Raw genomic sequence first — 230686 nt, forward strand, 5'->3', positions numbered from 1 at the left:
TATTCGGAGACCTCCTGGTGAAGCAGGAGGCTCCAACGAATAAAGTGACATTTTCATAGCACAGTTAAGGTGACATTTTCACAGACGATTGACAGTGAGGAAAGATCTAATCGAAATATTCAAACGATTAAGTAAGTACAAGGGAATAGAGATCATAGAAGGGCATATGATGCCTGACCATGTACACATGTTGGTAGCCATACCACCCAAAATATCTGTATCGACATTCATGGGATATCTGAAGGGGAAAAGTGCGCTAATGATCTTTGAGAAGCACGCGCAATTAAAGTATAAATATGGGAATCGAAAATTTTGGGCTGAAGGGTACTATGTAAGCACCGTGGGATTAAATGAGGCGACCGTAGCAAAATACATTCGTGAGCAAGAAGCACATGACCAAGCGGTAGATAAGCTGAGTGTAAAAGAATACGAAGATCCATTTAGCAGCAATAGGAGCAAAAAACCAGTTTAACTGGTAAGTGAAAGTGACAAATAACACTGAGCCTGAACAGATTTGCTGTCAGGCTAGCGTCTTTAGGCGCATTTTGGCAACAGGGGGTTATACCCCAAGAGCAAACCACCCGTTGGACGGGTGGTCATGATTTTTATTACTTCATTCGGTTTGCAAAAGTGACCTTGGAATTGGATTCCAAGTGAGTATAGATGTTGGCTGTGGTGGAATAGACAATGTGACCCAGCCAGCCATTCATGTACTTCTTTCATGCTAACGCCAATTGCTATGGCACGAATATAGCATGCTGAAAAACAAAGAAGCTCACCTAGAAGGCCCACCCCAAAAACGAGCAAGTTAATTCAATAGCCCTCTACATCCGCAATTGTAAGACTGACCGTCACAAGCATAATTACTCAAGCGCGCAGCTTCCCGTTAACCTGAGCCATGATTAGTGAATTCGCACCATGTTATGCGGAGGGCCCCCGCCTATTGATAATAAGGGACGGAATCCGCTAAATAATCATGCCCTCTCTTGACGCCGGGCCGGAGCAGCCGTATGGTACAAGTGACAAGAACTGACAATCGTAGGGGGATACATGCTCAAGAAGGGGGAACTATGAATACATTCACAGCCTATGGCCGGCAGCTCCGGCGGCAGATTGCTGGCAGGTATTACCGGATATCCATCAAACAGAGGATTCTGTTCTCGTTCATCGTGCTGATCACGTTGTCCATCACTGCAATGGGCAGCTTCTCGTATTGGATTGCCGCGCAGGAGATCGAAGACAATGCCTACGCCGGCAACCGGGAAACTGTAAGCAAAACTGCCCAGCTTCTGGATTCCCGCCTGAATGATGTAGCGCTGTCCGTGCAGTCCCTGATGCTGAGCGATGCGTACCGCAAGATGATGATGGATGTACTGAGCCATGATGTCTCCAATTATTATGTACATCTGTCCGATCTGCAGTATGTCCTCTCGCAGGCAACGTTCAATCAGCCGATCATTGAGAATGTGCTGATCGTTACCCCGATTGGCGACTTCTATCCCACTACGCAGATCCGGGCGCAGGACAACTCGTTCTACGGCTCGGAATTATATGATCTGAGCAAGGAACAGCCGGGCGGCTACTGGGCCAAAGGACATTATGATCGGTTGTTCACGGGCAGCCAGCGGGTGGTCTCCTTCGTAGTTAGGGGAATTTATGAATACCCTTACACGCCGATCAGCAATGTATTTATTGTGGTCAATATCAGGGAGAGCCGGATAGATGAGCTGCTGAATAAAGGCGGTGAACAAGCAGGATGGAATTATTACCTGGTGAGCGGGGAAGGAGAAGCGGTGGTGGAGTCCCGCTGGCCGTTCCGGGGCAGGTTCCCCTGGAAGCCGGTGCTTGCCGAAGCCGGAAAAGGGGTCAATCCGCAGAATCATAACTACAGCTATGGCGGCAAGGAATATCTGGTGAATTATACAAGCTCAGCGGTATCACCCGACTGGATCATCTCCGGTATGCAGTCGCGGGACCAGTTGCTGGGTAAGCTACAGCGGGTGCAGCGCATTACCCTCTATGTCATCGTTGTCTTCCTGCTGGCCACCTGGCTGATCTCCAATCAGCTGACATCTGTGCTGCTGAAGCCCCTGTTCAAGCTGCGGCGGCTGATGCGCAGAGTTGAAGAGAACCAGCTCAGTGTAGTGTATGAGAGCCGTTATGAGGACGAGGTTGCCCAGGTTGGCTTTCAGTTCAACCGGATGGTGTCGGAGATTAAGACGTTGATCGAGGATGTGAAGACCAAGGAGGAGGGCAAGCGTCATGCAGAGATCCGTGCCCTTACGGCGCAGATGGAGCCGCACTTTCTGTACAATACGTTGAACACCATTTATTGCAAATCGGTCATGGGCGAAAATGACGATGTAAATGAGATGATCCTGTCTTTGTCGCAGATGTTCCAGATCGGGCTCAGCGGCGGCAAGGATCTGATTACCCTGGCGGATGAGCTGTCCCACATGCGGCAGTATTTCGCCATTCAGCAGAAATGCTATGAAGGGCTGTTTGAGTACACGGTGACAGTAGAGGACGAGGCTCTGCTGTCCTGCCTGCTGCCGAAGATTATCCTGCAGCCGGTGGTGGAGAACAGCATTCAGCATGGATTCAGCGACCGGACAATAGGAGGCAGGATAGACATCACGGTCAGCCGGGAGCAGGGGCTCCTGCATATTTGCATTACCGACAACGGCCAGGGGCTTGATGCTGCACAGGTCAAGCAGGGGATGGTCAGGGCTCCGCAATCCAGAAAAGGCTATGCCCTGTTCAACATCAGGCACCGGCTGGCCTTGTATTACGGGACCGAAGCCCGTATGGACGTTAGCGGCGAAGCATGTAAGGGATCACGGACGGATCTGTGGATTCCGCCTAGGGAGGAGAGATGAAGGATGGACCAAAAGCTGGAGTCGGAAAGCTTCAAATTATGTATAATCGACGATATTAAAAGTGTGGTGGAGATGGTCTCGCGCAAGCCGCCGTGGCAGGAGCACGGGATTGAGGTCACAGGTACGGCGCTTAACGGCGAAGCGGGGCTGCAGATCATCCGCGAGACCCGGCCGGACATTGTGCTGACGGATATCCGGATGCCAAGAATGGACGGCCTACAGATGACCCGGGCGATACTGGAGGTGCAGCCGGACTGTAAGATTATTATCCTCAGCGCTTACTCAGAGTTCTCTTATGCCCAGGAAGCCATCCGGCTGGGGGCGCTTGATTTCGTGAAGAAGCCCTTTTCCCTGGAGGAGATTGTGAATGCAGTGCTGAAGGCCAGGGAGCTGTGCCGGGAGGAGCGTCAGGAGACCGCCAGACTTGCTGTAATGGAGGCGAGAATCAGGGAAAGTCTGCCTATTCTCCGCCAGGAATATCTCACCTTCCTGCTGCACCATCAGACGACAGAAGCGGATGCTCGTTCCCGCTGGGCCTATCTTGATATCCCGCTGGACCAGCATGATTTCTTCGTGTTTGTCGCTGAGATCGATCATTTTGCGGAGAAGCTGGACGGCCAGCCTGTGCAGGAGGTCGAGCTGCTAAGGTTCAGCCTGCACAATATTCTCGAAGAGACGATTTCCGCCTGGACCCGCGGTGTTATTATCCGGGAGGCGACAGACCGGTACGTCTGCATCATGAACGGATCGGACCCGGAGACTGCCGCACTGATTACGGAGGCCTGCTGCATGAATGTAAGCCGCTTCTCGCGTCATACCATTTCTATTGGCGTGGGCCTGGGCACAGTGGCGATTCAGGAGCTGGGTACGGCGTACAGGCAGGCGCTTAGCGCGTTGGCGTATCATTTCTATACCGGGGGCAACGGGGTATATCATTATAGCAATATCGAGAATAAACCTCTCTCGCTCCACAGCTATTCCGCCGCCGCCGAGCAGGAGCTGCTGTTCGCCCTGCGTTCCGGCAATTCCGCCAAAAGCCTGCAGGTGCTGGACCAGCTGTTCGCGGAGCTGCTGGACAGCGGACTTTTGCCTGAGCCGCGTTATGTTGAAAGCGTCGGCTATGAGCTGAGCTCCAGAATCTGCCGGGTCCTGCTGGAGCAGTTTCCTTACGGACAGGTGGAGCCGCTGGAGCTCAGAATTGCCGCCATGAAGAACCAGGTGCATCCTTCCCTGCAGGATATCCGGGACCTGCTGTCCTGGCTGTGCCGGGAGGCCTGTGCGCTGGTTACGGAGGCCCGTTCCCTGGAGTCCACGCGGATTATCCGCCAAGCCGTCGAATATATCCATAGTCATCTGGACACGGGGTTGTCGCTGGAGCAGATGGCGAAGCAGATTAACCTTAGCCAGGGGTATTTCTCCAATCTGTTCAAGAAGGTGCAGGGAATTTCGTTTCAGCAGTATGTGATGCATGAGAAGATGGAGAAGGCCAAGGCGATGCTGATCAGCGGCCGGCAGGTTCAGGAGATCGCCCAGGATCTCGGGTATGAGCACAGGCGCTATTTCAGCGAGGTGTTTAAGAAATATACTGGCATGACCCCGTCCGAGTTCAAATTGGATTATATTGGAAAATAATAGGAATCAGCAGGGGAGGGATTTCCGCAGGGCGGAGATTACCTCCTTTGTCTGTATAGAACTCCTGCAGAAATCTGCCCTTAATGTGGGCTTACCCGCCTTATCTGGATGCGCCTATCGAACTATAATCAGGTTGTAAGCGAATACATAAGGGATATATAAGGGGGTACTACCAATGATGAAGCGTATGCTAATGACATCTCTGAGCCTGGTCCTGGCACTTGGCTTGGCAGCCTGCGGCAACGGTAACAGTGGCGAAGGCAATGCTGCGGAAGGCGCGGGAAACGGGGCGACAGCAGGCTCGGGAGGGAAAACTAAAATCAGCTACTGGACAGGCGACCGCCACGATGCGGATTTCGTGAAGGAGAAGGTAGCCGAGTTCAACAGGGCCAATACTGACGGGATTGAGGTGGAGCTGGTCGTCAAGGGCGACGACTTCGATACCGCGCTCGATCTGTCCTTCCAGACCTCCGATGCACCGGATGTGATCCGGGTGAAGGAGAATACCGTCCAGACCTTCTACAAAAAAGGCTTTCTCGCTCCTATTGACGAGTTCCTGAACGATGAGCTGAAGGCGAAATTCCCGGCCATGCCGGATCTGAACGAATTCGACGGCAAGCGTTACAGTCTGCCAAACTATGGAACGACCATGCGTCTGGTGTACAACAAGGATCTGTTCGCCAAAGCGGGTATTGAACATCCGCCGACTACCCTGCAGGAGCTGGTGGATACAGCCAAGAAATTGACAGAAGCCGGCAAAGCGGACGGCGCTTATGGCTTCGCCCTTAACTTCAAGAGCCCCGGCAGTGCGTTCGCACGTTCGGCACGGGTGGTTGCGGAGATGAGCGGCTATGGCGGCTTCGGGTATGATTTCAAGACAGCCCGCTACGACTTCAGCGGCTTCGAGCCAATCATCAATGCCTTTAAGCAGATCAGGGACGACGGCAGCATGCTGCCGGGTGTAGAATCGCTGGATATTGATCCGCTGCGGGCGCAGTTTGCGGAAGGCAAGATTGGAATGTATATGTCCTACTCCTCAGAGCCTGGCGTCTACAAAAATCAGTTCCCGGCCAAGATTGACTGGGCGGCCGCTCCGGTTCCTACCATCGACGGCACCGTGAAGGGGGCTTCCGGCTTCCTCGGGGGCCAATGGCTGGCGCTGAGCTCGAAATCAGAGCATAAAGAAGCAGCCTGGAAGTTCATGGAGTTTATGTACGGCGATCAGGTACTGACGGATTATCAGGAAAAAGGCTTCGGCATCTCCATGGTTCCATCCATTAGCGCAGCAGCCAAGACACCGGATGTGAACGGCATTGAAGGCTTCCTGCCGAACAAGCACGATGGGGTGTGGCCGGTCTACCCGTCTGTAGCACCGGAAGGGATGAAATCGGATGATGCTTTCTTCAAATATATGTTGAACGGCGGCGACCTGAAGGCGGTTATCGCTGATCTGAACAAACGCTATAACGCTGCACTGGACAGTGTGATTGCGAATGACGGTATAAAGGCAGAGCCGGATACCGGCTTTGATCCCGCCGCTCTGGGCGGCAAGTTCGCCAAGTAGACGGAAGGTTAGGATACAGATATAGGCCGGGATAGCGGGGGATGAGGGAGCAGCTCCCCCATCCCTATGCTCTGGTCGTAAAGGAAAGGAGCCGGAAGAAACCAGATGAACAAAACGAAACATGCCTTATTTTCATACAGTTTTATCTTTCCAAGTGCCTTGCTCACGTTGGTTCTCGGGATTTACCCGATTGCCTGGGCGTTCCGCTATATGTTCTATGATTACAAAGGGTTCGGAACGGCGCGGTTTACCGGTCTGGCCAATTTCAGCCGCATTCTGAAGGACACCCAGTTCTGGGATTCAGTGGTGAATACATTTGTCTATGCTGGCGGCAAGCTGCTGATCACCATTCCGCTGGCCCTGCTGCTGGCAGTCATATTGAACCGGGGGCTGCGGGGCAGACAACTGCTGCGGGGGATTTTCTTCATGCCGACCGTCATCAGTACCGCGGTAATGGCCGTAGTCTTCTTCACGATTTTCAACTCATATAACGGGATTCTCAACCAGTTTCTGATCCGCCTGGGCCTCTCCGATTCCGGCGTGGACTGGCTGGGGCCGAAATATGCCATGCTCACCGTCATTCTGGTTGCGGCCTGGGGGGCGGTCGGCAATTATATGCTGCTTTTCCTCGCCGGTCTGCAGAATATTCCGGAGGATGTGTATGAGGCGTCTTCCCTGGACGGGGCAGGCAGAATCCAACAGTTCCGCTATGTCACCCTGCCTATGCTCGGACCTGTGATGCAGATGGTTATTATGCTGGCGATCATTACAGCCCTGAAGGGCTACGAGAGCATCATGGTTCTGACTGAAGGAGGTCCTGTAGGCAAGACAGAGGTCATGTTCCTGTATTTGTACAAATTATTTTTCCCTGTCGGCGGGAGCAGCGCGGCGGTTCAGGTCCAGGAGTTCGGATACGGCAGTGCGGTCGCCTTTGTGTCTGCGGTCATTGTAGGGATGATATCACTCATTTATTTCTACGCATCCAGACGCATGAATCAGACCGATTGAGGAGAGAGGCTATTATGAGACTAAGAACCATACTGGGCAATATCATCCTGTGGATTTTTTTGCTGGCTGTTGCTTTTATTACGCTGATTCCGGTCGTTATCACCATCCTGGGCTCCTTCAAGACGAATGCTGAGCTTACTGCGGGAGCGACCTTCCTGCCGGCGAGCTGGCACTTCTCGAACTATGCCGAAGCCTGGGCGCAGGCCAATTTCTCCAGGTATACCCTGAACAGCCTGATTGTCTCCCTGGCGGCGGTGGTCGGCACGCTGCTGGTATCATCCATGGCGGCTTATGTGGTGGATCGGATGGATTTTGCCGGTAAAAAATTGTATATCGGACTGCAATCCTTCACCATGTTCGTGGCTGTAGGGGCGGTCGTGCTGCGTCCGCAGTTCGATCTGATGGTTAAGCTTCATCTGCACAGCAGCCTGTGGGGCGTTATATTGATTCTGATCTCCGCTCATGCTTCGATCTTCTTCATTCTCTCCAGCTTCATGAAGGGGATTCCCCGCGAGCTGGACGAGGCGGCGCTGATGGACGGCAGCTCTCCCGGCCGCACCTTCTGGCGGATCATTCTGCCGCTGCTCGGACCCGGACTTGGCGTAGGTGCCCTGTTCACCTTCCGCGGCGCGTGGAATGAATATCTGCTGCCGCTTGTGTTCACGATGACGAAGCCGGAGCTGCAGACGCTGACCGTCGGGCTGGCGAACCTGAAATACGGGATTTCGGCCGCTTCTCAGACCCACTATATGATGGCGGGCGCTTGCTTGTCCATTCTGCCGATTCTCGTGGCCTATCTGTTCGCCAACAAATCCTTCATGCAGATGACGGCCGGTTCCCTCAAAGGGTAGAGGTCCGGCCCTGCGCAATTCATATTCCATATTTAACATTCAAGGAGGTACATCCCATGACTCAACACGCTCCGGCAATTCTGCAATCCGCCCCGTTCATCCGACGGTATCCGGGCAATCCGGTGCTGGATGCAACGAAGGTTCCTTACCCCACCGCACTGGTCTTCAATGCCGGTGTAACGAAATTTAACGGCAAGTATGTGATGATCTTCCGTAATGATTACGGCTCACTGGTGGATCAGACGCTTGAGCCGCACCATACCACGGATCTCGGCATTGCTTACAGTGACGACGGGCTGAGCTGGACCGCCGGCCCGAAGCCAGTGTTCAAAATGCATGACGAGGAAATTATCCGCGCCTACGACCCGCGCCTGACCGTGATCGGCGGCCGTTGTTATATGTGTTTTGCCGTGGATACGCACCATGGCATCCGCGGCGGAATTGCCGTTACCGATGATCTGGAACACTTCGAGGTGCTCAGCCTGTCTACACCGGACCTGCGCAATATGGTACTGTTTCCCGAGCCCATCGGCGGCAAGTATGTCCGGCTGGAGCGTCCCTTCACGGTATACAGCCGCGGCGGCCGGGATCGCTTCGATGCCTGGATCTCCGAGTCGCCAGACCTGAGGCATTGGGGCAACTCCAGCCTACTGCTCGCCGTTGAGCAGGTGCCGTTTGCCAATGACAAGGTCGGCCCGGCCGCACCTCCGGTCCGGACGGATAAGGGCTGGCTGACCACCTTCCATGCGGTGGATGTGGACCCGGCCAGAGGCAAGCACGGTTGGGAGGACACCTGGAAGAAGCGCTATACCGCCGGAATTATGCTGCTGGATCTGGAGGACCCCCGCAAGGTGATCGGCATGAGCAGGCAGCCGCTGCTGGCACCGGAGACAGACTATGAGATTGGCGGGGGCTTCCGCAATCATGTGATTTTTCCGGGAGGGATGATTCTGGAGGATGACGGCGAGGTCAAGATCTATTACGGCTCTGCGGATACGGTGGAGTGTCTGGCAACGGCCCATGTGGACGATCTGCTCCGGCTCTGTCTGGAGCCGGAGCATAGATAAGATTGGGAGCAGGCTGAGGGCGGAAATGCGGAGTAACAGCGGGGCCATGTGCCTTGATTGGAGCGGAGTACTAGAGCAGCACTGGTGAAATCATTATTCACTAATAACAGAGTATTTTCTGAAAATATGAAAGGGGTGTTTATTTATGCTAAAAAAGTTAAGGTTATTAAGTTTGATTGTTTGTATGCTCGCCAGTATTATAGCGGTCGTTCCTTTGACAGCAAGTGCGGCGGGTACAATTGTAAGCTATCCATTACCGTCGATCTATACTACGACCAGTCAATACACGGTAACAGCAGACTCTACAAATATACCGGTAATCGACACTTCGGAGGTATTTGTAAACTATAATTATTGTAATTTCTCTTTTTCAGGTACGACTACAATCACAATAACAGCAAGCGAGCCAATCAAAACTTATAATATTTCTCCCAAAGCTTTGGGAATCACTGCAACAAAGAGCGGAAATACACTTACATTTACACTTTCATCACCAGCCTATCTTATAGTTAAAATCAATAACCTGAAAGATCTGGTTATTGCAGCAGATGCTCTTGAAACTGATGTTCCGGCTTCATCCGGTACAGGGATATACAATGTTAAAACCGGGTACGGTGCCGACAGTACCGGTGCCGCTATGGCTACAACTGCAATACAAAACGCCATCAATGCGGCTAACGCAGCAGGTGGCGGTATCGTATACGTTCCAGCCGGAGTTTACAAGAGCGGAAACCTTGTTCTAAAAAGCAATGTTTCGGTTTATCTGGAGGGTGGTTCTGTTATAAGGGGTTCAGGAAATCCAAGCGATTACACTACCCATTTTCATAAGAATTCTCTGAATAAGGATGGAACATGGTTTATTTATACCGAAACAAATGCAAACAATATTAAGATATACGGCAGGGGGACTATTGACGGCAATGGCCATTATATGAGAAATACAAACAATTATTTGAACAATATTCTTGTACCCTTGCAGTGCAGCAACTTTACGGTTGACGGCATAACCATAAGAGACAGCGGTGGCTGGGCTACAATCGTTACAAGATCTAATAACGTAACATTCCAGAATACAAAGCACTTCAACAACAATGAACTTGATTATGAAAATGATGCAATAGACATTCAAGAGAGCCAGAATGTACTTATAAAGCACACGGTAGCCGTATCGGAGGATGACACCTACTCATTTAAGACATGGGATGTAGCAACTACGGATATAGCTGCAAACTGGCCGGGAAGTCCTGAAAAACAGTCAAATGTAGTTGTGGATGATGCTTTGGCTTGGAGCAGATGTGGAGCATTCAAGGTTGGAGATGGAGTGAAGCAGCTTCAGGATGGCATAGTTGTTAAAAACTCTTATGTATACAGATGCTGGCGCGCTTTAGCGGTAGGTCATCTTTATGGGACTCCAGCAGCACAAAACATCATATTTGACAATATAGATGTAGAAGGCTTCTGGCCAAGGTCCGGTGTTCACTCCAGATGGTTTGATCTTTCTGCAAAAAGTGGTCCGATCAAAAATGTGGTCTATAATAATATCAATTTACGCGCTTTAGGTGAAGTTTCCATAATGAAGGGTTGGAGTGACACATCTACTGTCTCCGGAGTTACAATAAACAATGTTCGCGTTGGTGGAGTTCCGGCAGCTACACTCGCAGAATTGAAAATAACAGATACGAACAGCTATGCTGCAGCTCCCAAATTCAACACATTGAAATTTGAAGCGGAAGGCTATAACCTTAGCTCAGGTGTTATACACTATGAGGCAAGCACGGATGGTGGGCTGGATGTTGGCGGAGGCAGTAATGGCGACTATATCGCATTTAAAAATGTAGACTTTGGCAGTACAGCTAAAACAAGTATTGATTTGAAGGTTGCATCCGCTAATTCCGGCGGAAGAATCGAATTCCACTTGGACAGTCCTACAGGCACTATGCTGGGTTATTGGGCGGCAGAAAGCACAGGCGGATGGCAGAAATGGTCAGTCAAAAATATCCCGCTTAATGCCGGGACAGCTGTAGGAACCCATACGGTCTATGTTACTTTTGTTAAGTCAGATTCAACCACAGTTGCAAATTTAACTTGGTTCCAGTTTAAATAGAATGGAAAATGTTTAATTTAATTGCAATAAGATGGATAAAGGGCTGTATCAAATGATGCCTCTTCATTCAGCTAAAGTTTTTTTCTACGATTGACCAACTAACACAAGAAAACAGCAAGTCTCCTAAGTGAAATAGGGACTTGCTGTTTGAGGTTTCAATTAATTCTTAGGTTGTAGAATCTAAGCGATGAACTACCATGATCTAGGCTGTTTGCACGACGGTTCCATTTCGTCATACGTACTTAACAATAACTGGAATTACTTTCCAGAACCAACAAATTGATTTCTAGCCGCACCTAGACCAACGATACCGAGTAGAGCTGAAGCGCCAACCAATATCAGGAGTGGAGCGCTCCAACTATGACTGGCATCATGCAAGTATCCAATCAGAGCTGGTCCAATTGCTGCTAATAGATATCCAATCGATTGGGCCATGCCCGATAATTCAGCCGCCTGATGGGCACTTTGGGTACGCAAGCCGAAGAACATCATGGATAAGCCAAAGGCAAAGCCTGATCCAATCCCCAGAATAATAACCCAAACCAGAACCAGATGGATGCTGCTATAAAGAAGGCCAAGTGTTCCGATCAAAAGTAGAATTGTTGTAATAACCACTAACCACCGTTGGCTAGACATGCGACCCGCCATAACTGGAACGATAAATGCAAAGGGGAGCGAAGCCATAATCAGAACCGAGAGAAACCAGCCGGATTGACTTGAACTGATGCCTTGATCTTTTAGTATTTCAGGCAGCCATGCCACCAGCACATAAAAAATGGCCGATTGTATTCCCATAAAAAGAGTCACTTGCCAAGCTAATGGAGAGCGCCATATATTGACCTGATGGTTGTTACCTAGGCGGTTGGCAACAGCGGCTGGGTTCGCTGGAGCCTTGAGTTGCGGTATCCAAAAGAGAATGGAGATGACGCTAAGTATCCCCCATACTCCCAAGGCCCCTTGCCAGTTCAAGCCTGCCCCCACAGCTAAGGGAACACTAATACCGGAAGCAATCGCCCCGCATAAATTCATGGAAACAGAATAAACCCCTGTCATAGTACCCATTTGTTGTGGAAATTCCCGTTTAATCAGGCTAGGTAGTAATACATTACATATAGTAATAGCAAACCCGAGAACTGCTGTTCCAACATACAAGGTAACTGCTCCGGATAACGAGCGAACAGCAATACCAATGAACAAAAAAATAAGGGAAATCAGGATAATACGTTCTACGCCATATTTACGTCCCAATTTTGGTACAAATGGTGATAACAATGCAAATGCAATTAGTGGAACTGTGGTAATCAAGCCTGCTAAGGTATTTGAAATATGCACGTTCTCGCGAATAAGACTGACTAATGGTCCCACCGATGTGAGGGGAGCACGCAAATTCGCTGCGATAAAAATAATTCCTACGATCAAGAACCAGAGTGTCGCTTGCTTGCGAATGCCGGTACTGGATATGCCATCCTGGTTTTCCAACAATTGTTCTGGTGAATTCATATGGGATCCTCCTACGTTTTAAGTTAATAATCATCAATTTCATCCCTGTGGAGGAAGTACCCTTAAGAAGGGGGCATTATATGGTCGGTAGTAGAAAAAAATAACGTCACAGTATGTTGATAGGCTCAAAACCTGATATTCATGGGATTAGTCGTATCCGTACATTTGAATGCTTGATTTAGCACAGTTTAGTATGAGCCTTTTCAATGTATAAACGAACAGCCACCTCAGCTTGGTGACAATCCTGATTGGCAATGGCTTGATAAAGCAAATCATGAGAGTCGAGATAAAAAGCCGTATTTTTGAAGTCCTTCGTTTCCAAAACCATGTTTTGCAGTGCCTCGGAAATGTGATTGAACAAATTAGCCATCAATTGGTTATGTGAAGCAGCAATCACCATTTTGTGAAACTCGACATCCCAGTGAGCATAAGCTTTGAGATCATGCTGGCCTGCTGCTTGTCTGCACTGGTCCAAGCATGTTCGAATCGCCTCCAAATCTTCCTCGCTTCTCCTAAGCGTAGCCAGGACAGCAGCCTCTCTTTCCAATGCATATCGGACCTCCAGGCTCTCAAGCTTATCGGTATGCTGAATCACTTTTTTAATCACTGACCCCAAAACACTTGAGGAGCAGACATAGGTCCCGTCCCCTTGTCTGGTCTTCAGCAGACCCGCATACGTTAAAGCCCGAATAGCTTCCCTCAAGGTATTACGGCTGACTTTAAGCTGTTCCATTAGTTCAGGCTCTGGAGGAATACGCATCCCAACTTGCCATTCGCCATTTTCGATCTTCCCCTGGATCTGGTAGGCGACCTGTTCAACCAAAGTTAAACGTTGAGTCTGAGATAACAACAGCATCATTCCTTTATTAAACGTAGGATGTTTGGTATTTCGGTAGTATTATATCAGATTAACTTTGACTTGAAAAGATGAAAATGATAATTATTATCATTGATTTTTTCAGAAAAATCAATTGGAAAAGACAATGGTACAGTGTAGAGGTACTAGCATTGGCCGGCGGGCATCCATAGTCTCCGTGGCGAAACCATGCTGGATGTACTGCCAGGTCGTTAACATCCAGATTGCTCTATCCGATAATGAGAGTTTGTTGCTCATTAGTACCCTCCTGTTTCTGTATCGTTTTGGAACAAAGTAGGCATCCTGTCCGATGCTTGTTGTTGCAGCTCCGGCAGAAGAGCTGTCATGCGAAATAAAAAGCCTGCATGACGAAATCTCTAATGAGGTCATTGCCAGCAAGATCATGGAGCGATTGGGGATACCACATGTTCCTTACACGTTGATGGAGCAGGAAGATTACCCTTATAGCGTGTGTGAAAATTTCATTACTCCTCAGACAGAACTTATTACTGCTTGGTATGTGATGCATACTAGGCAAAAGCCGAACCAGCTTTCGGTGTATCAGCATTACGTGAACTGCTGTGAAGCGCTGGGCATTACCGGCATTGTGGAGGCCCTTGACCAGATGATAGTGGTTCATCACTCTGGTTTTCCAAGCCGCTTGGTCTGATTCGCGCAGATGGCAAGCTGACTTGCAAGCCATTCAAGCCTGATCACAACGAACAAATCAAGCTGGTGACCTCCTTCGATTGGCTAGACCTATCTCGACTAGACGGAATTGAAGATGAGGTGCGGACTATTTTTCGTGGTTCGCTCTTTGTTGACGAGGCCCGTTGTCATGCGATTTGTCAGGCTCTGCGTGGGCGCATTGAACGTTTACGGGAAATTATGCATAGTCGTGAACCGCAGGTGTGGGTGGACGATCACAGCACCGATGTGCAAGAGAATATTGCGTACAGTGGTTTGCAGGAAGAAGACGAATGGGAAAGATAAGATAGACGGTTTGATGTTCAGTTCTAACTATAACGTCTCTACGAAGATTGAAATCGTAGAGGCGTCTTGTTGTTCTGCAAGTTCGCTATTATCGCTAGCGATAGTAAAACAAGATCAGTTCCTTCATCTGCCAAATGCTTTCGGCAAGAATATAAAAGATGACCACATTCCGAGCCCGTTTTTTGTATTTACTGGCATCCTCATCTGCACCAGACAAACGAATCATGGTGTAGATGAAGCGGAAGATACAGCCTACCCGAATGAGGAGAACAACAGCTTGGGCTAATTCCTCTAGGGTAACCATGTTAGCCTCCCTTGCTCAGCTTTCGAGCCATGCCGATCAGTTTGACGCTCTGATAGACGTTGTTCACTACATCGCCTCCACCGCCCGTTGTAATCAGGAAGTCGGACAGGAATCGTGGCGTGCGAATGGTTAGCATCATGCAAGCCATGCCCCAAAATACATGGCTTTGCAGCATTAGACCAACACCTAGCTTAGCTAAAGCGATTTGAATGACGACAGCCAACATGGATTGGGTGAATTTTTGAGCATAGGCACGGAATACACCTTTATCGTTGTCCAATAGTCCCGCGCAAGCTAAGGGAACACCAACTCGGAGTATGAACATCTCTAGCCCCCGCATCAAAAACTGGAAATAGAGTATAAAGAAGCAGACAATGAAAATCAGACCGAGCACGGCCGTAACCAACCCGGCTGATTCCAGCGCTTCGATTCATGACGAATATTCAAAGGACAAATATCAAAAGTAAGTATACAAGGGCAAGGGATTAATGATAATTCCCGCTTGTAGAGGACTTGATTTTTAACTTGGCGATTTAATTATATTAAATGATGATAAAATAGCTTTATATAACTATCTTTGATGATAAAATTATAAAAAAAGATAGATTTTATTATCAACAGGAATATAAAGAACTAGAGAGGATGTTTGTTATGAAAATTCTGAATTTTAGTGGTTTTAAATGGCTTAATGAAAGCAACATGAGATTTGATGGTGAAAAAATAGTGATGTATGCGCCTGCGAAAAGCGATTTTTTTTGTAGTGATGGAGTAGCTTCGGAGGGAGGGATTATACCTGAATCATTGGATAATGCACCATTTTTCTATACCGATGTTACAGGCGATTTTGTAATGCGTGTTAAGGTACAGCATGATTTCAAAGACATTTATGATTCCGCGTCGGTTATGGTAATGAAGGATAAGAAGATTTGGGGAAAACTGTGTTTTGAATATACTGATTTCAGAACGCGTGCTGTAGTTAGTGTAGTAACAAATCAAATATCCGACGATGCTAATGGAGTAAATATAGAAGAAGATTCTATATGGCTGCAAATTGCTAGAGTGGGTAACTCGTTTGCCTTTCATTATTCTTTAGATGGTAACAGTTTTTACATGGCAAGATTTTTCAACCTTCCTGTTGATGAAACGGTAATGGTAGGACTTCTTCCCCAAGCTCCTACTGGAGAAGGGGGAGAGAGAATTTACTCGGATTTTTCCTTAGAATATAAAACTGTAAAAAATATTAGAGTTGGTGATTGAACACTCGATAGTGCTTGGTCTGAGTCTATAAGTTAAGAGTGAGGTTTTTAGTTGGTTGGACACAGTGGTTGATAAACAGACACAACAGACTGCATTCGCTCATTTGACTTCAAATATCGTTGTAACTATAATGGTTTTATTGAAAGGGGGGAGACCTATGGCTGTCGTAAGTCGGTATACGATAGCACTTCACAGTTTATCGTGGATTGCGATGATGACGAAAGAGAAAGACGAGTTTGTGGCTTCAAATCGAATTGCTGCCAGCGTGAATACCAGCCCTGTTTTCATCCGTCGAATATTGGGACAGCTTCGCAAAGCTCGCCTGGTCATCGTACAGCATGGAGGAACCGATACTGGCTGGAAACTCGCAAAAGATCCGGATACCATCTCACTGCTGGATGTATATGAAGCGATTGTGCAAAAGCCACTGTTCGAACTCCATCATACCCCGCCTAATCCAAAATGCTTGATTGGCATCGGAATTCAGCCGGCATTAAGCCGTATTTACAGTCAGTCTGAAGATTCAATGAAGCAACAGCTGGCTCAAGTGACCATTTCCGATCTGTTACAAGAAACGCTCGCTCAGAGCAATGTAAAACAGTAGTGAGGGTTCTTTAAAGTGAAGAAACGAGAGAGGGCTGGAAATGGTAGATTTTCCAGCGACTCTTTTTCGCTCTTCGATGTAACTGATTTGATTATCTTGAAGGGGTGGACGTTTTACTTTTACGTTTATTATTTTGTTTATCAATGAAACTATGATGGTTACATTGAATGGATGAAATCTTTGAAGGGAGTTTACTTTTATGGGGTTTCGACTACTTTTACTGACATTGGGCGGATTTTCCATTGGAATGGAAGGTTTTATGATTGCCGGGTTACTTCCAGCGATTTCTCAGGACTTAAATGTTTCGTTATCTGCCGCGGGGCAACTTGTTACGGTTTTCTCGATTGCTTATGCCATCGGTTCGCCGATCTTAACGACATGGACAGGAAGGGTCGAGAGGAGGCGTCTCTTAGTGAGAGCCTTGCTTCTATTTGCTGCCGGAAACCTTCTCTGCGGATTGGCAAACACGTACACTGCTGTTTTTCTAGGAAGGATAATCACGGCAGCAGGTGCGGGGATATTTTCTCCAGCTGCCGCCAACGCTGCGTCTGTTCTAGCGCCTCCCGACAAACGCGGCCGCTCACTGTCCGTGGTACTAGGGGGTCAGACGATTGCTCTAATTCTTGGAGTTCCTATAGGGACGTGGATTGCATATACCCTTAATTGGAGAATGCCATTCTGGATTGTTGGCGTGCTAGCGGCCATGGCAGCAGTTTCCATACACTTGTTTTTTCCAAAGATCGATCCGTCTGGTACGGTTTCTTTGAAGAACAGATTTTCTTTACTTAAACGTCCTTCGATCATATCTGCCTTATTGACAAGTTTGACCTGGGGGATCGGCATTTTTCTCGTCTACACTTACGTAGCTGATATTTTCGGACAGTTTGGAGCAGGAGGGCAAACGATAACTCTTGTTCTCTTTTTTGCAGGGATCGCAAGTTTTGCCGGGGTGAATTTTGGCGGATATGCTGTTGACCGATTCGGTTCAACACGAACGATCGTGCTTAGCCTGTTCTTGTTGCTCGGCGCGGTCACAACGCTATCATTATTACGTTTCATTCACGGTTTCGCGGATCCATTGATCGTCGGAATCACTGCAATGGCTTTATGGGGCTTCAGCGGTTATGCTTTCAATCCTGCCCAGCAGCATCGGTTGATTCATTTATCCGGAAACATGTCTGGGGTTGTTCTCTCTTTGCATAATTCGTTCATCTATTTGGGAAGCGCGCTCGGAGCATTGTTCGGCGGACTTGGGCTCAAATATGGATCTGTTAACAATCTTGGATTCTTTTCGGGGGCTGCCGTAGTCTTAGCATTAATCATTTTTGGAATTAGCTATCGTGTATCTCGATTGAAATCGAGACAACGAAATTATAATTGAAACAAAAGATTTGACGTTGATTTAAAGGGAAATTGTTATTTTTTCAGTTAATGTTCTATATAAATCCATTTGGTTATTTTGTAAGCTTATAAGCACTGACTTGTATGATTTAAGTATAGGAGGGTGCTTACAGAATGAACCAAAACATCGTTGTCCCACAGGATGCCAGTCATCCATCTTCCGCTCGTCTGCCATGGGCGGGTTTGCTCGCCTTGGCGATGGCGGGATTTATATGCATTCTAACCGAGACGCTCCCTGCGGGCCTATTGCCCCAGATTAGCGAGGGATTTGAAATTTCCGAGGCTCTCGCAGGGCAGCTCGTGACCTTATACGCTCTTGGCTCGCTTGCTGCTGCAATCCCATTGGTTGCTGCGACACGAGGATGGAGACGACGGCCGCTGCTGCTGATGTGTATAATCGGTTTTTTTGTGTTTAACAGCATAACAGCTTTCTCTTTTAACTATGTATTAACGTTGGCGGCACGTTTCTTTGCAGGGGTATCCGCCGGGGTAGTATGGGGAATAACGGCGGGTTATGCGCGGCGTATGGTTCACGATCGGCTCAAAGGCAAAGCTATGGCAGTGGCTATGGTCGGCACGCCTCTCGCTCTGGCGCTTGGTGTCCCTATCGGAACGTTTCTCGGTGGTCTTATGGGCTGGCGCACCGTGTTCTGGATCATGTCGCTGCTCACATTGGCGCTTATCGTTTGGGTGCTATGGAAGTTGCCCGATTTTCCAGGACAAGCAAGGGATAAACAACTTTCTTTTCGTAAGGTGTTCCTTATACCCGGAGTACGCTCCATACTTTTTGTTGTATTTGCCTGGGTGCTGGCGCACAATATTCTCTACACCTATATCGCACCGTTTCTGAATCAGTCCCCTCTTGCCCGACGTGTCGATCTGGTCTTGCTTATTTTCGGCATCACATCGATTGTCGGCATTTGGATAATCGGTGTGGGGATCGATCGCAAGCTTCGAACATTAGTATTGCTGAGTCTGTTCGGTTTTATCCTGTCGTCTGTTCTGCTGGGCATCGGAGGTAGTCAACCTATAGCAATCTTTATGGGGGTTGTTGTGTGGGGGCTGACGTTTGGCGGAGCGGCGACTTTGCTGCAAACAGCAATTGCAGATGCTGCTGGAGAAAGTGCTGACATCGCTCAGTCCATGCTGGTAACGATATGGAACCTGGCCATCAGCGGCGGCGGGGTGATCGGCGGGATTTTGCTCGAAAAGCTGGGGGCTGAAAGTTTCCCTTGGGCCTTGTGCGTAGTGCTGCTTCTCGCGTTCTTCGTCTCCTGGCGTGCCAGAGAAAACGGTTTTCGTAACAGAAACATCTAGCTTAAACATAGACAACTTAGCACAGCAGAGAACCTGGTTATGCTACCGGATTCTCTGCTGTTCTTTTCTCCACTTCATCCCCATTAGTTAGGGTTCATGCATCTTCAGGGCTTGGAATGAGAAATTTATGGTCAATGGGAGACGACATTACGATAAGAATCGTATGATTCCCGTATTTGTTACACTTATCTCCGAATTCCTCTAGAGCGTGCGTGGAATCGGTCATGACTTTTAGCAAATAGTTGTGCTCTCCGCTAATGCGGTGGCACTCGATCACTTCGGGTGAGGAACGGCAAAACTCAAGAAAAGCATCACAGTCCCTGGTATGGAAAAGCATGTAGGAGGCGGCGTGTTTTCCGATTTTCTCGGGAGAAACAATCGTTCGATATTGTTCGATAATTCCTTTTTCCTCCATCCTTTTTACTCGTTCCGTCACGGCTGGTTGCGACAGTGCAACACACTTACCAAGCTCTGTCATGGAAATTCGCGCTTGAGATTGAAGGTGATATAGAATATTCAGGTCAATTTGATCCATTGGATAAGCCTCCTTTGAATTAAAGGTATTTCAGATAAAAATCGTATTTTTCATTTGTAAACACCATCATATTCATAGATAATTAATGCAAACTACCTAGAGTCATAATTATAATAAACTTATCCCATCGAGTAATCAATACTTACCCATAACCGAAAATACTCGTATGGTATCTATCGCAAAGAGAATGTGTCGCTAACGTGCAAAAAGGTGGATCGCAATGCCTTCAATGGGTAGCCGATTACAACCAATGGAAAGCAATAATTATTGACTGGTCATTACAAAATATATATACTGTCTTTATTAGCACTTGATGAAAGGAGAAGACGTGTGAAGAAAAGCGGGAGACCTCGCGAATTTAGAAGGCCTGAGGTATTGGATGCGGCAATGGATGTTTTTTGGCGAAAAGGATATGAAGCCTGCTCTACAGAGGATTTATGCAGTAGCACAGGACTTGGAAGAGGCAGTCTGTATAATGCGTTTGGCAGCAAGCACGAATTGTACGAGCAGGCACTTCAACGCTATCATGAGCAAGGCATTCAGGAGCAAACCGCCATTCTGGAAAGCCCGGCACCCGCAAAAGAAAGACTGCGCGCACTGCTGGAATGGGCGGTGGAGCAGGATTTTGGAGATACGGACAACAAAGGCTGCATGTTGATCAATGCTACTATGGAGCGTGCGCGAACGGATTCTATGGTTGAAAGAATGGCCAGTCGTCATGTTATTCTGTTAGAACAGCTCCTCTGCCAAGTGATCGAGCAGGGAATCGAGTCTGGAAAGATTTCTTCCGACAGACCCGCATTGGAGCTGGCCAGGACATTTCTAAGCAGCTACTATGGCATGCGTGTTCTCAATGCCTCTACGCGAAACCGTGATATGGCAAGCAGCATTGTCGAGGGTATCTTGGCCTCTATTTTTAGCCGGTAGAACCGGCCATTTTTTTGATCTAATTTTGTACTGAACAATAAAAAAATAAATCAAGCTATTCATACCAGCCAAAAGGAGATTTTTACATGCCCTTTATTATATACGTGCTCAGCCTGACTATTTTTTGTATGACAACCTCTGAATTCATGGTCGCGGGGATGATGAACACGCTCTCTTCCGAGTTTGATGTAACGGTTTCTGCTGTCGGGTATTTAATTACCGCTTTTTCCGCAGCAATGGTAATAGGCGGCCCTTTGCTGACTGCAGGATTATTGAACGTACCCAAAAAGCAAGCGTTCCTATCCTTAACTGCTGTCTTTTTAGCCGGTCAGACGCTCGGCGCGCTTGCCTGGAATTACGAGGCCATGATGGTATCGCGGATTGTAACCGGTGTTGCATCTTCGGCTATCTTTGGGATATCCGTCTCCATGTGTGCAATGCTAGTGAACGAGAAATCGCGTGGAAGAGCCGTATCGAGCTTATTCACGGGGATGATGCTAGCTTCTGTACTTGGCACACCTTTAGCAACCGCAGCTGCCCAAGCCTATGGATGGCGTTTTAGCTTCTGGGCGGTTTCCGTGTTGACTCTGTTGTCCGGAGTCTTGGCCCTATGGCTCATCCCTTCTTCCCCCAAGCCGATGCAGGCTCAGCTTTGGAAAGAGTTGGCGGCATTTCGGAACCGCCACCTCTGGACAGCTTATAGCACAAGCTTTCTGATTATCGGGGCTACATTTGCAGCTTTTAGCTACTTTTCCCCTATTTTCACTAATGTAACGGGATTCTCCTCCGAGGTCGTTCCGTTGCTGCTTGCCGCTTATGGCGCAGCCACTGTCCTCGGCAATTTCATAACCGGGCGACTGGCTGATCGCTATACCATGCAGTTGCTCACAGCGGGGTTGGTTATTCTAGCTGCTGCCCTTTTATCCTTTGCTGCAGGCGCACATTTGCCTGTAGTCGCGATTTCAGCCATCCTGTTCATTGGCCTGGTTGGTTTGCCTATGAATCCTCCTATGGTCGCGCGCGTCATGCGGGTGGCTGAAGGAAATACGATGGTTAACACCGTTCATACAGCGATTGTAACGTTTGGTGTGGCGGTTGGCTCCTCGGTAGGCGGACTTCTGATCAGTGCGGGATATGGATTGCGTTCCTCACTCTGGCTCGGGTTTGGGCTGGCCACAGTGGGGCTCCTGTCGCTTTTGCCTTATTTAAAGAGAAGCAAAAGTCAAACAAGCATAGCTGAATGATACTTTCTAACTCGGTAATATCGCGATTGCAATAAACTAGCGTGGAGGAGGCCGTAGCCCATTCCAACCTCACGCCACCTGGACAACGGATATCGACAAGTAGCAAAGCATCCATCTCAAGTTATGGATAGATAGCTATTGCAAATCGAGAAGTATAAATAGCGTACCCTTATCGGTAGACAACCGATAGGAGTACGCTATTATTTTAAGACGCGTTCCTTATCACAGACCGCTTTTGTCCTTAGGGAATCAGCTTCTGTTTTCTTAACTCATCCAAGACTGCGAACAGTTCAACTTCGCTATCTACAACCTCATGGAAACCGAACTGCTTCACTTTGGTTGTATCTGAAATGACATCATATTCGCAACCAAACACAAAATCGCCAAAAGGCCAGGCCGCAACTTTTTCATAGGGAGTGGGTAGCAAATCGTATTTTTTAATCATGGCCATCCATGTTTCTTTTTGCAATGGCATTAATTCCGATAATGAAATGGTCTGAATAGGGCCTTCGTCCATATCGAAGTATTTAGCCAATTTCGGCCAGAGATTTTCCCAGCGGAAAAGGTCTCCGTTCGTAATATTGAAAACTTCAAAAGCAGTGTGCTCCTGAACAGCCGCCCATGCTGATGCACGAGCAAGCAGAGAAGCATCGGTGAATTGTGCCAACGCTCGGTAGGCGCCTTCTTTGCCGGGAAAGCGGAGCGGCAGCCCCAGTTCTTTGGAAATGGAGGCATACACAGCAATCACCATCGCGATACTCATTGGATTGCCAATCGAAACTCCGGTCACGACGTCAGGCCGCAGAATTGTCCATGACCAGCTTTTCCCGTTCTGATAGGTGCGCAAAAAGTCCTCTTGATTATAATAAAAGTTTGGAGGAAGATGGCGCGGATCATTTTCTTTAGCTGGTGTTTTGAACTTGCCTAGATGTACACCGTATACCTTAGCCCCCTGCATTAAAGTTACCCGTTGCAAAGAGCCTGACGTTTCTTCAACGATTTGTACAATATTGGCCAGCATACTTGTATTCACATCAATCTGCTCGATGGAGTGAGCCGGGAAATCCTGATAGGCCGCATAGAAGATATGGGTGATCCCCTCGATCTTGCCTAAGGCTTCTCTCAGCTCTTCACGGTCTAACAGATTCAGACGGATATAACGGTCAGCGTGCTTCTGTGGAATTGTGCGGGCTGCGCCGATGGCGTCCCACTGCTCCAAACCGGTCAAATGATCCAAAATGTAACTCCCGATAATTCCTGTGGCGCCTACAACAAGTGCTTTGTTTTTAGACATAAGCTTTTAATCCTCCTTACGAAAATCTGAATGATACCGGAACCGAAACTCCAATTATCCCAGTTGTGCAATAACTGCGTTGGTTGCAGCAATCGTAGATTGCGGATTTTGCCCTGTAATCAGATTTCCGTCCACCTCTACATGAGAAGACCACTTAGGTCCGGCCACAAATACAGCACCTAAATCGCGAAGCTTGCTTTCCAGTAAAAAAGGAACATGTTTATCCAGCTTTGCACTTGCCTCTTCCTGATCTGTAAAAGCAGTGACACGCTTGCCAGACACAAGCGGTTGTCCATCTGCTAAAGTGACACCAACGAGACCTGCAGGACCATGACATACCGCGGCAATAACCTTTTTGGCTTGGTCAAAACGGGCAATTAAATCATGAAGCGGCTGATGCCTAGGGAGGTCATACATGGTTCCGTGACCGCCTGGAAGAAAGATCGCATCAAATTCAGCCTCTGAAACTTCATCTACGCGCAAAGTATTTTTCAGGTAGGTTTGGGTGGCTAGTATTTCTGATGTCGTACCGTCATTTATACTTCCAGGATCGATGGGGCCGATTCCTCCAAGCGGACTAGCTACGGTGATCTCATATCCTTTGTTGGCAAAGCCAATATATGCTTCTGCAAATTCGGACAGCCAAATTCCGGTTGTTCTTCCCTCGTGAATTTCTGTATGATTAGTAACAACGATAAGCACTTTTCTGGTCATTACGATATCCTCCTGTAGGGTAATTTGTACTTCGTTGTTATTGTATGTCTGTCTTTTGAATAAAACAAATTATGAAATAGTGATATATTGATAAATATATTTATAGTTATAATTCTAATTAGCCTCGGATATAGACTTCACGATCTGCTGTATGAAAGACAGGTGCTTATGCTTATGTTTGTACTTATATGCGATAAACAATTCATTTTTCACTTTTAGTTCCGGAAAAATCACTTTCGATTTTGATGTATCCGCTGCATGCTCTAATATGTAAGTGGGCATTACTCCTAAACCTGCGCCGCTTTCAATCGCTCTCAAAATCAGGTGGTAATCAGGAATGATGTGTAATGGCCGAATCAGGGGACGCTTCTTAAAGTGCTCTCTCCACATTCTTCGTATACCCGGCAATTCCAGACCATAGCTCATCCAGTTTTGAGCGGCTAACCACTTTTCCTTGGCGATCAGACTGGTGGTCTCAGGTATTTCATAATGCTCAGGCGCAACGATAACGAACGCCTCCTCCATCAATTTAAGATACTCTATGCCTGCTTCGGGAATCTTTTTGGATGTAAGGATCAAATCCAGCTTGTCTTCGTTCAGAAGCTGCAGCAGTTGATCCGCCTCGCTGAAATGTACGACTGTACGCATGTCGTAATTTTGAATTTGCGGAAGTACTTTTGCACTGAAAAATTCGTGATGGGTGCCAATCCTCACGACGGCCAGTGTAGATAAAGAAGCACAATTCAGATTTAAGGTAACTTCATCCAAGGACTCCATTAAGGGGGCCAACTGTGAGTACAATTCCTTTCCTCGTTCGGTCGGTATCATTTTTCTGGAGGTTCTCCTGAATAAAGCTTCTCCCGCCTCTGCTTCCAATGCAGCTAAATGCTGGCTCATCGCCGGCTGGGTCATCATTCGTGACTTTGCAGCTTCAGAAACAGAATTATGCTTATAGATTGCCATAAAGCTTCGATACCATTCGTAATCAGCCATACACCTTATCCCTTCATGTTAACTTCATTTTCTCCATTACTATTACCATACACATTTCGTTGAAACAAGTCACATTACAGCTAATTTATGCGCCGTAAAATTCTATGACGGGATAGACTGTCAGCATCCTGTCCGCTGCTAGTTGTGGCAGCTAAAACCTCTACATATTGCAACTCCGGCAGAAGGGTTGTCGTGAGAAACAAAAAGCCTGCATGACGAAATCTCAGCAGACTTGATATAATAGAAATCATAAAACTCTAGCCTGATGTCGCCAGACAATACCTCTGATGGCTGGTTGAAAAAGAAATGGGCTATTATAGATGGAAAGCTTTATTTAGTGAAAGGCGGAAGCGGCGCGACCCAGCAGGAGCCGTACAATGAGGTCATTGTCAGCAAAATCATGGAGCGACTAGGGATTCCTCACCAAGTCTCCCTCGCGTTCGCTAGTTCCATGCTGTACCACGACGCAGACATCCATACGGTGAAGCCTGACGCTATACCAACGGTCGCAAGCCCCACGATAGCTTGCAGCGCGCTGACTGTCCATCTCCTTGAACCCGCGGCGACCGCCTTTTGGCTAGCCAGGAACAATACGATCCCGGTCACCATGCTGCCGATCCACATGATCTGGGTCAAAAAAACCCGGCGCATTCCCCGATGCATTATTCGCCCCAGGGGAATGCGCGACTTCCTCCTGAACGTTCACCGGTGACATTAAAGCTTTAGCCGTTTCAACCGGAATTTGCTCCGTTTGCTGCCCGATCTGCTCAAGCAGCAGTTGCAACAGTTTCTCGTTTATCATTTGCATCGCTTGCCTCATTCCCTGTCTTACGACCAACGAGGCTTGGTTGTTCATCCCTTCGTTGGTGATGATCTTCACATCAGGATGAATCGGTGAGGGAGTTGCTAACGAGAGTAAACTGCTGCTCAGATCCGCCGGTCGGTCAAGGATAACGAGGGCCACCGGAAGCTCCTTTGGCCTCGATCCCAGCACCGATCCCATCATCGCTACCCCGAATATGGTCAACACGATCAGGACGAGTACTAATCCAAGCCACAGCATTTTTTGTGTCAATATTTTCATGATTCTCTTCCCCTCAAGTGCATTCGTGAAGCGAAAGACATCACCGAAATTAAAATTGGCGATGCCTTTCTTGCAATTCAACTACATAAACTTCAAAATCTACGGTTCGTATTTTTTCGTTTTTCTTCCGGAAGAATGGCCTCGATTACGTCCCAATGCTCGGCAATTTTTCCATCCTGTACGCGGAACAAATCGTAGAATGCGGTAGGTTGACCATTAAATTGACCTTCACTCATGGTAAGAACAAAATCGCCTTGACCGATGACTTGATGGACATGAGTATATTGAAACTCAACATTTCTCTCCTTCAGCGCCTGCAATGCAGCGTGAAGACCGGAAAGGCCACCAGCAATATGCGGACTATGCTGAATGTAGGTATCTCCATCAAAGTAAGAGGCAAGCAGGTCAGGGTTCTTCCCGAGCAAGATATTCTCAACATAGCTTTTGACCAATGCTTTATTAGCCTCCGTCTTATCGATATCTTTAATCGTAACCGGTCCGTCAATCATCGTATGATGGCTTGGTGTTTTCTCCACCATCTCTTGCAAATTGTCCCAATGTTCAACGATGAGTCCATTCTCAAAACGGAAGATATCAAAAGCGATTTTAGGGCCGTGAAAATAATATACCGAATGAAGAGCCACAACATTTCCGTCAACTAAAGCCCGCTTAACGCTTACCTTTGTCCCCATTTTCTTTAAATGATCCAGTGCGCCAAGCATGGCTTCACGACCATCGAGTAAAGCCTGGTTATGCTGAATATATTGATCCGGATGAACGTAAGCCGTAATCGCTTCGGGATTGCCGCTCTCCAAACTTTCCAGTACGGCGACTGCCTTACGAACAAGCTCATTTTGTTGGTTGAATGTCATTGAAGTATCCTCCTTGGATTTTTGGTCATTAGAAAAATAATGAACAATTTGTTGTTTATTTATCTGCTGCTTATTATAATTGAGGTTAATAAAACGCTCAATATTCAATGTTTTTAGTTATGCTAGATAACAGACACCTCATAAAACTTTGTCGCTTAACGACTTAAACAAATTTAGGGGGAACGAAAATAATGACTAAGAAAACCGACCTAAGAATACGGCGTACGAAACAATCGATTCGAAAAGCGTTTTATGAGCTTATTCAGGAAAAAGGATATGAAGCGATAACGATTCAGGATATTGCCGATCAGGCAATGATCAATCGAAACACTTTTTATCTTCACTACCAAAACAAGCCTGATTTATTGGACACATGTATGAATGAATTGTTAGGCGAATTGAAGGAGGCGGTCGTTCTTTGTCCGATCAGCATGAGTCCGTTCAGCCTTTCTTTACTCGAGACCGTCATGCAAACGGTACTGGAGCATATTTCGCTAAATATGACCTTTTACCGTTCCATGTTAATTGAAGAGAATCGAATCTATCCTTTTCAAGCGAAAATGGAGAAGATTATTAAGGATAAATTAATGGAGGGGTGGAAACCTGCTCAGGAAAACTCCGTATTAGCGATATCCAAGGAATTGCTGATTGAATACCTCGGATCGGCTTTCATGGGGATCGTAATTTGGTGGATTAAAAAAGATAAGCCCCTTCCTGCAGATGAAGTTTCGTCTCAGTTTAGCAGAATCGTTGCCTATGGGCACTTAAGAACTGCTGGCATCGCCGTCGAGGAAGAAAATTAGCGATTGTCTGATGATTGACAAAAGTGGCTTTCACAGAACGGATATGTATAAAGGAGGGGAGGACGGTGACAAGCTTCGAGCCCGAATTATGGATTTATCACCGCGGTGTTTCTTTAAATGCAGTGTTGAAGTAGGCTTAAAACTTGGTTTATGGGAGCATTAAAATTAGCATTAAAAATTAGATTGACATATCGCAAAATGTAGATATAATACAAAACATGGATCCAATTGAAGTGTTCAAGGCGTTGTCTAACGAGTCGAGGTTACAGATTTTACAGTGGCTTAAGGAGCCCGAAAAACATTTTGTGCCCCATGAAGGAGTGGATATGAGGGAAATCGGGGTGTGTGTCAGTCAAGTGACGGATAAGCTGAACATGACACAGTCGACAGCGTCGCAATATTTGTCCATTCTGCAACGGGCCGGACTGATTCAAACCGAGCGAATCGGCAAATATACGTACTACAAACGTAACGAAGAGAAAATAAGCGAACTAGCTGATTTCTTAAATCAGAAACTCTAATCTGAACTGAATACCTCAAATGTATTCAGTTTTTTTTCGGCCCAATAGATCGACATATTGCGATATATGAATTTATAAAAAGGATCCTCATGTCGGTAACTATTCATACAACAAAAAGAAGGAGAAGTGAACGAATTGTCTAGCACGTGGAAAGTCTATTTATTGGCATTAGTTACTTTTTTGGTAGGTACTTCCGAGTACGTTATTTCCGGCATCTTGGATAAGATCTCGGATACACTGGGGATTTCCGTTACTTCTGCGGGGCAGTTGGTCACGATATTTTCCTTTGCGTATGCCATTGGCACCCCAATCCTGATGGCGTTAACTGCCAAGGTGGAAAGACAAAAACTGCTGGTTTGGGCGCTGGGTATCTTCGTTATCGGGAATGTTCTGTCTTTCGTTTTACCTGGTTATGCATCGTTTCTCGCTGCTCGCGTCATCATGGCTCTAGGCGCGGGAATGGTTGTCGTAACCGCATTGGACATCGCCGCGAAAATTGCCGCCCCCGGCAAACAAGCCAGTGCGATTGCTACCGTGGTGATGGGTTTTACGGCCTCCTTGATTATCGGCGTTCCTCTTGGACGTATCGTTGCAGCACAACTCGGATGGAAATCGGTTTTTGGTATATTGGCACTAGCCGGTCTGGTGGTTATGTTCGTTCTGTACGCCATCATCCCTCGAGTTCAAGGGGATAAACCGATGCCGTTGTCCAAGCAACTTGCCTTTTTGAAAAACGGCAAAGTAGCGCTGGGGCTTGCGATTACCTTTTTCTGGCTCGGCGGATACTCGATCGCCTACACCTACATTTCACCGTATCTGCTTGATGTTGCCGGGCTGAACGAAGGGATATTGAGCGGAGTGCTGTTGGCTTTCGGAATCGCCAGCCTGCTCGGATCCAAATTCGGCGGTTTCAGCGCGGATAAATGGGGGGTGTTCCCGACACTGTCAGGGGGATTGCTCTTGCACGTCATCGCGCTGCTTCTCCTCTCTCTATCCGTTGCCTATACGCACTCGTGGCAGCTGATTGTCATCCTCCTGATCTTGTGGTCGTTTGCGGCATGGTCCTCCGGTCCAACGCAACAAGTCAATCTGGTTCGGATTGAACCGAATTATTCTGGAATCATGCTGAGCCTGAACCAATCCATGATGCAGTTGTCCATGGCTGCGGGGGCTGCAATCGGCGGCGTCATGATCGAACGGGTATCTCTGCCATCAATTACATGGGTCGGGATGATGGGTGTCGCTATTGCGATCGTGGTGGCGTCGCTCTTGAAGGTGCGAATGAGTGCCGGCAGACAAGGTGCCGGAGAAATGAATTGAAGTTGCACCTCGTTGTAGATGATGCATGACAACTAAACGACACGAGGAGACCCGAATTATAGACCAAGGCCAGGTTGTTAAGCTCCTCGATATGATTCAGTCTGTCAACTGCGGCAAGCCATGTTCCTGTTTTCCTTGTTCTTCAATGGCTAAGCACGGCATGACTACAATCATGCTTGATTTAGCACAGTTTAGTGTGAGCCTTTTCAATGTATAAACGAACAGCCATCTTAAATGAAAAGCCTGCATGACGAAATCTCTGCAGAGTTGATATAATAGAATTAGAATGAAATAAGACAATCAACAAATGGAGGAAATGATAGTGGCTGAATCCTGGAACAAATCCTACACACTCATGCACAAAAATGAACCCGTGGCTGAGATTGAGTTGGATGAAGCAACAGTCTCCATTTCAGCGATTGGACAAGTCTTTGCAGCGCAGCATGTACCAGTGGGCATACCTGTTAAAAAAGGGAAAATAGATCGCGCGGCACTCAATGAATGGTGGAGGGGACGAGCGATTCCGGCCAGTCGTGACGGAATTCAAGAAGCGCTGCTTGAATTGAACCTGTCTGCGACACAAAAACTGTTAGATAAAAGCTACGGACTTAGTTTGTCCGATCAATATTGGATTCGTCCATCTGCATCACATTTGGAATGGAGTGCCATCAACTTCTTTCATAATCCTTTTTCGGAGGACGTAGGGAATGTATTGTTTGGGCAAGGTTCGTCTGATGTGATGAGTCTGATGTCGCCAGACAATACCTCTGATGGCTGGTTGAAAAAGAAATGGGCGATTATGGATGGCAAGCGCTGTCTGGTGAAAGGCGGAAGCGGCGCGACTAGGCAGGAGCCATACAATGAGGTCATTGCCAGCAAGATCATGGAGCGATTAGGGATACCACATGTTCCTTACACGTTGATGGAGCAGGAAGATTACCCTTATAGCGTGTGTGAAAATTTCATTACTCCTCAGACAGAACTTATTACGGCTTGGTATGTGATGCAGACTAGGCAAAAGCCGAACCACGTTTCGGTGTATCAGCATTACGTGAACTGCTGTGAAGCGCTAGGCATTACCGGCATTGTGGAGGCCCTTGACCAGATGATAGTGGTAGATTATCTGATTGCCAATGAAGATCGGCATCAGAACAATTTTGGTGTGATTCGCCATGCAGAGACCTTGGAGTGGATGGGGCCAGCGCCGATTTACGATAGCGGTTCGTCACTCTGGTTTTCCAAGCCACTTGGTCTGATTCGCACAGACGGTAAGCTGACTTGCAAACCATTCAAGCCGGATCACAACGAACAAATCAAACTGGTAACCTCCTTCGATTGGCTCGACTTGTCTCTACTTGACGGAATTGAAGATGAGGTGCGGACTATTTTTCGTGGTTCGCTCTTTGTAGATGAGGCTCGTTGTCATGCGATTTGTCAGGCTCTGCGTGGGCGCATTGAACGTTTACGGGAAATTATGCATAGTCGTGAACCGCAGGTGTGGGTGGACGATCACAACACCGATGTGCAAGAGAATATTGCGTACAGTGGTTTGCAGGAAGAAGACGAATGGGAAAGATAGGATACACGGTGCAATGTAACTATAACGTCTCTACGAAGATAAAATCGTAGAGGCGTTTTTTTTAGCGGGTCTTGCTTTAGCTTTATTCAAAAGATACTTACGTTAATAACGTCTCTTTTACCATGACCTTCTTGTACATGTAAAATCCCAATAAATCTGACAAAAACCATCCAACAACAATAGCCCAACATATTCCAGAAAAGCCGAGAGTTGATGCAAATGAATAAGCTAGTAAAACTCTTGTGCCTTGTGATACAACAGTCATTAAAATGGATATTTTTATGGAGCCGATTCCACGGAAAAATCCATAAAACATAACGATGAAGCCAAGCAGTACATAAAAGACACATACAATACGCAAATAGGATACACCAATAGCAATAACATCAAGAGATTCTCTTTTTACAAAGATAGCAATGAGATCGGGTGCAAAGACAAAAGCTAACGTGCTGATTACTGCTGACATCATAATGATAATTTTAGTCGTTGCCCGGAAACCATCCCGGATTCTCTGTTTATGCCCGGCGCCTTCGTTTTGGGCAGTATACGTAGAAAATGCGTTGCTTAAATCCTGCAGGGGTCTGTTGGCAAACTCGTCTATTTTGGAAGCTGCTGCAAAAGCGGCCATAACGGTTGCACCAAATGTGTTTACAAGGCCCTGTATTAACATCATGCCTAAGCTGGAGGCTGACTGTTGCAAGGCCGTCAAAACAGAAAATTCGGCTACATCTTTTAGAATTTTTCCATTAAATACAATGTCTTTTTTCTCGAATTCCAAGAACTTCATTCGCTTTATGGTATATATTCCACAGCCGATAGCGGCAAGTCCTTGGGCAAGTAAGGTTGAAAACGCCACACCAAAGACGCCCATGTTCAATACGATTACAAAAACCAAATTGAGTATTGTATCTAACACGCTTGAAGCAATCAAAAAGTATAACGGCGATTTGGAATCCCCTATGGAGCGAAGCAAAAATGCACAGGCATTATACATTCCTACAAAGATTAGAGAGGCAAAAATGTATTGTAAATATTCGCTGGCATAAGCGGCCGTTTCTTGCGGCATCTGATAGAATCGGATGATTTGAGGTAAAAATGCTAATGTAGCTATAGTTAACACAGCACTAATAGCAAATATAAAAATGAAGGCTGTGGATATTGTCTTTTTAAGTTTATCGTAGTTCTTTGCCCCATAGAGTTGTGAAAAAAGAGCAGATGCTCCCATGGAAAGTCCCGTAAGAATCGATGTCATAAATACAATGACTGCACTTGCGGAGCCGACTGCCGCAAAAGCGTCTTTGCCCACAAACTGACCGACTACAATGGCATCTACAATGTTATACATTTGCTGAAACAGGTTTCCAATGAACATAGGAATAAAAAATCGGGTAATGACCATCATAGGCTTTCCCTTGGTCATATCAAGTTGCATTTCGCAATCCTCCTTCATGCTAGTTGTCTAAAGGCAGATATGCAATTGCCAAATCTCCGGTGATTGGGTTCGTGTATATTTCGCAATCAATTTCATAAACCTGTCTTATCAGTTCTTTGGACAATACGTCCGTTGGACTTCCTGAAGCCACTATGCTTCCATCTTTTATTACATAGAGCATATCGCAGTAAGCAGCAGCCATAGGAAGATCATGGAGAGCAGCAAGCACACCAATGTTTAAAGATTTTACAATCGATAAAATCTGAATCTGATATTTAATATCCAAGTGGTTTGTCGGCTCGTCCAAAACCAGAAATTTAGGCTCTTGGGCAATTGCACGTGCCAGTATTACCCTTTGTTTTTCCCCGCCAGATAAAGTCAAGTAGCTTCTATCCGCATATTCTGTCAAATCCACCCGCTTTAAAGCGTCTGCAACAATTTTGTAGTCCTGCGTATGATCAGCTTCCATAAGATGCTTGTGGGGAGTGCGTCCCATCATCACCATTTCCTGAACTGTAAAATCAAAGCTTAAGTCATTGAATTGTCCGACAACTCCCATATCCTTTGAAACAATACGGGCAGATGATCGGATTACGTCTTTATCCCCTAAAAAGACCGTTCCCTTTTGAGGCTTAATGACCTTATATATACTTTTCAGCAAAGTAGACTTTCCGCATCCATTCGGCCCTATAATTCCTACAAACTGTTTATTTTCGACGCGAATACTGATATCTTTTACAATGTCAGCACCTGTTAAGGATACCGATATGTGTTCCACATTTAAATTCAAATTATCTCCCTCCGAACCCGTAGCTTTTCTTAATCAAGATGTACATGAATACCGGTGCACCAAGCAGGGAGGTTACGATTCCAACAGGAAGCTCCCCATTAGGGATAATTGTCCGTGCGAAAATATCTGTCCATATCATAAATAAGGAGCCGAACAAAATGGACGTTGGAATGAGACGCTTATGGTCGGAACCTACCACACTTCGCACAAGGTGGGGAACAATAAGACCTACGAACCCGATAATTCCACAGGTGGACACTAAAATACCAGTTACCACAGAGGATATGACCATATACAAGCGCCTGTAAAAATTCAGATTCACTCCCAAAGTAATTGCAGCTTCTTCTCCCATGAGCATGGTGTTCATCACTCTGGCCTGAAACAGAAAAAATGCAATTGCTGCAATGACAACCGCTGATATAAGTGGCAATGTACTCCATTCAGCCGATGCCAGGCTGCCCATCGTCCAGAAGGACACAGAACGTATGCCTTCTGAATTTTTTGCGAAATAGATGATGAAATTTGAAAACGCATTGCAGAGGGCGTTGATTACCGTTCCAGCTAAAACCAGTTTGACCGAAGATGTTTTCCCGCCGATACTGGCAAGACCCAAGACTAATGCGGCTGCTCCAAGCGCACCGATAAAAGCCCACGATGCAACACCAAACTCCCCAAGCAGTCCTCCCACACTAAAACCAAGCATGATTGAAAAAGTTGCTCCCAAAGCAGCACCGGACGAAATTCCCAAAATATAAGGGTCTGCCAAAGGATTTTGTACGGAAGCCTGCATCACCGTTCCGCAAAGCGCAAGCCCTGCGCCCATGACCATTGCCAGCAAGACCCTGGGAAAACGAATCTGCCAGATAATATCTGTATACATACCGTCTGAAACCCCGTCTAAACTTCCAAACGTTCCATCTGTTATTTGATTGAGCAGTATCTGAAAAGACTGATGAAATGGAATGGATACTTGTCCAATAGATACTGAAAGTATTACGGATATCACTACAGCAGAAATCAAAATCATAAAGATGATTGAGAATACGGAGCGTTTTTGAGCAAGCCCCTGATCGATTTGGGAAATATGTTTATGCTTACTGTTATGTGATGACCTCATACTTATTCTCCCTTAACTAATTCAGGATGAATAAATTCAGCCACATCCATATACAGGTCTGAGAGGCCAAGACTTCCCCGAACAGCGGTTGTATATTCAACAACCTTTACGTTTCCAGTCTTAATTGCCGTTGCATTTTTTAGCTTTGGATTAAGGAGATATTTATTAATCAATGCCTCGCTATCGGACTTCTGGAATCCGGTAATAATAATCTTGTCAGGATTAACCGATAAAATAGATTCCTCAGACATATCGACATATGTTTCTTCTGATACCTTAATGTACTCACCGCCTGCACCTTCAATCATTTCGTCTATGAGGCAAAGAGATGGGCCATAGTAATAAGTTGTATCTCCACTGGTGCCAAGCAGTAAAATCTTAGGTCTGTCGTTCGCCTGTGCTGCCTTAGTCTGAATTTCACTGATTTTCTCTTTTTGTTCGTTCACAAATGCATTAGTCTTTTCTTCAATATGGAGTACCTTACCTAAATTGGTGATATCATCAAAAAAACTATCGATGGTACGGCCAATGGTATAATTAATACCTGCTAATACCGGAATTCCTCGTTCATTCCAAAAAGAAATATCCCCGAGACGGTCCTTTTGAAATGCAGAAGACATTGAAATAATCAAATCAGGTTCGAGTTCTAATATCGATTCTTTTGATGGCCACATATCCGTAATGATTGGTAGACTTTTGATTTGGTCCTCATATTCGGAGAAGGATTTGTCCAGATAAGCCAATCCCACGATTCGCTTTTCTTCTCCTAGTCCAATCATCCACTCTGCAAAACCTTGTCCAATGACAACAATGCGCTGCGGCTCTTTTTCAATTGTCTGCTCCATTTCATTCCCTTTGTCATCATAAATGGATAAGGTCAGCGGATAATGCTGGTTCTGCTGTGAGGTGCTTTCTCCACTACCCGAAGACGAATTAGAGATTATATTTTCAGTTGTGTCCTTTTGTGAGCAGGCAGTCAATGCGGACAAGCAAAGAACGATTGCCAATAAGATAGCTATTTTTTTAAACATGTATGATCCTCCTATGTTGAACTATGAACGCATAACATATTGTCCCGCATATTGGCTTTGAGACTATACTGCTTGCAGTGCCCAATTATGTTGAGGAAAACTCATGTTTAAATTAAAAAACCACAGGCCTAAACCTGTGGTTAAGATGATATATTTTCTTTTATTCGGCATTTCTTAGCAAAGAGGATTCTCTGTATTTTAGTGGAGTAACACCGTATTGTTTCTTAAATGCTGCACAGAAATTGCTAGGACTGGAATAGCCGCTATCATAAGCGATTTCGCTGATTGTATGATCTGTATTTAACAGCATTGATGCAGCACGGCTTAAAGCCAGTTTTCTGTGATAGCTGAAAATGGTATCTCCATAAACTTGTTTGAAACCCTTAGTCAGTTTTTTGGGACTGATGACTAGCTTTTCCGCTAATGAAGGAAGGTTTGGCAATTCAAATGGCTGCTCCAACAGCATTTGTGGAATTTCTTTGATTTTCTGTAATTCGTATGGGCTTAGAGCTACTACATCATATCCCTCATGCTTAATCACTTCATTTGAAACAATTAACGAAAACACTTCCATGACCTTGCTTTCATAAAACAAGGTACGTGATTTCACAGGGAGTCGGCAGTTAAATATTTGCAGGAAAATATTGGCTATCTCTGGTGGAGTATTTAGACCAAGGTAATATTCAGAACGAAGTTGATCTCCCAATTTTTCTATCGTATCATGCCATACTTCGATTCCAGCACTTCCGAAATAAGACGACAGGGCGTGTTTATTCGCCGTGATGGAAACGCCTTGATATTTCTGTTCAGCGCATCGCCTTATTGTTCCTTTCATATCCTGTGACAGGGAAACAGACAAATTATTGGGACCAAAGCAGGTACCACCCACATTTTCTTCTTCAATATGCATACATCCATCGATACAATATTCGATTTCAAAATAATCCTCTGTTAAATCAAACACCGTTATTATATCTTCAGAAAACACAAAGTCATACACAAGCAGCATGACATTGCCAAGCAAATGATACATTTGTATTGTTCCCTTACCATACTCAGGCTTTATGTCATACACAATACCTTTATTCATATCCTGGTTGGGCCAAAAACGAACATTCCCAATTTGTTCATGCATGGTTTTATATTGTTCGAGCATGGCGCTAAACCCGTTTTTTGAATTGATGTGAAATTCTTTTCTCATGAACAAGTTCCTTTCCGGCCTTAATTCTAAGTAGCTACATATAAACTTTGAGTTGGAATAGGGGGGCTGTCCAATAAGCCTCGGTAAACCAGACGCCGCCAATTGCTACATTTGCCGGATGAAGCAGCGCGTATCGGTGGGACAATAGCTCGTCCATCAGGGCTTTCATACGTACGCTGCGAAAGTTGGTTGTGTGGTAACTCCCATTCTACAAGAAAAGGTGATTTTTTTGTATGCTTTTTAACCAAATTTCAACTCATGAAAAACGGGACTGCCTGAGAGTCAATTTTACTGACTTTTCCGACAGCCCCTTGTTCTATTGCTAAATGGAGTTAACGCTCAGTAAAATTCGTCCCCGTCCATGTCTGGCTTCACTTTTCTCCAGTGCCTTATCCGCTTGGTTGAGGGGGAAGATGGAATCAATTTGGGCTTTGATCTGGCCGTTGGCTATCAGATTCGTCAGGCTCTGCAAGTCTTCCCGGGTAGGGAATTTCGTGTTGAATTTAGCTGTAACGCCATGTATTTCAGCTTGTTCCTGGGAGGGGTCCTGGGTTATAGAGACGAAGATGCCCCCCTTTTTCATGACGGACCAGGATCTGTCTTCTATCTCGCCTCCAACAGCATCAACAACCAGGTCTACGTCCTTTGCGACCTCTTCAAATTTTGTTGTGGTATAATCAATGACCTGATCGGCCCCCAAGGACTTGACGAAATCCAAGTTGGAGGTCGAAGCGGTGGCGATGACGTGGGCCCCCTTCCATTTGGCCAATTGTACTGCAAACTGTCCGACACCGCCTGCTGCGGCATGAAGGAGGACGGTCTGCCCGGGCTGGAGTTCACCCTCGGTGAACAAGACTTTCCAGGCGGTTTCCGCTCCAGCTTTAATCGTTGCGGCTTCCTCAAAGGTGAGATGCTCCGGCATCGCCAGCAGCTCTTGCTCCTTCGCAATACCGTATTCTGCATAAGCTGCGTTGATACTGCCAAAAACGCGATCCCCTGGCTTGAACTCCGTTATGCTTTGCCCCACCTCTTCCACAACTCCAGAAGCATAGAAACCAGGGATGTAGGGGAAGCTTACCGGAAATACACTTTGCAGCCAGCCATTGCGAATTTTATAGTCAAGCGGGATAACGGCTGCATATACAATGCGTACCAGCACTTCATCTGCTTGCGGTTGAGGACGCTCAACCGTTTGAACCTGCATCACTGCTGGACCGCCATATTCGTTAACCAGAATTGCTTGCATCGTCTTTTTAGACATCATTTTCTCTCCTCTAATCATTTTTTAGTGGTTATTTTTCTTTAGTTCTCCAAAGCTTGGGCTATTTTTTTGGACAAGGCGACAAACAATGCGCTTTCTTCCTCATTTAGATTTTTCGTTGTGAACTCTTCCACCTTGCGCCAAGCCTGGTTGACTTTAGCTTCAATTTCACGCCCGGCTTGGGTAAGTGATACGATAGTCACTCGTTTATCGTCTTCGGAACGACTGCAGGTGACGAGACCGGAGGCTTCCAGACGGCGAACAGATTTCGCTATGGTCGAATGATCAAGACGCAATAATTTTGTGAGACTATTCTGAGACTGCTTATCCCGATGCCATAACTGCATCAGCACCAGCTCCTGACCCGGGTATAAGCCTGCTTCGCGGAGCAGTTGGCCTGCAAGGCGATGATGGGAACGGGCCAGACCAAATATAGAAAAGCTAACGGGAAAATCAGTGACTGCACGAATTTCATCCGACATGGATTCTTTATTGTCAGGGTCCTTCAATCGATGAACTCCTCTCTACTTATTATGTGGTCGTCAACATATCGACACGCTTAGATTAACACGATAATATGTGGCCGTCAACATAAAATAATTAAAAGTTGAAATACCCCCCTTTTTGTTAGGCGGTGAATTGCATATTGAACAGAGCTTGAGCTATGCAGTAAACTCTAAGTTAATAGGCTTGACTGGAGGAGAAGGAAATGTCCACAATTAAAGAAATTTCAGAGCAAACCGGGATTTCCCCATATACGTTGCGATTTTATGAGCGTGAGGGAATTCTGCCGTGCGTCAAGCGCGATTCAAGCGGCAATCGATTGTATGACGAAGAGAGCATGGAATGGCTGAATTTTATCCTGGCGCTGCGAGCAACGGGCATGCCGCTTTCCGAAATCAGGAGATATGTAGAGTTGTACCAGGAGGGAGAGAGCACACTTGATATCCGCAAACAAATGATGCTGAGGCATAAGGAAAAAGTGGAGAAGGATCTCTCGGAAACGATTAAACATTTAGAGCAAATCAATTATAAGCTGGCGCTTTATGATATGCAGGGAAAGGGATTGGGCAAGATGCTGCCCTAGATCTCTTTGTTTGCAATAATTCACACCAATATGAAGGGCGTTTCCAATCCGGGGACGTCCTTTTTAATGCTTACTTTCATATCTGAATTAGAGTTAACTCTAATATGAATACGCATTGTTGCTGCCTACTTATTGCCGTCCACTGCTGAAATTTCTGCAAAAACGGCGGATTTATCAGGGTTTTTCCTGGATAAATGAAACAAATTACGAAGGCTTGACTTATAGATTACTGTAATTGATAACCTGTAATCAAGCCAACGATAAGTGGCTGATCAAAAAACAAAGGGGATGTACACATGGATACAAAGGTAGCAATCATTACAGGTGCAAGTAGCGGAATGGGGGCGGCTACGGCTAAGCTCCTCGCCCAAAATAACATTAAAGTCATGCTGGCGGCTCGCCGGGAAAATCGGTTGCAGCAGCTGCAAGCAGAGATTCGCAACGCTGGAGGCGAAGCAAGCTACAAGGTGACGGATGTTACTTCGCGTGCTGACATGGAGGCTTTGGCGGATGAGACCATAAAGGTCTATGGGCAAATTGACATTTTGATCAATAATGCAGGGATCATGCCCCTTTCCTTCTTCAAACATTTGAAGGTTGACGAATGGGACAGAATGATCGATGTGAATATTAAGGGCGTCCTCTATGGGATGGCGGCAGTGTACAAGCATATGGAAGAACGGAATGAGGGACATATTATTAATTTTTCCTCGATTGCAGGACATATTATCTTTCCTTCAAGCTCTGTTTATAGTGCGACCAAGCATGCTGTACGAATCTTGACCGAGGGGATGCGAACGGAATTGGAAGCCTCGCAAAATATCCGGACGACGCTTATTTCCCCGGGTGCGGTGGAGACTGAGCTGTACGATACAATAACGGACAATTCGATTTATGCGGCCTTGGAGAAACTAGGCAGCAAGGAGTGGAGTCAGCTTGATCCAAGCGATATTGCGAGAACCATTCTGTTTGCCATTCAGCAGCCGACCAACGTCACCATTAATGAGCTGATTGTTCGCCCTACATCTCAAGGCTTATAAAATGGCCGTGTACGGATGCTATAACTTGTCCAACTAGTTTACAAGAAAATTTTTTGTGGAGGCTAGCCCTCCCGCTGATACTATCTATGATATTAGGCTCTTGGGATCCATCCCAGGGGCTTTTTTTATGATCAGGCATAGCCCTAATCATTATACGGTAGCATCCACAAATGATATTGATAATCAATATCATTTGTGTTACTATATTTTTGTTCAGTGGTGAACAAAAAATATAACAATCTAGTACCCGACACGGTCGAGGGGCTAGTTTGGAGCATGAAGCTGCTTTGTAACTACTCGGGAAAGGGGAGATTAAGCCATTGGAGTCTCAGTATCATTTTAAGCATCATCTTTATGAGCAATATATCAAAATACTGCATTTAAATGAATTGCATACTGAACATGAATTTAACTCGTTTCGGGAGCAAGCTAGAAAACAGCAGATTGACATGCTTTCCAACAATATTACTAGTGTACACGTCATTGATTGCATAGGTGATCATGAGCCAATCAATCATACAGGGATTGTGAAAAAAATGGATTTGTCCAAAGCAAGTATTACAAATATTAGTTCAAAGCTGCTGGAAACGGGCTTTATTCAAAGAAGTCAGTTGAATAACAATCGCAAGGAGATTTATTTTAGCTTAACGGATAAGGGCAGGTATGTTTATGATTTGCATAAAAAGCTGCATGAAGAAAGGGTAGAAGAATTTTACCGATTTTTTGAATCCTATTCAGAGGCTGAGCTGCAGATCATCGGGAAATTTATGAGTGATTTGTTGGCGCGTGCCGAGGAAAATTACAGAAGGGAAGTATGGGAGAATGACGACGCTGAAGATTGAGGAATTGAGAGCCCAGATTGAAGGGAAAGAGATTTTAAAAGGGCTCACGCTGGAAATCCATGGTGGAGAGATTCATGCGATTATGGGTCCTAACGGGACGGGGAAAAGTACATTGGCTTCGGCTTTAATGGGCCATCCCAAATATGAGGTTACTGACGGCAAGGTGACATTGGATCATGAAGACCTTCTGGAGATGGAGGTGGATGAGCGCGCTCGGGCAGGCTTGTTCCTCGCGATGCAATACCCGAGTGAAATTGCCGGCGTAACGAACTCGGACTTTCTGAGAAGTGCCATTAATGCACGACGCGAAGAAGGCGAGGAGATATCCCTAATCCGGTTTGTTCGTGCCATGGAGAGCAAGATGAAGGGGCTGGAGATGAATCCTGAATTCGCGCATCGTTATTTAAATGAGGGCTTTTCCGGTGGTGAAAAAAAACGGAATGAGATTTTGCAAATGATGCTGCTTGAACCCAAATTTGTGATTCTGGATGAAGTAGATTCCGGGCTTGATATTGATGCCCTGCGTATTGTGGCCAATGGTGTAAATGAGATGCGCAGCCAGGATCGAGGCTTTTTAATCATTACTCATTATCAACGTCTGTTAAATTATATTACCCCGGATTTTGTGCATGTCATGATGCAAGGCCGGATTGTCAAATCTGGAGGCCCGGAGCTTGCCCACCGCCTAGAGGCTGAAGGGTACGATTGGGTGAAGGAGGAGCTTGGGATTACGGATGAGGCAGTAGTTGAGGAAGTTTAAAAGCTGAGGGGGAAAAAGCAAGTGGGGACACAAGCAATAAGTTTAATGGATGTGAACACGCTGCGCGCTTGGTCAAGTGCAAAGGACGAACCTCATTGGTTGCTTGAACGCCGGGTTCATGCACTTGGGCTGGCAGGGACGCTGGAGCTGCCGAAGGTGGAGAAAATCAAACTTGAAAAATGGGATATCTACGAAAGTGGAGCTTACAAGGCTGAACATGCCTGGTCCGGTATGGATGAGGCGCCGGAGGTTGTTCAAGGCCTGGTTGCTTCACCAGTGCAAGGCGGATTGATCGTTCAGTTCAATTCGGATGTAGTGTACACGGAATTGTGTGCTGATTTAGCCGCACAGGGAGTGATTTTAACTGATCTGCATACTGCGGCGAGAGAACACGGGAATTTGGTTCAGCGGTATCTCTTTCAGTCCGTAAAGCCGGAAGAACACAAATTGTCTGCTGTGCACAGTGCCTTATGGAGTGGCGGGATTTTTCTATATGTTCCAGACGGTATCGAGGTTGAGGTTCCCATTCAAGCGATCTTTTATAGCGATACGAGCGGGGCGCTTTTTGCTCCTCATATCTTGATTGTGACTGGCAACAACAGCAAGGTCAGCTATGTGGATCATTGTATATCGAGTAGAGATGATATCAAGGTTTTGCATGATGGTGTGGTAGAGGTGTTTGCCGGGGCAGGCTCCAGGGTGCAGGTCGCTTCTGTTCATCAGCTTGCTGCCGCAACAACCGACTTCACCCAGCGGCGGGCGATTGTGCTTGCGGATGGAGGGGTAGAATGGATTGTCGGCGAGATGAATAATGGCTATACCGCCAGTGATACCAAGACATTACTCCAGGGCAACGGATCCATCTCTGACGCCAAGGTGATTGCGATAGGGTCCGGAGCTCAGAAATTGAGCTGTACTACGCAAGCCCAGCATTTTGGCAGAAGCTCGGTCAGCCAAATGATTACGCGTGCAGTTATGCGTGAAGAAGCTACGGCGATTATTAACGGAATTACAAAAATTGAAAAAGGCGCCACTCATTGTGATGGTCAGCAAACAGAACGTGTACTGATGTTAAGTCCAAATGCGCGCGGTGATGCCAATCCGATCCTGTTGATCGATGAGGATGATGTAACCGCCGGTCATGCTGCCTCCGTAGGGCAAGTCAATGCGGAACAAGTCTATTATCTAATGTCGCGCGGGATCACGCGAAGTGAAGCCGAATATCTGGTTATTTTCGGATTCCTTGCTCCTGTCATCTCGGAGATCCCGTTGGAGGGAGTGCGCAGCCGCCTGCAGGATGTAGTGGAGAAAAAGCTTGGCAGATCATAGATCATAGGGAACCAGAGCCGATCCAAGCGAGTCTTATGAAGGTTAAAAGGAGCGATAACAATGGCCAAAAAAGCGCCGGATATGGGTGAATATAAATATGGGTTTCGCGATGAGCACCAATCTGTTTTTCAATCTGGAAAAGGTCTGACTGAAGAGATTGTCCGGGAAATTTCCCGCATCAAGGAGGAGCCGGAGTGGATGCTCGATTTTCGGCTGAAAGCCTTGAAGCAATTTTACAAAATGCCGATGCCTAAGTGGGGAGCGGATTTGTCCGGACTAGATCTTGATAATATCCAGTATTACGTTCGCCCTTCTGAAAAACAGGGAAAGACCTGGGAGGAGGTTCCCTCCGAGATTAAAGCAACCTTTGACAAGCTGGGGATTCCTGAAGCGGAGCAAAAGTTTCTGGCAGGCGTATCCGCTCAATACGAGTCGGAAGTCGTCTATCACAGTATGCGGGAGGAGCTGGAGGCTCAGGGCGTTATTTTCCTGGATACGGATACTGCTCTAAAGCAATATCCTGAAGTGTTCAAGCAATACTTTGGAACGATCATCCCGCCCGCTGACAATAAATTTGCGGCGCTTAACAGTGCGGTTTGGTCAGGCGGCAGCTTTGTATACGTCCCGAAGGGTGTTCAGTGTGAGGTTCCTATCCAAGGATATTTTCGGATTAATTCTGAAAATATGGGCCAATTCGAGCGGACATTAATTATTGCCGAAGAGGGCAGCTTTATCCATTATGTTGAAGGCTGCACAGCGCCTATTTATAGCACGAGTTCTTTGCACAGCGGAGTGATTGAAATTATTTGCCGGAAAGATTCCCGTGTTCGTTACACGACGATTCAGAATTGGGCTCCCAATATCTACAACCTGGTAACCCAAAGGGCTGTGGCAGAGGAAAATGCCACCATGGAATGGGTGGACGGCAACATCGGCTCCAAGATAACGATGAAGTATCCGGCCGTAATATTGAAAGGAAGGGGAGCCAAGGGGTCCGTCCTTTCAATTGCCGTAGCCGGTAAAGATCAGCATCAGGATGCTGGCGCGAAGGTGATTCACCTTGCTCCCGAGACCACATCTACGATTATTTCCAAATCCATCAGCAAGCAGGGGGGCAAAGTAAACTATCGTGGATTGTCCAGCTTCAGCCGTGATTCCGCAGGGTCGAAGTCCAATATTAAGTGTGATACGTTGATTTTGGACAATCTGTCAACCTCAGATACGATTCCGTACAATGAAATTAAGAACGATCAGATTACTTTGGAGCACGAGGCTACCGTATCTAAGGTATCAGAGGAGCAATTATTTTACTTGATGAGCCGTGGACTTACGGAACAGGACGCTACGCAAATGATTGTCATGGGCTTTATTGAGCCGTTTACCAAAGAATTGCCCATGGAATATGCTGTTGAAATGAATCGTCTGATTCAATTTGAAATGGAAGGAAGCATCGGTTAATTCATCAATTAATGATCAAGCTTTTTACTTTTAAGAGGCATGGGGTATGTTTTAATGAAGAAAAAAAACTCGGATATCTCAGAATTAGAGCAAATTACGCGAGAGAAAAAGAAGGTTCAGTTCTACCTTAATATGATGTTAGGACTCGGGGCAAGTTGTGGTGTGGTGATACCTACGGATCCTATTTATTCGATTTTAATGGAACTTTCGGCTCAAGAAGCCTCACTTATACAAAAAGCCAAGGAGCAATCAGACCGTTCGGAATGAAACAGGGATGAATTAAATGTTAGGTAAAACACGGAGAGGAGTTTAGTATTATGGAGAATAATGAGGTTTTATTTGAAGAAGTATCGGAAGTGCTTTTCAAACTACGTCCTTTCTTATTGCGTGATGGTGGTGATGCCGAATTGGTCGAGGTTGAGAACGGTATCGCGAAATTAAGATTTTTGGGGGCTTGCAACGGTTGTCCCAGTGCGACGATTACTTTGAAGGCTGCTATTGAACGCGCAATTCTTGAAGAGATTGAAGATATTAAAGAGGTTGTACAGGTATTCTAAATTTCTTTTCACCAAAGCCATTGCACATATATAAATCCTTAACCCTATGCGGGCAACTAAATATCCTCCCAAAATGAATTCATGAAATCAACTTTTCCCATTCATTTTAGGGGGATTTTATTTGTGCTTTTAAGTATAAAAAATCATCTATTTCTGTTTAACTAATATAACCCCAGTTATGATGACAATGAGGCCAACCCATGTTTTCCAGGAAGGGGTCTCCTTCATGAACCAATAACCCATCCAAATTGAAATCAGTACTTCGATACATTTTGCAATGATAAGTACATAGCCTAATTGATCCACGGCCTTCATCCCGAACTTAATACCGTATCCAACACTTAAATTGGCAGCGAGAAAGAGTGGAAGCATCATGAGCTGGAATTTGAAAGTTGACCAGAAATGCGGGTCAATATGTTTGCTCTGATAAGAAAAAATAATATTGATACAAGTGAGACCAACAAACATGAGTGCAAAACTAATCAAGTACATCATAACACCCCTGGGAAAGTAGTAGGATTAATGTTTACTTAATCCAACATTTTTATCCGCAGGCATTTTTGTGTTCCGTTTGAGGATCAATAAAATCTCCATATGGCTCAAAGGCAGACTTTGATTTTCTTTGCCGGATTGGTTGCAAAATGGTTTAAAAGAAAAAATTTTTCCCATAGGAAAAATAAAAGATATTGTTATTCTATCTAGAAATCCAATAATTTTCAATGGCGAGTTAATAAAAAGTGTTGACAAGATAAAAGAATAAAATTAAGTTATACCTAACTAAAAGTTTTGCCTTAGGTAAAAACTATTGGTACAAAATAAAATTGTTTGGGAGGAGAACGACAGTGGAGCATGTACGATTAAAGTCTAAAGGGATTATCTTGGGGGTTTGTTTATTAGCTTTTGCTATTTGGATGGCGGGGTGTAGCACTAAGGAAAAGTTGGATGAGACAGCAAGCGGGGAGAAGCTAAACGTTGTGACAACTATTGCACAGATCGCAGAACCTATCTCTGTTATCGGAGGAGACCGAGTGACTGTACAAAGCTTGATGGGACCCGGGGTTGACCCGCACTTGTACAATGCGACGCAAGGTGATATCGGTAAGCTGGAGAAAGGGGATGTGATTTTCTACAGCGGACTTCATCTGGAAGCCAATATGCTTAAAGTATTCGAGGAAATTGGAAAAACACGACCGGTGCTTGCCATTAGCGAGTCGATTCCGGCAGAGCAACTGCTGAAGGATGAGGGTGGGGCAATTGATCCGCACGTCTGGTTTGATATTGACCTGTGGAAACAATCGCTGACTGCGGCAACTGATGAATTGAAAAAAGCTGCGCCTGCAGATGCCGATTACTTTGAAGCCAACAAGCAAGAGTATTTTAAAAAGCTGGATGAGCTTAAGGCGGATGCTAAATCCAAATTGTCGCAAATTCCGAAAGAAAAGCGCGTGTTGATCACAGCGCATGACGCGTTTGGCTATTTTGGCCGCATGCATGATATCGAAGTGGTTGGCCTGCAAGGATTAAGTACGGAGGATGAGGTTGGCTTATCCGATATTGACGACACAGTAGAACTCTTGGTGAAATATCAGGTGCCTGCCGTGTTCGTGGAAAGCAGCATTAATCCGGCTTCTATCAATGCGGTAATTGAAGGAGCCAAGAAGCAAGGACTGGATGTACAGGTTGGCGGTGAATTGTACTCTGATGCGATGGGAGACGAGAGTACACCGGAAGGTACATACCTAGGCATGTACGCTCATAATGTGAATACCATTCATCAGGCTTTAAGTGCAAAAGGAGAGTGAGCGGCGTGCTTCCAGTTCTAAGTGTTGAAGGACTATCTGCTTCTTACCGTAAGAACAAGGTACTGGACAATGTGGTGTTTGATGTCCAGCCAGGAACGATGACAAGTATTGTGGGGCCTAATGGTGCAGGGAAATCAACCTTACTTAAAGTCATACTTGAGTTGCATCCACGTTTAGCTGGGAAGGTTGCGTTCTTTGGGTCTTCCTATCAGAAAGTGAAATCACGAATTGGCTATGTTCCGCAACGCGGCTCCGTGGATTGGGATTTTCCTACTAATGCACTTGATGTTGTGTTAATGGGGCTGTATGGGAAAATAGGCTGGCTAAAACTGCCAAAACGCTTGCACCGTGAAAAAGCGATGGAAGCCTTGGCGGAGATGGGGATGGCAGATTATGCTTCGCGCCAAATCAGCCAGCTCTCAGGTGGTCAACAGCAGCGAGTCTTTTTGGCCCGCGCACTCGTTATGGACGCGGAGTTGTACTTTCTCGATGAGCCGCTTGCGGGTGTGGATGCGGCAACGGAACGCGCTATTATGAAGACGCTCAATTTGCTGAAAAGCCAGGGAAGAACGGTGCTGGTTGTCCATCATGATTTACAGACGGTTGAGGATTATTTTGACCATGTACTGCTTTTAAACCGAACTGTGATTGCACATGGCCCGACGGCAGAGACCTTTACAGAAAACAACATTCATCGAACTTACGGGGGAACGCTGCGCTGGAGGGGAGCGAAGTCGGTATGATGCTGGGATTGTCGCAAAACGCTCAATGGGTGTTGCTTAGCACCTTGATTTTGGGAACGGCCGCCGGTATTATCGGTTGCTTCGCCTACTGGAAGCGGCAAAGTCTAATGAGTGATGCATTATCTCATGCTGCGTTGCCAGGCGTTATTATCGGGTTTGTCATTCTTGGCGAAAAAAATCTACCCTTGATGATTGCTGGTGCCGCAGTTAGTGCATTATTTGGGGCTCTGCTCATCCATTGGATACGTTCCTCAAGTCGCGTCAAGGAAGATGCGGCGATGGGCATCATTTTGTCCGTCTTCTTCGGCCTTGGCATCATGCTGCTTACCTTTGTCAATCGTATGGCCGGAGCTAGTCAGAGCGGATTGGATAGCTTTATCTATGGCCAAGCAGCTTCAATGGTGGGCAAAGACGTATGGCTTATGTCGGGATTGGCTTTACTTGTTTTGTTTATTTCTGTTATTGCCTTTAAGGAATGGAAGCTGTTTTTGTTTGATTCGGCATTTGGTAAGGGATTGGGGTTGTCGAGTCGGTGGATGAACAGCCTGTATATGTTTTGCCTGGTACTGGTGATTGTCATAGGCATTCAAGCCGTAGGGGTTATTCTCATGGCGGCGCTTCTGATTACACCCGCTGTTAGCGCAAGGTACTGGACGAACTCCTTCAAGTGGATGATGGTGCTGTCCGCTGTGTTTGGAGGCAGCTCGGGTGTCATCGGCACCTTGCTGAGCGCCTACGGAAAGGGATGGCCAACCGGTCCATTTATTGTGATTGCTGCAGCTTCCCTATTCGTTGTTTCATTAGCACTCGGTATTCGTAAAGGTTTGCTTGTCATCGGAATTCAGCAATACCGGCAACGAAAGCTGCTTAAAGAGCTCCCCGTTCATGGGAGCGGTGCGTTGGAAAGGGGGAACTAAGCATGAGCTATGCCGGTTGGATTATACTTACCGCCTCGCTGGTTGGAGTCTCATGTGGACTGATCGGTTCTCTGCTTATTCTGCGCAGAATGGCAATGATGGCGGATGCGATTAGCCATACTGTATTACTTGGTATTGTGATTGCGTTCTTGATTACGCGCGAATTGAGCGGTATTCACATGTTGATTGGCGCTATTGCTGCCGGGTTATTGACAGCGATTTTAGTTCAGTGGTTTCATTCGCTTGGCGTACAGCAGGAAGCTTCCATTGGTGTGGTATTTACTTCTTTATTTGCCATAGGGGTTGTATTAATTGCAACCAAAGTAGGAAATGCACACCTGGATGTCAAGCACACCTTGATGGGAGAAATTACATTTATCCCTTGGGAAAAAATGAGCTTGCCTTGGATCGGCGAAATTCCAGAAGCGGTCTTCATTTTATCAATTGTACTTATTATTGTCCTGATCGCAATTATTGGGTTTTACAAGGAATGGAAAATCACTTCGTTTGATCCTGCACTCGCTGCGAGTATTGGTATTCCAGTTGTACTCATGCACTATGTGTTTATGGGACTTGTTTCAGTAACAACGGTCGCGGCTTTTGATGCAGTTGGTGCGATTATGGTTGTGGCTATGCTGATTACGCCAGCGGCAGCGGCTTATCTATGGACTGACCGGCTTGCCGTTATGATGGTTTTGAGTGGTATTTTTGGCATTGTCGCAGCTATTTCCGGATATTTTATTGCCGTTTGGTTGGATACCTCTATCTCCGGATCTATGGCTTTTTCCACGGGTCTTGTATTCATGATCAGCTTCATAGCTTCGCCTAAGCATGGCATTGTGGCAAGGTGGATGAGACCCAATTTGAAATCACTATAATCAGGAGGGAACGAGATGACAACGCCGGGCATGGAAGATCATTTAGAGCGAATCTATCTGCTATCACTCGAAAAAGGCTATACCCGAGTATCTGATGTGGCCGTTGCGTTGTCTGTCCAACCTTCATCAGCTTCCAAGATGGCGCAAAAGCTGGGGGAATCCGGCTATATCGAATACGAGAAATATGGCCGGATATCTTTAACCGGGAAGGGAAGGAAAGTTGGCAAACAACTGCTCGACAGGCATCTGTTGCTAGAGCGGTTTTTACGACAAATTGGTGTACCTGAACAACAAATCGCGGATGAAGTTGAACAACTTGAGCACCATATTAGCTGGAATACTCTGGAATTGCTTCGAAGTTTAGTGCATGACCTGGAGGAGGTGCAGGAATCATCCAGAGATAATTATCACAGAAAACAATCAGCAAGGTATTGACTTAAAACGTTATAGTCCTTATTTAATCCCTCGTTACATAGAGATCATTTCCTTCCACAACATAAGCGTTCCCCAAAATAAACCGAGTTGAGCAGCGGCTTCAAAGTCATGAAACCGTTTGCTAAACACGGTTTTTTCAGTTATTCTAAAAATGTGATAGTCAAATTATTGAATTAAAAAATTTTAATAATTGAGGTGTTCTTATGAGACTTGCTGACAAAGTCGCGATCATTACCGGAGCCGCGGGAGGCATGGGGAGAGCGGATGCACTGCTGTTCGCCAAAGAGGGCGCAAAACTGGCCATTACGGACATGCAGGAAGACAAACTTCAAGAGGTTGTGCGCGAGATCAAGGAATATGGCGGCGAAGTGATCGGCTTCAAGCAAAACGTGGTTTCCGAAGAGGATTGGATTCGCGTCGTAAGCGAAACGGTTGCGAAATTCGGTAAAATCGATATCCTGGTCAACAATGCGGGGGTGTCCGACTCGACGCCGTTTCTGGATCAGACCGTCGAAAACTGGGAGAAGATTATGAAGATCAATGTGACGAGTGTTTTCCTCGGTCAGAAGCATGTTATTCCTTATATGATCGAGTCAGGGGGCGGTTCGATTATAAACATCTCATCGATTGCTGGGTTAACCGGCGGCAGCGGAACGGGCCCCTATACCGCAAGCAAAGGCGCCGTCCGCTTGCTGACCAAGGCGACGGCTGTGGACTACGGCAAGCATAATATTCGGGCGAATTCCATCCACCCTGGCTTCATCGAGACTCCGATGACGGTCGATTTGTTCAAGGACGAGAGCATGCGGCAATGGTTCCTGTCCCAAACGCCGATTCCGCGGCTGGGCAAAGCGCAGGATATTGCTAATGGCGTTCTGTTCTTAGCATCGGATGAGTCTTCCTACATTACGGGCATCGAGTTGCCTATTGACGGCGGTTACTACGCGAAATAATCAATCCAAGAACAAGCGATTGCGCCCCGTGCAGCCAAGGTCTTAGCGCTCAGCCCATCTCATAGTGCACAGTGTATAGTAAAAAACGAACAGAGGGCAAACCAACCCTCTGCTCGTTTTTTTCGTACTTTCTACTTTATGGTTTGTGTTTCGGTTTCAAGTACTCCATAAACACATTTTTTAGAATTATGAATTGTTTGGAGTCGTCCACAAATGTTTGTAGCTCAGTGGTATCGTGAATCATAGCCATTTTTTGAGAAAAATGACCAAATGTATTCATCATAGTAAGTAAAGTATCGACGATGTCGATATCCGAGCGGATCGTTCCATCACGCACTCCCAGCTTGCCAAGTTCAGAAAGCAGCTCCTGCATTTGCGCGTAAACGGTTTGAAAATGCTCAATATCTTCCACGGGTGAGCCGACCATCGCAATATAACCTTCAAAGGCTTCAATCAATTTGGAATGCCTTTGATGGAGATCGTCTTCATAGAAGTTCAATGCGTCAAACAGCCTGCCAAGCTTCTCGTAACAGCTTCCTTCACTGTACACGATGTCGGCGAAAACCTCTTTTTGGGCACAGACGATCTCCGACGCGACGGCTACGATCAACTTTTCTTTTTTGGAGAAGTAGCGGAATACTGTAGCGATACCAAGGCTGCATTCATGGGCGATGTCCTGCATGGTAGAATTTTCAAAGCCCTTTTCCCAGAATACTTTTTGGGCGGCCTGGATAATACTCCGCCTGCGTAATTCCCTTGTGGTGATCCGTTCCTGTTCCAATCTGAGTTTCGGTTGCATGGCGAGCTCCTTTCTCTTGAGTCGGAATTTAAAGCCCCAATATTAAGATTAGGCAATCCTATCAAAGTTCATGGAGCCTGTCAATTTGAGAACAATGAGTGAAATTTGCAAGTATTTCGCATGAGTGATAGTATAACTATCAAGTTGATATTTATCATATCAAAGAAAGCAAATAACGTCAGCGAATTTACGTTTTGCGACTATGGAGCTATAAAAGACGGGAAGAGAGAGGTGTCATTATTAATGGGGAAGAAAAAAACGATTTTTTTGACAGGGGCATCCGGAAACATGGGGCAGGAAGGGTTAAAGCAACTGCTTGAAAGGCGGGATAGGTTCAACATTGTTACGCTGGTCCTGCCAACCGCCAAAGACAAGGAAATCATGGCGAAATACGAAAAAGAGCCGGGACTTAGGATTATTTGGGGGGATTTGACCCATTACAATGACGTTTTAAAATGCGTGACGGGTGCAGATTACGTTCTTCACGTGGGCGGTATGGTATCTCCTGCGGCAGATTACAAGCCTAAGTTAACAACAAAGGTAAATATAGGGGCTGTTGAGAACATTTTGAAGGCCATTAAGGCGCAACCGGAACCGGATCACATCAAACTGGTTTATATAGGAACTATCGCCATGACGGGAGACCGCAATCCGCCTATCCACTGGGGAAGAACGGGCGACCCGATCAAAATCAGCATTTATGACAATTATGCGATCACCAAAACGATTGCCGAACGGATGATCGTCGAGTCGGGCTTGAAATACTGGGTATCCTTACGGCAAACCGGGGTATTATTCGGCGGTCTTTTACATGGAATGGATCCGATTATGTTTCACGAGCCGGTAAATGGTGTCTTTGAGTGGGTTACGGCCAGTGATTCTGGCCGGATGCTGGCGAACGTTTGTGAGGAGGACGTCCCCGAAGAGTTCTGGAGAAGATTTTACAATATCGGCGGTGGGGAGAAGTTTAGAACGGTCAATTACGATTTTATGCAAAAAAGCTTTGGTGTCCTGGGGATTAAAGACTTTAGAAAGGCTGTCGATCTCAACTGGTTTGCGACTCGGAATTTCCATGGACAATGGTACGAGGACTCGGACGTGTTGGAGAATTATCTACACTTTAGAAGTGGATCGATGGATGAGTTTTTGGAGGATTTGAAAAAGAATGCGCCATTTAAGTTGAAACTGGCCAAATTTGTCCCTTCGTTTGTCTTGAAAAAGCTTGTCATGGAGCCTGTGGCCAAAAAAGAAATGGGCACCCTCTACTGGATCAATCATAATGTGCAGGATCGCATTACGTCTTTCTTCGGCTCCAAAGAGGAATGGGCGAAGATTCCTTCATGGGAAAATTATAGCTATCCGAAGCCTTCCCTCACTCCCAGACGCCTGAATCACGGATATGACGAGAACAAGCCCAAGGAGGAGCTGGATCTTTCAGATATGATTGAGGCGGCAAAATTCAGAGGAGGCGAATGCAAATCGTCATCCATGAAAAAAGGAGACCTCTTCACAAAGCTGAGTTGGCGCTGTGCGTTCGGACACGAATTCGAGGCGAGTCCAACCCTCGTATTGCTTGGCGGGCACTGGTGCCCTCATTGCCTGCCATCTCCATGGAACTACGATGAGGAAGCAAAGCGCAACCCGTTTTTTGCTCAAGTGTGGGATCCGCTACATGACAAGAACGAAAACAATTATTACGATGAGCGCATTTTTGACGGACTGGAGAACTAACAAAAATCTATAACTTTGCTGCTGAATTTGCTGCAAAATATTCCGGGCTGGAGCTTTTTCCTGCTGGAAGAAATTGATCTCAAAATGACCGAATACACTTGAAATGAGGTTGAACAGTGAATACGAAATATAACCGTTTATTTGAACCCTTCACGCTAAAAAATGGAGTGACACTCAAAAATAGAATGATTATGGCTCCAATGACAACTTGGTCCAGTAATGATGATTACACGGTATCGGATGAAGAAGTGAAATATTACAAAAAAAGAGCTGCCGGAGTAGGGCTTGTTATTACGGGGTGTACTCATGTCCAGCCCAATGGCATAGGTTTTACGAATGAATTCGCAGCGTATGACGATAAATTTATTCCGAGTTTACGCAAATTAGCTGAAGCTGCAAAAAGCGGCGGGTCGCCTGCATTGCTTCAGATTTTCCATGCGGGCAATAAAGCGCTGCCTGCTTTAACTCCGGAGGGTGAGGTGGTTAGCTCCAGCGCTGTAGAAACTGAAGCTTCTGCATTTGCTCCATCCATTTTGTCAAGAGCACTTACACATAAGGAAATTTTAGAGGTGATTCAGGCGTTTGGAGAAACAACAAGACGAGCTATTGAAGCTGGCTTTGATGGTGTTGAAATTCATGGCGCACATGGATTTTTACTTCAGAACTTCGTTTCTCCTTTTTTCAATCGGCGTGAGGATGAGTGGGGCGGTTCTCTGGAAAATCGTTTGAGCTTCTCGCTTGCGGTCGTTCAGGAAATTCAAAATGTAATTAAAAAGCATGCCCAAAAACCATTCATATTAGGATACAGATTTTCTCCTGAGGAACATATAGAAGGCGGATTGAGAATGAAGGACACCTGCGAGCTAATCGATCGTCTTATTGAAGCAGACATTGATTATGTCCACGCTTCGTTGGCTAGTGCTCTTTCCTCAAAGCCGGTCGATAACCAGAGTGAAAAAACATATCTGGAATTAATTGTTGATCATGTCAATGACCGGGTCCCGGTCATTGCAGCTGGCTCCATGGTGACCCCGGACGATGTTAAAGCAGCTCTGGATAAAGGGATATCTCTGGCAGCGATTGGCCATGCATTAATCATGAATCCAAATTGGGTGGAACTGGTTAAGGATGGAGAAGAAGCTGGAATTAAAACATCACTAAATCGGTCCAAAGTAAGTGATCTTGAACTTCCGGAGAAGCTTTGGACATTAGTTCAGGCTTCCGGACCATGGTTCAATATCACGGATTAATTATGTGTGTGCTTTCATAATCGCCGATTATACGCCGGGAAAAATGCATTGTACAACGTTCATTCTTGAGCGTTATAATTTTTCGCGGCGTATGATCCTTTTCAAGAATGACCTCATCAGCTAAACGGATCCACTAACGATTGCCACCTTAACAGAAAATGCTTATTTGGACTCTTGATTTTGCAGCCTGTACTTAGAAGGAGATACCCCTATTTTTTCCTTAAACACCCTGCTCATATGGGAAGCATCCGAGAAGCCTGTATGCTCCGCGATATGCTCTAATTTTAAGTTGGATTCAATTAAATATACTTTTACCTTGCTAAGCTTGATCTCCATAAGGAGCGTTGAGAAATTGCTTCCTGTCATCTGATTGATGATGCGACAGATGTACTGCTTGCTTAAATGCACATGATCGGCTGTAGAGGTGAGTGTGGCCGATCTAAAATTATTTGTTATATAATTCAATATTTTATTATAGTGTAGTTCCGTACTGGAAAATGAGACTGATGATTCTATATTCGCCACATTGTACCTCAGTAAAAAGCTGAACAACAACTGCAAATAACATTCCATGACGTTGTTCCGAATTTCATCTCCCCATAAATATTCAATATATAAAAGTAAAAATGTACGTTGGATATCAAGATTCACACCTGTATGAAAAAGAATATAGTGATTGTCAGTTTGATTTGAGAGCACGTTATTAAAAAAACTCGCTAAATGGAAGTTGTCATTAAATAATTCCAGAAACTTAGAACTGATGTATTTTCGTCGGATCATGATGTAAATACAGATGCTTCCATGGTCCATCGCGACGGAGTGGTTGACGTCCGGAGGCATAATAAGAAAATCTCCTTCTATAAGACTGAGTTTCTTATTTTCCAAATTCAGCACTCCGGATCCTTCATAGATATAAATACATTGAAAGTATTTATTTGAATGCATAAGATTCAGCGAGAAATTAATGTGCTTGCTGAGAGCAAGGTTGAGATCCGCCAGAATCAACAAATTTTCATCTAATTCCTTGTAACTGGAAATAGAGTGGGGGTCTGCTCCATAAAGTTGCGGCCAATACACACCCACCAGGTTATTTTTTTTAATATAATTGATATCCATATAATTTCGATAGGTTGAATATTCATCCAATGATAAGTTACCATCCGTATATTCTTTGTAGAATTCCTCCAGATTGGTTAAGGTATGCAAGATGTTGTTCATTTCTTCGATATTCATAAAAATCCCCCTGTACACTTCATATACCACAAGTTTGATCAAAGGTGATTTGATGTTTTACGTAAAAGTGTTGGTCTATAAAGTAACTTTACCTGTTTGTTTCGTATTATACAAATAGCTGGTTCGGTTGATGCATTTATTTCTCAATAACCTCCTGATAACCCAATTTTTTCACATTTAAGATGTGACAAAGGATGATTCGTAGATTTACGACTAACAAATGGTTAAGTGAGACTTCAGCCAAGAGGAGAACCATGACGGAGAAGAAAGCGGATACGACTCTAAGGCTATGTTTCATATTATACAAATGAAAGCGTTAACGATGTTCATGTATTTTAAGTTTATAAGTTATTACAATTAAAACATCCGGTAACGAAGTCTAGGGATGCCCAAGATCCTTTAGACAGTGGTTCTGGCGATGTTGTCGTTAACTTCAAGAAGACCATTAATATAATGGAGAAATTTTTTAACTGCTTTGAAAGCGATTGCACAAAAAAATAAGGTAAGGGGAAATTTACAATGATTGCTGAAAACGAGATAAAAGATGTACATTCAACTGAAACTTCAGATCAAATTCCATTGCAGCTTCGTAAAGGGCAGATGTTTGGTGATTCTCTTGGGATGGCTGGAAATACATTAATTGCTCTTATTTTTGCTTCTTTTACGATGTATTATTTAACGACGATTGTTCATTTAGATGGAATTATCTTGGGAACACTGGTATTGGTGGGATCCATTTTCGGCTCTGTAGCCAGCTTTATTACAGGGATCCTGATTGATAAATTAAATTCAAAATATGGCAAAGTAAGACCATGGCTATTGATATCTCTGGTGCCAATGGCGGGGGCTCTCCTTCTGTTGTTTTCCATTCCCGAGGGTTTAGCTACCTCGACCAAAATGGTATGGGCTGGTGCATGTATTATCTTTTTCAATATCGGTACTTCTATGTTTGGTTCAGCTTCGGGTTCTTTAATTCCCATGGCTACCCGAAACCCGGTCGAAGTAACTAAAATGGGCTCGGGACGTGCAATGGGCAATATGGTCGGAGCTATGGTCGTAAGCATGGGATATGTGCCGTTAGTAGGACTGGTAGGCGGGGATCAGAGGGCGTACTTTTTAGTAACCGCTACCATAATTATCATAGCGTCATTGCTCATAATCAACCAATTCCGAACTTCTCGCGAGAATGTCAAGAGCGTTAAAAAAATGGATGAAGCCGGAGTTGAACAGAAAGTCCCGTTTAAGGATGCCCTATTGTCCATTCTGAAAAATAATTACTTCCTCGTAGCTGCCCTGGTTCTGTTCGCATCAACGTTTATGCTTTCATTGAATAATGCAGCTACCGTCTACTATGCCCAATATGTCCTTGGGAATATTAATATGCAGAGCATCCTTTCCATGATAGGAGCCATCCCGGGGTTGATTATTTTTCCTCTTCTTCCCACCCTCGTGAAAAGATTGGGGACCCGGTGGGTCGTTGTCATCGGTACTCTGCTTGTGATTGTTGGCTGTGTCATTCGTTTAATGAGCCCAAGCAACATACCTCTTGCGATCGCGGGCTTCACGCTTTCCGGAGTAGGCTCTATTCCGCTAGCGGCTCTTATTACCGTTCTGGTGAACAGCACGATAGATTATGGAGAATGGAAAAGCGGCATTCGCTCGCCTGGTTTAATGATGAGCTTGGTGGGAATAGCTACCATGTTGGCGAGTTCACTAAGTGTTTCCAGTATAGGTTGGATTTTGGGGGCAACCGGTTATGACGGAGCAGCCGCGCAACAATCCGCTTCGGCCATGCAGGGCATACTTTCCATCAGTATTTATCTTCCGATTATTTTAGCGGGTCTGTCCTTTGTATGCATGCTGTTTTGGAGACTGGAAAAGAAACTTCCGCAAATTGTCAGTGAACTTAGAGCAAGAAATGGAGAATAATGATGTTCTACACTCACTGATTCAAGTGTGTATGGATATGGAGTAGGAGGCAAACTAATGAGAACTCAATTTGAGATGGACGAAGCTATAAAAAATAAATTTATTACATTGGCTATGAATAAAGCACCCGCACATTCGTTAAGACCAGAGCGATTCATGCGTAAAATGCTGAAGAATAAAGGGACTTTAGGGAAGTTCAGCCCCAATGGACTTGATGAGAAAGGATTAGAAAGAAGAAATCCGGTCATTGTTGCGCTGGGGGACAGTGTAACAGCAGGACATTTCGAGTGGACGATTGATCCGGCAGAGCTGTTCAAAGGCGCGGGAGAGGGAGCGACAGAGGATTCAACAGCTCCTCCTCACCTTTCCGGTCCCCTGGAAGTTACAGATGCCAGAGAGGTATACCACGAGCGGTTTCGTCTGAAGCTTATTGACAAGTATGAGGAGACCTCGGTTTCGGTTCTTAATGCAGGGATTGCCGGGGATGATCTTCTGGGAATGGAGCGCCGGCTCACCCGCGATGTTATTAACTGTCAGCCTGATCTTGTGTTGATCAATGGGAGCCTGAATTGGTCTGCGGACTTGTCGTTAACTGTCTTTGAGGAAACATTGCAACGTATTGTTAAGCGAATACAAGCAGAAACGGATGCCGATATTATTCTGATGACACCTAATGCGGAAGGACCTAGTCCATTTAATCCTGATGGCTCAACATTGCCTGAACGAGTTGAAATTGTTCGTAGAGTAGCGGCGGAGGAAGGAACCTGCTTGTGCGATACCTATGCCGTATGGACAGAGTTTCTCGCAATGGGGCATGATGTCACTCAAATGCTGGCCAACAAAATAAATCATCCCAGTATTGCCGGACATGAAGTATATGCTATCGAGCTCATGAAATTATTTGAATAGAGCGTTATGGAAATCTCTGAATCATATCGGAGAGGGGAGATGGGGATCGTGTTGAAAGCAGCCATGGTATTTGGCAACAATATGGTGTTACAGCGGCAGAAGAAAATTAATGTATGGGGGACCGGTTCACCCGGCCGCCCCATTTCCTGTATCCTGAAAGGGAAAAAAACAGAAGTTGTACACGGAGTAATCGAGAGTGATGGCAGTTGGATGCTAAGCTTGCCCCCCTTTGAAGCCGAGCGGGATGCAGAGCTGATCATAACCGATGGCTCGGAGACTTTATCATACAGCAATATTGGCATCGGCGAAGTTTGGCTGGCTGGCGGACAATCCAACATGGAATATTATCTCCGGTTTGATGCGGAGCGGGAAAGTGTTTTTGAGGGAGAAATGAATCCGGATATCCGTTTCTTTGATGCTCCGAAGGTATCGTTTGAAGGTCAGCTTGAAATGCATGATTACTCCAGATTTGGCTTTTGGAGAGGGTGTACCAAGGAGGATTTGCCTTACTTTTCTGCCGTAGGGTATTATTTTGCGGACAATCTGCACCAAGAGCTTGATATCCCTATCGGCATTGTGGGCTGCAGTTGGGGAGGGACGCCTGCCTGTGCATGGATGGATCCGGCTTATCTGGAGGATAACGAAGGCAAAGCGTGGCTTGAAGCCTATGAAGCAGCCATTAAAGACCTAGATGTGGAAGCGTATAAGACTGAATTCATCTCTAATCCTGTAACTGACCGTTCCGATCCATTTCGCGATGAAACGGCCAACAGGATGATGTTCCCGGGATTCTCACGGGAGGAACAGCTGGAATTCATTCAGAACATGTTGACTGGCGAGCAGCCGGGATTGAATTTGCCTCAGCCCGGACCTTATTGGGAGAATAGACCCGGAGGGCTGTATGAAACCATGCTGAAAAAGCTTGCGCCTTATACGGTTCGCGGAGTCATCTGGTATCAAGGGGAAAGCGATGAGGAAAAATCCGGGCTGTACGGCACCGTGTTCAGTAAGCTGATTGAATGCTGGCGGGATCTTTGGAGTGACAGGCTTCCATTTCTGTTCGTACAGCTTGCCCCCTTTGGAGAGTGGATGAAGAACCTTCCGGAGGTGCGCGAGCAGCAGGAGCTTGTAGCTAAAACAATCCCTGATACCTGGATGATTAGCTCCTCCGATGTGGGGATGGAGTGGGATATTCATCCAAAAGTCAAGAAACCGATCGGCACACGTCTAGCCTTACTGGCAAGAGGACATATTTATGGTGAGGAGCTTATGTGTGATCCGCCTGAATTTCTAAGCGCCGCCAGAGTTCCGGGAGGAATAGAAATTAACTTCCGGCATGCAGACGGCTTGCATGTGAAGGGCGATGCGGTGAATGCACTGTCCATCATTTATCCGGACGGAACAGAGTTGGCTCCGGCAGAGGCTGCAGTGGTCAAGGATCAGTTATGGATCAAAGGAGAGTTTCCAGAGCGGATCAAGATTTCTTTTGCGAGACGCGGATATTATGAAGTGAACGTTTACAATAAGCGAGACAATCCATTAAAGCCTTTTGAGGTCATCGTGTAGTCGCAGTATAATAACTTATTGGAGGCATGGTTGCATATGAAAAAGCAGGCGTACAATCCGTTTTTGCCAAGCTATGAATATATTCCGGATGGGGAACCCCATATATTTGGAGACAGAGTATACCTTTATGGTTCACACGACAGGTTTAATGGAACGGAATATTGCATGAACAGCTATGTGTGCTGGTCCGCACCGGTAGACAATTTGAGCGACTGGCAGTATGAAGGCGTAATTCTGGAAAAAGGCTTGGATCCGCTGGACCCGAAAGGGGACAAAATGTATTATGCGCCTGATGTTGCACAGGGGAAGGATGGCAGATATTATCTCTATTATTCGATCGAAGGCTCCTGCTGCATTTCAGTTGCTGTATGTGAGACTCCGGCGGGGAAATATAAATTCTATGGACATGTGCAGGATCAGACCGGCCATGCACTAGGTTCAGCGGTTGGAGATGCTTATCAGTTTGATCCAGGCATTTTCATAGATGACGATGGAAGGATCTTCCTCTATTCTGGAGGACATTCGTTATTTGCCGATGAAGACCAGGGACGTAAACGAGTTGGAGCCATGGTCATGGAATTAGAGGATGATATGATCACAATCAAGTCAGAGCCGAAAATCATCACCGACAACAAAGAGAAGGCTTTTGTGGAAAATCAATACTTTGAAGCTCCATCCATGCGTAAAGTCAATGGGCTGTATTATTTTATCTATTCTTCCTTTCCAAATGTACACAATCTCTGCTACGCTACCAGCGAATATCCGGATAAAGACTTCACGTACCGTGGTGTAATTATATCGAATGCCGACATATTTACAGACAGTGAAGAGCGAAATCAGGCTATGAGCTATTGCGGCAATAATCATGGAAGCATCATTCAGATCAAGGAGCAATGGTACATTTTCTATCACCGCCATTCCAACAGGAACGCTTTTAGCAGGCAAGCGTGCGCGGAAAAAATCTTCTTTCTTGAGGATGGAACCATCCAGCAGGCAGAGCTTACCTCTTGTGGATTAAATGACGGTCCTTTGGAGGGCATCGGCAGGTATGAAGCCCGGATTGCCTGTAATATGGCGAGTCAGTCGGGAGTGCCGCTGCTGGTGCTTACCTATGATGAGAGTCACCCTTATTTTACGCAGGAGGGTGAGGATAGAGAAGGGGACGGCAATCAATATATTGCAAATTTCCGGGATGGTGCGATCGCAGGCTACAAATACTTTCAGTTTGCCGAAGCGAATCGCTTCAGTATCACAATACGCGGAGAGGCATCCGGGACGATCCTGGTGACCCATGATGTAAACGGGGAAGCCTGTTCTTCTATTGACATTACAGCGTCAGAAGCCTGGAAGGGATATGAAGCCGTATTTCAGCCGAATCCAGGAAAACAGCCTTTATATATCACGTTTCATGGTACAGGAGCTATTGATATTCTTGAATTTGAATTTAAAGCAGTATAGGCTCGGAAGGAGAGGTTGACATGCTGAAAGCTATTCTACTAAAAACAGAGTATTTGAGAAACCCTGTCGGTATTGATATTATTCATCCGGAATTCGGATGGAATCTGGAGGGAGACAGTAAAAGGCAGACTGCGTATGAAATCAAGGCGGCGCATACAGAGGACGAGCTGAACACAGGAGCCTGTGTTTGGGAAAGCGGAAAGGTAAGCTCGGCCAGTATGACGCATATTCCTTATGGGGCGGCTCTCAGCAGTAGAGAGCGGATTTACTGGAAGGTTCGCATCTGGGATGAACATGATGCTGTGGGCGAATGGAGTGAGGCGGCCTTTTTTGAAATGGGCTTGCTGGAAGGAGAGGACTGGAAGGCCAAATGGATCAGTGGGGACTATGAGCCGAAACCGGGGGAACGGTACCCGGTCGATTTATTCAGGAAGACATTCCAGGTCCCGGCATTTGTGAAGGCCAGAATGTACATTACAGCCTGCGGCTTGTATGAAACGAGCTTGAATGGGGTGAAGGTGGGCGATCTGGTGCTGACCCCGGGTGTAACCAGCTATGAAAAAAGGGCGCAGTATCAGGTGTATGATATCACTGAGCAATTGCATAGCGGCGAGAACCTATGGAATATCTCTCTTGGCGATGGCTGGTTCAGAGGGAAATTGGGGGTTTTTGGCGCGACCAATGTGTTCGGAACACGGACCTGCGTTTTGGCGCAGATTGAAATAACAGATGCGGATGGAAAAATCACTTATATAGCAACGGATGGCAGCTTCAGCTGGTGTAACGACGGCCCTGTGCGTTTTAATGATATGAAAGACGGAGAAACGATTGATGCGGCGGCTGTGCCGTCTTATCAAGGTCAGGCTCGCGTGACGGAATGGGATACCGTGCTGTGCTGCTCCAACAATGTGCCGGTAAAGGAAAAGGAAATATTGCAGCCGACGGTACTGACAACCCCCGATGGAAGCACAGTCCTGGATTTCAAGCAGGTGATAGCTGGCTACCCGGAATTCTCGATCCAAGGCACGAAGGGACATACCGTTGTTTTGACCATGGGAGAGATGCTGGATGAGGAAGGGAATTTCACCCTTTCAAATCTGGTGCAGGAGCATGATTTTGCACCCGAGTATTGTGATGATTCCAGATTCCAGACGATCGTCTATTCCTGTGGCAGTGAGCATAGAGAGACCTGGAAGCCCAAATTTTGTGTCCAGGGGTTCCGTTATGTCAAGCTGGACAACTGGCCGGAGACGGTGAAAGCAGAGAATTTCAAAGCCATCGCCGTGTATTCAGATATGGAGGTAACAGGGAATTTCACCTGCTCTTCCCCGGATTTGGAGCAATTAGTGAAAAATACGTTGTGGAGTGTCAAAGGTAACTTTCTTGATGTGCCTACAGACTGTCCGTCGAGAGAACGAGCAGCTTGGACAGGAGACGCCCAATTGTTTTTTAATGCCGGGCGTTATCTTACGGACTTTTCGGCGTTTTTTAGAAAATGGATGCAGGATGTGTTTGACGATCAGGCGCCCGATGGGAAAGTATATAACATTGTTCCCCGTGTCGCTCCACATGGAGAACAATTCGATTATGTAGAAGGCTCAAGCGGATGGATCGATGCGGGTATCCTGATTCCCTATAGATACTGGAAAACGTATGGAGACCTGAGAATAACTGCACGTTTGTATGAACCTATGAAGAGACTGGCAGACTTTATGGTAAGCAGAATGGGCGATACCTCTGATCCGGATCTGGATCAAAAGTTAGAACCAAGCGAGTATCGCAAGTATATTGTAACGACAGGTTTTCATTTCGGCGAATGGAATGAGCCGGACGTAGATATGAAGGCTGTAACGCTTCCCAAATTTGAAGAAGCAACGGCTTATCTAGTGTATTCTCTGAACTGCTTTTCAGAGATGGCGGAAGTATTGGGCGAGCTTGAGGATGCGAAGAAATATCGGGAAATTTCCGAGCGGGCCAAAGAAGCATATCAATATTACTTTGTAGAGCAGGGAACGATTTTATCCCAGAAAATGGCCAAATTCGTAAGACCGTTGGCACTTGATCTCCTGGATCCAGCTACGAAGAAAAATGTAGAAAAGGACCTGGTAAAATTAGTTCGTGAACGGGAGCATCATGTAGGTACAGGATTTCTGTCCACACCATTCATTCTGAAGGTATTAAGTGATGCCGGGGCTTTGGAAGATGCCTACCAAATGCTGGAGAAGGAGGATTACCCAAGCTGGCTTTATGAGATTAAGCAAGGAGCGACTACGATTTGGGAGAACTGGAATGGCCAGGCCTCAAGAAACCATTATTCCAATGGCGCTGTTTGTGAGTGGATTTTCAACACGGTGTGCGGTATCCATCTTGCGGGTGAGAACCGGTTTGTGATCTCGCCTCAACCAGGAGGAAGTCTGACCGAAGCTGCTTTCACGTATCAGAGCATATATGGCAAGGTATCCTGTTCTTGGCGTAAAGAAGGCAACCGCTATACGTATCAAATCGATGTTCCGGCCGGATGTCAGGCAGAAATCAACATCCCGGGAGTGGAACCGGGGAATATAGAAGCTGGCAAGCATTATTTTGAGGGTAGCGCTGCGGTCCAGTATGCACCGGAATGACACAGATCAGCCCATGCTGATCAGAGCATAAATGAACGGATTTTTAGAGAACGTCCATGTACGACACAAGCCAGTCGCGATCATCATTCGCGGCTGGCTTTTTCATGTTGGATCGACAACAACTGTAAATCAAGCACTGAACATGCAGGAATACAACATTGCCATCTTTGAGCGAGCACAACATGCGTCTGAATGAACAGGAGAGCAATTGCCGTTTGAAGCGATTTTTAAGCAAGTGGGCTATGAGAGCATGAGCTTTTTCTATAAAAAATTCAAGCGGGCTTACGGAGCTACCCCGCAGACCATTCGCAATAAAGCGATGAAAGTCCATGAAAATGAGTGATCTACATCGTTTTCTTTTTTGACTTCCTATACAACATTGGCGTCATACGGTAGGTCTTCTCAAACAGCCGATAGAAGTAGGTCTTGTTCTCAAATCCCAGATCCTGAATAATTTTTGCAATGCTGGTGTCCGAATTACGGATACGGCTGGCGGCCTCCCTCATCCTGTAAGACTGGACAAGCTCAATCAGAGTCATGCCCCCTTGCCTTTTGACAATTTTATTCAGATAATCCGCACTGTAGTGCAGCTCTTGTTCTATATCTTTTCTTGTAATCCGTCCATCTGTCCGGGAAATATAAGCACATACTTGCTCAAATATATGGTCATATAACTTAGAATCCAGATGGTATATATGAAATTGGTATTCTTCTGAACTCGCAAGATGAGACAAAAGACGAACCAGCAGTCCGTGAACCATGTAGGTATACCCAGGATAGTGTTCGGACAATTCTTGCATCATTTGCTTTATAAAAAGTTCAGAAGATGTCTTCACTGAGCTGGTGTCTTCATTTACTTTTTTACGGAATTCCAGAAATTTTTTTTGGTATCCGCTGCCCTTCTCCAAATTATTGTTAAAGAAAGCAACTAACTCCTTGCAATTCTGAACTTCTGCCACTTCCATCACCAGGGTATGGGCTAATTCCTCAGAAATGCATAAAAACGCAATAGAGCAGTCCTGGTCAAATAATTCAAGATGCTTCACAGCCCGATTAACCAGGCAGACATCTCCACTTTGATATTGATGCAATCCTGTCTCTATCCTCACGTTAACTATTCCATCCAAAACGATCATCATTTCAAAATAATCATGCTGATGCAGATAGTCAGGAGTATCAACATAATCATGCTTATCCAGTATAATCTTTTGGCAACCTGAGAAGCTCATTAAGGTGCAGTCAAGTAAAAAATGCTTTCCTCGGTAGGAACATTCTTCAACAAATACTCCAAAAGCAGAGTTTAGAGAGCGAATCTTTTTATTTCCTCCATCAGGGTCAATAAAGTAAGCACCTAATTGAGATAATGAAGTATAAAATTTATCATTGGCAGTCTGATTTCGCGTCATTATTTCTCATCTTCTCCTTTTCTCAGAAGCTCTGAATAGGATACCATAATCAAAATAAAAGCGCTTACAGATATCGTAAACAATAAACAGGTTGCTATACACTCATCTTATTAAAGTATTTCATGAAGATCAAATCTTATATATGAAAGGAAGTCGTAGAGGATGATAAGACAAAATTTTAACGACCACTGGATGTTCTCCAGGGATAGCAAAAGCATGATGGGTGCTCTTTACGGTCAGTCCAATGTACCGGTAGAGGTAACTCTACCTCATGATGCCATGATTCTGGAGAAACGAGCTGCAGACAATCCCACAGGCAATGCCGGCGCTTTCTATCCAGGGGGGAATTATGTATATACCAAAACCTTCCAGGTAGCTGCCGAGGATGCTGGTAAAACAATGCTGCTGGAATTTGAAGGAGTTTACAACCGAGCGCGGGTTTTTATCAATGATGCTTTTGCGGGATCATGCCATTACGGCTATACAAATTTCTATATCAATATGACACCTTATTTGAAATTCGGAGCGGAAAATACAATTACTGTTTATGCTACTAATCAGGATGTGCCGAACAGCCGCTGGTACACCGGTTCCGGCATCTACCGTCCCGTCCATCTGCTGATAGGCAACGCCGCGAGAATCAAGGAGGATGGCGTAAAAATTACGACACCGATAACAGCGGAGGATGTTTCTACCGTAGAAATTGCCTGCACCGTACAGTACGATGACATGCAGACTTTACAATCTGTTCTGCAAACCCAGCTCATTGGTCCAGATGGCACGGTGGCAGCCTCTGAAAACACCCCGGTAACTTTATATCATGGAAAAGAACTGGTCATCCGTCAGCGTCTCTTTATATACAATGCCCAACTGTGGTCCTTGGAAAATCCCAACCTGTATACCTGCATGACGAAACTAGTGATAGATGGCAAAGTTCAGGATGAATCTATAGAGACTTTTGGCATACGTCATATCCAGGTGGACCCTTTGTACGGTCTGCGTCTGAATGGAGTACGTGTACTGCTGCGTGGAGCTTGTATCCATCATGACAATGGCGTCATTGGCAGTGTCACCCTGGCACGTGCAGAAGAGCGTCGGGTAGAACTCCTCAAGGCAACTGGCTTCAACTCCATTCGTATGGCTCATAACTCTACATCCAGGGCTTTGCTGGATGCCTGCGACAGGTTAGGCATGCTGGTTCTGGAGGAAAGCTATGATATGTGGAATCAGAGTAAAAACCCTTATGACTATGCCATGGACTTCGCGGATCACTGGGAAAAGGATATTGAGGCTATCGTGGCCAAGGATTTCAACCATCCTTCCGTATTTATGTACTGTGTAGGCAATGAGATCGGAGAAATAAACCAGCCCGCCGGCGCAGCTATAAACCGTGCCTTATGCGAGAAGTTCCGCACCCTGGATCCTACAAGGTACACCACCAATGCAGTCAATGGTCTTGTCGCCACAATGAGCAATATCATGCCTGTGATGTCTGACTTGGGCCTGATTCCTCCAGAGCAGCTGCCAGCCGCAGCCGACCTGCAGTCCGAGGGAGAACAAACTCAGGGCGATATGGACATTAACGATATGATGACCAAGCTCATGGGTCAAATGAACTATCTGAGCATTCATCCAAAGGTTGGTGACACTCTGGATGAGTCCTTCTCCGGTATGGATATTTGCGGATACAACTATATGAGCGGACGCTATCCCTTGGACCCGAAGCAATATCCGAATCGAATTTTCTATGGATCGGAAACGATGCCTTCAGATATAGATGTAAACTGGAAATATGCCAAGGAGATTCCTCAAATGCTGGGGGACTACACCTGGACCGGATGGGACTACATCGGTGAATCCGGTGTTGGTGTACCCGGATATGGCAGCGAGTCAGGATTTTTCAGCCCGTACCCTGTTTACCTGGCTCATGTGGGAGACATCGACATCACAGGTTTCCGCCGTCCTATGTCCTATTATCGGGAAATCGTATGGGGGCTAAGAAAGGCCCCATATATAGCTGCTCAACTGCCCCAGCATTATCATGAAAAAATGAACGGCACTCCATGGAGTGTCAGTGACTGTATTGAAAGCTGGACCTGGCCGGGATATGAGGGACAACCCATCAAAGTTGAAGTATATTCTGATGCTGAAGAGGTGGAACTCTTCTTAAACGGTAAATCTGTAGGAAAGCTGCCTGCCGGAGAAGAAAACCGTTTCAAAGCTATCTTTGATATGGAATATCAGCCAGGCACCCTGGAGGCCGTGCAATATCATGGAGGCAAGGAAACTGGACGTTTCAGCATCCACACGGCTAAATGTGAAGTTCAGCTTTCCGTCGCAGCGGACCGCCAGACCTTGCGTGCAGGTGGGCAAGATGCTGCTTACTTGATGATTTCGCTGACAGACAGATCCGGTGTGGTGAATACTGCTGTTGACCGCAAAGTCACTGTCGAAGTGTTGGGTGAGGCAACCTTGCAAGGCTTTGGCAGTGCTGATCCCAAAAGCGAGGAAAATTTCTATGATTCCGAGCGTACTACCTATCATGGAAGAGCATTGGCAGTCATCCGTTCAGGGTTAGCAAAAGGCTCTGTTAGAGTGACTGTCAGTGTAGAAGGGTGCGAGTCACAGACCATGGATATTAATGTAGTTTAGCAAATCATCCATTTGAGGGGATGGAACGATGAAATATCTTTACAAAAAAGAATTGATCAAATATACAGATAATTTACCTATAAAGATGTACGTTTGTCGAATTGAATCTGTACCTTTGCATTGGCATCAGGAAATGGAGATTCTTTTACTGGTCAAAGGCAAACTCCAAATCAATGTGGAAAATAATAATTATGTTATGGAAAAGGACGACTTGATGCTCATTAATTCCAATCATGTACATTCTTTTGTGGGGGCCGACCCTCAGAACCTGGCCGTAATTATTCAGTTGGATATGAATATGTTTAAGGGCCTGCATCCCCAAATTGAAAAGATGGAGTTTACATGCAATAGCATGGCAGATGCAAGAGCACAGGAGAAATATGCTATTCTAAAAAAATTATTAGTCGATATTTTAAAGGCTTTTGATACTAAAGAAACAGGATACATTCTGGAAATATATATCATTCTTCAGCAGATGATCCTCAACCTGGTGAGGAAATTTGAACAAAAACTAATTGATGAAGAGAATATGGAAAAGTCAAACGATAATCTAAAAAGGTTGGAGCGAATCTTGCATTATATTGATCAAAACTGTGACCGCAAAATCACGCTAGATGAAATATCCAAACGGGAATACCTGAGCACGTATTATTTTTCCCATTTCTTTAAGGACAAAATAGGGATGAGCTTTCAATCCTATTTGAAACACATTCGCTTGAAGAAGGCATACGAGATGCTGTTATATACCGATGAGAAAGTAGTGGATATTGCCATGCAAAGCGGATTCGCAAACTCCCAGGTGTTTGGCTCCAGCTTCAAGGCCCAATATGGAATGACTCCAAAACAGTGCAGAGTTGAGTCCAAGCGTGGGAAGCTGGAACTGAGGAATAGTGAAAAAGAAAAGGATCATAAGTATGTAGACGAAGATTTCAGACAGGTTTTTGATTCGCTGCAATTCGATTAAAAGATCAACAATATTTAATGTATGGTTCAGCAAGTTATAGCAAGAATCTGTTCAATCGATTTTCTATAATAGAGAAGCCTGGATGAAAGGAGGAGAAAATGGATTTAATAGGACTGGATATTGGATCAACCGGCACAAAATGTTTAATTGTTGATCAGGATGGCAAAGTGTTGGCCCATGCATATAGGGAATACGAAATGGAGTGCCCGGATACTGGATATTTTGAATTAAATCCTCTAAAGGTTTGGGAAGCTGTGCATCGTGTTCTGAACTCCGTAATGAAACAGTATCCAAAAATAAATAAGACGCTTGCAGGCCTTTCGATATCTTCCTTTGGAGAAGCGGCGGTTTTACTTGACCATGAAGGAAAGGTATTGGGAAACAGCCTGCTGTATATCGACAGCAGAGGGCGCGAGCAAGTAGAAAAGCTAGTGGAAAAAATCGGAGAAGAGACGATAGTTCACAAAACCGGCCTTAAGCCACATTCTATGTATACGCTTTCAAAATTGATGTGGTACCGCGAGAAACAGCCGGAGTTGTACGAAAGGATCCATACTTTTCTTCCATTTGGCCCCTTTATTCTTCATAAGCTGGGTGCAAGACCTGTTATGGATTACTCGTTAGCTTCAAGAACAATGGCGTTTGATGTCCACACGCTTAAGTGGGATAAGGATATTATCGAGGCGGCGAGTTTGAGTCCGAAGATATTCCCGGAGGCTGCGGAGCTGGGAACAGTGGTTGGGCAGATTTCGCATGAGGCTGCGTTGGAGTTCGGATTGCCTTCCGAGCTGAAATTGGTATTGGGTGGACACGATCAGGTATGCGCTGCGATTGGGGCAGGCATCACGGAAGAGGGTTTGGCTGTTGATGGAATTGGCACTGTGGAGTGTATTACTCCGGTATTTAGTAAAGAAAAAATCAGCAGCAAAAAAATCGCATCCAACAACCTGGCTTTGGTTCCTTTTATGAATGGGAAATACACAACATATGCGTTTAATTTTACCGGAGGCTCCTTGCTGAAATGGTATAGGGATCAGTTTGGATATGAAGAGAAGCTTGAAGCAGAGCTTTCCGGAAAAAGTGTCTATGACATTATGGGCGAGAAGGCTGGAGACAATCCGACAGATCTTCTGGTGCTCCCGCACTTTGCAGGCGCAGGAACACCGCATATGAACCCATTGGCTAAAGGCGCCATATTAGGCCTGGATTTCAACACCACGAAGTCTGAGCTGTACAGAGCTCTGATGGAAGGCGTCACGTATGAAATGAGGCTTAATATAGAGTATCTGGAGCAAGCCGGCATCCTGGTAGATGAATTGCGGGCATGCGGCGGCGGAGCCAAGTCTGATCTGTGGCTGCAAATCAAAGCGGATATTATGAATAAAACCATTGTAGCCCTGGATATAGAAGAAGCCGGAATTTCAGGCGCCATCATTCTTCTTGGAGTAGCGCTTGGTGTGTTTCCTTCCTTCAAGGAAGCTACTCGGCGGTTGGTAAAAGTCAATAAAATATTCCATCCACAAGCCCGGTACAAGAAGAAATACGATGAGAATTATGCAAAGTACAAAAAATTATATAAGGCAGTATGCGAAGTGATGTCCAATGAAGTTTTAGAAGAGCGGCCTGTGAAGTGAATGAAAATTAGATAGGAGATGCTAAAAATGTCATTGGTATCCTTGAAAGAACTGATGCAGGATGCGGAAGCAAGGTCATACGCTGTCGGGGCTTACAATGTGATTAATTTGGAGATGATCAGGGGGATAATCGCAGGGGCGGAGCAAGCGAAGTCGCCCGTAATTCTTTCCTTCGCAGAGGTTCATATTCCGCTTGTTCCGCTTGAAGTCATCGGCCCGATTATACTGGATGCCGCCAGACGAGCCAAGGTTCCGGTTGCTGTGCATCTGGATCATGGACAAGATCATACGATTCTGATCCGTGCCATGAAGCTTGGCTTTTCCTCGGTGATGTTTGACGGTGCGTTGTTGCCGCTTGAAGAAAATATCAGGCAGACCAATGAGATCAGTAAAGTTGCCAAAGCTCTGGGTGTTTCCGTCGAAGCCGAACTAGGTCAAATCCTTCGTCCTGAAGGTGGCGGAGCTGAGGAAGAGATGGAAGAGTACGATTCGGATGATATCTACACCAACCCGGAAGAGGCTAGAAAATTTATTGAGCATACAGACATCGATGCTCTGGCCGTGGCTTATGGTACTGCACATGGTGTGTACCTCAAAGAACCTGTTCTCGATTTTGACCGCCTGAAACTGATTAAGGATATAACGGGTATGCCGCTGGTCATGCATGGAGGCTCCGGTCTGGATGAAGCGGCCTATGTCAAATCCATACAATGCGGCATTCGCAAGCTCAATTATTATTCCAATATGGCTTATGAAGTGGCCAATACCATCCAGTCGAAATTAACTGTAAACCGTACGCAAAACAAAAAAAATTATTACCATGATATTTCCAAGTGGGCCATGGAAGCTATTCAGGCGGATATTGAGCGAACCATGAGAATATTCGGGAGTGCGGGAAAAGCCTAGAGCTTTTTCTGTCTGATTCAGGGGGAACTGCGAGAATGGTAAAACTTTATGGCAAGAAATGGGCTCGTCGCGAGTTGGAGTCAAGGGTAGGCAGGATTGAACAACTCGGGGGAGTGCAGGCATTCGTCATGAGAGAGGGGCCGGAGGACGGGCAAGCGGTGTTTCGGGTGCGGACTGGATCAGGCCTCTCCTACTGGGTTCATCCCGGGAAGGGAATGGATATCTCGCTTGCCGAATTTGGCGGTATTCCTGTTAGCTGGTCTGCCAGCAATGGCGCCCCTCATCCTTCCTTCTTTAGAGAAGAAGGAGATGCTTGGCTCCGTACCGCTTCAGGCGGTTTATTAATGACATGTGGCTTATCCCAGGTGGGAGCAGCCGGCGAAGATGAGTATGGAGCTTATAGCTTGCATGGACAAATCCATCATATGCCAGCCCGCCAGGTATCCTGTCTTGCCGAATGGCAGGGGGACGAATATGAAATGCGCATCCGTGGTGTATTGGATGAAACCTCAATTTTTGGTCATGTACTCCGCCTTACGCGGACAATTATCAGCAGGCTTGGAGAGAACAGTCTAAAAATTATTGACATCGTAGAGAACCTGAGTTTCAAGCCGGTACCACATATGCTGCTGTATCATTTCAACTTCGGTTTTCCTTTGCTGGCGGAGGATACCAGAATTGTGCTGCCGGCAAGCAATTGCACCCCGCGTGATACGGATATGGATATGTCCAGCTTAACGGAGTGGCAGGCACCTGATCCATTGTTCAAGGAACAAGTGTATTACCATGAACCGATTGAGCAGCAAAAGAACGTTGTTGCCCAAATCATCAGCCCCTCTTTTCCTTTACATGGTGCAAATTCCTCCGGGAATGGTCTTACTGTGGAGCTGAAGTGGAACCCGGAGACATTGCCGAGATTAGTGCAGTGGAGAATGCCAGGGGCCGGTGAGCATGTACTGGGATTAGAACCGTCCAATTGCTGGACAAAAGGGAGAGCGGAAGAACGCAAGGCAAAGACACTCAGGATGCTTGAACCTGGGGAAGCCATTCGATATGAGCTTGAATTGAATTTTAAAATTGATTAATGGAGGAGAGCAATATGCTGAAAGCTAGACGCTATGTATTTTGGTTCGTGACAGGAAGTCAAGAACTGTATGGTGATGAGGTATTGGCTCAAGTGGAGAGCAACTCCAAACAGATGGTTGCAGAATTGAATCAAGAGGGCGGCCTTCCTTATTCCATTCAGTTCAAGGAAGTGGTGACTACCCCGGAAGCCATTCGTCGTGTTTGTCTTGAGGCCAATTCCAGTGACGACTGCGCGGGCATTATCACCTGGATGCATACCTTCTCTCCAGCCAAAATGTGGATTTCCGGATTGACCCAGCTCCGTAAACCGTTGCTGCATCTGCATACCCAGTACAATGTAGAAATTCCTTGGGACAGTATTGATATGGAATTTATGAACTTGAACCAAGCGGCGCATGGCGACCGTGAGTTTGGTTTTATCTGTTCCCGTCTCGGCATTGCCAGAAAAATCATTGCTGGTCATTGGCAAGATGAAGAAGTACGCATAAAATTGGGGGCGTGGATGAAAACCTCGGCCGGCTATACCGAGAGCCAAACCATGAAAATCGCCAGATTTGGTGATAACATGCGTAATGTGGCGGTCACTGAAGGCGATAAAATCGAAGGTCAAATCAAATTTGGCTGGACAGTTAATGGTTATCCCGCTGGCGACCTGGCTGAACGGGTTCAGGAAGTGAGCGACAGCAAGGTGCGGGAACTGATGGATGAGTATGCTGAATTGTATGACTTCACTGAAAATGGCCGTGTTGAAGGAGCAGAGCGGGAAGCAATCCGTGAACAGGCAAGGATGGAGATTGCCCTGACTGAATTCCTGAATGCAGGCGGTTATACAGCGTTCGTAACCAGCTTTCAGGATCTGCATGGCCTGAAGCAGCTTCCGGGCCTGGCGGCACAACGGCTGATGGCTGCAGGCTATGGATTTGGCGGCGAAGGAGATTGGAAAACAGCCGCTTTAGTACGGTTGATGAAAATAATAGCCGACAACAAAGGAACTTCTTTCATGGAAGACTACACTTATCACATGAAAAAAGGCAGTGAAATGGTATTGGGTTCGCATATGTTGGAGGTCTGCCCGACTTTAGCTTCTGATAGACCTAGGATTGAAGTACACCCGCTTTTTGTAGGCGGTAAAGCTGATCCGGCCCGCCTTATCTTCAATGGGGGGAGCGGCAAGGGAGTTAATGCAACAATAGTGGATATGGGCAACCGTTTCCGTTTAATTGTCAATGAAGTCAGTGCAGTACAGAATGAGAAGAAGATGCCTAATCTGCCTGTGGCAAGCTTGCTGTGGCAGCCGGAACCTTCTCTGACCGGAGCAGCGGAGGCCTGGATTCTGGCCGGCGGCGCACATCATTTTGGCTTCTCGTTCCATGTATCCAGCGAGCAGTTGCGTGACTGGGCCAGAATGGTTGGCATCGAGTGCTTGGTCATCAATTCTTCGACCCAGTTTGAAGCACTGGAGAATGAAATTCGCTCGAATGATCTATATTACCGCATGAACCATTGATAATAAGCTTATTATGAAAAACAGCCAGATGATGGTTATCCATCATCTGGCCGTTTCCATGGAGTGATTAAATTAAGGAGCGTTGTGTTTCAGCATTTCCTTCAAGGTTATTTCCGGATGATGATATTGCTCTGACTTTGAAAGGGTTCGCCCTCTTAGCTGAATAGCAGCATTGGGGCACCAGTGAACGCAGGCTAAGCATTGTACACAGGCTTTCCCGAATTCGATTTTCCCGGCTTCAATTTTTATATTATTTTGGGGGCATATTTTTTGACAAGTCCCGCAATGTACACACAAATCATAATTAACCGATTTTTTTAATAATTTATCCAAGACAAAACCGCTGATGGCGGCATGAGTCAACGTGTTTTTTAAACCGTAGCTGATTGTACTTGTATCGATCCGGTTTTGGGAAATGTCTGATGCGATCTGTTCCGCTAAGTTTTTTTGGTTGCTTATGCTGCTACCATAATATACGGTGGGAGGGGAGATTAATGGCGTACAGTTATCCGTCATAGTTATCTCTCTCCCATAAGATAGCTTGAGGTTTTTTTTGGTCAGAAGCTTGCTAAGGGAATACAACGCATTCCCGGCATCTCCTCCACATGTGGCTATGCCGTAGATATAAGCGGATGGATTAAATTCCATCTTTTCCACAAAATGCGCTACTGGATCGGGAATATCGCAACAATATACGGGGAATATAATTCCTATTTTGGCCTCATCCATTTTGGAATAGCGTTGCAAAGCTGCATTAATATGCAGGATTGGTTCATTAAGTAGTCTGGATAAAAGCTTTGCCATGCTCAAAGAATTGCCTGTTCCTGAAAAATAAATGATCATAAGAAACCTCCCCTTTGAATGAAGACCGTTGTTGACAGTTTGATAATGCCAGTATCCATAATCAAACCTCCGGAAAAATACTCTGAATGCATATTATTATACCTTATAACTTAACCTAATAATGAGCTATACTAAATATAGTGAAAATATTCACGAAGCTATTTCGGCAAGAGAAATAATCGAAGCGAAAGGAATGGGTTCAGACATGAAAAAGGTATTCGTATTAGGCGGTACAGGATTTCTTGGTTTCTATACTACAAAGGAGTTACTGAAACGCGGGTACTCGGTTTCAACCGTAGCTTTGCCGCCTATGCCGGCAGAAACCTTGCTTCCGAAGGAAGTGGACTGTCAGCTTGGCGATATTACGAAAATGAGTGACGAGCAGGTTCTGACTTTGCTGGACGGTTGTTACGGATTTGTATATGCGGCGGGTGTGGACGAGCGTGTATTGCCGGATGCGCCTGCTATGAAATTTTTTTATGAACAGAATGTGCTTCCCACTCAGCGGATGGCTCGTCTCGCCAAGAAAGCGGGGGTTAAGAAGTTTGTAATTTTTGGTTCCTACTTCTCCCACTTCGCAGAGGCCTGGCCTGATCTGGAGCTGAAGAAGGTAAATGCCTATCCAAGAACAAGACTGCTCCAGGAAGAGGTAGCTTTTATGGAAGGAGAAGGAGGTATGGATGTAATGTCTATCCGCCCTTCTTACATCTTTGGGGTTATGCCCGGCAGACTGCCTTTGTGGAGCGTTTTCGTGGATCAGGTTCGGAACCAGGAGGTTGTTCCTGTCTTTGGTGGAGGTACCGCTATGGTAACTGTTCAACAGGTAGCTGAAGCGGCGGTTGGAGCTATTGAGAACGGAACTCACCGGACAGGCTATGCCATCGGTGATACAAACATGAAATTCAAGGATTTCTATCAGATGATTGCTGATGTGCTCGGCCAGAAAGAGACCAAGATTACTGTTGTGCCATTGGAGCAAATGCTGCCGACGATGGAGGAACTCGATGCTAAGTGCGCTGCGGAAGGAAAAGAGCACGGGATTCATATGATTTACAGCGCAATGATTCAAGACCGGGATGCTTATCTGAATCCTGAAGATACGATGACCGTTTTGAATATTAAAAAAGCGGATATTCCGGCTGTGATTAAAGAAACAATCGCTGTGTGTGTATAAGGTATAGAGAAAGATAAACAGAAGGTACGTAAATGGAAACACTAACTTTGCGTGCCTTTTTATTTTTTTGTAATGATGATGCGAGTCGCCGGGCTGCGCGATGCTTGCCACATTTCCTGCTTGTTTCATATTGTACAAAAAATTAGTTCACATTGTGTATTCAGTATTCAATGATAATCGCCTAAAATTGATGATAAAATGATTCTATGAAAGGATGAGATAATTCATGATCAGAACTTCATTTAATGATAACTGGACAGTTGGCCCCAAAGCGGGATTTTTCTCGGAAATTGCGACTGCATCGGTAGCTCCCAAAATGGTTACGCTTCCGTATGACGCGATGATCGGGAACAAGAAGCTTAAACCCGAAGAAGGCGGGAATGCCGCAATCGGTTTCTTTCCGGAAGGAGGCTACGATTACAAGAAAAAATTCTTCGTGCCTGCAGAATACAAAGAAAAGCGAGTTACCATCGAATTTGAGAGCGTATACATGAATGCGATGGTGTACATCAACGGCGATTTTGCCGGACAGCATCCAAACGGATACTCGAATTTCTACATTAAAGCGGACCCGTTCCTGAAATACGGTGAAGAGAATGAAATCAAGGTCGTTGCCATGAATTATAAAGACGCCCGTTGGTATTCGGGTGCGGGCATCTATCGCAACACCAAGTTGATTGTCGGCAATCTGGTGCATATTGCCCTTGACGGTGTGAAAGTTGCGACACCGGATGTTCAGAACGATCGGGCTGTAGTTACTGTAGCTACTATAATTGAGAATGAGGGACTCCACACACAAACAGTTAACGTACAGACTGAAATCATTGACGCTGACGGTAACGTCGTAGCTCGCGAAATATCGCCAATTACGACCTTTGCAGGGGAAAGCGCTACCCTTCGACAACGTGTATATGTCAGACAGCCGTTGCTTTGGAGCGTTGAAAAACCAAACTTGTATCGGTGCCAAACTCACATCACATCCTTGGATGGAGAAATGCTGGACGAGGAAATGACTACCTTTGGCATTCGTACGTTAACATTGGATGCAGATAAAGGACTCTGTATCAACGGTGAGGCCGTCAAGCTGCGTGGAGCTTGCATTCATCATGATAATGGGGTAATTGGGGCCGCGACGATTGATCGCGCCGAGGAGCGCAGAGTGGAGATTCTGAAGCAGGCAGGCTTCAATGCGCTGCGCAGTTCGCATCATCCCATGAGCAAGGCGCTTCTTGACGCTTGCGACCGTCTAGGAATGCTGGTGATGGACGAAAGCTTCGACATGTGGACTTCTACAAAGATGGATCATGATTACGCGCTTCATTTTCCTATATGGTGGGAGAAGGATATCGAGGCGATGGTAAATAAAAATTACAACCACCCTAGTGTCATTATGTATACGATTGGCAATGAAATTCCGGAAACCGGAAGAGCGATCGACTCGGTTTGGGGCCGTCGTATGGCCGAGAAAATTCGCACCCTCGACAATACTCGTTACATCACTAATTCTATCAATTTCATGGTTTCTGCTCTTGACGATATCATCAAGATGATGAAAGCTGATCAGCCGGATGACAGTGAGGGCAGCAGTGAAGGCATCAACACGATGATGAATAACCTGGGAGATCACATGGCTGCGGTTGTTGCAAGCGACCTTGCGAAGGAAAAAACGGCTGAATCATTTGCCTATGTCGACATTGCTGGCTATAACTATGGGGAAGCACGTTATATGATGGATTTGGAGCAGTTTCCGAACCGTGTGATTGTTGGTAGCGAGACAAATCCCAATCAAATAGACATAAATTGGAAGATGGTAAAGGAGAACAATAGAATCATTGGCGATTTTACCTGGACTGGCTGGGATTATCTTGGTGAGTCGGGAATTGGCCGAGTCGCTTATGATCCTGCTGAATTGGCCTCCGGTGTTGTAGGCGGATATCCGTGGTTTGTGGCCTGGTGCGGAGATATAGATATTATAGGTAACCGGCGGCCCGTATCCTATTACCGCGAAATTGTATTTGGGCTTCGCAAGGAACCCTACATTGCCGTTCAACGGCCGGAACATTATGATAAGCAGCCGATCCCGATGATGTGGAGCTGGAGTGATTCCGTGTCTAGCTGGTCCTGGAACGGGTATGAAGGTAAACCGATCAAAGTGGAAGTGTACGCCGATGCGGAAGAAGTCGAGCTTCAGGTGAATGGCGTATCGGTAGGCAGAGCCGCTGCAGGTGAGCAGAATCGTTTTAAAGCGGAGTTCGAAACGGTCTATCATCCAGGTGAAATTGTAGCGGTGGCTTATAACGGTGGACAAGAAATTGGTCGGATGAAGCTCCATTCAGCCACTGGAGATGTCATGTTGAAGGTGGAGGCGGATCGAACGAATATTGCCGCAACAGACAGTGATCTGTCGTTTGTTATGATCAGTCTGACAGACGAGCAAGGTAATCTGTATAACACTGCTGACAGGAAGGTCTCTGTGAAGGTAGAGGGCGCAGGTGTGCTACAGGGCTTTGGCAGCGCCAATCCGAAGTCGGAAGAGACCTTTTTTGAAACTGAACACACGACTTTTGACGGGAAAGCCTTGGCTGTTGTGCGTCCGACCAGCACTGGATTGATAACAGTCACGGTCACCGCGGAAGGCTGTACTCCAAAAACCGCACAGATAAACGTTTCTTGATATAACAAGTATCGAAGCGGTACGTTCGAGGAGTTAATAAAACAAAAGCAGCCTATCCCCGGATTGAGGATAGAGCTGCTTTTGATTGACCAGAGACCTACATTTATGCTCTTTTCTTCTCCATTATCACGAACAGGACTCCCGTGAGAATGAGGGTGGCCCCTATCCAAAACATGACTCCTATCGTTTCTTCCAATAGAAGCCAGCCGAGGAAGGTTCCGACCAAAGGTTGAAAGAAGAAAAACAGTCCGCCGCTTGACACATTCAGAAGTTGTAGTCCACGATTCCAAAGGAGAAATCCCCCGGCAGTTGACACAACTCCCAGATATAAAATGCCGCCCCAAATTTTGGGGTGTGCCAATTGAGCCATATCCAAGTCAGGCAAACGCGGTAAGACAAAGGGCGTCAATAGGATAAGGGCTACCAAAATGGAATAGGTAATGATTACAATCTGCGAATAATCACTGGGCACACGCATTACAAGAACCGACATAAGCGCCCATGTTAATGCTGCAATAAGCAGTGCGATACCGCCAAGTTTGCTGGAAAGCTCAAAATTCCCAACGCCTATAATGAGGAATACACCCATTGTCGCCAAGACAATAGAGATGCCTTGCTTTAGAGTCACCCGTTCCTTTAGGATGAGCCAGGCGAAAATAACCATAAAGACTGGTGTTGAAGACGTGATGATGGCTCCCATTTGGGCTGTGGAAAGCATGGTTCCTATCTCCTGAGCCACAATCGAGATGGCATAACCAATGAACCCGATAGCGACGATGAGCATGATATCCCGTTTACGAATACGCCAGTTCTGCTTGGTAATCAAGCCAATCACCAACAAAGCGATCATGGCTACCAAGTAACGCAGCCACACCAGTTCCAAAGGAGGTATGACGGAAACGACTACTTTCACAACAACGTACATTCCACCCCAGATACTGGACGCTACAGCTAAATAAATTGAACCTAATAAGGTTTTGTTCATCATTTTAGTCCCTCCGTATAATTCAGGTCACGAATACCCTAACGGAGAGAGAGGTAATCCCCTTCACTCCATTAAGGGCGGAAGGAGTTCGCAGGAACATCGTTTTCAAACAATGGAGCACGATACATGTAGTTTCACCTCAACTTTTAAATAGAAAATCAGGATGATATGGAAATGGTTGCCGCTGGCGTTCACTTCCTCTATGCAATATTAACATAGGATTAACTAACGTGCTAACGACTAGAATTCAATATTGATTAAGTTGTTCAGATTTGTCATATCTAAGTAGCTGTCGCAACCTTTCATACCCGCATGTTGCTGCGAGACCAATTACTGTAAATGGTAAGCAGTGATCCCACGAGAATAATGACGATGCCAATGATCAAATGCATGGTTAATTGTTCTGATAGGATCAGGAATGATAATAGCGGAGCGAGTCCCGGTTTTATAAAAAAAGGGATAGAAGCCATCGAAACGTTCGATAGCTCCATAATCAAGAAGTACATTACAAACGCAGCGGCGCTGTTTCCAATACCGGCAAGCAGCAGCAACGGCACATTTTCCCAGGCGATTCCCGACCATATAGGGATACTAGCGAATGCATCCAAACCGGGAACACGGGAAAGGAAGGCCGCAGCAGATTGAAAATGCGTAAGCAGCATCAGTCCAAGCAATTCCAGACTGCCGATCAGAAGCGTAAACCCGGTAACGGAAAGTCCGTTTAATCCAGTACGAGTGCTCACCAGGCGAGAAATCATGCTGTAGACGGAAAAGGCAATTGCGCTGAATAGCGCGAACGTCAGACCAAGCGGTTCGTTCAAATTGACGGGGTTGACGATGACGAGCAGCCCTGCCATGGAGAGAACGACAGAAAGCAAGGTCAGTCTGGTCAGCTTTTCCTTTAAAAACAGGTAAGAAAACAGCAATGTAAATACGGGATTGCAACTAAATATTACCGCGACAGTAGATGCCTTGGCATGATCTACCGCCAACTGAAACAAAATCATGCTGACCGTGACTACTACAAACCCGTTAAGTGCCAGCAACATCCAGTCATTTAGTCTTGGTCTGATGTTTTTCTTGCGCATGGAGATCACGGATGGAATGAACAGTGCCAGTCCACCGATAATGAAGCGGAGAAACGTAAGCTGTACCGGATGAAAGGTATTTCCCGCTATTTTTAAAGTGATTTCCAGTGAACTGATTAACAAGCTGCTTATAAGAAGATAGAAAATAATTTTTTTGTACGGCATAGTTCCGTCTCCCTCTGTTAATTTCTTTTGACTGAGTTATATAATAAGGTACAAAGGAAGATAACTAAAATGAATTTTAGCATGAGGGGGTATGAGTAAAAGGTTATGAACCTTCACAACTTGCACATTTTTACGGTCGTGGCAGAGAAAATGAATATTACGGAAGCAGCGAGAGAGCTGTACATCACTCAACCAGCAGTAAGCAAAGCCATTAAGAACCTGGAGAACCAACTGAATCTCCGACTGTTCTGGAGGGATAAGCGAAACGGATTAATGCTGTCTGAAACGGGCAAGGAGATTTTGATTCTGGCACGGCAACTGCTCATGATTGAAGAAAAGATTCGTCAAATTGCCAACCGAGAAAATGGCCTTGTGGATTGTATTGTAAAAGTTGGCGCGCTTCCCTCAATATCCAGCTATTTGATGCCTACGGCAATGTCGCTGGTCAAATCCCGGTATGAATCTCTCCGAATTCAGCTTGCTGAAGGATCGTCAAACGAGATCAAAAGCTGGGTGGAAGAACGATCGGTGGAAATCGGGATTGTATTGGCTCCGTTTGACTCTTTTGATCGTCAATTACTATATGAAGATGATATGGTGGCGGTACTGCCGCAGACGCATCCCCTCGTTTCTTCTGAGGAAATTGATCTGATGAAGCATCAGGAGGAGCTGATTTTTTGCCGAAGCGGATATGAAGGGACATTATCCAATTTGCTCGCAGATCGGTATAAGGAGATTACTAGCCATTTGATTGTGCAATCCGCCGAAACGCTGGTGAATATGGTTCAGCATGGTTTGGGTATCGGAATCATTAGTCGCATCTCTCAAGCTACGCTCCGCCACAATCTGATCGTCAAACCTATTTCTCCTTCTATTTCTCAACAAATGGGGATCATTGTTCATTCGCTTGAAGAATTGACCCCCGCAGCCCGGGTTGTTCATGACATTTTGGCTGGATTAGGGAGCGATTATGGCTCAAACCATAGATAATTCCAGACAAAACTGCGGGATAACAGCTAGTTTGTCTGATCCATATTGGAAATGGTATATTTTCTTGTAATACCCAGCGTGTGGTGCTGGATTTTTTAGCATCATTATCAATGTAGAGGAGTGATCATGTGACTAGAAATCTTGCTTCGCTAATTACACAAATGACACTTGAAGAGAAGGCGGGGTTTTGCTCTGGCGATACATTCTGGACAACCAAGGCCATTGAGCGCCTGGAAATTCCGTCGATCATGATGACGGATGGCCCGCACGGCCTACGCAAGCAAGCCGGAGAAGCGGATCATTTGGGGCTAAATGAAAGCGTTCCGGCGACTTGTTTTCCGTCAGCTGCCGGGCTGGCCAGCTCCTGGAACCGCGAGCTTGTCCGCAGGGTGGGGGAAGCACTGGGCAAGGAGAGTCAGGCCGAGGGCATTTCCATCCTCCTTGGCCCAGGAGTGAATATCAAGCGCTCCCCGTTGTGCGGCCGCAATTTTGAATATTTTTCGGAGGACCCCTATCTTGCGGGAGAGCTTGCGGCAGAGCATATTGCAGGCGTACAAAGTCAAGGTGTCGGGACGTCGTTAAAGCATTTTGCAGTGAACAATCAGGAGCACCGGCGAAATACGACCGATGCCATTGTGGATGAACGAACCTTGCGGGAGATTTATTTAACCGCGTTTGAAATTGCGATCAAGAAGTCGCAGCCGTGGACGGTGATGTCGGCCTATAACCGGTTGAATGGCACATACTGCTCGGAGCATAAAACCTTATTGACAGAGATTTTGAGAGACGAGTGGGGCTTTGAAGGAATTGTCGTCTCCGACTGGGGAGCTGTCAATGAGGCGGTGGCAAGTGTAGAGGCAGGCATGGATCTGGAAATGCCGTCCAGCCATGGTATCGGTCAGCGGAAGATTATCGCAGCGGTCGAGCAAGGACAGTTGTCTGTTGAGGCTCTGGACCGGGTAGTCGAGAGATTGCTGACGGTTATTTTTAAGGCGGTCGACAATCAGAAGCAGGATGCTTCGTATGATCAGGATGAACATCATCAGCTTGCCAGAGAGGTTGCACGGGAGACGATGGTGCTGCTGAAGAATGACAGTCAACTGCTTCCGCTGCCGAAGGCGGGAAAAATTGCGATAATCGGAGCCATGGCAGAGCAAGTTCGCTATCAGGGAGGCGGTAGCTCCCATATTAAGCCGACAAAGCTGATTAGCATTCGGGAGGAAATTGAAAAGTCTGCGGGCGCAGCGGAAATCCGGTATGCCAAGGGCTACCAGCTGGAAGTTGACGACAATGACGGGCTGCTGCTCGATGAAGCGAAGCAGGCAGCCGCGGGGGCGGATACCGCGATCCTGTTTGTGGGCTTGCCCGACCGGTATGAATCCGAGGGATATGACCGGACGCACCTGGATTTGCCTGCTAATCAGGTCGAGCTGATTGAGCAGGTGGCAGCGGTTCAACCCAATGTCGTCGTGGTGCTAAGCAATGGCTCGCCGGTGGTTATGCCATGGCTGGGCCGCGTAAAGGCTGTGCTTGAGGCGTATCTGGGAGGCCAGGCGCTTGGCGGAGCCATTGCTGATCTGCTGTTTGGCGATGCCAACCCAAGCGGCAAGCTGGCGGAGACATTCCCGCAGAGCTTAAGTCATAATCCTTCGCATCCGTTTTTTCCTGGAGAAGGCGACCGCACCGAGTACAGAGAAGGCATCTTTGTCGGGTATAGATATTACGATATCAAGGATATCGAGCCACTGTTTCCGTTCGGATACGGACTAAGCTATACGACGTTTGCCTATTCCGACCTGGAATTAGACAGCGACCAAATGACGGATCAGGGGACGGTACAGGCAAAAATAAAAGTGAAAAATACAGGCAGCAGATTTGGTCAGGAAATCGTTCAATTGTATGTTCACCGTTCATGTTCAAAGGTGCTCCGCCCGGAAAAAGAGCTAAAGGGCTTTGCCAAAGTTGCACTTGAGCCGGGAGAAGAACAAACCGTCACGTTCCATTTGGATAAGCGAAGCTTCGCTTATTACAACGTTGATTTGAAGGATTGGCGCATTGAGTCTGGGGAGTATGAAATTTTGATCGGAAGCTCCTCACGAGATATCACGCTTCGGACGGTGTTGAGGGTGCAATCCACGGAGGAAATTGTTCCGACATTCCATCGGAATACGACACTTGGCGAGTTGATGGAGAATCCTGCTGCCCAGTCGATTCTCGCTCAAATGCCGGGAATGTCGCCTTCGACAGAAGCAACGGAGACATCGGAAGCTGTGTCAGAGGATATGATGATGGCGACTATGCGAGATTTGCCGCTGCGGGCCTTGCTTCCGTTCTCCGGCGGCGCCATGACAGAGGAGACGCTGACGGGTCTGCTGGAGCAGCTAAACCAGGCTGTGCGCGTCTCCAAAAACCATGAATCAGAGTAATCTGTCACTCAGTAATGAAATAGGTTATACTTTGAAGATATGAGGTCCATTTGCGGCCCTATTTTGAAGGGAGTGAAGATTATGAGCTTGTTGCAGCAACGAGTGGCGATTGTAACCGGAGCAGGAACAGGGATTGGAAGGGAAACAGCGCTGCAGCTGGCAGCCGAAGGCGCGTTGGTCATACTCGTCGGTCGACGAAAAGAAAAGCTTGAAGAGGTTGCTCGGCTGATTGAGCAAAGGGGTGGCCGCAGTCTGGTTTGTCCAGCAGATGTTACAAATTCAGAAGAAGTACAAAACTTGAAACAGCTTGTGCTGAGCCAGGTAGATCGAGTAGATATTTTGGTCAATAACGCAGGTGGAACCGGGCCGTACAGCCTGATTCATGATATGAGCTATGAAACCTGGGATCATATTATTCAACTGAATCTATATAGTGTATTTCTAATGACGAATGCCTTTTTGCCTGTGATGCGTTCTCAACAATACGGTCGGATAGTAGGCGTTACTTCTTCGCTTGCGACTTCAAATTTTGAAAGTCTGGGTGCTTATTCTGCGGCGAAGGCGGGGATGGAAGCTTTTATTCGAGCGGTAGCCTTGGAGGAAGGGAAGTATGGGATTTTGGCCAACTTGTTTGATCCAGGCAACCTCAAAACAGAACAAAACCCTTATGGTCAGGGCGACCCCAGTACGGTAATCCATAAGCTGGTTCCACTGACCTGCTTATCTTCAGATGGCCCAACGGGACAAACGGTACGAGCCTATTAAAAGAAACAGCTTCCAAAATGGCAATAAAGGAGCAGGATGCTTATTAGCATCCGCTCCTTTATGTTTTGGGTCGCTTGGACTAGAAGATAGCAGGTGTTCACTCCATGGCTTGGCCATTGAGAGAAGCTAGCTCTATGGATGGGGGCTATCCGCTTGTTCAGCCCTGTACCTGGAAGGCGGAATGCCAGTATGTTGTTTAAATATGCGGCTAAAATGGGAAACATCCGAGAAGCCAGTGAAGTCCGCTATATCCTCTAGCTTTATATTTGACTCCAACAGGTATTGGGTGGCCTTCTTCAACTTCACATCTATCAACAGCCTGGAGAAGCTGGTTCCTGCTGCCTGTTTAACGATTTTACAGATATATTGCTTGCTTAGATGCACGTATTCTGAAGTCGAGGCCAGCGTCGCTGTTCTGAAGTCTTTGTTGATATAATTCATGATCTCATTGAAATGGACCTCTGCATTTGTGAGCGCGACAGGCGTCTCGATCTCGGATTGCTTGTGGCGAAACAAGAAGCTGAACAACAGCTTTAAGTAGCACTCCATAATATTGTTGCGGAACTCGTCCCCCCACAGATATTCGCTGAATAGGCGAAGGATGGTTTCCTTTACGTCCTTATTGCTGCCGGTATGAAAAAGGATGTAGTTCGCTTCTTCCTGGCTGCTTTTCTCGAACAGGACCTTGTTAAAAAAGTGGATGAGTGGGGGATTATGATGAAACAACTCAAAAAAGAGAGAATTAATATACTTGCGTCTGATCATCACATAAATACAAATACTGCCCTCCGTCATTTTCACTGAATGCATCGTATCGGGCGGCATGACAAACAAATCTCCTTCGGTCAGTGTAAATGTCCTGTTTGTCAGGGTTAGAATGCCTGTACCTTTATGGATATAGATACACTGAAGGTAATTGTTGGAATGCATCATGTCCAGTGAGAAGTTGATATGCTTCGTAACAGCCATATTGAGGTCTGCCAAAATCAGCATGTTTTCATCGAGTTTTGTGAAATCCGTAATGTACTTGGGAGTATCTTCTGTATAGTGTGGCCAATATAAACGTATCAAATGATTTTTTTTAATATAATTATTCGATAAAAATTTGATATAGGTTGAGTACTCCTGTAAGGAAAGCTGCCCATCGGCATTCTCCTTGTAAAATTCCTCCATATTCGTCAATACATAAAGGATATGATCGATTTTCTCTGTAAGCATCTTAACCTCCTCTTCATGAAACTTCTTCTTGATCTATAGTCTAGTCCATTGTTTCATCCTGTTCAAGCTGCTGGTTAACCCCAGCCATTCCATCCCTCCGCCCAAAGGTATAACCTGAGCCTTATAGGGTGACCCTAATTCAACAGAAAGAGGTGTTTTTTATGAAAGCGAATTTTTCCATAGATCTCGCTGCAAATACAGTGGAATTCCCTCACTATTGGGAATTGTGTGTAGGGAGCTGTCACGCTTATACGGCTCTTCGCGCAGATTATCAGCGGATGTTAAAGAAGGCACATGATGAACTTGGCTTCCAATACGTTCGTTTTCACGGCCTGCTGGATGACGATATGTCTGTCTATACCGTTAATATGCTTACGGGGCAAGAGCTGTATTCTTTTCATAATATCGATGTGATCTTCGACTTTCTGCTGAGCATCGGGATGAAGCCGTTTATCGAGCTCGGATTTATGCCTTCCGCATTGGCGTCCGGTGAACAGACCTGTTTCTTGTATAAAGGGAATATTACACCACCTAAAAGCTATGACAAATGGTCTGAATTGTTGGATGCGCTTACCAGACACTTGGTGGACCGCTATGGCATCGAGGAGGTTCGCACCTGGTTTTTTGAAGTGTGGAACGAGCCGAACCTGAAATTCTTCTGGGCCGGAACCCAGGATGAGTATATGAAGCTGTATGAATATTCGGTTAGGGCAATTAAGCAGGTAGATCCCTTGCTGAAGGTTGGCGGGCCGGCTTCCTCCGGCAATGCCTGGATTCCCGACTTTATTGAATATTGTCAAAAGAACGAGGTTGCGGTTGACTTTATTTCAACCCATCATTATCCGACCTCCGATCCGCTGAGCACGCACCATGAAGTCGATATCGAAGCGATGATGCGTCTGGGCGAGGAAGAAAGAATGCAGGCCTTTGCAGCATTGATGGACCCGTACTATGAGCGGGGAGTGATGGCTGTGATGGCGCAAAAGGCCAAACAGGAGGCCGGAGATCTCCCGCTCTATTATACGGAATGGAATTCGGCTGCATTTCCGTACAAGCAGGATGATCCGTATGCCGCTGCTTTCATTGTGAAGACGTTAGCTGATAATGCCGGCCTTGTTGAAGGCTATTCGTTCTGGACGTTCTCCGACATTTTTGAAGAGTCTGTGCAGCAATCCCTGCCGTTCCATGGGGGATTTGGGCTGCTGAATATTGACGGTGTTCCCAAGCCTTCTTACCAGGCGTTTCGCATCATGCATGAGCTGGGAACGGAACGAATTCCTACGGAGACCTGTGAGGTCAAGACGCTGGAGCTGCTTGCCACGAAGAAAAATGGCGGGCTCTCTATGGTGCTGCACAATCATAATGCGCCGGAAGCGGATATTGCGGCTGTGGAGGTGGGCATTATATTTAAAGGGGATTTAACCGGGAAACAAGCCATCGTAAGGACAGTCGATGAATACCATGCCAATCCCAAAGCCAAGTGGCTGGAGCAAGGCAGCCCGGAATATCCTTCACCGCAGCAACTGGAGCAATTGTTCCAGGCTGCGGAGATGCTTGCTGTACCTGTCGATCTGAAGCAGCTCCCAGGCGGGGAATGGCTGCTGGAGCTGAATGTGGAGCCGCATAGCGTAACTGCTATTGATATTCAGTAGAACCATGAACTGGAGGATTTCAACCATGGAGATCATAATCAAAAAGGTGCCGGACTCCCCTTTGGCGGGCGGACTCGATCCAAGAGTCAGACAAATAGCAACAGAGCAGGCCGAGAAGCTGGCTTCCTTGGGTCAGCAGGATATGAAAGAGCTTAAAGCTGATTTTGCTTCTTACATTGAACAGGTCAGGGCAATGATGGGCTGGCCGAATCAGGATATCACAACTATGGAGGTCACAACGGAGGAGATCCGTATTCCCGGACGCGATGGAGAAATACGTGCGAGAAGTTATACGGTACAAGGCAACCGGGATTATAAACCGGCTGTCGTATTCTTTCACGGCGGCGCCTTTATTGCCGGAACGATCCAGACGGTAGAAAATGCATGTAAATATCTTGCTGAACAAAGCAGTGCAGTAGTTGTGAGTGTCGATTACCGCCTTGCGCCGGAGCATCCCTTCCCGGCAGGAGTACATGATTGCTTTGACGCAGTGAAATGGGTATACGAGAACTCGGCAAATTTGGGGATCAATCGTGAACAAATCACAGTAGCTGGCGATAGTGCAGGCGGAAACCTGGCGGCAGTATGCGCGCTAATGGACCGTGACCTTGGCACAGGAATGATTAAATACCAGGCGTTGCTCTATCCCACAGTCAATATGGCCGGTACTGAAACTGATGATTTCAAGTGGAGCATTGATCAGTACGAGATCAATAATAACCATGAGCTAACTCTCGGCACCATCTATGCTTTAAGCAGTGTAGCTGGAATAGCGCCTTTGTATGTGCCTGATAATGTGCAGGCCGCAGACCCTTATATTTCGCCGTTGCATGGCCATCTTGAGGGACTGCCCCCGGCGATTATTATTGTCGGTGAATTTGATTATCTTCGCCTGGAGGGAGAGGCTTATGGCCGAAAACTGGAGCGCTCTGGCGTACCGGTGCGGATGATTCGTTACGCCGGCATGGATCACGGGTTCATAGATAAAATCGGTTTGTATCCTCAGGCAGCAGATTGCATCCAAGAAGTTGCACAGGGCATGAAGGAATTATTTTCTTCGGATTAAGAATAGAAATGTTAACGGTCTCAAAATGATTTCATTGCCGACGCACCACATAATTACGGAAGGATGATTGTAGTCTCTCAGGATCATCGAGGCCAAATCTCCTTGCCAATCGTGCTCGTTTAATCCGATTTTACCAAGCTACGAGTATATTCCTGATCCCGAGCCGTATGTGTTTGACGGGCCGGGTGTACGTCATTGGTTCACATGATGAGCTGTGTTATGCCACAAGCAAGCATTCGGACTGGGGCTTTCAATATGGCGGAACCATCATCTCCAATGGAGATATTTATCTGGATGGCAGACCCAAGAAGGCGGCGCTGAATTACTTTGGCCATAACCATGGAAGCCTGGTAGAAATTCATGGTGATTGTCTCCACCAAGCTCGGCGGAGCCGCAATCGCTGAAATTGAAATAAAGGTTGCAGATCATTGGACAACTTTTGGCAGAAGCATGAATCCGCTAACAGGGATTTTTCCGCTCTACTTGAGGTTTGAAGGAACAGGGAAGCTGGATTTGCTTGACTTTGAATTGGAAAAAATTAGGCAAGGAGAATTCACACCATGATAGAGGATAACGAGATTAGGGAAGAGCAGTCGGCTGCCAGCTCTGATGAAATCCCTTTACAGCTTCATAAAGGACAGCTGCTTGGCGATAGCCTTGGGATGGCGGGCAATGGGCTGATCGCCATCATCTATTCTTCTTTTGTCATGTATTATCTGACAACAGTCGCTCATCTGGACGGAATTGTGCTGGGGAGCCTGGTGCTGGTCGGCTCCATAATAGGGGCTTTTGCAAGCTTTGCTACGGGAATTTTGATTGATAAACTTAACTCCAGATACGGGAAGGTACGACCCTGGTTGCTGGTAGCGATCCTGCCGATGGCAGGATCGCTTCTGCTTCTGTTCTCCATCCCGGAGAGCCTGTCAGTATCCGTGAAGATGATCTGGGCCGGGGCATGCATCATCTTCTTCAATATCGGCAGCTCCATGTTCAGCTCAGCCTCCGGTTCGCTAATCCCGATGGCCACCCGCAACCCGCTTGAAGTAGCCAAAATGGGCTCGGGACGCGCATTGGGCACGATGGCCGGAGCAATGCTTGTAACCCTGGGTTATGTGCCTGTCATCGGGTTGCTGGGCGGAGATCAGCGGGCTTACTTTATCGTAACCGCTGTCCTGATTGTCATCGGAACGGGGCTTGTTGTGAATCAATTTCGCACCTCGCGAGAAAATGTCAAGACGATTAGCCGGGATGAAAGCGGAACGGAGAAGAAGGTTCCCTTCAAGGATGCCATCCTCTCGATCTTGAAAAATCCGTACTTTCTTGCAGCTTGCCTGATTATGTTTGCATCAACCGCTATGCTTTCATTGAATAATGCAACGACAGTCTACTATGCCAGGTATGTGCTTGGCAATATCAATCTGCAAAGCCTGTTGGCTGTTGCGGGGGCGGCTCCGGCACTGCTGATCTTTGCCATTTTGCCCAAGCTGGTCGAAAAGCTGGGCACTCGGTGGATCGTTGCCATAGCAACTCTGCTGGTGATCGTCGGTTGCCTGATCCGTACGGCAAATACAAGCAATGTACCTTTGGCCTTCATCGGCTTTATCCTCTCCGGAGTGGGATCTATCCCTTTATCGGCTCTAATTACCGTGCTCGTCAACAGCACGATTGATTACGGCGAATGGAAGAGCGGGATCCGCTCCCCCGGACTGATGATGAGTCTGATCGGGATCGCCACGCTTATGGCAAGCTCGTTGAGTGTCTCCAGCATCGGCTGGATCCTGGGCGCAACCGGGTTTGATGGAGCTGTCGAGCAGCAGTCGGAGCAAGCGATGCAAGGCATCCTTACGATCAGTCTTTATCTGCCTATCATCCTGGCGGCTCTGCCCTTCGTGTGCATGCTCTTCTGGAGACTGGAGAAGAAGCTGCCGCAAATTGTCAATGAGCTGAGAGCAAGAAACGGAGAGTAGGAAAGGAGAGCGAGATGATACACGCACAACAACTAAAAACCGAGTATCTGGTGAACCCCCTTGGCATTGATATTGCTGAGCCACGCGTGATGTGGACGGTGGCAGGGGCCATCAAGCAGTCCGCTTATGTCATCCAGGTGAAGGTGGAGGGTGGAGAGACCTATACCAGTGAGAAGATCGAAACGGATGAAATGTTTGCCCCGATCCCGCTTGTGCTGAACAGCCGCGACAGTGTTGCCTGGCAGGTGAAGCTTTATGATGAAGCCGGGGAAGAGGGTCCCTGGAGCGAGCCTGCGCTGTTTGAAATGGGGTTGCTCCGGCCTTCCGACTGGAGGGCGAAATGGATCATGGGCAATTATGAGCACAGCAAAAAGAAAAAGGTGCGTTATCCGGTCGATTGCTTTAAAAAGGAATTCAGCACCTCCGGAGAAATCAGCAAGGCCAGATTGTATATTACAGCAAACGGAATCTATGAAGCGAAGCTGAACGGCAAGCGGGTGGGGAATCAGTATTTTACACCCGGATCTACCAATTACGATGTAAGGACCCACTATCAGACCTTTGATGTCACCGATATGCTGGCACAGCATAACACGCTGGAGGTCGAGTTGGGGGATGGCTGGTATGCCAGTAAAGCAGGAGTTTTTGGAGGAAGCAAGGTGTTCGGGTATGAACCCAAGCTTCTCGCCCAGCTTGAGATCACGGATAAGCAGGGGGAAATAGCCACGATCGTCTCCGATAAGAGCTTTGCCTGGAGCAATGACGGCCCGATCCGTTATGCGGATATGAAGGACGGAGAAATCATTGAAGCGTGGAGAAAGCCCTCTTACGCTTCCGTCGCTCTGGAGACGACCTATCACGGAATCGTCTGCTGCTCCAACAATGTCCCTGTTGTAGAGAAGGAGCGCTTGAAGCCTGCAGTGCTCCAAACACCGGACGGACAAACTGTGCTGGACTTCAAGCAGAATATTGCCGGTTATGTTGAGTTTCGTGTCAAGGCGCCCAAAGGGCATAAAATTACACTGGTGATGGGAGAAACGCTGGACGAGAACGGAAATTTTACGATCAAGAATATTTCCTATGATGGGGAGTACACCAAATCACATCTGCAAAAATTGGAATATATGTGCAGCGGAGACGGCGAAGAGGTCTACAAGCCCAAGTTCTCCGTTCAGGGCTTCCAATATGCGCTGGTACAGAATTGGCCCGGGGAAGTGACCGCAGAAGCCTTTACGGCCATAGCCGTCTATTCGGATATGGAGGTTACGGCCGACTTCAGCTGCTCTCATGAGGGAATCAACAAAATCGTCGAGAACACTTTATGGAGCGTTAAAGGAAATTTCCTGGATGTGCCGACGGACTGCCCGACCCGGGAGAGAGCAGGCTGGACAGGGGATGCGCAGCTGTTCTTTAATACGGGGACGATCTTTATGGATCAGGCGGCCTTTTATAGAAAATGGATGAGAGATGTCAGCGATGAGCAAGCAGAATCCGGACTGGTCTATAACATTAATCCGCGGGTAAGCAATTTCCGCACTTCCTTGTCCATTGAAGGCTCCAGCGGCTGGGGCGATGCCATGATTCTGATTCCTTATCGCTACTGGAAGCGTTACGGAGATGACAGCCTCATGAAGGCGCAATATGAGGCTATGGTAAAGTGTGCCGAATTTTTCATCAGAAGACTGGGCAAATATAATCTGTTCTCCACCTTCAAATTCCGCAAGAATCGGGAGCAGCGCAAGTATATCGTGGGTGTGGGCCGTCATTTTGGCGAATGGACCGAGCCCAAGGGGACGGAGACCAAATTGGCGCTGGCACTCCCCAGACCGGAGGAAGCCTCGGCTTATTTGGCCTACTCGCTGACCTGCCTTGGGGAGATGACCGAGCATCTGGGGAAAACGGAGGAAAGCCGCAGATACAACGATCTGGCAAAAAAAATCAAGGCAGCCTACCAGGTTTATTTTACCGAAAATAATACGATCCAAACGAAAAGAATGGCGAAGCTGGTGCGGCCTGCGGCTCTTGACGTTGTGGATGACAAGGTGAAGCAGAACCTGCAGCAGGAGCTTGTGAGCCTTGTGCGCGAGCGGAACTACAAGATCGGAACCGGATTTCTGTCTACTCCGTTCCTGTTGGGCATGCTGTCCGATGCCGGATATGCCGAGGATGCCTACAAAATGCTGGTTCAGCCCGAGCTTCCCGGCTGGATGTACCAGGTGAATCACGGTGCTACAACGATGTGGGAGAACTGGACGCCGGATGCCTCGCTTAATCATTATTCCAAGGGAGCCTGCTGTGAGTGGCTGTTCAGCAATGTATGCGGAATCAACATTCCCGGGCAAAGGAATCACTTTCTCATCAAGCCCACGCTATGCGAAGACTTGAAGCATGCCAGGCTGGCCTATTCCAGCGTATATGGAAAAGTAATCAGCGGATGGGAAAAAGCAGGCAGTAGAGTCACCTACACCATCGTGATTCCCGGGAATTGCAGCGCAGATATTTTGCTGCCTGATGGCGAACAACATCGAGTGGGTGCAGGGACCTATAAATATGTGAAATGAAAATGAGTGATCTGCACAGTACAGGCGATGGTAATCCGGGAAATTGCGAGTTTTCTGCTGCCTTCGGTGCAGATTGACGAGTTAAGACAGCCGTGGTAGGATGACATTGCCAACCAAATAGATATAATCAATGTAACTTGACCGGATCACCGGAAACACAATAGTTGCCAGAAACAGCTGGCTTCTATCGTGTTTTTTTATTTTGGAGGAGGCTGGATTCTATGACTTTACCATGTTCAGTTGACAGAGTAAGCGGTTCGTTAAGCATTATGTGGAAAACGGTCTCAGAGGACTGCAATCTGGCTTGTGATTATTGCTATTACAGCAGTTGTGCAGGCAAGCCAGGCCCCAAAATCAACCGGATTGCCCCTGAACTCCTGGATAGCTTTATCAGGTCCTATATGGCCCGCACTAGTGGAGCAGCTTCTTTCGCCTGGCAAGGGGGAGAGCCGCTGCTTGCCGGACTGGCTTTTTTCCAGGAGGTTGTCTCCCTGCAGGCCCGGTACGCCAAGCCGAACACCATCATCGCCAATTCCCTCCAGACCAATGCTACGTTAATTACAGAGGAGTGGGCTCGCTTTTTCAGACAATATCACTTCCTGATTGGAGTCAGCCTGGACGGACCGGAGCATATTCATGATAAAAGGCGCGTGTACAGCAATGGAGCAGGCAGCTTTGATCGAGTGATGGCGGGGATTGAACAGCTCCGGCGCCAGCAGGTGGAATTCAATATTTTGACGGTAATCCACGAGGGGAATGTTGGAAGGGCGCGTGAGCTGCTGGATTTTTATAAGGAAAACGGGTTTGGCTATATTCAGTTTATTCCGGCGATGGATTTCATGGCGCAGGAAACAGGGAAGCAAGCTCAATTCCGTATTACACCAGAGCAGTACGGACAGTTTTTGTGCGAGGCATTCGATGTTTGGTATAACGAGGGGAATCCTGTCCTGTCGGAACGGTTCTTTGACAATCTTCTGCATGCTTATGTTGGAAGACCAGGCGGGCTTTGCATACACCAGGCGACTTGTCCTACAACGATCATTTTGGAGCAAAATGGTGATGCATATCCCTGTGATTTCTATATTGGCGAGGAATACAGGCTCGGCAATGTGGCCCGCAATTCGCTTGAAGAAATTCTTGCTCACCCCGCTTATGCCAAGTTTCTGGCAATGAAGCCGGCGCTGCCGGATGCATGCGCAAGCTGCGAGTATTTGCAGGTCTGCCACGGTGGATGCCCGCGAAATCGAGCGCAGAACCGGCAGGAGGGCGTGCCTTACCCTGATTACTTCTGCGAGAGCTATAAGATGATCTATGCGTATTCGAAAACCCGGATGGAGCAGCTAAGCATTCGCTTGCGGCAGCGCTGGCTGGACGATTATCGAAAAAGCGGGCGTCCTCTGCCAGGCCGAAACGAGCCTTGCCCATGCGGTAGCGGACGTAAATTCAAGGTTTGCTGCGAGCGGCTTGCCTCAGCACAATAGGCAGCTTGCTTGATGTAACTCGAATGAGACACCAGGGTCTAGATAGTGATAGAAACAGGTCGGAAAACTGATAGATTATATCCGATAATTCCTATATGATTACATAAAAGAGGAATAGGGAAGGAAGATTGGAATGAGTCAAGCTGCGACTGCCCGCGGGATTGCAAAGGAGGCACCTCAGAAGCGTCGCTTTCGCAAATATTTACCGCTCACGATAATGGTGCTGCCAGGTGTGCTGTACTTTTTGTTAAATAATTATCTCCCTATGTTTGGACTCGTGATCGCATTCAAGGATATAGATTTTTCACAAGGAATTTTGGCTAGCGATTGGGCAGGGCTGCAGAACTTCGAGTACTTATTCAAGACTTCGGACGCTTATATTATTACTCGCAATACGCTCCTTTATAACGGCGCCTGGATTATCCTGACGGCAGTGAGCGGCATCATGCTTGCAGTGCTGTTAAATGAAGTTCGTCAGAGGTTTTTTGCGCGATTTTACCAGAGCATTATTCTGTTGCCGCATCTAATCTCGATCATCATCGTTGCGTATCTGAGTTACGCGATGCTCAGCCTGGATACCGGATTCATCAATACAACGATTTTGCCGGCTCTGGGGATAGACAAAATAATGTTTTATTTTGAAGCAAAGTATTGGCCCTTCATTCTGACCGTCGTTCATATGTGGAAGGGTCTTGGATATTCCGTCATCATTTATTACGCTGCGATTATCGGGATTGACGAAGAATATTACGAAGCCGCGCGATTGGATGGAGCCGCGAAATATCAGCAAATCCTGTATATTACAATCCCGTTGATCACTCCGGTTATTATTATGCTGACACTTCTCGCAATCGGGAGAATCTTCTATTCCGACTTCGGATTATTTTATCAAATACCAATGAACTCTGGTGCGATTTATGAGACGACTAATGTCATCGACACCTATGTCTACCGCGGTCTGCTTGGCCTCGGAGATATTGGAATGTCGGCGGCAGCCGGGTTCTACCAATCCATCGTGGGCTTCATTCTTGTCCTTACCGCCAATATGATCATACGTAAATTCAGCAGAGACAATGCGATGTTCTAGGAGGAATAGTCATGACATACGAAAACCGCATCTGGCAATGGCTTGCACACATGGTCTATCTACTATTGACGATCGCTTGTGTGGCTCCTTTTATATTGCTGCTCGTGTCTTCCTTTACGGATGAGACTGAAATTATGCGCAACGGCTACTCCTTCTTTCCAAAAGTGTTCAGTACAGCAGCATACGAATACCTGCTCAGCGGCAGCTCCAGCATTTTCAGAGCCTATGGGATTACCCTGTTTGTAACCATTGTCGGAACGACGGCTGGACTTTTGATTGCAGCGTTGCTGGCGTATCCTCTCTCCCGTGCGGATTATCCGGCAAGAAAGGCATTGGCCTTCTTCGTCTTCTTCACAATCCTGTTCAATGGCGGACTTGTTCCGACGTACCTAGTGTATACTCAGTTGTTCGACCTCAAAAATACACTGGCCGGCTTGATCGTACCTGGCTTGTTGACGAACGGATTCTATGTACTTTTGTTACAGACGTTCTTCAGAACATCTGTTCCGTTGGCTGTCATCGAATCTGCGAGTATTGATGGTGCCGGTGAGTTTCGGATATTTTGGTCTATCGTCTTGAGACTATCCACTCCGGTACTGGCAACCGTTGGTTTACTCCAGACCTTGTCGTACTGGAATGACTGGATGAATGGTACGATTTATTTAACAGATGTCAAGCTGTACGGGATTCAAAATCTATTAAACCGCATTTTGTCTGATGCCCAGTTTATAGCCAACAGCAATTTCGGCTCGGAGATCATCAACATAGCGGCAGCACCGCTGGAGACCGTTAAAATGGCAATCGCGGTCATCGGGATTATACCGATTCTTGTTGCGTATCCATTCTTCCAGAAATATTTTGTAAAGGGCATCTCGATTGGAGCAGTGAAGGGATAGTAGTGTATGGCAGCAGTGTGAATAAGTGAGCCTCGTTTTTGTAACAGCAAAAACGGGGTTTTCCACGTTATGGGCGGGAGGATGAAACGGATGCTAAGGGGATGGTCTCTCAATTCGCTGCAGGTCAAACTGGTTACAGGTGTGCTGATTCTGACCTTGCCTTTAATTTCAATGTTCATCGTTGGCAGCCATTATGCGCTTGGTGTGGTACGCTCTCAAGTTAGTGAATCTTACCGGAGCATGATGACATTGTATATGAACCAAATTGATAAAGGACTGGATGATGTCGATCAATACATGAACGTTCTAGTCGGAAGCGGGCTGGAATTGTCTGCGATTAGCCATGCAACCCATCCTGACGATTATTATCGTGCCAAAATATCTCTCTTTGGCCGATTGCGCGAAGACATTGTATTATATCAGGCCATCGACAGCTTCTTTATGTATTCGCCAAAACAACGCGACTTTCTCCCGGTCCAGAGTAAGCAAGCAGATTACAATGAATCGTTGCAGGTTCAGGAATATATCGTCCGACTTATCAAGGCATCACCGAATAGGAACGGCTTTCATTCAAAGAGCTGGGAAGCGCATCAGATCAATGGGAAATATTATTTGATTCACATCATGCGCGCGGACGGTGTGTATTTCGGAGCTTATCAAGCGGTGGATTCGCTTATGATCCCGCTGGAATTCATTCGCATCGGAACCCGTGGCGCTTCCTTGTTCGCTACATTGGACGGTACTCCGATGACAAATGCCGAGATCGTTCGTGATCCTTCTGTCCGTTTCCTTCCAAAGGAAGAGGGGTACCAGCTGTCAGGCCGGGAGGTCAAATTTCTGATTGTTGGCGAAGCGTCGCAGAAAGGAGACTTCAGTCTAATTGCCGTCATTCCTGATGAGCAAATTTTGGAGAAGCTGCCTTTATTTCAGCGGCTTTCTTCTTTCGCGCTTTTGCTGATGCTCTTCATTATCCCCATCGGCCTGTTCTTTCTTCGGAGGGTCGTGTTACTGCCTGTCGAACAGCTTCTGCTAGCGATGGAACGAGTTCAAGCAGGAGACTTAGGTACACGGATTAACCGCCGTGCGACAGCCGATGAATTTATTGCCGTTTATCGAAACTTTAACAATATGATGAGCCGCATCCAGGAGTTGACCGTTAATGTATATCAGGAGAAGCTTAACAAGCAGCGGGAGGAACTGCAACGGCTGCAACTCCAGATTAATCCTCATTTTTTCCTGAACTCCCTGAATATCATCTATCACTTGGCGAAAGTAAAGAATTTCGAGCTGATCAAGGAAATGTCCCAATGCCTGATCCGGTATTTCCGCTTTATGTTTCGCAGCAACATGACCTTTGTGCGGTTAGAGGATGAATTGGAGCATACCAGAAATTATCTTCGAATTCAGGAGCTCCGTTATCCCGAGCAACTGGTGAGTACGATCGAAGTGGCTGATGGGATGCTGGAGAATCTTGTGCCGCCTTTAATTATTCAAACCTTCGTCGAAAATACGATCAAGCATGCCGTTACTTTGGACAATCCGATTCAGCTTTTTGTGCAGGCATATACATTCATTGAGCGGAACGATACCTTCATGAAGATAGTTATAGAAGATACGGGCAACGGGTTTGATGAGCTTGTGCTCAGCGAGCTGAACGCGAACCATTCGCTTGAAAATGAAAATGGGGAGCATATCGGCGTCTGGAATGTGCGCCGCAGATTGAAGCTGTTATATGGCGATACGGCCAAGATCGAATTCGCGAACCGGTTGCCTCACGGAGCCGCGGTAATCATTACCCTGCCCTTGCAGCAGATGGACAAGAGCGTAACGGAAAAGGAGGCTGCCTATGTTCAACCTGTTGATCGTCGATGACGAGCTTCATGTCGTGAAAGGGCTGTTGGCTGATTTAGATGCAGATCAACTGGAGCTTTCGAATGTATTCACGGCCCATAACATCAGGCAAGCGAAGAACGTGCTGAATCGCGAGGCGATCGATATTATGATCAGCGATATCGAAATGCCTCAAGGCTCCGGGTTAGAGCTGTTGGAATGGGCCAATGAGCAGCTTCCACAGCTGCAGACGATATTTTTGACCAGCTATGCAGACTTTCATTACGCAAAGCAGGCGATCCGGTTAGGAGGGCTAGAGTATCTGCTCAAGCCTGTTCCGGACGAGGATTTGAAGAAGGCGATCGAGAAAGCGAAGGAGCGAATCCTTCGCCTTCGCAAATCCAGTGCACATGAACGGTTCTGGAACTATAATATGCTCTCCGTCATCGAGCATTTTTGGACTGAATTGCTGCAGGGAAAAATCGCTCCTTCTCCTGCTGCGGTTCAAATTGCGCTGGAGACCAGAAACCTCCCCTATACAAAAGACACGCTCTTTTTGCCTGTTCTTATCGGGGTTAGGAGATGGCATAAGCCACTATCCGCACGCGATGAGAAGCTCATGGAGTATGCACTTAAGAATAGCGGAACAGAGCTTATCTTAGGTGAGGAGCTTTCGGGACAGATCATGACGATGGATCGCGGCTGTTTACTTCTTGTCATAACTTACGAGCAGCTTGCCGCAGAGGCTGTAGAGAATGAACTATTGCTTGAGAGATGCGAAAATTATGTGGAAGCGTGCCGTCGTTATTTTTATTGTGATTTATCCTGCTATATCGGTTATACGGCTAAAGCCGACGGGATGGAAGCTGCTTTTTCCCAGCTTCAGAGCTTTGAACGAAACAATGTTGTTTATGATCACGGGGTATTTCGGATTACCGGGGCAGCACCGTTGCCCAAGTCAGAGGTGCCTATGCCTGATATGAGCGTCTGGGCGAATTTGCTGAAAAATGGAATGAAGGACCGGGTTGTGAAAGAGATTAGAGAATACCTGGAGGAGAGAGTCGCCTGTTCGGAGGTTCATGCCATGATGCTGCAACAATTTCATGAAAATTTTTTGCAAACCGTGTATTTCGTCTTATGGTCCAAAGGCCGATTGGCGCATGAACTGTTCAGTGACTCTGATTCTATGGAAATGTCCCGAAATGCCGTGAAATCCGTAGCTAATATGCTGCGATGGGTAGAGCATGTAGTCTGCAAGGCTATATCTCAGGAAAAGGCGGAGCTTCAGCATAATCAGGTGGTTGCAAATATAAAGCAGTATATCACTGCCCATCTGGATGAGAGCAATTTATCCAGAAAAGAAATAGCGCAGCACGCTTTTTTGAATCCGGATTATTTGGCGCGGCTTTTCAAGAAGGAGACGGGGCTGTCGATGATGGAATATTTGCTGCAGGAGCGAATCAAGCTTGCCCAAGAGCTGCTACTGAGCTCAAATTTGTCAGTAGCGGAAATTGCCTCGTCCGTGGGATACTCCCATCTCTCCCATTTTTCAAGAATGTTTAAGAAGCAGACGGGAGTTAATCCGAACGAGTTCAGGCAGCAAACTTAATGTTATAAATAAGTATTAATAATGATATCGGAATAGTCGGAAAAGTGATAGAGGGTATCTGCTAAGATCGCTATCATAAATCTAATGATAAAACTATATCGTAGAAAAGGCGGTCGAAACAAGTGAACAAATCAAAACGGTGGTTTAGGCCAATTGTTGCGGGTATTACGGTGATGTCGCTGCTGCTTACAGCGTGCTCAGCGGAAAGCGCTCCTTCCGCCTCCAGCGAGAAAGAGCGCAGCAAGGAGACCTCGGATAATTCTTCCGAGGCGTCTGAGCTTGTAATCGCCATTCCGATCTCGCAGCCAGAGCCTAAAGATATGGAGCTGGTTCAGGAAGAGGTCAACAAGCTCACAAGCAACAAAATCAATGCCACCGTAAAGCTTGAGTTGATCCCGTTCAGCAACTGGCAGCAGCAAATGAACCTGATGATGAGCTCGGGAGAGAAGCTTGATGTAGTAGTTACAATGGGCTCCTCCGGGTATGCTACCCAGGCAGCAACCGGCAAGCTCGCTCCGCTGGACGATCTTCTGGCACAGTATGGACAAGGAATTGCAGACCATCTGGATCGGCAATATTTGAATGCCGCAAAGGTCAAGGGTTCGATTTATGGAGTTCCGGTTATCAAGGCATTTGCCAACAGCTTTAGTTACTTTCTACGGAAGGATTTGGTTGACAAGCACAATATCGATGTCGCCTCGATCCAATCCTTTGCGGATATCGAACATGTGCTGCAAATCATTAAAGATAAAGAGCCAGGTATCACTCCGCTAGTGCCGGGGGGATCGGGAAATCTGGGTGTTCTGATGGGTTATAACTATAATTACGATGGACTTAGCGACGGAATTGGTGTACTCACAGATATTGATACGTTGCAGGTGTCCAACTGGTACGATTCGCAGCAATATAAGGACCTGGTCGGGATGCTCCGTAAATGGTATCAGGCAGGTTATATTCTTAGCGATGCCGCCACGAACCAGATTTCATCAGTACAGCTTGTCAAAGCAGGGAAAGCCTTCAGTTATTTTAGCAACAGCAGACCTGGCTTCGTAACGCAAGAAACTATAAATTCTGGGACAGAGATGATCGAGGTTGAATTAACTCCGCCAGTGTCAACCACAGCGAATGTAACTATGTTTTTATGGTCGATCGCAAACCAATCGCAACAAAAGGAGAAGGCGATGCAGTTTTTGAACCTTCTCTATTCGGATCAGGAGCTTGTCAACCTGCTTGATTGGGGAATCGAAGGGAAGCATTACCAGAAAATTGCTGATAATGTGATTGATTTCGCACCTGGCATAGACGCTGCAACGTCAGGATACCTGCCGAGTTGGAGCTGGTTGATCGGAAACAGCTTTCTGAGCTATGTCATGAAAGGGGACGATCCCGATATTTGGGATAAACTGAAGGCATTCAATAGCAGCGCAACGAAATCCAAGGCGCTTGGCTTCAATTTCAATCCTGCACCTGTAAAAAACGAATATACCGCAATTGCAAACGTTTTGGAGCAGTATACGGCCGCCCTTGAAACGGGTACTCTTGATCCGGAGAAAATATTGCCTGAGCTGAATGGAAAATTGCAGATATCAGGCATCGACAAAGTGGTTGCAGAGAAGCAAAGACAACTTGAAGAATGGGCGGAGTTGAATCAAATACAGTAATGATTTCATTCTGGTGATGTAATCAGAGTAAGGAGATCTAAACATGGAAAGTCCAGAAAAGTTATTAGAATTTGGAATGCAAATTCTTCATATGCAGCAAATGCAACAGTTGAAATCTTTTGTTGATTTGAATCGGATCGCCAAGAAGGGCGGAATTGTGTTCGCTGGTGATTCCATAACTGCAGGTTTTCCGATCCATGAGATGCTGATCTGCAAGGCGCCGATGTTTAATAGAGGGATCAACGGATATCGCACGGATGATGTCAAGAACGGGCTCGAGGAACTTGTTTTTAGTCTGGAGCCGGAGAAGGTGTTTCTGTTAATCGGTACGAATGATTTGAATAATGGAAGCCACCCGCAAGAAATTGTGTCCTCTATCGTGGAGATATGTCAGCAAATAAAAAGAAAATTGCCAGCAGCAGTTGTATTTGTTCAATCCGTTTACCCGGTCAATCGAAGCAGCGAGTTTAGTGAATCCGTATTCCCGATGGTTGGAATTCGAACAAACGAGGCCATCTGTCAAGTGAATGATGGTCTGCGTAAAATCTGCTCCGAGATGAACCTGAGCTTCATTGACCTTTACCCCAGATTAACGGATGCGGAGGGGGAACTTAATCCCGGCTTTACGTATGACGGACTCCATATAAACATTAATGGTTATATAGTCGTTCGTGAGGAGCTCAAAAAATATGTATAAAGCTCGCGGGGGTGAACACCCGTTTTGTTACAAACTGCAATAAAAAAATTTTAAGGAGAGGGGTTCGCGGCAGTGAGCGGTAATCGTGCAAAACGTAAAAATGTTGTTTTCATTTTAACTGACGATCAGGGTGCATGGGCAATGGGGTGTGCCGGGAATAGCGAGATAAAGACACCGAATCTGGACCGTTTGGCCAAGGATGGCATTCGATTTGATAATTTCTTCTGCGCCTCGCCGGTATGCTCGCCGGCCAGAGCTTCTATCATGACAGGAAATATTCCGTCAGGACATGGCGTTGTCGACTGGATTGCCGGCGGGAATATCGATCCGGTCAAGTATCCGGAATTAGTCGATAAAGCAGCATACAGCGCTGAACGGGTCCCCATCAATTATCTTGAGAATCAGCTCACCTATACGGATATTTTAGCCCAAAACGGGTATACCTGCGCATTGAGCGGGAAATGGCATTTAGGAAACAGTGCTGAGCCGCAACACGGATTTTCCGAATGGTTTACTGTCCCGTATGGTTATTCCCCTTACCTGCGGCCTAAATTTATCGAGAACGGTGAGGTTATAGTCGGCGACAAATATGCAACGGACATGATCACGAACAAAGCAATTGAATATATTAAGAAGCTTGCGCCAGACGCCAGGCAAGGAGACAAACCGTTCTATATTTCGGTTCATCATGTTGCGCCGCATAGTCCCTGGAGCATATCCAGTCATCCGCAAGAGGTCTTGGATGTTTACAAGGACAGTGAATTCGGCTCCGTTCCCAACCTGCCCATGCATCCGAATTCCATCCTCACCTCGGAGTCTCCTTATATTTCGTTCGACCCTAATAGTGAAACAGACCCGGAATTGTTGCGAAAAGAAATGCTGAGGGGATATTTCGGTTCCATTACGGCTATGGATGAAGGCATCGGTCATCTTATCATGGAGCTGGAAGCACAGGGGATACTTGATGACACGCTGGTCATTTTCACCTCGGACAACGGGATGAATATGGGGCATCACGGAATTTGGGGGAAAGGCAATGGCACCTATCCACAGAATATGTATGATACTTCTGTGAAGGTTCCGTATATCATGTCATGCCCTGGCCTGCTGCCGACCGAACGAGTCAGTGATCAAATACTCAGTCAATATGATATTTTCCCCACACTGGTTGATCTGCTCGGATTGCAGCTTACTGATGAACAAAGATTAGCTCTGAACAAGCTGCCTGGCACCAGCTTTCGTCCACGGACCGAGAAGAATGAAGAATCGTCAGAAGACAGACCGGTCATCGTCTTCAGTGAATATGGACCGGTTCGGATGATTCGCAACAAGCGTTGGAAATATATCCATTGCTATCCGCATGGTCCAAACGAATTTTACGACCTGGAGAAGGATCCGCTGGAAAGCACTAATCTGGCAGATCATCAAGATCATCAAGATCGTATTCTTCGGATGAAATGGGAGCTGGACAGTTGGTTTGTAAAATATGTTGATCCAGCGCGAGACGCAACCAAAGATGATAATACAGGAACTGGGCAAATCAATTTGAACGGATTATATTCAGAAGGCGAGAAGGCATTTATTCAATCCCCATTTGTTGGAGTTCCATATGATGAAGTTATCGGAACATTACGGAAGCAAAACAATGCCATGCAAGAAAAGAAGGAATAGACTCTACTTGCAAGTCCCCCTCAAAAATCTGTTTTTTTGAGGGGGATTATTGATGATAGATGCTGCCTTTTTCATGAAGTTTTCAGGAAAAGGTTCTTTGGAGCTTTTAGAAATGCCCTTTTTAATTTGCCATTCTTGCAGAACCGGCTCTGCTTTTACGGAAGAGCAACAGCCGGTTCTAATTATCGGTGCGAAAAATGTGATTGGGCAAGCTGCCTAAGTTCCTTCTATATGACTGAAAGCGATCAGGGAATGATCCGCCAAAGAGAAGATAAGCTGTGCCACCTCATTGCTGGATAAGCTGTAATTTTCACGGATCCATTCTTGTATAATAGCCAGGCATCCATTGACCAAATATGCATAAGTATAAGGTTTTACTTTTTCAGGTACACTAAGCTGGAGGTAGCTATCAATATTTAGCAACACTTCATTAATTAATCGCTGTGCGAATGATACGGGCTCATTTGTCTTGAACAGCATAATGGTAAACAGCTCATCATTTTTCTTGATATAATCCAGAAATGCAAGTATATACCTGATGTCGTGGTCATGGGCTTCAATTTTTGCCAAGTATTCATGAGTGTTATCGATGATTTCCTTCTCCACTTGACTGAGCAGTTCATATACATTGGCATAATGCAAATAGAAGGTGGAGCGATTGATGTCAGCGGAGTTACATAGCTCCTTGACACTGATCTTGCTAATATTTCTGTCTCTCAGCAGCTTGATCAGGCTTTGCTTCAGCAGCAGCTTGGTCAGTCGTTCGCGTTGATTCATTACGGGCGCACCTCTTTCAAACATAAAAATTTAATAAATTTTTATATAAATCAACAGATTATTTATTAGTGTCTAGACTACGACAGATCAGAATGAACTGATGGTTGTAAAATAGACACCGTGTCTGTATTGTGAAGGTAGACAATAAATTTGTCAATACATGTATAGTGAAGGTGAATAACATTATGAATAAAAAGCGCGTGCTAATTACAGGAGCTGCAGGTGGTATGGGCAGTGAAACGTTGAAGCTGATGAAGAATGAATTAGAGAAATGCGAATTGATTCTCTTTGATCTGGATAATGATAACAGTCGAAAAAAGCTGGGCCCTTATGAAGGAATGGCTGGAGTGAAGGTTGTCTATGGCGATTTGCTGGACTACGACCTGGTTTTTGACTGTGTTAAGGATACCGACATCATTCTGCACATCGCAGCTTTCGTATCTCCTGCTGCCGATGAGTTTCCAGAGAAAGCGATGAGAATTAATTACGGATCGGCCAAAAATATTGTTTCTGCTATCAAGCAAAGTGGGCGTGAGCAGGAGATACGGTTTGTATTTATCGGTACGATCGCTGAGACAGGGGATCGTATGCCGCCAATTCACTGGGGAAGAGTGGGAGACCCGATCAAGCCAAGTGTGTTTGACTACTATGCAGTGTCGAAAATTGCTGCCGAACGCATGGTGATTGAATCCGGGCTGACTTACTGGGTATGTCTCCGTCAGACCGGGATTATGGGACCAACGATGAGTCAGATACAAGATCCGATTATGTTCCACAATTGTTTGGAAAATGTACTCGAATATGTATCTGACCGGGATTCCGGCCGCCTGATGCGAAATTTGTGCATAAAGGAAATTGACGGAACACTGGACAAAGACTTCTGGCAGCATATCTACAATATTGGCGGAGGAGAGAGCTGCCGGGTCAGCACGCTGGAGATGTATGAGGTGCTGTACGGCAAGCTTGGGATTACTAATCTCGACTATGTACTCAACCCGAAATGGTATGCCACGCGCAATTTTCATGGACAATATTATCTGGATTCTGACAAGCTTGAGAATTATCTGCATTTCCGCACGGACTCGATGGAATACTTTTACCAGACCTACATGGATAATTTGGGAGCGCTTGTGCCTGTGGCCAAAGTCATTACCAAGCTTCCAGGAGGCCAAAAACTGATGGGCTCGCTAATCAAGCGTACATTGAAAAAACAGGCTGTCAAGAAGCGGGGAACGATCCGTTTTATCGAGGATAATGATATAGAGAGCATTGATGCTTTCTGGGGAAGCAAGAAGAACTGGGAGGAAATTCCCGCAAAGCTGTCCGACATGAAGAAGTTTACCGAGTGGAAGAAAGTGATCAAGCTCGACCATGGATATGATGAGGATAAGCCGGCATCGCAACTAAACCTGGAGGATATGCAAGGGGCTGCGAAATTCCGCGGTGGAGAGTGTCTCTCTGACCATATGACTACCGGAGATTGGGGAAGCAAGCTTGACTTTAAATGTGCCTTCGGGCATACCTTCACTGCTAGTCCCAAGCTGGTGCTGGAGGGTGGACATTTCTGCCCGGTGTGTGAACGAGAGAGCTGGAATTACAGTGAACGTGCAAAGCGGGAGCCGTTTTTTGCTCAGGTATGGAATCCGCTTCATGGTCCAAATGAGGGGCGGGTTTATAAGAAAGTCGTTTCCGAGTTGGACGTTGATGCGAGGGGAGAAGCAAAGGTTTAAATACACCCCTTCAGGGTGTATTGTTCAGCAAAGGGCACGCAAGCTGGAAAATTCCATGCTTGCGTGCCCTTTGTATTAACGCGACAATTCAAAACAAGCTAAATTGTTTGGTAAGCGGTTTCAAAAAACCATTGAAACGTTTCCAAAATGATGGTATCATAACCTCATCAAATGATGAAATGGGGGGGCAGATTGCCAAGTATTAAAGATGTGGCCACCTTGGCGGGTGTGGCTGTGGGGACTGTTTCTCGTGTCATTAATAATTCGGGCGCTGTCAAGCCGGATACACGCAGAAAAGTTGAAGAAGCCATACAACAATTAAATTATACGCCAAATGAAATTGCCCGAAATTTTAAAATGCGCAGATCGAGAATGGTTGCTTTACTACTCCCAAGTATCTGGCACCCCTTTTTTTCGGAGTTGGCTTATTACATTGAGGACGAATTGGACCGTGAAGGCTTCAAATTAATGTTATGCAATAGTGGAGGCAAGCCTGAGAAGGAATTGTATTATTTGGATATGCTTCGCCAGAATAAAGTAGCTGGCATTGTGGGGATTACGTACAACGACATTGAAAGTAATGTAAGCATGGATATTCCTATTGTGAGCATTGACAGACATTTTAGTAAAAAGATCACTTGTGTTACTTCGGATAACTATGAAGGGGGACGCCTTGCATTAAGGGAGCTGGTCAGAGCAGGATCCAGAAAGCCTGCATTTTTGGGAAGCGTCACCTCTGTATACAGTGAAACGATGAAGAGGAGAGAGGGATTTATTGATGAGGCACGGGCATTAGGGGTAGATTATGTAATCTATCAGAAGCCCGATCCTGTAGTGAACGATGAAGCCTATTTTGAACCATTTTTGGATCAGCATCTTGATATCGACGGGATTTTTGCTATTACTGATATGTTTGCAGCCAAATATATAGAAAGAGCCAAGCGACGAGGAATTCGTGTTCCAGAGGATGTTAAAGTTATTGGCTATGACGGGATTCAGGATCATCCCTATTTTCATCCGATATTGTCAACGATTCGGCAGCCTGTAGAGGAGATGGCTCGCAACACAATCCGGCTTCTCTTCAGAAAGATTGAAGGCGAGACATTGGATCAAGAGGTGTACTGTTTTCCTGTTTCATTTAGACCTGGTGAAACCACTTGATTATTTCCTTGTTTACGATTTCAGATTATGAGAAAAACATCATCATTCATGACGTTTTTCTTTTAATAAATTGGAAACGTTTCCAACTCTTAATGCGGTATAGAAAGGGGTAGAAAAGATGAATTCAAGCCGCACTGATCAATCTGTAGTCAAGGTAAAACGTAAAACATGGATCCAAGTAAAAAGAAACTACGAATTGTATCTCTTCCTGCTGCCTATCATGATCGTCTATCTTGTATTCAGGTATTACCCGATGTATGGCGTGCAGATCGCCTTCAAGGATTTTTCACCGAGTTTGGGCATCTGGGGCAGTGAATGGGTAGGCTTCCAACACTTTATCGATTTTTTCAACTCTTATAACTTCTGGGACATTATCAACAACACGCTGATATTAAGCTTTATGTCGCTCATATTCAGCTTTCCGGCCCCGATCATCATCGCCATTATGCTCAATCAAATGATGGGCAAACGGTACAAGAAATTTATCCAAACGGTTATTTATGCGCCACACTTTATTTCTACCGTAGTGCTGGTTGGCATGCTTCATGTTTTCTTGTCACCCAATAGCGGAATAGTTAACCATCTCATTGCCTTCTTTGGCGGGGAGCCAATTCTGTTCATGGCTGACGAGGGCTGGTTCCGCCCTCTCTACGTTTTGTCCGGAATTTGGCAGGAAACCGGATTCTCCACGATTATCTATCTGGCTGCCCTGGCAGGTGTTAACCCTGAGCTTCATGAAGCCGCCATTGTGGACGGAGCGAGCAAATGGAAGCGAATATGGTATGTAGATATCCCGAGCATCTTACCTACCATTGTGATTTTGCTTATTCTTGCACTTGGGAACATCATGAGTATTGGCTTTGAAAAAGCTTTCTTGATGCAGAGCGATCTAAACTATGCTACCTCCAATATTATCCCGACTTATGTGTACGAACAGGGGATTCAAAAAGCACAATATAGCTTTTCTACAGCGGTAGGGCTGTTTAATTCCATCATCAATATCCTTCTGATTGTTACCGTCAACCGGATTGCCAAAAAACTAACGGAGACCAGCTTGTGGTAGGAGGGATTATCTTGAACCGAATATTGAAGAGAAAAAGCAAGGGAGATATCCTGTTTGACACCGTCAATTATTTGCTGCTAACCATCATCATGCTGCTTGTGTTATTTCCGCTTTATTTTGTATTAGTTGCTTCATTCAGCGACCCCAATCTGATTTATGCCGGAGAAGTATGGCTGTATCCCAAGGGGTTTACGCTAGATGGCTATGAACGGATTTTTAATGACTCTTCGATCTGGCTGGGTTATGCCAACTCCATTCTCTATGCAGTCGTAGGTACCCTGATCGGCGTTGCGGTTACCCTATTTGCCGCTTATCCGCTAGCTCGCAAGGACTTAATCGGAAGATCGGTCATCATGTGGTTTTTACTGATCACTATGTTTTTTAGTGGGGGCTTAATTCCTTCTTATTTGCTAATTAAAGATCTGCATATGCTCAATACGATTTGGGCGCTGGTTATTCCGGGAGCAGGCGCCATCTTCAATGTCATTATTGTAAGAACCTTTTTTCAGTCTACTCTCCCTGATGAGATGTGGGAGGCAGCCTCAATGGATGGATGCTCGAACACCCGATTTTTTTGGAGTATGGTGTTGCCTTTGTCCAAATCGATTATTGCAGTGATGGTGCTGTATCATGTCGTTGGCTTCTGGAACGGGTTTTTCGATGCTTTGATTTATTTAAATGATGAGAGCAAGTATCCGCTTCAATTGGTATTGCGCAATATCCTTGTACAGAATCAAGTCAGTTCCGGCATGATGATTGACGTGGAATCCTATGCGGCAAAGATGCGAGTTACTGAATTGATTAAATATGGTGTTATTATCGTCTCTTCACTTCCGTTATTGATTTTATATCCATTTCTCCAAAAGTACTTTGTTAAAGGCGTCATGATTGGCTCCATTAAGGGATAATGCTAACGTTTGCTTTGAGGGAGGTGGTGCATAAATTCAGATTCATGAAGCAGAACGCGGTGAGGAAATTCAGCTTGCGGAATGATCAAAGGGAGGGGAATATATGAAGTCGTTATTCACAGGTGCAGGTGTTCTTATGCTGGTTGGTGCATTGCTGCTTAGCGGATGTACGGGAGATAGCGCAAGCAACCAGGCAAAAAAATCAGAACCGGATGCAAACTTTAACAAAACGGGTCTACCCATTGTAAACGAAAAGGTATCTTTAAGAATGGTATCTCCCAAGGCTGCCTTGGCCCCCGTGTATTCTGAAATGGAGATATTTAAACGCCTGGAGCAGCAAACCAATGTAAATATTGAGTGGGAGAACATTCCGGATACGGATTATGCAGAGAAGAAAAACTTGCTGTTGGCTAGTGGAAATCTACCTGATGCCTTCTATGCTGCGGGATTTTCGGATTACGAGCTAATTAATTATGGGCAGGATGGTACAATCATTCCGCTGGAGGAGCTTATTGAAGCGTATGCACCAAATTTGAAAGCGCTTTTTGAACGCCGGCCTGACATTAAAGCAGCGATCACAACACCTGATGGACATATCTTTGGTCTGCCATCATGGGAGGAAAATAATCTCGGAACGAACCCCTTCTTTCACGTAATTAATAAAAAATGGCTGGATAACTTGGGATTAAAGATGCCTGAAACCCTCGATGAATATACAGAAGCGCTAGTAGCCTTTAAAACCCAGGATCCGAACGGGAACGGCAAAGCTGATGAAATTCCGTTAAGCTTTATGCATATGCAATGGTGCATGGATATTGCCGGGATCTTTGGCGCCTTTGGAATGCCGGATAATATGGAGCATCGGATTGTACGTGACGGCAAAGTGATTTTCACCGCTGTGCAGCCAGAGTACAAGGAGGCCTTAACCTATTTTCATGAGAAATGGTATAAACAAGGTCTGATCGATCCTGAATCTTTCACCCAGGATGCGGCTCAGTATCTGGCCAAAGGAAAATCACCTGAAGTCACGCTTGGGTCTTATATCTGGTGGGAAGTAGAAGAGGTTGTTGGCTCAGATAGGGGGAAGGATTATGCCTTGCTGTCCCCGCTTAAGGGTCCAAACGGGCATCAATCCATCGGTCGTGGGAATGGTGGAGGACCAGCAAGAGGCGCCTTCGTCATCACCAAAGAAAACCGCCATCCCGAAATTACAATGAGATGGATCGATCAGCAGTATGAGCCGTATCTGGCTGCGCAAATTCACTGGGGACCGTTAGATATTGTGTTTGAGAAGGATGAAAACGGAAAATTGGTCAATTTGCCATTGCCTGAGGGGACCTCTGCCGGTGAATTTCGGCAGCAAGTGGCGCCTGGGGCCGGGGGGCCGGGTGTTATAACCATTGAAGATTTGGGGAAGGTCGTAGATTTGGAGCCTCGGGCCCAGCAACGCGTGAAAGATTTGGAGAAGTACTACGATCCTTATATGGAAAAAGAGAACTATCCGAGCATCTTCTTTGAGCCGGATGAACTGGATCGAATTAATCGAATTGAGCCTGAACTGCTGAAATATGTTAACACTCAAAGAGGCAAATTTATTGTTGACGGTGGTGTGGAGCAGAGCTGGGATAGCTACGTCGCAACGCTCGAGAAAATGGGTCTGAACGAATTGATGGAAATTTATCAAGCGGGCCTGGACCGCTACAATGCGCAATTTAAGTAAATATCAGACTATGGCGATACGAAAGGATGCTCTTTAACTTATGCTTACGACAGATAAAAATAATCAAATGGCTGAATCCAATAAGCGGCAGGATGAAGATAAATTCAGACCAGGGTTTCACTTTTCACCTCCATCTCATTGGATGAATGACCCGAACGGGTTAGTGTTTTACGAGGGTGAATACCATCTGTTTTATCAGTATCATCCCTTTAGCAATCAATGGGGACCAATGCATTGGGGACATGCGACCAGTCCGGACTTGATCCATTGGGAGCATCGGCCGATCGCTTTGTTCCCGGATGAACACGGGGCTATTTTCTCCGGGTGTTGTGTGGTGGATTGGAATAACAGCAGCGGACTGTTTGAAGGTTCGCATGGCCTGGTTGCCATCTTCACCCATGCGGACACCTGCCCCAAGACAGGGCAATCTCGCCAGCGGCAGAGCTTGGCTTACAGCAGCGACAAAGGCCGAACCTGGCACAAATATGAGGGGAACCCGGTTCTCGTCGACGAGTCCCTGATCGACTTTCGGGATCCGAAGGTGTTCTGGCATTCGCCAAGCGAGCGGTGGGTGATGGTGATTGTAGCGGGAGACCATGCCCGTTTTTATGGATCGACCAATTTAATTGAATGGACACAGACCGGTGAATTCGGCAAAGGGGAGGGCTCGCATGACGGTGTGTGGGAATGCCCGGATCTCTTTGCATTGCCTGTGGGTGACAGCGGACGCTCCAAATGGGTGCTGATCATCAGCATTGGGGATAATCCGTCCGTTCCGGAAGGGTCGCGCACGCAGTATTTTATCGGCGAGTTCGACGGAAATACATTCATCAATGACCATCCGGCTGAGCGGATTCTGTGGCTGGATGATGGCCGAGACAACTATGCGGGCGTGACCTGGTCGGATATGCCTGAGCAAGACGGCCGCCGTGTGCTGATCGGATGGATGAGCAATTGGAAATATGCGAATGAGACGCCGACCGGAGCCTGGAGAGGCGCAATGACATTGCCTCGGGCCTTGTCGTTGACGAGCCGTGACGAGGACATCGTGCTGACGCAAATGCCGGTTCGGGAGGTCGAACAACTGCGTGAAGCCTCGGTGAGCCGGGAGCATGTCACCGTGATGCCGGAGGAGCCGTTCACGCTGCAGACGAACGGGGAACTCCTGGAAATTGAAGCAGACATCGATCTCCGGTACGGGAATGGAGTTCTCATTAAATTGAAATCCTCCGGGGAGAGCGAAACGAGGATTGGTTACGACGCTGAGCGCGAGAGGATATTCATTGACCGCTCAAGCTCGGGCTTGACCGATTTCCATCCGTTGTTCGCCTGCGAGCATGGGGCGAGGCTGGCACCGGACCATGGACAAATCAAGCTCCATATCTGGCTGGATCGCAATTCGGTTGAGGTATATGCGAATGAAGGGCTCGTTGCGCTAACGGATCAACTTTTCCCTGATGCTCCGCTCGAAAGTGTTGGGATAAGCACCCATTCGGGGCGGGTTGTATTGAACTCATTTCATATGCATTCGCTTAAATCCGTTCCATTTCCTAATGGTGCCGCCGAGCAGTCTTCAAGGGGGAGTGACGTGTGAGTCCATTAACCGCCAAGCGGGGGCCAGTAATGTATTGGGCTTTCGACGAAGGAAGAGGGGACAGCGCTCTGGAGAGTTTGTCCCAAGCTCGGGATGATATTCAATACGTATTTAAGCATGCGGAGTTTGCCGAGCCACGCGATCCGCAATGGAGACAGGGCGTATTGGGCAGCGGGCTCCTGTTCGACGGGTACTCGACTTATGTTGCCCATTCGTTAAATGAGGATAATTCAGATGGCGAGTCAGCATTCCTCACAGAGCTAAGTATTGGAGTATGGGTAGCGCCCCGTTCGTATGAATGGGGGGAAGGCGGCAAGCTGGCCGCGATCGTAAACCGCTACAACCGGGAGAGCAAGCAGGGATATCTGCTTGGCATGTTCCGTCACGGCGCTTGGTCGTTTCAACTCGGGCTGGAAGGCGGCGAATGGAAAGAGCTTTGGTCCCCTGACGGCTATGAGCTGCCCAAAAATGAATGGTCATACGTAAGTGCGGTGTTCGATGGATACCGGGGCGAAATGAAGCTGTATTTGAATGGCCGCGAAATCGCTTCGTCTCCCGTGCCGCGCGGTTCCCGTCTGGCCGAGGCGTCGGGCACGGAGCTGCTTATCGGCAAAAACAACCATGGCAGCCAGTTGGTGAGAGCATTCAGCCTGCACATGTTTAGCGGAATGATCGATGAGCTTAAGCTCTATCATCGGGTTCTAAGCGCGGAGGAAGTAGCCGCCTCTTATCAGGAAGTACTGGATACGGCCCACGGAGGTGTCCATCCTTCCTTACAGTATAATGAGATCAAGCTTGACCGGACACCGCTGCTCTCGGATCGGCATCGGCCGCAATACCATGTCAGCCCGCCAGCCCACTGGATGAATGAACCTCATGCGCCAATTTATTTTGAAGGGAAATATCATCTATTCTATCAGCATAACCCGCTAGGGCCCTTCTTTTATCATATCCACTGGGGACATTGGGTAAGCGAAGATCTGGTGCATTGGCGCGACCTTCCCGTGGCGCTCGCGCCGGAGAAGGATGAGCTTGCGCCGGACGGAATCTGGTCGGGAAGCGCGACTTATGATGCCGATGGCCTGCCTGTCTTGTTCTTTACGGCGGGAAATGACAGCGCTTCGCCAAACCAAAGCGTGGCGCTTGCCCGCAGCACTTATACTCAAGATGGAGATTCGGATCTGGTGCATTGGGTGAAGCATCCGGAGCCTTTGATCGTGCAGAAGCAGGGCATGGGCGCCTTCGGCGATTTCCGGGATCCCTTTGTTTGGCAGGACGATGACGGCTGGTATGCCCTGGTCGGATCTGGAATCGAAGGCGAAGGCGGGGCCGCCTTGGCGTTTGCCTCAAAGGATATGCTGAATTGGACGTACAAAGGGCCGTTTTATCAAGCGGATCTGCAGAGGTTTCCTTATCTTGGGCCTATATGGGAGCTTCCCGTGCTGCTTCCGCTTGGCCCCAACAAGCAAGGAGGGAGCAAGCACCTTCTGCTGGTCAGCCCGGTGGGGAAGGGGGCGGATGTCGAGGTGTTTTATTGGATCGGCCAGCTTGACAAGCAAAATCTAACCTTTGTTCCCGATCAGGAGGAGCCGCAATTGATCGATGTCGGTGATTTCCACTTTACCGGCCCAAGCGGAATGGTAGATCCGAAAACCGGCAGAAAGATCATCTTTACGATCGCCCAAGGCGACCGGACGCCCGAGCTGGAATACCAGTCGGGTTGGGCCCATAACGGCGGCTTGCCGCTAAGCGTGTATTTAAGGGATGACGGACGATTAGGAATCGAACCCATTGAGGAATTGCAATCGCTGCGCGGGAAGAAACGGCTATCTCTTCAGAATAAGTCACTCGCTGAGGCGAATGAACGGCTCCGGGAGATTCAAGGCGACATGCTTGAGATTCAATTGGAAATTGAGCCGGACGGTGCCCGGCAATTCGGAATCAAGCTCCGGTGTACCCCGGATGGGATGGAAGAAACACGGTTGTATTATGATGCCAATCAATCGATGCTCCGGGTTGACCGGACAAAAACGACGTTACATCCGAAGGAAAAATGCGGAGGGATTCAGGGCGGTAAGCTGGAGCTGCCGTGTGAGAATCTGAAGCTGCACATTTATTTGGACCGTTCCATGGTCGAAGCTTATGCCAACGGATTGAAAAGCCTGACGACCCGGGTGTATCCAAGCCGTAAGGATGCTATGGGGCTTGAAATTTGTGGTGACGGCAAGCTGACTGTCACCTCGCTGGAAATATGGGATATGAAGCCGATCTGGCAAGAAGGGAGATTCTGACATGAATTCAACGCAACCACAATCTTATTCCTATCAAGACCTCGTGAAGAGATTATACGACCTCGAGGCGCTGGCAGTGCCACCGCAGCTCGGCGAGAAAGCGGGCTGCTTCTCCAGTTTTGACCGAAGCTCTAGTTATAATGCCGAGACAGGCCTGTACGAGAACTGGGGAGCCAATGATGATGGGGGAGGCTTTATTCGCAAGGAAGGGGACAGCATCATTGCTATGGAGCTGGACGGACCCGGTGTGATCTGGAGAGTCTGGTCCGCGCTTCCCGAAGAGGGCCATATCCGGATTTTTATAGATCACTCGGATACCCCTGTAATCGATCAGCCTTTTCGCGATTATTTTGAAAAATTTAATCAAGAAGGGCCACCGGCCAATTTTCCGAATCTGTCGCCTACGTTATCCCGAGGCAGAAACTGCTTTATTCCCATTCCCTTTCAACAGCATTGCAAGGTGCTGCTGGATAAAGGTTGGGGGGCTTATTATCACATCACATACACTGTCTTTCCTGCCGGGTCCATTTTGCCATCCTTTGACGGCAGCTTCGACAAGGAGTCGGCCATTGCGCTGGCGGAAGCAGACCGGGTATTACAGCGAAGGGGAACCTATTCTTTGATGAAGGAGGAAGGATTATCTGACGAAACCGTTACGGTAACGGTACCGGCAGGCGATAAAGCGGTGCTTCTTGATAAACAAGGGGCCGGCGCGATCTCCATGATCCGAATCAGGACGGACCTGGGACGTAAAAGCGAGGAACAGCAGCGGGTGTTGGCCAGACAATTAACTCTGTCGATGAAATGGGACCATGAAACAGACCCTTCAGTATGGGCCCCATTGGGTGATTTTTTTGGCAGCGCGCCCGGGATCAAGCCGTACCGCTCTCTGCCCCTTGGGATGAATGAGCATGAAATGTACAGTAATTGGTACATGCCGTTCTCGGAAGGCGCGAGGATCGAGATTGAAAATGAAGGGACGGAAGCATGCGAGATTACGGCGGAGATCCGGTTTACATCTCTACCTAAGTCTCATGCGGAAAACCTTCTGCGTTTTCATGCCAAATGGCACCGGGATGAGTACCTGGATCTGGATGTGAAGCGATACGAGGAAGAAGGGGATCGTTGGCCGGATTGGCCTTTGCTGCTGGCGAAAGGCCGGGGAAGATTCTGCGGCGTCCACCTGCATGTAAACAATACCTGGGAGAAGCCGGCCGAGGAGGCCGAAACCTGGTGGTACGGGAAATGGGACCGAAAAACGATCGACTGGTGGTGGGGAGAAGGGGACGAAAAATTTTTTGTGGATGGCGAGTCCTTTCCATCCACGTTCGGAACGGGCAGCGAGGATTATATCGGTTATGCCTGGGCGGCCGAACCGCCGTTCCCGATGTTCGACAGTGCTTACGCCAATCAGCCGTTTATAGAACCAGATGCGAACGGACATACCTCGGTCAGCCGCTTCCACATTGGCGACAATATTCCATTCATGAGCTCTTTTGAAGGCTTTATGGAGAAATATAAAGGGAATCACTGGGGGCCGGGCAACTGCTGTTTATATGCCGCTACCGTTTACTGGTATCAGGAGCGAGGAACGAGTGATGCGTATAAGCCGGTTGCGTTAAATGAACGCTTGAACCACTTGAAGCTTGGGGATGAAGGAAACTGAGGGGCAGCACCCATTCCTCAATTTATACAAAGGTCTTCCATTTGCTCTTGCGAAACCGGCACCCGTTCAGGTGCCGGTATCGTCGTATGATTTGGCCCTTCCGCCAGGCAGTTTTTTTTCAGTTGATTCCCGAAAAATGATCTGTGTGCGAATATAAGATATCTCATAAGGGAGTTTGGGGTTTTGAATCCGTGCCAATAGCTTTTGGGCGGCTAATAACCCTATTTCGGTACAAGGAATATGTACTGTAGTAAGTGGAGGGTCTATGATACTTGCTTCTGGAGCATTATCGAATCCGCAAACCATAACATTTCCTGGAATTTCAATATTCATTTTCTTTAAAGTAGTAATTAGTTGAACAGCAAGATAATCGTTGGCACATACAAAGGCTTCAGGTAACTGAGATAAATCTTTTATTTTATTGGCAAGCCATTCGTTTTCCCAGTAGAGCGCATCATTGTCAATAATACAAATGGATTCATCGACTGGCAGCCCGGATGAAGCCAACGCATGACAAAATCCTTCCCATCGTTCGTAAAAACTAAGACAGTGATAGCGATCTCCTACAAATCCAATCCTGCTTACTCCTCTTTTGATCATACCTTGAACCATTTTGCTAATGCTATATCGGTTTTCCATCATCAAGATGTCCGCCGAAAGATCATGATGGGATTCTTCATAGAAAGTGTCAGTAAACAAAACGGGCTTCCCTAGTGAACAAAGCATTTTGCTATATTCAGAGTCAAATAATTCAACGCAAATGATCGCGTCGATTTTTTGGGGATCAAGTGTAGGTGGAAGTGCCAACGAACGAATGTCATTGTCTTGTAAAATGTGAATCATTAGTGAATACCCATGTTGACTGAGTTCCTTCTCGAAAGTGGTAAGCAGCATGGAAGCAAAGTGAACTTTGTTCGGCATCAGGCGGGTAATCATGGCAATATTTTTATTAGGAGTTACAGATTTATGTGCTGTATCTGAATCAAGTAAGGCAAACTTTTTGTATTTCATCTCTTTAGCAGCTTTTAAAATGACATTGCGGGTTTTGTCAGGAACTTTGCCTGTCCCATTCAGCGCTTTGGAAACAGTGTTACGGGAAAGACCAAGCGAATCGGCAATGTCTTGAACAGTAACCTTCTTTTTATTTATTTTAATTCTCTCCTTAAGATGAAGTTAGATTAACACGTAAACCTAATGTTTTGTTTACAATTGTATTTTAGCATATAGAAAAGTAAAAACAACTGAAGCAATAGATGTCAAGAATGGAGATAAAAAGTGTGCATAATTTTTGAACTATGCATAAAATGTAAATGTATATTTTTTCATTCTTAATGATAACTATTGATTATGAAAACAAAAATTGCTATATCAAGTGATTTTTACATTTTTATTAAAGGTATTTTAACAAAAAAGCAAAAAAATATGTTGACATGATAATGGGTGTTTGTTAAATTGTAAACTAAACAAATGAATAAAATGTAAAATTGTAATCGCTTTCTGTGGGGTGAAAGGAGGCTCGGATGAATCGGACATATTGAGGAACAAGATGGATACGGAACCCGTTAGCACTAATAATTCAAGGGGTGAAAAAGCTGATAGCTGTGCGAGATAAAAATTGGTTTGTGCGCTTTGGATTATATGTTAGGTTGAATTGGCAGCTTTATCTTATTTTTATGATGCCGGCTTTCATACTGCTTGTTGTTTTTAAATATCTCCCGATGGGCGGTATTTTGATAGCATTTCAAGATTATAGCGGAATTAGAGGACTGCTTGGAAGCGAGTGGGTCGGGCTGGATAACTTCAGCCGCTTTCTTTCCTCAACTGAATTTTGGCGTTTGTTTGGGAACACCTTGCAACTCAGCGTTTATAATTTACTGTGGAGTTTCTTTCCTCCGATAATCCTGGCCCTCTTGCTTGCCAGAATCAGAAGTAGGGGTATTCGCTCGAAGATTCAGTTATTCATTTATGCGCCCAACTTTATTTCGATAATTGTTCTGGCTGGTATGGTGTTCGTGTTCCTGTCTCCTGTTGGTCCGATTAATCAGTTTTTCGGTACGCAAATCAACTTTATGGCCGAACCTTCGGCGTACCGTACGATTTACATTGCAAGCGGTATATGGCAGTCAGCTGGATGGGCATCTATCATTTATACCGCCGCATTGTCTGGAGTCAGTCAGGATTTAGTCGAAGCCGCCAAAATTGATGGTGCAAGTTTATGGAAACGTATTCAACATATCGAATTGCCTACTTTGAAACCTATTATGATTATTCAGTTTATTCTTTCGGCAGGACATATCATGAGCATTGGCTTCGAGAAGTCATTAGCGCTGCAAACGGATTTAAATTTGGCAACCAGTCAGATTATCCCGACCTATGTGTATCAAATCGGTATTAATATGGGTGACTACGGATACTCTACGGCTGTTGATCTGTTTAATTCGGTCATCAATATTATTCTGCTGTTGTCTGTCAATAAGATTGTTTCAAAACTGAATAATAATGAAGGGTTATAAAAGGGGGTGTGTCGATGAAAGCAGCGGTTGCAGACGGCAATAACACAGATAAATATTTAAGCTTGAATGAAAAAATATTTCTATATTTCGGCTTTCTCTTACTTGGGCTATTTGTGACGTTAATTGTTGGACCACTTCTATATGTATTGATTGCCTCATTTATGGATCCGGTTACCTTGGCGAACAGGGGGATTACCTTTGATATTTCCAAGTGGAACCTGCTTGGTTATAAGCGAGTACTGGGCGATGAAATGATGTGGCGTGGTTTTGTCAACTCGATTGCTTATTCCATCGGGTTCACCGTCGTATCTGTAACAGTTACTCTATTAGCGGCTTATCCACTTTCACGCAAAGATTTTATGGGTAGGAAATTCTTTAACACGTTGTTTGTGATTACCATGTTTTTTGGCGGGGGTCTGATGCCGACCTACTTGCTGATCGAAAAAATGAACTTGATCAACTCTCCCTTGGCTGTAATTTTGCCAAACGCAATTAATGTCTGGCACATCATTCTTGCCCGTGTTTATTACCAGGGACTTCCAAACGAACTGCGAGATGCAGCGCAAATGGACGGTTCTTCCGATCTTCATTACTTTATTCGTATTATGATGCCGATTTGTAAACCGATTATTGCAGTACTTGTTTTGTATCAATTTGTTTGGCAATGGAACAGCTATTTTGAAGCAATGCTTTATCTTGAAGATCAAAATCTCCAGCCGTTACAACTGATTATTCGCTCTATCCTAGTCCAGAATACGATTCAATCCGGAATGATGACAGACGCAGAGAGTGTTGCGGATGCTGCTAAGCTTGGCGAACTCCTTAAATATTCTACCATTGTAATCTCCAGCTTACCGTTACTGGTTATGTATCCTTTCTTCACGAAGTACTTTGACAAAGGGATCATGGTTGGTTCAATCAAAGGGTAATAAAAGAGAATGCTTAAGGAGGTAAAATATGAAAAAACGATCATTACCTAAACTTGCTATTCTTGCGATGGCCGGAATTCTATCCATCGGAGTTCTGTCTGCATGCAATAACAACAAGAATATAACCAACTCCGCTTTACAAGATGCTTCTGACATCAAATTTCCGTTGGAAAACACAGAAACTATCCGTATTCTTACTCATGCATCAGCAGATTCTCCGAAGGATTTCAATGAAAAGAGACTGGTTCAGCGCCTTGAGGAAGAAACAAATGTCCGTGTGAAGTGGACAGTGTACCCCGATGAGCAGTGGGGGGAGAAAATGAGACTAGCGCTTTCCAAATCCAATCTGCCTGACGTTGTCACCAATATGTATATTGGGCAGTATGATGTGCTCAATTACGCCAAACAGGGAGTTTTCATTCCGTTAGAGGAATTGATCGAGAAATATATGCCCAATCTCACTAAAATTTTGGAACAAAGACCTGAGGTGAGAGCGGCGATTACTGCATCTGACGGACATATCTATACACTTCCTTTTATAGAAGAGACGGCTCGTGACAAAGAAGCTCATAATGTAATCGGCGCGATTCCTTGGATCAATAAGAAATGGTTGGATGAATTGAATCTTCCTATGCCTGCGACAACGGATGAATTGGAAGCGGTTTTGAAAGCGTTTAAAGAGAAAAATCCTGAAGGTCGCCAGGACGTCATACCGATGTCATTTCGGCTTAATCAGGTCAATGAAGACCCGGGTATTTTGCTGGGATCATTTGGATCTGGGGAAAATATGGATCATTATATGGTAACTAATGATAAGAAAGTCATATATACGCTCGCCCAGGAAGATTTTAAAGAAGGGGTAAACTGGCTGCATAAGTTATATGCCGAAGGATTGATTGATCCGGAGGCGTTTACCCAGTCTGACGGTACTTATATTTCCAAAGGACAGGGGGGGCGTTATGGCCTGTTCTTCATGTGGGATAAAGCTGCGATGGTACCAAATCCGCAAGACTATGTTCCCTTGCCGCCTCTCCAGGGACCGGATGGAACCGTGAATGTGCCCAGACAAAACTACTATTCATTTGACATGGGAGTTACCGCCATTACCAGTACGAATTCTAACCCTGCCCTTACTGCGGTATGGTTAGATAAAATGTTTGAGCCGCTTCAGTCGATCCAGAATGTTTTTGGAACTTATGACGATCCTAACAATTTCAATATTTTAAAGAAAAAAGATGATGGCACTTTTGAATTTCAGCCGATCCCTGAGGGCAAGTCTTATTACTCATTAAGTGCTAAACAAAACATCCGCGGCTCATTTGCAGTTTTGGCTGATTATTATGGCAAGTATGTGAATATGCAGAGCAATACAGCAGAGCGCGTTGAAATGATCCGTACGATATATGCGCCTCACATCAAGAGCGACTACTATTATCCATCGGTATATTTAAATGCAGAGGATATTACTCGTGTCAGCCAAATTGAGACGGATTTAAGACCTTATGCCGAGAGCAAGAAAGCGGAGTGGATTATGAAAGGCGGGGTGGATACGGACTGGGAGTCATATCTGAAAAAATTGGATGATATGGGTTTGCCGGAATTACTTCGATTAAAGCAACAGGGCTTTGATGCCTTCCAGGCGGAGCTGGATTCAAGCAGTTCCTCTCAATAACAACATCAATCAATCCAAAAAGGGAGAGATGAATATATGAAATTATTTTATACGGCGGAAAATGCCAAGATCGGTGATGTCATCCCCTATTATAACGAGGAAGAAAAGAAATTTGATTTATTTTATCTCAAAAATTGGAACGCTGATTACAAAGGATCGGATATTGTCTATGGCTGGCATCGGTTAACTACAGCTGACTTGCTTGAATTTAAGGAACAGCCAAGCGGTATACATGGCGGGACGGGATCGATCATAAAGGTGGATGGCGTTTATCATATGTTTTACTGTACGTTTGAGGACAATCCGCAAAGACAATACGTACGGCATGCGGTAAGTAGTGATTATGAACAATGGACAGATATACCGGAACATCAGTTTACAGCCGATGGTGAGATTTATGCTTTAACCGATTGGCGTGATCCATACGTTTTTTGGAATGAGGAGGAAAATAAGTGGTGGATGCTGCTATCTGCGCGAGAGAATGCCCCAACCGAACGGAATGGATGTGTGGGTCTTTGTGTATCTGAAGATCTTATACATTGGGATTATCGGAAGCCTTTGTATGCCCCTGCCATCCATCAATCGGCTCATGAATGTCCGGATCTCTTTAAAATAGGAGACTGGTATTATCTTGTATATTCTAATTATACCGACGGTTTTTGCACCTACTATCGGATGAGCCGTTCGCTTAATGGTCCGTGGCTGCGACCGGAGGTTGATACCTTTGATGGCCGTGCATTCTATGCGGCTAAGACAGGAACGGATGGGGAAAATCGTTATATCTTCGGATGGAATCCTACGCGCCGCGAGAATGGTTGGAAAATCGATCCGCCAACCGATCTTGGGTCCGATTATCGAACATGGGATTGGGGCGGTGCGATGGTTGTACACAAAATCTTGCAAAACCCGGATGGGACTCTTGGCGTAACGGTACCGGATACGGTCGCATCGGTCGTTCAGAATCCGCAGTCTGTTGAATTAAAGCCTTTACGGGGAGAGTGGAATGTAGTAGGAAATACCGCTTCAGTCATTTCTGAAGGCGGATACGCGAGCTTATTGGGCAGTAAGCTTCCTGAGCTGTGCTGCCTGGAGGCGACGATCCGGTATACCGGGAAACCCACCCGTTTCGGGATTGCATTACAGGTAGATGAGAAGTTTGCTGAAGGGTATTATCTTTGTTTTGAGCCATGGTTTAACCGGCTGGAGTTTCGTTCCGGCCTGCGGATGTACGAGGCGGGAGGAATGATGTTTCCTTATGCTGTGGAGATGGAACGCCCCATCGCGCTTATGCCGGATACACCGTATCAAATAAAGATATTCATTGAAGAATCCGTGATGGTTATGTATATAAACGACCAAACCGCTTTTAGCTCACGCTTGTATAACTACAAAGGGCGTCAATTTGGATTGTTTGTTTCAGACGGAGCAGCAGAGTTTAGTTCGATACGTCTGTTGGGTTAGATGTTAAGATTCGACGTCGAATCCACTTCTCGAACAGCTTCGTCCTGGGAAGACGACTTTTTGAACTATCTCTGTAAGGGCTTATCCGCAAATTTCATGGGATAGGCCCTTCTACTTTGAATCAAACGGCAGGAATAGTTTCTTTCACCGGCCGCGGACATTAAAGATAAGGAAGGGGTTCGGATGAAAGATAAGCTCCGCGAGCACCATCTTGTATTCAGCATATTATATAAACGTTTCCTGCTGATTATCTCTGCCATTCTGATGGCCAGCATCATCTTCGGGGCCTTGCTTTTCCTGCGCAGCCAGCGGTATTATTCGGAAATCATTCCTCTTTTTTCATTATATTCACCCCGGATTGATTCCCGGACGGCGATCTTGCTTGCAGCATTCAGAGCTTGGGATAGTACACAGAATATAATAGAAAAAAACGAGCAGAGGACGATCCTCCCGCTCGTTTTTTTTCTGGTGTTTCTCCTAGGTACAGTCCGATATCAACTGGTGCGTCGCACCATCAGTTCTGTCGAGAAGACCTCTTCGGCAAGTGCAATTGGCTCCGTGTCTGACTCAATTGCCTGAATCATCAGCTTGGAAGCCGCTTCAGCTAATTCATTGATAGGATGTCGAATCGTCGATAGGCTCAATAGCTCGGAGATTGTTGGCATATCATCGACACCCAGAATGGCAAGTTCTTCTGGCACTGCCAGATCCAAATCCTTGCAGGCCTTTAAGGCTCCGATGGCAGTGATATCGTTCAGGCAAAATAGGGCCCGTGGCAGCTGATTGTTCTTGGCCAGATTAATAACAGTGTTATATCCGAAAGCTTCTGTCATATCACCGGTCATCACCGTCGTCAACTTCCCATGCTCCTGCAGCGCATCGCTAGCTCCGTTCAGACGATCGTCGAAGCCAGGAACATGGCCATGCGGATAAGTGAGAATGATCAAGTGCTCATAACCACGGGACAACAAATGTTCAACCCCGAGTTGACCACTTTGGTAGTCGTTGACACGCAGGACATGAGCGCCATAAGCAAGATTATGACGTCCTATAGTAATGACCGGAACATGAAAATCCATTAATTTGGGCATAAATTTCTCAGTATCCATCGTTGCTTTGACAATAATGCCATCGACCATTTGAATATTCATGAAGATCTCTTCGAAATCCAGCAAGATAATTTTATAGCCCAGTGTTTTTAGCTGTTGCTTGATGACTTTGGCAAAATGCAGAAAATATAAATCCTCAAAATAACCTTCTCCATCGTAGATGCTGTCCGACAGGATAAGCCCGATGGTGTGCATTCTACCAGTAATCAAGCTTTTGGCTACCGGGTTTACTTGATAATTTAGTTTCTTGATCGAGAGTCTGATCTTTTCTTTAGTTTCCGAGCCCATCTTTTGGAAGTTTCCATTCAAAAAGTGAGAAACTGTCGTAGGAGATACACCTGCATCTTTTGCCACTTGCACTAAAGTAACCCTTTTTTTTGCCATTTTCGGACCTCTGCTTCTTTTGAATTGCGAGTGCGGCTACCAGTACATTAGCGAGGGCGTCGATCCAATACGCTTGGCAGGGTAGGGAATGCCTGATGAGGCTCGGTCTGATACCAGTAACTCACAGAGCTAATATCATCGCTTCTTTCAAACAAGGCCTTTCCGTCATGCCCGATCTGCTGCACGGTAACCCGTAAATCTTCCTCGAATAAAATAGGGTCAAGAATATGCCAACGATAGAACCCACGCATCGGGCAGGCCGCCCCATCATAAATATGCGCCCTTGTCGTATCCTTTACAGCAAAATAAGGAAAGCCCATAAATGGAGTGGAATAGGTCTGCTCCTCAACGGGGTTGCCGTTATCGTAATTGACAAAACCCCAGGCTCCGCCAAAGTAGTCCTCCGTCCCTGTACCGCAAATCGTTGGCCAGTCCTGATCTCCATCGAGATAAAATTTGACCTCGCCTTCACCATACCAGTATCGAGACAAGGAAGTCCAGGCCATATAGGTACCGATGTACTTCCCTCTTCCTTTAATTCCATCTAAAATAGTATAATCCTGCTTAAGCCGGGTAGGATTTTCACGGCGATATTGAGCATGAAAATATTCTGTATCCTCCGGAAGTTCATCCACCAGCATATAGTCAAATTGATAGAAAAATGCTTCAAGTTCTTGCGGATGCTCATTCGTGACCGTAATCTTGGCTGATTTGTGGAAAGGCATCGCAAAATAACTGTTCATCCCGCCAACCGGGTTAACCACGATGGGAACCGAATTTACAATAGCTCTGGCGCCAAACCCGTTACAGAAAAAGTCGCCGAGTGGAACCTCCACAGATGGAGACTCTTCGCCGTCCCAATACATGCGCAGCACCAGGTCACGCAAAACAAACCATCCTGATTCCGTCTTGTCCGTTACCGTCATCCAGATATGTTGAATTATACCGGGTCCTTCAATATCAACCAGGGTAGCTGTTTCACCCTGAGCTAACGAAATATACGCCTTTCCTTTTCGGGCTACACCCAGAGGGCCGGCGGCTTGTCCGCCCTCCCCCTTCAGGCCGTGCGGGTTTTCCGCTGTAATGGCTCTGCTCTTGCCTTTCATTCTTCCAAAAAGCTGATTCATGGATTGCATTATGGATCTCTCCTTTTTCTTTTTATCCTTTGACTGCTCCGTCAGAGACGCCAGCCATAACGTATTTATTCAGGAACAGGTAAATAATGATAATGGGAATGATACTGATAGAAATAGCTGCAAATGTCTGGCCCCAATCCGTTGCACCAAACGCTCCGATAAATTCTTGGAGCCCGACAGCAATCGTCTTATACTGCTTGTCATTAGTGAATGTGTTGGAGAAAACAAAGTCGTTCCAAATGAGAATAAAGTTGATAGAGGCTACTGTAACCGTCGTATTGATCGTCAGCGGTGAAATAATTTTATAGAACACCTGATAAATATTGCAGCCATCAATGACGGCAGCCTCAATCAGCTCATTGGGAACATAGCTGTAAAAGCTGGTGAAGATTAATATTGACAACGGCAGAGCGAATCCGACCTGGGGCAAGATCAAGGCAAGATAGGAATTTAGCAGTCCGTAGTCTTTGTATATGATGAACAGAGGAATCAAGGTAACTTGAATGGGAATCATGATTCCGACCGTAAAGAACAATAGCAGCTTGGAGTTCATCTTGAAATTCATTTTAACGAGCGCAAATCCTGCCGTTGCACTTAAGAAAATAATTAGCGCCAGGCAGCTAAAGGTAACAATCGCTGTGTTCTTGATGTACAGGAACAGATCACTCTCCTGGAACACGGATGCGTAGTTTGAAAATGACCATGATGTTGGTAGAGAGAAGGGCATGTTTGTCAGTTCAATACTTGATTTGAAGCTGGACAGCATTAGCCAAACAACAGGATAAATCTGAATGACCAGAATGGCAATTACAATAAAATACAGGAGAAGGGTTAAAGCTGTTTTTTTCGATCTCATATCAGGCTTCTCCTTTCCTGGATTTGAATATCGTCCGAATGATTAGTACCGCAAGCAAACTTTCAATAACGATGAATACGGCGATTGCACTGCCATAACCATATTGAATTGTAGAGAATGCCTTCTTGTACATATAAGTCGTAACCAACTCGGTTGTCGAGCCGGGTACACCGATAATATAAGGGATATCAAACCCGCGTAGCGCTCCGGTCGTACACATAATCAGCGCAAGGCTCAATACATGCTTGATGCTTGGCAATTTGATATAGCGAATGAGTTGCCAGCCATTAACGCCGTCAATGGTGGCTGCCTCTTCCACTTCCTTGGGAATGGCAATGAGTGCGGCATAAAAAATAACCATGTACATCCCGGTAAAACGCCAGCCCTCAGGTATAGAGACAGCAATTAACGCCGTGTTTGGATCGGATAGCCATGCGCTTTGCAGATGTCCCAGGCCTATCCATTGCAAGAACATATTCAGTAGGCCAAGGGGTTGTAAGGAATAGAAATTACGGAACATTTGTGCGATAGCGACAGTAACTACAACCGCCGGCAAGTAATACAACGTTCTGAATATACCGCTGCCTTTCTTGACATACGACAGCAATAACGCAAAGAACAGTCCTATAAATACCTGCATGAGCACAACGATGACAACATAAATCAAGTTGTTTTGTACTGAATTCCAGAAATAAGGATCCTGGAACAATTTCACATAGTTGCCCAGCCCAATGTATTTGGCTTCTTGAATTCCGTTCCAATCCTGAAATCCGTAATTCAGTGACTGGATAATCGGGATAAAGACGGTTCCCAAATAAAAGAGCAGGGCAGGGGTAATAAACACCAGCCAAGCTTTTTTGTCCTTGAGTACATTCATAATAGGATCTCTCCATTGTTTCAGATTGGCAAACTCAAAATGTGAATGAACCGCCCGAACCTTGGCAGTCCGGGCGGAAAAGGCTGTCTGAAGTTACTCTTTAGTTGCTGACATTTTGAGCGATGGTATCGTCGACTTGCTTGGCAAATTCCTCAGGGCTAATAACTCCCATAGCCAGCTTCATGATCAAATCGCTCATAATGGAGTTGGAATTGGCGTCCAGCAAAGTGTCCCAAGGCTTGGCAAACTCTGAACCATAGTTGTCCATATCCTTTTTAATCCGCAGGAATAGCTCGGAAAATTTAGACTCGTCCTCAATCGTAAATTTAAGCGGTGACATTTGTTGCTTGGCTACGTATACATCACTGTAGTTCTTTAAGACGTAGCTCAGGAAGTCCTTGGCTGCTCCGTCAAATTTGTCTGCAGTGGCGGCTAGACCAATTCCGCTATTGCCAAAAAATTCGTTATCCGGGGTGCTTGCGTTTGGTATTGTCGGGAGATAGAAGTAGTCAACATTTCCTTTCATATTTTCCGGAAGGTTCTCTTCCAGGAATGAGGAAATCTCCCACGTTCCCATGTTATACATCGCTGCTTCACCATTAAGGAACATGTTCAAGGCTGTTGTGTAATCTGTGGTTGCAAATCCTTTTTGGAAGTACTGCCCGATATTGGATACGAAGTTCGCGGCTTCCATACCAACCTCGTCAGTTACCTTAGCCTTCCCTTGGCTCAGATTGCGAGCAAATTCATTTCCCGTGGCTCTAAACGGAATCATCGCTGCGTAGCGAAGCACAGGCCAGATATCAACTCCGTCTACGGCGATTGGAGTAATGCCTTTATCCTTAAGTGCTTTGCTGACGGTAAGCAGGTCGTCGATGGTTTTGGGAACGCTTAAATTGTTTTCCTCAAAAATTTTCTTATTAAACCAAGTCATCTCAAGATGGTATTCCAAGGGGAGAAGATAGAGACTTCCATCCGGCAGCTCTTGATATTTTAAAGCCGGTTCATAGAACTGATCATATAAGCCCTGCTCATCAAGGAACTGCTTCATATCGACAAGCATACCGGCGTTGGCTAATTCCTGTGCGTATGGATCCGCGTCGGTATCAATAAATTCCGGAACCTCGCCAGAAGCGATAAGTGTTCTGAGCTTGGTCAGATAGGACGGTCTGTCCGCAGTGACCTGAATATCCAATTCAAATCCGGGATGATCTTCCGCATAGCGATCGGCTAGTTCTCTGACAGTTTGGATAATAGCTCCGTTTTCTGGCCGGGCTGTTAACCAGGTAATCGTTGTTCCGTTATTTTCTCCTCCTTCTTTGGGTGTGGCGCTTTCAGCATTTTTGTCGGCTGCACCGCCACAACCGGCGAGAGCGGTTGCAAGCAGTGCGGAGATAGCAATTAGCGAAAATGCCTTAAATATATTCCGTTTTTTGGCCATAATTTAAACTCCTCCATTTTTCTTAATTTCCATTAAGGACCTTTAATTTAATTCACTGATTAAATCGCTTAAGCCTCGGAAGCTACTTTCAAATGAACATTGTGTACGGCAACAGAACCTTCATTGGCAAAAAAGCCAAGATGCCCGTTCTTAAAGTTATAAACCCTTGTTGTCATAGCGATCATGTCGTTCACATAGAGGCATAAAATATCGTCTTCCAAGATCAGCTTGACGGTAATCTGATCATGATTCGCAAAGCTGAACGGACGCTCCAGTTCAATCATTTGCGGCTTGTCGCCGGCAATTTGCCATTGGAAGAAGCCGGGCTCGGTTCTTGGCCACATATCAAATGCAATACGATTGTGAAATGGATCAAACTTGATGAAATAGCCGTTATCAAGTGCTTTGTCAGAGTGCAGTGCTATACCGAAGTCTTTGACTTCTTTCCAATCTGTAAAGACTGCTTCCAGTAATACTTGAGAAGGCAGCTTATTGCATACACAATAAGCAAGTCCATCGGGAGACGCCAGTTCAAAACGGCCTCCATTGGCGATGCATTTATTTTGCACTTCCGAGACAACATCAAGTTCGGTGTCAAAATGATCATAGATCGCTTGCGGCATCCGAACCAGCAGGTCCCCCTCTTCATTTGGATAAGTCTCGTGTACCACCAGGGTACCGGCCCATTCCCAGCTTCCGTAATCATGATTCCCTTTTTTGGAAGGAACCCAACCAAATGCAAATCTTTGCTTACCATCTGAAGCGGTCTTTGCTGCATAAAATCCTCTACCGTCAAAGGTATCTAATACTGGAGATTTGTATACGCCATCATAACTTTTGCTTTTTTTATAATGAGTTACAAATTTCTCACTGAAGGTGGAGTATACCAGGTAATGCCATTCTCCTATTTGGAAATAATCCGGGCATTCCAGGGTAATGTACTTGTCAGGACTGTAAAACGGCTCTTGATATTGCCAGTGTACAAGATCATCGGAAGTGAGCAGTGCAATGCAGCCGCCCTTCTTCTCAGAAGAGTTCATGAGTCTTGAGGTGACAAGCATCCAGTATTGTTGTTGGTCCTTATTGAAAAATACAAAGGGATCGCGCCAATCAAACTTCTCATAGATCACTCCATCTCCATAAAGTTTGAAATCGGGGTCCTTCGTCCAGTGGATCCCATCGGGACCCGTGGCCTTCAGCACAACCTGTAGGGGTTTTCCATTTACACAAAACTCGGGATTGGGATTATGCCCAGTATAAAAAAGGTGATACATCCCGTCTTGATCCTTGATCACGGAGCCTGTGTAGGCATTGCGGTCAGGATCAGCTTCGCCGCCGTTTGGCAGAACTGTGCCGTAATTCTCAAAATCCAGGCCATTTTTGGTAGTGATCAGATTCCACGTCGTATGATTTCCGTAATCTCCACCTACTCTTTGATCATGGAGATAGTACAACTTGTACTCCCCCTGGTCATAAAAAGGGATTACATCTCCGACCCACCCATCTTTTGGTTTGTAAAATACTTTTTTCATTTTGTCATCTCCATTTAGTAAAACGTTTTACAAATATATAATAGCAAAATTTAATCCATTGTCAACGGTTACAATGTTGATTTGTATGAAAAAATAATTGTTGCAAATTTCAATGTGGTAAAACGTTTATCAAAATAGTAAAATAATATGGAAGCACTTACAGCATAAGAGGCCAGCACGTTGGTTTCTTGGGGTCCGTCAGCTTGGATCACCCCGGCCCGGGTTGCGGATATGTTGCTTCTCCGGCAGTTCTTGGGGACATAGGCAATTTTATTGTTCCACCGGGTCTGGTGGATTATACGGGCTTATTTAGGCATTGGCCTTAGGAATTGAGGCGCAATCGACATTGGCCTGAGAAGGGAGAGGGTATGATGCATCATGTGCTGGTAGCGGATGACGAGCCTCGACATCGCCGAGGCATAGCGGAGATGATCAGGACATATCGGCCGGACTATCGGTTGTTCTTGGCCAAGGACGGAGCGGAAGCCTTGCGTATAGCGATGAATACCCGGATTGATATTGTATTCACAGATATTCGGATGCCTAATATGGACGGTCTTACGCTAATTGAGCATCTAAAAGAACATAATGAGTTGATGAAAATTATCATACTCAGCGTATACGGGAACTTTGATTATGCCCGGCAAGCCTTGAAGCTTGGTGCGTTTGATTACTTGCTTAAGCCCTTGGAATTAAAGGATATGACGGAGATGCTGGACAAGCTGGAGGTTGCGATTGCAAAAGAGCGTGAGCTGGTTCAAACACGAGCAAACCTCAATGAGCAGCTCAACTCTTCTCTCCCCGTTTACGAGCAACATCTGCTCAGTCGTTGGATACGTTCAACCGCGGACGAAGATGAACTTCGGGAAGTCAAGCGATTGGTCCCGGAGGGGCAGGTTGGCTTTGTGATCGCCGTCAGAATTTCCGCATCATTTAACAAGTACCTGGACGAGGAATTCACTGAAGTCAAAGCTAGTCTCAAAGAGCGAATGAGTCAGATTGCCCAATCCATCGGGTCAGCTCTATCTTTCTATATGGATGGAGACGAGCCTTTGCTTGTCTCCGTCATCACACCTGTGCATTCCCTGGAGTGGCTGATGAAAAGGGATACGGAACGGTTAACCCGATTGATTGAACAGGCTTATATGGAGTTCGGGCTTACCTTATCTATCGGTGTTGGCGATAGTGTAACTGATCTCTACAGGGATGGAGCCCGCTCTTTCAAACAGGCCATGGATGCGCTGGAATATACCTTTTATTGTGGAACAGGAAAGCTGATTGTCAATATTGAAATCGCTTACAACCCTTTCAAGCCATCATTGGAATCCGTTCTCTCCGAAACCGGGATTGCGGAGGCTGTGGCGATCAGGGATAAGGGGCGGGCGATGGAGGCTCTGAACTTGTTGATCCGGCAACTACTGGAGGGGGACTATCCTTCTCCCACCCACTTGAAGCACAGTATTTTGTATGTTTTAGTCAATTTGGTCAAGGCAAGTGAATTCTCTTTAAGAAGCGAAGAGGCTGGCAACTTTATTTCCGAGATGGAGTTTCAAATCCCGGCTTGCGTTACGCTCGAAGAGGTCAAGGAGAGAGCGGCCCATTATCTCAACCGGATCATTGACAGTATTGAAAACCGCAAAATCCATAAAAATGAGCGAATTATTGCGATGTGCAAAGCATATTTGGCAGATCATTATATGGAGGAGCTTTCTCTCGAACTGGTTGCCAAACGATTCTTTTTCAGCCCTGCCTATTTCAGCAGCCTGTTCAAGTCACAGACCTCAATGACGTTTACCGAGTACGTGTTGCAGCTAAGAATGGAGAAAGCCAAACAGATGCTGGAGAGCGGCAATCGAAAAATTGCAGAGATTGCCTTGAGCGTGGGCTTCAGGGATGCAGGTTACTTCACTCGAGTCTTCAAGCGGGAAACCGGGCTATCGCCGGAGGAATTTCGCAAGAAAGACCTTATGTAGGTGGCGCTATGAGATTAACAAACAAGCTGATCCTGTCTTATATTGTGCTAATTACTCTCCCTCTGGTCACTTTAGGAGCAGGTTCTTTTTATGCCAGTAAAAATATCATGCTTAAGCTGGCTCAAGATAACGTGACAGAAATCGTGCAAAAAAACAATCAGATTATCGACGAACGACTGAAAATTATTCAGGACGATAGTCTTTCCCTGATGGTCGAATGCGATTTGTTTGAAATTTTCGACAACGCTCCTTCATCATCAAGTGAACTGCTCGCAGCGAATAAACGGGTCACGGAAATCTTGAATCGTTACTTTTCCCAATCCAGGGATTTGTACTCGGTGGAGCTTGTGACCCGGGCATATGTTTATGGAAGCAAAGCACGCAATACGTATCCGCCCACCCACTTTTATGATTCCGAGCTGTATAGACAGGCAGCAGCGCAAAAGGGGCGTTTAGCGTGGGTGCCTACTTATGATTACAGCCTGATGCATCAACTGCCTGATCTGGCGCAATCCGATATTGAATATCGCTTTTTATTTTCAGCTGTTCGGCAATTAAACCCTTCCTGTGTGCGGAATGATGTGATTGTGAGGGCCGAAGCAGGCTCGGAAAAGCCGATTCTGGTAATGAACTTTCAGGATCGTCTGTATGCCGATCTTTTTCGGAACAGCATTCCAATTGAAGGCGCCACATTTTTAGTGGTCAGTAAGGAGGGAAGAATTATTTCGCATGAGAATGCGGAGCTCGTGGGGCAGCGCCCGGTTCTTCCCTGGTTGGCTGAAATACAAAATCGCGGCAGTGGAGCCTCCTATATTACAGAGGACGGGCAACAGATGATTGCCTGCTTCGTGACATCAACCGTCACAGGCTGGACTTCGGTGGCACTTATTCCTCCCGATGCGCTGACAAAAGATATCGCTCAAACCATCATCTTTTTTATCCTGACATTAGGTGCTTCGCTCTTGCTGCTCTCACTTTTGTTTGCTTACCTCATCTCCATCAGGATCACCTCGCCGATCAGAAAGCTGCTGCTTGCCATCAAGCGGGTCAGCGGCGGTGACTTCAATGCCAGAATCAAGGTGGAGGACAAGGACGAACTGGGACATGTGCTGCTGAAATTCAACAGTATGAATGAAGAGGTCAAGCAACTGATTGAGGAGAACTATGTGGTCAAGCTAAGAGAGCGTGAAACGGAAATCCTGGCCTTAAATATCCAGCTTAATCCCCATTTCTTATACAATACATTGAATATCATCAACTGGATGGCCCTGTATGGAGAGAAGGACCAGGTTAGCCGGATGGTGGTCAGTCTCTCACGGATGTTGCACTATACGACAGATAATCGTAAGGACTTGATGCCACTATTCAAAGATCTGGGCTGGCTGCGTGATTACATCTCCATTATGTCCAGCCGATTTGAGAACCGCTTTCGGGTTGATTACGACATCGAACCCGAACTGCTGGAGTTCCCGGTACCCAAGCTGTTTCTTCAACCACTCATAGAGAATTCAATCATTCATGGCCTCAGAGATATGGAAAGTGGCGGGCTAATTACGATCTACGGACGTAGGCGGGAGGAGTATATCGAATTTTGTGTGGAGGATAATGGCTGCGGAATGACTCCGGAGCGCTTGCAGGAGGCATTAGCCGACAGCTCATCTCACATTGGAATCAAAAACATTGACAAGCGAATTAAGCTACTTTATGGCCCGGCTTACGGCGTTCATATTGAATCGGTTCCTGAGTTTGGCACGCGAGTCAAGCTGATTATTCCTCAGCATAGTTATAAAGAAAACGGATGAGCGAAAAATCATACAAAAAACGAAAAAACCTCCCATAGGCTTTCATAAAATATAAATTTACAATAAAGGCAGGCGACTGCAGCGCTTACATTGTAAATCAGGGGGAGCGGCATATGGTAGGTCACAAGGGTAAATGGAAGCTCGCATTTATATTTGTCATCATTACGGCTTTATTTGTAACCGCTTGCGGAGTAGAAAGCAGAGACGCAAAGACGAATGAGAGTCGTGAGGGCACTCAAAATAGTGGAACCGCGCAGGATAAGAAGGTAACCTTGAAATTCACATTCTGGGGCAGTCCGGAAGAAAAGAAAGCGGTGGAAGCCGCGATTACGGCGTTCGAACAGAAAAATCCGAATATTAAAGTGGATTCCATGCACATTCCGGGTACAGATTTTCTACAGAAGCTTAATGCAATGATCGCCGGCAATGAAGCGCCTGATGTTAGCTACTCGGCTGCGTGGAAGTTGAAAATGGGCGAAGAAGGCTTGATATACAACTTCTTTGATTTAATGAAGGATGATCCGAGCATCCACAAGGAGGATTATCTGGAATATGCCTGGTGGAACTGGGATCAGGATAAAAGTGCCGGACCTTATCAGGCATCCGTCGTTCCTTCCCTGATGTATAACGCCGACATGTTTGAGGAGGCGGGAGTGGAGCTTCCTCCTATAAAGGCAGAGGAGGCCTGGACCTGGGATGAATTTGTGGAAGTGGCCAAGAAGCTGACGGTTGACCGCAATGGCAACCATCCGGACGACCCGGAGTTCGATCCGAAGAACATTAAGCAATATGGCGTCAAGCTGAGCCTTGGCTGGTCGTCTTATATGCCTATGGTTCTGTCAAATGGCGGGGATTATTTAACAGCGGACGGAAAGGAGCTGGGTCTTGCTCAACCGGAAGCGACTGAGGCGCTACAAAAAATAGCCGATCTGATCAATGTGCATCATGTCTCGCCATCACCGATCCAGGCTAGCAGTATTCCTGCACCAGCTACGGCGTTGCAGTCTAAAAAGGTAGCGATGATCATTGATGGAAGTTGGAATCATCTTGATTTGAGCAAAACCAATATCAACTGGGGCGTTGGCGTACTTCCCGTGATTAAGGACTACAAAACCTTTTTTCTCGGCGGTTCTCTGATCATTTTCAAAAGCTCTGAGCATCCGAAGGAAGCCTGGGAGTTCACCAAGTTTTTGACGGACCCTCAGAACGTGCTTGATTTGCACCAGGGCTTGTGGATGCCGCAGCTTAATAAATGGTATGAGGATCCGGAATTGATTGACAAGTGGGCAAGTGAGGAGCTTCCGGGCAGACCAGCCGGATTTCAAGACGCTGTGATGCGGTCCACCTACGAGCATGCGGAGCCATCGCCGGAGAACAATGTCAAGAATTTCGTTGAAATCGATGCCGCAGTTTCTGCCGCATTGGACCAGGTTTGGCTTGGTGAGAAAACAGCCGAACAGGCCATGAAGGAAGTGGAAACGAAAGTGAAGTCGCTGGTACAAGGCACTTATTTGAAATAACGAGCGTCTGTCCGAAGGAGGCGCACGAGGTTTAAAGTGTTGCCTGCCTTCGGGCAAACGTTCCAACGAAGGGGAATTTGCTTATGGAAGTCGTCTCTTCCCGTACCGGGATCGGCATGCGCAGGAAACATCGCTCCCGGAGCGAGCTTTCCGGTTGGCTGTTTGCCTCGCCGGCCATTTTGGGATTGCTTATTTTTACACTTGGGCCGATGGTTTACAGTTTGTATATGAGTTTTACCGATTATACCGGCTCGAACTCACCGACCTTTATCGGGCTTGATAATTATAAGCGAATGTTTAGTGGTGAAGACCAATATTTTTACAAGTCATTGGGTGTTACGTTTTATTTCGTTATTTTGAGTGTGCCTAGCGGGATTATCTACTCCTTTCTGCTGGCTATTCTTTTAAATCAGAACATCAAAGGAAAGGCCATTTTTCGCACCATCTTCTACCTGCCATCGATCGTGCCGGTCATTGCTATTTCGTTCATCTGGTTATGGTTGCTTAACCCTGATCTGGGTCTGGCTAACGAACTGCTCCGGTCTCTGGGTCTTCCGGGAAGTCAATGGATTTTTGGAGAGAAATCGGTAGTGCCTTCCTTAGCTTTAATGAACCTGTGGACTACTGGCGGAACAATGATTATTTTTCTGGCGGGATTACAGGATATTCCCCGCTCATTGTATGAAGCCATTGAGATGGATGGGGGAACAAGGCTTGCCAAGCTACGGCATATTACAATTCCCTTGATGACACCGACGATTTTCTTTAATTTGATCATGGGGATTATCAACGGCTTTCAGGTGTTCTCGCAGGCTTATGTTATGACCAATGGCGGGCCAAACAATGCCAGCTTGTTTTATGTATTTTATCTGTACCGGGAGGCGTTCCAGTTCTCGCGAATGGGGAGTGCAAGTGCCATTGCCTGGGTGTTGTTCGTTATTATTATGGTATTAACCTACATTGTGTTCAAGACATCAAATAGATGGGTTTACTATGAGGGAGATGGTACGCGATGAGAGCCAAGGTTTGGTTAGGAAAGGGACTAATCTATCTGGTACTGACAGCCGGGGCCATCTTCAGTTTGCTGCCGCTGGTCTGGCTGATCCGCAGTTCACTGATGAATATGGGGCAAATTTTTGAATTGCCGCCAGTGTGGATTCCCCGGCCCATTCAATTTTCCAATTACACTGAAGCGCTGACCATACTTCCCTTTGGTCAATATTTTGTCAATACGGCCATCATTGTCATCTTTTCGGTACTGGGCGTTATAGTTACCAGCTCGATCAGTGCCTATAGCTTTGCTCGGATGAAGTGGAGAGGCAAGAACCTGGTATTTGGGCTGTTGCTCTCCAGCATGATGCTGCCGTACGCCGTTACGCTTATTCCGACATTTGTCGGCTGGAGCCAAGTGGGTCTGACCAATTCTTTTATTCCGCTCATTGCACCAGCCTGGCTTGGTGGAGGAGCGTTTAACATCTTCTTGCTTCGCCAGTTTTATCTGAGTATTCCCCGGGATCTGGATGAAGCGGCTTATGTAGACGGTGCTGGACACTTGCGGATTTTTCGGTCGATCATTCTGCCATTGACCAAACCTGCTTTAATTGTCGTTGGCTTATTTTCCTTTCTAGCTGCTTGGAATGACTTTTTGGGTCCGCTGGTTTATCTGAATGATGAGACCAAGTATACATTGGCTCTGGGATTACAACAGTTTAAAGGGATGTATTCAGCCGAGTGGCATTTGATGATGGCAGCCGCTACCGTCGTGCTTCTTCCTGCCATTATCGTATTTTTCATCGGTCAACGCTATTTCATTGAAGGCATTACGTTAACAGGCATCAAAGCCTGAATTTGAATATCGGGCGAACAGCAGCGATTAATCCGGGGCATGCATGCCTATGGATATGTCGCTGCTCTTTTTAATGCCTGTAATCCTGATATGGCAAGGCTAATTCCGATAAAAAGAAGGGATTACATCTACTGTTTCCCCTCTGTGAGTAGATTTCTCCCTTGCTATATTAGCAAGTGTTTTTTGGACAGCCTCACTTTAGGACGCCCTCTCTATTTGTATTTTCAATGCAATTTTTCATTCCTTAAAAACCTACTTGACTAGTTGGAATAATAGGAATATAGTATAAAAAAGCTTTTACATAGGGTTCTAAATAAATTGTATACAATTGTACAATTCCCCTCGAGATTATCAAAGAGGAGATGGATAGCGAGTGATGAGATCACGAAGGTTGTCAAAGGACAATGCTTATTATGAATTAAAGCAAAAAATTATAGATAGCGAGCTGAAGCCGAATCAAGCTGTACATGAAGAGAATTTGGCAGCATTGCTCGGGGTCAGCCGCACACCGTTAAGGGAGGCCATACAGAGGCTGGAGCATGAGGATTTTCTCGTTCGACAGCCCAATGGGAGACTGAGGGTTGCTTCCATAACGGCTAAAGAGGCCGAAGAGGTTTTTCTTGTTCGCAGCATGCTTGAAGGCTATATTGCGAGGAATGCGGCGAAGCATGCCACCGATGAGGATGTGCAAAAATTAACAGCAATTCTTGAGAATCTAAAACGGTCCTTCCAGCTAGGCGATAATCAGAACTTTGTATCCTATGGCTTTGAATTTCATGATTATTTATCAAAAATGAGCGAGCTTGTCGTTTTCGAGAAGGTTTTGAATCAATTAAGAGGCCACTCGCTTCGCTACTGTCGATTTGTTTCCTTGCACGGAGATTGGACAAAGCAGGCGGATGAAGAACATGGCTTAATCCTGCAAATGATAGCTGACAGAAATGAAGACGGCGCTGAGAAAGCCATGCGAGAGCATATTACAGGCAGTCTGTCTATAGCAATAGAGACAATAAGAGGAATAGAAGAAGACAAGGAGACATGAGTGCAAGCGCAGGCTTCATCCTAACTTTAGAAAATGATTGAGGGGAACCAACATGATTGAATTAAAGAATGTGTCCAAGACGTTCACTCGGAAAGGAACCACGATCGAGGCTCTGAAGGGAGTCAGCCTAAAGGTTGAAAAGGGCGATATCTTCGGGGTAATCGGCTATAGCGGCGCCGGAAAAAGCACATTAATTCGTCTCGTCAACTATCTGGAACGACCGACTGAAGGACAAGTCCTGGTAAATGGGCGCGACTTGGGAACCTACAGCGATAAAGAGCTGCGCCTGGTCAAGAAAAATATAGGGATGATCTTTCAGCATTTCAACCTGCTGGAGTCGAAGAAAGTGTTTGATAATGTAGCGATTCCCCTCGTCCTGCTAAAAAAGAGCAAAAGCGAGATCCGTCAGCGGGTGCAGGAGCTGCTGGAGTTCGTGGGATTAAGCGACAAGGCGGGGAGCTATCCGAGCGAGCTGTCCGGGGGACAGAAGCAGCGGGTTGGCATCGCCCGAGCGCTGGCCTCGAATCCGTCGATTCTCTTGTGTGACGAAGCCACCTCCGCGCTTGATCCGCAGACCACGCAATCTATTTTGCAGCTTTTAAAAAGAATCAATGCGGAATATAACATCACGGTCATGATCATTACCCATGAAATGTCTGTCATTCAAGAAATCTGCAACAAGGTAGCGGTGATGGAGGAGGGGCGAATTATCGAGCAAGGGAGCGTGCTGGAGGTGTTTGGCCATCCTCGGCATGAGACCACGAAGAATTTTGTGAAGACCGTGGTTCAGACCAGCATGACGCCTAGTGTTGAGCAATCATTAAAGGCAGAGCATGGAAGCCTGCTCTACAAGCTTCACTTTGTGGGCAGAAGTGCTTCCGAGCCGATTCTCTATGAGATGATCCGTTCCTTCGAGATCAAGGTCAATATCCTGTTTGCCAATATGACTGAAATTCAAGAGACAACGTTGGGAACAGCGATCATCCAATTGTCGGGTGATCGACAGACGGCAAAGGATGCCCTGGCATTTTTAATACAGCATGGAGTCAGTGTGGAGGAGGTAGAGTCGCATGTTTTCGACCGCAATCACGAGTGAACAATTTTTGAAGGCCATTGTAGAGACGATTCAGATGGTGGGGGTCTCTCTTTTCGTGGGTTCCTTAATCGGGATTCCCTTGGGAATATTACTAGTCACAACCCGCCCGGGCGGCGTACTGGAGAACAATTCGCTCTATGCCATCCTGAATCCGATCATCAACATCGTTCGCTCCCTGCCCTTCATTATTTTGCTGGTCGCTATTACTCCATTTACCCGGCTGATCGTTCACACCTCGATTGGGACGAGCGCGGCGATCGTACCGCTGATCATCTATATCGCGCCTTATATTGCCCGGTTAGTAGAGAACTCTCTGCTTGAGGTGAACCCGGGAATTCTTGAAGCCGCCGAGGCTATGGGGGCGACGCCCTTGCAGGTGATCTGGTATTTCTTGCTGCCGGAAGCCGTGGGCTCATTAATTCTGTCGCTGACCACAGCAACGATCGGCTTGATCGGGGCAACCGCCATGGCCGGAACCGTGGGCGGCGGGGGAGTGGGAGACTTGGCGATCGTATACGGCTATCAACGCTTTGACACTGTAGTCGTGGTAACCACCGTGATCATACTTGTCATTTTAGTCCAGGGAATACAGTCTTTAGGAAATATGCTGGCGAGAAAAATTCGCCGTTATTAAATAACAACAGATAAGGGAGAGACCTACAATTGAGTAACTGGAGCAAGCAAGATCGATTCCATGCCCTGTTATCCGGAGAGCGGGCGGACCGTCCTATAGTCAGCGGGTGGCGCCATTTTATTGACAAGGAACAGAATGCGGAGGATTTGGCGGACATTACGATTTCATTTACGAAAAAATACGATTGGGATTGGGTCAAAATTAATCCGAGAGCGACTTACTTGGCGGAAGCCTGGGGCAATCAATATGATTTTACCGATTATCAAACCGTATTTCCCCGGCAGAAATCAACGGTGATCCCAGTGGCGGAAAGCCTGTGGGAGCTTGAGGTAAAGAAGGCGGCTCGGACGCCATCCCTGCAGGAGCATCTGGAGGCAGTTAGGAAGGTACGTCAAGGGTTACCCGATACCCCGCTAATTCAGACGGTCTTCTCCCCCTTAACGGTGCTGCTGTTCATTGTGGGACGATCGGCTTATGTAACCAAGACGGTATTCGGGATCGAGCAGCCCGTTACTTTGGACTCGTTGTTCAAGGAGCACCGGGCGGCCGCTCACCACGCGCTGCATGCCATCGCATTAACCTTGGCCGATTATGTGCAAGAGCTGCGGCAGGCCGGCTCGGACGGCTTGTTCTACGCGGTGACCGGCACGGCGCATCCGGGATTGTTTGATGAAGCCAGGTTTGATGAGTTCTCCAGACCCTATGATTCCATCGTTCTTGAGGCCGCCAGCTATGGCAAGAATATTCTTCACACCTGCGGCGCCCATTCGCAGCCGGAGAAATTCAATGACTACCGCATTGACGGGATCAGCTGGGATACTGCGGCCGAAGGCAATCCAGGTCTGGATGCGAACCTCAAAGCTACTAAAGTAGGCGGGGTTGATCATGAATTGTTCGCCGCAAACGATATTGCACAGATTCGCAAGCAAGCGAAGGAAGCTTTGACATTAATGAAGGACCAACCGTTTATTCTCTCGCCTAATTGTGCCATTCCATTGAATGTAACCGATGAGGCGTTGGAGCAATTTAAAAATATAATATTGGAATAGGAGATGGGTGTATGAAAAAGCTCATGTTGGTTATGTTGATCGGTGTTCTGGCGGTGCTGACGGCTTGCGGCAGCAAACAAGCGGACGAAGGCGGAGATAAGAAGAAGCTCACGGTCGGGTTTGGCGTCGGCACCTATGAGGAGCAGTTCCGGCAATCAATTTTGCCTATTCTGGAGAAGCAGGGCTATACTGTGGATATCAAAACCTTCTCGCAAAATATGCAGGTCAATCCAGCGATGAAGGAAGGCTCCATTGACGCAAGCGTGTTCCAAAGCACCGCCTATATGGAAGCAATCAACGACGAAATCGGCGCGGACATGGTAGGGATTGCTTATGTTCCGGGTGCGCCGCAAGGTCTGTACTCTGTCAACCATACTTCGCTGGATGAGGTTAAGGACGGCACCACAGTAGCTGTTCCTAACGATCCGGTCAATCAGGAGCGCGCCCTTCGCATCCTGGAGGAGCTGGGCTGGATCAAGATTAAAGAAGGAGCAGGAGTTGCTGATTTCAACATCAATAGTATGGAGCCGGACAAGTTTAATATCGATATTAAGATTTTGGACCCGGCACAAATTCTGGTATCGCTTCAAGATGTGGATTATGGGGTTGTAAACGGCAATTACATTGCCAATGCGCCGGACAGAAAGATTACTGATGCGCTTAAAATCGAAAATACACCGATGCAGCATAGAATCATCGTGTCGATTAACAAAAAAGATGAGAACACGCAATGGGCAAAGGATTTGAAGGCCGCCTATGAATCGAAAGAGTTCGAGGAATACATCCTCGCGCAGGACAAATATGATGGCTTTATTCTGCCGGAAGCATGGGCGAACAACTAACGAAGGAAGTGGCCGACATGACAAGAAGAATTCATTTTATTGGCGGCGGACAGATGGCGGAAGCGATCATTCGGGCATGTATTGCCAAAAATACGCTGTCCGCAGAGCAGATCAGTGTATCCGATATTAACGAGGCGCGCCTCCAGCTGTTAAAGACCAAGTACGGCGTGAATACGGAGGACAGGCAGGAGCAAACCCTCTCCACCGCAGCGTTAATCGTGTTGGCGGTTCGTCCCCAGGATGATTTGGCAGCACTTGGGCACATCGTACAGCAATTTGCCCCGCCGTCAGCCGTGATCGTGTCGATTGTAGCGGGCGTGACGATCCAGCAGCTGGGCGGCTACTTTGGCGCTGAACGCCCGATCGTCCGGGTCATCCCGAATACGTTGACCGATACGGGATATGGCTATAGCGGCGTAGCCTTGAATGCGTTCGCTGCCCGGGAGCAGGTTGAAGATTTTCTGCTTGGCTTCGGCAAGGTACAATACCTGGAGGAATCGCTGATCGACGTCTTCACCGGATTTGGCGTAGCTGGACCTAACTATATCTATTACTTCATCGAGTCGCTTGCAGATGCCGGCGTGCTTGCCGGACTGCCGCGGGAGCAGGCGTGGAAGGTAACACTGGAGAATATGCTGGGCGCAGTTGCAATGCTGCAGCAGACCGGCCTGCATCCGAGACAATTGCTTGATATTAACAACTCGCCCGGCGGAGTGGGGATTAACGGCCTGTATGAGCTGAACAACAGCGATTTCGCGGCCGGATTGCAAAGAAGCGTCCTGGCGGCTGTGAAGCGGACCACAGAGCTGGGAGTGAAGAAATAATGGCAAATTTCAAATGGGATCATCTGGTGCATTACATGAATGATCTGGACAAGCCGGTGGAGCTATTTAAAGAGTACGGTTTGAGAGCCTCCAAGGGAGGCGCTCACAAGGCTTGGGGAACCTATAATGCCTTAAGTTACTTTGGGTTAACTTATATTGAATTCCTTGGCATTGAGAACCTGGAATTAGCCAAGGCAACCGAGCATAATGTGGTAGTGAGAGATGCGGTCAAGGCTCTTCCCGATCATGAGGCTTTAAGTCGGGTTGTGCTGCGGACGGATGATATTGAAGGGGCGGCTGCTTTGCTAAAGACGGCGGGACTAACGTTGTCCCCGATCATCGATGGGCGGCGTCTGGATCAGGAAGGTAGATTAATAGAGTGGCGAATGCTGACTATCGATGGCGACTTCCAGGGCCTGGTCTACCCATTTATCATTCAATGGAGCGGGAATGATGAGAAAAGGCTGGCGCGCCTGTCCGCTTCCGGCGTCATCCGTCCTCACTCTTCGGGACAAGCAGCCATCGCAAAGGCTGTATTCCGCGTCACCGATCCCATAGCTGTTGCTGCCCATTGGGGAGCGTTATTTCAACTGCCTGTTATAAGAGCGGACGCTGAACAAGCTGCTTTGAAAATTGGAGATCAGTCCTTTGACTTCGTGCAGGGAGACGAGAATCAGTTCAAACAGGTCATTATTGAAACAGATTCAGCGGTCTTACAAGGGAAAACCCTGCGGATTGGTGAAGGAGAATATGTCTTTGTTTGATCGTTGATGTCTATCAATCAAGCGGGTATCCAATCAGGCTAGAGGTTGAATTAATCTTACTGGAATCGCCCTTTTTCTGACTGCCGGGTCAGAGGAAGGGCGATTTTTATTGCCCGAGTCCAAAAAAACCTACATATCGTACTAAAAAACACCCCGTTTTTGAATGCAAATGCCAGTGTTATAGTTGAAGTGCCCGCAAGGGATACTTAACAATTCAGAACATGCGAAATTGATCGCTATAGGAGGCTGGCAGGTGTGGAGAGTGGAACAGCGGTGCAAACCCGTATAAAGAGACGCAAAGAAAGCTCAGGTTTTGTCGATGAGATGAGAAAGAACTACTTGCTATATTTGATGGCTTTGCCTGGTATAGCCGTTATCTTTATCTTCGCTTATTTACCGATGGGAGGGCTTGTGATTGCCTTTCAGGATTTCAATCCCATCAAGGGGATTACCGGAAGCGAGTTTGTTGGCTTCTCCAATTTCCGTTTTTTTGTAGAATCGAACGATACCCTTAAAGTTATTGCCAATACGCTATTTCTGAACTTGTTATTCATTTTCTGCGGTATGATGGTGTCCGTCCTGATCGCGGTCATGTTCTCGGAGATTGCCGGCAAGTGGTTCAAGCGAGTGACTCAAACCCTGGTTACACTGCCGAATTTTCTCTCTTGGACCGTCATTTCCATGTTCTCGGTATCATTGCTTTCTTACGATACCGGTATGATTAACAAGTTTTTGGGCTTGTTCGGCATGGAACCGATTTCATTTTATAGTGAACCTGGCTACTGGCCGTTAATTCTGGTGCTGTTGAAGATCTGGCAAGGCGCGGGCTTCGGTTCGATTGTCTATCTGGCAACGATTACCGGCATCAACCCGGATATTTATGAATCCGCATCCATTGATGGAGCAAGCCGTTGGCACAAAATCCGGTTCATCACCTTGCCGCTTTTGAAGCCTACCATTATATTGATGCTGCTTCTGGCCATGGGCGGGATCTTCTACGGAGATTTCGGAATGATCTATGCCTTGGTTGGGCGGAACGTCTCTCTTTATCCGACCACGGATGTCATCGATACTTATGTCTATCGTGCGCTGATGGATTTAGGAGATATGAGTATGGCAGCCGCAGTAGGCTTTTTCCAATCGGTCGTGGGCTTCATCTTAGTATTCAGTGTGAATATGATAGCGAGAAAATTCAGTCCGGAATCGGCACTGTTCTAACCCCCAATCTTCAATTAAGGTAGGTGTAAAAATGACTATTAAGGAATCAAGGGGAGATCGACTGCTCAAAATCGCCATGTACGTCTTCCTGATTATGTTTGCCATGTATTGTCTCTTTCCGTTTATAACTGTGGTCAGCAGCTCTTTTTCTACGGAAAACAGCATTTTGAAATATGGCTACTCCATCTGGCCCAGAGAATTTTCGCTGGATGCGTACAAGCTGATTTTTAAGGATGCTACGATTTACAGATCCTATGCCGTAACGATTTTTGTGACTGTAGTCGGCACGGCACTGGCCATGCTCTTTACCTGTTCGTTAGCCTATCCGTTGTCGCTGAAGCATCTGAAATACAGAAACGCCATTAACTTCTATGTCTACTTCACGATGCTGTTTAATGGCGGTCTTGTGGCCAGCTACCTGCTGATCAGCAAGTACCTGGGGATGTCGGATACGATCTGGGTGCTGATTATTCCGGCACTGGTCAGTCCCTGGAATATGTTCCTGATGCGGAATTTCTTCAAGTCCATCGATGAGTCGCTGGCGGAATCAGCCAAGATCGACGGAGCTAACGATATTTATATTATGTTTCGGATTATCCTGCCCATCTCGATGCCGGCGATCGCCACGGTCGGATTATTTTACGCACTGGCTTTCTGGAATAAATGGTTTGAGGCTATGCTTTATATCTCTGACGAAAATCTTTGGCCACTGCAATATTTGATTATGCGCATCATGAACAATACGCAGTTTGCAGCCGAACTGGCTTCAAAGGTGAGTCTGCCTAACTATGTGGTGCCTACACTGACAACACGATTGGCTACGACGGTGGTGACGATTGGCCCGATTATTTTCCTTTATCCATTCCTTCAGAAGTATTTTGTCAAGGGACTGATGGTGGGAGCGGTTAAGGGCTGACATGTATGTGTTATTTTCAACTAAATTCGCCTAACAGGCAGTTTAGCATAGAAACATAGGAAGAAAGGGAGGTATTGAAATGAAAAGCAAACTTAAATTTACTGCTTCGTTAGTAGTATTTGCTTTACTGGTAGGTTCCCTGGTCGGATGCTCCGGCTCCAATGGAGCCGCTTCTTCGCCAAAAGCCGAGGGCTCCAGCACTGCTCTCGACCCGACTACGCTCAAAGTCATGTTATTTGGTGATAAGCCAGTCGATATGGACAAGGTTTTGAACGAATTTGAGAGCCGGACCAAGGATACGCTGAATACACAGCTCAATATCGAATTTAATCCGGCCTCCGATCACAATCAGAAAACCAAGCTGAAGCTGGCGGCGGGCGAGGCCATCGACCTGATGTTCGATGCGCCATGGATGAACTTGAATCAGAACATCTCACAAGGGTTTTATCATGAACTGGATAAATATTTTAATAACGATGATTATCCCGGACTTAAGAAAGCGTTCTCAGAAGAATTCCTGAATGCTAACAAGATTAATGGCCATCTCTATGCCATCCCGATTACCAATATGTACTACGATTCCGAGGTGGTGTATATTCGCAAGGATCTGCGGGAGAAGTATGGCATGGAGCCTGTTCAGTCGTACGATGACTTGAAAACCTACCTGGACAATGTGAAAAAGAATGAGCCAAGTATGATTCCGTTTGCTCTAATGGGGGATCGTGGCTTCTTCAAAATGTTTGGCACAGAGGATAAGCAGACACAATTGCGTGCTGAGCCTTACTCCATTGCCGGAACAGGGGTTAACTTCAATCTGATCCTGTCGGATGACGGCAAACAGGTGCTGGGTGCGACAACACTGGGTGATCCGGCAGAGGAATATGCGAAATATCCGGCGCCGTTCAACGATGCTGAATATTTCTACGACTCAAATGATATCAAGGTGGAATGGAACCAGTATGTTCAGAAGGATGTGCTTAACGAGAAGGACCCCGCCGCTTTGTTCGTAAGCGGCAAATCAGCGGCCAACGAGAGCACGATCAACGCCTTCGCAAGTATGAGAGATCGGCTCAAGAGCGCTGTTCCGGGCGCCGAGCTGGAGTTCTTCGTATATAACTCTAAAATCCGCGGTTTGGAGAAGGAAGCGATCGGCACGGAGTACAAGGCCTGGAACTATCTTGTTGTCCCGGCTACCTCCAAAAATGTGGACCGTACCATGAAATTTCTGGACTGGTTGTTCGGCAGCCAGGAGAACCATGACTTGTTCGAGCTTGGTATTGAAGGTACTCATTGGGAGAAATCAGGAGATCGTAATTACAAGACGACAGCTAACACCCAAAATTATGCTTTCCCGGGTTATGAGCTAACCTGGAATCCAACATTGTCCCGGATTAATGCGGAGAACAGTGACGAGGCCTTGAAGATCATTAATTATCAAACTGAAGACAGCACTTACTATAAGCTGCCGCTGACCGGCTTTGTGTTCAATACGGAACCGGTCAAGACAGAGATTGCGAAGATTCAGCCAAAGGCCGCCGAGCTGGATCCGATTTTGAAGAATGGTCTTGAAAAAAATTGGCGTCAAAGCGCCGAGAAGCTCAATAAGGAGCTGCGCAATCTGGGATTGGAAAACGTTCGCGCCGAACTGGTGAAGCAAGCCCAGGAGTTTCTGGATCACAATCAGTAATAGCTGTATAGAAACTGTCCCATACGAGTTAGCCCGGACCTTGCTTTTAGGAGGTTCGGGTTAATTTGCTAGAAATGAATAGAACTTATGCCCTTTTTTTTCACAGCATTAAAAGGTACACTATTAGCATTCCGAACACCCGGTCCCGGTTATGGGGGAGGCAGAATGGCTTGAAATACAGAAACCGTCTGTTCTTTAAATTTTCGCTGGCGTTTATCCTGGTAGGCCTGATTCCGGTCTTTATCCTCAGCCTGTTGTCTCTGTACCAGTTCACCGGCCAGATTGAACGGCATACCGTGAATAATATTCGGCAGATGATGGTCTATATGAGCAATAATGTGCATGATATTTTCGCCGAGTATGACGAGATTTCCAGGACAATGTATACCAAGACCGACGCCTCGGAAATATTCGGGGAGGCCTCGAAGTCGCTTCCTCAGGATGAGGTCAACCTGTCCGCCATGGATAACTTTATTAAAAATATGTTGTTTAGCGATTCCCATATCCAGAATGTGCTGTTTGTTCGCGGCGAAGATGAGGTGCTGTACCAGCAATCACGCGGCAACAAGCGGCTTAATCCCTATGAGACCTATCCGCCTGTGGGCTGGCAATATCGGATGCGGGACAATCCGAAGGAGCTGGGGGTTTTCGCTTATCATATGGAAGGCTATTACAATTCTCAGGATTTGGTCATGACCTTTGCCCGCAACTGGATTGACACCAGAGAAGGCGTCCAGAACCCGGCCAAGCTGTATGGCACCTTGTATCTTGATCTGGATATCGATGTGTTTGACAACCTGCTCAATCAATCCAGGCTGGGAGGGAGTGACGAAATCTATATTGTGGACCGGAATGATATTATTCTGTACTCCAACCGACGCGACCGGATCGGCGGGAGGTTTGACGAATTCTCCACCAAGTCCCGCGGGGACATGATGGTGTTTACCGAGCCTATTCCGTATATTTCGGGCAAGGTTGTAGGTCTGATTTCCAAGGAGGATATTTATTCTCCTATTCTGCGAACCCGCAACACGATATGGCTGGCCGCAGGCCTCAGTCTGGGAGCTATGCTTCTGCTGGCTCTGTTATTCTCCAGAAGATTTACCAAGCCGATTCTGCTGCTGATGCGGCAGATGCTCAAGGTGGAATCAGGCAACCTGGACACGGCGGTTGTGCTCCGTCAGAAAGACGAGATGGGCAGACTGGCCAACGGCTTCAATCGGATGGTGGAACGGCTGCGGGAGTTTATTGATGAGGCGTATGTTCATGAGATCAAGAGGAAGCAGGCGGAATTGAATGCGTTAAAGAGCCAGATTCGTCCGCACTTCTTGTACAATACGCTTGAGGTGATTCGCATGAGCGCGCTTGTAGGCGGAGACCGCAAGGTTGCCGATATGATTCATTCGCTGTCCGACCAGCTTCAATATGTTATTGATTACGGCGATGAGTCGGTTACGCTCGGGCAGGAGCTGGAGCATCTGCGTCATTATTTTCACCTGATTGAGGTGCGTTTCTACAACCAGATTGTGCTGGGCATAGAAACAGAAGACGAGATATTGCTGCAGGCCAAAGTGCTGAAGCTGATTCTTCAGCCGCTGGTGGAGAACGCGGTGCATCACGGCATCCGTCCGAAGGGCGGAAAAGGCATGGTGCTGATTACTATTGAACGCCTCGATCCGGAAATCCTGAGCATTACCGTATATGATAACGGAATCGGGATAGAGCAAACGAAGCTGGAAGCGCTTCAATCATCTCTGGAAGGGCAATCGGACCACAATAGCAGAAGCATCGGCATGACCAATGTGCACGAACGGATCAAGGCTGCATTCGGAGAGTCTTATGGTCTGGATATAGAGAGCAACCCGAATATCGGGACTTCAGTTCGTCTTATACTTCCTTTGAGGCTGGAGGCGGAGCATGAGCAAGCTAAAGATGATATTGGCCGATGATGAACCGGTGATTCTGAACGGATTGAAATGGATTGTGGACTGGGCGGGCCTTGGCATTGAAATCGTTGGCGAAGCCCAGGACGGACAGCAATTGCTGCGATTGATTCAGGAGAAGCAGCCGGATCTGATTGTCAGCGATATCTGTATGCCCGGCTTGTCCGGCATTGATGTGCTGCGGGAAATGAATGCTTCGGATAAACCGGGCAAGGTGATCTTTATCAGCGCACACAAGGAATTTCAATATGCGCAGGACGCCCTGAAGTATGGCGCGCTGGATTATCTGGTGAAGCCTGTTGATACAACGGCGCTGGAGCAGGTGGTGCAGAAGGCGGTCTCAATCATTCGCAATGAATCGCTGGAGGAGCGCAATCGCGGGAAGCTGGAGCAGTTGGAGCGCAACATCAGAGCGAAGACAACAGAAGAATTGCTGGATCGGCTGACTGACGGAGACCGGAGCGTGGTTGCGGAAATCGTGCAGATCAGCGGAGAGCGACCGGAGCGGAGCGTGACTGTGTGTGTAGCTGAATGGGGGCGCGCAGCTCTGGAACAGAATCGCTGGCAGGAGCGGGAGCGCAGGCTGATTGATTTTGCCGTGACGAATATTATGGGCGAGATCGTTCGAGACATGCGGGGGAGCTTTTTCTTTCGCAAGAAGGAGGCCTTCTGTTGTCTGCTTGCGATTGATGAGCTGGAGCAGGCGGTGCAGGCTGCTCAGGCGATTCGGGACAATGTCAGGGACTATTTGAAAATTGACCTGGCTATCGGTGTAGGCGGGATAGTGACCGGGATCGGGGAGGCTGTCGTCTCCTATAAACAGGCGCAGGAAGCCTTGGAACGCGCCTATTTTATCGGTCCGGGCCAGATTCTGGCCTATCCTTCGGTGCAGGAGCAACCCGTTCGGCAGCAGGTGACCGAGGTTCAGAACAGGCTGCTGCAGGCTATACTTGCCGGTTGGTCTGACGAAGAGCTATTCCCTGTCGTGTCAGAGCTGCTACATGTTGTCCGGCAAGCGTCGGCAGGGAGCAAGCATGCGGTTGTCTCTGTATTATATTCTACCTTGATGCGAATCCGTCAGGAACTGAATAGTCTGGGATTTGCTGTTGAGTCGTCGGAGGACTCGGCGCACATGCTTCTGGAGAGATCAGCGGGCCTGGAGACATTGCCTGAGGTGGAGGCCTGTTTCAACGAAGCGCTCAAGGATATTGGCTATCAGCTCAAGGTCGGGCTCGGCGGTAGAGAGCTGCAGCAGATTAGGCAAGTGAAGGATTACATCCAGAAGCACTATGCGGAGAACATTACACTCGAGAAAATTTCCGGTCTGATTTATATGAATTCCTCTTATTTCAGCACATTTTTCAAGAAGCACACGGGGGAGAATTACAAGCAATACCTGACAGAGGTGCGTATGAAGCATGCCAGACGCCTGCTGCTGCATAGTGAACTCATGATTTATGAGGTGGCCGAGCAGGTCGGTTACGGCAATGCCCGGCTGTTCAGTGAAATGTTCCGCAAGCATGTTGGGCAAACTCCCCAGGAATTCAGACTGACGAAAGGAAAGCTGGCCTATGATGGCGAACAACAGAATTAAATGGTGGAAGCGGCGGCTTTCTCTGGCGGTCAGACTGACGCTTATACTTGCTGTTCTCTTAAGTGTGTCTTCCTGCGGCTTGCCGGACAAGGGGCACCATGATCCGCTGCTTGTGGGAGAAGGCCCCGATGCGGCTCCCGTTGAAATCTCGATCACTTATGCGATGGGAGACAGCGCTCATCAGAAAGGCATGCAGACGATGATCAACAATTATAAGAAGTCTCATTTAAACGTACAGATCAAAGTCATTGGCAATACCTACCAGGCCAAAGGCTATGCGGATGATCTGACGCTGCTGGATGCGATGGGGACCTTCCCTGACCTGGTAGAAATGCGGGATACTCAAATGTTCGCAGATGCCGGTCTGCTGGCCGAGCTGCCAGCGTCCGTGCAACAGCTGTTTAATGATATTCCCCAAGTGAATGGCAAAATATATACAGCCCCGATTCAGGCAGAGCTGCCTCAGGGAATCATCTATAATCAGCGGCTTTTTGAAGAGCTTGGGCTCAAGGAGCCTTCTACGTATGCTGAATTTCTGGAAATTTGCGAGACGATCAAGCAAGCGGGCATCTCGCCGATCATCGTGGGAGGCAGGGATTTATGGCATATGGGGTTCTGGATTAACCATTTTCTGCTGGATGATGTGTATGCCGACGATAGCGAGTGGAACCGCAAACGAAATGAGGGCTTGGTGAAATGGACGGACGCGGGTCCTTCCGCAGCGCTGAAGGATTTAAAGGAGCTATGGGACAAGGAGTATGTAGCACCCGGTTTTTTGAACGTGTCTGACAGCCAGACCGTCGGTTATTTGACCGCAGGCAAGGCGGCGATGCTGATGTCGGGTCCCTGGATGTTTACTCAACTGAAAGAGCTGGACCCGTATTTCAAGATCGGTTTCTTCCCCGTACCTGACCGGGAGGGAAATATTCATATCACGGGACTGTCTTTGCCGACAGGCTGGGCTATTTCCGCTCAAGCTGCTGAGGACCCGGCCAAGCTCAGAACGATTGAGCAGTTTCTCCATTTTTTCTACAGTGCCGAGGAATATTCCAAATATTTGACCTTGACCAGTGCATTACCGGCAACCAAGGCTCCTGTTCAACTGGAGGCCGACCTGCTGGTGAAGGAGGTTCAGACCTTGCTTGCCGATCCGCATGTCATCAAGCTCCGCTCTATGGAGAATCATTGGGGAGCCAATCAAATCCCGCCCGGCTTTCGCAACGAGCTCTATGCCTTTGTTCAGGATTATCTGTCCGGCCATATCTCGATTCAGCAGGCGCTGGAGCAAGCTGATGAGGCATGGGACACCAGGGACAGCAAAGATTAGCAAGCTCAAGAAAACTAAAAAAAACTGCATAAAGAACTGGAAAAACAGGATTCTCCTATGGCCGAGGGTCAACTACAATGATGAAGAAAATGAAAGCGATTTCTTTAAGCCAAAGGAGGAGCGTATGAAGCAGAAGAAAGGCTATTTACGATTCTGTCGTCGTTTGTTAGCCGTGACGGTGGCACTCGGCATGGTGCAGGGTTTAGTTATTTCACAGGGAGGGGAGCAGGTCTTTGCTATGGAGCTTTCTAAAGCAACAAGTACAATGTATGAAGTCAAAATTTCAGAGACCGTAACCAATGGGTTCACCCATCCGGGGGTAGGTCTCACCAAGTCAACGCTGGAGACTATGCGCTCTATGGTGCGGGAGCACAAGGAGCCCTGGCATTCCTATTATCAGGCCATGACAGCCTCTGCCGCCGCGGCCAGGAACGTAACCTCAAGCAATCAAAGCCCAATTGATCCCGGCAAGCCGGAGAGCGATGCTTTTAACAGTCAAGGCATGAATTCCAGATTTATAGCTGATGGATTGAAGGCATATACGCAGGCGTTGATGTATTACACTACCGGGGATGAGGCTTATCGGGCCAATGCCTTGCAAATCCTTCGTATCTGGTCGCAGATGGACCCTGATAAATATGCTTATTTTAGCGATGCCCATATTCATACCGGTATTCCGCTGAATCGAATGGTGACGGCTGCGGAGATTCTGCGTTACACCAGTTACGAGACGGCCGAGCTGGCCTGGAGCGAGCAAGATACGGCGGACTTCACGAATCATCTGATTGTTCCGGTGATCGAGACATTCCAGCACGATAACAACCACTTTATGAACCAGCACAATTATCCATTGCTGGGGGCAATGGCGGGTTATATTTTTACTAATAACCAAGAACGTTACAATGAAGCTGTAGAATGGTTCACCGTGAACAAGACCGCAAAGAATCAGGGCTTCAACGGTTCGATCAAGCAATTGTTCAGGTTGGTTGATACGAATGCAGCAACGGGAGAGAGGCTGGCTGAGCCGGTTGTACAGCATGTAGAGATGGGCCGGGATCAAGCGCATGGCGGCGGGGATTTGACGAATGCGGCGATTATTTCCCGGATGCTGCTTGCCCAGGGCACTAAGGTAGATCCGCTTACTGGTACTGTATCTGATGCGGATAATGCGGTAGGCCCTTATGAATTCTTGAATGATCGTATTTTGGCGGCAGCCGACTATTTTTGGAAGTATATGCTGGGCTATGATACCTCATGGGTTCCCGTTGTGTTCAGCTCTGACGAAAATGGCAAGACCAAGGGGATTTATCACCGGATCGCTGATTCTTACCGGGGCAGAATGACGACGGCAAATTTCTGGGATCTGTACTATTACTATACTTATTCAAAGGGAGTGGATCTCAAGGAGAAAGCGCCTTATTATCACGAGGCATTCACCAAGCGGATTCCATCCAACTATTATTATCAAGGCCGGTTGCAAATGAATTGGGATAATGTCGATGGCGGCGGCGACTTCTGGCTATATCTTCCCGAAGCAGCCGAGTCCGAGGGGACCTCTATGCTGCCGAAGGAGCAATCTAGCGCCGCATTTGTTGAATTGGAGGATCGGTATACGGCATTTGATGCCCGGATTGCCACGAAGCAGGAAGATGAGCACTCCTATGTTCGGGTACCATCTACCCTGTCGGGCAGCCAACTGGTTGTGCAGAATCTCTCCTATGCTGATCGCAGCAAAGAGCGGCTTATCGGCTTGAAATTCCGTACAGACGGCGCGGCGGTTGTCGAGTTAAGCAAGGAGCGCAATTCCACCCCTTATCATACGCTGACGTTGCCGGACACCGAAGGGCAATGGCATTACATCATCTATGATATGGGCCTCAGCCATGTGTCGTATGGCCAACTGGATAAAGATTATAGCCTGATGTATCTCAAGATCGTTGGGGACGGAGTAACGGTTGATCTGGATCATCTCAACGTTCTGGCTGGCCAGCAGCTCACACCGCCGGTATTTGCAAGTGGAGCAGGAAAGGTTGAGGAAGTTGGACTGGAGGGCCATCCGTTAGAGCTGGATTTCTCGGCTACAGATGCTAACCCTGAGGATCAGCTTATTTATAAAAGCTCCCTATTGCCAAGTGGCGCCCAATTTGATCCAGCAACAGGGAAACTCCTCTGGACGCAGCCTGTTGCGGGCGATTACATCTTTATCGTCTCGGCTTCGGATGGGATCGCAGTGACAGCCAAGCAGGTGCAGCTTACCATTGCTGATTCGCGAGAGTCGGCTGTACAATTGGCAACTCAAGCGTATAAAGAATCGACGATTTACACTTCTGCTTCATTGCAAGACTATAAGACATCACTCAGCCTGATCAACACTTCGTCTCAACACGTGGATAATGACAGCTTCCTGGCACAGCTAAGCAAGCTGAAACAGGCGGCGGACCATCTGGTGCCATTAACCCCGCGACTGCCGGATGGAAGCATGGATTACGCTGGGCTTGTAGCTTCTTCTACCTTTGGCGATTCGATTTCAATGCTAACGGATAACAACAATAATACATTCCCGGTTTATTCGCTGGCTCCGTATCCCGATCTGTATCATATTTTTGATTTTGGCCCGGATTATAAAGTTTCAGCCACTGCCTTCAGTCTGCAAAGCCGAATGAATTTTGTGGATCGGATGGCTGGATCGGCGGTGTTTGGCTCTAACGATCGAGCCCACTGGACGCGCTTGACTCCAAAGGAAACCATCTTCACGGATGATTTCTCCAGACTGGAGGTCGATCCGTCTCTACAAGAGCAGCAATATAGATTTATCAAAATTCAGATGTTGAATCCTCAACCCGATGCGCTGAGGGGAACGGTTAATAATCTGCTGGAGCTGGGGGAATTCCGTATTTTTGGAGAACGCCACGAGGCGGTGAACAAGCTGGCATCCGTATCCATCCAATCTGAGCAGGCCATCGAACAAATGGTGACGATTGGCGATACGGTGAAGCTGATCTTTCAGGCCAATGCACCGATTCAAGTGAGGACGGCGGTCATTCAAGGACAAGAGGCAACTCTGCAAACAGATGATCAAAAGAACTGGAGCGCTACGGTTGCCACTTATGAAGGGATGACAAACGGACCGATTCAATTCCAATTGGAGTATTTGACAGCAGAGGGAGTAGCAGCGGACCCCGTTTCCTTTACAACCGATGATTCGGTTTTATATCTGCTTGACCACAGGCAGTTCATCGATGTTAGCAAGCTGGGGGAGGTCACCCTGTCTGATGCTCCGTTTGGCAACGTCACCATGGAGCAGGCAGGTAAATTCATCTTTGATGGCGATCCTGCTACTTTTGGAGACCTGCAGAGAGGTCCGGGCTCCTACTATACGATTGATTTTGGTGAAGGCGCTGCTATACAGCTCCAGCATATCATGCTGCTGCCGCGTGCCAGCCATCCGGGGCGGATGAACGGTCTGGTTATTCAAGGCTCCAATGATCTTGCTTCCTGGATTGATTTGACGCCAAAGGCTTCAGGCTCGACGGTCGGTAAATGGCTGTATATGGGCGGTTCTCAGCTCGTGAATCAAGGGGCTCACCGGTATATCAGACTCTATAATGGAAGCAATTGGTATGGAAATGTCGCCGAGGTCAAGCTATATGGAAGCATTGAGATTGAAACTAAATAAAGCAACATACAAGGCTAAAAAAACTGGCATATGCCTTGCCACAGGCAGCGATACAATGAGAGGGAGGGAAAGTTGGAAGGGAGAACGAGGTAGTGAATAGACTGGTATCGTATGAGGCGCCCTCGGGCACCCCTTTACGTCATGAATTCAAGGTGCGGGCCCGGATTCCGGGCGGGGCATGGCAAGAGATAGCGGTGTATGAGGCCAAGGTAGACATGCACCAGGTGAACCTGGCATCTATGGCTTATTTTGATATGGAGGGGACCGTCGAGGTTGAGGTCGAGTACACCGATAAATGCGTCGAGGAAGTCATGATTCGCCCTTTATCAGCCGGGGTCGGGCATGAAAAAACAGGAAATGTCATTCATCTGACCTTGAATCGGCCCTGCAAGCTGTCGATTGAGGTGAATCAGAATCGGTTCAATAACCTGCATTTGTTTGCTAATCCTGTGGAGACGGATGCTCCGCAGCCTGAGAATGCGGGGGTGCTGGTGCTGAAGCCGGCGATCCATCGGACCGAGGATATTTACCGCCTGGCGGCTGAGCTGCCAGCTCTTGATGATGCGGCGCCGCGAGTCATTTATTTTGCTCCGGGCATGCATTATCTGGAGGAGACGTTGCTGAAAATCCCTTCAAATACAACGGTATATGTGGCAGGCGGTGCTGTCGTCGTCGGCTCGTTCGTCTGTGAGCGTGTGGAAAATGTTCGCATCTGCGGCAGGGGGATTCTGTATTTGTCTGAATTCTCGCGCTTCTCTGCGTTCCGCGGTGTGCGGATTGTGTTCTCTCGCCATATTGCCGTAGAGGGAATCATTTTGCTTGACCCGCCGCATTACAGCATCTATATCGGCAAGTCCGAGCAAATCACGATCGACAACTTCAAGTCGTTCAGCACGCGCGGCTGGTCTGACGGCATCGATATGATGGCCAGCTCGGATGTTCAGATTCGCGACGTGTTTTTGCGCACCTCGGATGATTGCATTGCGGTGTACGGGTCCCGATGGGATTATCGCGGCGATACACGGCGGGTAAGCGTGGCTGACAGCATCCTGTGGGCGGATGTCGCACATCCGCTGATGATAGGAACACACGGCGACCATGAGCATGACGGAGATACGATTGAGGATATTGAATTTTGCAATATCGACATCCTGGAGCATCACGAGCCGCAGGAGAATTACTGGGGTGCGCTGGCGATCAATGCCGGAGACCACAATACGGTTCGTCGTGTGACCTATGACAATATCCGGGTAGACGACTTTGAGCTGGGCCAGCTTGTCGATATCCGGGTGGTATGGAACAAGGACTATAACCCTGCTCCGGGGCGATGCATTGAGGATGTAACCCTCCGCAACATCCAGTATCGGGGAAGGAACACCAACCCCAATCGTATCTATGGATACGATGGGCAGCGACAGGTCAGCAACATCATGTTTGTGGATCTGATGATCAACGGGGAAGTGATTCTTGATGCGGCTCAGGGTAATTTTGCAGTTAATGAATTTGCGCAGAACGTAGTATTCAAGAAATCAGATGAAAATACGGTCACCGGAGGTGAGTACAAATGAAGGATACAGCAGGGATTGACCTGCTGCCATGGATCCGATCATCTTCTGTGGCGGCCGCTGACGATCAGACCTCTCAAAGCACCTGGCTAGAAGCTGGCGAGAGAGCCGAGTGGCATTATCCCGGCGTTCATCTGGATAACCACTGGTTCAAGCACGGCTTTGTCAGTATCAATTCACACAGTGTAGATTTGCGGGATTGGTACGGACTTGAGGTTGAGGCGGAATGGCAGAGCCGGCCTTTTGCAGAGCAGGAGGCGCTGGAGCTGCTGCTTGAAATCGGGCTGCTCCGAGACCGCAGTCCTTTGCCGGAGGAACTGGAGTATGTCACGCTGCGTACCCTTGTGCCGCCGGGAGCCTTGGATCATGAAAAGGGTCATGGCCTCGTTAGAGCAAGGCTTCCGTTTCAGAGCTTTGATGATCAGAAGGTGCTGGCGGGCAAATGGAAATTTGTCCGGAGTGTTCGGCTGACACCGCGCTGGACAGGGGAAGAGCAGCCACCGTTAAAGCTAGCCAAGCTGCGCTTTATCCGCCGGCCAGCCCTATTTGCCGAGCTGCCGGTACGGTCGATAGCGGCTGCCGCAGGCGATTTGGCGCGCTATACAGTGAAGCTGCACAATTGCACCGAACATACGCAGCCTGTCGTCATTTCCTGCACGCGCTACGGCTGGGAGACGATGAAGGTGACCGTCACACCCGAGAACTGTGTGCTCAAGCCTTGGGAGTCGCGCGAGATTGTGGTGGACGTGGAGGTGCCGCCGCGTGTTGCCCCCGGTGGCTTTGAGCTTCAAAGGCTGGTTCTAGTGCCTGGCGGTAGAGGGGAATGGGCGGAGGAACTGACGCTGTATACCGTGCGTGAGCTGCCGCACCCTTATATCAAGCATAAGGAAGCAGGCTGGGAGCAGGTGCGTCAGAAGGTTGAGAAGCATCCATGGGCTAGGGAGCTGCGTGACATGTACGTGCGGCGTGCCGAGCAGTGGGAGCTGCCCGAGCCGCAGACCGGGCCGTATTTATTTGAAGCGCATCATTCCCATGAGGCGGAGAACGCGGTTATTGCCTGGAAGCTGACGGGTCGTCAGGATTTGGCGGACAAGGCTGTCCGCTTCCTGCGGGCTACCGTGGACCCGGAGCGGGGATATCCGACCACCCGGCGCGCCTGTCATCAGGAGCTGGTGCATGAGGGTGAATATTTCAAGCATACGGCGGTGGTGTATGATTTGCTTGCCGCGTCTGACTTGCTGACTGCCGAGGATCATGCTCATGTGGCGAGGTCGTTCCGCCTGTTCATGGAGCTGATAGATTGGGCGCTGAGTGTCGGGGGCATTTCCAACTGGACGCTGGCGGAAATGATCGGGGCGCTTTATTGCAGTCAGGCGCTGCAGGATTATGAGCAGATGAACCGCTTTTTGTATGGCGCGGGAGGCTTTACGGATCATCTGTCCAAGGGCACACTGGATGACGGCTGGTGGTATGAATGCTCGGTTGGCTACAATTTGATGGCTGCGGGCCTGTTCTCCGAAGTGGTGCAGAGCTGTCGACCATGGGGGATCAATCTGGACGGGGTGTGGGTGCCGGCTCAATATCATCATCAGATTACGCCGGAGACCGGAGACCAGATCGATGGGCTTTGCCTGGATGTCTGGGGACCAAACCAATCCAATCATCGCTCGATCACCCAGTTATGGGATAGTCTGCTGCCGTATGCCGATTACCGGAGCGTTCTGTTTGGCATTAATGATTCCGCAGAATCCAAGCTGCCGGGCATCGCGCCGAGAGGCTATATGGATGCCCGCTATGACTTGGCCTATTATTTGTACGGCAAGCCGGAGTATGCGGATGTGCTGCTGAATTGTGAACTGGCTGACCGCGATTTGCTGTACGCAGCGGAGCAGTTGATTCCAAGCGAGACCCAGCCTTATCTGACCTCCGGTTATTCCGATATCGCCGGGGTAGCGGTGCTGCGTTCGCAGACGCCGGGGCGCAAGCCCCGTGAGCAGCTTCAGGCGGTGGTCAAATACGGAATTCATGGCGGGGCCCATGGTCATTATGACCGGGTCAGCCTGCTGTCGATCATGAGATATGGCCGCAGCTTTTACAATCCGGAAAGCATCTGGTACAGCTATCATACCTTTATGTACAAATTTTACGTGCAGACCTCCATGACCCATAATATGGTCGTTGTGGATCGGAAGCAGCAGGACCCGGCAGAGGGCCAGCGTCTGCTGTTCTACAGCGGCGATTCCTTTCAGGCCTGCGCAGTAGAGAATACGGCTCGCTGGTCCTATCCCCCATATGGAGGCTGGAGAGTAGCGGGAGACACAACGCTGGCCGAGCGCGTCTGGAATGAGGGGAGGTCCTTGTCGATACCGGCCGATCCGCCTGAATATACGAAGCGAACCGGCTTTACGGAACCTGTCCAACAGCGGCGCTTAACGGTGGTGCTGGACGACTGTCTTATTCTGTTCGACTATGTATCCGGTGAAGAGGAGCATGATTATGATTGCCTGTTTCACTGTAAGGGACTGCGACAGCTTGAGGCGATCGGGCAAAGGCTGATCAAGCAAACCGACCAGTTGGACCCCGATCCGCTAGGGACGGGTCAGTTCATTACCTTGTGTGACTGGTATGAAATGGAGGGACCGGTCAAGGCGAGCTTCCGCATGGAATTCGGCCCGGATTCAGACTCGGCTTGGGGGAACCGGACTGCCTTTAACGAGCCAGGCCCGCTAAATATGGATCACTATACGTTGTGGCCCCAGTCCGTGCAGATGATTGTCGGCAATGATCCCGAGATGCACCCCGTGGACAAGAAGCTGTATTACGAGGTGCGTGGGGATGAGAACACACTGGCGTCCGGGAAGCTTGGAGCCTGGATTTTTGGCCGGGATGATCTGGAGCTATCGGTTGAGGGGGTAAACACGCTGGAGCTGCGAATTCGCGTAGAGCCTGGCATAGGAGACAACGAACTTCCTAAGCCATTAGAAAAAACCGTTTTCTGGGGCGATCCTTATCTGGAGACCTCCAAGGGACGAGTCTACTTATCCGAGCTTCCGCTGGAGATGGAGAATACGGACCCGGGCAACGGTCCCGGCACAGATTATTTCGGAGGGCCTGTACGCATTCAGATGAAGCAGTTCGACCGGGCCATCCCCGCCAATCCGCTGAATGCGGAGCAGGAGGGAATCATCCGGATTGATCTTGCGGGAATGGGTGCGTCGCGCCTTGTCGCCTCCATTGGCGGCGATTATCCGCTAGGCGACGAGACGGAACGGCGCAAGCTGATCAGCGCTCGCAGCACAGGCAAGCAAGCCAGATTTGTTACGTTGATCGAGCCTTATGAGCATCAGTCGATGATCGTCTCGGCCAGCGCGGAATCGGCTGACCAGGTGTCTGTTCACCTGGCGGACGGCCGGGTACAACGGGTTACGGTCAAAGGTCTGGAGGCAGGCGGCGATGAGGTAGCGGTTGTCCTGGAGGAACGGGACGCTTCAGGAGCGGTGCTGCGAAGGGAGGTCTCGCGATGAGCAATCGCAGCCGCACAGGCCTGATGGAGCTGCAAGGCGAAGCCAGAACTGGAGATGTGGCATTGTATTATGAATATACAGCGCCGGATCGGCCATGCGACTCAACGCTTGTGTTCATCCATGCTCACGCTGTGAACCACAGGATGTGGGAGCCGCAGGTAAAGGAATTCGCAGCGGACTATCCCGTGTTGCGTTATGATTTGCGCGGCTATGGCTATTCTTCGTTGCCCAGGGAGGGCGAGGATTATCTGCACGCCGAGGACCTGCGGCAATTGCTGGAGCGGCTGAGCATCGGCAAGGTACACCTGATCGGCTTGTCGCTGGGTGCTTTTGTTGCCCTGGACTATTGGGCTTTATATCCGCAACAGGTGGGCTCCGTCACGGTAGCGAGCGCCGGAATTCCGGATCCCAGACCAGAAGCGGTGACGCCTTTTACAGGCGATATAGCCGACTTCAAGCAAGCGTGGTACAACAGCCTGCTGGCTCATTGCGGTCCCGATCGGAACGGCTATAGCCAGCGGTTGTGGGCCATGATTGCAGACTGGACGGCCTGGCAGCCAACTCATGCCGAGCCGGAGTGCCTGCTGCGGGAACGGCTGTTGCCTATGTTGAAGCAGTGCGGGCCTGTTCCGGTCTGCGCAATAGCAGGAGAGCGGGATTCGGAGGGAGCGAAGGCTTCGCTCCGCTTGCTGCTGGAGCATGTGCCGCAGGGGGAGCTGGTCAGCATGGCCGATGTTGGCCATTTTTGCAGCATGGAGTCTCCCGAGAGGTTTAACAGCCTGCTGCGATCGTTCTGGAGCAGGCATGCAGTGCTGGAAGGTTAACTGAAAGTGTGGTGGAGGATGGAACAAAAGAAGGGGATGTTGCGCATGACTTGGGCAAAAGAGCTGCTATTTCAATTATCGGGATTCGAGGATGAATGATGGATAAAATGACAGAACATGTGATGAATTGGACAACAGACGCTTTTCTAAAGAAGCTTTATGAAGATACGTCAGCCGAACGCTTGCAACTGGCAGAGGCAACATCGCTGCAGGAGCAGCGGTCCCGCTTGGCGCAGGCGTTAAGGCGAGCGTTAGGAGCTTTTCCCGAGCACAGCGGTCCGCTAAATCCTGTGTTGCTGAAACGACGGGATTATGGGGATTATACCTTGGAGAAGGTCGCTTACACTACGTTGGACGGGGTTAACGTTCCTGTTCTGATTCTGATCCCGAAGGGGAAAAGGAAACGCTACCCGGCTGTGCTGGCCTGTCATGGCCACGGGAATGGTCAATGGGATGCTGTCGGCATGGATCCTCAGGGCCAAGAGCTGGACGATCCGGGCATTCATAACCGGGTTGCCGTGCGATTGGTCAAATTGGGGCTGGTCGTAGTCATTCCCGAAATTATGGGGTTTGGTGTGCGGCGCATGGCAGCGGAGCTGGAAGAAAATCCGAATTACAGCTCGTGCGCCACGTTGTCCTCTCAATTGCTGATGTATGGTCGGACGCTGGCCGGCATGCGTGTATATGAAGCGATGAGGGCCCTTGACTATATAAACAGCAGAAGCGATGTGGATGCCAAGCGTGTTGGCATCTTTGGCTTCTCCGGCGGCGGATTGATCGCTGCTTACACGGCTGCGCTGGATGAACGAATCAAGGCTGTCGCGCTTAGCGGCTGGACGAATACTTTTCAGGGAAGCATTCTGGCTATGCACCATTGTATTGACAACTATTTGCCGGGACTGCTGCTTGATGCGGAGCAGCCGGACCTGATCGGGGGATTGCTTGCACCACGTCCGCTATTTGTGGAGGGCGGCGAGCAGGACCCTATCTTTCCTGTAGCTCATACGAGACGGACGGTGGCGGAGCTGGAGAACAGGTATGCCTTGTGGAACGCCTCCGATCGCTTTCAGTATGAGCTTCATGCCGGAGGTCATGAAATTTCGGGCAAGCTGTCCTTTGATTGGCTGCATCGACAGCTAAGCGAAGACGAGTGAAGAAAAGCCCGGGGAATGCAGTACATGGCATTCCCCGGGCTTTTAGCCACGCCGACCTCTTGGCTTAGTTTATCGCCGATACTCCGGTAAACGCATAGCGGACTCCTTCATAGCCCCCGGTTCGCTGCACGGTCGCTGTGCCGGCTTCGTCCAGTGAAACGTCCACCCAGTTCCATTGTCCATTCTGATAATTAAAAGAGTGCCCGTCATCTTCATATAATCGGCAGCGGGAAGCCGTTGTGCCGTAGCGGCGGAACGAGATATTGAAGACGGCATCCTCTGCAACATAAGGAAGCGGCTTAGCCAATGGCAGCAGGGTTCCGTCCTTCACAAAGACCGGAATGCGCTCAAGCCCAGGGGTCAGATGGTAGCTTTGTCCTCCCTCGTATTGCTTGCCTGTCCAGAAGCAGAGCCAGGTTCCTTCGGGCAGATAGACATCGCGTTCAGCTGTGCCGGTCACAATTGGCGCTACCAGCAGCGATTCGCCCATCATATAAGCGTCCTCGATGCCATAGGTATGAACATCTTCAGGATAATCCATGACCAGTGCCCGGAACGGCGGACGCCCCTCCAAAGCATATCGGGCATACGCTGTGTACAGGTAAGGTATGAGACTCATGCGAGTTTCAAAGAGGGAACGGCAAACCTCTCGCACGGCTTCATAATCGTCGGCAAATTCACCCCGGATGTTCTGCTCGCGGTTGGTCTGCATCCAGGGCGGATTTGGAATTTGCCAGCAGTTCAGCAGGGCCATTGGCGAGAATACAGCGGTCTGAACGCGCCTGATTAAATCCTCAGGAGATTCAGCCTGACGTACCTCCGGCGACCAGAGCAGTCCCGAGAAGCCGCAGTTAACGACGCCGCGAATAAATACCTTGTGGTCATACAGATCGCTGTAAAGGACGAACGGGTAAGGGGATGCCAAGGCCCCCGAGGCTCGTACTTGAGAGAGCGTGCGTCGTCCGGCTTTTTCAAATGCCTTCTTCAGTGTGGCCTGATACAGAACCCCGATGCTGTTGTGCATCTGTTCGCCGTCCAGACCTGACGGGAATTCAGTGGCATCTGGAAAGGACCAGTTGGAATGCACATAGTCGGAGTTGTCGCATTCGTCCAGCTTGAAGCCGGCAATGCCTTGATCGATAAACTCCTGAGTATGATGCGCCTCAAATATATGGCGCGCCTCCGGTAAAGCCAGGTCCGGGACCAGTCCTTCCCAGACCTCATAGCTGCCCGAAAGCGGCTTGAGCCCCTCATAGATTGGTGATGATGGATGAACAAACAGATGCTCCCACAGATTGACGCGATAGTTCATGCCATAGAGCTGCTCCAGCATGCCCTGATGATCGGGGAAGCGCTTGTCGTCCCACAAGAACGAACAGGAGTAAGCCCGGCTCTGCCAGCCTGGCTCAAAGCCAAACACATCAACTGGCATCCGGTCCTCCCGGAAGGTGCTGGCCAGCCGCATAACATCATCCCGAGTAGCGGCGCTATAGGCCCGATACCAGATGCCCAGTCCCCATGCGGGCGGCAGACAGCCTCCGCCAGAGAAGAGATTGTATCTTTGCACGGATGTGCCCATATCCGGGCCTTCAAACAGGTATAACTCGATGCCGGCGGCAGCGGGGATATCGATCATTACAGTTCGATCTCCTTCAGTGACTTGATAGCCGTACAGCTCGATTTCAGACGTGCCCACCTCCTTGGCCACCTCCTTTTTATGCTCGGAGGCTCCCTTCTTCAGATTGGTTCCGCAGTAGAAGGCCGCATAGCGGGAGGTATCTACATAGACGCCATAGCCTGCTGTTGATACGTAAAAAGGGACCGGAGCATGGCTGTCTCCAGTATCGGCAACAGGATCACTGTTGACACGAATCACTTTTTTTCGGCTGGTATGATCTACACTATGCAATTGTAGTCCGAATCCATACAGATGCTCCTCCTGCATGAGGGGAAGCTCAACACGCACACCTCTGGGGGTTCTGGTGGCAAAAATGTCATCGCTGTTAATGGGTGGTGCTCCCGAGCAATCCAGTGCTTCTAGCTCTTTGTACTTTATAGTTATATCACCAAGACTAACCGGAGTATGAGCTTCCGGCTCCCCAAATCGAAATTTCCATACACCATTGGCTACTTTCTGCATGCTTTTGGCTCCTTTATCGATATGAAATATAACGGCATATAGTATATTGTAGGCATATATATGTCAGTAAAGTAGTGCTAGAATATGATGAAATATCGGTCTGCTATCTAGATACTGGGGGATATTTATGAAAAGATTGTTTGAGCCAGTTAAGCGTCTTCAATCTGGATTTTGGTGGGATTACAAGGTTAATATTGAGCGGGATTATAAAGGATATTACCATTGGCATCAATGCTGTGAATTTATGCTTGTTCATAAAGGTAAGGGCACGGTTGTGGTTAATCAGCAGACATATGAGATCAAACCGGGCATGCTTTTTTTATTTGAGCCATATCAGCTCCATCAGGTGTATGCGGAGGTTTCCTCGGAACAGGTTTATGTACGCTCCATTTTTTATGCTGACGCGCAACGGGTTCGGGCATGTTTACTGCCTTTTCCTGCTTTGAAGGGACGATTCGACCATATGCTCACCGCAGCGGGTACATCCCATGTGTATGAATTAGGCGCTTCTGCGATGCTGGCGCTTGAGGAGATTTATGAGCGATACAATACTTCTTCCCAAGGTGGAGCTGTAGACCATGCGGAAGCTGTAGCTCTGTTGCTCATTCAATTATTCTATTGGCTGCCGGAGGATACCCTGCATTCTGATTCCAGGGAAGAACGGACGAAGAGACCATTGCGTTATGCTGAAATTGTGATGAACTGGATTGAGGAGCATTATGCAGAAGAGGCTATCATGGAGCGATTGGCCAAGGAGACGCATCTGACTCCCAACTATTTGTCTAGAGTCTTCCGTCAGGAGACGGGTAACAGTATTACCAGCTACTTGATTGCTAGACGAATCGGGCAAGCATGCCGATTATTAGAAACAACCGACCTGGCTGTAGAGCAAATTGGTCAGAAGGTTGGTTATGCTAACAGTTCTTATTTTATTCATTTGTTCAAAAGTGAAACCGGACTTACGCCATTGAAGTATCGTCGCCTGCATTTTTGAGCATAGCGAGATGGATATTATCCAGGGGGATCAGCTTTTCAATGTCTTGATTTTATTCGCTTTAGCGTATAAGTTAAAAGTTACAGATGTAAAATGGAGAACGATGAAAATGGATGAATACATTCTTTTGGTTGATGATGAAATAGGAATTTTGGATATGCTGGAAACCATCTTGAAAAAAGAGGGATTTTACAATATAAAAAAAGCTCAGTCAGGAAAGGAAGCATCAGAGATGATTCGGGAATTCAATCCCAGACTCATCGTACTAGATGTCATGCTACCAGATGTTAACGGACTGGAGTTTTGTATGGAACTGCGTAAAAAGACAGATGTGCCTGTACTGTTTTTGACAGCTAAAACATCGGATTATGATAAGTTGACCGGTTTTGCAATGGGAGGCGATGATTATATTACCAAGCCATTTAACCCGATGGAGGTAGTCGCACGAATAAAAGTACAACTGAAACACCAACACATGTATTCAGAGGCAGCGCACAACAAGATTCTGAAATTCGAAGATTTTAGCATCAACAAGGATTCTTGCGAAGTCAAGCGAAATAATGGAAATGTTTTAGAATTTACCGCCTTGGAATATTCCTTACTGGTTTATTTCGCTGAACATCCAAATCGCATATTTACGACTGCACAATTATATGACAATGTATGGGGACAGATGAATCTTGGGGATGAAAAAACAGTTGTCATGCATATTTCCAGGATACGTAAGAAAATAGAACCTGAAGCAGATAAGGTGAAATATATTCATAACATTCGAGGGCTAGGTTATAAGTTTATTCCGCATAAAAAGGAGACACTGTAACATGAAAAGTGTCTTAAAGATAATTGGGAAAATTTTACTTTTAATGATCATACCTCTAGTTGTTTACCTATTAAGTCTTCGCATGTTTGGAGAGTTGTTTTCATTGCTGCGAAAGACATCTCCCCTGGTAGGAAATACAAATGAAGAATTTATGCGCCACGCAGCTGTTTTTCTTTCGGCAGTACTTGTTGCCAGTCTGTTTTTTATATTTGTATTGCAACCTGTAATCTATGTGATTCATTGGATTCAATTATTAGCGAAAGGAAATTTTCATGAACCAGATATACGTTATCATTGTGGAAAACTTTTATTAAGCAGATGGTCGCGGTTTCTATACAAGGAACTTTTAGGACAAATGCAAAGCTTAAGCAATAAACTAAAACAAAGTGAAGCTGATCGAGCTGCACTAGAAAAAAACAGACAGGAATGGCTTGCCGGAATCACACATGATTTAAAAACTCCGCTAACTTATATTCAAGGGTATGCCTCTATGATTTCCTCACAAGAATACAAATGGACTGACGAAGAAATGATCAATTTCGGGAGAAAAATCGAGGAAAAATCCAGACATATCAAAGATTTGATTGATGATCTTAATCTTTCCTTTCAATCGAAGGATGGGAAAATTTTCGTGCATAAAACAGAAGTGGAAATCGTTAGCTTCATACGCAACTGCGTATTGGATATTGCAAATTCTCAACAATTTTCTGACTATGTCTTTTCTTTTGAGTCAAATATAGATAGCTTGCCTCTAGCTATAGATACCACTTTGATACAAAGGGCACTGCAGAATATTCTTATTAATGGAATTATACACAATCCTCCTGAAACAGAAATTATCGTATCTGTAGAAAGACAGCAAAAAACATTTTTAATTAGAATTGAAGATAATGGACATGGAATGGATGAAGAAACAAAAAGAAAGCTTTTTGAAACCTATTATCGCGGAACACCAACGGATCGCCCTACGGAGGGGTCTGGCCTTGGCATGTCTATTGCGAAAAAAATTATTGAACTGCATCATGGGTCAATTCGCGTAGATAGTATGTTAGGAGAAGGCAGCTCGATATTCATTGAACTTCCTATTTCATTTATTTGAATGATTTTATCTACATTTTATTTTCGTTTACCTGAACATTAGACAAATTGTGTATCCTCCTGCTATGAAGAAAATACAGGAGGATTTGTTATGTCTGAATATATCATTGAAACTAAAGGATTGACACGGCGCTTTGGCAAGCATGTTTCTGTAGATCATATTGATTTACGGGTTCCGGAGGGGAAAATCTACGGTTTTTTGGGTGCAAATGGTGCAGGAAAAACCACAACAATTCGTATGCTTCTCAGTTTAATTCGCGCAGATGAGGGGTCTGTCAAGATTATGGGGCGATCTCTGCAGCGCGACCGTGAAAAAATTCTGAGAAATGTAGGATCTCTAGTGGAAGGCCCCTCTTACTACGGACATCTGTCGGCATATAAGAATCTTAAAATAATTTGCAAGCTGATGGATTTACCTGAGAAAGACATCGATAAGGTCCTTGATATTGTACGGCTGGCTCCTTATGCCAAGCAAACTGTAAAAGGCTACTCCCTCGGCATGAAGCAGCGTCTTGGTATTGCTCAAGCATTGATTCGCAGACCGAAGCTGCTCATTTTAGACGAACCAATTAACGGGCTTGATCCAGCCGGCATTCAAGAAATCCGTAATTTAATGTTATCACTTTGTCAGGAACAAGGAATCACCATTTTTTTATCCAGCCATATTTTGAGTGAGATTCAGTCTATTGCGGACGAAATTGGCATTATCCAAAATGGCAAGCTTATTTTTCAGGACAGCATACAGGAATTGGAGAAAAAAAGCCGTTCCAAGCTTTTGGTACGGACTGAAAATCAACAGGAAGCATTGCATGTATTGTCCTCTGCCGGTGCTGATGTAGCTTTGCAGCAGGGAGAACTGCTTATATCTCTGACAGAGCAAATGAATCAGTCAAGAGTTTTCCACATTCTTCAACCCTTCTCTATACAGCACATGCAGGAATCAAAGCCTTCTTTAGAAGATATCTTCCTGACCTTGACTGGAAAAGATGGTAGTTTATGATGAAGAAATTACTCTTTGCTGAGTTTTATAAGACACGAAAAATTTGCTATATCGTTCCCATAGTTAGTGCGGTGGTGTTAATCTTATTCACTTGTCTAGAGTGGTATCTGTACTTCAGACAAGGAGAAGGAGGAATTTATGCAGGCTTAAATATTATTTATATGTTTCTATCTTTTACCATGTTGCTCACAATATCACTACTTTGCAGCATGGTATCTGAAACGGAACATCAATCGCAAGGCCTTAAGTTTCTGTTTGCCACACCGGTAAACCGTACAGCCTTTTACTTTGCTAAAGCAGTTTGGGTAGTTGTTTTAATGCTTGGATGCAGCATATTGATTTTAGGAGGTTTCTGCTTGATATGGATTATGTATACAGATAAAGTATTGCCGTTTGCATTTTTGGTGAAACAAATTTTTGGATGTTTGGCGGCTTCTTTTCCTATACTTTCTATTCAACTGTTTCTTTCCCTTTACTTTCCCAATCAAACAACTCCTCTTGGATTAGGTGTGACTGGAGCGATATCCAGCCTTTTTCTTCCTCGAATTACACAGGAGTTCTTATATGTTATACCTTGGTCATACCCTTCTATGGCAAGCCCCTTCATTGAAGGATATACAATATGGATTGCAATCGGTATCGCATTAGGCCTGATTTTGCTTATAGCAGGTGCTCTGCGGTTTCGTACTATAGAAATAAAATAGGAGGCTGCAATATGTACAGATTATTTAATTCAGAATTCCAAAAAATAAAATGGCCCATTATTCTAGTGATGATTATATTGGAAGGGGTTGTAACATGGGCACTTGCGGCAGGCAATACAAAGTCTTTGTCTCAATACTTCCCCTACAATTGGACAACACTCTATTTTCAGGCAGTATCTTTTCACGGAATGTTTTTTTTACCGTTGTTTACCGGGATTTTTGCCACATACCTATGTTTTTATGAACATAAAAACGGAGCATGGAAGCAGTTACTTACGCTTCCCTATCCTCGTTGGAAAATACTCCTGTCCAAATTCTTGACCTTAATCACTTTAATTGCTTTCATGCAGGTCCTGTTCTTGGCAGGATATTTGATTACAGGAAATATAATTCATGTAGAAGGTTTGATTCCACAGAAATCTATTTTACAAGAGATAGCAGGGGGCTGGCTGGCATGTTTTCCTATTGCTATGCTACAGATTTGGCTAGCTACTCGCTTTCAATCTTTCGGTATAGCCTTGTTAATTTGTATTTCATCTGTAATTCCCAATATTGTGCTAACAGGGCTTCCAGCTTCATTAGGGGCATGGTTCCCCTTTACCGCTCCATATTACGCCATGTTTCCTCAAGGGTTACCTCTTTCTCCTCGAATGGAACTTATTCCATTTATTTTGATTCTCGTGTTCACGTTTTTCGTCTATCTTATATGTAGTGTACGGTCTTTTGTTCATAAAGATTGGATATAATTAAAACCTCTACAAAAAAAGCCTTGAAGTATAATGAAATAAGCGAAGAGCTTGGCAAGCTTGTTCAATGACTGATTTTAAAAGCGTGGTGAACAATAAAGAGCCTGCGGCCGATATGGGCTTACACTCGCTGTTAAACCCGGATTTTTGGAAGCATTTGAACCTGACAAGGTTTAAATCCGGGTTTAAAGGCGACCGCTTCGCTGCTTCAGCTCCATATCGGCCTTCCGGCAACTTGTTCACCACACTGTTGAGAGGGTGCTCCAAAGTTATTTGTGGAACACCCTCTTTGCAAATATGAATAACGCTAGCTATCCAATTTTAAAAATTGAAGACCTTGCTCCAATCAAAGTCGTCTGATGTCTCAACACTTTTGGGCCAGCTGGCACACCAATCTGGTACAATGGGATCCTCCACGCGGTCAAAGCTTGGGGTGTAGGGCTTGATGTCGATCACCGGGCTTCCATCTTCAGCATCAATATAAGCCAGACCTATAATTCCGTTATCCGCATCCAGATCAGTGATATAGGCACAGGTAAGAGCGATTGGATTTGGACGTTCGGGAGAACGTGTTGCAAAGGTCCCCAATTGATCCGGAGAATCCTTGTAGGGACTGTTCTCCACCAGCTTTGAACAAGCCTCCTCCGTATCGCTTTGATGAAACCACCAGAGGATATTAATATAGCCGAAGCCCTCCAGATTCGTTAGCGCCGGAATAAACTCTTTTTCCAGTTCAATACGCATTCCACTCTCATCAGAACGTACCTTGCCAATTGATTTTACCGTGAACATTTCCATTAGATAATCTCCTATTCGGTTGGTTTACGGCGCCGTTACATCTCAGTATATAGATGTATTTTAATACTACAAGTAGTGATTTACCGCTCTTTTTCGCAAGTAAAATCAAGTAGCGAGATTTCCGTTGCTCTACAATGATTGCAGGGTGGTTGAAACGAGGTGATTAGACGAATGTACGAGTGGCATAAGCAAATTCAAATCGTCGTTGATGAAATTGACGAGTGTATTAAACGTCATAACGGTGAAGCCATAACGCTAAAGCTGCTTGCTCGCAAGTTAGGTTATTCTGAATTTCATACGACGAGAAAGTTCAAGGAAATATCGGGTATGCCATTCAGGGATTATCTGCGGCTTAGAAAACTAGCTTTTGCGCTAAAAGAGGTTCGGGATTGTGAAAAAAGTATTCTGGATATTGCCTTTGATTATGGCTTTTCCTCCCATGAGGCTTTTACCAGGGCCTTCAAGGGAGCCTATGGCGTAACTCCAAGCGAATACCGAAAACAGCCCAAGCCGGTCGTTCTTCGCACAAAAGTCACCCCTTTTGACCGCTACTTTTTCGGATTGGGAGAGATTGGAATGATCAAATCAACCGATGGTGTTAACGTTTATTTTGTAACCATCCCCGCGCACAAATTTTTGCATATCAAAAATGGTGAGAGTAATGGGTATTGGGATTTTTGGCAAAAGCAAAGTCTTATTCCCGGCGAGGACTGCGAAACCATTTGCGGCTTGCTCGATAGCATCAAGGGTAAATTGGATGACGATGGCGGGAGTGAAACGAACAGCGGCAGCGGTCAGATTATGGCGTACATCATAGACCCGGACGGCAGACTCTGCGATTGGGGGATTCCGCGTACAGAGTGCTATGGTGTGCGACTTCCTTTGGATTTTCAAGGCGAAGTACCGCCACAAATGCTGATGATGGATGTTCCCGAGGCGGAGTATATTGTTTTTGAGCATGGGCCGTTCGATTATGAGCAGGAAAATCGCAGTGTGGAGGAAAGGCTTGAACAAACAATGGCAACTTTTGATTTTGCAAGCACCGGCTACTGCCTGGATGCTTCCCCCGGCAGAATCATTTACATGTATCATGATCCGGAGCGGTTTTTTAAGTATATCAGACCGGTGCGGAAGTCATAATCGTTAGAAGCACCTGACCAATGCGGCATCCTCCATCTTTGGCGCCGTGACTATGACTTGGACGGGAACCATTGCCGCAAATGCTGCGATGGTTCTTGTTTCAATTGTAACCGCTGTGATGTACTACACGAAGCACAATTGAATCCCTTGACATTGACGTCGTGTCGCACTTTATGATCTGTATGAGAAAGGAGATCAGGCATGAGCCATTTAAAGACGATAACACAGGTTACAAAATCGTTTGGGATTTCCACCCGTATGCTGCGCTATTATGAACAACTGGGTCTGATTCAAAGTCAAAGAATTCAGGGCTACTCATACCGGGTATACGATGCAGAAGCTTGTACGCGCATAAATCAAATCCTTATTCTACGTAAATTGCGCCTCTCTTTGAAACAAATAGGCATGCTATTGGCTAACCCGGATGCTGTTTATGCAACAAATATCCTTATTCAGAACATTCACGCTATCAATATCGAAATCGCCTCATTATCAACCATTCGTTCCATTTTAAACAAATTCGTGGATGAGCTTCGCGAAAAATCAGGCATCTGTCTGATGACAGAGCTTTTGGAAAATACCGATATACTGCCGATCGCTGCACCCCTTTCTAACATAAATCATCATATGAAGGAGGAGAAAATATTGGAGGATTTAAATCAGGCAAGTGAAAATTTAGATAGACTTAGTGATCGGGATGTGCGGATTATTTACCTGCCGCCTGCTGTTGTGGCTGCCTATCAATATGAGGGAGATGAACCGGAAAGCACGGTCTCACGAATGATAGATAAGTTTGTGTTAGAGCATGCTTTGCCAAAAATCAAACCTGATTTGCGTCATTATGGATTCAATGCCCCGAATCCGGTCGACGAAACCAATTATCATGGTTACGAAATGTGGGTTACCATCCCGGAGGATATGGAAGTGCCGGAGCCTTTGGTAAGGAAACGCTTTAACGGGGGATTATATGCCGCGTACATGATTCCGTTTGGTCACTTTGAAGCATGGGATCGGCTTGCAAGCTGGGTTAGAGATAGCGAAAAATACGAGTATGCTGGCAGCCGGGACTCTGAAAACATGTTCGGCTGGCTTGAAGAATCTTTGAATTATGTGAATCGCGTGTATCTTCCTGACCCGCAAGGCGAAGGCTTTCAGCTTGATCTCTTAATTCCAGTCAAAGAAAAAAAGGGTGAGATTCATGAAGGCATCAGAGATTCAGAAGGCAAGAATAGCCGAGATTGAAAACCAGGCGGATTTGATGATTAAAGAGCTTAAGGTTACAACACTTACTTCAATCAACGAGCAGGGGTACCCCAGAACTTGCTTAATGACTAAAGTAACCAATATCATCGATTCTTTCGAAATTCGGTTGGAGTCATATTATATTTTTCGCGGATCATTTTATAGATGACGACGGCATTTTTATACCCTACCCGATCAGCAATTTGTTCAATGGATAGATTCGTATATCGGATTAAGGTCTCGATTTCTTCCATCCGTATCTCTCTTACTATTTTCTGAAAGCTTTCTCCAAATTCCTCGGAGATTAAACGGCTAAGGTAACATTTATTATATGAAAATTCATTAGCCAATTGGTCCAGGGTAATGGTTTGCATATTTTCTCTTACATAATTCAGCAGTTGATCCTGTTGTAATCGTTTCGTTTTTATATCAAAATGCACACTGTTTAGGATGGAATTACTTCTGCTAAGTTCAATAAATAACAGCTTCAAATAGCAGCACATGGCATCTTCAAAATAATTTGGCTTTTGATAGTATTCAGTTACTATTCTCTCAACAAAAGTTCTGATTAACGGATTTGACGCCGTACGAAAATGCAAATAGTGGTAGGATAAACTCCTTTTCATCACTGATTTGGTTAAAAAATCAAGCATGGAGTCCTGAAACTCCTGACGTTCACCAAATTCAAACCCTAAGTACCTAGGGGGAATAATCATCTTGATGATGATGTCTTCGGGATTTGGCTGATACAATGCGTGCAGCACATTCTGGTTAAGAATAAATAATTCTCCTTCATTCAGAATCATGAGCTGATCCTGCGATTCAATATATTGATAACAATGGCCTTTGTAGACATAGATAATTTCGATAAAATCGTGCCGATGAAAATAAGGCGCCGTAGAATAGTGATGCTTCTTAGCGCTGATCGTATCTTGCGTTCGGATTAACATATCGGGTGTAGCGTGATCTTGATTCAATGAAGGAAACACATATTGTTGATCCTCAATAAGATGCTTCATGTTGTCGTTTAATTGATACTCCTCCTCCATTAACTCAACCAAAGGACGGTCAATTCGCATCTTCTCTTCCTGATCCGAAAGCTGCAGGATCTTGTTAAACGAATGATTTAAGTTCATCTTCTTCCCCCAATGAAATAAGCATAAAAAAAGTAAACCGGAGATAGTAAAGGTCTAAAGTGGGTAAATATGTTTTTCTCTGCTTTGAAACTATACTGGAGTTAAGCTAGGTGAAAATGGAATGATAACATCATTGACAAAGGGTGGGGATTAGGTGTATTTAACCAAAAACACACAAAGTAAAGCTGCACTTGAGAAGTTGATTCAACACGCGTTTCCAGACAGGAAGCTAGATCATCTGCAAGAGTTGACGGAAGGATATTTTAATATCGCCTACGAGGTTTCTTTCGATGATGGGACAGCAAGTATTCTCAAGATAGCGCCTCATCCTGAAGTCACGGTCATGACCTACGAACAGAATATCATGGAGTCCGAAGTGCGTTCAATGCGATTGGTTACACAGAAGACCCATGTTCCCGTACCGAGGGTCGAATTTTATGATCCTTCCTGTGAATGGTGTAGTGCGCCCTATTTTTTCATGGAAAAGTTAAAAGGAGAAAGCTTGTCTTCCAGGAAATCAGGATTGACCCCGCACGAGGTAAACGATATTTATGCTTCGGTAGGTTCACTGACTAAAGAAATTAACCAAATTACAAACGCTTTCTTTGGATATCCTGGCCTACAGAGACTTCAAGGCGAAAACTGGTATGAAGTGTTTTGTGAAATGCTGAAAGCCGTCTTGATGGATGCAGAAAAGGAAAGCATTGATCTTACGCTCTCTTCGCGCGAGCTATTGGAGTCGCTGGACAGGGATAAAGGCTTGTTTAGCGATGTCGCAACTCCGCGTTTAGTTCATTGGGATATATGGGATGGCAATATTTTTATTGAAGATGGGAAGATTACAGGATTAATAGATTGGGAACGATGCCTGTGGGGCGACCCGCTGATGGAGGTTGGATTCAGATCCTACGCGCAATCGCCTGACTTTTTGAGAGGCTACGGAATGGGACAGCTGACAGAGGAGGAAAATCGAAGAATTCTTTGGTACGATCTTTATTTGTTAATGATCGTTGCGCAAGAGCATGTGTATCGGAAGTATGAAACGGCAGACTTATATGACTGGGCGACAACCTTATTAGGGAAGAAATATATCGAGTTGAACCCTAAATGATAAAAGACATGAAGTGTAGTCTATATATAAAGGAGAGGGACATGAATATAGAAATTATACCTGTATACAAATACCTCGATGCTTACATCACAGACGTTGAAAACAGGGTAGATACGGTGGAGGCACTGTGGAGCAAATATGCAATCGACCCTTATTGGGAAACGCTATGCCAATATGCGCCGCACGATTTATCTGACAGGAAACCAAAGCCAATTACAGATATTGCAACACTGAAAAAGCAGATTGATTTACTGAACCCTATCGATCTTGCCAAGCTGAAAGACGAATTTCAGAAGGTTGCGGATTTATTACCCAATTATGATGACGATCCTATATGTGTAGCTCTATATCCTTTGTCTGATGATAATTCTACTGTGAACAAATTTCAAAACGGCATCATAGGCAGCTCAACCTTTGGACATATGCTGATAAATATCAATCCATTGGCTGATAGCTTTCTTCAGTGGATACCGTATGTTTTTGCACACGAGTATCATCACACCGTTTGGGGAAATTACTGGTATGCGATTTACGGAGGCCAGTTGGAAAACCAATTTGTTAATTCTTTGCTGATTGACGGAGAAGCTGACAGCTTTGCCTTGTCTGTCTATCCCCACTTAAAACCTAAATGGCTGTTTGACATGTCGTATGACTTGGAACAGTCTCTTTGGAAAAATCATTATTCAAAGATAGTGCTGGAACAAGACGTTGATTATGGCAAATATATGTTTGGCGATCATCATTCGGGCATACCGTGGTGTGCCGGGTATGCGATCGGATACAGAATGGTTCAACAGTTTTTAATAAAAAATCCTCAGATTACGTTCAAGAGGCTTCTTGAAATGCGTCCAATTAACATATTCCGGGAAAGCGAATATGATGTTTTCTTATGATGAGCAATAAACCCAAGAAGGATTTATCGTTGGAACAGCGAAAAACAGACGTAGATTTATGGGCTATTGCCTTGATTTCTTTTGTGGTGCTTGGGATAACCTTGGGTTATCATGAGAAGTTTCCGGATGGTACATTTATGCATGCGGCATTACTTAAAGACGGACAAGAAATATTTGCTGTCAGTGAATCACATAATGACGCCTTTGTTGATGTGATGCTCGCATCCTCCTTAAAAGCGTCACGCCCCACCATGAGCTACGGGATCAATTTTGATAGTGAAGATGAAGTGAAAAGAGCATATGAGATGTTGAAGAAGGATGGAACGGTGCTGCTACCAATGCGATTAAAAACGAGAAAGCGGTGAAAGGAAACATGGTACATTTAGTCTATTGCGATCATACAGGCAAAAAGGGAGAGCGGGTTTTAGATCGAATTTTAGCGGGAACCAAAACGATGGTTGTGAGAGGAGCTGCCGGGCGCAAAATACCGCATAGCCGGGTGTTTGAGGGCGAGGCTCTTTATTTTATGGAGAAGGGTTCGGCGTTAATTTCTGCCTCCGCCATCGTTAAATCCGTTCAAAACTATGTGAAGCTGACAGAAGACGAAATTGTAAAAACGCTGAACAATAATCAGGGCAAACTGAACTTATCCGAAAAGCAAAAGGAGCGTTGGCATAAGAAGTGTTTATGTCTCGTTGAATTTGAAGAGGTGCAGAACATAGAGCCGCCGCTTGCCTTTGATCATCAAGGGAACATGGACGATTGGCTTATGATCGATAGAATTGAGGATGTCGTGGTCGGGACGAGTATACCGTTTAATTATGAAAAGTCGAAGTTTGGAAAGTAAGTGGGTGAGGAGCGTGAAAACAGCAATACTGGGGTTAGCGGAGGTTGAAGCGCAAACTGGCCAAGGAGATGAGAAATGGTACTTGATAAACGCAGATTAGTTGGTTTTGTAATTTGTACTTTTCTTTTTACATATTCAGCATGGGGCCTAATCATTGCAGCAGACCGCTTCATACAGCAGTTGCTTCGTATCCCTCATTGACAAGTTCGGCATGCGATGGGAACTGATGACCGAACAGGCGAAATGATAGTTGTGAAAAGGATAACATTGTGGAGAGTGAGTAAGATGAAGCTGGGAGATTGACTGAGCAAATGGAGAGGATATGCGATGTTAAACGAACTTCAATCTGTACATAACGCATTCATAACAGCCATGAAAGCTCAACAAGGTGTGCTGGGAGCATGGTATTTTGGCTCTGCCGCTCATGGGACAACGGACGATCATTCCGATATCGACATTGTTTTTCTCGTGAAAGAAGGCGCTTATACGGCGGTAGATGAAAAACTCACCGTTATGCTTGAAGACGTGTGTGATGAAGTCATTCTTTGTTGGCCGGAGGATTTTAACAGCCAGGCCATCAAAAACTATGGCTATATTTTGCGACAGAAGGAGCATTTGTTTCAGTATGATGTGTTCCTATTAAACAAAGGAAAGATAGACGACTATATGTGCCGGATTCATTACACCGAGTTGCAAGCAAAGGATATCGTCTTTGATCGGGATGGCAGTGTGCATGCGTTGGCGGATTTGGGAGTCAAGGGGCATTTGTGGAAAGATGACATTCGGAGGCTGATTACAACTTATTGGTTTCATGTGCAGATGTCAGCCAAATATTTTGCGCGCCAAGACTTTTTTAAGTTAAACGGGGTCCTGCGCATTTTGATGGATACGCATAGCTCTTTGCTGTTGACGGCATATGATCAAATCACCTGGGGCGGCTCGGCCAGCAAGCTGCATTATATAGATGAAACTAAACAAAAGCATTTGATGAAATATGGCTGTACAGAAGATTTGGTGATGGTCAGAGATAACCTCCTGCAAGCCATGGAATGGTTTGAGGACGATGTCAGAGAAATCACAGAGCCGCATGAAAGCATACTCAGCCCAAGAGCCATTGAGCTTATCAAGCAGGACTGGATTGTAACAACCGGATCGATTGTTAATTTGTAATGGAGGGGGAAATATGCTATGCGGAAATGGGTTGCCAATATGAAAGCCATTGTCAATAAGGACCTGGCCCGATTGCTGATGGCGGACAAGAAGTCTGCGGGGGCGAGCATTTCTCTGGCCTTCCTGTACACCATGCTCTTCCCTGAGCTGGATATAGAGCCTGAGGAGTTCTTCACTCCTTTCATCCTGCTTCATCCTTTTGGTATAGCTGTCCTTACTCAGCGGAAATGAATGTGAAAGGAGCAACTAATATGGACCATGTGGAAAAAGTAAGGTTTTTTTATGAGTCGATTACATCTGAGCATTTGATGGATGAAGTTCCTCATTATGTATCAGACCAGTGTGTGATTAGAACAGGGGAAAAAATCATTCCGGTTGGGATCGAGGGCATGAAGCAACACATGATTGAAGTAAGGCAGACCTATCCTGATTTAAAAATGCTCATTACGGCTCAATATTGTGACGGTGATTACGTCATTTCTGAATTTATAATGGAAGGAACACATCAAGGCGAGTGGCTCGGCATGAAGCCTTCTGGCAAGAAGTTGTGTATTACCGGAGTCAATATTGACAAGGTACTAAACGGAAAGATTGTGGAGCATGGAGGGGCGGCCAATACATTTGAAGCTTTGTTTGCGGCCAAAATTATTTGCCCCGCTCCGTAACAAGGAGCTGTGGTTCCACTATCGGGCGAAACAAGCAATGATAAAAAATAGCGACATTTTTGAATATGGCGACTTTGCGGCATCATATAAAACAAATGGAGGAACAGAGATGAAACTTCATGGAGCTTGTATTCAGACTCATAACGCGACAGAGCTTGTTAATTTTTATCAGAAAATTTTTCAACAAGAACCGGATGTAGACGGTGGAGTCGATTTTCGTTTTTATGATGCTCAACTTGTTATTTTTAAGCTGACTGATGAAAATGCTTCTTCAACCAAAAATTTAGCTTTAATATACGCTGTTGATGATGTGGATGTTGAATATCAGAGAGTAATTGACCTTGATATAAGTGTGAACTCTCCACCAACGGATAAGCCTTGGGGTGTAAGGTCATTTCTGGTTAATGACCCTGACGGGAATACAATAAGTTTTTTTGCGTACCTGATTGAAGATCATGCAAAGAACTAAGTGCATCGCTCTTCTAGTGGGCTTCTCTATCATTTGGCCACAAGAAGATAAGAGGAGAAAGCCGAAATCAGACAGCGTTCATTTATCCAACTGCGGTGTGGCCGGTCAAGAAGGTGCTTGGTCGTACAACTTTGGGGTAACACAATGAGGGCGGCGATATCATCTAACACGTCGATATACAAGGAGGCTCTTTATGAAAGGTGGATTGCCCAAATGGATGATGTTTGAGCTGACCAATACTTCTTTATTTCCTGATATGGAAAAGCTGCTACAAATCAAACGGAAGCCCAACAAAAAGTACAAGTGATTTGAATCTGTAGCAGGTTAGGTACTGGAATATCCTTAAAAAGGGGAGAGAGCATGGAGAAGGAAATATTTCTTTCTGTGGACGGGCTAAGCAAATCCTACGGAAGCGCACGGGTCGTGGATCAGGTAAGCTTTTCGGTATTTAGAGGAGAGGTGTTCGGATTGCTTGGCCCAAATGGCGCCGGCAAAACGACGACGATCAGTATGCTGTGCGGACTGTTGAAAGCGGATGCCGGAAACGTGGCTTATGGCGGAATTTCGATATCGGCACACTATCCTCAGGTTAAAGGGATGATCGGATTATGTCCTCAGGACATTGTGATCTGGGAGAAACTGACCTGTTCCGAACAGTTGAAATTTGCCGGGATGTCCTATGGATTAGCTCCAAAAGAGGCCGGCAAAAGGGCAGGGTACCTGCTGGAAGCCCTTGGACTTACAGATAAAAGGAATAAGCTTGCCGGGACTCTTTCCGGAGGCATGCAAAGAAGGCTGAATATCGCGCTTGCGCTTGTCCATGATCCGGACCTGATCATCCTGGATGAGCCTCAGGCAGGGCTTGATCCGCAGAGCCGTGTTCTTGTGCGAGACTTTATCAGACAACTGGCGGCCCAACAGAAAAGTGTACTCCTTACGACGCATGACATGGATGAAGCTGATCGACTATCCAATCGAGTAGCTATTATTGACCATGGGAAAATACTCCAGATCGACACGCCTGAAAGACTTAAAGAAAAATCAGGCAAGGGAGATATTTTACAGGTCAGACTCAGCGGAATACCCGCGGGGCAAACCGATAAACTGCTGGAAGCCTTTCCGCCCGTATTCACAGAAAAAAAGCTGGTAGACGGTCTTTTATTGCTTGGCGCAAGCCATGTGGTTGAGCACATTCCCATCGTTAACCAGACATTAAAAGCATTTCGTATCCAGATGGTGGATATGACGATCCGCAAGCGGACGCTTGAAGACGCATTTATTTCTATGACAGGAAGGGGGCTTCGGGAATGAAACTGATAGCGGCTGCAATCAAGTCATGGAAAGAAAATATTCGGGACTGGAAAGTACTTGTGATGGTGCTGTTTTTTTCTCCGTTTTTTCTGCTGATCATGTACTTGTTTTATGGGGGAGAGCCGACTACATACCCTATCGGAGTTCTTAATCTCGATGGTGGCAAACCGGCGACTGAACTGGTTGAAATGATCCAAGAGAAGAAGGGACAGAATGGCGAGAATATATTCGATTTCAGCCCTATCACCGAGCTTCCTGAATTGGAGGCGCAAGTAAAAGAGAAAACAATCGATATTGGAATGGTTATTCCTAGCGATTATTCCAAAAGCCATGCCGATGCCATCTCAAAGAAAGCGATTGTCCCGTCGGAAGTCCATTTTTACGGGAGCATGAATAATCTGCGATATCCCGTTGCGGCAGTCATGGCCGCTGATGAGGTGAATAAACAAGGGATCGCGGCCGCCCAAATTACACTTCCCGCTTCGATAACCGAAACCTTTTTGGAGAAACAACTTCCCTTAAATGAGTTTGACGGTTATGTTCCGGGGTTGCTGGCTTTGGCCATCTTAATGATCTTGTTTACCGCATCCGCATCCATTGTGAAGGAGAACGATAAAAAAACACTGATCCGGCTGAAGCTGAGCCGTCTCGGAGCCGTTCATTTCCTTACGGCTATTGGTATGGTGCAAGCCATTATCGCTGTAGGTGCGCTTGTTCTTTCTTATTGGACTGCATTGGGGCTGGGCTACAGTCCGGCAGGGAATTTCGGGCCTGTTCTTCTGATTGGCATCCTTTCCAGCCTTTCGATGGTTTCCGTAAGTCTGGTAGTGGCAAGCTTCCTGAATACGGTTTTTGATGTGTTAACCGTGGGCTGTTTTCCATTCTTTATCCTCATGTTCTTTTCAGGCGCGATGTTCCCGCTGCCGAAGTTGAATATGCTCTCCATCCTTGGGCATTCATTGGGGCTGACGGACATTTTGCCGCTTACGCATACGGTGAATGCCTTTAATAAAATATTGAATTACGGAGCCGGCTTCTACGAGATCCAATTTGAGGTTTTCATGATGGTTGTGCTCACACTCCTCTATTTTTTGGCAGGATTAGTTCTATACCAGAAGCGCAAGCTATCCAAAGCGTAAATCTCTCCTGAATTCGATATATCCGAATCGTCTATGAAAGGATGATTACAGGTGATAATTGGGACTCAATGGTATACGAGGGGAGAGTGGATCAATAAGAGGATCCCATTCGGTAATTTTGAAGTTGTGGATCATGGGTTTAGGGAAGGTTTTTTTCATACTCGTAACTGATTGAATTATTTTCTTGCTACGGATAATTCTCTAATTCTTTTCCCGATCCAGTGCCCAAATAGGCTAAAGGAATAAAGGACCAGTGTATTTATGATCACCATGGCTGGTGCTGACGGAAGTTCATAGAAATACTCTAATCCTGATAAAGGGCCTGCGAAAATAAACACGGCAAGTATAGGAAGCAACTCAAGCCACTCTATTTGTAACAAGTAACCCAATAGATATATTGACATCCCGATCCCCCAATAATACGTTAAGAACCTGATGAACCCTATCCCTTTCCTGCCTAATATAAACCCGTAAACGGCCCAAAGAATGACATAAATAACAGATAGCAGAGCTTGCTCAGAGCTCGGGTCGCCTCCCTTCAGATACGTACTAAAGTTTACAATGCTTATAGGGATCGAGGTGACCAGAGCGAATATAATATGCATATTTTTGGAGGTCATGGATACCATCCTTTCATGAAAACATATTCATACTAGTTTAATATACCAGAAGTGCAACGAGTTTACGATAATTTCCCTCATCTTCCATGATGGCAAATATATGACATAAATTTTAATGTATCCGCTTTACCATATCAATTTATGTAATGTTTATGTTAGATATATGTTGTGAAAGCTGATTGACAGGTCAAATCAAAACGCATATATTATTAATAAGTCCAATGGACGTAATAATTATATTTTGGATGAACAGGAGGATCCGGGCGGTTTTTTGGCGGTAAGTAAATGGGTTAGATTCCAATCTACTATTTTCGAGGGGGCATTTCAGGAATGCGTTCAAAAGCGATCTTGCCATTATTTTTTTGTTTTGTAATCGTTTTCGTAGCTGCGTGTGGCAATAATTCTTCCAAAGGATCTCAACCGTCAACGGGTGATACTTCATCCGAAGTGAAAACCATTAAATTCTGGCAATTCATGGGTTCGATGGACGACAGTACGGATATTAACATTGCTCCGATTATTGAAGAATTTGAAAGCACCCATCCTGGTGTGAAGGTGGATGTACAGCAGCTCACCTGGGATAACGGCTTGGATAAAATCACAACGAGCTTTGCTGCCGAAGAGGCTCCTGATGTGGTAGAGCTTGGCAACACCTGGGTTACACAGTTCGCCTCCCAGGATGTGCTGCTCGATCTGTCAGACAAGGTGGCCGACATCAAGAGCGAATACGTAGGCTGGGACGGTGTAACCTATGATTCCAAAATCTATGGTGTGCCTTGGCTGCTGGGGACACGTGCTTTGTTCTATAACAAAGCGCTGTTCGAGCAGGCTGGTCTGGACCCTGAGAAAGCGCCGGCGAATTGGGAAGAGCTGAAAGCGGCTGCGGCTAAAATTTCGGAAAATACGAACGCTAAGGGCTTTGGAATTGCAGCGGGAGAAGCGGAGACACCTTGGACGCAATTCTCTATGTTCCTCTGGAGCAATGGCGGGGAATTTCTGAATGAAGACCAAACTGCCAGTGCATTAAATGAACCGGCTGCTGTCGAAGCGCTGGAATATGTTCAAGAGCTGTCGGAAGTATCACTTGTCGCTCAAGATGGCACAATTGGGCAGGAATTTGCGGCAGGCAATGTAGGGATGTTCATTTCAGGAGCCTGGAATTTGCGCGGATTAACGAAGAATGCCCCGGATCTGAAGTGGGGAGTGGCGGAAATACCGGTAGCGCCGACAGGGAACTCGGTGTCCTTTTCCGGAGGAGAGATTTTGTCCATCTCCGCCAAGACAGAGTATCCGGATGAAGCCTATCAATTCGTGCAATTTATGACCAGCAAGCAAAATGCAATGAAGGTGACAGAGATTTCCACCTCCGTATTTCCGGCCTTTCCAGGCATCGAAACCGATCCATTCTTCGCGGATAAGCCGGAGATTGCTATATTTGCCAAGCAGGTTGCAACTGCCCGGAATTCACCTTCTCTGAAGGCGTGGCAAAAAATTTCTGAAGAGGTTACGACTGCGGTAGAGAAAGCTGTATTGCAGCATGCTCCTGCAGCAGAAGTATTACAGACTGCCTCCGACAATATTAATAAATTGCTCACAAGATAAAATTCTAAGGGCAACGGGACGTTCATCACTTGCCCATGGAGGTATAACATGAACACAGCACGCCGTAATAAGCTGCGCCAAAACACCACAGCTTACCTGTTTTTATCGCCGTGGCTATTATCGTTTCTGGTATTTAGTTTGTTCCCGATTATTTTCTCATTATATCTTAGCTTTACTGAAACCGGATTGCTCAAGCTGGAGCCAGACTGGGTGGGGATTACGAACTATTTGGATACGCTAACCGACCCTGTATTCAACAAAGCCTTCTGGAATACCTTGTATTTCGTGGCCGTCACAGTTCCAATTACGACGATTCTGGCGATGGTGTTGGCCATTGCTGTGAACAGCCGCATCCCAGGCAAAATATTTTTCCGGGTGTCGTTCTTCATGCCGACCGTGACTTCGGTGATCGTCGTATCCATGATGTTCATGCTGCTATATGCGCCTTCCGGCATCTTGAACTCGATTTTGGGCACTTTTGGTATTCAAAAGGTGCAATGGCTGCTGGATATTCGAACAGCCTTTCCTTCGATTATGGCTATGTCGATCTGGACGTCTGTAGGCTTCTATATGCTGATGTATGTAGCGGCCCTGCAATCGATTCCTGCCACCTTGTATGAAGCGGCCATTATTGATGGCGCGGGACCGTGGAGCCGGTTTATTCATGTAACGCTGCCCCATTTAAGACATATGAGCATTTTAGTCATTGTCATGAATACGATTAACTCACTGCAAGTTTTCTCTGAGGTATACGTCATGACCAAGGGTGGCCCTCTGAACTCAACCACCACGATGGTCCTGTATATGTACAATACGGCATTCTCCAGCTTGCAGTTGGGGAAAGGTTCGGCGATTGCCTATATCTTGATGATCTTCATTATGGCGATGTCGGCTATTCAAATGTGGCTGATGCGCATTAATAAGGGGGTAGGAGAATGAGTCACCGGCAATCAACCTTGCGCACCTCCATCATCTTTGTAGTGCTTCTGATCCCCCTGGTCATTATGATATTTCCGTATCTGTATATGATCAGCATGTCATTAAAGGGCGATGGCATGATCATCAAGAGCTTCACAGATATTTTCCCTAAGGAGATCACGTTACAGAATTATGTGGATGTCTTGGGAAGCGGGCCGTTTGGACGCTACTTCCTGAACAGTACGATCATTGCCGTATCTGTAGTGGCAGGTAACATTTTATTTGCTTCTATGGTGGGATACGCTTTTGCGAAGCTGACATTTATCGGTAAAAATGCCCTCTTCATGGTAGTCCTGTCTACAATGATGATTCCATTTCAGGTTACCTTGATTCCCCTCTTTCTGCTGATGAGGGAGCTGGGCTGGATCGATACCTACGCAGCACTCATTATTCCGAACCTGATCGCTCCCATGAGTATATTTCTCATGAGGCAGTACATGTCAGGCTTGCCCAATGAAATTATAGAGGCGGCCAAGATGGACGGTGCAACGGAATTCGGCGTATTCTGGCGTATTATCCTGCCGCTGGCCAAGCCAGCGCTGGGTGTCCTGATTATTGTGCAATTCCTCGGATCATGGAATAACTTTATTCTTCCCCTGATTCTGACCAACTCCGAGCATATGAGAACATTGCCTCTGGGTTTGGCGCTGTATAAGGGCTTTAATTCCATTGACTGGGTGCACATGATGGCGGCATCCTGCATCTCGACGCTGCCGGTACTATTGGTATTTATTATTTTTCAGAAATATATCATAGCGGGGATGACCAGTGGGGCAGTGAAAGAGTAAAAGCATTTAAGATAGCCTGGAGGTAACCATATATGGAAGTCAATAATGAACACATGGCTGCAGTAAAGCTGAGCCTGCAAGAAAAAGTAGGGAAACTGTGCGTGATTGGAGTGCCTTCTCTGGAGGCTGGAGCACCCTTTCAGGGAAGGCAGCAAGCGTACGGGTTTGGCGGTGTAGGCATTTTTCCGCATAACATTAACACGGAATCACAGGTAACACAGCTTGTTGCCGAGTTTCACCAGCTTCATGAATCGCAAAATGAGGCGGGTCCTTATTACATTTCTGTGGATGAAGAAGGGGGCAGCTTATCCAATTTCAAAGCCTTCTACCCCTACATTCCCGGCAATCGGGCCATCGCATCCAGTGGTGATCCGGAAACGGCCTATATGCAGGGACGGATTATCGGCAGCCAATTGCATGCACTTGGCATTCCGATGGATTGGGCTCCTGTACTGGACGTGAATACCAATATTAACAACCCTGTGATTGGGGTCAGGTCCTATGGCGAGGACCCGGAGACCGTGGGCAAGTATGGTCAGGCATTTATTCGCGGCATGCATGAGTCCGGTGTGGCAGTAACGGCCAAGCATTTTCCCGGGCATGGTCAGGTTAGCGGGGATTCCCACTATGTTTTGCCTGAATGTCCGCTGACGTTGGAGGAGCTTGGCAAGGGGCCTCTGTTGCCATTTATCGCTGCTATTCAATCTGGCATTGATTCTATCATGCTGGGGCATCTGGTCTTTCCGAATATCCCTGAATCCCAGGGGCTTCCGGCTTCACTTAGTCCCTTTTTTGTCCAGGAGCTGCTTCGTGGGCAATTGAACTATGAGGGGGTCATCTGCACAGATGATGTGGAGATGGGGGCAATTAAGGATAATTATTCACCTGAGGAGATTGGTATCATGGCGATGAAGGCGGGTGTGGACCAGATTCTGATGTGCCATACGCCTGAATTTCAGGAGCGAGTAATCGCGGGGATCGTCGGCGCCATCGAGCGAGGTGAGCTGTCGGAGGAACGAATTGACCAGTCACTCGCCAGAATCAGACGTCTGCATCAAGCATTTAAGCAATATCAGCTTGAAGCCAAGCCACTTCCTCGCGAGGAATGGGAGTCAGAGTCTTTGAAGCTGGCCATGCGAACAGTCATTGTAGAACGTGATCCACAGGGATTGCTTCCTATGAACAAGAACCATCGTTATCTGTTAATTTTACCGAAGCAAGAGAAGCTGACAGTAGCCGATAATTCCAGCGATTCCGAGATGATTCTCGCTCGTTTATTAGATGAAGCTGGCTTTCAGGTACACTCAAGCACGTGCTCGCTGGACCCGCAAACAGAAGAAATATCCCTACTAACCAAGCAGACTGAGGATTACGATTGTATTATTCAAGGAACCTTAAATGCTCATTTGTTCTGCGGTCAGGTGACCCTGGCTCAGCAATTGCAGGCTACCCGCAAGCCAATACTACATCTGGTATTAAGAAATCCTTACGATGCAGCTTGTCTTTCGGAAGATGCGGGAGTGGTTATGGTCGGCTCAACCTCGGACTATTCAGTAAAGGCTTTAACCCGGATTCTCGTGGGCGAAGCTTGAGCGGTATAAATGTTAGATTTTGAAAAATATGATAAAATAGACGCATCATTGCAAGAAGAGAAGAGGTATTATGGCTGTGACGATGAAAGGTAACCTTCAGTTAATGAAGGAAATTAATACCGCAACCATACTTAATTTATTGCATCGCAAGCAGCGGTTGTCCAGAGCGGAGATTTCGAAAATAACTCGCCTGAGCGCCACGACGGTATCCGGTCTTGTGGAGGAGCTCATTGCGAGCAACATGGTCGAGGAAGCCGGGGAGCAATCGATGGTTGGCGCCGGCCGCAGAGCTATGAGCCTGCAGATTAAGCCTAATGGAGGTTACGTACTGGGCGTCTCTGTCGGGAATACCTGGTTAGTATGTGCTGTGTTTAATTTGATTGGTGAGAAAATATCCGAGTATAAGATTGAAGTCGGTACGGGAAATGAGGCCATTATTGCCCAGATCGATAGCTCCATCCAGGCCTGTATGGCCAGGGTTCCTGGACTCAAGCTGGAGCAAATCAAAGGGATTGGGATTGCGGTTCCCGGGATTATTAATGAGTCGGGCGAAGTAATCACACTTTCTAACTTTCTGAAAATTAAAGATCTAAATGTAAAAAGTGAGCTTTCCGCCAAATATCCAGACATTCCGTTTCAAGTAACTAACGACTCCAATGCTGCTGCCTTTGCCGAGATGCATGGGGGGGCTGGCGAGAATAGAAACCATTTGCTGTATCTGACGATTAACGAAGGAATTGGCTCCGGGCTGGTGCTTAATAAAGAAATCTTCTCGGGATACATGGGGGCCGTTGGCGAAATTGCTCACATTCCGATTAACGCCAATGGCGGGAGCATCGAGACAATCATTACAACCCCCTTTATTATGGAGCGCTGCAAGCAGGAGGCCAAGGCACTAGGCGTAAAGATTCCGGATTCCATGGATGACCTATTGCGGAGATATGAAGCGGGAGAAAAATGGCTGCAGCCTATATTCAAGCAAATTTTGTATGTGACGACGCTGCTGGTTGCTACGGCTGTTAATTTTATCAGTCCAGAGCTAGTGGTGATCGAAGGCTGGATGATCGATTCAGAGATGTTCTTCGATAAGCTGCGTGAGAATCTCGTGCAATTTCCGTTCCCGTTGCCATTTGCACCAGAGCGTTTGATCGCTTCTTCTTATCGAGAAGCTGGTTCTTTGCACGGTTCGGCGATGCTGATGCTTCAGAAGCTATTTAAAGCCCCTTCTTTGTTACAGTAAGGGTGCGGAAGCAGTAGTGCTATGAGCTGCATAAATATTTTGTCCATTGAACCAAATAAATTAGGAAAGAAGGCGAAGGGATGAAAACGAACGTGGTTGGAAGAGTACTCAAGGTTTGGGTGGCATTGCTATTACTGGTTGGCGTGATGCCTGCGCTGAAGAGCTATGCAGCAGGTACTAACCTAGTCACTAACGGAGGTTTCGAGTTGAATCTGCTTGGCGGATATGGCTATATCGACGAAATTTCCCTCACTCAAGATACTCCTGATCAGGGCACTGGCGGGGAGATGAATGCACTCTGGGTGTGGGAGTATTCTGACATAGCTACTTCGGCGGCACGTTCTGAACTGATTGATTTTTCATTGTCTAAAGGGATCAACACGCTTTACGTAAATACGGGAACCAATTTGACGGCGAATCCCGGCCATTATCGTGCACTGATCGCACAGGCTCATGCTAACGATATGCAGGTAGAAGCTTTGGATGGTCAGTCAGATTGGGTGCGTGCGGAGAACCACTCTATTCCGCTTGGCAGACTGCAGGATGTGATTGATTACAATGCGGCTTCTGCCGTGAATGAACGGTTTGATGGTGTGCATCATGATAATGAACCTTACACCCTGCCCGATTGGTCGGAAAATAGACAGGAATTAAGTGTAGATTATCTTGATTTGGCGGCGAAGTCCCAGCAGCTTCTGGCTGACAGCGGCTCTTCCATGACCTTCTCGGGAGATATTCCGTTCTGGTATGACACGTTCTCCATCACTCATAACGGGATAACCAAGGAAATGCATAAGCATGTTCAGGACGTTATGGACTATGTAACCATTATGGATTACCGTGACTTCGCTGAAGGACCGGATGGCATTATTCAGAACGGGCAAAACGAAGTTGACTACGGAAGCGCCATTGGCAAGAAGGTGGTTATTGGCGTAGAGACCTACGAGGTGCCGGGTGATCCGGAGTTTGTAACCTTCTATGAGGAGGGCGAGGCTTACATGAACCAGGAGCTTGAGAAAGTAGAGGCGTACTTCGCAAGCGCTGACGGGTATGGTGGGCAGGCCATCCATTACTACACCACGTATAAAAATATGCTGCCTTAATATCGATGTAATGCATCCGTTAAGCGGCCTGAGTCCCAAGCTCCATTGGACTCAGGCCGCTTAATTTTGCTTGCAATCGTTCATAATTATAAAAAAAGATATACAGGTAAGCAGATCATACTTCTCGTTGGAATAGGCCCCAATTCCCTGATCATCAGTTGAATCTAATTTGAATGAATCATGTTATTCTGTTAATAACTTTACTGGGAGATGGTGTAGATGTTTAGCATTTTAGTAGCTGAAGACGACAAGGCTTTAAGGGCACTGTTTTGCACGGTATTGTCCAAGAACGGCTATGCCTGTTTTGAAGCAGAAGATGGCGCCCAAGCATTGGATATCCTGGATAAGCAATACATTGATCTTATGATCTCGGATGTTATGATGCCGAACATAGATGGATATGAATTAGTCAAAAATATACGCGATATGGGGCATCATATGCCGGTATTGATGATTACTGCCAAGGCTGCTTTTGAGGATATACAGAGCGGATTCCGGGCGGGTACCGATGATTATATGATCAAGCCGGTTAATGTTAATGAAATGATATTGCGAGTTCAGGCATTGCTTAGACGAGCGAGGATTGTGAATGAGAAGAAGCTGCAATTTGAGGGCATGGAGTTATTTTATGATGATCTGACAGTGAGCCTGAATGGAGAAAGTATGGTTATTCCTCAAAAAGAGTTCTATTTATTGTACAAGCTGCTGTCCGATCCCAACAGAGTATTTACTAAGCAACAGCTTATGGATGAGATTTGGGGGATGGAGACAGAGAGCAGTCCGCATACCCTGGATGTGCATATGAGCAGAATTCGGGACAGGTTTAAGGATGCGCCGTTTGAAATCAAGACGATTCGGGGACTCGGATTCAAAGCGGTGAAGCGAAGTGAATAGGATCAAGAACAAACTAACTATCTCACAAATATTTGCCCTGATTATGGGAGTTATTATTACAGCGTCGATGGCGCTTACTTACCTGATTATATATGTTCTGCTGCGGGTGACGGAAAGTCCGTTAACGGGAGTCATTACCTCCTCCATGTTCATTGCTATTGTGAGTATTGTAGTCGGAACCCTCATCTCTTCCTATGTATCCAAGAAAATGCTGCGTCCTATTCTAAAGATTAATGACGCCGCCAAAAAAGTGGCCAAGGGAGACTTCACTGTGCGTTTGGAGGAAGCCAGCATCGCCAATGAGATTAGAGAGATCGCGGAAAATTTTAATCTTATGTTACGCGAGTTATCCAATACAGAGACGTTAAGAAACGACTTTGTCAGCAATGTTTCACATGAATTCAAGACCCCTCTTTCGGTCATTGAAGGTTATGCTATGTTGTTGCAGGATGAGACGCTGACCAAGGAAGAAGAAAGAAAATACGTGAAAACCATTTTAGATAATACTGGAAGACTGACCGAACTCACGCAGAGTATCCTCTCCTTATCCCAGATTGAGAATCAGGAGATCGTTCTGCAGAAGGAGCGATTCCAGCTGGATGAGCAAATTCGGCGTGTTCTTTTAACCTTTGAAAGCATCTGGGAGAGCAAAAATCTGACTATAGACCTTAACATGGATGAAGTCTATATATATGGCAGTCAGTCTTTGCTGGCAAGGGTGTGGAGTAATTTGATTGATAACGCGATTAAATTTTCCGAACAGAATGGGACGCTATCGATCGAATGCCATGAGGAAGGCGATCACATTGTTGTCATCGTAAAAGATACGGGTATCGGTATGGATGAAGTGGTTATGAAGCATGCCTTTGACAAGTTCTATCAAGGAGAGCGATCACACCATGTGAAGGGCAGTGGACTCGGGCTAACGTTGGTTCATCGAATTGTCACATTGTGTGGTGGTAAGGTGTCCCTGCGGAGTGAAAAAGGCAAAGGTACAGCGGTAATCATAAAGTTACAGAAAAATTGAGTCATCGTTGAAAGAGAATTGAGAAAAAGTTGAGGGAACATTGCTAAAATGTATGCATGGATTATACTGAATGGAAGAAACAAAAATGATGGGGTGGAGCGTTTGAACCATAAAATTGTAGTTGATAGTTGTTGTGATGTAACTCCGGAGCTAAGTGAAAGTTTGGGGATTGTTACGGTACCGCTAACCATAAACCTGGAAGACAAGAGCTTTGTTGATGATGAGCATCTTGATCTGCCAAGCTTTATGGAAGAAATGAAAAATTGCAAGGGCAAGGTGGGCTCTGCATCTCCTTCGCCTATGTTATATAAAGAAGTTTTTCAAGGTTCACCATCGTCCTTTGCCGTTACGATTTCCAGCAATTTGTCCAGCTCATATGCAAGTGCTGTGCTCGGAAAATCTATGATTGAGGAAGAGGATACGGGCGCAGAGGTACACGTATTTGATTCAAAAAGCGCCTGTGCCGGTGAGGTGCTGATTGCCGTGAAGCTGGCTAAATTAATCAAAGAGGGCCATCAAAGGTCTAAAATAATCTCCACCATCGATCACTTTATTCATGATATGAAGACATATTTTGTGTTGGACAATTTCGATAATTTATTGAAAAACGGACGATTAAATAAAATCACCGGCAAACTAATCTCTGTTCTCAACATCAAACTGATTATGAAGGCAGATAAAGAAGGAACTATCGGTCTGCATGCCCATGTACGCGGGCAGAAGCAAATTGTTGAGAAGCTGGCGGATACCATTGGCAAGAGCGGCAAAGACACCCGGGGGGAAAGTATGGTTATTGCCCATTGCAACAATCCCGGACTTGCCGAGAAGCTGAAGGAAAAGATCAGAAGCCGGTTCCATTTTGATGAAATCCTTATTGTACCGACAAGAGGAATCAGCTCGGTGTATGCCAATGAGAAGGGCATTGTCATGGCATTTTGATCAGCCGGCTGAATAAATCAGGAAGTATTGTCTTATAAAAAGGAGGGGCATCTATGATGATGCAGGATAAGCAGAGCAACGTTCATATTTCCAAGCAGGTCATTGCCAAAATTGCCGCCAAAGGAATTCAAGAAGCTCAAGAGATTATAGCGCTCATGGATGGACGAATTAAGCGAACGGACAAAAATAAGTTCTATAAGGCGGTCCGGATTAACATCAGAGAAGTAGAAATTGCTATTGAGGTTTATCCGGTTGTACAGTTTGGAGTGCCTCTTCACCTGATCTGTAGAACTCTCCAGTTAAAATTGAAGCAAATGGTAGAAAAAATGACGGGATTAATCGTGTCAGAGATAAATATCAATGTTGTAGGTGTTGAGGCCGTATAAGGCTGGAACGACAATATCAGCACCTCCCCCCGGTGCATAGAACGGCTTCTATATTCAGATGGACCTTCTAAAGCTCCGGGTAGGGTGAGAATTGCGTTAAAAATCGTAAGCAGGGCCTGCCCCGTGCAGACAGTGACATGACTGCAGTTGGCAGGCTGCCTGCGCTTTAAAGATTGAATCCAACGATGGCGGCGATGACGGGGAGCGTGAGCACGGATAACAAGGTCGTAATAAAAATAAGCTGGGCGGCTAAATAGGAATCCGCCTGATATTGCTCTGTTAATACCGTCAGGTTAGGCGGAGTTGGCATAGCAGCGATGATGACGGGGATTGCCAGTACAAGTCCGCTAAAGCCCAACGCCTTGAGCAAAATAAAGAAAAGCAGAGGCAGGGCAAGCAAGCGTAAGCTGGCGAATACAAACGCCTTGCGATTAGCAAATACCGCTCTGAGACTGAAGGAGGCCAGCATCATTCCGGCTACAGCCATCGCCAGCGGCGTCGTGGTAGCGGACATTAGATCGATAGTCCCGCGAAAGATGGGAGGAACCTTCACTGAAAATAAAAACAGCAAAATGCCCAGGAAAGTGGCTATGTTAGGTGGCGTTAATAGAATCCGCCAAGTGACGCCGCGCTTGTCTCCGTTAATTTTGGAGAAAATAAAGCCGCCGAGAACATAAAAGACAATATTGATAGGAATAGCAAAAATGGCTGAATAGAACATGCCATCGTCACCAAACAGGGCATAGCTCACCGGCCAGCCCATAAAGCCGTAATTGGTAATAATAAAGGTGAATTCATACACGGTCTTGCGTTTGATATCTTTCTCACCGAGCAGCTTGAGACCAACCCAGCGCAGGACAAAGCCGAAGGTTAGGAAGGCCACACTCATGCCAAGCATCATGAACACATCATGCAGCTTAGCCTGGGAGAACTCCTGGTTCATGGAGTGAATCATTGTGCATGGAATGCTGACATAAAACAGGAAGTTGCTCAAATCCTTGCGAAAGGTGTCTGCTACAATATGGTATTTAATTACGGCATAACCGATCAGCATAATGAAGAACAAGGTAATAATTTCGTTGTAGGCTGCAAATAGGCTCATAGCTGACTCCTTTTTATCTGCGCTAGTGGCTTAAGAAGTAATTCTTCTCAAGAACTGCTTTGTGCGTTCTTCCTGGGGATTTGTCAACAGTTCATCAGGATGGCCCTCCTCGATAATATTTCCCCCGTCCATAAAAACGACATGGGAGGCCACTTCACGGGCAAATGAAATCTCATGGGTGACAACGATCATCGTGATTCCGGTGCTTGCCACGGCTTTGATGGTCTCAAGCACCTCTCCCACCAACTCGGGATCGAGTGCAGAGGTGGGCTCATCAAACAAAATAACATCCGGGTTCAACACCAATGCACGAGCAATTCCGGCGCGTTGCTGCTGTCCGCCAGAGATCTGATTAGGGTAAAAGCCGGCTTTTTCTTTAAGCCCAACCTTCTGGAGTACCTCCAGGCTTATGGCTTCGGCCTGGTCCCGCTTCATTTTCTTGACGGTAATCAAGGCCTCCATCACGTTCTCTACCACCGTTTTGTTATGAAACAAATTATAGTTCTGAAATACCATGGCGGTTTTGCGCCGTAAGGCTAACACATCTCGGTTGTGGGGGTGCTGGCATTTGACAGTAAATTCATTAACGGTCACGCTGCCGGTATCGGCCTTTTCAAGAAAATTGATGGTACGGAGGAGTGTCGTTTTGCCTGATCCACTGGGACCAAGAATGACCACGACCTCGCCTTTGCCGACCTGTAGGCTGACTCCCTTCAAAATATGATTTGCTCCAAAAGACTTGTGAATGTTGCTCAACTGCACCATTGGTATTTGTGTCATGCGCGAGCCCCTTCCTTTCGTCGTTATTCCTCTTCCAGGAATTGCTTGGTATAAGCCAAGGTGGCCAATGTGCCTTGCATCAAGCAGGCCTCATCCAGATCATATTTTCGCGTGTAGCTATCTGCTCCCATGCCAAGCTCCGGGTTATTGATGCCCAGGAATACAAATACACCCGTAAAATCCTCAATATAGCTACCAAAGGTATCGGAACGCATTTGCGGCGACAAACTCAAGTTGTGGTCCACTACTATTCCCGCTTGGCGAATAGCCTCACGGGCTCTTGCCACATCGGCAGGCTGATTGACCACAGGCATGCCCCGGCCGAAAAAATCAATGCTGACCTGGCAACGGTGGGCCGTGGCAATGTGGGTAACCCAATGTTCAAAGGAGCTTTGCAGACATAAGCCAACATTCTGATCAAAGAACCGCATCGTTCCTGACATGGTGCAGGTATCTGGAATGATATTGGTTGTGCTTCCGCCTTCAATCTTGCCGAAGGACAATATTACATTTTCATACGGGGTGATCTCTCTGGCGATCATGCCTTGGACATCTCCCACGATTTGTGCGCAGCAGTCAATGGGATTAATCGTTTTATCCGGGCGGGAGCCATGGCCCCCTTCGCCGTAGACGGTGATTTGAAAGCCAATTGCCCCTGCCAGGCGTGGTCCAGCCTCGACAACAAAGCTGCCCGTTGGCAGGGCCGATTCCAGGTATAATCCCCAGGCCCCATCCACCCGCTCCCGGGCGAGTGCATCCATCATGGCTTGCAGCCCTATGACTTTTTCTGCGCCTTCCTCGAAGCAGAACAGTACCCGGCCCTTCAATTGCTTCTGCCGCAGTGACAGCAGCTTCGCGGCCCCCAGCAACATAGCCATGTGTCCATCATGACCGCAAATGTGGGCAACGCCTTCGCGCTCGGAGATAACCATCTTCTCCTTCAGCAAGTTGAAGGAGCTTTCCTGAACGGGCAGAGCATCCATATCACTGCGCAAAACAAGGGTTTTGCCTGGAAGCGCGCCCTCAAGCTCCCCGATAATTCCGAAGCGACCGACCTGGCGTACCCGAATCCCCATCTTTTGTAGTTCACTGGCGATCTTGGCGGAGGTTTCCTTCTCCTGACCGCTCAGCTCAGGAAATCGATGAAAGTGGCGGCGCAGGCTGAATACATATTTCTCACAGTCCTTTAATTCATGGTCTTCCCACATTTCAGGCAACATAAAGTGTCTCCCTTTTCATTAATTACGTAGTGACTTTCGGAAGTATCCAACTCGTGTCTCTATTCTGGACAACCATTGTTCAAAGCCGATGCACATTCCCCAGTAGATTAGCGAAAGGATGATATAAATTTCCATAAATCGGTATGAATCAGTCGCCTCGATGTTGGCCATGTTCATCATTTCTACTACCGCGACAACGGATGCGAGGGAGGAGCCTTTGACCCCCCCGAGAAACAGGTTCGTCAGGTTGGGCAACGCAACGACCAGTGCCTGAGGGAACACAATTCTTAAGTAGGCCTGCGCTGTCGTCATCCCGACGGCATGGGCAGCTTCTAGCTGTCCCTTAGGCACTGATAGCAGCGCGGACCGTATCGCCTCGGTCAGATAGGCGGAGCGTTCAAGGCTGAGGGCAATAATTGCAAAGATGATGGGGGGTACGCTATTAACGGAGAGCGGGAGTCCAGTAGCTTCAGCTAAACCGTCAGCCAGCTGGGGAATTCCGTAATAGGCAATAAAAAGGTGCACTAACAGCGGTGTTCCCCGCATGACGGATAAATACAAGGTCACTAATTTAGAAATCACAGGTATTTGATAGATTAGCATAAATGCACAGCATACAGCGATCATCATTCCGATTATCATGGCACTGATACTCAGCAGCAGTGTAGTCGGCGCAACTGATACAATTTTCCAGAAATGCTCCAGGTAAAAGTCCATTCTCTTCTCACTTCCTCTCGGAGCTTTAAACAGCCAGACCCATTTTGCGCTTGTAACGCTTCTCCAGGCAGTTTGTTCCATATTCCAATATCATGCATGAGATCCAGTACACAATAGCGGCGGCAACGAATACCTCCAGATTTTTCGCGCCATAGCCCGCTGCGCTGATCAGCTTGGCCTTGCCCAGCAATTCCACGATGCCAATACTGAATGCCAGCGAAGAATCTTTAAATACAATGAGCAGACTATTGCCGATGTTGGGAATAGCCACTGCCAGAGCTTGCGGGAAAATAATGCGGCGAAATGCTTGAAACCCGGTCATCCCGACGCTTTGAGCGGCTTCGTGCTGCCCGGCAGGAATCGCCAGATAGGCGGAGCGCATCGTTTCTGACAGATATGCAGCATTGCTTAAGGTAAAGGCGATAATAGCGAACACTAGTTTATCCCAGCTATCAACGCGCATGCCAAGCTGTCCCAGCAGGTTCGGCAGGCCGTAGTAGATTAAAAATAATTGGACGAGCGGCGGAGTCCCGCGCATAAAGGAGACATATACGCCCACGGCAGCCTGAAGCCCTCGAGGGGCCTTCATTTTGGTCCATGTCAGCAGCCCCCCGAGCAATAAGCCAAAAATCATGCTTAGTACAAGTAGCAGCAGCGTGATCGGGAGCGCCTCAATGACCTTGGGAATAGAGCGCAGCATAAATTCAATATCAAAGAATGTTTCCATAAAGTCACTCCCCCTTCGATGTTAACCGCCAAAGGATTGACTACCCGTAAAGGATTCATATTCGGCGAAATTGTCCAGACCATACCATTTTTGCGACAGCTCCGACAGGGTTCCATCCTCGCGCATTTCCTTCAGCACTTTATCGAAGGCCTCTTTGATATCTGTGCGGTTCTTGGGAAGAATGTGATACACCGGATAGGCATCAATCGTCCCACCCAGGCGGGTGTTGAGCTGCATTTCTTCATTGATCTTGTTGTAAGTGCCAGCGAGAGCCAAGGTTCCGTCAATGCGCCCCGATTCGACCATCTTCATCGCATCGGCCACGGGGAGACTATCGACGGTTTGCACATCGATTGCCTGATCAGGATGCTCCTCGTTATATTTCTTCAAGTAGGTATAAAAGCTGGAGGTCGGCATTTGCGCCATTTTTTTCTTCGCCATATCGTCAAGCGTATTAAGCTCGGTTCGCTCACTCTGCGTGATCAGCTTCAGTACGCCTATATCATAAGGCTCATCGGGATATAGAAATTTTTCTGCCCGCTCCGCGCTTTTGCCAAACTGCCAGTCCGCTATTTGAATTTTGCCCGATTCCAGCGCGACCAGAGTTGCTGCCAGTTCAAGCTGCTCATATTTAAATTCATATTGCGGCAATCTGGCGTCAACCTCCTGCAGGACCTCGTAATCGTAACCGGTAAGCTCGCCATTCTCATTGACAAAAAATTGTGGAGGAATGACGTTGCCAATTCCAACGGTCAATACTTCTAGCTCCTGATCGCTATTTGCTGCTCCGGTATTGCTCGGACCCGAGGAGCAGGCAGTCAAGCCAACGGCGACTGCAATGGCAGCCATAAACGATATAATACGCTTCTTGTGTGCTTTCATTTCTCATCCACCCCTTGAAGTTATATGAACGCTGAATGCTTTGGCAACTGGTTATTAGCCTAATGTACGGACAGGTGTGCTCCTGTTTTCCACTGTTCTACCAAGTCTTCCGAATCTACAACAATCCCGAAATATCTGGAAATAATCTGTAGTGCAGAATTCTCCAGCTCAAGATATCCCCGGCATAAATCCTGCGGCACAACTACCCGAAAGTCTCGATTGGCTCCATCGGCGGCAGCGTTTAATACACAGCAATCCGTCAGTGCTCCCGTCAACACAATGGTATCCTTCTTAAGGTTGCGCAGCAGCAGCTCAAGGTCGGTGGAGTAAAAAGCACTTAACCGTTTTTTGCTATCTACGGTGTAGTCGCTCTCATCCACATGTACAGTGAAGCGCGTCCAACGGCTGCCCTCCAGTGCATGCTGATCAGCGAAGGGCAGAGGCTTGTCGCGCATTTCCGACAGTATTCTCCATGCGCTTTTGTATCCGCGAATATCGTCAGCTCCGTCCTTGCGAAGCACGGAGCGAACATGGATAACAGGAATACCTAATGATCGGGATATTTGGGTGAACTGGTTAATCGGCTCTACAATTTCCCTCCCTCTTGGCGCCGGAGATGGGCATTCCGGGTCATCGGCGAGATGACCATCGTGCATATCAATAGTAATTACAGCGGTTTTGGCGGGATCAAGAAATAGATCGTGAAAGATACCATCCTTCAATGCCTTGGGAACTCCATCAAAATAAGCCTTCATTGTCATAATACCTCACCTATCCTGTTGTTTTTATTTACTGTATATGGTCGTTTTCATCACAAATTCAGTATAAAGGATAGTGAGGGTGTTGATCATCAGACGGAATGCACAGTGTTTTGCGAGGTTTATTGTTTATTGTGCACACTAAGAAAACGATAGAGCAGGATGGAGAAGAAAAGGGATTGATAAGCTGCTGTATCATCCGGCTTCTTATGGATTAACTCTTCGATTTTCTTGAACCTGTACATCAGTGAATTGCGATGGATGAACAATTCCTTGGCGGTCTGGTTTAGGTTGAGCTTGCATTCGTAATACGTTTGCAATGTCTTCATCAGTTCTCCGTCATTGATCTGATCGTACTGCAGCAAGGGGCCCAGCTGTGACTGTACATAATCATCAAGCACCGAAACATCCGGGAATTTATACAACACCCGGAAGAAGCCCAGATCCTCAAAATTCGTTATAACAGGGCTGCCCTTGGTGGCTGAGGCCATCTGGAGCGCTTGTTCCGCTTCCTTGAGGCTTTTTTTGCAATCCCATACCGCTGTCGAAATGCTCCCCATACCGGCCTTGAGTTGCAGGCCGTGGAAGGTGTTCATCATATATTGACAGAATTGCTCCACTTGCTTCGCTCTGGCGCTTTTATCCTGGCTTTGTTCAATGGGGATAAGCAATACCGCTTCATAGCTTCCCTTGGGGATGGCCATGACATTTTTGATATAGCGGGCGGCGGCGCTGAGAATAACTTGATTGAGGTAGCTCTTGAACTCAGCCTGTGCATCGTCATCTGTATAGTTTAGGCTCAAGGCAACCTCCTGGAAATTGATAACCCGGGTTACACAGGCCTGATGCGCCGTGTTCAAATTATATCCGAAAAACGCCGCCTGTCTTTCGACAGCCGCGACGTTAAGGTGTGTTCCGTATAATATCTCGTAAATGATATCATAAAGATGTCGGCGTTCATGTTGTTCCTTGAGAATCATTTCGCCGATATCACGCATGACTTCGGTTGTTTTGATATTTCCCGGCAGCCGGAGCAGCGGGAGGGCCAGTCGGTCTGCCAGCTCCGTTATTTCAGCCCTGAGCAGGGTGTTATCCGATGGATCGAACAGCACCAATCCTGCCAGGTTTCTCGAGGCGCAATCGCTGAGGAATTTGTCCAGACGATCGGGTTCCTCGCGGCCTCCGGTATTCATGAGAAACAGTAGTTCGCCGCCGCGTGTCCACTCTAGCGAGAAGTCCTCGCTGTTGCCGATGTACGGCCATGTCACTACCCGACTCAGTCCTGCTTTGCCTCCAAGGAGCTGTATATTTTTGAGTATAGGCAGTTGGAGCAAGTCCGAAATGGATATGGCCATGTTCATCTCCTCCTAGTGCAATAACAAATAGCTTTATGTGTGTTATATATAGTAACATATATAGTTAAAATATGTGACTTATTTTTCGCGCTATGTGTTATTGCAAGGAGTTAATACTTGACATTATCGCTCTCAGGTCACAGACAGCATGTTATAGAGCTTCATTTTTCGAATATCGTCCTTGGAGATCTTCAATTCGTTGATCAGTTCCTTCGTTTCGTCCAGAGGAGTTCGCGAAAATAGCATTTTCAGGGCGATGGGCATGAAGGGGCGGAAGGATACACCGGACATCAGACCCCACTTCTGCTCTGATTCCAGAAAGGAAGCGAGAATATGAATAGTAAGCTTCTCCAGGGGGGTTGCCTGATTCGTCAGAATCAACGTGGTTAGCGTGTCGTAGTGCACAGTGTAGCCGGAATATGAATTTTCGCATTGCAGGTAATGCTCGAAATCCTTGACGTTCATGTATAGCAGCGTTTTATAGCCGCCCCCTTCCGTTTCTGCCAGCATATCCACCACACATCGGACCAGCTTGTTAATTCGGCCATCGTAGAAGTAGGAATAAAATCGCGTCGAATTGCGGAAAAAGCTGGCCGGCAGACTGGGGGTAAGCGGCGAAGGGGTGCGCGGCTCCATATACAGCAATTGCTCTACCTGTACATTCAGCGCTTTGGCAATCGCGTACAGCGTCTCAACGTCCAAAGTAATGCTGCCGCGTTCATATTTGGATACGGTGGCTTTGCTCTTAAATATCAGGGTAGCCAAATCCTGGGCGGAAAGTCCCTTATACTTGCGAATGCTCCTGATCTTCTTGCCAATTTCCTCATTAATCTGCATGGTCGGTGACTGCTCCCTCCAACTGTTTCGTTAGAATCCACTATACTGCAAAAAAACACATACATTGATTTTTTTCATGATTATAGCATGTTTTTCATGAAAAAGTTTATTCAGAAGAAACAAATGTAAGGTTTTGTTTCTTCTAACGATATTATTGTCTCGTGAGGCGATTCTGAAAATATGGAATAATGGCTCTAAGAGATTTGAAGCAGGAAAAAGGAGTCGAGCAGCATGAAGTACAACTTTGACGAGATTATCGATCGAACAGGCACCAATGCGTTGAATACGGACGGATTTCGCGAATTTATATTTGGCGATTATGATCCAGCAATCTTGAACTTTCCATTTCCGGACGAAGAGCTGACACGGATGTGGATTGCTGATATGGAGTTCGCCACGCCGCCGGAGATTATTGCAGCGATTAGCAGGCGTCTGAACAGAAGAATCCTCGGCTACAGCCAGGTTTTTGATCCGGCTTATTATCAAGCGGTGGTATCCTGGACCCGGCGATATTATGATTGGACCTTTCCCGAGGAACAGCTCTGTACTTCCCCGGGAATCATTCCGGCCCTTTATGAGCTGTGCGAATATATTTGCAAGCCGGATGAGAAGGTGCTGTTCCTGACCCCATCGTATGCTTATTTTCAGAAGGCTGCGGACCATCACGGCCTGGAGTGGGTGTCTTCGGAATTGATCTATGAAAACGGACAATACTCCATTGATTTCCCAGATTTGGAGCGGAAGGCCAGCGATGAGAAAGTAACCCTGTGTATCTTCTGCAATCCTCATAACCCTACCGGACGGCTGTGGACCCAGGAGGAATTGCAGAGAGTCGGAGACATTTGCCTGCGCCACAATCTGTGGGTGATCTCTGATGAAATTCATTGTGATCTTCTGCGGCAGGGCCTGACACATACGCCTCTGGCCAAGGTGCATCCGGCCTCGGACAAGATTATTACTTGCATGGCCCCCAGCAAGACATTCAACATGGCGGGCCTGATGTTCTCCAACGTAATCATTCCCAACAAGGAGCTGCGGGAGGTCTGGTGCAAACGCCATTATGCCTTCAAAAACCCATTAAGCATTGCGGCGACGCAAGCGGCTTATGAGCATGGGCATGATTGGCTGTCCGAGCTGAAGAGCTACCTTGATGAGAATTTCAGGTTTACACAGGCTTTCCTGGAGGAACATCTTCCGCTGGCCGTGTTCCAAATTCCCGAGGCCACCTACTTGGCCCGGGTTAATATTAGCCATTATGTGAAGGCCGGCGAGGACTTGCGTTTACTTTTTGCCCTGAAGGCAGGCGTCCTGCTGGAGGATGGTTCTATGTTCGTGGCTAACGGGGAAGGATGTATCCGGCTCAATCTGGCCTGTCCAAGAGCTACCTTGCAGATGGGCCTGGAGAGAATTGCCGCTCTTCTGAATCGGGAAGCTCAAGCCCGGGAGGAAGCATCGCTGGTGGGGCAAATATCGTTGACCTGAGGAACGAATAAAGTGATAGAGAAAATGAGCCAGTTTGGCGATTATTTAAATGGACACGGCTTCACTCTACAGACATGGTCCCGGCTGAAGGTCAGAAAAGAGAATAGCCATCCTCGCCTTTGTTGTGATAGCCCAGCCTACGGCACTCGTCGGGATTCCCGGCGGGTGCTGTATTTGGTAGGGAGACCCCTCCTGAGGATTGTTGACAGGATAAAAGGGTTTATGTATTATTCCTATTAAACAAATAGGAATAATTTTAATTTCTCTACAAAAAGGAGAGGGAATCTATTGAGAGACACATGGCTTGAAATTTCGGGTCTGGAGAAGAAATTCGTTAGCAATCAGGGCGTGGTTCACGCTCTTCATAATCTTTATCTGAAGGTGGAGGAAGGCGAATTCATTACGGTAATCGGCCCCAGTGGCTGTGGCAAAAGCACGCTGCTGCGCATCATTGCAGGCCTGGATACGAAATATGAGGGGCAAGTCCGATTGGCCGGAGAACCGATTAAGGCCCCGGGCATCGATAAAGGGTTTATTTTTCAGGAGCCCCGATTGTTTCCGTGGTTAACGGTGGAGAAAAATATTGCCTCCGACCTCTCCTTAGGCAACGCCGAGGTGCGGAGCAAGGTAGGGAAGCTTATCGAACTGGTTCGCCTTCAGGGATTCGAGAAGTTGTTCCCGAAGGAATTGTCCGGGGGGATGGCTCAGAGAGTGGCCATTGCCCGGGCGCTGCTGCGCAATCCGCGTATCCTGCTGCTGGATGAGCCGTTTGGAGCGCTGGATGCCTTCACACGGGCTCATATGCAGGATGTCCTGCTGGACATCTGGCAAGCGAACAAGACGACGATGATCTTCGTTACCCATGACATCGATGAGGCGGTATTTCTTGCTGACCGGATTGTGATTCTGAAACCTCGTCCCGGAGAGATTCAGAAGGTCATCAAGGTGGATTTGCCTTTCCCACGCAAAAAAGCAAGCACAGCGTTCCAGGAGTTCCGTTACGCTGTGCTGCGCGAGTTTGAACAAATTGATGAATTCAGACCGGGCGAGGCCGGTGCTGGCATTTAAATAGGCTATTGAATTTACCCGGAGGCTTTCATTTATACAAGTGACGAATGTTCAGTACGAGTTCCTGAATGAAGGCCTCTGTGGCTACGGATTCGCTTTGCCTGGAGCGAATCCAATATAACCTGACATCCACCTTCTCCTTGATGGGAATTGGTAATATCCGCCCCATCAGCACATAAGGGTCCTTCACCAGAGAGATATCCAGATAGAAGCTGGTCGCCATGCTTTCGGATATAAGGTGCTTGGTTGCTTCCGTTCGAGTTGAATGGAAGATTTCCTTCGGCGTACCGTACTTCATCAATTCCATCTTGATGTTATCGGAGATGTTCACCAGTGGGTATTGAACGACATCGGCCAGCGAAAGCTGGCTGTTGCCCGCCAGGGGAGATTCCGGTCCCACACAGGCTACCAGCTGGCAAGCCAGAAATTGCTCCGCCTCCAAATGCTTAAACTCATGCTCTCCCAACAACCCTACCAATCCCAGATTCAGCTTCCCTTGAGTGACATCTTCCTCAATCTCATCGGAGTTGGCTTCGATTAGCTCCAGATTAACATTAGGATATTTGTCTTTATATCGAGATAATAGCTTCGGCAGGAAGCTATTGCATACCCCGGGGACCGCCCCGATCCGGATTTGCTCATAAATAAGCGAAGATTGATTCCTGGCCGTCAGCTTCAGCTTATCCAATCTTTTCAGAATGTCCTGAGCTTGGGCAATGAGGGCCTTCCCGATTTCCGTAGGCTCGGTTCCCCCACGCTTGCGATGAAATATCTGCACGCCCAGCTCTTCCTCCAGGGTATTCAAAGCATAGCTAATGTTCGGCTGGGAGGAATGAAGCTTCTCCGCTGCCAGTGAAATGGAGCCGGTATGAGCAATTTCCACGACATATTGCAGTTGTTCAATCCGCACAGGCTATCGCCTCACATTTTAATAGTATAAATTTCATTTATGCAAATATAAAAAAAATATAGTTTACATTATACAGATTTATATGTTTAAATAAATGAAAATAATTCATAGTATTCTTGTAGGATTAATAAACAAAAGAAAGGCGATGGTCGAACATGCGGTTTCAAGAGGCGGCAACCGCGAAGTACAATGTGGCAAAAGCAAGCAGGCAAAGGCAGTTAAAAGCAGGGCTTGGCAGGCACCGTGGAAACCTCAGAACGGTGAAGGGGCTGGTTCTTCCCGTGTTGCTCCTGGCGGTGTGGGAATATCTGAGCGCTCACGAATATATCTCCTATTTGCTATTCCCGGCACCTTCCCGCATTGCAGAGACCTTTATTGTTCTGGTGCAGTCGGGAGTGTGGTGGAGCAACCTGGAGATCAGCTTGCAACGTGCGTTGTTCGGGTTCTTGCTGGGAGGAGGCTCCGGTTTGTTGCTGGGGATCGTAGTCGGTCTGTTCCGCTGGGTGGAACGAACGATGGACCCAGCAGTGCAAATGCTGCGGATGGTGCCTCATCTGGCGGTTACCTCCTTGTTCGTGCTCTGGTTCGGCATAGGTGAGACGTCGAAGGTACTGCTGATTGCCAAGGGAGCGTTCTTTCCTTTATACATTAATGTTTTCCTTGGCTTGCGCAATGTGGACAACAAGCTGTTCGAGGTGACCCGGGTGCTGGAATACGGCAGGCTCCGTCAGGTCATCCGGCTTATGCTTCCGGCTTCCCTGCCCAATCTCTTCCTCGGAATTCGGATGTCGGTCGCTATAGCCTGGCTTAGCTTGGTGGTTGCGGAAATGATGGGCGCGTCCTCAGGCATCGGTTATTTAATGATGGATGCCCGGGCGATGAGCAAAACACCGGTTGTCTTCGTGGGTATCTTCACCTTCACGATCATCGGCGTATTGAGCGACTGGCTGATCCGGCGGATAGAGCGTTATTTCCTTCGCTGGAAGGACTAGGCCAGGCGGCAGAAGCTAAGAAATGCACTGCAATAGCAAAGGAGCGAATGATCGTCCCCTGGATTCCCTGGAAAGGAGGAGCTGGAATGAGCAGGCTGACAAATTCACTGAAATGGCCAAGACGCAGCAAGGACCTGCACGGAAGCAGGCCGATCTGGAAGTGGAAGCTTTCCTGGTGGGAGATCGCGCTGGGTGCAGCATTGCCAATCGCCATCCTTGCCATCTGGCAAGTGTTGTCCGATTTAGAGATCATCGATGACTTGTTCATGCCATCGCCGCTGGTCATTGTGAGAACCTTGGCCGAGCTTGTGATTACAGGTCAGATCTTCGGGCATTTGGGCATCAGCCTGTGGCGGGCCGCTATTGGATTCTTGCTCGGCGGCGGGCTTGGTCTGGTGCTTGGCCTCCTGGTTGGATTCTCTAAGCGTACGGAAGAGTATATTGATCCGTCCTTGCAATTGTTGCGACTGACGCCTAATCTGGCGCTCGCCCCGTTATTTATTCTCTGGTTCGGCTTTGGAGAGATATCAAAAATCGTGATTATCGCCAACATTGCCTTTTTTCCACTTTATATGAACGCTTACGCCGGTATCCGCCATGTCGATCCCAAGCTGGTCGAGGTTTCCCGGGTGCTGGAATTCAGCCGCATTCGGCAAGTAACGCGATTAATTCTTCCGGCCTCAGTTCCGAGCCTGCTGTTGGGCCTGCGCTTATCGCTGGCCGGCTCATGGCTGGGCCTGGTAGTAGCTGAAATCATCGGCTCCCAGGAAGGCATCGGTTATTTAATTACCTTTGGTCAATCGAATAACCGTACAGACATTATCTTTGCCGGTATTTTGATCTTTGCGCTGGTCGGCAAACTGGTGGACTCCTTCGTGCGCTGGCTGGAACGGCGCCTGTTAACCTGGCAGGACAGCTTCAAGGGATAGTGGATCGATGAAAAGCTTGGAATAAACAATATGAATCAGGCCTGACGAGGAGGAACAATCATGAAGAAAAAGAAATTCGGGTTCAATTTGGCTCTAATCGCTGTATTTGTCCTGCTGCTGCAAGGTTGCGGGGCGGGCGCTGCATCCCCGGGAGGCGAAGTGAACAAAGCAGGAGCGAGCGGCGGTGACATACCTACTGTCCTTAACTTTGGCTACGTTGGTGGAGCAACCAAGCTGCCAGCCGATGCAGAAGGCTGGGGATTCCATACCGGCATCATTCAGGAACATCTCAAGCAGCATGGTATTGAAGAGGTCAACATTACTGGATTTCTGACGGGTCCCGATCTGAATGAATCGCTAATTAGCGGACGCCTGGATGTAGGTTTCTCAGGAGATGCTCCTGCGATCAACGCGAAGGCGGCGGGTGCCAAGACCAGGCTGATTACGCTTCGTACGGTGAGAGGGCGGAGTATTCTGGTCGCTCCTGAGAATGGGGCCAAGTCGCTGCAAGACCTGGAGGGCAAGAAGGTGGCCGTTGTCAAAGGCTCGGCCATGCATCGTTATTTGCTAACGATCCTCAGTGAGGCCGGAGTTAACGCGGAAGTTATCAACATTAACTCCACGGGAGACTCGCTGGCTGCCTTGAAGCGGGGCGAAGTCGACGCGGTTGCGACAGTGCCGTATCTGCTGGTGGTGCATCAGATTTTGCAAGAGGGATTCGCAGTCATTCATGATAGCGCCAGTGATCCGGATCTGGCCTCTGCTTCGGCGAATGTGGTGACAGAGAGCTACCTGACAAAGTTCCCTGAGTTCCCGCGAATCTGGAATGAGGCCAGAGAGAAAGCCATCGCGGACCTGAAGGCCAAGCCGGATGAATATTATGCCTGGCTGGCAGAACTGACTGGAGCCCCAATAGATGTTGTTCCCGAACTGTATCCGCTTGAGAATATTTCCGATACTGCCATCACGGATGAGGGGGTTCGCCTGATTACCATATCCAAGGACTTTCTGGTGAAGGAAGGCGTAGCCGCCGGAGATTTTGATGTAGAGGCCTGGATTGCCCGCTAATTTTATCATCTGCCAACCAAGGAGGTATCAATTATGACTACTCAGTCAAAACAACGTCCACGCCCCCAGCCGCCCGTCTTTGCAACGCTGGAGGAGGAACGGCAGCATCGGAAGGAACGGCTGGCCGCCGCCTTCCGCATTTTCTCGAAGCTGGGCTTCGATGAAGGGGTGATGGGCCATCTGGTTGCCCGCGATCCGATTCTGACGGACCATTTCTGGGTGAACCCGTTTGGTGTAAGCTTCGCTCTGATCAAGGCCAGCGACCTACTCCTGCTGAATTATAATGGAGATATTGCTTATGGGGAGGGCTTTGTGCATCCGGGGGCGATGCTGCTGCATCCCAAATTGCTCAAGCTTCGCCCGGATATCGTAGCGGCAGGGCACACCCATTCGGTATATGGCCGCATCTGGTCTACTTACGGAAGGCTGCTGGACCCGATTACCAACGAATCGGCTGTCTTCTTTGAGCGGCATGATATTTACGACAGCCATGCGGGCGGCGAAGGGGAGAACCTGGTCAAGGCGCTGGGCACGGACAATCGTGGATTGATTCTCAAAAATCACGGCATTGTCACCGTAGGTCACAGTGTGGATGAAATGGCCTACTGGTTCCTTTCTCTGGAGAAGAACTGCCAGGTGCAGATTCTCGCAGAAGCTTCGGGGACCCCGCAGCGGCTGGATGCTAAGGTTGCCCGCGGTATTGCTGCACGGACCACGCCTGCATCGGGCTGGCTCAACTTCCAGCCAATGTATCAAAGTATCGTCAAGGAGCAGCCGGATTTATTAGACTAACTGAGGTTGTTAAGGCAGGGACCGAGTAGCGGAGCTACACGTTTTCGCAGAAAACGACTTCGGAAGCATGGGTACGTGAGCAACTCCAATGTTTCTGCAAGAAACATACTACGAAAGCCTACGCTTAGCCCGGCTGAATTCAAGATTCGATGGCGAATCTACTCCTCGAATTGCTTCGTTTTGGAAAGACGACTTTTTGAACAACATCTTATAGAGTCAGATAAAGGAGGAGATTGAGCATGGCAGAGCGTCAGTTGAAATTGGGTATTTTTCTTCAAGGAGGAGGCGGACACTGGAAGGACCCGAACGTACGGGCCGACGGCGCAGCCAATATTGATGCCTATATCGAATCGGCACGGATTGGTGAAGCGGGCAAATTTGATTTTGGCTTCATTGCTGACTCGGCATACATTAGCGAGGATTCAACATGGCCTTTCTTAAGCCGATTGGAGCCAATGACGGCGCTTGCTGCCATTTCATCCGTGACCACTCATCTTGGCCTGGTAGGAACGTTCACTACCTCCTACAGCGAGCCGTTCACCACGGCACGGCAATTGGCCTCTCTGGATGTAATCAGCCGGGGGAGGGCGGGGTGGAATGCCGTTACCTCCGCGCTGGAGGGCGTCGCCCGCAATCATGGCCATGACAAGATTCACGATCATGCGCTACGCTACCGAATTGCCTATGAATATATTGAGGTGGTCAAGGGGCTGTGGGATTCATGGGAGGATGATGCCTTTGTCCGTGACCGGGGGAGCGGCGTTTACGTGGATTTGCATAAAATGCATACGCTGAATCACCGGGGAGAATTTTTTTCTGTCCAGGGTCCGCTAAATATGGAGCGCTCCCCGCAGGGACGGCCGATCGTCTTTCAGGCCGGGGCTTCCGAGACTGGCAAGGAGCTGGCTGCCAAGCACGCCGATGCCGTATTCTCCACGTGGACGAGTACAGGCGACCTTGAGGAAGCTCAGAACCATTATAAAGACTGGAAGCGTCGTGCTGCCTCCTATGGCCGCTCCCCGTCGGAGCTGTTGATTTTCCCGGCTATTGAGCCTATTGTGGGCGACACGCAGGAGGAAGCTGATGCGCTATACAAGAAGTCCCTGGAGTATATCGAAATCGATTTTGCCGTGAAATATTTAAGCCGTTATTTTAGCTTCTTTGACTTCTCCCAATTTCCCCTGGATGAGCCGCTGCCTGATCTGGGCGATATCGGCAAGGACAGCTTCAGGTCGACGGCTGAGTATTATTTGCGTATTGCCAAGGAGCGAAAGTTGACCTTGCGTCAGCTAGCGCTGGAAGCGGCTAACCCGAAGGGGGATTTCGTGGGGACGGCGGAGTTCATTGCCGATAAATTCGAGACATATTTTACCGGAGAAGCGGTTGATGGATTTATTCTCAAGGGCACCCATTACAATCAGCGACGGTTTGTCGAGCGGGTCGTGCCGATTTTGCAGGAGCGCGGCTTGTTCCGTAAGGAGTACGAATCCGATACACTTCGGGGGAATCTAGGGATTCCTTATCCAGCAAACCGCTATACGGAAGGAAAGGTACTATCATGAGCAAGCATACAGAGGAGAAGCAAGTCGCTGAGGCTAAACAAGGGGCTTCGCGGGTCAAGGTTGTCCAAAATATTACCGAACTCATTGGCGATACACCGGCTGTGCGGATTCATCGCTTGACCGGACCGGACGATGCCGAGGTCTACGTGAAGCTGGAATACTTTAACCCTAGCGGCAGTGTCAAGGATCGGGCCGCTTATAATCTGATCGCACAGGCGGAGCAGCAGGGCCGCTTGCAGCCGGGCGCGACGATCATCGAGCCGACGAGCGGCAATACAGGCATCGGCCTGGCGATGAACGCCGCTGCGAAGGGATATCGGGCCATCATGGTTATGCCCGATAACGCGACGCCGGAGCGGATGAACCTGCTCAAGGCTTATGGAGCAGAGGTGGTGCTTACCCCGGCCGGGGAACGGATGCCCGGGAGCATCAAGAAAGCGCTGGAGCTAAGCCGGGAAATTCCCGGCAGCTTCATCCCGCAGCAGTTTGAGAATTCGGCCAATCCGGATATTCATCGCATCACAACGGCAGTGGAAATTCTGGAGCAGATGGAGGGCCGGTTGGACGCTTTCGTGGCGACCTCAGGCACGGGAGGTACGATTACAGGAACCGGTGAAGCGCTCAAGGAGCAATTGCCTGAGGTTCGTGTTATCGTGGTGGAGCCGCAAGGCTCCCCGGTATTGTCCGGCGGTGAACCGGGACCGCATAAGCTGGTAGGGACGAGCCCGGGATTCATCCCGGCGATTCTCAACACGAAGGTTTATGATGAGATCGTGCAGGTGGCGGATGAGGCCGCCCTGGAGACGGTTCGGCAACTGGCGGCCCGAGAAGGCATTCTGATCGGCCCGTCCGGCGGCGCCTCTGTCTGGGCTGCATTGCAGGAAGCCCGTCGTCTTGGCCCGGGAAGGCGGGTATTATGTATAGCGCCGGATACGGGAGAACGCTATTTAAGCATGAATTTATTCTAAGGGGAGAGGTGCAGCATGCCATTTGATCCGCTTTATCATCCTTACCCGTCTCATCGCGTTCCGGTCTACGGGGCGCGGGGCATGGTTGCTACGTCCCAGCCGCTGGCCGCTCAAGCAGGGCTGGATGTGTTGAAGCATGGCGGTAATGCCATAGATGCGGCCATTGCCACGGCTTCGGCCTTGACCGTGCTGGAGCCTTGCTCCAACGGCATCGGCGGCGATGCCTTCGCGCTGGTATGGAGCGAAGGCAAGCTGCACGGTTTGAATAGCAGCGGCCCGTCGCCCGCTGCTATTTCGCTGGAGGCGGTGCGGGCGCTGGGCCATGACCGCATGCCGCAGTACGGCGCGGTGCCGGTGACGGTGCCCGGTGCGCCAGCGGCCTGGGCTGAGCTGTCGCGCCGCTTCGGTCGCTTGCCGCTGGCGGAGGCGTTGCGCCCCGCAGCCGATTACGCCGAGCGCGGCTACCCGCTGTCGCCGACGGCCGCGCGGATGTGGCAGCGGGCGGCGGAGTATTACGCCGCCGCCCAGCCGAATGGTGCAACCTTCGCCGAATGGTTGCGCACGTTTGCGCCGGCGGGCCGGGCGCCGCGTGCCGGAGAGATCTGGCGCTCGCCTGCGCACGCGGCGACGCTGCGGCTCATCGGCGAGACGGACGCCGAGGCATTCTACCGCGGAGCGCTGGCAGTACGGATTGAAGCGTGTATCGCCGAGCATGGCGGGTTCCTGGACGCCGGGGATTTGGCGGCGTTTGCACCCGAGTGGGTGGAGCCGATCTCGACGAACTATCGGGGATATGACGTATGGGAGATTCCCCCCAACGGTCAGGGCCTGGTAGCGTTATTAGCCCTGGGGATTCTCAGGGGCTGGGAAAGGCATGAGCGGGAGGACGTAGAGACGGCTCACCGTCAGATCGAGGCCATCAAGCTGGCCTTTGCGGATGGGCAGCATTATATCAGTGATGCCCGTGGCATGAAGATCAAGCCCGCCGATCTGCTGCATCCGGCATATGCCGATACCCGCCGCTCCCTGATCGGGGACAGGGCAGCTTTGCCGGAGGCGGGGAAGCCGCCGGGTGGCGGCACGGTGTATTTAGCTACCGCTGACGACAAAGGCAATATGGTCTCGTTTATTCAGAGCAATTATACCGGCTTCGGCTCGGGACTGGTCGTAGAGAATACCGGGATTGCCCTGCAAAATCGGGGTTACGGCTTTTCCCTCGACCCGCTCAGCATCAATCGCCTGGAGCCAGGCAAGAGAAGCTATCATACAATCATTCCGGGCTTTCTTACCCGGGATGGGGAAGCGGTTGGCCCGTTCGGAGTCATGGGCGGACTCATGCAGCCTCAGGGCCATGTTCAGGTACTGATGAATACGCTTGACTTCCATCTGCATCCTCAGGCGGCCCTGGATGCTCCGCGCTGGCAATGGACAGGGGGGAGAACTGTGCTTGTAGAGCCGGGCTTCCCGGCGCATATTGCTCAGGCATTGGCCCGGCGGGGCCACAATATCCAGGCTGCTGCCGATGCGAATAGCTTCGGCCGGGGCCAGATCATCTGGCGTGATCCAGGCACCGGAGCTCTTGTCGGAGGCAGCGATAGCCGTACGGACGGGCTGGTAGCAGCTTGGTAATCGTTGGCGGCGGATACCAGGCTCTCTGGCAATTTTAAGAATCTTCTTTAGTTTTTTGCTCCAGTTTGTTGTTCAAATCATCACGTATGGTATTTTCCCACAAGGGGACTCCCGAACGATAGGCTGCTCTTCCACTTAAATGTCCTGCCACGGGTGAGGTTAAAAATACAAAAGCGATACCAAGCAATAGTTTTAGGCTAGTATGCTCTAAATATAAAGTGAAGTAGAAAAATACACCGGACAAAATCAACAGGACACCTAAAGTTGCGCTTTTAGTTGCGGCGTGTGCTCTCAAATACAAATCCGGCAACCGGATAAGGCCAAATACGCTAAGCAAGCCGATAACTGAACCAGCTACAATGACAAGTCCAAGCAGTATTTCACCGATCTGACTGATTATCTCTATCATCGAAGACTTGCCCCCTTTCGATATAACGAGCAAACGCGGTGGTTCCTATAAAGGTTAAAACTCCCATAACAAGGACAATATCCAAGTACATGGTTGTTCGTAGCAAAGCGCAAAGCACAGCGATCATAGATAACAGCAAGATCCCCATGGTATCCAATGCAGAGATACGGTCAGGCACCGAGGGGCCTTTCAATAACCGATACACACATCCGAGGACAGATATCGCCAGAAGGGTCAGGGCAATGATGAGAAAATAATGAATCATGTTCTGGTTACCTCCATAATGGCTTTCTCAAATGTATCTTTCAGATGTTTGGATAGCTCCTCGGCATCTTGAATATCCATAGCATGAATATACAATGTGTGATTATCCATGGAGACATCCAGCGTGAGTGTACCCGGAGTCAGACAAATCAGACAAGATAGCAAAGTAATCTCCCAATCTGTTCTGAGCTGCGTGTCCAGTTTGATAATTCCTGGCCGCATAGTCATTTGGGGACGAAGTACATGTCTAATCACGTCATAGCTCGATATGAAGAGTTCTTTATTAAAGATAAGAAGCAGTTTCAGCACCTTCCAGACCTTGACCATGTAAAAAGATGAATTCCACCGCCGAAGTCCCCAAAGGATGATCAAGCCTATCAAATACCCAACAACGAATTGTACATTCGACCATGTTCCGTATAGAAAAGTCCAGGCAACCGCAATAATCAGATTTAACAAGATTTGATGGTACATTTCATCGACTCCTTAATATGGCATCAACATAGATAGCAGGGTTGGCAAGTCCATCTCCTGCTATGGATACCCATCCGTATACATATTCGGCAAAAAGGCCGAACCCAATGACTAATACACTTAGCATTATAGCCGGAAGATATGATGTGGATGTAATGATAGGAGCTTGCTTTGAAATATCGCTCTTCTCGCCCCAGAAGGCATGCGAGAATATGCGCAATAAAGAATACAATACAATTAAACTGGAGAGTAGACCGATAGCGGAGAGAGCATAATGACCAGTCTCCAGGCCACCACGAATTAATAACAGCTTGCCGGGAAAGCCACTGAATGGCGGGATCCCGGCTATCACCAGGCCTGTCATTAGAAAGAGGCCACCCAGTAAGGGGTAATGCTTGAGCAATCCGCCCATTTCACGCAAGTTCGTTGTACCTGAAACCTGGATAATCAGCCCGCCTAGAATGAAAAGCAGAACCTTGGCAAGCATATCGTGGATCAGGTAAAAAGCAACCCCGTCCAATGCATCTTTGGATAACACAGCCAGGCCCATCGTAAGCAGGCCTACGCTGATAATGATGTTATAATTCATAATCCGCCGAATATCGGTGTAGGCAACGGCACCAAATGCGCCCAGCAGCATGGTAGCTATAGACATCCATTCAAACCAGCCTTGAAAGTTAATATACTCTGTATTAAAAATAAGGGTAAATGTTCGGATCAGGGCATACACGCCCACCTTGGTCAGCAGAGCGGCGAATAAGGCACTTATGGCTGTGGGCGGTGCGCCATAGGAGCCGGGCAACCAGAAGAAGAGAAAGACCCCTGCTTTTAACGAGAAGACAATTAAAAACAGCAAGGCAATTACATTCAGAATCGTACCTTGATTTGCCTCAGCCACCTTGATTGATAAATCTGCCATGTTTAATGTACCTGTGACACCATACAGATAAGCTACAGCGGCAACAAACAACGTGGAGGATACAATGTTGACCAGAATATATTTTAGTGTCTCACGAAGCTGCAGCTTGGTTCCTCCAAGCACAATCAAGGCGTAGGAAGAGATAAGCATAACCTCAAAGCACACGAAAAGATTGAACAAATCCCCGGTTAGGAAGGAGCCGTTAACTCCAACCAATAAAAATTGAACAAAAGGGTAGTAGTAATGCTTTTCCCTTTCCTCCCCAATGGTCTTCATGGAATAAAGGATACAAGTTAATGCAACGATAGAGGTTGCAAGAATTAATAAAGCAGCAAACATGTCGGCTACAAAAATAATCCCGTATGGAGGAAGCCAGCCTCCCATATAAAGGGTTTGAATGCCCTCCGTACGCACTTGCAGGGCAATCAGAGCAGAAGCGATGCCCCCGAGAGTAATTCCGCATACGCTGACCCACCGCTGAAGTTTGACGTGCTGGTTGATGAACAGTAAAGCGATGCCGGTCAACAAGGGGATGAGCAAGGGAAGCACAATCAGGTTATTCATCCTTTTGCCCCCTTAATTGTTCCATGTCATCTGTGCCAAGCTTTCGGTAGGCCTTGTAGACCAGAACGAAAAAGAATGCAGTGACCCCAAAGCTGATCACAATGGAAGTCAGGATAAGCGCTTGAGGCAGAGGATCAACATAAGTTGCCGCTTGTTCTTCTAATAGAGGAGCGGCTCCGGTCTTCAGCCTTGCCATGGTCAGCAGCAGCAGATGAACTCCATGTGTCAGTAGTGAAGTTCCCAAGATGATACGCAACATATTTCGGGATAATATCAGGTAGATGCCAACGGCAAACAGGATTCCTATCGTTAAAGACATGAATAATTCCATTCCTATTTATCCCTCCCTATCTCTAAAATAATCGTCATTGTAATCCCTATAACCGTCATGAAGACCCCCAGATCAAACAGCACTGCCGTGGCTAATTCGGTTTTGCCCAGGATCGGGAGGTAGAAGTAGCCGAAGGAATGACTTAAAAACGGTAGCTTGAAGAGGAAGGAACCAACTCCAGTCAAGGCAGCAACAAGCAAGCCCGCAGCAGTCAATTTTCTAAAGTTCAGAGGAATGACCTGTTGAATCGTGTCAAGGCCAGAGACCATAGTAAGCAGTATGAGTGCGGCTGAGGTCATTAAGGCTCCGATAAATCCTCCTCCAGGTTGATGATGTCCGGCAAAGAACAGATAAAATGAGAACGTGATAATGATCAATACAGCCACACTCGAAATAGTTCTTAATATGACATTGTTGCTGTATGCCAGCCACGGAACAGGACTCCTTGAAGGCGTCTCATCGTTCTTCTCCAGATTAAGCCGGATCAAGGCATAAATACCTAATGAAGCGATGCCTAGCACCACAATTTCCAACATGGTATCGAAGCCCCGAAAATCGACGAGTATCACGTTGACCACATTTTTGCCACCCGCGAGCTCATAGCTGAATTTCAAATAGTAATCGGATATCGACTCAAACATTTTACTTCCGCTGACTTTAAGTGAAATCAGTGTCATCAATGTACCCACTCCAACGGCGATAAGCAGGTTCATCCATTTAAAGGAGCGTTTAGCCGATTCCAGCTTTCTTTTTGGCAAATGATAAAAGCAAAGGAGGAACAAGACACCCGAAACGGTCTCGATGATCATTTGGGTCAAGGCTAAATCGGGTGCTCGGAAAATCACGAAAAATAAAGTAACGATATATCCGGAGGCGCTTGTCAAAATAATGGCCATCATTCTTGAGCGAACAAAAGGGATGGAGACCACTACTATGATCAGGGCCAGATTGACAATTAGTTCGTAAGCTGACACCGAAGCAAGGGATTCAAACGGAATCGCAAATGAGTCTGTTCTAAATAACATCCAACTGAGCGAGAGGATGAAGAAGGAAAATATGTAAATCAAGTAATGGCGCACAGACCCCGTCATATAGCTTTGTGTTAATGAGTTTGACCCTTTGTGGAAAAATTGAAGGCCGTTGTCAAAGGCCCAATTCAGCGAAATTTTATCTAGCAAAGGCTGATGAAGCGGCTTGAAGCGTTGATGTGCTAAATAGACCATCGTTCCCGCAAGGATAACGCCAAGCGTCATAAACAGTTCAGGTGTCCAGCCATGCCACATGGAGATGGACACTTCAAATCGTTCACCCGCAGTTAACAATCCCGGATGAATAGATGCCATGGCTGGTTCCAGAATCGAATACGACAACAGATTGGGAAATAGACCAAATACGACAGCTAAGGATGCCAAAATAACAGGCGCAAGCAGCAGCCCGATAGGGGCTTCATGTGGAGTTTTGCCAAGCTTGTCAATTTGAGCCGGTCCGGTAAACGTTCTGAATACAAAGATCATGCTATAACCAAAGGTGAACACACTGGCAATCCAGGCAACTAGCGGAATCAAAATACCTATGGTTTGCAGGTTCATCACATCCATTTTTGCAATGGATAACAAAGCGGTGTAGAACATTTCTTTACTTAAAAAGCCGTTAAACGGTGGTAAACCTGCCATGGATAAGGATCCGATCAAGGCGATGGAGAAGGTAATCGGCATGAGCGACATCAGTCCGCCTAACTTGCGGAGATCCCGAGTACCTGTCTCATGGTCGACAATACCAACGACCATAAATAATGAGCCCTTGAATATGGCGTGATTAATAAGATGGAATATGGCTGCCAGCGTGGCTGTGGTATAAACCAGTCCACCTTGCGTTCCGCTGTAGAAGGCTGCAGCAGAGCCTGCTCCCAGCAAGCTCATGATTAATCCCAATTGACTGATGGTTGAGAAGGCCAGAAGCGCCTTGAGATCTCGCTGCTTCATAGCACGGAATGAACCGTACAGCAGTGTGCAAAGCCCGACGGCGGTAACCACCCAGAACCAGGTTTTGCTCCCGGCGAATACAGGGCTCATGCGTGCAACCAGGTAAAGGCCGGCCTTTACCATAGTGGCAGAGTGCAGATAAGCACTGACTGGGGTAGGGGCTTCCATGGCATCGGGTAGCCAGATATGAAAAGGAAACTGGGCCGACTTGGTAAATGCCCCCAACAATACAAGCAGCATAGCCGGAATAAACAAGGCATGATTTGTAACCAGCTCCAGGCTGCCCATCATTTCCCGAATACTGAATGTGCCTGTCATTAGATACAACAAAATAAATCCGGCTAGCATAGCTAGGCCGCCAAACACCGTAATCAGCAGTGATTTGAACGCACCGTATCTTGACGTTTCCCGGTTATACCAAAAAGCAATCAGTAAAAACGAGGAGATGGTGGTTATTTCCCAAAAGCTGTACAGCACCATTAAATTATCGGATAATACGACGCCCAGCATCGCTCCCATAAAGAGCAATAAATAGGCGTAAAATGATTTCAGGGCTTCCCTGGTCTTATCCAGATAAAATATGGAATACAACACGACTAGGGTGCCCATGCCGCTAATCAGCAGAGCAAACAGCAAGCTTAGCCCATCCAATAGCACAGAGAATTCAACACCTAATGAGGGCATCCATGGAATGGTCACGTGCGTGGTGTGTCCGGATTGAACTTCTGGAATCTGCAGCAGGAAATACACAAATAAAACCAAGGGTACAGGAAGGACAAGCCATCCGGTATGGAAAGATTGCCGCAGTTTGTGGAAAAGGGTTAATAATGCGGCTGCCAGAAACGGTAGTAAAATAGCAACATGAAGCAGAGACACTTATTTTCCTCCTTGACCAAAAATTATAAATTCTTACATATTATTCCCGAAAAAACACAAAAAGAGCCCGCTGTTGGCAGGCTCCTCCGATAATCCAATAATTTAGTTATTTAACGTTTAACAACGATTTTAATATTATCGCGAGATGAAATAAATGTCAAACGAAATGGAATAAATAACCTGATTTAGCCTGTGGGGAATGAATGCTGCTTTGCAGGCAAAACTATTTAGCAAAGGAGGCTGATGTTCTGTGCTAAATAGTAAAATAGCAGTGAGTGTATTTGTATTTCTAGGCATTCAATTACTTGGCATGTATATAGCGAGTATGCAATCACAAGCAAGAACCCATGAACTTTTTGAAAATAGCTTGGTACAGTATTCCATTTTTCAAGTGCAGGCGGAGGATTTCTACGGGGATGTTTATTTGCCCTTTCAGCCACGGGAATACATCAGGATCAGAAAATAATGGGGTTGATATTGGATACATTTTCAGCAAGATGTTGAAATTATGAAGCGTAGAATTCCTCAATCGATTGTGATGCGAGCCTTGGCGGTCATGATTATATCGGTAAGTGTGGTAGTAGTCTCCACCTTTATGTTGAGTTTGAGCGAGCAGGGTCTGAATAGCAATTTTATGAATATTCTATTTGAAGTCACTTCGGCCTTCGGAACCGTCGGGCTGTCTATGGGGCTAACGCCAGACCTTTCTACCTTTGGCAAGCTGGTTATTATATTGACTATGTTTATCGGAAGGTTGGGGCCATTAACGCTAGCGTTTGCGTTATCGCAAAGAAACAACCAGGACAAATTCCGATATCCGGAGGAGAAGGTATTGATCGGTTAGAGGAGCTTGTTGGGGATTAAAGGCCGATTGATACGTTCATTCATTTGTTAAGGAACGCTAGTATAATGGTATATGTAAGCTATGAACCCAATGCAGAATAATTGATTCAAAGTAGTAGAAAACCGCTGAGCATTCGGAAATCCGTGCGCTGAGCGGTTTTTTTTGATAGATAATCATACATAGTATTTGGCCATTAAGCGATAAAATCATAGGGCCATGGAGAAGCCGACTCCAACAAGCACCATCTGAATCGGATGGTGATTCGTGACAACCTAGCGAAAAGGCTTGTAAAAATGACCAAATTAATTGATAATGATAATCGTTATCAGTATATTCGACTCACTTTTAACGTTTGGTCTGATTCAATAAATTGCTACAGGAATGAGAGGAATGCCAGATGAAAGCAAAATCCGAGGTGTCAGGACTATTTAAAATAGCGGGAGAGAAAAAGGGTTTGCTTATTGTAGCCAGCTTTTTCTCTGTTATTTCCAGTCTTCTGCAAATGGCTCCGTTTGTTGCGGTGTACAAGATTATTGAGGAATTGCTTATGCATGCTCGCGACCCTGTGAATATCGATAAGGATTTGATAATATTCTGGGGAATTGGTACTTTTGTTGCTTTGGCAGCTTCCTTGATTACCCTGTACATTGGTGGAATGTGCTCGCATATTGCGGCCTTCAACATCTTGTATCAAATCCGGGTGTGCCTGGCTGAACATGTAGCCAAAGTATCAATGGGATATCATACCAAAACGGCTACGGGCGAATTAAAGAAAATTATCGAGGTCAGTGTTGAGAAAATTGAGAATTTCATTGCCCATCAGCTGCCTGATTTGGTTAGTGGGATCGTTGTGCCCTTGCTAATGATCGGCTATCTGTTCTGGCTCGATTGGCGACTGGCGCTCGTGCTGCTTTTGCCGATTGCTGTCGGCTTCTGGCTGCAGGCTCGCATGTATGGCAGCGAAAATGGACAAAAGGCTTATCGTGATTTTCAATATGCGGTCGAAGAAATGAATGCCACGGGCGTGGAGTATGTGCGTGGCATGCCCGCCGTGAAGGTGTTCGGCATTACGGCGGATTCCTTCCTGACATTCAAGCAGGCCGTGGATAAATACCGTGATATTTCCTTGCGAATTACCGATTTGTGCAAGACCTCCTACAGCTTGTTTTTCGTTATTATCAGCTCTTTATTTGTGTTTATTGTGCCGGCGGGCATTTTAATTTTCAACGGAAATCCGGCTAATCAGTCCTTTGCCATTACCTTTATTCTATTTCTGATCGTAACGCCAAGCTTGTCGGCGCCGCTGCTGAAGCTGTTGCATCTGGGCGGGGGAATGCGGGAGATTGTGGAAGGCAATCGGCGCATCGAGGCTATCTTTGCCGAACCCGTTACCGTGGAGCCTGCGATGCCGCGCGTGCCTCAATCCTATGATGTGGTCTTTCATCAGGTGTCTTTTGCCTACGAGAGCCGGGAGAGCGAAGATTACAAGCCAGTGCTGTCCGGAATCAGCTTTACGGCCAGAGCCGGGGAAATGACGGCGCTCGTCGGACCTTCCGGTGGCGGGAAATCGACTATTGCCAATCTGCTTCTGCGCTTCTGGGAGGTTCAGGAGGGGGAGATTACGATCGGAGGCGTGCCGATTCGGGAGATGGGTACGGAGAAACTGATGGATGTCGTGTCCTTTGTGTTTCAGGATGTGCATCTTTTTTACGATACTATTGAAGAGAATATTAGGATGGGTAATACGACGGCTACTCACGATGAGGTTGTTCAAGCGGCGAAAACCGCATGCTGTCATGATTTTATTGTACAGCTTGAGGAGGGCTACAATACGAAAATCGGCGAAGGCGGCACCTATTTATCGGGCGGTGAAGCGCAGCGAATTTCCATTGCCCGCGCACTGCTGAAGAATGCGCCGATTTTGGTGCTAGATGAAGCAACGGCTTATGCCGACGCGGAGAACGAATACAAAATTCAACAAGGTCTCGTTGAACTGGTGAAGGGGAAAACAGTGCTCATTATCGCGCATCGATTGTCCACTATTCGCGGAGCAGAGCAAATTCTTGTAGTGAACCGCGGGAAAATTGTCGAGCGCGGCACCCATGAAGAGCTTCGGGAGCAGCAGGGACTATATGAGCAGCTATGGCAGGCTCATATCAGCGCCGCCTCCTGGAAGCTGGGACAAGCGGAGCGTCTGCAGTCCGGCATGAAGGAGGGTATGGATGATGTTTAAATATTTCCACAATATATCGGGCGGCAACATACGCAGTTTAGGCCCGGCTACGTTTGCTGCACTGCTGGACGGAATTGTGAAGATCGTTCCGGCGGCGCTGCTGGTAGATATGTTTAACACAATTTACCGGTTCTTCGCCGAGCCGGGAGCAGAGTTGAATGTCGGGCGCCTTTGGCTGGTTAGCCTTGTTTTACTCGCCTGGCTGGCTGTGCAGTATGCAGCGTACACCTCGCTTTACGACAAGACGTATAAGGTTGCCTATAGTGTGGCAGCCACAGGGCGCCTATCCTTGGCCGAGCATATCCGTCATCTTTCTCTCGGCTTTTTCGGGAAGCGTGATCCGGGGGATATTACAAACCTGCTTCTTGGGGATTATGGACAGGTCGAGCACACGATCTCGCACAATGTTCCCCAATTAATTAGTGCGGTTATGCTGCCCGTCATTGCCCTGATCGGGATGGTTTTTCTGGATTGGAAAATGGCGCTGGCGATGTTTGTGGCGATTCCGTTTGGCTTGCTGCTGCTTTGGCTTACCGACTCGCTGCAGGCGAGGCTGAGCGAGAATCATGTGAAGGCTAAAAATGAGGCGGCCAGCCGTCTGCAAGAATATTTAGCAGGAATTCGTGAAATTAAGGCGCACAACATTGGCGGCAAGCGCTTTGAGCGTCTGCGGCAGTCCTTTGATCAATTAAAGCGCGCCTCGATCTCCCTGGAAGGGGTTATGGGTCCGATGATTATGGGGGCGATGATGCTGGCTCGTTCCGGCATGACGCTGATGATTCTGGTCGGCAGCTATTTGCTGGTGGGCGGTGAGTTGACGCTTTCCGCATTCTTGCTGTTCCTGCTGGTAGGGACCAAGGTGTTTGAGCCTTTGACTGCCGTACTTATGAATTATGGTGAAATGCGCTATTCCGCCTATAGTGCGCAGCGGATTATGGATGTGCAGCAGGAGGCTCCGCTGCAAGGCACAGCTAACGTTCAACCCCATGCCCCTATTGAGTTTGATCACGTCACCTTTGGTTATGATAACGACAAGCCGGTGCTTCGGGATTTGTCCTTCCGGATTGAACCCAATACGATCACCGCGCTGGTCGGGCCGTCGGGAAGCGGCAAAAGCACGGTCACACGCTTGCTGGCCCGCTTTTGGGACATTCAGGCCGGAGAAATTCGCATCGGGGGCACGGAAATTCAAACGATGGACCCCTCCTGCAAGGAGCCGACAATTGTGATACTACTCACGCTTGTTGGCTCTATGTCTGCTCCTGACTGTTGACAGAACAATGTTCTGTAGATACGATGATCACAGAACATTGTTCTGTTAATAAGGAGGGTGTCATGTCTCGCATTGTCAAAGCACCAGATTTAAGGCGGCAGGAACTGATTGCAATTGCTTTGAAGCAATTTTTAGAAAACGGCTACGAAAAAACGTCTGTTCGCTCTATTTTGAAAGAAGCGGACGGGGAAATCGGCATGTTTTATCACTACTTTAAAGCCAAGAATGAGATCTACGAAGCGGCTTTAGAACACTATAATGAGAAGTACATTTCCAAATGCACTGAAATTATTAACTCTGCCAGCTTGAGCTTTGAAGAGAAGCTAGATCATATATTTACCCGCCTGCCAGAATCTATTGCCGAGTATACTCAGATGCATGCCGAAAACCTGAATCCCGAAATTATGATCGTATTGCTTTCCAGAACATTGCTAAAAATGGTTCCTTTACTTGAACAGATGATTCTTGATGGCTTGGAAAAGAATATCATGAACACGCCAGTACCTAATATTCATCTGTTAAGTCAATTTATTCTGTTTGGTATAAGCGCTGTTGTACACGACACTGAAGTGAATTCTATGGAAGAGAAATTCAGCCATATCAAAGCCCTCCTTTCTAAAATTCTGGATACAAAGATGGGGGAGGTATAAGATGCATATCTATACCGAACGTCATATTTTGCGAAACCCTTCACTCACTGTTTTGATGAAAATTAGCGTCGATGGGCATTTTGATGAACCACGCTTTGAAAAGGCATTACTGAGCTTGAAAAGTGTTCACCCGCTGCTATATTCATCCGTTAGCATGGATCATGACGGAGTAGCTTATTATCGTGAAAATTCTGTTCAACGGCTTGAGTTGCAGTGTGCTATACGTGAGCGGCAAAATCAATGGCTGGAGGTCGCAGAAGCCGAGAACAAGCGTCCATTTAACTGTGAACAAGGGCCACTTGCTCGATTCTTCGTGTTTTACAGTAAAACGGACTTTGATATTCTTGCCGTTGTTCACCATTTGATTGGCGACGGTGACGCGATTGCCCGTTTGCTGAGAGACGTGGTAGCTGCTTATGCAGGCATCGATTTGCCACATCAAGAGCAAGTACTCATTTCAAGTCGAGATGATTTTCCACAGAGTGCAACACCGACTTTCCTTGTCAAAGCATTTACCCGATCCATCCATAAAATGTGGCATAAAGGGAAGCAACCCAGTTTTGGAGAACATGAATATCAACAAATGTTTGGCGATTATCAGCAATTAGTGGATATTAGGTTAGCGTATTTAACGATAAACGCCAAGGAGATAAATAACTTGCATCAAGCATGTAAAGCGCATGGCGTAACCCTAAATGAAGCAATTGTCACAGCATTTATTGGGGCTATGCAAAAAAAATGTGCTCATCCAAGCAATAAAAAAATGGTGGTCGGGATTCCGATAAATATGAGGAAACATCTTTTATTGCCCACTGAGGATTGCTTGGGCAATTTTGCTTCGGCTGTTACCATCAATGAACGCTACGATGCCCGAAAAGATTTTTGGCAAAATGCTGCTCAGGTACGAAGCAAGCTGAGCTCAAAGTTGAAATCAGCCAAGGCGCCGTGGGTGCTCTTGAATTTGTATGCACTTTTAAATCCTTTGCTTATTGATGCTATGTATTTTGCCGCTTATGGCAAATGCGAGGATAAGGCAGCCAAAAAAGCGGCGGCTATGCTTTCACTTGATAATCCCTCCTCTACAGCAATATCTAATCTTGGACGGTTGAATTTTGATTGCCGGATGGGTTCATGCCACATTCGTGATATGGTATTTTTTGCGCCCAAAGCCCCGGGCAGCTATGTTGTGCTTGGAGTTGTTACCTTAGGCAATACAATGCAAATTGGATTTAGCTATGATCGAAAGAAAATATCTTCGGATACGCTGGAAAATGTCAGCTCAACGCTACAAGAATGGCTGAGGACGCTCCGATAAAGTCGTGAAAGAGTAAGCAAAACCTAAAAACCATCCTGTCGGATGTGTTCACGCTGACAGGATGGTTTCCTTTTAGGGATGTATGCTCTTATTGCTTGCTGTACTTACTTCTTGCTAGCTCTGTTGCTTCCACCATGACGCGCAAGGCGGCAACGGTTTCTTCGTATTTCCGCGTTTTAAGACCACAGTCCGGATTGATCCAGAACTGATCTGGACTCAGCACGTTCAAGGCCCGGTCAATCATGACGCTCATTTCCTCGATTGAAGGCACCCGTGGACTGTGAATATCGTAAACGCCAAGCCCGATTCCCTTGTCATAGGTATTTTCTTCAAAGCTGCCGATCAGCTCCCCATGACTACGCGAGGTTTCGATAGAGATAACATCGGCATCCAGCGCATCGATCGAATCGATAATATCGTGGAATTCACTATAGCACATATGCGTATGCACCTGGGTCTCGCTTTTGACGGTGGAAGTGGACAGGCGGAATGCCTTGACCGCCCATTCCAGGTAGGCAGCCCATTGCTCACGCTTCAGCGGCAGACCTTCCCGCAGAGCCGGTTCATCGACCTGGATCATCCCGATGCCGGCAGCTTCCAGAGCTTCTACCTCTTGCCGCAAGGCCAGGGCGATTTGATAGGCTACTTCTTCGCGGGATTTGTCATCCCGCACGAAGGACCAGTTCAAGATCGTGACCGGCCCGGTCAGCATTCCCTTTACCGGCTTGTCAGTCAAGGATTGGGCATAAACAGTCTCGGCTACGGTGATCGGAGCCGTCCACTCGACATCGCCATAGATAATCGGCGGCTTCACGCAACGAGAGCCATAGGATTGCACCCATCCATTCGCTGTAAAGGCAAACCCGGCAAACTTCTCACCGAAAAATTCCACCATATCGGTTCGTTCAAATTCTCCATGTACAAATACATCCAGTCCCAGGTCATCCTGAATCTTGATCCATTCTGTGATCTGATCTTGGATAAACGCCTCGTACCGTTCGTTGCTCCACTCGCCCTTGCGCCATTTTTGCCGTGCGCTGCGAACCTCCGGCGTTTGCGGGAAGCTGCCGATTGTAGTCGTTGGCAGCAGCGGCAGGTTCCAGCGCTTCTCCTGAATACCACGGCGCACAGCATAGCTGTCCGGACGTGATGTGGGCTGGGAAGCCAGTCCGGCAATTTTTGCTTCGACTTGCGCGCGATGGCGATCGCTTGATTGCTGCAACGCCTGACGCGCCTGTTCAACAGCCGCCGCTTCGTTGCGGATCGCCTCGTAACCGGACTGTCCGGCTTTAGCCAGCAGCACAAGCTCCTCCAGCTTCTCCTCGGCGAAGGCAAGTGCTCCGCGCAGCACAGGGTCCAGCTTCTGCTCGCCCGCTGTACTGAATGGTACGTGCAACAGCGTTGAGGAAGGCTGAATGAGTAGCTGGTCGGCAGCGACCGCTTCGGTCAACACATGCAGAACATCCAGCTTGCCCTTGAGGTCCGCCCGCCAAATGCTGCGGCCATCGATCAGTCCGGCGCCGAGCAGCTTGTCTTGCGGGAAGCCATGCTCACGGATCGACTGCAAGTTACGTCCATGATCATGGACGAAGTCCAGACCGATACCATGAACCGGCAGGTCTGTGACTGCCTTATAATGATCCACCGCTTCAAAGTAAGTCTGCAGGAACAGCTTGATGCCCGGTGCTTCCTGGGTCAGCTTGTTATAGATTTGGCTAACTTGCCCGATTTCTTCATCGGAGAGCGAGACGCATAGGATTGGCTCATCTATTTGTACCCATTCCGCGCCCTCTGCCGCCAGTTCTTGCAAGACTTGAATATATAAAGGCAGCAACCGGTCGATCCAGGCCTGGAGCTGGTCTGGACTATAGCCCTTGGACAGCTTGAGGAAGGTGTAGGGACCAACTATGACGGGTCTTCCTTCAATGCCAAGCTCAGCTTTGGCTTCACGATAAGCCTCAAGTGGCAGATTGCGAGTGAGCTTCGGCTGAAGCTCCCCTAGCTCTGGCACAATATAATGATAGTTCGTATTGAACCATTTGGTCATTTCAAAGGCAGCGGCATCCCGATTGCCTCTGGCCATAGCGTAGTACACGGACAAGTCCGGAGTACCGCCCGTATAACCAAATCTTTGCGGAATCAGACCAAACATCACAGCCAAATCCAGGATATGGTCATAATACGTAAAGTCTCCTACCGGAATGACTTCAACACCCTTGTCTTGTTGCAGCTTCAAATTGCCGAGCCGAATGCGCTTTAGCTCTGCGTGCAGGTCTTGCTCCTCCAGCTTGCCGGACCAGAATGCCTCCAGCGCTTTTTTCCATTCACGATTACGTCCTATACGGGGGAACCCCAGGTTTGCGCTCTTCATATGTGTCTCCACTCCTTAGATCGTTATCCTCATTAAATTGATAGGAATAAGATACCACACTTTATCGCTCATAGAGTAAGTCTAATAAGCTATTGCCTGTTATAGCTAAAAGCTATATCAACGTCCTTCATGCTGCACCGTTTCCTCCAACGCTTCAATATAAGCGGCTCCCAGCTTGGTCAACTTGGCATTGCGATGGCAAATCCAGCCGACATTGATCGTTTCATTACTAGCCAGCGGCACCGGAATAATCTCATTACCGTTTAGATCAGAACTGAGTACCCCCGTGGAGATCGTGTATCCGTTAAGTCCAATCAACAGATTGAACAGAGTGGCCCGGTCGTTGACCTTGATGCTTTTGCGGTGAGTCAGTGTGCTCAGAATTTCCTCGGCAAAATGAAATGAGTTGAATTCCCCCTGCTCGAAGTAAAGATACGGATATTCCTCTAATTGCTCCAGCGTTACGATCGGATGCTGTGCCAAGGGATTGCGAATACTGACGAAGACATGGGCTTTGGCTTTGAACAGGCTGTTAAAAATAAGATTGCCATCGTTAAGCAGGCGGTTGATCACCTTGGAGTTGAACTCGTTAATATAAAGGATGCCAATTTCGCTGCGCTGGCTCTTTACGTCATTGATGATCTCATGAGTTTTCGTCTCGCGGAAGGCTAATTCATATTCATCCTGCCCGTATTCATCCACCAGCTTCACGAAGGCGTTGACCGCGAAAGCGTAATGCTGTGTGGAGACGGAAAAATGCTGCGGCGATGGCTTGGCGTTGAGATATTGATTCTCCAGCAGCTCGGCCTGCTCAATCACCTGTCTGGCGTAAGCGAGAAATTCGGCCCCTTCCTTGGAGAGCAGGATTCCCTTGTTCGTCCGCTCAAAGATGGTGACACGAATGTTTTCCTCCAACTCGCGGATCGCATTGGAGAGGCTGGGCTGCGAAATGAACAGGCGCCGGGCCGCTTCATTCATGGACCCCCGGTTAGCTACCTCTATAACGTAACGGAGCTGCTGCAACGTAATCTTCACGCAGATGTCCCCTTTCTTTACTATTGTAGCTTTCCTTCAAAAAGCTTTGAGCTTCTTCAGAATCATTTTCTTCGCTTGCTTGTTATGCTAATCTTTATTTCACTTATTAGACTAGCTTTATAA

General features: G+C 47.0%; 197 protein-coding genes and 3 pseudogenes. 144 read left to right on the plus strand and 56 right to left on the minus strand.

From position 1 onward, the window contains the following. Window positions 1–97: 97 nt before the first annotated feature. The 8 genes and pseudogenes from tnpA to C557_RS23355 all read left to right on the plus strand — a co-directional run. Window positions 98–472 (plus strand): annotated as a pseudogene (gene tnpA / locus C557_RS23350) (IS200/IS605 family transposase); the annotation flags it as partial. Window positions 473–1070: 598 nt separating this feature from the next. Next, window positions 1071–2879, plus strand: coding sequence for a cache domain-containing sensor histidine kinase (locus C557_RS0110865; protein ID WP_018751889.1), 1809 nt, complete (start codon window positions 1071–1073; stop codon window positions 2877–2879). A gap of 3 nt (window positions 2880–2882) precedes the next feature. Continuing rightward, window positions 2883–4511 carry a response regulator gene (locus tag C557_RS0110870; RefSeq protein WP_018751890.1) on the plus strand — a complete coding sequence of 543 codons (1629 nt, stop codon included), beginning with the start codon at window positions 2883–2885 and terminating at the stop codon, window positions 4509–4511. A 175-nt stretch (window positions 4512–4686) separates the two neighbouring features. After that, window positions 4687–6075: an ABC transporter substrate-binding protein gene (locus C557_RS0110875; protein ID WP_018751891.1), complete on the plus strand. Its 1389-nt coding sequence runs from the start codon at window positions 4687–4689 to the stop codon at window positions 6073–6075. A 105-nt stretch (window positions 6076–6180) separates the two neighbouring features. Next, window positions 6181–7083, plus strand: a complete 903-nt coding sequence (locus C557_RS0110880; RefSeq protein WP_018751892.1) for a carbohydrate ABC transporter permease — start codon at window positions 6181–6183, stop codon at window positions 7081–7083. A gap of 14 nt (window positions 7084–7097) precedes the next feature. Continuing rightward, complete coding sequence (locus C557_RS0110885) at window positions 7098–7934, plus strand: carbohydrate ABC transporter permease (protein ID WP_018751893.1); 837 nt, start codon at window positions 7098–7100, stop codon at window positions 7932–7934. A 56-nt stretch (window positions 7935–7990) separates the two neighbouring features. Further along, the gene (locus tag C557_RS0110890) at window positions 7991–9001 is read left to right on the plus strand and encodes a glycoside hydrolase family 130 protein (RefSeq protein WP_018751894.1); all 1011 of its coding nucleotides are present in this window, start codon (window positions 7991–7993) and stop codon (window positions 8999–9001) included. A gap of 145 nt (window positions 9002–9146) precedes the next feature. Next, window positions 9147–11105 (plus strand): carbohydrate-binding protein, encoded by a 1959-nt coding sequence (locus tag C557_RS23355; protein ID WP_018751895.1) that lies wholly within the window; start codon window positions 9147–9149, stop codon window positions 11103–11105. Window positions 11106–11363: 258 nt separating this feature from the next. Here the strand turns inward: C557_RS23355 and C557_RS0110900 are convergent, their stop codons facing one another. Beyond that, entirely contained in the window at window positions 11364–12605 is a 1242-nt protein-coding gene (locus C557_RS0110900; protein WP_018751896.1) for a CynX/NimT family MFS transporter, read from the minus strand. A 178-nt stretch (window positions 12606–12783) separates the two neighbouring features. Next, entirely contained in the window at window positions 12784–13455 is a 672-nt protein-coding gene (locus tag C557_RS0110905; RefSeq protein WP_026263413.1) for a FadR/GntR family transcriptional regulator, read from the minus strand. A 316-nt stretch (window positions 13456–13771) separates the two neighbouring features. Between C557_RS0110905 and C557_RS25445 the strand changes: the two genes are divergently transcribed. Together C557_RS25445 and C557_RS25450 are read left to right on the plus strand one after the other, a co-directional pair. Then, a complete protein-coding gene (locus C557_RS25445; protein ID WP_018751899.1) occupies window positions 13772–14131 on the plus strand; it encodes a hypothetical protein in 360 nt (119 codons plus the stop codon). 119 nt (window positions 14132–14250) lie between these two features. Continuing rightward, a complete protein-coding gene (locus tag C557_RS25450) occupies window positions 14251–14454 on the plus strand; it encodes a hypothetical protein (RefSeq protein WP_240472951.1) in 204 nt (67 codons plus the stop codon). Window positions 14455–14548: 94 nt separating this feature from the next. Here the strand turns inward: C557_RS25450 and C557_RS0110920 are convergent, their stop codons facing one another. Together C557_RS0110920 and C557_RS23365 are read right to left on the minus strand one after the other, a co-directional pair. After that, the gene (locus C557_RS0110920) at window positions 14549–14758 is read right to left on the minus strand and encodes a hypothetical protein (RefSeq protein WP_018751900.1); all 210 of its coding nucleotides are present in this window, start codon (window positions 14756–14758) and stop codon (window positions 14549–14551) included. A 1-nt stretch (window position 14759) separates the two neighbouring features. Next, complete coding sequence (locus tag C557_RS23365; RefSeq protein ID WP_338048792.1) at window positions 14760–15188, minus strand: conjugal transfer protein TrbL family protein; 429 nt, start codon at window positions 15186–15188, stop codon at window positions 14760–14762. Window positions 15189–15409: 221 nt separating this feature from the next. Between C557_RS23365 and C557_RS0110930 the strand changes: the two genes are divergently transcribed. The 4 genes from C557_RS0110930 to C557_RS0110945 all read left to right on the plus strand — a co-directional run bounded on the left by C557_RS0110930 (window position 15410) and on the right by C557_RS0110945 (window position 19337). Then, window positions 15410–16015, plus strand: coding sequence for a DUF1349 domain-containing protein (locus tag C557_RS0110930; RefSeq protein WP_018751902.1), 606 nt, complete (start codon window positions 15410–15412; stop codon window positions 16013–16015). A gap of 157 nt (window positions 16016–16172) precedes the next feature. Beyond that, complete coding sequence (locus C557_RS0110935; RefSeq protein WP_018751903.1) at window positions 16173–16619, plus strand: Rrf2 family transcriptional regulator; 447 nt, start codon at window positions 16173–16175, stop codon at window positions 16617–16619. Window positions 16620–16818: 199 nt separating this feature from the next. Continuing rightward, window positions 16819–18000 carry an MFS transporter gene (locus C557_RS0110940; protein WP_018751904.1) on the plus strand — a complete coding sequence of 394 codons (1182 nt, stop codon included), beginning with the start codon at window positions 16819–16821 and terminating at the stop codon, window positions 17998–18000. Window positions 18001–18134: 134 nt separating this feature from the next. Continuing rightward, window positions 18135–19337 carry an MFS transporter gene (locus C557_RS0110945; RefSeq protein ID WP_018751905.1) on the plus strand — a complete coding sequence of 401 codons (1203 nt, stop codon included), beginning with the start codon at window positions 18135–18137 and terminating at the stop codon, window positions 19335–19337. 94 nt (window positions 19338–19431) lie between these two features. Here the strand turns inward: C557_RS0110945 and C557_RS0110950 are convergent, their stop codons facing one another. Continuing rightward, the gene (locus tag C557_RS0110950; protein ID WP_018751906.1) at window positions 19432–19872 is read right to left on the minus strand and encodes an Lrp/AsnC family transcriptional regulator; all 441 of its coding nucleotides are present in this window, start codon (window positions 19870–19872) and stop codon (window positions 19432–19434) included. A gap of 330 nt (window positions 19873–20202) precedes the next feature. Here C557_RS0110950 and C557_RS0110955 point away from each other — a divergent pair, with 330 nt between their 5' ends. Next, on the plus strand, window positions 20203–20799 hold the full coding sequence (locus C557_RS0110955) for a TetR/AcrR family transcriptional regulator (RefSeq protein ID WP_018751907.1): 597 nt from the start codon (window positions 20203–20205) through the stop codon (window positions 20797–20799). Between the two features lie 86 nt (window positions 20800–20885). Then, on the plus strand, window positions 20886–22043 hold the full coding sequence (locus C557_RS0110960) for an MFS transporter (RefSeq protein ID WP_018751908.1): 1158 nt from the start codon (window positions 20886–20888) through the stop codon (window positions 22041–22043). A gap of 241 nt (window positions 22044–22284) precedes the next feature. On the opposite strand, the gene C557_RS0110965 is transcribed toward C557_RS0110960, so the two are convergent. The 5 genes from C557_RS0110965 to C557_RS0110985 form a co-directional block, all read right to left on the minus strand. Continuing rightward, window positions 22285–23337: an SDR family oxidoreductase gene (locus tag C557_RS0110965; RefSeq protein ID WP_018751909.1), complete on the minus strand. Its 1053-nt coding sequence runs from the start codon at window positions 23335–23337 to the stop codon at window positions 22285–22287. Window positions 23338–23391: 54 nt separating this feature from the next. Continuing rightward, window positions 23392–24051 carry a type 1 glutamine amidotransferase domain-containing protein gene (locus C557_RS0110970; RefSeq protein ID WP_018751910.1) on the minus strand — a complete coding sequence of 220 codons (660 nt, stop codon included), beginning with the start codon at window positions 24049–24051 and terminating at the stop codon, window positions 23392–23394. Window positions 24052–24165: 114 nt separating this feature from the next. Then, window positions 24166–25044 (minus strand): LysR family transcriptional regulator, encoded by an 879-nt coding sequence (locus C557_RS0110975; RefSeq protein WP_018751911.1) that lies wholly within the window; start codon window positions 25042–25044, stop codon window positions 24166–24168. Window positions 25045–25621: 577 nt separating this feature from the next. Further along, window positions 25622–26128, minus strand: coding sequence for a YhgE/Pip domain-containing protein (locus C557_RS23370; RefSeq protein ID WP_240472952.1), 507 nt, complete (start codon window positions 26126–26128; stop codon window positions 25622–25624). Between the two features lie 92 nt (window positions 26129–26220). After that, window positions 26221–27000, minus strand: coding sequence for a nuclear transport factor 2 family protein (locus tag C557_RS0110985; protein WP_018751912.1), 780 nt, complete (start codon window positions 26998–27000; stop codon window positions 26221–26223). A gap of 191 nt (window positions 27001–27191) precedes the next feature. Between C557_RS0110985 and C557_RS0110990 the strand changes: the two genes are divergently transcribed. The 4 genes from C557_RS0110990 to C557_RS0111005 all read left to right on the plus strand — a co-directional run bounded on the left by C557_RS0110990 (window position 27192) and on the right by C557_RS0111005 (window position 31223). After that, window positions 27192–27803: a TetR/AcrR family transcriptional regulator gene (locus tag C557_RS0110990; protein WP_018751913.1), complete on the plus strand. Its 612-nt coding sequence runs from the start codon at window positions 27192–27194 to the stop codon at window positions 27801–27803. 218 nt (window positions 27804–28021) lie between these two features. Next, complete coding sequence (locus tag C557_RS0110995) at window positions 28022–28324, plus strand: ArsR/SmtB family transcription factor (protein ID WP_018751914.1); 303 nt, start codon at window positions 28022–28024, stop codon at window positions 28322–28324. Window positions 28325–28459: 135 nt separating this feature from the next. Then, window positions 28460–29644 carry an MFS transporter gene (locus C557_RS0111000; protein ID WP_018751915.1) on the plus strand — a complete coding sequence of 395 codons (1185 nt, stop codon included), beginning with the start codon at window positions 28460–28462 and terminating at the stop codon, window positions 29642–29644. A 322-nt stretch (window positions 29645–29966) separates the two neighbouring features. Beyond that, window positions 29967–31223 carry a HipA domain-containing protein gene (locus C557_RS0111005; RefSeq protein ID WP_018751916.1) on the plus strand — a complete coding sequence of 419 codons (1257 nt, stop codon included), beginning with the start codon at window positions 29967–29969 and terminating at the stop codon, window positions 31221–31223. 97 nt (window positions 31224–31320) lie between these two features. Here the strand turns inward: C557_RS0111005 and C557_RS0111010 are convergent, their stop codons facing one another. From C557_RS0111010 to C557_RS0111040, 7 genes are all read right to left on the minus strand, one after another. Next, the gene (locus C557_RS0111010; protein WP_018751917.1) at window positions 31321–32655 is read right to left on the minus strand and encodes an MATE family efflux transporter; all 1335 of its coding nucleotides are present in this window, start codon (window positions 32653–32655) and stop codon (window positions 31321–31323) included. A gap of 19 nt (window positions 32656–32674) precedes the next feature. Next, window positions 32675–33445 (minus strand): ABC transporter ATP-binding protein, encoded by a 771-nt coding sequence (locus C557_RS0111015; protein ID WP_018751918.1) that lies wholly within the window; start codon window positions 33443–33445, stop codon window positions 32675–32677. Between the two features lies 1 nt (window position 33446). After that, complete coding sequence (locus C557_RS0111020) at window positions 33447–34562, minus strand: FecCD family ABC transporter permease (protein ID WP_018751919.1); 1116 nt, start codon at window positions 34560–34562, stop codon at window positions 33447–33449. Between the two features lie 2 nt (window positions 34563–34564). After that, window positions 34565–35593 carry an ABC transporter substrate-binding protein gene (locus C557_RS0111025; protein WP_018751920.1) on the minus strand — a complete coding sequence of 343 codons (1029 nt, stop codon included), beginning with the start codon at window positions 35591–35593 and terminating at the stop codon, window positions 34565–34567. A 160-nt stretch (window positions 35594–35753) separates the two neighbouring features. Beyond that, complete coding sequence (locus C557_RS0111030; RefSeq protein WP_018751921.1) at window positions 35754–36794, minus strand: helix-turn-helix domain-containing protein; 1041 nt, start codon at window positions 36792–36794, stop codon at window positions 35754–35756. A 322-nt stretch (window positions 36795–37116) separates the two neighbouring features. After that, on the minus strand, window positions 37117–38058 hold the full coding sequence (locus C557_RS0111035; RefSeq protein ID WP_205621614.1) for an NADP-dependent oxidoreductase: 942 nt from the start codon (window positions 38056–38058) through the stop codon (window positions 37117–37119). 38 nt (window positions 38059–38096) lie between these two features. Beyond that, window positions 38097–38564: a MarR family winged helix-turn-helix transcriptional regulator gene (locus C557_RS0111040; protein ID WP_018751923.1), complete on the minus strand. Its 468-nt coding sequence runs from the start codon at window positions 38562–38564 to the stop codon at window positions 38097–38099. A 200-nt stretch (window positions 38565–38764) separates the two neighbouring features. On the opposite strand from C557_RS0111040, the gene C557_RS0111045 reads away from it, so the two are divergent. The 8 genes from C557_RS0111045 (at window position 38765) to C557_RS0111080 (ending at window position 45128) form a co-directional block, all read left to right on the plus strand. Further along, window positions 38765–39142 carry a MerR family transcriptional regulator gene (locus C557_RS0111045; protein WP_018751924.1) on the plus strand — a complete coding sequence of 126 codons (378 nt, stop codon included), beginning with the start codon at window positions 38765–38767 and terminating at the stop codon, window positions 39140–39142. Between the two features lie 296 nt (window positions 39143–39438). Then, window positions 39439–40182, plus strand: a complete 744-nt coding sequence (locus C557_RS0111050) for an SDR family oxidoreductase (RefSeq protein ID WP_018751925.1) — start codon at window positions 39439–39441, stop codon at window positions 40180–40182. Window positions 40183–40502: 320 nt separating this feature from the next. Then, a complete protein-coding gene (locus C557_RS0111055) occupies window positions 40503–41024 on the plus strand; it encodes a MarR family transcriptional regulator (protein ID WP_018751926.1) in 522 nt (173 codons plus the stop codon). Further along, window positions 41005–41784, plus strand: coding sequence for a Fe-S cluster assembly ATPase SufC (sufC, locus tag C557_RS0111060; protein ID WP_018751927.1), 780 nt, complete (start codon window positions 41005–41007; stop codon window positions 41782–41784). The genes C557_RS0111055 and sufC overlap by 20 nt, the downstream gene beginning before the upstream one ends. A 45-nt stretch (window positions 41785–41829) precedes the next feature. Continuing rightward, window positions 41830–43113: a Fe-S cluster assembly protein SufD gene (gene sufD / locus C557_RS0111065; protein ID WP_018751928.1), complete on the plus strand. Its 1284-nt coding sequence runs from the start codon at window positions 41830–41832 to the stop codon at window positions 43111–43113. A 60-nt stretch (window positions 43114–43173) separates the two neighbouring features. Further along, window positions 43174–44571 (plus strand): Fe-S cluster assembly protein SufB, encoded by a 1398-nt coding sequence (gene sufB, locus C557_RS0111070; RefSeq protein ID WP_018751929.1) that lies wholly within the window; start codon window positions 43174–43176, stop codon window positions 44569–44571. A gap of 54 nt (window positions 44572–44625) precedes the next feature. Beyond that, window positions 44626–44838, plus strand: coding sequence for a hypothetical protein (locus C557_RS0111075; protein WP_026263417.1), 213 nt, complete (start codon window positions 44626–44628; stop codon window positions 44836–44838). 50 nt (window positions 44839–44888) lie between these two features. Continuing rightward, the gene (locus C557_RS0111080; protein ID WP_018751931.1) at window positions 44889–45128 is read left to right on the plus strand and encodes a NifU family protein; all 240 of its coding nucleotides are present in this window, start codon (window positions 44889–44891) and stop codon (window positions 45126–45128) included. 147 nt (window positions 45129–45275) lie between these two features. Here the strand turns inward: C557_RS0111080 and C557_RS0111085 are convergent, their stop codons facing one another. Then, window positions 45276–45623, minus strand: coding sequence for a hypothetical protein (locus C557_RS0111085; protein WP_026263418.1), 348 nt, complete (start codon window positions 45621–45623; stop codon window positions 45276–45278). Between the two features lie 416 nt (window positions 45624–46039). On the opposite strand from C557_RS0111085, the gene C557_RS0111090 reads away from it, so the two are divergent. The 6 genes from C557_RS0111090 to C557_RS0111115 all read left to right on the plus strand — a co-directional run bounded on the left by C557_RS0111090 (window position 46040) and on the right by C557_RS0111115 (window position 50856). Further along, window positions 46040–46930 carry a metal ABC transporter solute-binding protein, Zn/Mn family gene (locus C557_RS0111090; protein ID WP_083930132.1) on the plus strand — a complete coding sequence of 297 codons (891 nt, stop codon included), beginning with the start codon at window positions 46040–46042 and terminating at the stop codon, window positions 46928–46930. A gap of 5 nt (window positions 46931–46935) precedes the next feature. After that, window positions 46936–47673, plus strand: coding sequence for a metal ABC transporter ATP-binding protein (locus C557_RS0111095; RefSeq protein WP_018751934.1), 738 nt, complete (start codon window positions 46936–46938; stop codon window positions 47671–47673). After that, window positions 47670–48590 carry a metal ABC transporter permease gene (locus tag C557_RS0111100; protein WP_018751935.1) on the plus strand — a complete coding sequence of 307 codons (921 nt, stop codon included), beginning with the start codon at window positions 47670–47672 and terminating at the stop codon, window positions 48588–48590. Before C557_RS0111095 ends, C557_RS0111100 begins: the two co-directional genes overlap by 4 nt. Window positions 48591–48592: 2 nt before the next feature. Then, on the plus strand, window positions 48593–49468 hold the full coding sequence (locus tag C557_RS0111105) for a metal ABC transporter permease (RefSeq protein ID WP_018751936.1): 876 nt from the start codon (window positions 48593–48595) through the stop codon (window positions 49466–49468). Window positions 49469–49483: 15 nt separating this feature from the next. Then, window positions 49484–49903 (plus strand): transcriptional regulator MntR, encoded by a 420-nt coding sequence (gene mntR / locus C557_RS0111110; protein WP_018751937.1) that lies wholly within the window; start codon window positions 49484–49486, stop codon window positions 49901–49903. Window positions 49904–50106: 203 nt separating this feature from the next. Next, window positions 50107–50856: an SDR family NAD(P)-dependent oxidoreductase gene (locus C557_RS0111115; RefSeq protein ID WP_018751938.1), complete on the plus strand. Its 750-nt coding sequence runs from the start codon at window positions 50107–50109 to the stop codon at window positions 50854–50856. A gap of 136 nt (window positions 50857–50992) precedes the next feature. On the opposite strand, the gene C557_RS0111120 is transcribed toward C557_RS0111115, so the two are convergent. Next, window positions 50993–51655: a TetR/AcrR family transcriptional regulator gene (locus C557_RS0111120; RefSeq protein WP_018751939.1), complete on the minus strand. Its 663-nt coding sequence runs from the start codon at window positions 51653–51655 to the stop codon at window positions 50993–50995. A gap of 243 nt (window positions 51656–51898) precedes the next feature. On the opposite strand from C557_RS0111120, the gene C557_RS0111125 reads away from it, so the two are divergent. Both C557_RS0111125 and C557_RS0111135 read left to right on the plus strand, forming a co-directional pair. Continuing rightward, a complete protein-coding gene (locus tag C557_RS0111125) occupies window positions 51899–53386 on the plus strand; it encodes an NAD-dependent epimerase/dehydratase family protein (RefSeq protein ID WP_018751940.1) in 1488 nt (495 codons plus the stop codon). A gap of 116 nt (window positions 53387–53502) precedes the next feature. Then, window positions 53503–54636: an NADH-dependent flavin oxidoreductase gene (locus C557_RS0111135; RefSeq protein ID WP_026263419.1), complete on the plus strand. Its 1134-nt coding sequence runs from the start codon at window positions 53503–53505 to the stop codon at window positions 54634–54636. A 162-nt stretch (window positions 54637–54798) separates the two neighbouring features. Here the strand turns inward: C557_RS0111135 and C557_RS0111140 are convergent, their stop codons facing one another. Next, window positions 54799–55869: an AraC family transcriptional regulator gene (locus C557_RS0111140; protein WP_018751942.1), complete on the minus strand. Its 1071-nt coding sequence runs from the start codon at window positions 55867–55869 to the stop codon at window positions 54799–54801. 519 nt (window positions 55870–56388) lie between these two features. On the opposite strand from C557_RS0111140, the gene C557_RS0111145 reads away from it, so the two are divergent. From C557_RS0111145 to C557_RS24955, 6 genes and pseudogenes are all read left to right on the plus strand, one after another. Beyond that, window positions 56389–57798 (plus strand): MFS transporter, encoded by a 1410-nt coding sequence (locus C557_RS0111145; RefSeq protein WP_018751943.1) that lies wholly within the window; start codon window positions 56389–56391, stop codon window positions 57796–57798. A 57-nt stretch (window positions 57799–57855) separates the two neighbouring features. Continuing rightward, window positions 57856–58707 (plus strand): SGNH/GDSL hydrolase family protein, encoded by an 852-nt coding sequence (locus C557_RS0111150; protein ID WP_018751944.1) that lies wholly within the window; start codon window positions 57856–57858, stop codon window positions 58705–58707. 48 nt (window positions 58708–58755) lie between these two features. After that, complete coding sequence (locus C557_RS0111155; RefSeq protein WP_169338223.1) at window positions 58756–60273, plus strand: sialate O-acetylesterase; 1518 nt, start codon at window positions 58756–58758, stop codon at window positions 60271–60273. Between the two features lie 36 nt (window positions 60274–60309). Then, entirely contained in the window at window positions 60310–61731 is a 1422-nt protein-coding gene (locus tag C557_RS0111160) for a family 43 glycosylhydrolase (RefSeq protein WP_018751946.1), read from the plus strand. Between the two features lie 20 nt (window positions 61732–61751). Continuing rightward, on the plus strand, window positions 61752–64352 hold the full coding sequence (locus C557_RS23375; RefSeq protein ID WP_018751947.1) for an alpha-L-rhamnosidase: 2601 nt from the start codon (window positions 61752–61754) through the stop codon (window positions 64350–64352). A 208-nt stretch (window positions 64353–64560) separates the two neighbouring features. Further along, window positions 64561–64695: pseudogene (locus C557_RS24955) on the plus strand (helix-turn-helix domain-containing protein); the annotation flags it as partial. Between the two features lies 1 nt (window position 64696). On the opposite strand, the gene C557_RS0111175 reads toward C557_RS24955, so the two are convergent. Then, window positions 64697–65758, minus strand: a complete 1062-nt coding sequence (locus tag C557_RS0111175; RefSeq protein WP_018751949.1) for an AraC family transcriptional regulator — start codon at window positions 65756–65758, stop codon at window positions 64697–64699. A 162-nt stretch (window positions 65759–65920) separates the two neighbouring features. Here C557_RS0111175 and C557_RS0111180 point away from each other — a divergent pair, with 162 nt between their 5' ends. The 6 genes from C557_RS0111180 (at window position 65921) to araA (ending at window position 74507) form a co-directional block, all read left to right on the plus strand. Next, the gene (locus tag C557_RS0111180) at window positions 65921–68410 is read left to right on the plus strand and encodes a DUF4982 domain-containing protein (protein ID WP_018751950.1); all 2490 of its coding nucleotides are present in this window, start codon (window positions 65921–65923) and stop codon (window positions 68408–68410) included. Window positions 68411–68438: 28 nt separating this feature from the next. Continuing rightward, window positions 68439–69374 carry an AraC family transcriptional regulator gene (locus C557_RS0111185; RefSeq protein ID WP_018751951.1) on the plus strand — a complete coding sequence of 312 codons (936 nt, stop codon included), beginning with the start codon at window positions 68439–68441 and terminating at the stop codon, window positions 69372–69374. Between the two features lie 98 nt (window positions 69375–69472). Then, the gene (locus C557_RS0111190; protein WP_018751952.1) at window positions 69473–71008 is read left to right on the plus strand and encodes an FGGY-family carbohydrate kinase; all 1536 of its coding nucleotides are present in this window, start codon (window positions 69473–69475) and stop codon (window positions 71006–71008) included. Window positions 71009–71035: 27 nt separating this feature from the next. Next, complete coding sequence (locus C557_RS0111195; RefSeq protein WP_018751953.1) at window positions 71036–71914, plus strand: class II fructose-bisphosphate aldolase; 879 nt, start codon at window positions 71036–71038, stop codon at window positions 71912–71914. Between the two features lie 35 nt (window positions 71915–71949). Further along, on the plus strand, window positions 71950–72999 hold the full coding sequence (locus C557_RS0111200; RefSeq protein WP_018751954.1) for an aldose 1-epimerase family protein: 1050 nt from the start codon (window positions 71950–71952) through the stop codon (window positions 72997–72999). A gap of 14 nt (window positions 73000–73013) precedes the next feature. After that, complete coding sequence (araA, locus tag C557_RS0111205; RefSeq protein ID WP_018751955.1) at window positions 73014–74507, plus strand: L-arabinose isomerase; 1494 nt, start codon at window positions 73014–73016, stop codon at window positions 74505–74507. A 72-nt stretch (window positions 74508–74579) separates the two neighbouring features. On the opposite strand, the gene C557_RS0111210 is transcribed toward araA, so the two are convergent. Next, on the minus strand, window positions 74580–75350 hold the full coding sequence (locus C557_RS0111210) for an EFR1 family ferrodoxin (RefSeq protein WP_018751956.1): 771 nt from the start codon (window positions 75348–75350) through the stop codon (window positions 74580–74582). A 205-nt stretch (window positions 75351–75555) separates the two neighbouring features. Here C557_RS0111210 and C557_RS0111215 point away from each other — a divergent pair, with 205 nt between their 5' ends. Both C557_RS0111215 and C557_RS0111220 read left to right on the plus strand, forming a co-directional pair. Continuing rightward, window positions 75556–76524 (plus strand): NAD-dependent epimerase/dehydratase family protein, encoded by a 969-nt coding sequence (locus tag C557_RS0111215; protein WP_018751957.1) that lies wholly within the window; start codon window positions 75556–75558, stop codon window positions 76522–76524. Window positions 76525–76750: 226 nt separating this feature from the next. Then, window positions 76751–79198, plus strand: a complete 2448-nt coding sequence (locus C557_RS0111220) for a glycoside hydrolase family 2 TIM barrel-domain containing protein (protein ID WP_018751958.1) — start codon at window positions 76751–76753, stop codon at window positions 79196–79198. 103 nt (window positions 79199–79301) lie between these two features. Here C557_RS0111220 and C557_RS0111225 read toward each other — a convergent pair whose 3' ends face one another. Both C557_RS0111225 and C557_RS0111230 read right to left on the minus strand, forming a co-directional pair. Beyond that, window positions 79302–80183, minus strand: a complete 882-nt coding sequence (locus C557_RS0111225) for a DMT family transporter (protein ID WP_026263420.1) — start codon at window positions 80181–80183, stop codon at window positions 79302–79304. Window positions 80184–80485: 302 nt separating this feature from the next. Continuing rightward, the gene (locus tag C557_RS0111230) at window positions 80486–81436 is read right to left on the minus strand and encodes a DMT family transporter (protein ID WP_018751960.1); all 951 of its coding nucleotides are present in this window, start codon (window positions 81434–81436) and stop codon (window positions 80486–80488) included. Window positions 81437–81541: 105 nt separating this feature from the next. Here C557_RS0111230 and C557_RS0111235 point away from each other — a divergent pair, with 105 nt between their 5' ends. The 3 genes from C557_RS0111235 (at window position 81542) to C557_RS0111245 (ending at window position 85617) form a co-directional block, all read left to right on the plus strand. Then, entirely contained in the window at window positions 81542–82426 is an 885-nt protein-coding gene (locus C557_RS0111235) for a LysR family transcriptional regulator (protein ID WP_018751961.1), read from the plus strand. Between the two features lie 128 nt (window positions 82427–82554). Beyond that, a complete protein-coding gene (locus tag C557_RS0111240; RefSeq protein WP_018751962.1) occupies window positions 82555–84852 on the plus strand; it encodes a glycoside hydrolase family 3 C-terminal domain-containing protein in 2298 nt (765 codons plus the stop codon). Between the two features lie 81 nt (window positions 84853–84933). Then, window positions 84934–85617: an SDR family NAD(P)-dependent oxidoreductase gene (locus C557_RS0111245; protein ID WP_018751963.1), complete on the plus strand. Its 684-nt coding sequence runs from the start codon at window positions 84934–84936 to the stop codon at window positions 85615–85617. 132 nt (window positions 85618–85749) lie between these two features. Here the strand turns inward: C557_RS0111245 and C557_RS0111250 are convergent, their stop codons facing one another. Continuing rightward, window positions 85750–86835, minus strand: coding sequence for an AraC family transcriptional regulator (locus C557_RS0111250; protein WP_018751964.1), 1086 nt, complete (start codon window positions 86833–86835; stop codon window positions 85750–85752). A 161-nt stretch (window positions 86836–86996) separates the two neighbouring features. On the opposite strand from C557_RS0111250, the gene C557_RS0111255 reads away from it, so the two are divergent. Both C557_RS0111255 and C557_RS0111260 read left to right on the plus strand, forming a co-directional pair. After that, window positions 86997–88487, plus strand: a complete 1491-nt coding sequence (locus C557_RS0111255) for a GH39 family glycosyl hydrolase (RefSeq protein ID WP_018751965.1) — start codon at window positions 86997–86999, stop codon at window positions 88485–88487. Window positions 88488–88512: 25 nt separating this feature from the next. Then, on the plus strand, window positions 88513–89553 hold the full coding sequence (locus C557_RS0111260) for an alpha/beta hydrolase (protein ID WP_018751966.1): 1041 nt from the start codon (window positions 88513–88515) through the stop codon (window positions 89551–89553). On the opposite strand, the gene C557_RS25680 is transcribed toward C557_RS0111260, so the two are convergent. After that, window positions 89536–89649, minus strand: a complete 114-nt coding sequence (locus C557_RS25680) for a glycoside hydrolase family 2 TIM barrel-domain containing protein (protein ID WP_420805395.1) — start codon at window positions 89647–89649, stop codon at window positions 89536–89538. The genes C557_RS0111260 and C557_RS25680 overlap by 18 nt on opposite strands. A 77-nt stretch (window positions 89650–89726) precedes the next feature. Here C557_RS25680 and C557_RS25175 point away from each other — a divergent pair, with 77 nt between their 5' ends. The 12 genes from C557_RS25175 (at window position 89727) to C557_RS24965 (ending at window position 105233) form a co-directional block, all read left to right on the plus strand. Beyond that, on the plus strand, window positions 89727–89957 hold the full coding sequence (locus C557_RS25175) for a hypothetical protein (RefSeq protein WP_205621615.1): 231 nt from the start codon (window positions 89727–89729) through the stop codon (window positions 89955–89957). A gap of 156 nt (window positions 89958–90113) precedes the next feature. After that, on the plus strand, window positions 90114–91520 hold the full coding sequence (locus tag C557_RS0111280; RefSeq protein WP_051082441.1) for an MFS transporter: 1407 nt from the start codon (window positions 90114–90116) through the stop codon (window positions 91518–91520). A gap of 14 nt (window positions 91521–91534) precedes the next feature. After that, window positions 91535–94081, plus strand: coding sequence for an alpha-L-rhamnosidase (locus C557_RS0111285; RefSeq protein ID WP_018751971.1), 2547 nt, complete (start codon window positions 91535–91537; stop codon window positions 94079–94081). A gap of 221 nt (window positions 94082–94302) precedes the next feature. Next, entirely contained in the window at window positions 94303–95562 is a 1260-nt protein-coding gene (locus tag C557_RS0111290; protein ID WP_018751972.1) for an anaerobic sulfatase maturase, read from the plus strand. A gap of 133 nt (window positions 95563–95695) precedes the next feature. Next, window positions 95696–96649, plus strand: coding sequence for an ABC transporter permease (locus tag C557_RS0111295; protein ID WP_018751973.1), 954 nt, complete (start codon window positions 95696–95698; stop codon window positions 96647–96649). 11 nt (window positions 96650–96660) lie between these two features. After that, on the plus strand, window positions 96661–97545 hold the full coding sequence (locus C557_RS0111300) for a carbohydrate ABC transporter permease (RefSeq protein WP_018751974.1): 885 nt from the start codon (window positions 96661–96663) through the stop codon (window positions 97543–97545). A gap of 90 nt (window positions 97546–97635) precedes the next feature. After that, on the plus strand, window positions 97636–99417 hold the full coding sequence (locus tag C557_RS23385; RefSeq protein ID WP_018751975.1) for a sensor histidine kinase: 1782 nt from the start codon (window positions 97636–97638) through the stop codon (window positions 99415–99417). Beyond that, window positions 99392–100984, plus strand: a complete 1593-nt coding sequence (locus tag C557_RS0111310; RefSeq protein WP_018751976.1) for a helix-turn-helix domain-containing protein — start codon at window positions 99392–99394, stop codon at window positions 100982–100984. Before C557_RS23385 ends, C557_RS0111310 begins: the two co-directional genes overlap by 26 nt. 122 nt (window positions 100985–101106) lie before the next feature. Further along, entirely contained in the window at window positions 101107–102645 is a 1539-nt protein-coding gene (locus C557_RS0111315; RefSeq protein WP_018751977.1) for an ABC transporter substrate-binding protein, read from the plus strand. Window positions 102646–102688: 43 nt separating this feature from the next. Then, the gene (locus C557_RS0111320; protein ID WP_018751978.1) at window positions 102689–103342 is read left to right on the plus strand and encodes a GDSL-type esterase/lipase family protein; all 654 of its coding nucleotides are present in this window, start codon (window positions 102689–102691) and stop codon (window positions 103340–103342) included. A gap of 72 nt (window positions 103343–103414) precedes the next feature. Next, window positions 103415–105013 (plus strand): sulfatase family protein, encoded by a 1599-nt coding sequence (locus C557_RS23390; RefSeq protein ID WP_240472954.1) that lies wholly within the window; start codon window positions 103415–103417, stop codon window positions 105011–105013. Window positions 105014–105065: 52 nt separating this feature from the next. Next, on the plus strand, window positions 105066–105233 hold the full coding sequence (locus tag C557_RS24965; RefSeq protein ID WP_018751980.1) for a hypothetical protein: 168 nt from the start codon (window positions 105066–105068) through the stop codon (window positions 105231–105233). Here the strand turns inward: C557_RS24965 and C557_RS0111335 are convergent. Continuing rightward, a complete protein-coding gene (locus C557_RS0111335; protein ID WP_018751981.1) occupies window positions 105230–105790 on the minus strand; it encodes a TetR/AcrR family transcriptional regulator in 561 nt (186 codons plus the stop codon). The genes C557_RS24965 and C557_RS0111335 overlap by 4 nt on opposite strands. A 185-nt stretch (window positions 105791–105975) precedes the next feature. On the opposite strand from C557_RS0111335, the gene C557_RS0111340 reads away from it, so the two are divergent. The 8 genes from C557_RS0111340 (at window position 105976) to C557_RS0111375 (ending at window position 117923) form a co-directional block, all read left to right on the plus strand. Beyond that, window positions 105976–107520, plus strand: a complete 1545-nt coding sequence (locus C557_RS0111340; protein WP_018751982.1) for an NAD-dependent epimerase/dehydratase family protein — start codon at window positions 105976–105978, stop codon at window positions 107518–107520. 192 nt (window positions 107521–107712) lie between these two features. Then, window positions 107713–108681, plus strand: a complete 969-nt coding sequence (locus tag C557_RS0111345; RefSeq protein ID WP_018751983.1) for a LacI family DNA-binding transcriptional regulator — start codon at window positions 107713–107715, stop codon at window positions 108679–108681. Window positions 108682–108799: 118 nt separating this feature from the next. Beyond that, window positions 108800–109744, plus strand: a complete 945-nt coding sequence (locus C557_RS0111350) for an ABC transporter permease (protein ID WP_018751984.1) — start codon at window positions 108800–108802, stop codon at window positions 109742–109744. 11 nt (window positions 109745–109755) lie between these two features. Then, entirely contained in the window at window positions 109756–110652 is an 897-nt protein-coding gene (locus C557_RS0111355) for a carbohydrate ABC transporter permease (protein WP_018751985.1), read from the plus strand. A 103-nt stretch (window positions 110653–110755) separates the two neighbouring features. Continuing rightward, on the plus strand, window positions 110756–112372 hold the full coding sequence (locus C557_RS0111360) for an ABC transporter substrate-binding protein (RefSeq protein ID WP_018751986.1): 1617 nt from the start codon (window positions 110756–110758) through the stop codon (window positions 112370–112372). 40 nt (window positions 112373–112412) lie between these two features. Then, on the plus strand, window positions 112413–113966 hold the full coding sequence (locus C557_RS0111365; protein WP_018751987.1) for a glycoside hydrolase family 32 protein: 1554 nt from the start codon (window positions 112413–112415) through the stop codon (window positions 113964–113966). A 29-nt stretch (window positions 113967–113995) separates the two neighbouring features. Next, window positions 113996–116257 (plus strand): GH32 C-terminal domain-containing protein, encoded by a 2262-nt coding sequence (locus tag C557_RS0111370; protein WP_085979056.1) that lies wholly within the window; start codon window positions 113996–113998, stop codon window positions 116255–116257. 1 nt (window position 116258) lies between these two features. After that, the gene (locus C557_RS0111375) at window positions 116259–117923 is read left to right on the plus strand and encodes a glycoside hydrolase family 172 protein (RefSeq protein WP_018751989.1); all 1665 of its coding nucleotides are present in this window, start codon (window positions 116259–116261) and stop codon (window positions 117921–117923) included. Window positions 117924–117989: 66 nt separating this feature from the next. Here the strand turns inward: C557_RS0111375 and C557_RS23395 are convergent, their stop codons facing one another. Beyond that, window positions 117990–118934 carry a substrate-binding domain-containing protein gene (locus C557_RS23395; RefSeq protein ID WP_018751990.1) on the minus strand — a complete coding sequence of 315 codons (945 nt, stop codon included), beginning with the start codon at window positions 118932–118934 and terminating at the stop codon, window positions 117990–117992. Further along, a pseudogene (locus C557_RS25685) lies at window positions 118935–119078 on the minus strand (LacI family DNA-binding transcriptional regulator); the annotation flags it as partial. It lies immediately after the preceding gene. Between the two features lie 428 nt (window positions 119079–119506). Here C557_RS25685 and C557_RS0111385 point away from each other — a divergent pair. Genes C557_RS0111385 through C557_RS0111400 form a run of 4 tightly spaced genes read left to right on the plus strand, consistent with a single transcriptional unit; the run spans window position 119507 to window position 124498 of the window. Beyond that, entirely contained in the window at window positions 119507–120436 is a 930-nt protein-coding gene (locus tag C557_RS0111385; protein WP_018751991.1) for an ABC transporter permease, read from the plus strand. 14 nt (window positions 120437–120450) lie between these two features. Next, window positions 120451–121365: a carbohydrate ABC transporter permease gene (locus C557_RS0111390; protein WP_018751992.1), complete on the plus strand. Its 915-nt coding sequence runs from the start codon at window positions 120451–120453 to the stop codon at window positions 121363–121365. 28 nt (window positions 121366–121393) lie between these two features. Beyond that, on the plus strand, window positions 121394–123037 hold the full coding sequence (locus C557_RS0111395; protein ID WP_018751993.1) for an extracellular solute-binding protein: 1644 nt from the start codon (window positions 121394–121396) through the stop codon (window positions 123035–123037). 36 nt (window positions 123038–123073) lie between these two features. Beyond that, a complete protein-coding gene (locus C557_RS0111400) occupies window positions 123074–124498 on the plus strand; it encodes a glycoside hydrolase family 32 protein (protein WP_018751994.1) in 1425 nt (474 codons plus the stop codon). A gap of 494 nt (window positions 124499–124992) precedes the next feature. Here the strand turns inward: C557_RS0111400 and C557_RS0111405 are convergent, their stop codons facing one another. From C557_RS0111405 to C557_RS0111430, 6 genes are all read right to left on the minus strand, one after another. Further along, a complete protein-coding gene (locus C557_RS0111405) occupies window positions 124993–125991 on the minus strand; it encodes a LacI family DNA-binding transcriptional regulator (protein ID WP_026263425.1) in 999 nt (332 codons plus the stop codon). Between the two features lie 47 nt (window positions 125992–126038). Then, window positions 126039–127127, minus strand: a complete 1089-nt coding sequence (locus C557_RS0111410; RefSeq protein ID WP_018751996.1) for a glycoside hydrolase family 172 protein — start codon at window positions 127125–127127, stop codon at window positions 126039–126041. A gap of 22 nt (window positions 127128–127149) precedes the next feature. After that, window positions 127150–127983, minus strand: a complete 834-nt coding sequence (locus C557_RS0111415) for a carbohydrate ABC transporter permease (protein ID WP_018751997.1) — start codon at window positions 127981–127983, stop codon at window positions 127150–127152. Between the two features lies 1 nt (window position 127984). Beyond that, window positions 127985–128860, minus strand: a complete 876-nt coding sequence (locus C557_RS0111420; protein ID WP_018751998.1) for a carbohydrate ABC transporter permease — start codon at window positions 128858–128860, stop codon at window positions 127985–127987. A 100-nt stretch (window positions 128861–128960) separates the two neighbouring features. Next, entirely contained in the window at window positions 128961–130301 is a 1341-nt protein-coding gene (locus C557_RS0111425) for an ABC transporter substrate-binding protein (RefSeq protein WP_018751999.1), read from the minus strand. Between the two features lie 68 nt (window positions 130302–130369). Then, on the minus strand, window positions 130370–131833 hold the full coding sequence (locus C557_RS0111430) for a GH32 C-terminal domain-containing protein (RefSeq protein ID WP_018752000.1): 1464 nt from the start codon (window positions 131831–131833) through the stop codon (window positions 130370–130372). 368 nt (window positions 131834–132201) lie between these two features. On the opposite strand from C557_RS0111430, the gene C557_RS0111435 reads away from it, so the two are divergent. The 23 genes from C557_RS0111435 to C557_RS0111550 all read left to right on the plus strand — a co-directional run bounded on the left by C557_RS0111435 (window position 132202) and on the right by C557_RS0111550 (window position 164653). After that, the gene (locus C557_RS0111435) at window positions 132202–133806 is read left to right on the plus strand and encodes a response regulator (RefSeq protein WP_018752001.1); all 1605 of its coding nucleotides are present in this window, start codon (window positions 132202–132204) and stop codon (window positions 133804–133806) included. A gap of 8 nt (window positions 133807–133814) precedes the next feature. Continuing rightward, entirely contained in the window at window positions 133815–135608 is a 1794-nt protein-coding gene (locus C557_RS0111440) for a sensor histidine kinase (protein ID WP_018752002.1), read from the plus strand. A gap of 113 nt (window positions 135609–135721) precedes the next feature. Next, window positions 135722–137128, plus strand: coding sequence for an ABC transporter substrate-binding protein (locus tag C557_RS0111445; RefSeq protein ID WP_018752003.1), 1407 nt, complete (start codon window positions 135722–135724; stop codon window positions 137126–137128). A gap of 116 nt (window positions 137129–137244) precedes the next feature. Then, window positions 137245–138144, plus strand: coding sequence for a carbohydrate ABC transporter permease (locus C557_RS0111450; RefSeq protein ID WP_240472959.1), 900 nt, complete (start codon window positions 137245–137247; stop codon window positions 138142–138144). Continuing rightward, entirely contained in the window at window positions 138141–138974 is an 834-nt protein-coding gene (locus tag C557_RS0111455) for a carbohydrate ABC transporter permease (protein ID WP_018752005.1), read from the plus strand. The genes C557_RS0111450 and C557_RS0111455 overlap by 4 nt, the downstream gene beginning before the upstream one ends. Before the next feature lie 376 nt (window positions 138975–139350). Continuing rightward, window positions 139351–140016, plus strand: a complete 666-nt coding sequence (locus C557_RS0111460; RefSeq protein WP_018752006.1) for a GntR family transcriptional regulator — start codon at window positions 139351–139353, stop codon at window positions 140014–140016. A gap of 52 nt (window positions 140017–140068) precedes the next feature. Beyond that, a complete protein-coding gene (locus tag C557_RS0111465) occupies window positions 140069–141112 on the plus strand; it encodes a methionine ABC transporter ATP-binding protein (RefSeq protein ID WP_018752007.1) in 1044 nt (347 codons plus the stop codon). Further along, window positions 141087–141746 (plus strand): methionine ABC transporter permease, encoded by a 660-nt coding sequence (locus C557_RS0111470; RefSeq protein WP_018752008.1) that lies wholly within the window; start codon window positions 141087–141089, stop codon window positions 141744–141746. Before C557_RS0111465 ends, C557_RS0111470 begins: the two co-directional genes overlap by 26 nt. Window positions 141747–141775: 29 nt before the next feature. Then, window positions 141776–142795 carry a uroporphyrinogen decarboxylase family protein gene (locus C557_RS0111475; RefSeq protein ID WP_018752009.1) on the plus strand — a complete coding sequence of 340 codons (1020 nt, stop codon included), beginning with the start codon at window positions 141776–141778 and terminating at the stop codon, window positions 142793–142795. An 11-nt stretch (window positions 142796–142806) separates the two neighbouring features. Next, the gene (locus tag C557_RS0111480) at window positions 142807–143637 is read left to right on the plus strand and encodes a MetQ/NlpA family ABC transporter substrate-binding protein (protein WP_018752010.1); all 831 of its coding nucleotides are present in this window, start codon (window positions 142807–142809) and stop codon (window positions 143635–143637) included. A 17-nt stretch (window positions 143638–143654) separates the two neighbouring features. Continuing rightward, complete coding sequence (gene proC / locus C557_RS0111485; protein WP_018752011.1) at window positions 143655–144461, plus strand: pyrroline-5-carboxylate reductase; 807 nt, start codon at window positions 143655–143657, stop codon at window positions 144459–144461. Continuing rightward, window positions 144461–145225, plus strand: coding sequence for a VOC family protein (locus tag C557_RS0111490; protein WP_018752012.1), 765 nt, complete (start codon window positions 144461–144463; stop codon window positions 145223–145225). The genes proC and C557_RS0111490 overlap by 1 nt, the downstream gene beginning before the upstream one ends. A gap of 255 nt (window positions 145226–145480) precedes the next feature. Continuing rightward, the gene (locus C557_RS0111495) at window positions 145481–146443 is read left to right on the plus strand and encodes an ABC transporter permease (RefSeq protein ID WP_018752013.1); all 963 of its coding nucleotides are present in this window, start codon (window positions 145481–145483) and stop codon (window positions 146441–146443) included. Between the two features lie 31 nt (window positions 146444–146474). Next, window positions 146475–147359: a carbohydrate ABC transporter permease gene (locus C557_RS0111500; protein ID WP_018752014.1), complete on the plus strand. Its 885-nt coding sequence runs from the start codon at window positions 146475–146477 to the stop codon at window positions 147357–147359. Between the two features lie 79 nt (window positions 147360–147438). Continuing rightward, window positions 147439–149046 carry an ABC transporter substrate-binding protein gene (locus C557_RS0111505; RefSeq protein WP_018752015.1) on the plus strand — a complete coding sequence of 536 codons (1608 nt, stop codon included), beginning with the start codon at window positions 147439–147441 and terminating at the stop codon, window positions 149044–149046. Window positions 149047–149216: 170 nt separating this feature from the next. After that, the gene (locus tag C557_RS0111510) at window positions 149217–150995 is read left to right on the plus strand and encodes a cache domain-containing sensor histidine kinase (protein ID WP_018752016.1); all 1779 of its coding nucleotides are present in this window, start codon (window positions 149217–149219) and stop codon (window positions 150993–150995) included. Beyond that, window positions 150964–152583, plus strand: coding sequence for a response regulator (locus C557_RS23400; RefSeq protein ID WP_018752017.1), 1620 nt, complete (start codon window positions 150964–150966; stop codon window positions 152581–152583). Before C557_RS0111510 ends, C557_RS23400 begins: the two co-directional genes overlap by 32 nt. Beyond that, window positions 152561–153910 (plus strand): ABC transporter substrate-binding protein, encoded by a 1350-nt coding sequence (locus tag C557_RS0111520; protein WP_018752018.1) that lies wholly within the window; start codon window positions 152561–152563, stop codon window positions 153908–153910. The genes C557_RS23400 and C557_RS0111520 overlap by 23 nt, the downstream gene beginning before the upstream one ends. A gap of 124 nt (window positions 153911–154034) precedes the next feature. Continuing rightward, a complete protein-coding gene (locus C557_RS0111525; RefSeq protein ID WP_018752019.1) occupies window positions 154035–157586 on the plus strand; it encodes a putative Ig domain-containing protein in 3552 nt (1183 codons plus the stop codon). A gap of 92 nt (window positions 157587–157678) precedes the next feature. After that, complete coding sequence (locus C557_RS0111530) at window positions 157679–159154, plus strand: glycosyl hydrolase family 28 protein (RefSeq protein ID WP_018752020.1); 1476 nt, start codon at window positions 157679–157681, stop codon at window positions 159152–159154. Further along, a complete protein-coding gene (locus C557_RS0111535) occupies window positions 159151–162675 on the plus strand; it encodes a COG1470 family protein (RefSeq protein WP_018752021.1) in 3525 nt (1174 codons plus the stop codon). Before C557_RS0111530 ends, C557_RS0111535 begins: the two co-directional genes overlap by 4 nt. Further along, window positions 162672–163499, plus strand: a complete 828-nt coding sequence (locus C557_RS0111540; protein ID WP_018752022.1) for an alpha/beta fold hydrolase — start codon at window positions 162672–162674, stop codon at window positions 163497–163499. Before C557_RS0111535 ends, C557_RS0111540 begins: the two co-directional genes overlap by 4 nt. A 95-nt stretch (window positions 163500–163594) precedes the next feature. After that, window positions 163595–164653: an alpha/beta hydrolase family protein gene (locus C557_RS0111550; RefSeq protein WP_083930120.1), complete on the plus strand. Its 1059-nt coding sequence runs from the start codon at window positions 163595–163597 to the stop codon at window positions 164651–164653. 64 nt (window positions 164654–164717) lie between these two features. Here the strand turns inward: C557_RS0111550 and C557_RS0111555 are convergent, their stop codons facing one another. Further along, window positions 164718–166793, minus strand: coding sequence for a glycoside hydrolase family 31 protein (locus C557_RS0111555; protein WP_018752024.1), 2076 nt, complete (start codon window positions 166791–166793; stop codon window positions 164718–164720). A 127-nt stretch (window positions 166794–166920) separates the two neighbouring features. Between C557_RS0111555 and C557_RS23405 the strand changes: the two genes are divergently transcribed. From C557_RS23405 to C557_RS0111585, 6 genes are all read left to right on the plus strand, one after another. Beyond that, complete coding sequence (locus C557_RS23405; RefSeq protein WP_018752025.1) at window positions 166921–167787, plus strand: AraC family transcriptional regulator; 867 nt, start codon at window positions 166921–166923, stop codon at window positions 167785–167787. A gap of 10 nt (window positions 167788–167797) precedes the next feature. Then, on the plus strand, window positions 167798–168607 hold the full coding sequence (locus tag C557_RS0111565) for a response regulator (protein ID WP_018752026.1): 810 nt from the start codon (window positions 167798–167800) through the stop codon (window positions 168605–168607). A 1-nt stretch (window position 168608) separates the two neighbouring features. Beyond that, complete coding sequence (locus C557_RS0111570) at window positions 168609–169706, plus strand: sensor histidine kinase (RefSeq protein ID WP_018752027.1); 1098 nt, start codon at window positions 168609–168611, stop codon at window positions 169704–169706. A gap of 90 nt (window positions 169707–169796) precedes the next feature. Beyond that, complete coding sequence (locus C557_RS0111575) at window positions 169797–170705, plus strand: ABC transporter ATP-binding protein (protein WP_018752028.1); 909 nt, start codon at window positions 169797–169799, stop codon at window positions 170703–170705. Next, a complete protein-coding gene (locus C557_RS0111580; protein WP_018752029.1) occupies window positions 170702–171409 on the plus strand; it encodes an ABC transporter permease in 708 nt (235 codons plus the stop codon). Before C557_RS0111575 ends, C557_RS0111580 begins: the two co-directional genes overlap by 4 nt. A gap of 11 nt (window positions 171410–171420) precedes the next feature. Beyond that, window positions 171421–172155, plus strand: a complete 735-nt coding sequence (locus C557_RS0111585; protein WP_018752030.1) for an ABC transporter permease — start codon at window positions 171421–171423, stop codon at window positions 172153–172155. 321 nt (window positions 172156–172476) lie between these two features. Here the strand turns inward: C557_RS0111585 and C557_RS0111590 are convergent, their stop codons facing one another. Continuing rightward, entirely contained in the window at window positions 172477–172953 is a 477-nt protein-coding gene (locus C557_RS0111590) for an SAM-dependent methyltransferase (RefSeq protein WP_018752031.1), read from the minus strand. Between the two features lie 159 nt (window positions 172954–173112). Between C557_RS0111590 and C557_RS0111595 the strand changes: the two genes are divergently transcribed. Further along, window positions 173113–174093 (plus strand): helix-turn-helix transcriptional regulator, encoded by a 981-nt coding sequence (locus C557_RS0111595; protein WP_240472956.1) that lies wholly within the window; start codon window positions 173113–173115, stop codon window positions 174091–174093. A 201-nt stretch (window positions 174094–174294) separates the two neighbouring features. Beyond that, window positions 174295–175335 carry a MerR family transcriptional regulator gene (locus tag C557_RS0111600; RefSeq protein WP_018752033.1) on the plus strand — a complete coding sequence of 347 codons (1041 nt, stop codon included), beginning with the start codon at window positions 174295–174297 and terminating at the stop codon, window positions 175333–175335. 104 nt (window positions 175336–175439) lie between these two features. On the opposite strand, the gene C557_RS0111605 is transcribed toward C557_RS0111600, so the two are convergent. After that, a complete protein-coding gene (locus C557_RS0111605; protein WP_018752034.1) occupies window positions 175440–176471 on the minus strand; it encodes a helix-turn-helix transcriptional regulator in 1032 nt (343 codons plus the stop codon). Between the two features lie 154 nt (window positions 176472–176625). Here C557_RS0111605 and C557_RS0111610 point away from each other — a divergent pair, with 154 nt between their 5' ends. The 20 genes from C557_RS0111610 to C557_RS23425 all read left to right on the plus strand — a co-directional run bounded on the left by C557_RS0111610 (window position 176626) and on the right by C557_RS23425 (window position 195245). Beyond that, a complete protein-coding gene (locus tag C557_RS0111610; RefSeq protein ID WP_018752035.1) occupies window positions 176626–177582 on the plus strand; it encodes a phosphotransferase family protein in 957 nt (318 codons plus the stop codon). Between the two features lie 41 nt (window positions 177583–177623). Beyond that, window positions 177624–178475: a DUF2268 domain-containing putative Zn-dependent protease gene (locus C557_RS0111615; protein WP_169338224.1), complete on the plus strand. Its 852-nt coding sequence runs from the start codon at window positions 177624–177626 to the stop codon at window positions 178473–178475. Then, window positions 178472–178840 (plus strand): VOC family protein, encoded by a 369-nt coding sequence (locus tag C557_RS23410; protein WP_018752037.1) that lies wholly within the window; start codon window positions 178472–178474, stop codon window positions 178838–178840. The genes C557_RS0111615 and C557_RS23410 overlap by 4 nt, the downstream gene beginning before the upstream one ends. A gap of 8 nt (window positions 178841–178848) precedes the next feature. Further along, window positions 178849–179322: a hypothetical protein gene (locus tag C557_RS0111625; RefSeq protein ID WP_018752038.1), complete on the plus strand. Its 474-nt coding sequence runs from the start codon at window positions 178849–178851 to the stop codon at window positions 179320–179322. A 327-nt stretch (window positions 179323–179649) separates the two neighbouring features. After that, window positions 179650–180492, plus strand: a complete 843-nt coding sequence (locus C557_RS24180; RefSeq protein WP_018752039.1) for a nucleotidyltransferase domain-containing protein — start codon at window positions 179650–179652, stop codon at window positions 180490–180492. A gap of 18 nt (window positions 180493–180510) precedes the next feature. After that, window positions 180511–180723 carry a hypothetical protein gene (locus C557_RS0111635; protein WP_018752040.1) on the plus strand — a complete coding sequence of 71 codons (213 nt, stop codon included), beginning with the start codon at window positions 180511–180513 and terminating at the stop codon, window positions 180721–180723. 20 nt (window positions 180724–180743) lie between these two features. Beyond that, window positions 180744–181157, plus strand: a complete 414-nt coding sequence (locus C557_RS0111640) for an ester cyclase (protein ID WP_018752041.1) — start codon at window positions 180744–180746, stop codon at window positions 181155–181157. Between the two features lie 37 nt (window positions 181158–181194). After that, the gene (locus C557_RS0111645; RefSeq protein ID WP_018752042.1) at window positions 181195–181626 is read left to right on the plus strand and encodes a VOC family protein; all 432 of its coding nucleotides are present in this window, start codon (window positions 181195–181197) and stop codon (window positions 181624–181626) included. A gap of 360 nt (window positions 181627–181986) precedes the next feature. Beyond that, complete coding sequence (locus C557_RS0111655) at window positions 181987–182937, plus strand: ABC transporter ATP-binding protein (RefSeq protein WP_018752044.1); 951 nt, start codon at window positions 181987–181989, stop codon at window positions 182935–182937. Further along, window positions 182934–184076: an ABC transporter permease gene (locus C557_RS0111660; RefSeq protein ID WP_018752045.1), complete on the plus strand. Its 1143-nt coding sequence runs from the start codon at window positions 182934–182936 to the stop codon at window positions 184074–184076. The genes C557_RS0111655 and C557_RS0111660 overlap by 4 nt, the downstream gene beginning before the upstream one ends. Before the next feature lie 1067 nt (window positions 184077–185143). Further along, on the plus strand, window positions 185144–186298 hold the full coding sequence (locus C557_RS23420) for a sugar ABC transporter substrate-binding protein (protein WP_169338226.1): 1155 nt from the start codon (window positions 185144–185146) through the stop codon (window positions 186296–186298). A gap of 48 nt (window positions 186299–186346) precedes the next feature. Further along, complete coding sequence (locus C557_RS0111675) at window positions 186347–187237, plus strand: carbohydrate ABC transporter permease (RefSeq protein ID WP_018752048.1); 891 nt, start codon at window positions 186347–186349, stop codon at window positions 187235–187237. Further along, a complete protein-coding gene (locus C557_RS0111680; protein WP_018752049.1) occupies window positions 187234–188064 on the plus strand; it encodes a carbohydrate ABC transporter permease in 831 nt (276 codons plus the stop codon). The genes C557_RS0111675 and C557_RS0111680 overlap by 4 nt, the downstream gene beginning before the upstream one ends. A gap of 32 nt (window positions 188065–188096) precedes the next feature. Continuing rightward, window positions 188097–189656, plus strand: coding sequence for a glycoside hydrolase family 3 N-terminal domain-containing protein (locus tag C557_RS0111685; RefSeq protein ID WP_018752050.1), 1560 nt, complete (start codon window positions 188097–188099; stop codon window positions 189654–189656). 70 nt (window positions 189657–189726) lie between these two features. Continuing rightward, complete coding sequence (locus tag C557_RS0111690; protein WP_018752051.1) at window positions 189727–190896, plus strand: ROK family transcriptional regulator; 1170 nt, start codon at window positions 189727–189729, stop codon at window positions 190894–190896. A gap of 80 nt (window positions 190897–190976) precedes the next feature. Beyond that, window positions 190977–191999 carry a hypothetical protein gene (locus tag C557_RS0111695; RefSeq protein WP_018752052.1) on the plus strand — a complete coding sequence of 341 codons (1023 nt, stop codon included), beginning with the start codon at window positions 190977–190979 and terminating at the stop codon, window positions 191997–191999. Between the two features lie 219 nt (window positions 192000–192218). Further along, a complete protein-coding gene (locus tag C557_RS0111700) occupies window positions 192219–192893 on the plus strand; it encodes a response regulator transcription factor (protein WP_018752053.1) in 675 nt (224 codons plus the stop codon). Beyond that, a complete protein-coding gene (locus C557_RS0111705) occupies window positions 192886–193920 on the plus strand; it encodes a HAMP domain-containing sensor histidine kinase (protein ID WP_205621616.1) in 1035 nt (344 codons plus the stop codon). The genes C557_RS0111700 and C557_RS0111705 overlap by 8 nt, the downstream gene beginning before the upstream one ends. 48 nt (window positions 193921–193968) lie before the next feature. Then, window positions 193969–194859, plus strand: coding sequence for a DegV family protein (locus C557_RS0111710; protein WP_018752055.1), 891 nt, complete (start codon window positions 193969–193971; stop codon window positions 194857–194859). Window positions 194860–194912: 53 nt separating this feature from the next. Continuing rightward, window positions 194913–195245, plus strand: coding sequence for an Asp23/Gls24 family envelope stress response protein (locus tag C557_RS23425; protein WP_018752056.1), 333 nt, complete (start codon window positions 194913–194915; stop codon window positions 195243–195245). Between the two features lie 166 nt (window positions 195246–195411). Here C557_RS23425 and C557_RS0111720 read toward each other — a convergent pair whose 3' ends face one another. The 9 genes from C557_RS0111720 to C557_RS0111760 all read right to left on the minus strand — a co-directional run bounded on the left by C557_RS0111720 (window position 195412) and on the right by C557_RS0111760 (window position 203623). Beyond that, on the minus strand, window positions 195412–196347 hold the full coding sequence (locus C557_RS0111720) for an AEC family transporter (protein ID WP_018752057.1): 936 nt from the start codon (window positions 196345–196347) through the stop codon (window positions 195412–195414). 30 nt (window positions 196348–196377) lie between these two features. Further along, on the minus strand, window positions 196378–197112 hold the full coding sequence (locus C557_RS0111725) for an amino acid ABC transporter ATP-binding protein (RefSeq protein ID WP_026263434.1): 735 nt from the start codon (window positions 197110–197112) through the stop codon (window positions 196378–196380). A 38-nt stretch (window positions 197113–197150) separates the two neighbouring features. Continuing rightward, complete coding sequence (locus C557_RS0111730) at window positions 197151–198347, minus strand: M20 metallopeptidase family protein (protein ID WP_018752059.1); 1197 nt, start codon at window positions 198345–198347, stop codon at window positions 197151–197153. Between the two features lie 18 nt (window positions 198348–198365). Further along, entirely contained in the window at window positions 198366–199064 is a 699-nt protein-coding gene (locus tag C557_RS0111735; RefSeq protein WP_018752060.1) for an amino acid ABC transporter permease, read from the minus strand. A gap of 25 nt (window positions 199065–199089) precedes the next feature. After that, window positions 199090–199791 (minus strand): amino acid ABC transporter permease, encoded by a 702-nt coding sequence (locus tag C557_RS0111740; protein ID WP_018752061.1) that lies wholly within the window; start codon window positions 199789–199791, stop codon window positions 199090–199092. A gap of 21 nt (window positions 199792–199812) precedes the next feature. Next, entirely contained in the window at window positions 199813–200673 is an 861-nt protein-coding gene (locus tag C557_RS0111745; RefSeq protein WP_018752062.1) for a transporter substrate-binding domain-containing protein, read from the minus strand. Window positions 200674–200732: 59 nt separating this feature from the next. Then, entirely contained in the window at window positions 200733–201434 is a 702-nt protein-coding gene (locus tag C557_RS0111750) for a cysteine hydrolase family protein (protein ID WP_018752063.1), read from the minus strand. Window positions 201435–201553: 119 nt separating this feature from the next. After that, window positions 201554–202786, minus strand: coding sequence for a helix-turn-helix domain-containing protein (locus C557_RS0111755; RefSeq protein WP_018752064.1), 1233 nt, complete (start codon window positions 202784–202786; stop codon window positions 201554–201556). A 132-nt stretch (window positions 202787–202918) separates the two neighbouring features. Continuing rightward, complete coding sequence (locus C557_RS0111760) at window positions 202919–203623, minus strand: helix-turn-helix domain-containing protein (protein ID WP_018752065.1); 705 nt, start codon at window positions 203621–203623, stop codon at window positions 202919–202921. Window positions 203624–203854: 231 nt separating this feature from the next. On the opposite strand from C557_RS0111760, the gene C557_RS0111765 reads away from it, so the two are divergent. Together C557_RS0111765 and C557_RS0111770 are read left to right on the plus strand one after the other, a co-directional pair. Then, complete coding sequence (locus tag C557_RS0111765; RefSeq protein ID WP_018752066.1) at window positions 203855–205105, plus strand: MalY/PatB family protein; 1251 nt, start codon at window positions 203855–203857, stop codon at window positions 205103–205105. 288 nt (window positions 205106–205393) lie between these two features. Continuing rightward, on the plus strand, window positions 205394–206173 hold the full coding sequence (locus C557_RS0111770; protein ID WP_018752067.1) for an ABC transporter ATP-binding protein: 780 nt from the start codon (window positions 205394–205396) through the stop codon (window positions 206171–206173). A 28-nt stretch (window positions 206174–206201) separates the two neighbouring features. Here the strand turns inward: C557_RS0111770 and C557_RS0111775 are convergent, their stop codons facing one another. Then, on the minus strand, window positions 206202–207083 hold the full coding sequence (locus tag C557_RS0111775; RefSeq protein ID WP_018752068.1) for a LysR family transcriptional regulator: 882 nt from the start codon (window positions 207081–207083) through the stop codon (window positions 206202–206204). Between the two features lie 155 nt (window positions 207084–207238). On the opposite strand from C557_RS0111775, the gene C557_RS0111780 reads away from it, so the two are divergent. The 7 genes from C557_RS0111780 (at window position 207239) to C557_RS0111810 (ending at window position 215023) form a co-directional block, all read left to right on the plus strand. After that, a complete protein-coding gene (locus C557_RS0111780; RefSeq protein ID WP_018752069.1) occupies window positions 207239–208075 on the plus strand; it encodes an ABC transporter permease in 837 nt (278 codons plus the stop codon). Window positions 208076–208161: 86 nt separating this feature from the next. Next, window positions 208162–209004, plus strand: a complete 843-nt coding sequence (locus C557_RS0111785) for an ABC transporter permease (protein ID WP_018752070.1) — start codon at window positions 208162–208164, stop codon at window positions 209002–209004. 60 nt (window positions 209005–209064) lie between these two features. Continuing rightward, entirely contained in the window at window positions 209065–210072 is a 1008-nt protein-coding gene (locus tag C557_RS0111790) for an ABC transporter substrate-binding protein (protein ID WP_018752071.1), read from the plus strand. A gap of 33 nt (window positions 210073–210105) precedes the next feature. Then, window positions 210106–210864 (plus strand): class II aldolase/adducin family protein, encoded by a 759-nt coding sequence (locus tag C557_RS0111795; protein WP_018752072.1) that lies wholly within the window; start codon window positions 210106–210108, stop codon window positions 210862–210864. 239 nt (window positions 210865–211103) lie between these two features. Then, complete coding sequence (locus C557_RS0111800; protein ID WP_018752073.1) at window positions 211104–212426, plus strand: LLM class flavin-dependent oxidoreductase; 1323 nt, start codon at window positions 211104–211106, stop codon at window positions 212424–212426. Next, window positions 212423–213394: a cysteine synthase A gene (gene cysK, locus C557_RS0111805; protein WP_018752074.1), complete on the plus strand. Its 972-nt coding sequence runs from the start codon at window positions 212423–212425 to the stop codon at window positions 213392–213394. The genes C557_RS0111800 and cysK overlap by 4 nt, the downstream gene beginning before the upstream one ends. 15 nt (window positions 213395–213409) lie before the next feature. Beyond that, window positions 213410–215023 carry a gamma-glutamyltransferase family protein gene (locus C557_RS0111810; RefSeq protein ID WP_018752075.1) on the plus strand — a complete coding sequence of 538 codons (1614 nt, stop codon included), beginning with the start codon at window positions 213410–213412 and terminating at the stop codon, window positions 215021–215023. Window positions 215024–215057: 34 nt separating this feature from the next. On the opposite strand, the gene mnhG is transcribed toward C557_RS0111810, so the two are convergent. From mnhG to C557_RS0111840, 6 genes are read right to left on the minus strand one after another with little or no spacing between them, the layout of a single operon-like run. Further along, the gene (mnhG, locus tag C557_RS0111815; RefSeq protein WP_018752076.1) at window positions 215058–215432 is read right to left on the minus strand and encodes a monovalent cation/H(+) antiporter subunit G; all 375 of its coding nucleotides are present in this window, start codon (window positions 215430–215432) and stop codon (window positions 215058–215060) included. Continuing rightward, window positions 215404–215697, minus strand: coding sequence for a Na(+)/H(+) antiporter subunit F1 (locus C557_RS0111820; protein WP_018752077.1), 294 nt, complete (start codon window positions 215695–215697; stop codon window positions 215404–215406). Before C557_RS0111820 ends, mnhG begins: the two co-directional genes overlap by 29 nt. Next, complete coding sequence (locus tag C557_RS0111825) at window positions 215694–216170, minus strand: Na+/H+ antiporter subunit E (RefSeq protein WP_018752078.1); 477 nt, start codon at window positions 216168–216170, stop codon at window positions 215694–215696. The genes C557_RS0111820 and C557_RS0111825 overlap by 4 nt, the downstream gene beginning before the upstream one ends. Window position 216171: 1 nt before the next feature. Further along, a complete protein-coding gene (locus C557_RS0111830) occupies window positions 216172–217653 on the minus strand; it encodes a Na+/H+ antiporter subunit D (RefSeq protein WP_018752079.1) in 1482 nt (493 codons plus the stop codon). After that, window positions 217646–217984 (minus strand): Na(+)/H(+) antiporter subunit C, encoded by a 339-nt coding sequence (locus C557_RS0111835; protein ID WP_018752080.1) that lies wholly within the window; start codon window positions 217982–217984, stop codon window positions 217646–217648. Before C557_RS0111835 ends, C557_RS0111830 begins: the two co-directional genes overlap by 8 nt. 2 nt (window positions 217985–217986) lie before the next feature. Next, window positions 217987–220842 (minus strand): Na+/H+ antiporter subunit A, encoded by a 2856-nt coding sequence (locus C557_RS0111840; RefSeq protein WP_018752081.1) that lies wholly within the window; start codon window positions 220840–220842, stop codon window positions 217987–217989. A gap of 505 nt (window positions 220843–221347) precedes the next feature. Here C557_RS0111840 and C557_RS0111850 point away from each other — a divergent pair. The 5 genes from C557_RS0111850 to C557_RS0111870 all read left to right on the plus strand — a co-directional run bounded on the left by C557_RS0111850 (window position 221348) and on the right by C557_RS0111870 (window position 227157). Then, complete coding sequence (locus C557_RS0111850; RefSeq protein WP_276202656.1) at window positions 221348–221686, plus strand: potassium transporter TrkG; 339 nt, start codon at window positions 221348–221350, stop codon at window positions 221684–221686. A gap of 397 nt (window positions 221687–222083) precedes the next feature. Beyond that, complete coding sequence (locus tag C557_RS0111855) at window positions 222084–223919, plus strand: ABC transporter ATP-binding protein (RefSeq protein WP_018752084.1); 1836 nt, start codon at window positions 222084–222086, stop codon at window positions 223917–223919. Further along, window positions 223909–225192, plus strand: coding sequence for an ABC transporter ATP-binding protein (locus C557_RS23430; RefSeq protein WP_240472957.1), 1284 nt, complete (start codon window positions 223909–223911; stop codon window positions 225190–225192). The genes C557_RS0111855 and C557_RS23430 overlap by 11 nt, the downstream gene beginning before the upstream one ends. A gap of 62 nt (window positions 225193–225254) precedes the next feature. Further along, on the plus strand, window positions 225255–225842 hold the full coding sequence (locus C557_RS24185; RefSeq protein WP_018752086.1) for a TetR/AcrR family transcriptional regulator: 588 nt from the start codon (window positions 225255–225257) through the stop codon (window positions 225840–225842). A gap of 1 nt (window position 225843) precedes the next feature. Further along, entirely contained in the window at window positions 225844–227157 is a 1314-nt protein-coding gene (locus C557_RS0111870; protein WP_018752087.1) for a condensation domain-containing protein, read from the plus strand. Window positions 227158–227245: 88 nt separating this feature from the next. Here the strand turns inward: C557_RS0111870 and metE are convergent, their stop codons facing one another. Together metE and C557_RS0111880 are read right to left on the minus strand one after the other, a co-directional pair. Then, the gene (metE, locus tag C557_RS0111875; RefSeq protein ID WP_018752088.1) at window positions 227246–229528 is read right to left on the minus strand and encodes a 5-methyltetrahydropteroyltriglutamate--homocysteine S-methyltransferase; all 2283 of its coding nucleotides are present in this window, start codon (window positions 229526–229528) and stop codon (window positions 227246–227248) included. Between the two features lie 117 nt (window positions 229529–229645). Beyond that, window positions 229646–230557 carry a LysR family transcriptional regulator gene (locus C557_RS0111880; RefSeq protein ID WP_026263438.1) on the minus strand — a complete coding sequence of 304 codons (912 nt, stop codon included), beginning with the start codon at window positions 230555–230557 and terminating at the stop codon, window positions 229646–229648. Window positions 230558–230686: the final 129 nt, after the last annotated feature.

The sequence above is a fragment of the Paenibacillus sanguinis 2301083 = DSM 16941 genome, assembly GCF_000374825.1.
GTDB classification, from domain to species: Bacteria; Bacillota; Bacilli; order Paenibacillales; family Paenibacillaceae; genus Fontibacillus; species Fontibacillus sanguinis.

What these genes read in the sequence shown, in the direction of transcription:
- C557_RS0111440 (WP_018752002.1), top strand. Translation starts at nt 133,815, where the DNA reads ATGAGATTAACAAACAAGCTGATCCTGTCTTATATTGTGCTAATTACT.
- C557_RS0111430 (WP_018752000.1), bottom strand. Translation starts at nt 131,833, where the DNA reads ATGAAAAAAGTATTTTACAAACCAAAAGATGGGTGGGTCGGAGATGTA.
- C557_RS0111195 (WP_018751953.1), top strand. Translation starts at nt 71,036, where the DNA reads ATGTCATTGGTATCCTTGAAAGAACTGATGCAGGATGCGGAAGCAAGG.
- C557_RS0111245 (WP_018751963.1), top strand. Translation starts at nt 84,934, where the DNA reads ATGAGCTTGTTGCAGCAACGAGTGGCGATTGTAACCGGAGCAGGAACA.
- C557_RS0111030 (WP_018751921.1), bottom strand. Translation starts at nt 36,794, where the DNA reads ATGAGAAAAGAATTTCACATCAATTCAAAAAACGGGTTTAGCGCCATG.
- C557_RS23400 (WP_018752017.1), top strand. Translation starts at nt 150,964, where the DNA reads ATGAGCAAGCTAAAGATGATATTGGCCGATGATGAACCGGTGATTCTG.
- C557_RS0110920 (WP_018751900.1), bottom strand. Translation starts at nt 14,758, where the DNA reads ATGGTTACCCTAGAGGAATTAGCCCAAGCTGTTGTTCTCCTCATTCGG.
- C557_RS0111505 (WP_018752015.1), top strand. Translation starts at nt 147,439, where the DNA reads ATGAAAAGCAAACTTAAATTTACTGCTTCGTTAGTAGTATTTGCTTTA.
- C557_RS0110990 (WP_018751913.1), top strand. Translation starts at nt 27,192, where the DNA reads ATGACTAAGAAAACCGACCTAAGAATACGGCGTACGAAACAATCGATT.
- C557_RS0110965 (WP_018751909.1), bottom strand. Translation starts at nt 23,337, where the DNA reads ATGTCTAAAAACAAAGCACTTGTTGTAGGCGCCACAGGAATTATCGGG.
- sufC (WP_018751927.1), top strand. Translation starts at nt 41,005, where the DNA reads ATGACGACGCTGAAGATTGAGGAATTGAGAGCCCAGATTGAAGGGAAA.
- C557_RS23375 (WP_018751947.1), top strand. Translation starts at nt 61,752, where the DNA reads ATGCTGAAAGCTATTCTACTAAAAACAGAGTATTTGAGAAACCCTGTC.
- C557_RS0111700 (WP_018752053.1), top strand. Translation starts at nt 192,219, where the DNA reads ATGTTTAGCATTTTAGTAGCTGAAGACGACAAGGCTTTAAGGGCACTG.
- C557_RS0111835 (WP_018752080.1), bottom strand. Translation starts at nt 217,984, where the DNA reads ATGGAATTATTCATGTCTTTAACGATAGGAATCCTGTTTGCCGTTGGC.
- C557_RS0110890 (WP_018751894.1), top strand. Translation starts at nt 7,991, where the DNA reads ATGACTCAACACGCTCCGGCAATTCTGCAATCCGCCCCGTTCATCCGA.
- C557_RS23430 (WP_240472957.1), top strand. Translation starts at nt 223,909, where the DNA reads ATGATGTTTAAATATTTCCACAATATATCGGGCGGCAACATACGCAGT.
- C557_RS0111520 (WP_018752018.1), top strand. Translation starts at nt 152,561, where the DNA reads ATGATGGCGAACAACAGAATTAAATGGTGGAAGCGGCGGCTTTCTCTG.
- C557_RS0111320 (WP_018751978.1), top strand. Translation starts at nt 102,689, where the DNA reads ATGGAAAGTCCAGAAAAGTTATTAGAATTTGGAATGCAAATTCTTCAT.
- mnhG (WP_018752076.1), bottom strand. Translation starts at nt 215,432, where the DNA reads ATGATAGAGATAATCAGTCAGATCGGTGAAATACTGCTTGGACTTGTC.
- C557_RS0111500 (WP_018752014.1), top strand. Translation starts at nt 146,475, where the DNA reads ATGACTATTAAGGAATCAAGGGGAGATCGACTGCTCAAAATCGCCATG.
- C557_RS0111365 (WP_018751987.1), top strand. Translation starts at nt 112,413, where the DNA reads ATGCTTACGACAGATAAAAATAATCAAATGGCTGAATCCAATAAGCGG.
- C557_RS0111450 (WP_240472959.1), top strand. Translation starts at nt 137,245, where the DNA reads ATGCGCAGGAAACATCGCTCCCGGAGCGAGCTTTCCGGTTGGCTGTTT.
- C557_RS0111870 (WP_018752087.1), top strand. Translation starts at nt 225,844, where the DNA reads ATGCATATCTATACCGAACGTCATATTTTGCGAAACCCTTCACTCACT.
- C557_RS0111655 (WP_018752044.1), top strand. Translation starts at nt 181,987, where the DNA reads ATGGAGAAGGAAATATTTCTTTCTGTGGACGGGCTAAGCAAATCCTAC.
- C557_RS0111730 (WP_018752059.1), bottom strand. Translation starts at nt 198,347, where the DNA reads ATGTTGCCTGAAATGTGGGAAGACCATGAATTAAAGGACTGTGAGAAA.
- C557_RS0111585 (WP_018752030.1), top strand. Translation starts at nt 171,421, where the DNA reads ATGTACAGATTATTTAATTCAGAATTCCAAAAAATAAAATGGCCCATT.
- C557_RS0111795 (WP_018752072.1), top strand. Translation starts at nt 210,106, where the DNA reads ATGACTACTCAGTCAAAACAACGTCCACGCCCCCAGCCGCCCGTCTTT.
- C557_RS0111480 (WP_018752010.1), top strand. Translation starts at nt 142,807, where the DNA reads ATGAAAAAGCTCATGTTGGTTATGTTGATCGGTGTTCTGGCGGTGCTG.
- C557_RS0111180 (WP_018751950.1), top strand. Translation starts at nt 65,921, where the DNA reads ATGATAAGACAAAATTTTAACGACCACTGGATGTTCTCCAGGGATAGC.
- C557_RS0111190 (WP_018751952.1), top strand. Translation starts at nt 69,473, where the DNA reads ATGGATTTAATAGGACTGGATATTGGATCAACCGGCACAAAATGTTTA.
- C557_RS0110975 (WP_018751911.1), bottom strand. Translation starts at nt 25,044, where the DNA reads ATGGCTGATTACGAATGGTATCGAAGCTTTATGGCAATCTATAAGCAT.
- C557_RS24185 (WP_018752086.1), top strand. Translation starts at nt 225,255, where the DNA reads ATGTCTCGCATTGTCAAAGCACCAGATTTAAGGCGGCAGGAACTGATT.
- C557_RS0110885 (WP_018751893.1), top strand. Translation starts at nt 7,098, where the DNA reads ATGAGACTAAGAACCATACTGGGCAATATCATCCTGTGGATTTTTTTG.
- C557_RS0111675 (WP_018752048.1), top strand. Translation starts at nt 186,347, where the DNA reads ATGAACACAGCACGCCGTAATAAGCTGCGCCAAAACACCACAGCTTAC.
- C557_RS0111490 (WP_018752012.1), top strand. Translation starts at nt 144,461, where the DNA reads ATGGCAAATTTCAAATGGGATCATCTGGTGCATTACATGAATGATCTG.
- C557_RS0111570 (WP_018752027.1), top strand. Translation starts at nt 168,609, where the DNA reads ATGAAAAGTGTCTTAAAGATAATTGGGAAAATTTTACTTTTAATGATC.
- C557_RS0111025 (WP_018751920.1), bottom strand. Translation starts at nt 35,593, where the DNA reads ATGTTTAAAAAAATAGCTATCTTATTGGCAATCGTTCTTTGCTTGTCC.
- C557_RS0110865 (WP_018751889.1), top strand. Translation starts at nt 1,071, where the DNA reads ATGAATACATTCACAGCCTATGGCCGGCAGCTCCGGCGGCAGATTGCT.
- C557_RS0111145 (WP_018751943.1), top strand. Translation starts at nt 56,389, where the DNA reads ATGATTGCTGAAAACGAGATAAAAGATGTACATTCAACTGAAACTTCA.
- C557_RS0111415 (WP_018751997.1), bottom strand. Translation starts at nt 127,983, where the DNA reads ATGAGATCGAAAAAAACAGCTTTAACCCTTCTCCTGTATTTTATTGTA.
- C557_RS0111260 (WP_018751966.1), top strand. Translation starts at nt 88,513, where the DNA reads ATGGAGATCATAATCAAAAAGGTGCCGGACTCCCCTTTGGCGGGCGGA.
- C557_RS0111100 (WP_018751935.1), top strand. Translation starts at nt 47,670, where the DNA reads ATGATGCTGGGATTGTCGCAAAACGCTCAATGGGTGTTGCTTAGCACC.
- C557_RS0111375 (WP_018751989.1), top strand. Translation starts at nt 116,259, where the DNA reads ATGAATTCAACGCAACCACAATCTTATTCCTATCAAGACCTCGTGAAG.
- C557_RS0111160 (WP_018751946.1), top strand. Translation starts at nt 60,310, where the DNA reads ATGAAAAAGCAGGCGTACAATCCGTTTTTGCCAAGCTATGAATATATT.
- C557_RS0111465 (WP_018752007.1), top strand. Translation starts at nt 140,069, where the DNA reads ATGATTGAATTAAAGAATGTGTCCAAGACGTTCACTCGGAAAGGAACC.
- C557_RS23405 (WP_018752025.1), top strand. Translation starts at nt 166,921, where the DNA reads ATGAAAAGATTGTTTGAGCCAGTTAAGCGTCTTCAATCTGGATTTTGG.
- sufD (WP_018751928.1), top strand. Translation starts at nt 41,830, where the DNA reads ATGGATGTGAACACGCTGCGCGCTTGGTCAAGTGCAAAGGACGAACCT.
- C557_RS0111395 (WP_018751993.1), top strand. Translation starts at nt 121,394, where the DNA reads ATGAAAAAACGATCATTACCTAAACTTGCTATTCTTGCGATGGCCGGA.
- C557_RS0110940 (WP_018751904.1), top strand. Translation starts at nt 16,819, where the DNA reads ATGGGGTTTCGACTACTTTTACTGACATTGGGCGGATTTTCCATTGGA.
- C557_RS0111575 (WP_018752028.1), top strand. Translation starts at nt 169,797, where the DNA reads ATGTCTGAATATATCATTGAAACTAAAGGATTGACACGGCGCTTTGGC.
- C557_RS0111220 (WP_018751958.1), top strand. Translation starts at nt 76,751, where the DNA reads ATGATCAGAACTTCATTTAATGATAACTGGACAGTTGGCCCCAAAGCG.
- C557_RS0111370 (WP_085979056.1), top strand. Translation starts at nt 113,996, where the DNA reads ATGTATTGGGCTTTCGACGAAGGAAGAGGGGACAGCGCTCTGGAGAGT.
- C557_RS0111685 (WP_018752050.1), top strand. Translation starts at nt 188,097, where the DNA reads ATGGAAGTCAATAATGAACACATGGCTGCAGTAAAGCTGAGCCTGCAA.
- C557_RS0111150 (WP_018751944.1), top strand. Translation starts at nt 57,856, where the DNA reads ATGAGAACTCAATTTGAGATGGACGAAGCTATAAAAAATAAATTTATT.
- C557_RS0111210 (WP_018751956.1), bottom strand. Translation starts at nt 75,350, where the DNA reads ATGATCATTTATTTTTCAGGAACAGGCAATTCTTTGAGCATGGCAAAG.
- C557_RS0110945 (WP_018751905.1), top strand. Translation starts at nt 18,135, where the DNA reads ATGAACCAAAACATCGTTGTCCCACAGGATGCCAGTCATCCATCTTCC.
- C557_RS0111235 (WP_018751961.1), top strand. Translation starts at nt 81,542, where the DNA reads ATGAACCTTCACAACTTGCACATTTTTACGGTCGTGGCAGAGAAAATG.
- C557_RS0111310 (WP_018751976.1), top strand. Translation starts at nt 99,392, where the DNA reads ATGTTCAACCTGTTGATCGTCGATGACGAGCTTCATGTCGTGAAAGGG.
- C557_RS0111080 (WP_018751931.1), top strand. Translation starts at nt 44,889, where the DNA reads ATGGAGAATAATGAGGTTTTATTTGAAGAAGTATCGGAAGTGCTTTTC.
- C557_RS0111710 (WP_018752055.1), top strand. Translation starts at nt 193,969, where the DNA reads ATGTATGCATGGATTATACTGAATGGAAGAAACAAAAATGATGGGGTG.
- C557_RS0111230 (WP_018751960.1), bottom strand. Translation starts at nt 81,436, where the DNA reads ATGCCGTACAAAAAAATTATTTTCTATCTTCTTATAAGCAGCTTGTTA.
- C557_RS0111295 (WP_018751973.1), top strand. Translation starts at nt 95,696, where the DNA reads ATGAGTCAAGCTGCGACTGCCCGCGGGATTGCAAAGGAGGCACCTCAG.
- C557_RS0111550 (WP_083930120.1), top strand. Translation starts at nt 163,595, where the DNA reads ATGATGGATAAAATGACAGAACATGTGATGAATTGGACAACAGACGCT.
- C557_RS0111780 (WP_018752069.1), top strand. Translation starts at nt 207,239, where the DNA reads ATGCGGTTTCAAGAGGCGGCAACCGCGAAGTACAATGTGGCAAAAGCA.
- C557_RS0111745 (WP_018752062.1), bottom strand. Translation starts at nt 200,673, where the DNA reads ATGAAAGCACACAAGAAGCGTATTATATCGTTTATGGCTGCCATTGCA.
- C557_RS0111185 (WP_018751951.1), top strand. Translation starts at nt 68,439, where the DNA reads ATGAAATATCTTTACAAAAAAGAATTGATCAAATATACAGATAATTTA.
- C557_RS0111085 (WP_026263418.1), bottom strand. Translation starts at nt 45,623, where the DNA reads ATGATGTACTTGATTAGTTTTGCACTCATGTTTGTTGGTCTCACTTGT.
- C557_RS0111615 (WP_169338224.1), top strand. Translation starts at nt 177,624, where the DNA reads ATGAATATAGAAATTATACCTGTATACAAATACCTCGATGCTTACATC.
- metE (WP_018752088.1), bottom strand. Translation starts at nt 229,528, where the DNA reads ATGAAGAGCGCAAACCTGGGGTTCCCCCGTATAGGACGTAATCGTGAA.
- C557_RS0111635 (WP_018752040.1), top strand. Translation starts at nt 180,511, where the DNA reads ATGCGGAAATGGGTTGCCAATATGAAAGCCATTGTCAATAAGGACCTG.
- C557_RS0111350 (WP_018751984.1), top strand. Translation starts at nt 108,800, where the DNA reads ATGAATTCAAGCCGCACTGATCAATCTGTAGTCAAGGTAAAACGTAAA.
- C557_RS0111105 (WP_018751936.1), top strand. Translation starts at nt 48,593, where the DNA reads ATGAGCTATGCCGGTTGGATTATACTTACCGCCTCGCTGGTTGGAGTC.
- C557_RS0111790 (WP_018752071.1), top strand. Translation starts at nt 209,065, where the DNA reads ATGAAGAAAAAGAAATTCGGGTTCAATTTGGCTCTAATCGCTGTATTT.
- C557_RS0111390 (WP_018751992.1), top strand. Translation starts at nt 120,451, where the DNA reads ATGAAAGCAGCGGTTGCAGACGGCAATAACACAGATAAATATTTAAGC.
- C557_RS0111555 (WP_018752024.1), bottom strand. Translation starts at nt 166,793, where the DNA reads ATGCAGAAAGTAGCCAATGGTGTATGGAAATTTCGATTTGGGGAGCCG.
- C557_RS0111760 (WP_018752065.1), bottom strand. Translation starts at nt 203,623, where the DNA reads ATGCAGATTAATGAGGAAATTGGCAAGAAGATCAGGAGCATTCGCAAG.
- C557_RS0111335 (WP_018751981.1), bottom strand. Translation starts at nt 105,790, where the DNA reads ATGAATCAACGCGAACGACTGACCAAGCTGCTGCTGAAGCAAAGCCTG.
- C557_RS0111755 (WP_018752064.1), bottom strand. Translation starts at nt 202,786, where the DNA reads ATGGCCATATCCATTTCGGACTTGCTCCAACTGCCTATACTCAAAAAT.
- C557_RS23410 (WP_018752037.1), top strand. Translation starts at nt 178,472, where the DNA reads ATGATGAGCAATAAACCCAAGAAGGATTTATCGTTGGAACAGCGAAAA.
- C557_RS0111625 (WP_018752038.1), top strand. Translation starts at nt 178,849, where the DNA reads ATGGTACATTTAGTCTATTGCGATCATACAGGCAAAAAGGGAGAGCGG.
- C557_RS0111115 (WP_018751938.1), top strand. Translation starts at nt 50,107, where the DNA reads ATGAGACTTGCTGACAAAGTCGCGATCATTACCGGAGCCGCGGGAGGC.
- C557_RS0111035 (WP_205621614.1), bottom strand. Translation starts at nt 38,058, where the DNA reads ATGATGTCTAAAAAGACGATGCAAGCAATTCTGGTTAACGAATATGGC.
- C557_RS0111590 (WP_018752031.1), bottom strand. Translation starts at nt 172,953, where the DNA reads ATGGAAATGTTCACGGTAAAATCAATTGGCAAGGTACGTTCTGATGAG.
- C557_RS0111400 (WP_018751994.1), top strand. Translation starts at nt 123,074, where the DNA reads ATGAAATTATTTTATACGGCGGAAAATGCCAAGATCGGTGATGTCATC.
- C557_RS0111640 (WP_018752041.1), top strand. Translation starts at nt 180,744, where the DNA reads ATGGACCATGTGGAAAAAGTAAGGTTTTTTTATGAGTCGATTACATCT.
- C557_RS0111740 (WP_018752061.1), bottom strand. Translation starts at nt 199,791, where the DNA reads ATGGAAACATTCTTTGATATTGAATTTATGCTGCGCTCTATTCCCAAG.
- mntR (WP_018751937.1), top strand. Translation starts at nt 49,484, where the DNA reads ATGACAACGCCGGGCATGGAAGATCATTTAGAGCGAATCTATCTGCTA.
- C557_RS0111470 (WP_018752008.1), top strand. Translation starts at nt 141,087, where the DNA reads ATGTTTTCGACCGCAATCACGAGTGAACAATTTTTGAAGGCCATTGTA.
- C557_RS0110935 (WP_018751903.1), top strand. Translation starts at nt 16,173, where the DNA reads ATGGCTGTCGTAAGTCGGTATACGATAGCACTTCACAGTTTATCGTGG.
- C557_RS0111445 (WP_018752003.1), top strand. Translation starts at nt 135,722, where the DNA reads ATGGTAGGTCACAAGGGTAAATGGAAGCTCGCATTTATATTTGTCATC.
- C557_RS0111090 (WP_083930132.1), top strand. Translation starts at nt 46,040, where the DNA reads ATGGCGGGGTGTAGCACTAAGGAAAAGTTGGATGAGACAGCAAGCGGG.
- C557_RS0111300 (WP_018751974.1), top strand. Translation starts at nt 96,661, where the DNA reads ATGACATACGAAAACCGCATCTGGCAATGGCTTGCACACATGGTCTAT.
- C557_RS0111225 (WP_026263420.1), bottom strand. Translation starts at nt 80,183, where the DNA reads ATGAACAAAACCTTATTAGGTTCAATTTATTTAGCTGTAGCGTCCAGT.
- C557_RS0111420 (WP_018751998.1), bottom strand. Translation starts at nt 128,860, where the DNA reads ATGAATGTACTCAAGGACAAAAAAGCTTGGCTGGTGTTTATTACCCCT.
- C557_RS0111820 (WP_018752077.1), bottom strand. Translation starts at nt 215,697, where the DNA reads ATGATTCATTATTTTCTCATCATTGCCCTGACCCTTCTGGCGATATCT.
- C557_RS0110960 (WP_018751908.1), top strand. Translation starts at nt 20,886, where the DNA reads ATGCCCTTTATTATATACGTGCTCAGCCTGACTATTTTTTGTATGACA.
- C557_RS23355 (WP_018751895.1), top strand. Translation starts at nt 9,147, where the DNA reads ATGCTAAAAAAGTTAAGGTTATTAAGTTTGATTGTTTGTATGCTCGCC.
- C557_RS0111010 (WP_018751917.1), bottom strand. Translation starts at nt 32,655, where the DNA reads ATGCAACTTGATATGACCAAGGGAAAGCCTATGATGGTCATTACCCGA.
- C557_RS0111460 (WP_018752006.1), top strand. Translation starts at nt 139,351, where the DNA reads ATGAGATCACGAAGGTTGTCAAAGGACAATGCTTATTATGAATTAAAG.
- C557_RS23370 (WP_240472952.1), bottom strand. Translation starts at nt 26,128, where the DNA reads ATGAAAATATTGACACAAAAAATGCTGTGGCTTGGATTAGTACTCGTC.
- C557_RS0111075 (WP_026263417.1), top strand. Translation starts at nt 44,626, where the DNA reads ATGAAGAAAAAAAACTCGGATATCTCAGAATTAGAGCAAATTACGCGA.
- C557_RS23425 (WP_018752056.1), top strand. Translation starts at nt 194,913, where the DNA reads ATGATGATGCAGGATAAGCAGAGCAACGTTCATATTTCCAAGCAGGTC.
- C557_RS0111680 (WP_018752049.1), top strand. Translation starts at nt 187,234, where the DNA reads ATGAGTCACCGGCAATCAACCTTGCGCACCTCCATCATCTTTGTAGTG.
- C557_RS0111605 (WP_018752034.1), bottom strand. Translation starts at nt 176,471, where the DNA reads ATGAACTTAAATCATTCGTTTAACAAGATCCTGCAGCTTTCGGATCAG.
- C557_RS0111455 (WP_018752005.1), top strand. Translation starts at nt 138,141, where the DNA reads ATGAGAGCCAAGGTTTGGTTAGGAAAGGGACTAATCTATCTGGTACTG.
- sufB (WP_018751929.1), top strand. Translation starts at nt 43,174, where the DNA reads ATGGCCAAAAAAGCGCCGGATATGGGTGAATATAAATATGGGTTTCGC.
- C557_RS0111725 (WP_026263434.1), bottom strand. Translation starts at nt 197,112, where the DNA reads ATGGTGCAGTTGAGCAACATTCACAAGTCTTTTGGAGCAAATCATATT.
- C557_RS0111050 (WP_018751925.1), top strand. Translation starts at nt 39,439, where the DNA reads ATGGATACAAAGGTAGCAATCATTACAGGTGCAAGTAGCGGAATGGGG.
- C557_RS0111565 (WP_018752026.1), top strand. Translation starts at nt 167,798, where the DNA reads ATGGATATTATCCAGGGGGATCAGCTTTTCAATGTCTTGATTTTATTC.
- C557_RS0111810 (WP_018752075.1), top strand. Translation starts at nt 213,410, where the DNA reads ATGCCATTTGATCCGCTTTATCATCCTTACCCGTCTCATCGCGTTCCG.
- C557_RS0111140 (WP_018751942.1), bottom strand. Translation starts at nt 55,869, where the DNA reads ATGAATATCGAAGAAATGAACAACATCTTGCATACCTTAACCAATCTG.
- C557_RS0111125 (WP_018751940.1), top strand. Translation starts at nt 51,899, where the DNA reads ATGGGGAAGAAAAAAACGATTTTTTTGACAGGGGCATCCGGAAACATG.
- C557_RS0111600 (WP_018752033.1), top strand. Translation starts at nt 174,295, where the DNA reads ATGAGCCATTTAAAGACGATAACACAGGTTACAAAATCGTTTGGGATT.
- C557_RS0111830 (WP_018752079.1), bottom strand. Translation starts at nt 217,653, where the DNA reads ATGAATAACCTGATTGTGCTTCCCTTGCTCATCCCCTTGTTGACCGGC.
- cysK (WP_018752074.1), top strand. Translation starts at nt 212,423, where the DNA reads ATGAGCAAGCATACAGAGGAGAAGCAAGTCGCTGAGGCTAAACAAGGG.
- C557_RS0111800 (WP_018752073.1), top strand. Translation starts at nt 211,104, where the DNA reads ATGGCAGAGCGTCAGTTGAAATTGGGTATTTTTCTTCAAGGAGGAGGC.
- C557_RS0111215 (WP_018751957.1), top strand. Translation starts at nt 75,556, where the DNA reads ATGAAAAAGGTATTCGTATTAGGCGGTACAGGATTTCTTGGTTTCTAT.
- C557_RS0111435 (WP_018752001.1), top strand. Translation starts at nt 132,202, where the DNA reads ATGATGCATCATGTGCTGGTAGCGGATGACGAGCCTCGACATCGCCGA.
- C557_RS0111290 (WP_018751972.1), top strand. Translation starts at nt 94,303, where the DNA reads ATGACTTTACCATGTTCAGTTGACAGAGTAAGCGGTTCGTTAAGCATT.
- C557_RS0111120 (WP_018751939.1), bottom strand. Translation starts at nt 51,655, where the DNA reads ATGCAACCGAAACTCAGATTGGAACAGGAACGGATCACCACAAGGGAA.
- C557_RS0111250 (WP_018751964.1), bottom strand. Translation starts at nt 86,835, where the DNA reads ATGCTTACAGAGAAAATCGATCATATCCTTTATGTATTGACGAATATG.
- C557_RS0111750 (WP_018752063.1), bottom strand. Translation starts at nt 201,434, where the DNA reads ATGACAATGAAGGCTTATTTTGATGGAGTTCCCAAGGCATTGAAGGAT.
- C557_RS0111200 (WP_018751954.1), top strand. Translation starts at nt 71,950, where the DNA reads ATGGTAAAACTTTATGGCAAGAAATGGGCTCGTCGCGAGTTGGAGTCA.
- C557_RS0111360 (WP_018751986.1), top strand. Translation starts at nt 110,756, where the DNA reads ATGAAGTCGTTATTCACAGGTGCAGGTGTTCTTATGCTGGTTGGTGCA.
- C557_RS24180 (WP_018752039.1), top strand. Translation starts at nt 179,650, where the DNA reads ATGTTAAACGAACTTCAATCTGTACATAACGCATTCATAACAGCCATG.
- C557_RS0111525 (WP_018752019.1), top strand. Translation starts at nt 154,035, where the DNA reads ATGAAGCAGAAGAAAGGCTATTTACGATTCTGTCGTCGTTTGTTAGCC.
- C557_RS0111855 (WP_018752084.1), top strand. Translation starts at nt 222,084, where the DNA reads ATGAAAGCAAAATCCGAGGTGTCAGGACTATTTAAAATAGCGGGAGAG.
- C557_RS0110950 (WP_018751906.1), bottom strand. Translation starts at nt 19,872, where the DNA reads ATGGATCAAATTGACCTGAATATTCTATATCACCTTCAATCTCAAGCG.
- C557_RS0110985 (WP_018751912.1), bottom strand. Translation starts at nt 27,000, where the DNA reads ATGACATTCAACCAACAAAATGAGCTTGTTCGTAAGGCAGTCGCCGTA.
- C557_RS0111425 (WP_018751999.1), bottom strand. Translation starts at nt 130,301, where the DNA reads ATGGCCAAAAAACGGAATATATTTAAGGCATTTTCGCTAATTGCTATC.
- C557_RS0111020 (WP_018751919.1), bottom strand. Translation starts at nt 34,562, where the DNA reads ATGAGGTCATCACATAACAGTAAGCATAAACATATTTCCCAAATCGAT.
- C557_RS0111285 (WP_018751971.1), top strand. Translation starts at nt 91,535, where the DNA reads ATGATACACGCACAACAACTAAAAACCGAGTATCTGGTGAACCCCCTT.
- C557_RS0110900 (WP_018751896.1), bottom strand. Translation starts at nt 12,605, where the DNA reads ATGAATTCACCAGAACAATTGTTGGAAAACCAGGATGGCATATCCAGT.
- C557_RS0111045 (WP_018751924.1), top strand. Translation starts at nt 38,765, where the DNA reads ATGTCCACAATTAAAGAAATTTCAGAGCAAACCGGGATTTCCCCATAT.
- C557_RS0111255 (WP_018751965.1), top strand. Translation starts at nt 86,997, where the DNA reads ATGAAAGCGAATTTTTCCATAGATCTCGCTGCAAATACAGTGGAATTC.
- C557_RS0111175 (WP_018751949.1), bottom strand. Translation starts at nt 65,758, where the DNA reads ATGACGCGAAATCAGACTGCCAATGATAAATTTTATACTTCATTATCT.
- C557_RS24965 (WP_018751980.1), top strand. Translation starts at nt 105,066, where the DNA reads ATGATAGATGCTGCCTTTTTCATGAAGTTTTCAGGAAAAGGTTCTTTG.
- C557_RS0111410 (WP_018751996.1), bottom strand. Translation starts at nt 127,127, where the DNA reads ATGCAATCCATGAATCAGCTTTTTGGAAGAATGAAAGGCAAGAGCAGA.
- C557_RS0110970 (WP_018751910.1), bottom strand. Translation starts at nt 24,051, where the DNA reads ATGACCAGAAAAGTGCTTATCGTTGTTACTAATCATACAGAAATTCAC.
- C557_RS0110870 (WP_018751890.1), top strand. Translation starts at nt 2,883, where the DNA reads ATGGACCAAAAGCTGGAGTCGGAAAGCTTCAAATTATGTATAATCGAC.
- C557_RS0111580 (WP_018752029.1), top strand. Translation starts at nt 170,702, where the DNA reads ATGATGAAGAAATTACTCTTTGCTGAGTTTTATAAGACACGAAAAATT.
- C557_RS0111340 (WP_018751982.1), top strand. Translation starts at nt 105,976, where the DNA reads ATGAATAAAAAGCGCGTGCTAATTACAGGAGCTGCAGGTGGTATGGGC.
- C557_RS0111540 (WP_018752022.1), top strand. Translation starts at nt 162,672, where the DNA reads ATGAGCAATCGCAGCCGCACAGGCCTGATGGAGCTGCAAGGCGAAGCC.
- C557_RS0111535 (WP_018752021.1), top strand. Translation starts at nt 159,151, where the DNA reads ATGAAGGATACAGCAGGGATTGACCTGCTGCCATGGATCCGATCATCT.
- C557_RS0111785 (WP_018752070.1), top strand. Translation starts at nt 208,162, where the DNA reads ATGAGCAGGCTGACAAATTCACTGAAATGGCCAAGACGCAGCAAGGAC.
- C557_RS0110875 (WP_018751891.1), top strand. Translation starts at nt 4,687, where the DNA reads ATGATGAAGCGTATGCTAATGACATCTCTGAGCCTGGTCCTGGCACTT.
- C557_RS25445 (WP_018751899.1), top strand. Translation starts at nt 13,772, where the DNA reads ATGCTTGTTGTTGCAGCTCCGGCAGAAGAGCTGTCATGCGAAATAAAA.
- C557_RS23385 (WP_018751975.1), top strand. Translation starts at nt 97,636, where the DNA reads ATGCTAAGGGGATGGTCTCTCAATTCGCTGCAGGTCAAACTGGTTACA.
- proC (WP_018752011.1), top strand. Translation starts at nt 143,655, where the DNA reads ATGACAAGAAGAATTCATTTTATTGGCGGCGGACAGATGGCGGAAGCG.
- araA (WP_018751955.1), top strand. Translation starts at nt 73,014, where the DNA reads ATGCTGAAAGCTAGACGCTATGTATTTTGGTTCGTGACAGGAAGTCAA.
- C557_RS0110930 (WP_018751902.1), top strand. Translation starts at nt 15,410, where the DNA reads ATGAAAATTCTGAATTTTAGTGGTTTTAAATGGCTTAATGAAAGCAAC.
- C557_RS0111735 (WP_018752060.1), bottom strand. Translation starts at nt 199,064, where the DNA reads ATGGACTTTTACCTGGAGCATTTCTGGAAAATTGTATCAGTTGCGCCG.
- C557_RS0111405 (WP_026263425.1), bottom strand. Translation starts at nt 125,991, where the DNA reads ATGGCAAAAAAAAGGGTTACTTTAGTGCAAGTGGCAAAAGATGCAGGT.
- C557_RS0111720 (WP_018752057.1), bottom strand. Translation starts at nt 196,347, where the DNA reads ATGAGCCTATTTGCAGCCTACAACGAAATTATTACCTTGTTCTTCATT.
- C557_RS0111765 (WP_018752066.1), top strand. Translation starts at nt 203,855, where the DNA reads ATGAAGTACAACTTTGACGAGATTATCGATCGAACAGGCACCAATGCG.
- C557_RS0111690 (WP_018752051.1), top strand. Translation starts at nt 189,727, where the DNA reads ATGGCTGTGACGATGAAAGGTAACCTTCAGTTAATGAAGGAAATTAAT.
- C557_RS0111280 (WP_051082441.1), top strand. Translation starts at nt 90,114, where the DNA reads ATGATAGAGGATAACGAGATTAGGGAAGAGCAGTCGGCTGCCAGCTCT.
- C557_RS23395 (WP_018751990.1), bottom strand. Translation starts at nt 118,934, where the DNA reads ATGAAATACAAAAAGTTTGCCTTACTTGATTCAGATACAGCACATAAA.
- C557_RS0110880 (WP_018751892.1), top strand. Translation starts at nt 6,181, where the DNA reads ATGAACAAAACGAAACATGCCTTATTTTCATACAGTTTTATCTTTCCA.
- C557_RS0111645 (WP_018752042.1), top strand. Translation starts at nt 181,195, where the DNA reads ATGATAAAAAATAGCGACATTTTTGAATATGGCGACTTTGCGGCATCA.
- C557_RS0111825 (WP_018752078.1), bottom strand. Translation starts at nt 216,170, where the DNA reads ATGTACCATCAAATCTTGTTAAATCTGATTATTGCGGTTGCCTGGACT.
- C557_RS0111660 (WP_018752045.1), top strand. Translation starts at nt 182,934, where the DNA reads ATGAAACTGATAGCGGCTGCAATCAAGTCATGGAAAGAAAATATTCGG.
- C557_RS0110995 (WP_018751914.1), top strand. Translation starts at nt 28,022, where the DNA reads ATGGATCCAATTGAAGTGTTCAAGGCGTTGTCTAACGAGTCGAGGTTA.
- C557_RS0111695 (WP_018752052.1), top strand. Translation starts at nt 190,977, where the DNA reads ATGAAAACGAACGTGGTTGGAAGAGTACTCAAGGTTTGGGTGGCATTG.